We start from the raw sequence: 230,686 nt of genomic DNA, 5'->3' as shown, positions 1-230,686 counted from the left end.
CGCGGACGCTCTGTCTGTGGATTGGCGTCCTCGCGCCGGGCAAACCTTGTATTTGGTGTGCGTTCTTGTATGGTTGGGTCCCTTTGAATCTGAGCCTTGCGGGTCTGTTATGAAGTCGGTTGAAGAGCAGCTAGCGCTGATCAAACGTGGTGCGGAAGAACTGTTGGTCGAGTCCGAGCTGATCGAAAAGCTCAAGCGCGGGCAGCCGCTGCGTATCAAGGCTGGTTTCGACCCGACGGCACCTGATCTGCACTTGGGTCACACCGTGCTTATTAATAAGCTGCGCCAGTTCCAGGATCTGGGGCACCAGGTCATCTTCCTTATAGGTGACTTCACTGGGATGATCGGTGATCCGAGTGGCAAGAGTGCTACCCGTCCGCCGCTGACCCGCGAGCAGGTTCTCGATAACGCCGAGACCTACAAGACTCAAGTCTTCAAGATCCTTGATCCGGCCAAGACCGAAGTGGCGTTCAACTCCACTTGGATGGACCAGATGGGGCCGGCGGATTTCATTCGCCTGACTTCCCAGTACACCGTGGCTCGTATGCTTGAGCGCGATGACTTCGACAAGCGCTATACAACCAATCAGCCAATCGCCATTCATGAGTTTCTCTACCCGCTTGTGCAGGGTTATGACTCGGTCGCGTTGCGAGCGGACGTTGAGCTCGGCGGCACCGACCAGAAGTTCAACCTGTTGATGGGGCGTGAGCTGCAGCGCGGTTATGGCCAGGAGGCTCAGTGCATCCTGACCATGCCGTTGCTGGAGGGGTTGGACGGTGTGAAGAAGATGTCCAAGTCGTTGGGCAACTACGTTGGCATTCAAGAGGCGCCAGGCGTTATGTACAGCAAGCTGGTTTCCATTCCGGATGTGCTGATGTGGCGTTACTTCGAGCTGTTGAGCTTCCGCTCCATGGATGAGATCAATGCATTCCGTGCGGATGTTGAGGCTGGAGCTAATCCGCGGGACATCAAGATCAAGCTGGCCGAAGAAATCGTCGCTCGTTTCCATGGTGAAGAGGCTGCGGCTAACGCTCACCGTGCGGCAGGTAATCGTATGAAGGATGGTGAGCTGCCGGACGATCTGCCAGAGATCGAGCTGACAGCAACCGAGGATATGCCGATCGCGGCTGTCCTTAATAAGGCGGGCCTGGTCAAGAACGCGGCGGTAGCGCGAGACCTCCTGGGTTCCGGCGGTGTGCGTATAGATGGTGAGGTTGTGGATCGCGCCTATATATATGAGCTGGGTTCCACCCATGTATGCCAGGCCGGTAAAAAGGCTTTCGCGCGTATTACGCTGAAATCCGAATAAAGCTGAAAATAGCTGTTGACGGCAGATTCTGGACGTCTATAATTCGCCCCACTTCCGGCGCAGTCGAAACGGAAAACTCCTTGATATTCAATGAGTTATCCTTGTTTTGAAAGTGTCGGGCTTCAGTTCATCGAAGCCTGGGAAGCAGTTGATAAGGTGGTTTGTTTGGCCTTATTGACGATTCGATCTTCTCGGTCGAAAGCGGAGAAAAAGAGGTGTTGACAGCAGCGAGTAACGCTGTAGAATTCGCCTCCCGCTAACGAGAGATCGGAAGCGCAAGTGGTTGAAGTTGTTGATGTTTCCCAAGCGAAACTTTGAAAACTTCTGAAAATAACCGCTTGACAGATACATCGGGCGCTGTAGAATGCGCGCCTCGGTTGAGACGAAAGGCTCAACCCACCGCTCTTTAACAACTGAATCAAGCAATTCGTGTGGGTGCTTGTGGGGTCAGACTGCTAGTCAACAGATTATCAGCATCACAAGTTACTCCGCGAGAAATCAAAGATGTAACCAACGATTGCTGAGCCAAGTTTAGGGTTTTCTCAAAACCCAAAGATGTTTGAACTGAAGAGTTTGATCATGGCTCAGATTGAACGCTGGCGGCAGGCCTAACACATGCAAGTCGAGCGGTAGAGAGAAGCTTGCTTCTCTTGAGAGCGGCGGACGGGTGAGTAATGCCTAGGAATCTGCCTGGTAGTGGGGGATAACGCTCGGAAACGGACGCTAATACCGCATACGTCCTACGGGAGAAAGCAGGGGACCTTCGGGCCTTGCGCTATCAGATGAGCCTAGGTCGGATTAGCTAGTTGGTGGGGTAATGGCTCACCAAGGCGACGATCCGTAACTGGTCTGAGAGGATGATCAGTCACACTGGAACTGAGACACGGTCCAGACTCCTACGGGAGGCAGCAGTGGGGAATATTGGACAATGGGCGAAAGCCTGATCCAGCCATGCCGCGTGTGTGAAGAAGGTCTTCGGATTGTAAAGCACTTTAAGTTGGGAGGAAGGGCAGTTGCTTAATACGTAACTGTCTTGACGTTACCGACAGAATAAGCACCGGCTAACTCTGTGCCAGCAGCCGCGGTAATACAGAGGGTGCAAGCGTTAATCGGAATTACTGGGCGTAAAGCGCGCGTAGGTGGTTTGTTAAGTTGGATGTGAAATCCCCGGGCTCAACCTGGGAACTGCATTCAAAACTGACAAGCTAGAGTATGGTAGAGGGTGGTGGAATTTCCTGTGTAGCGGTGAAATGCGTAGATATAGGAAGGAACACCAGTGGCGAAGGCGACCACCTGGACTGATACTGACACTGAGGTGCGAAAGCGTGGGGAGCAAACAGGATTAGATACCCTGGTAGTCCACGCCGTAAACGATGTCAACTAGCCGTTGGGAGCCTTGAGCTCTTAGTGGCGCAGCTAACGCATTAAGTTGACCGCCTGGGGAGTACGGCCGCAAGGTTAAAACTCAAATGAATTGACGGGGGCCCGCACAAGCGGTGGAGCATGTGGTTTAATTCGAAGCAACGCGAAGAACCTTACCAGGCCTTGACATCCAATGAACTTTCTAGAGATAGATTGGTGCCTTCGGGAACATTGAGACAGGTGCTGCATGGCTGTCGTCAGCTCGTGTCGTGAGATGTTGGGTTAAGTCCCGTAACGAGCGCAACCCTTGTCCTTAGTTACCAGCGCGTTATGGTGGGCACTCTAAGGAGACTGCCGGTGACAAACCGGAGGAAGGTGGGGATGACGTCAAGTCATCATGGCCCTTACGGCCTGGGCTACACACGTGCTACAATGGTCGGTACAGAGGGTTGCCAAGCCGCGAGGTGGAGCTAATCCCACAAAACCGATCGTAGTCCGGATCGCAGTCTGCAACTCGACTGCGTGAAGTCGGAATCGCTAGTAATCGCGAATCAGAATGTCGCGGTGAATACGTTCCCGGGCCTTGTACACACCGCCCGTCACACCATGGGAGTGGGTTGCACCAGAAGTAGCTAGTCTAACCTTCGGGAGGACGGTTACCACGGTGTGATTCATGACTGGGGTGAAGTCGTAACAAGGTAGCCGTAGGGGAACCTGCGGCTGGATCACCTCCTTAATCGACGACCGCAGCTGCTCCATGAGCTCCCACACGAATTGCTTGATTCATTGAAGAAGACGATAGAAGCAGCTTTAAGCTCCAAGCTGATAGCTCATAGCTAACAGTTACAAGCTCGAAATTGGGTCTGTAGCTCAGTTGGTTAGAGCGCACCCCTGATAAGGGTGAGGTCGGCAGTTCGAATCTGCCCAGACCCACCAATTTTGTTATGGGGCCATAGCTCAGCTGGGAGAGCGCCTGCCTTGCACGCAGGAGGTCAGCGGTTCGATCCCGCTTGGCTCCACCATAAACTGCTTCTGAAAGCTTAGAAATGAGCATTCCACCACACGGTGCCTGAATGTTGATTTCTAGTCTTTTGATTAGATCGTTCTTTAAAAATTTGGGTATGTGATAGAAAGATAGACTGGACGTTACTTTCACTGGTAACGGCTCAGGCTAAGGTAAAATTTGTGAGTTGCTCTTAAGTGAGCAAGCGTACGAATTTTCGGCGAATGTCGTCTTCACAGTATAACCAGATTGCTTGGGGTTATATGGTCAAGTGAAGAAGCGCATACGGTGGATGCCTTGGCAGTCAGAGGCGATGAAAGACGTGGTAGCCTGCGAAAAGCTTCGGGGAGTCGGCAAACAGACTTTGATCCGGAGATGTCTGAATGGGGGAACCCAGCCATCATAAGATGGTTATCTTGTACTGAATACATAGGTGCAAGAAGCGAACCAGGGGAACTGAAACATCTAAGTACCCTGAGGAAAAGAAATCAACCGAGATTCCCTTAGTAGTGGCGAGCGAACGGGGACTAGCCCTTAAGCTTCTTTGATTTTAGCGGAACGCTCTGGAAAGTGCGGCCATAGTGGGTGATAGCCCTGTACGCGAAAGGATCTTAGAAGTGAAATCGAGTAGGACGGAGCACGAGAAACTTTGTCTGAATATGGGGGGACCATCCTCCAAGGCTAAATACTACTGACTGACCGATAGTGAACTAGTACCGTGAGGGAAAGGCGAAAAGAACCCCGGAGAGGGGAGTGAAATAGATCCTGAAACCGTATGCGTACAAGCAGTGGGAGCCCACTTTGTTGGGTGACTGCGTACCTTTTGTATAATGGGTCAGCGACTTATTTTCAGTGGCGAGCTTAACCGAATAGGGGAGGCGTAGCGAAAGCGAGTCTTAATAGGGCGTCTAGTCGCTGGGAATAGACCCGAAACCGGGCGATCTATCCATGGGCAGGTTGAAGGTTGGGTAACACTAACTGGAGGACCGAACCGACTACCGTTGAAAAGTTAGCGGATGACCTGTGGATCGGAGTGAAAGGCTAATCAAGCTCGGAGATAGCTGGTTCTCCTCGAAAGCTATTTAGGTAGCGCCTCATGTATCACTGTAGGGGGTAGAGCACTGTTTCGGCTAGGGGGTCATCCCGACTTACCAAACCGATGCAAACTCCGAATACCTACAAGTGCCGAGCATGGGAGACACACGGCGGGTGCTAACGTCCGTCGTGAAAAGGGAAACAACCCAGACCGTCAGCTAAGGTCCCAAAGTTATGGTTAAGTGGGAAACGATGTGGGAAGGCTTAGACAGCTAGGAGGTTGGCTTAGAAGCAGCCACCCTTTAAAGAAAGCGTAATAGCTCACTAGTCGAGTCGGCCTGCGCGGAAGATGTAACGGGGCTCAAACCATACACCGAAGCTACGGGTATCACTTAGGTGATGCGGTAGAGGAGCGTTCTGTAAGCCTGTGAAGGTGAGTTGAGAAGCTTGCTGGAGGTATCAGAAGTGCGAATGCTGACATGAGTAACGACAATGGGTGTGAAAAACACCCACGCCGAAAGACCAAGGTTTCCTGCGCAACGTTAATCGACGCAGGGTTAGTCGGTCCCTAAGGCGAGGCTGAAAAGCGTAGTCGATGGAAAACAGGTTAATATTCCTGTACTTCTGGTTATTGCGATGGAGGGACGGAGAAGGCTAGGCCAGCTTGGCGTTGGTTGTCCAAGTTTAAGGTGGTAGGCTGGAATCTTAGGTAAATCCGGGATTCTAAGGCCGAGAGCTGATGACGAGTTACCCTCTGGGTGACGAAGTGGTTGATGCCATGCTTCCAAGAAAAGCTTCTAAGCTTCAGGTAACCAGGAACCGTACCCCAAACCGACACAGGTGGTTGGGTAGAGAATACCAAGGCGCTTGAGAGAACTCGGGTGAAGGAACTAGGCAAAATGGCACCGTAACTTCGGGAGAAGGTGCGCCGGTGAGGGTGAAGGACTTGCTCCGTAAGCTCATGCCGGTCGAAGATACCAGGCCGCTGCGACTGTTTATTAAAAACACAGCACTCTGCAAACACGAAAGTGGACGTATAGGGTGTGACGCCTGCCCGGTGCCGGAAGGTTAATTGATGGGGTTAGCTAACGCGAAGCTCTTGATCGAAGCCCCGGTAAACGGCGGCCGTAACTATAACGGTCCTAAGGTAGCGAAATTCCTTGTCGGGTAAGTTCCGACCTGCACGAATGGCGTAACGATGGCGGCGCTGTCTCCACCCGAGACTCAGTGAAATTGAAATCGCTGTGAAGATGCAGTGTATCCGCGGCTAGACGGAAAGACCCCGTGAACCTTTACTATAGCTTTGCACTGGACTTTGAATTTGCTTGTGTAGGATAGGTGGGAGGCTTTGAAGCGTGGACGCCAGTTCGCGTGGAGCCAACCTTGAAATACCACCCTGGCAACTTTGAGGTTCTAACTCAGGTCCGTTATCCGGATCGAGGACAGTGTATGGTGGGTAGTTTGACTGGGGCGGTCTCCTCCTAAAGAGTAACGGAGGAGTACGAAGGTGCGCTCAGACCGGTCGGAAATCGGTCGTAGAGTATAAAGGCAAAAGCGCGCTTGACTGCGAGACAGACACGTCGAGCAGGTACGAAAGTAGGTCTTAGTGATCCGGTGGTTCTGTATGGAAGGGCCATCGCTCAACGGATAAAAGGTACTCCGGGGATAACAGGCTGATACCGCCCAAGAGTTCATATCGACGGCGGTGTTTGGCACCTCGATGTCGGCTCATCACATCCTGGGGCTGAAGCCGGTCCCAAGGGTATGGCTGTTCGCCATTTAAAGTGGTACGCGAGCTGGGTTTAGAACGTCGTGAGACAGTTCGGTCCCTATCTGCCGTGGACGTTTGAGATTTGAGAGGGGCTGCTCCTAGTACGAGAGGACCGGAGTGGACGAACCTCTGGTGTTCCGGTTGTCACGCCAGTGGCATTGCCGGGTAGCTATGTTCGGGAAAGATAACCGCTGAAAGCATCTAAGCGGGAAACTTGCCTCAAGATGAGATCTCACTGGGACCTTGAGTCCCCTGAAGGGCCGTCGAAGACTACGACGTTGATAGGCAGGGTGTGTAAGCGCTGTGAGGCGTTGAGCTAACCTGTACTAATTGCCCGTGAGGCTTGACCATATAACACCCAAGCAATTTGAGTCGAAAGGCCAGATTGCGGTGTGTGAAGACGACATGAACCGAAAGTTCAACGCTGCTCACAAACACCCACCTATCGCATACCCATTCGCTGGAACGTGACCGCAAGGCACGCGCTGGCTACCGAATTTCTTGACGACCATAGAGCATTGGAACCACCTGATCCCATCCCGAACTCAGCAGTGAAACGATGCATCGCCGATGGTAGTGTGGGGTTTCCCCATGTGAGAGTAGGTCATCGTCAAGATTAAATTCCAAAACCCCTATCTGCTGATGCAGGTAGGGGTTTTGTTTTGCCCGCAGGAAAGGCATTTGGTGTTTCTATGCAACTGTCTTGCGCATAGCTATCATGCGGGCCTCATTATCAGGGCGCAGTTCGCATGCTCACGTTGCTAAAACTTCTGAAGGATGGCCGATTCCATTCGGGCCAGGCGCTGGGCGTTGCGCTGGGTATCAGCCGCAGTGCTGTATGGAAGCAACTGCAGCACCTGGAGGCAGAGTTAGGGCTGTCTGTTCACAAGGTTCGAGGCAGGGGTTACCAGTTGGCCAAGCCTCTGCTGCTTTTGGAGGCGGCTGAGATCGGCGCACAAGGACTCTGTGAATGGCCTATTCACATATTTGACTCCATCGACTCCACTAACGCAGAAGCGCTGCGCTCTATAGAGCGTGGAGCGGCGGCTCCCTTCATGGTATTGGCTGAACGACAGATAGCTGGTCGCGGTCGTCGCGGTCGTAAGTGGGTCAGTCCTTTTGCCGATAACCTCTATTTCAGTCTGGTATTGCGCATTGATGGCGGCATGAGACAGATCGAAGGGCTCAGCCTTGTTGTGGGACTTGCTGTCATGCACGCTTTGCGTGATATGGGAATTATGGAGGCGGGACTTAAGTGGCCTAACGATGTCCTGGTCGGTGAGAAAAAAATTGCAGGCATTTTGCTTGAGTTGGTAGGGGATCCTGCGGATGTCTGCCACGTTGTCCTCGGTGTAGGAATTAATGTGAATATGCAATCGACCGACGAAGTCGATCAGCAGTGGACATCCATGTGTCTAGAGGCGGGTAGGGATTTCGACCGGAATGCACTGGTGGCCCGCTTGGGGGGCAAGCTTCAGCAGTATCTGAGCCTTCATCATGTATCGGGGTTCGCTGCGATCCAGTCGGAGTGGGAGCGATACCATCTGTGGCAGGGCCGGGCTGTTTCATTGATTGCCGGCATTAATCAAATCGACGGCGTTGTGATGGGTATTGACCGCCAGGGTGCGCTGCGTTTGAAGGTGGATGGCGTGGAAAAAATCTTTAGCGGTGGTGAGCTCAGTTTGAGGTTGCGTGATGATTCTTGAGCTCGACTGCGGCAATAGCTTTATTAAATGGCGTGTCCTTCAATCCGATGGGCTTACCCCGGTCGACGGGGGCGTGGTCAGTTCTGACGGCGATCTATTGGCGAGCCTGAGTTGCAATGAAAAATTCCAGCTCAAAAAGTGTCGCCTGGTTAGCGTGAGAACTCCAGAAGAGACCGACTCATTAGTTGCCTCGCTGGTTGATGTATTTGGAGTGTCCGTGGCTCGGGCCGTACCTGCTCGGGAGATGGCGGGCGTGAGCAATGGCTATGAGGATTATGAGCGGTTGGGGCTTGATCGCTGGCTAGCGCTGCTCGGTGGGTTTCATCTTGCTTCGGGGGCCTGTCTGGTACTCGATTTTGGTACGGCTATCACAGCAGATTTCGTGGCTGCTGATGGCGGGCATCTTGGGGGATTCATTTGTCCAGGTATGCCTTTGATGCGTAATCAATTGCGTACTCATACGCGACGAATTCGTTATGACGATACGGCGGCCGAGCGAGCCCATGAGAGTCTGGTCCCAGGTCGCACGACTGTTGAAGCGGTCGAGCGTGGTTGCATGCTGATGCTCAGAGGGTTCGTCCTGACTCAGCTTGAGTTGGCCCGGGAATATTGGGGAAGCAATTTCGTGGTGTTTCTCACGGGAGGAGATGCCAATTTGGTTTCTGGGGTCGTTCCTGATGCCAAGGTGGTGCCTGACCTGGTTTTTGTTGGATTGGCAATGGCCTGTCCTTTGTCCTGAGGTTTCTATGCGGTGGCTGTTCCTGTTATTGCTGGTTTTGAATGTCTTCTACTACGTCTGGCATCAGCAGGAGGCCCCGCTTCGCGCAAAGGATGTTACGCCGCTGAGTTTGTACCGTGGATCGCAGCAGGATATTCATCTACTGAGCGAAACAGCTGATGCGCTGGTGAGGCGTGATTCGGGAAAATCCGCTGAGGCACAAAAGACGTGTGTCTACTTGGGTGGTTTTGCTCGTCCGGAAATAGCGAAGCAGCTCGAGCAGCGACTGGCGGTGTTGGGGGTTGGCGCTCGTTCCGCTTCGTTGGGCTCGCCGGAGGGGGGAGGGTTTTGGGTTCAGGTTCCCCCAGATGGCGCGGGGAAGGTGAATGAAGCGCTGCTTCAAAACCTTTCTAAAGAATTCAATGAGTTAAAACATAAAATAATGCCTTGCGAAGGGGTTGCACCGGCAGGATAGTTTGCATAGAATGGCGCCCGCTTCGCAGTGAAGACCTTTAACGGTTAACGATGCGAAGTCTGGTCAACGCAGCTAACCTCAGGTTTTTAATGAGAAAATGCTTGACAGAAGGTCGGCATAATATAGAATGCCGGCTCGCTTAGGAGGGGTTCCCGAGCGGCCAAAGGGATCAGACTGTAAATCTGACGTCTACGACTTCGAAGGTTCGAATCCTTCCCCCTCCACCATTTTTAGCGTGAGCTGCAAGCTCCGCGGGTATAGTTTAGTGGTAGAACCTCAGCCTTCCAAGCTGATGATGCGGGTTCGATTCCCGCTACCCGCTCCAAGTTTGCAGGTTGTGCATAGTGTTTCGCTCTTGTAGCTCAGTTGGTAGAGCACACCCTTGGTAAGGGTGAGGTCAGCGGTTCAAATCCGCTCAAGAGCTCCATATAACAAGGCAGATATGAAAATATCTGCCTTTGTTTTAATGGCTTGTGTGACTTGCTAAATTCTTCTCCTGAGGGTGATTTCGATGGCTAAGGAAAAGTTCGAACGTAATAAGCCGCACGTCAACGTTGGTACCATTGGTCACGTCGACCATGGTAAGACCACGCTGACCGCTGCTCTGACTCGGGTCTGCTCCGAAGTTTTCGGTTCGGCCAAGGTTGACTTCGATAAGATCGATAGCGCCCCGGAAGAGAAAGCTCGTGGTATCACCATCAATACCGCTCACGTTGAATACGATTCGGCCGTGCGTCACTACGCACACGTTGACTGCCCTGGTCACGCTGACTACGTAAAAAACATGATCACCGGTGCTGCCCAGATGGACGGCGCGATCCTGGTTTGCTCGGCCGCTGATGGTCCGATGCCGCAAACCCGTGAGCATATCCTGTTGTCCCGCCAGGTAGGCGTTCCGTACATCGTTGTCTTCCTGAACAAGGCTGACATGGTTGACGACGCTGAGTTGCTGGAACTGGTTGAGATGGAAGTGCGCGATCTGCTGAGCACTTATGATTTCCCAGGTGACGACACTCCGATCATCATCGGTTCGGCTCTGATGGCTCTGAACGGCCAAGACGACAACGAAATGGGCACCACTGCTGTCAAGAAGCTGGTGGAGACTCTGGATAGCTACATCCCAGAGCCGGAGCGAGCTATCGACAAGCCATTCCTGATGCCAATCGAGGACGTGTTCTCGATCTCGGGTCGCGGCACTGTTGTGACCGGTCGTGTTGAGCGTGGCATCGTCCGCATCCAGGAAGAAGTTGAGATTGTCGGTCTGCGTGATACTCAGAAAACTACCTGCACTGGCGTTGAAATGTTTCGTAAGCTGCTCGATGAAGGTCGTGCTGGCGAAAACTGCGGCGTGTTGCTGCGTGGCACCAAGCGTGATGATGTCGAGCGTGGCCAGGTTCTGGTCAAGCCGGGTACCGTCAAGCCGCACACAAAGTTCACCGCAGAAGTTTACGTTCTGAGCAAGGAAGAAGGCGGTCGTCATACGCCGTTCTTCAAGGGCTACCGTCCACAGTTCTACTTCCGTACAACTGACGTGACTGGTAACTGCGAGCTGCCAGAAGGCGTTGAGATGGTGATGCCGGGTGACAACATTCAGATGACTGTTACCCTGATCAAGACCATCGCGATGGAAGATGGTCTGCGTTTCGCTATCCGTGAAGGCGGTCGTACCGTCGGCGCAGGTGTCGTGGCCAAAGTCATCGAGTAAACAGTTGTAATGTCTTTTTCAGGCCGGCATAATGGTCGGCCTGATTTTGTTTTAGGTCAGTAGCTCAATTGGCAGAGCGACGGTCTCCAAAACCGTAGGTTGGGGGTTCGATTCCCTCCTGACCTGCCAGATTCACTTGGTGTGTCTGGCTTTCTTTTCACAGGATCTTCATAGATGACTCCTAAAGCTGAAGCTCAAGGCTCTCGCTTCGATCTGCTCAAGTGGCTAGTAGTAGTCGCTTTGGTGGTTGTTGGCGTTGTTGGCAATCAGTATTACTCTGCTTCGCCGATCCTGTACCGTGTACTCGCATTGCTTGCCATTGCTGCTGTTGCTGCCTTTGTCGGTCTGCAAACAGCCAAGGGTAAGTCGTTCTTTGTACTCGCTAAGGAAGCTCGCACCGAGATTCGTAAAGTCGTATGGCCGACTCGCCAAGAAACCACGCAGACCACGTTGATCGTTGTGGCTGTTGTTCTGGTAATGGCGTTGCTGTTGTGGGGGCTTGATTCCCTGCTCGGCTGGCTTGTTTCCTTGATTGTTGGCTAAGGGTGTCCCGTGGCTAAGCGTTGGTACGTTGTGCATGCTTACTCGGGTTACGAGAAGCATGTTATGCGCTCGCTGGTAGAGCGCGTCAAGCTGGCTGGCATGGAAGATGGCTTTGGCGAGATTCTGGTCCCCACTGAAGAAGTGGTTGAGATGCGTAATGGCCAGAAGCGCAAAAGTGAACGCAAGTTCTTTCCGGGCTACGTGCTGGTACAAATGGATATGAACGAAGGGACTTGGCACTTGGTCAAGGATACCCCTCGGGTGATGGGCTTCATTGGCGGTACTGCCGATAAGCCTGCACCGATTACCGATAAAGAGGCAGAAGCGATTCTGCGTCGCGTCGCTGATGGCAGCGATAAGCCGAAGCCGAAAACGTTGTTTGAACCAGGTGAGGTTGTACGTGTCACCGATGGTCCATTCGCCGATTTTAACGGCACGGTTGAAGAAGTTAACTACGAAAAGAGCCGGATCCAAGTGGCAGTGCTCATTTTCGGTCGCTCTACCCCGGTAGAGCTAGAGTTCAGTCAGGTCGAAAAGGTCTGATTGAGCAGGCATCCCAACCCCGCAGCCCTAGGCTGTGGGGTTTTGTCGTCACTGGGATAAACGCGCAAGTAACCGGGGAGCCTTTCGAGGCGTTCGAACCCGTAATTGGAGTGCCTCATGGCCAAGAAAATTACCGCTTACATCAAGCTGCAAGTGAAGGCCGCTCAGGCTAACCCAAGCCCACCTGTTGGTCCTGCTCTGGGTCAGCACGGCGTGAACATCATGGAATTCTGCAAGGCCTTCAACGCCCGTACTCAGGGTCTTGAGCCAGGTCTGCCGACTCCAGTGATCATCACTGTCTACAGCGACCGTAGCTTCACCTTCGAAACAAAAAGCACCCCTGCTTCGGTTCTGCTGAAGAAGGCTGCAGGTTTGACCAGCGGTTCCGCTCGTCCAAACACCGTTAAGGTTGGCACCGTTACCCGTGCTCAGCTGGAAGAAATCGCGAAAACCAAAAACGCGGATCTGACTGCAGCTGATATGGATGCAGCCGTGCGTACTATCGCCGGTTCTGCTCGTAGCATGGGCCTTAACGTGGAGGGTGTGTAATGGCTAAGCTGACCAAGCGTCAAAAGGCTATCGCCGGCAAAATCGAAGCAGGCAAGGCCTACAACTTTGTAGACGCCGCCGCTCTGCTGGCCGAGCTGTCGACTGTCAAGTTCAGCGAGTCGTTCGACGTTGCTGTAAACCTGGGCGTTGACCCACGTAAATCCGACCAGGTCGTTCGTAGCGCTACTGTGCTGCCACACGGCACTGGCAAGACTGTTCGTGTTGCCGTTTTCACCCAGGGCCCAGCAGCTGAAGCTGCTCTGGCTGCTGGCGCTGATCGCGTAGGCATGGACGATCTGGCTGCTGAAATGAAAGGCGGCGACCTGAACTATGACGTGGTTATCGCATCCCCGGATGCCATGCGCGTTGTAGGTCAGTTGGGTCAGATCCTCGGTCCACGTGGTCTGATGCCTAACCCTAAAGTCGGCACCGTAACGCCAGACGTAGCCACCGCGGTTAAAAACGCCAAGGCTGGTCAGGTTCGTTATCGCACCGACAAAAACGGCATCATTCACACCTCCGTTGGCAAGATTGGCTTCGACGCCGTCAAGCTGAAGGAAAACGTTGAAGCCCTGATCGCTGATCTGAAGCGTATCAAGCCAGCTTCTTCGAAAGGTATCTACGTCAAGCGCGTTACCCTGAGCACCACCATGGGCCCAGGTCTGGTCATCGATCAGAGCTCGCTCGACGCGTAAGACTCAGGTTGGCGCAAGCGATTGCGTCAATCGAAAAATTGGGGTCCCTGCCTGGCGGGGGCTGTCCAAGACCGTAGGCGACGCAAGTCTTAAACCACAAGCCTACGCAGATGGTGCTCCCGGTTCCTTACCGAATCAGACACCAAAACGACATTCGGTTTCGACCGGATGAAACGGTAACAAGCAGGAGTTAAACCCGTGGCAATTAATCTCGAAGACAAGAAGGCCATCGTCGCTGAAGTCAACGAGGCTGCCAAAGTCGCTCTTTCCGCTGTTGTGGCTGACGCCCGCGGTGTGACAGTAGGCGCTATGACCGGACTCCGTAAAGAGGCTCGTGAAGCTGGCGTATACGTACGTGTTGTACGTAACACCCTGCTCAAGCGCGCTGTTGCTGACACTGAATACAGTGTCCTCAACGACGTGTTCACTGGCCCGACTCTCATCGCGTTCTCCAAGGATCATCCGGGCGCTGCTGCCCGTCTGTTCAAGGAATTCGCCAAGAGTCAGGATAAGTTCGAGATCAAGGCAGCTGCGTTCGAGGGCAAGTTCCTCGCAGCTAACCAAATCGACGTGCTGGCAACACTGCCGACCCGCAACGAAGCCATTTCGCAGCTGATGAGCGTGATTCAAGGCGCTACCAGCAAGCTGGCTCGTACTCTGGCTGCAGTTCGCGAGCAAAAAGAAGCTGCCGCAGCCTAAGGCTGAGCATTTTCTCTCGCGCTTTTTTGTTTATTTCGATGGCCGCGTAGGCCGTCCCCCAATTTAGGAATTAGAGTCATGTCTATCTCTCAAGACGATATCCTCAACGCCGTATCCGAAATGTCCGTTCTGCAGGTTGTTGAGCTGATCAAAGCTTTCGAAGAAAAATTCGGCGTTTCTGCTGCCGCTGCTTCCGCCGGTCCAGCTGCTGCTGCCGCCGTTGTTGAAGAGCAAACCGAATTCAACGTCATGCTGACCGAAGCTGGCGAGAAGAAAGTTAACGTGATCAAGGCAGTACGTGAACTGACCGGTCTGGGCCTGAAAGAAGCCAAGGCTGTAGTTGACGGCGCTCCTGCCATGGTTCTGGAAGCTGTTTCGAAAGACGCAGCTGACAAAGCCAAGGCAACTCTGGAAGAAGCAGGCGCTAAAGTCGAGCTGAAGTAAGCATCGACTTTGCGTCTCCAGCCCGAGCGTTAAGCGACAGGCTGATGGCTGGTGGCTCTTGCCACCGGCCTTTTTCCGTTATTGGCAGCCGACTGGGTCGGTGCCGATAGCGAGCTGTAACCACCCGATGTGGTGGCGCAAACCATGGGGTTTGCACGATTTTCTGGCTGCTCCCGTCGGGAGGGGCCAAACAAGCAGGTGACCAAGCTGGGGAACGCTGATGGCTTACTCATATACTGAGAAAAAACGTATCCGCAAGGACTTTAGCAAGTTGCCGGACGTCATGGATGTGCCGTACCTCCTGGCCATCCAGCTGGATTCGTATCGTGAATTCTTGCAAGCGGGAGCGACTAAAGATCAGTTCCGCGACGTGGGCCTGCATGCGGCCTTCAAATCCGTTTTCCCGATCATCAGCTACTCCGGCAATGCTGCGCTGGAGTACGTCGGTTATCGCCTGGGCGAACCGGCATTTGATGTCAAAGAATGCGTATTGCGCGGTGTAACTTACGCCGTACCTTTGCGGGTAAAAGTGCGCCTGATCATTTTCGACAAAGAATCGTCGAACAAAGCGATCAAGGACATCAAAGAGCAAGAAGTCTACATGGGTGAAATCCCCCTGATGACTGAGAACGGTACCTTCGTAATCAACGGTACCGAGCGTGTAATCGTTTCCCAGCTGCACCGTTCTCCGGGCGTGTTCTTCGACCACGACCGTGGCAAGACGCACAGCTCCGGCAAACTGCTTTACTCCGCGCGCATCATTCCTTACCGCGGCTCGTGGCTGGATTTCGAGTTCGACCCGAAAGACTGCGTATTCGTGCGTATCGACCGTCGTCGCAAGCTGCCTGCATCGGTACTGCTGCGTGCGCTCGGCTATACCACCGAAGAAGTACTGGACGCGTTCTACACCACCAACGTCTTCCACGTGCAGGGTGAAAACCTTAGCCTGGAGCTGGTGCCTCAGCGTCTGCGCGGTGAAATCGCTGTCCTCGATATCCAGGACGACAAGGGCAAGGTTATTGTCGAGCAGGGTCGTCGTATTACCGCTCGTCACATCAACCAGCTGGAAAAAGCCGGGATCAAAGAGCTGCAGGTGCCTCTGGACTACGTCCTGGGTCGCACCACCGCCAAGGTCATCGTGCATCCGGCTACCGGCGAAATCCTGGCAGAGTGCAACACCGAGCTGAACACTGAGATCCTGGCAAAAATCGCCAAGGCCCAGGTTGTTCGTATCGAAACTCTGTACACCAACGATATCGACTGCGGCCCGTTCATCTCCGACACGCTGAAGATCGACTCCACTGGCAACCAACTGGAAGCCCTGGTCGAGATCTATCGCATGATGCGTCCTGGCGAGCCGCCAACCAAGGATGCAGCCGAGACCTTGTTCAACAACCTGTTCTTCAGCCCTGAGCGCTATGACCTGTCTGCGGTCGGCCGGATGAAGTTCAACCGTCGTATCGGTCGTACCGAGATCGAAGGTTCGGGCGTGTTGAATAAAGACGACATCGTTGCGGTGCTCAAGACTCTGGTCGACATCCGTAACGGTAAAGGCATCGTCGATGACATCGACCACCTGGGTAACCGTCGTGTTCGCTGCGTAGGCGAAATGGCTGAGAACCAGTTCCGTGTTGGCCTGGTGCGTGTAGAGCGCGCGGTCAAGGAACGTCTGTCGATGGCTGAAAGCGAAGGCCTGATGCCGCAAGACTTGATCAACGCCAAGCCAGTGGCTGCGGCGGTGAAGGAGTTCTTCGGTTCGAGCCAACTGTCTCAGTTCATGGACCAGAACAACCCGCTGTCCGAGATCACCCACAAGCGTCGTGTCTCTGCACTCGGCCCGGGCGGTCTGACCCGTGAGCGTGCAGGCTTCGAAGTTCGTGACGTACACCCGACGCACTACGGTCGTGTTTGCCCGATCGAAACGCCGGAAGGTCCGAACATCGGTCTGATCAACTCCCTGGCTGCCTATGCGCGCACCAACCAGTATGGTTTCCTCGAGAGCCCATACCGTGTGGTGAAAGACGCTCTGGTCACCGACGAGATCGTCTTCCTGTCCGCCATCGAAGAAGCCGATCACGTGATCGCTCAGGCTTCGGCCACGATGAACGACAAGAAAGTCCTGACCGACGAGCTGGTAGCTGTTCGTCACCTGAACGAGTTCACCGTCAAGGCGCCGGAAGACGTCACCTTGATGGACGTCTCGCCGAAGCAGGTAGTTTCGGTCGCAGCGTCGCTGATCCCGTTCCTCGAGCACGACGACGCCAACCGTGCGTTGATGGGTTCGAACATGCAGCGTCAGGCTGTACCGACCCTGCGTGCCGACAAGCCGCTGGTGGGTACCGGCATGGAGCGTAACGTTGCCCGTGACTCCGGCGTTTGCGTCGTGGCTCGTCGTGGCGGTGTGATCGACTCCGTCGATGCCAGCCGTATCGTGGTTCGCGTTGCCGATGACGAAGTTGAAACTGGCGAAGCCGGTGTCGACATCTACAACCTGACCAAGTACACCCGCTCCAACCAGAACACCTGCATCAACCAGCGTCCGCTGGTGAGCAAGGGTGATCGGGTGCAGCGCAGCGACATCATGGCCGACGGTCCGTCCACCGATATGGGTGAACTGGCATTGGGTCAGAACATGCGCATCGCGTTCATGGCGTGGAACGGCTTCAACTTCGAAGACTCCATCTGCCTGTCCGAGCGTGTTGTTCAGGAAGACCGCTTCACCACGATCCACATCCAGGAACTGACCTGTGTGGCCCGTGACACCAAGCTTGGCCCAGAGGAAATCACTGCAGACATCCCGAACGTGGGTGAAGCTGCACTGAACAAGCTGGACGAAGCCGGTATCGTTTATGTAGGTGCCGAAGTAGGCGCAGGCGACATCCTGGTGGGCAAGGTCACTCCGAAAGGCGAGACCCAGCTGACGCCGGAAGAAAAACTGTTGCGTGCCATCTTCGGTGAAAAAGCCAGCGACGTTAAAGACACCTCCCTGCGCGTGCCTACCGGCACCAAGGGTACCGTCATCGACGTACAAGTCTTCACCCGTGACGGCGTTGAGCGTGATGCTCGTGCACTGTCCATCGAGAAGACTCAACTCGACGAGATCCGCAAGGACCTGAACGAAGAGTTCCGTATCGTTGAAGGCGCAACTTTCGAGCGTCTGCGCTCCGCTTTGGTTGGCCATAAAGCCGAAGGCGGCGCAGGCCTGAAGAAAGGTCAGGAAATCACCGACGAAGTTCTCGACGGTCTTGAGCATGGCCAGTGGTTCAAACTGCGCATGGCTGAAGATGCTCTGAACGAGCAGCTCGAGAAGGCCCAGGCCTATATCGTTGATCGCCGCCGTCTGCTGGACGACAAGTTCGAAGACAAGAAGCGCAAACTGCAGCAGGGCGATGACCTGGCTCCAGGCGTGCTGAAAATCGTCAAGGTTTACCTGGCAATCCGTCGCCGCATCCAGCCGGGCGACAAGATGGCCGGTCGTCACGGTAACAAGGGTGTGGTCTCCGTGATCATGCCGGTTGAAGACATGCCGCACGATGCCAATGGCACCCCGGTCGATGTGGTCCTCAACCCGTTGGGCGTACCTTCGCGTATGAACGTTGGTCAGATCCTTGAAACCCACCTGGGCCTCGCGGCCAAGGGCTTGGGCGAGAAGATCAACCGTATGATCGAAGAGCAGCGCAAGGTTGCTGACCTGCGTAAGTTCCTGCACGAGATCTACAACGAGATCGGCGGGCGCAACGAAGAGCTGGACACTTTCTCCGACCAGGAAATCCTGGATCTGGCGAAGAACCTGCGCGGCGGCGTTCCAATGGCTACTCCGGTGTTCGACGGTGCCAAGGAAAGCGAAATCAAGGCCATGCTGAAACTGGCAGACCTGCCGGAAAGTGGCCAGATGCAGCTGTTCGACGGCCGTACCGGCAACAAGTTCGAGCGCCCGGTTACTGTTGGCTACATGTACATGCTGAAGCTGAACCACTTGGTAGACGACAAGATGCACGCTCGTTCTACCGGTTCTTACAGCCTGGTTACCCAGCAGCCGCTGGGTGGTAAGGCGCAGTTCGGTGGTCAGCGTTTCGGGGAGATGGAGGTCTGGGCACTGGAAGCGTACGGTGCTGCATACACTCTGCAAGAAATGCTCACAGTGAAGTCGGACGATGTGAACGGCCGGACCAAGATGTACAAAAACATCGTGGACGGCGATCACCGTATGGAGCCGGGCATGCCCGAGTCTTTCAACGTGTTGATCAAGGAAATTCGTTCCCTCGGCATCGATATCGATCTGGAAACCGAATAACACGTGACGCGAATCGAGAGCGGGGCTGTCTTGCCCGCTCTCTGCTCCGCCAGGAGGAAAGGCCTTGAAAGACCTACTGAATTTGCTGAAAAACCAGGGTCAAGTCGAAGAGTTCGACGCCATCCGCATTGGATTGGCCTCGCCTGAGATGATCCGTTCGTGGTCGTTCGGTGAAGTTAAAAAGCCGGAAACCATCAACTACCGTACGTTCAAACCCGAGCGTGACGGCCTGTTCTGCGCCAAGATCTTTGGCCCGGTAAAGGATTACGAGTGCCTGTGCGGTAAGTACAAGCGCTTGAAGCACCGTGGTGTGATCTGCGAGAAGTGCGGCGTTGAAGTTGCGCTGGCAAAAGTTCGTCGTGAGCGCATGGCCCACATCGAACTGGCCTCGCCGGTTGCCCACATCTGGTTCCTGAAATCGCTGCCGTCCCGTATCGGCCTGCTGATGGACATGACCCTGCGTGATATCGAACGTGTTCTCTACTTCGAGAGCTATGTCGTTATCGATCCGGGCATGACCACCCTTGAGAAAGGTCAGCTGCTGAACGATGAGCAGTATTTCGAAGCGCTGGAAGAGTTCGGTGACGATTTCGATGCCCGCATGGGTGCCGAAGCTGTCCGCGAGCTGCTGCACGCTATCGACCTGGAGCACGAGATTGGCCGTCTGCGTGAAGAAATTCCGCAAACCAACTCCGAAACCAAGATCAAGAAACTGTCCAAGCGTCTGAAGTTGATGGAAGCCTTCCAGGGTTCCGGCAACCTGCCAGAGTGGATGGTGCTGACCGTTCTGCCGGTACTGCCGCCAGACCTGCGTCCACTGGTTCCGCTCGATGGCGGTCGTTTCGCGACTTCCGACCTCAACGACTTGTATCGTCGAGTGATCAACCGTAACAACCGCTTGAAGCGCCTGCTTGATCTGTCCGCTCCGGACATCATCGTGCGTAACGAAAAGCGTATGTTGCAGGAAGCTGTCGATGCACTGCTCGACAACGGTCGCCGTGGCCGCGCTATCACCGGTTCCAACAAGCGTCCTCTGAAATCCCTGGCTGACATGATCAAGGGTAAGCAGGGTCGTTTCCGTCAGAACTTGCTCGGTAAGCGTGTTGACTACTCCGGTCGTTCGGTTATTACCGTAGGCCCGACCCTGCGTCTGCACCAGTGCGGTCTGCCTAAGAAAATGGCTCTGGAGCTGTTCAAGCCGTTCATCTTCGGCAAGCTGGAAATGCGTGGTCTCGCTACCACCATTAAAGCGGCCAAGAAGATGGTCGAGCGCGAGCTGCCAGAAGTCTGGGACGTTCTCGCTGAAGTGATTCGCGAACACCCAGTGCTGCTCAACCGTGCACCGACCCTTCACCGTCTGGGTATCCAGGCGTTTGAACCGGTACTGATCGAAGGTAAGGCTATCCAGCTGCACCCGCTGGTCTGTGCTGCGTACAACGCCGACTTCGACGGCGACCAAATGGCCGTGCACGTGCCGCTGACGCTGGAAGCCCAGCTCGAAGCGCGCGCGTTGATGATGTCTACCAACAACATCCTGTCGCCAGCCAACGGTGAGCCAATCATCGTTCCGTCGCAGGACGTTGTATTGGGTCTGTACTACATGACTCGTGAAGCGATCAACGCCAAGGGCGAAGGTCGTGTGTTCGCGGATCTGCAGGAAGTTGACCGTGTGTTCCGTGCTGGCGAAGCCGCACTGCATGCCAAGGTCAAAGTGCGGATCAACGAAACCGTTAACGATCGTGATGGCGGCAGCGTGACCAACACCCGTATCGTCGACACCACTGTCGGCCGTGCGCTGTTGTTCCAGGTTGTGCCAAAAGGCCTGTCCTTCGATGTCGTCAACCTGCCGATGAAGAAAAAGGCGATCTCCAAGCTGATCAACCAGTGCTACCGCGTGGTTGGTCTGAAAGAGACCGTGATCTTCGCTGACCAGTTGATGTACACCGGCTTTGCTTATTCGACCATTTCCGGCGTTTCCATCGGTGTTAACGACTTCGTTATCCCGGACGAAAAAGCCCGCATCATCGGTGCTGCTACCGAGGAAGTGAAAGAGATCGAAAGCCAGTACGCCTCCGGCCTGGTAACCCAGGGCGAGAAGTACAACAAGGTGATCGACCTTTGGTCCAAGGCGAACGACGAAGTCTCCAAGGCGATGATGGCCAACCTCTCGAAAGAGAAAGTCATCGACCGTCATGGCAACGAAGTCGACCAAGAGTCCTTCAACTCGATGTACATGATGGCCGACTCGGGCGCACGGGGTTCTGCTGCGCAGATCCGTCAGCTCGCCGGTATGCGTGGCCTGATGGCCAAGCCGGACGGTTCCATCATCGAGACCCCGATTACCGCGAACTTCCGTGAAGGTTTGAGCGTACTTCAGTACTTCATCTCCACTCACGGTGCTCGTAAGGGTCTTGCGGATACCGCGTTGAAAACCGCGAACTCCGGTTACCTGACACGTCGTCTGGTAGACGTCGCGCAGGATCTGGTCGTGACCGAGATCGATTGCGGCACCGAACATGGCCTGGTAATGACACCGCACATTGAAGGCGGTGACGTTGTAGAGCCACTGGGTGAGCGCGTATTGGGTCGTGTCATTGCTCGTGACGTGTTCAAGCCAGGTACCGAGGACGTAATCGTTCCTGCCGGCACCCTGGTCGACGAGAAGTGGGTCGAGTTCATCGAGCTCAACAGCATCGACGAAGTGATCGTGCGTTCGCCGATCAGCTGCGAAACCCGCTACGGCATCTGCGCCAAGTGCTACGGTCGTGACTTGGCACGTGGTCACCAGGTGAACATCGGTGAAGCGGTCGGCGTTATCGCTGCCCAGTCCATCGGTGAGCCGGGTACCCAGCTGACGATGCGTACGTTCCACATCGGTGGTGCGGCAAGCCGGACCTCCGCAGCCGACAGCGTCCAGGTGAAGAATGGCGGTACTGTCCGTCTGCACAACCTGAAGCACGTAGAGCGCGTGGACGGTCACCTGGTGGCGGTATCCCGTTCCGGTGAGCTGGCCATCGCTGACGACTTCGGTCGTGAGCGCGAGCGCTACAAGCTGCCGTACGGTGCTGTGATTTCGGTGAAGGAAGGTGACAAGGTCGACGCTGGCGCCATCGTGGCCAAGTGGGATCCGCACACCCACCCGATCGTGACCGAAATGAAAGGTACCGTGACCTACGTGGGCATGGAAGAAGGCATCACGATCAAGCGTCAGACCGACGAATTGACCGGTATGACCAACATTGAAGTACTCGACGCGAAAGATCGTCCAGCTGCTGGCAAGGACATCCGTCCAGCCGTGAAGATGGTCGACGACAACGGCAAGGATCTGTTGCTGCCAGGCACTGACGTAATCGCTCAGTACTTCCTGCCAGCCAACGCCCTGGTCGGTGTAGCGGACGGCGCGCGGATCGCGATCGGTGATGTTATCGCTCGTATCCCGCAGGAAACTTCGAAAACCCGCGACATCACCGGTGGTCTGCCGCGTGTTGCCGACTTGTTCGAAGCCCGTCGTCCGAAAGAAGCCTCGATTCTGGCTGAAGTCAGCGGCACCATCGCGTTCGGTAAAGAGACCAAAGGCAAGCGCCGCTTGGTCATTACCCCGAACGACGGTAGCGATCCGTACGAAGAGCTGATTCCGAAGTGGCGTCACCTGAACGTCTTCGAAGGCGAACAGGTCAACCGCGGCGAAGTTATCTCGGACGGTCCGAGCGATCCACACGACATCCTGCGTCTGCTGGGTGTGAGTGCGCTGGCCAAGTACATCGTGAACGAGATCCAGGACGTTTACCGTCTGCAAGGCGTGAAGATCAACGACAAGCACATCGAGACCATTCTGCGTCAGATGCTGCGTAAGGTCGAAATCGCTGAGTCCGGCGATTCGAGTTTCATCAAGGGCGACCAGATGGAGCTGACTCACGTATTGGTAGAAAACGAGCGCCTGGCTGCGGATGACAAGTTCGTATCCAAGTTCACTCGCGTGCTGCTGGGTATCACCAAGGCATCGTTGTCCACCGAATCGTTCATCTCGGCGGCTTCCTTCCAGGAAACCACCCGTGTACTGACCGAGGCGGCGGTGACCGGCAAGCGCGATTACCTGCGTGGCCTGAAAGAGAACGTGGTCGTGGGTCGTCTGATCCCGGCCGGTACCGGTTTGGCCTATCACAGCGAACGCAAGCGTCGCCGCGATGCAGACAAGCCGTTGCGCGTAAGCGCCAGTGAAGTGGAAGCTGCACTGACCGAAGCACTGAACTCTAGCGGTAACTGAGTTCGGCAGTAATTGAGTGCCTGGCCCTGGTCATCCCGCTCGCCGGATCGAGACAAATAGTCGAGATCTGGCGAGCGGGGAGGTCGGGGCCTTGCCTTGACTGGGAACAAGATCCTCTTTAGACTCTTGATCCCCTAAATTTGGCGGGAATTCGTTCCTGCCATTTTGCTTTTCTTGTAAGACAATAGCGTCGCAAGACAACAGTGGAGCTAGTAGATGGCAACTATCAACCAGCTGGTACGTCAGCCGCGTAAGCGTATCGTCGAGAAATCCGACGTACCTGCGCTGCAGAACTGCCCGCAACGTCGTGGCGTATGCACCCGTGTGTATACCACCACGCCGAAAAAACCTAACTCGGCACTGCGTAAAGTATGCCGTGTGCGTCTGACCAACGGTTTCGAGGTTTCCTCGTACATCGGCGGTGAAGGCCACAACCTGCAAGAGCACAGCGTGGTCCTGATCCGTGGCGGCCGTGTAAAAGACTTGCCAGGTGTTCGTTACCACACCGTTCGCGGTTCTTTGGATACTTCCGGCGTTAAAGGTCGTAACCAGGGTCGTTCGAAGTACGGTACCAAGCGTCCGAAGTAATCGGCCGTTTTGCAGATTTTAATTTTATTGAGTCGATAAGAGTAAGGTCGGGCACGCATCTGCTGTCCCGGGCTAACCTGAAGACCGTTTGAGGGCTTATCAATGCCAAGACGTCGCGTAGCAGCCAAACGTGAGATTCTGGACGATCCGAAATACGGAAGCCAGATTCTCGCCAAGTTCATGAACCACGTAATGGAAAGCGGCAAGAAAGCCGTTGCCGAGCGTATTGTTTATGGCGCACTGGACAAAGTTAAGGAACGCAAGAACAGCGATCCCCTGGAAATCTTCGAGAAAGCTCTCGACGCCATCGCTCCGCTGGTCGAAGTGAAGTCGCGCCGTGTAGGCGGTGCTACTTACCAGGTTCCGGTCGAAGTTCGTCCGTCCCGTCGTAACGCCCTGGCAATGCGCTGGCTGGTAGACTTCGCCCGCAAGCGCGGCGAGAAGTCCATGGCTCTGCGTTTGGCTGGCGAACTGTTGGACGCTGCTGAAGGTAAAGGTGCTGCAGTTAAGAAGCGTGAAGACGTGCACCGTATGGCTGAAGCCAACAAGGCTTTCTCGCACTACCGCTTCTAATTTTAGCGTCACTCAATTTGCGAGGGCTTTATGGCTCGTACTACACCGATTAACCGCTACCGTAACATCGGTATCGTTGCTCACGTGGATGCTGGTAAAACCACCACCACTGAGCGCGTCCTTTTTTACACTGGCAAAAGTCACAAGATGGGCGAGGTGCATGATGGCGCCGCGACCACCGACTGGATGGTGCAGGAGCAGGAGCGTGGTATTACCATTACTTCTGCTGCCATTACCGCTTTCTGGAAGGGTTCTGAGAAGCAGTACAAGGACGAGCACCGCTTCAACGTCATCGACACCCCGGGTCACGTGGACTTCACCATTGAAGTAGAACGTTCCCTGCGCGTGCTCGACGGCGCGGTCGTTGTGTTCTGCGGCACCTCGGGTGTTGAGCCTCAGTCGGAAACCGTATGGCGTCAGGCCAACAAGTACGGTGTTCCACGTCTTGTTTACGTGAACAAGATGGACCGTGCTGGTGCCAACTTCCTGCGCGTGATCGGTCAGATCAAGCAGCGTCTGGGTCACACTCCGGTGCCGATCCAGCTGGCTATCGGCTCCGAAGACAACTTCCAGGGTCAGATCGATCTGATCAACATGCAAGCTGTCTACTGGAACGATGCTGACAAGGGTATGGTTCCTGTTCGCAAGGACATCCCGGCAGAGTTGCTGGAAGAAGCCGAGAAGTGGCGCGGCAACATGGTTGAGGCTGCGGCCGAAGCCAACGAAGAACTGATGAACAAGTACCTCGAGGGTGAAGAGCTCACCAACGAGGAAATCAAGGCCGCTCTGCGTCAGCGTACTATCGCTGGTGAGATCGTCCTGGCTGTTTGCGGTTCTTCCTTCAAGAACAAGGGCGTTCCCCTGGTTCTCGACGCCGTGATCGACTTCCTGCCTGCACCGACCGACATTCCTGCCATCAAGGGTACTGACCCGGATGACGAGACTATCGAGTTGGAGCGTCATGCAGACGATAGCGAGCCGTTCTCGGCTCTGGCGTTCAAGATCGCTACCGACCCATTCGTGGGTACCTTGACCTTTGTTCGAGTTTACTCGGGCGTGTTGAACTCCGGCGACGGCGTGATCAACTCTGTAAAAGGCAAGAAAGAGCGTGTGGGTCGTATGGTGCAAATGCACGCAAACGCCCGCGAAGAGATCAAGGAAGTTCGCGCTGGTGACATCGCGGCCTTGATCGGCATGAAGGACGTCACCACGGGTGAGACTTTGTGCAATGGCGACAAGCCAATCATCCTTGTTCGCATGGACTTCCCGGAGCCGGTTATTTCGGTTGCCGTTGAGCCGAAGACCAAGGATGACCAGGAAAAAATGGGTATCGCTCTGGGCAAGCTTGCTCAGGAAGATCCATCTTTCCGCGTCAAGACTGATGAAGAGACCGGTCAAACGATCATCTCTGGCATGGGCGAGCTGCACTTGGACATCCTGGTTGACCGGATGCGCCGTGAGTTCAACGTCGAAGCCAACATCGGCAAGCCTCAGGTTTCCTATCGTGAGCGCATCACGAAGAGCTGTGAGATCGAAGGCAAGTTCGTTCGCCAGTCCGGTGGTCGTGGTCAGTTCGGCCATTGCTGGATCCGTTTTGCGCCGGCTGACGAAGGTCAGGAAGGTCTGCAATTCTTGAACGAAGTCGTAGGTGGTGTGGTTCCTAAGGAATACATCCCGGCGATCCAGAAGGGTATCGAAGAGCAGATGAAGAACGGCGTTGTTGCCGGCTATCCGCTGATCGGCCTGAAGGCGACTGTGTTCGATGGTTCTTACCACGACGTCGACTCCAACGAGATGGCGTTTAAGGTGGCTGCTTCCATGGCAACCAAGCAACTGGCCCAGAAGGGCGGTGGTGAGTTGCTTGAGCCGATCATGGCAGTAGAAGTCGTTACGCCTGAAGACTACATGGGTGATGTCATGGGCGACCTTAACCGTCGTCGTGGCATGATTCTGGGTATGGAAGATACGGTTTCCGGCAAGGTTATTCGTGCCGAGGTTCCGTTGGGTGAAATGTTCGGTTACGCGACCGACGTTCGTTCCATGTCTCAGGGTCGCGCAAGCTACTCTATGGAATTCAAAAAATACAATACAGCTCCGTCGCATATCGTCGAAACTGTTACCAAAAAACAAGGCTGATTCAGCCCTTTAGGCAAGGAGTTAATTGTCGTGGCTAAAGAAAAATTTGATCGTTCCCTACCGCACGTCAACGTTGGCACCATTGGTCACGTTGACCACGGTAAAACCACTCTGACTGCTGCTCTGACTCGCGTCTGCTCCGAAGTTTTCGGTTCGGCCGTTGTTGCTTTCGACAAGATCGACAGCGCTCCGGAAGAAAAGGCTCGTGGTATCACCATCAACACCGCGCACGTTGAGTACAACTCTTCGATTCGTCACTACGCTCACGTTGACTGCCCAGGTCACGCTGACTATGTGAAGAACATGATCACCGGTGCTGCCCAGATGGACGGCGCGATCCTGGTTTGCTCGGCCGCTGATGGTCCGATGCCACAAACCCGTGAGCACATCCTGCTGTCCCGTCAGGTAGGCGTTCCGTACATCGTTGTCTTCCTGAACAAGGCTGACATGGTTGACGACGCTGAGCTGCTGGAGCTGGTTGAGATGGAAGTGCGCGATCTGCTGAGCACTTACGACTTCCCAGGTGACGACACTCCGATCATCATCGGTTCGGCTCTGATGGCTCTGAACGGCCAAGACGACAACGAAATGGGTACCACCGCTGTTAAGCGTCTGGTAGAAACTCTGGACAGCTACATCCCAGAGCCAGTTCGTGTTATCGACAAGCCATTCCTGATGCCAATCGAAGACGTATTCTCGATCTCGGGTCGCGGTACTGTTGTAACCGGTCGTATCGAGCGCGGTATCGTCAAGGTTCAGGATCCACTGGAAATCGTTGGTCTGCGTGACACTACCGTCACCACCTGCACCGGTGTTGAAATGTTCCGTAAGCTGCTCGACGAAGGTCGTGCTGGCGAGAACTGCGGCGTTCTGCTGCGTGGTACCAAGCGTGACGACGTTGAGCGTGGCCAGGTTCTGGTTAAGCCAGGTTCGGTTAAGCCGCACACCAAGTTCGAAGCTGAAGTGTACGTTCTGAGCAAAGAAGAAGGCGGTCGTCACACTCCGTTCTTCAAAGGCTACCGTCCACAGTTCTACTTCCGGACCACTGACGTGACCGGTAACTGCGAACTGCCGGAAGGCGTTGAAATGGTAATGCCAGGCGACAACATCAAAATGGTTGTCACCCTGATCAAAACCATCGCGATGGAAGACGGTCTGCGTTTCGCTATCCGTGAAGGCGGTCGTACCGTCGGCGCTGGCGTCGTAGCCAAAATCATCGAGTAAGCTCTTTGTTTGAGTAAGCTTCGATGAATTGAAAAAGCCCCCGCCTAGCGGGGGCTTTTTTATTGGGTTGACACCTATATGGGTCGTCTATAGAATTGCGCCTCCTTTTAACGGGCGTATTGCGCTCGGTGGGAATAGCAGCCGGAGTCTGAAATCCAATGCAAAATCAGCAAATCCGTATCAGGTTGAAGGCTTTTGACCATCGCCTGATCGACCAATCCACCCAGGAAATCGTGGAAACCGCGAAACGTACTGGTGCTCAAGTGCGTGGTCCAATTCCACTGCCTACCCGTAAAGAGCGGTTCACCGTTCTGGTCTCCCCGCACGTCAACAAAGACGCGCGTGACCAGTACGAGATCCGTACTCATAAGCGCGTTCTGGACATCGTCCAGCCAACGGATAAAACCGTTGATGCTCTTATGAAGCTCGATCTTGCGGCCGGTGTGGAAGTGCAGATCAGCCTCGGCTAAGACTCGGTCTTAGTCGTGTAACGCTCTGAAATGGGCGGCCATAGCGGGTGAAAGCCCCGTACACTCATGAGGTTTACAACATGACTATTGGTGTAGTCGGTCGTAAATGCGGTATGACCCGTATTTTCACCGAAGAAGGTGTCTCCATTCCGGTCACGGTCATTGAGATCGAGCCGAATCGCGTCACCCAGTTCAAAACTGAAGAGACCGATGGCTATCGTGCAGTGCAAGTCACTGTCGGCGAGCGTCGTGCTTCGCGTGTAACAGCTGCTCAGGCTGGCCACTTCGCTAAGGCGAACGTTGCCGCTGGTCGTACCGTAATGGAATTCCGCCTTGAAGAAGGCGAGTACCAGGCCGGCGATCTGATCAATGCTGAAATCTTCGCTGCTGGTCAACTGGTTGATGTAACCGGTCAGTCCAAAGGTAAAGGCTTCCAGGGTACGATCAAGCGTTGGAACTTCCGCGGGCAAGATAACACCCACGGTAACTCCGTATCCCACCGCGTTCCAGGCTCTATCGGCCAGTGCCAGACTCCTGGTCGTGTATTCAAGGGCAAAAAAATGTCCGGTCATATGGGCGCTGAGCGCGTGACCGTGCAGTCCCTCGAAGTAGTGCGCGTGGACGCTGAACGCAATCTGTTGTTGGTCAAGGGCGCTGTTCCTGGCGCTACTGGCGGCAACTTGGTTGTACGTCCAGCAGCCAAGGCTCGCGGTTAAGGGGAAGCTGACATGCAATTAAATGTAAATGACGCTCAAGCGATCGAAGTTTCCGAACTGACATTTGGCGGCGAATTCAACGAGACGCTGGTTCACCAAGCAGTCGTGGCCTACATGGCCGGCGGCCGTCAAGGTAGCAAGCAGCAAAAGACCCGTTCCGACGTTTCTGGTGGCGGTAAGCGCCCATGGCGTCAGAAAGGTACTGGCCGTGCTCGTGCCGGTACTATCCGTAGCCCAATCTGGCGTGGCGGCGGTACCACTTTCGCAGCTCGTCCTCAGGATCACTCCCAGAAGCTGAACAAGAAGATGTATCGCGCAGCAATGCGTTCCATCCTTGCTGAGCTGGTGCGTACTGATCGTCTGGTCGTGGTTCAGGACTTCGCTGTTGAAGCACCGAAAACCAAAGACCTGCTGAACAAGCTGAATGGCATGGGCCTGACTGACGTCCTGATCGTGTCTGACGCTGTTGATCAGAACCTGTACCTGGCTGCTCGTAACCTGCCACACGTTGATGTCCGTGACGTGCAAGGTTCCGATCCAGTTAGTCTGATCGCATACGACAAGGTGTTGATCACCGTGTCGGCCGTGAAGAAATTCGAGGAGCTGCTGGGATGAACCAGGAACGCGTATTTAAAGTTCTGCTTGGCCCGCACGTTTCCGAGAAGGCTACGGTTCTGGCAGACAAGAAAGGCCAGTTCGTTTTCAAGGTTGCGACCGACGCAACCAAGCTGGAAATCAAGAAGGCCGTCGAAAGCCTGTTCAGCGTGAAAGTAGAGCGCGTGACTACCCTGAATGTTCTGGGTAAAAGCAAGCGCACTGCTCGCGGTCTGGGCAAGCGTAATGACTGGAAGAAGGCAGTTATCTCCCTTCAGCCAGGCCAAGATCTCGATTTCAGCAGCAGTGCTGAGTAAGGAAGGGGTGCATCATGGCAATCGTTAAATGCAAACCGACTTCCCCTGGCCGCCGTTTTGTGGTCAAGGTGGTCAACCAGGAGCTGCATAAAGGCGCTCCTCACGCACCGCTGCTCGAGAAAAAATCGAAGTCTGGTGGTCGTAACAACAATGGCCGTATTACCACTCGTCACATCGGTGGTGGTCATAAGCAGCATTATCGTCTGGTCGACTTCCGTCGTAACGACAAGGATGGCATCGCTGCCACCGTCGAGCGTATCGAATACGATCCAAACCGTACTGCTCACATCGCTCTGCTGCTGTACGCAGATGGCGAGCGTCGCTACATCATCGCCCCTAAAGGCGTGAGCGCTGGCGACCAGCTGATCGCAGGTGCCTTGGCACCGATCAAGCCGGGCAACGCTCTGCAACTGCGCAACATTCCAGTTGGTAGCACCGTACACGGCATCGAATTGAAGCCAGGTAAAGGCGCGCAAATCGCTCGTTCCGCTGGTGCTTCGGCTCAGCTGATCGCTCGTGAAGGTGTCTACGTGACCCTGCGTCTGCGTTCTGGTGAGATGCGCAAAGTACTGGCTGAATGCCGTGCGACCCTGGGCGAAGTCTCGAACTCCGAGCACAGCCTGCGTTCGTTGGGTAAAGCTGGTGCCAAGCGCTGGCGTGGCGTTCGCCCAACCGTTCGTGGTGTTGCCATGAACCCGGTTGACCACCCACATGGTGGTGGTGAAGGTCGTACCTCTGGTGGTCGTCATCCGGTATCGCCATGGGGCTTCCCGACTAAGGGCGCGAAGACTCGTGGTAATAAGCGTACCGACAAAATGATCGTCCGTCGTCGCAAGTAAATAGAGGGATACGACAGTGCCACGTTCTCTGAAAAAAGGTCCTTTTATTGATCTTCACCTACTGAAGAAGATCGAAGTGGCGGCGGAAAAGAACGATCGCAAACCAGTTAAAACCTGGTCGCGCCGTTCGATGATCCTGCCACAAATGGTCGGTTTGACCATCGCAGTACACAACGGTCGCCAGCACGTCCCAGTTCTCGTGAACGAAGACATGGTCGGCCACAAACTGGGCGAGTTTGCCGGTACCCGCACATACCGTGGGCACGTGGCTGACAAGAAAGCCAAGCGTTAAGGGGTTAGGAAATGGAAGTAGCCGCTAAGTTGTCGGGCGCTCGAATCTCCGCCCAGAAAGCCCGCTTGGTCGCCGACCAGATCCGCGGGAAGAAGGTGGGCGAAGCGCTCAACCTGTTGGCTTTCAGCAGTAAGAAAGCCGCCGAGATCATGAAAAAAGTGCTGGAGTCGGCCGTAGCCAACGCCGAGCATAACGAAGGCGCAGACGTTGATGACCTGAAAGTCAGCACCGTTTTCGTCAACGAAGGGCGTTCGCTGAAGCGTATCATGCCGCGTGCCAAAGGCCGTGCTGATCGCATCGTCAAGCGGTCTTGCCATATCACTGTCAAGGTTGCTGACAAGTAACGGAGTCGAAGAGATGGGTCAGAAAGTACATCCCATTGGCATTCGCCTGGGAATCGTCAAGGAGCACACCTCCGTCTGGTACGCAGACGGTCGGACTTATGCGGACTATTTGTTCGCTGATCTGAAGGTGCGTGAGTATCTCCAAGACAAACTAAAAAGCGCGTCCGTAAGCCGTATCGATATCCATCGTCCGGCTCAGACTGCACGTATCACCATCCACACCGCTCGCCCAGGTATCGTTATCGGGAAGAAAGGTGAAGATGTTGAGAAACTGCGTCAGGACCTGACCAAGCAAATGGGTGTGCCTGTGCACATCAATATCGAAGAGATCCGGAAGCCGGAGCTCGACGGTATGCTGGTTGCGCAGAGCGTAGCTCAGCAGCTGGAGCGTCGCGTAATGTTCCGTCGCGCTATGAAGCGCGCTGTACAGAACGCAATGCGCATTGGTGCCAAAGGCATCAAAATCCAAGTGAGCGGTCGTCTCGGCGGTGCTGAAATCGCACGTACTGAATGGTATCGCGAAGGTCGTGTGCCACTGCACACCCTGCGTGCCGACATCGACTATGCCAACTACGAAGCTCACACCACCTATGGTGTGATCGGTGTAAAGGTTTGGATCTTCAAAGGCGAAGTAATTGGTGGTCGCCAAGAAGAGCTGAAACCACAAGCACCAGCGCCTCGTAAAAAAGCTGCTAAGTAAGGGGTACGCCAAATGTTGCAACCAAAGCGTACGAAGTTCCGCAAGCAGATGACCGGCCACAACCGTGGCTTGGCATTGCGCGGTAGCAAAGTCAGCTTCGGCGAGTTCGCGCTGAAGTCTGTTGCTCGTGGTCGTCTCACCGCTCGTCAGATCGAGTCAGCGCGTCGTGCTCTGACCCGTCACGTAAAACGTGGCGGCAAGATCTGGATCCGTGTATTCCCGGACAAGCCTATTTCCAAGAAGCCACTCGAAGTTCGGATGGGTAAAGGTAAGGGTAACGTCGAATACTGGGTTGCCCAGATTCAGCCAGGCAAAGTCCTGTATGAAATCGAGGGTGTAACTGAAGAGCTGGCGCGTGAGGCTTTTGCCCTGGCTGCTGCAAAGCTGCCGCTCGCCACCGCCTTTGTTAAACGGACGGTGATGTGATGAAAGCGAATGAACTTCGTGAAAAATCAGCACAGCAGCTGAACGAGCAACTGCTCGGCCTGCTGCGCGACCAGTTCAATCTGCGTATGCAGAAAGCAACTGGCCAGTTGGGGCAGTCTCATCTGCTCTCGCAAGTTAAGCGTGACATCGCTCGCGTGAAAACTGTGCTCAACCAGCAGGCAGGTAAGTAATCATGGCTGAAGCCGAAAAAACTGTCCGTACGCTGACTGGCCGTGTTGTCAGCGACAAGATGGACAAAACCATCACCGTTCTGATCGAGCGTCGCGTTAAGCACCCGATCTACGGTAAATACGTTAAGCGTTCGACTAAGCTGCACGCGCACGACGAAACCAATCAGTGCCACATCGGCGACAAAGTCACTATTCGTGAAACTCGTCCTTTGGCCAAGACTAAGTCTTGGGCGCTGGTTGATGTTCTCGAACGCGCTGTGGAAGTCTAAGGACTAGGGGTCGGAGAAATTATATGATTCAGACTCAATCCATGCTCGATGTGGCCGATAACAGCGGCGCTCGCCGCGTTATGTGCATCAAGGTGCTGGGTGGCTCCCATCGTCGTTACGCTGGTATTGGTGACATCATCAAAGTTACCGTGAAGGAAGCAATTCCTCGCGGTAAGGTGAAAAAAGGCCAAGTGATGACTGCTGTTGTAGTCCGCACTCGTCACGGCGTTCGCCGTGCAGATGGCTCCATTATCCGCTTTGATGGCAACGCTGCTGTTCTTCTGAACAACAAGCAAGAGCCGATCGGCACCCGTATCTTTGGGCCAGTGACCCGTGAACTTCGTACTGAGAAGTTCATGAAGATCGTCTCGCTCGCCCCAGAAGTGCTGTAAGGAGATCCGACATGCAAAAGATTCGTCGTGACGACGAGATCATCGTGATCGCCGGCAAAGACAAAGGTAAGCGCGGTAAGGTGCTGAAGGTTCTTGCTGACAACCGTCTGGTTGTTGGTGGTCTGAACCTGGTCAAGCGTCATACCAAGCCTAACCCGATGTCGGGCGTACAGGGCGGTATCGTCGAGAAAGAAGCGCCACTGCACGCTTCTAACGTCGCCATTTTCAACGGCGAAACCAACAAGGCTGATCGCGTTGGTTTCAAAGTAGAAGACGGTAAGAAAATTCGTGTCTTCAAGTCGACCCAAAAAGCGGTTGATGCTTGAACACTGCTAGGTAGAAGACCATGGCACGACTAAAAGAGATTTACCGGAAGGAAATCGCACCGAAACTTAAGGAAGAACTTAAGCTTTCGAACGTGATGGAAGTTCCGCGCGTTACCAAAATCACCCTGAACATGGGTCTGGGCGAAGCGATCGGTGACAAAAAAGTCATCGAGCACGCTGTTGCTGACCTGGAAAAGATCACCGGTCAGAAAGTCGTTGTGACTTACGCTCGGAAATCCATCGCTGGCTTTAAAGTCCGTGAAGGTTGGCCGATCGGCGTCAAAGTGACCCTGCGCCGTGAGCGTATGTACGAGTTCCTGGATCGTCTGCTGTCGATCTCCCTGCCTCGGGTTCGCGACTTCCGCGGCCTGAATGCCAAGTCCTTCGATGGTCGTGGTAACTACAGCATGGGCGTTAAAGAGCAGATCATTTTCCCGGAAATCGATTACGACAAGATTGACGCTCTCCGCGGTCTGGACATTACCCTGACCACCACTGCTCGGACGGATGACGAAGGTCGCGCACTGCTGCGCGCTTTCAAATTCCCGTTCCGCAACTGATTGGAGTAGGAAAATGGCCAAGAAGAGCATGAAAAACCGTGAGCTGAAGCGTCAGCTCACCGTTGCCAAGTACGCCACCAAGCGTGCAGCGCTGAAAGCTATCATCGTTGATCTGAACGCAAGTCCAGAAGCGCGTTGGGAAGCTACCGTAGCACTGCAGAAGCAGCCACGTGACGCAAGCGCTTCGCGCATGCGTAACCGCTGCCGCCTGACTGGTCGTCCGCACGGCGTGTACCGCAAGTTCGGCCTTGGCCGTAACATGCTGCGTCAAGCTGCAATGCGTGGTGACGTTCCAGGTCTGGTTAAAGCCAGCTGGTAAGCACGATCGAAGTCTCGGTGCGCAGGGTCGCAAGATCCTGACCACCGGTGACCTTGAACTTGAATCAAGCCCCTCATGGGGCTTGATTCATTTGTGGGGTGTGTCTAGAATACCCGGCTCGCCTGAGCCCGTGCGTTTTTTGCGCGGATGCACTCGGCGACACGTACTAGCCGCAAGGCTAATTTTTTGTGTATTAGGAGCGTCTAGCCCATGAGTATGCAGGACCCGTTAGCGGACATGCTAACTCGTATCCGTAATGCCCAGATGGCTGAAAAGTCCGTCGTAAGCATGCCATCTTCTACGTTGAAGGTAGCTGTTGCCAAAGTCCTGAAGGACGAAGGTTACATTGCGGGTTATCAGATCAGCAGCGAAATCAAGCCACTGCTGTCCATCGAGCTGAAGTACTTCGAAGGCCGTCCGGTCATCGAGGAAGTGAAGCGCGTTAGCCGTCCAGGCCTGCGTCAGTACAAGTCCGTCGATGATCTGCCAAAAGTTCGTGGCGGTCTCGGTGTGTCTATCGTCTCCACCAACAAAGGTGTGATGACGGATCGTGCTGCGCGCGCTGCCGGTGTCGGCGGCGAAGTTCTTTGCACTGTGTTCTAAGGGGGGATAAGCATGTCACGCGTCGCTAAGAACCCCGTTAAGCTGCCAGCCGGTGTCGAAGTCAAATTCGCAGGCCAACAGCTTTCGGTGAAGGGTGCCAAGGGCACTCTGCAACTGAACATCCATTCGTCCGTTGAGATCGTTGAAGAAGCTGGTGAGCTGCGTTTCGCTGCTCGCAATGGCGATCAACAGACTCGCGCAATGGCTGGTACCACTCGTGCGTTGGTAAACAACATGGTCCAAGGCGTAAGCCAAGGCTTCGAGCGCAAGCTCCAGCTGGTCGGTGTTGGTTACAAAGCGCAAGCAAAAGGCACAGTGCTGAACCTGGCTCTTGGCTTCTCGCACCCAGTGGATTATGAACTGCCGGAAGGCATCACCGCTGAGACTCCTAGCCAGACCGATATCCTGATCAAGGGCATCGACAAGCAGCTGGTAGGTCAAGTGGCCGCCGAGATCCGCGACTTCCGTCCACCAGAGCCGTACAAAGGCAAAGGTGTGCGCTACGCGGACGAAGTCGTCCGTCGTAAAGAAGCCAAGAAGAAGTAGGGCATAGCAAATGACCGACAAAAAAGTTACTCGACTGCGTCGCGCTCGCAAAGCACGCCTGAAAATGCACGAACTCGAAGTCGTGCGTCTCTGCGTGTTCCGCTCGTCGCAGCACATCTACGCCCAGGTCATTTCGGCCGACGGCAACAAAGTCCTGGCAAGTGCCTCGACTTTGGATAAAGAACTGCGTGATGGTGCCACTGGCAACATCGACGCGGCCACTAAGGTTGGCCAGCTGGTCGCTACGCGTGCAAAAGCCGCTGGCGTCTCGCAGGTGGCTTTCGACCGCTCTGGCTTCAAGTACCACGGCCGCGTCAAGGCGCTGGCTGATGCTGCTCGTGAAGCTGGGCTGGAGTTCTAAGTTATGTCAAATAACGACCAAAAGCGCGACGAAGGCTACATTGAGAAGCTGGTTCAAGTTAACCGCGTAGCCAAAACCGTTAAAGGCGGCCGTATCTTCACCTTCACCGCGTTGACCGTGGTAGGTGATGGTAAGGGGCGCGTTGGCTTCGGCCGTGGCAAGTCGCGTGAAGTGCCTGCTGCGATCCAGAAGGCAATGGAAGCTGCTCGCCGCAACATGATCCAAGTTGATCTGAACGGCACCACCCTGCAGTACGCAATGAAGTCTGCCCATGGCGCTTCGAAGGTGTACATGCAGCCTGCTTCTGAAGGTACCGGTATCATCGCTGGCGGCGCTATGCGTGCTGTCCTCGAAGTTGCTGGCGTTCAGAACGTTCTGGCCAAGTGCTACGGCTCGACTAACCCGGTAAACGTGGTTCACGCCACTTTCAAGGGTTTGAAAGCAATGCAGTCTCCTGAATCCATTGCCGCCAAGCGTGGCAAAAGCGTCAAGGAGATCTTCTGATCATGGCTACCGTAAAAGTTACGCTGATCAAAAGCATGACCGGCCGCATCCCTAACCACAAACTGTGCGTTAAGGGTCTGGGTCTGCGTCGCATCGGTCACACTGTAGAAGTCCAGGATACTCCCGAGAATCGCGGGATGATCAACAAGGCTTACTACATGCTGCGTGTCGAGGGTTAATCGATGAAACTCAATGATCTGAGTCCAGCGCCGGGTTCCCGTCGCGAAAAGCATCGTCCGGGCCGTGGTATCGGTAGTGGTTTGGGCAAGACCGGTGGCCGTGGCCACAAAGGTCAGACCTCCCGCTCCGGTGGCACCATTGCTCCAGGCTTTGAAGGCGGTCAACAGCCGCTGCATCGTCGTCTGCCGAAGTTCGGTTTCGTTTCCCTGAAGGCCATGGACCGCGCAGAAGTGCGTCTGTCCGAGCTGGCTAAAGTGGATGGCGACATCGTCACCGTGCAGTCCCTGAAGGATGCCAACGTGATCAACCAGAACGTACAGCGTGTGAAAATCATGCTGTCGGGCGAAGTTGCTCGTGCTGTCACCATCGGAAAGGGAATCGGCGCCACCAAAGGTGCGCGTGCGGCTATCGAAGCAGCTGGCGGCAAGTTCGAGGAATAAATGGCTAAGCAAGGTGCTCTCTCTGCGCTCGGCAAAGGCGGTATGTCTGAACTCTGGGCTCGTCTGCGTTTTCTGTTCCTGGCGATTATCGTCTACCGAATAGGCGCACACATCCCGGTTCCAGGTATTAACCCGGACCGACTCGCGGACCTGTTTCGACAGAATGAGGGGACCATTCTTAGCTTGTTCAACATGTTTTCCGGCGGCGCGCTGGAGCGGATGAGCATCTTTGCACTGGGGATCATGCCGTACATTTCGGCATCGATCATCATGCAATTGATGACCGCCGTCAGCCCGCAGCTGGAGCAGTTGAAGAAGGAAGGTGAAGCTGGCCGTCGCAAGATCAGCCAGTACACCCGCTACGGCACTGTCATCCTCGCTCTCGTTCAAGCCATTGGCATGTCCATTGGCCTGGCGGGGCAGGGTGTTTCGTTCACTGCGGACTTTAGCTTCCATTTCGTTGCGGTAACCACATTTGTGGCTGGCGCGATGTTCATGATGTGGCTGGGTGAGCAGATTACTGAGCGTGGTGTTGGCAACGGTATCTCGATGTTGATCTTCGCAGGTATCGTCGCCGGTCTTCCGAGAGCGATCGGGCAGTCTTTCGAGTCTGCGCGTCAGGGTGATATCAACATTTTCGCCCTGGTTGCCATCGGTTTGTTGGCAGTAGCGATTATCGGTTTCGTGGTGTTCATTGAGCGTGGTCAGCGGCGAATCGCTGTTCACTACGCCAAGCGTCAGCAGGGCCGCAAGGTGTTTGCTGCGCAGACCAGCCACTTGCCGTTGAAAGTGAACATGGCCGGCGTTATTCCGGCTATTTTCGCGAGCAGCATTCTGCTGTTCCCGGCTTCGTTGGGTGCCTGGTTCGGCCAGTCTGAAGGTATGGGCTGGTTGCAAGACATCTCGCAGTCGATCGCTCCTGGTCAGCCGTTGAATATTCTGCTGTTTAGTGCAGGGATTATTTTCTTCTGCTTCTTCTATACGGCGTTGATGTTCAATCCGAAAGACGTAGCGGAAAACCTGAAGAAGTCCGGTGCCTTTATTCCGGGCATCCGTCCAGGTGAGCAGTCTGCGCGCTACATTGATGGCGTTCTGACTCGCTTGACCATGTTCGGTGCTCTTTACATGACGGCCGTCTGCCTGTTGCCCCAGTTCCTGGTGGTTGCGGCAAACGTACCGTTCTACCTTGGCGGGACCTCGTTGCTGATCGTGGTCGTGGTTGTGATGGACTTCATGTCCCAAGTACAATCGCACCTCGTTTCGCACCAGTACGAATCCCTGATGAAGAAAGCCAACCTGAAGGGCTACGGCAGCGGCATGTTGCGCTGAGTAGCGTCCATAAGGTTCGAGGAGTTGGTGATGAAAGTTCGTGCATCGGTGAAAAAGCTGTGCCGTAACTGCAAGATTATTCGCCGCGAAGGTGTTGTTCGGGTAATTTGCAGCGCGGAACCGCGTCACAAACAGCGCCAAGGCTGAGTGTGATTGTGCTTTAAGCCCGGCAGCTAGTGCGCTGCCGGGTTGATTATTTGTTATTACAGCGATATTATCTCGCGCCCTATTTCTTGGCTTCCGGGGCGTAGGTAGCTGTCAATTGGAGTCCCACTGAATGGCCCGTATTGCAGGCGTTAACATTCCAGATAACAAGCATACTGTTATCTCGCTGACCTACATCTATGGTGTTGGTCGCACTACTGCACAGAAAATTTGTGCAGTGACTGGGGTCAACCCAGCGGCAAAGATCAAAGATCTGAGCGACGAGCAGATTGAACAGCTGCGTGGCGAAGTGGCGAAGTTCACCACTGAAGGTGACCTGCGTCGCGAAATCAACATGAAAATCAAGCGCTTGATGGACCTCGGTTGCTATCGCGGTCTGCGTCATCGTCGTGGTCTTCCAGTACGCGGTCAGCGTACCAAGACCAACGCGCGTACCCGTAAAGGTCCGCGTAAGCCGATCCGCAAGTAATCGCCCCAGCGAATCGACAGGAATTTAATCATGGCAAAACCTGCTGCTCGTCCTCGTAAAAAAGTTAAAAAGACAGTGGTTGATGGCATCGCCCACATCCATGCTTCTTTTAACAACACCATCGTGACCATTACCGACCGTCAAGGTAACGCTCTCTCTTGGGCTACCTCTGGTGGTTCGGGTTTCCGCGGTTCCCGCAAGTCCACCCCGTTCGCTGCTCAAGTAGCTGCTGAACGTGCTGGTCAAGCTGCGCTGGAATACGGCCTGAAAAACCTCGACGTCAACGTCAAAGGTCCAGGTCCAGGTCGTGAATCCGCAGTCCGCGCTTTGAACGGCTGTGGCTACAAGATCGCCAGCATCACCGACGTGACGCCAATCCCGCACAACGGGTGCCGTCCGCCGAAGAAGCGCCGCGTGTAATCCAGGAGATTGTAAAGAATGGCTCGTTACATTGGTCCAAAATGCAAACTCGCTCGTCGCGAAGGCACCGATCTCTTCCTGAAGAGCGGCGTGCGCGCGATCGAATCGAAGTGCAACATTGAAGCAGCACCTGGTATCCACGGCCAACGCCGCGGTCGCCAGTCCGATTACGGCACCCAACTGCGTGAAAAGCAGAAGGTCCGTCGTATCTACGGCGTTCTCGAGCGTCAATTCAGCGGCTACTACAAAGAAGCTGCTGGCAAGAAAGGCGCAACCGGCGAAAACCTGTTGCAGCTGCTCGAATGCCGCCTGGACAACGTTGTATACCGTATGGGTTTCGGTTCTACTCGTGCCGAATCCCGTCAGCTGGTATCGCACAAGTCGATCAGCGTTAACGGTCAGACCGTAAACGTTCCGTCCTACCAGGTTCGTGCTGGTGACGTGGTTGCTGTTCGCGAGAAAGCAAAGAACCAACTTCGCATTGTCCAAGCTCTCGATCTGTGTGCCCAACGTGGCCGCGTAGAATGGGTAGAAGTAGACACTGAGAAGAAGTCGGGCGTTTTCAAGAACGTTCCTGCTCGCAGTGATCTGTCCGCCGACATCAACGAAAGCCTGATTGTCGAGCTCTACTCCAAGTAAGGGCTAGAAAATAGGTGCATCCATGCAGATTTCGGTAAATGAGTTCCTGACACCCCGCCATATTGATGTGCAGGTTGTCAGTCCAACCCGCGCCAAGATCACACTCGAGCCTCTCGAGCGTGGTTTCGGCCACACCCTGGGCAACGCGCTGCGCCGCATCCTGTTGTCCTCAATGCCCGGCTGTGCAGTAGTCGAGGCCGAGATTGACGGTGTGCTCCATGAGTACAGCGCCATCGAAGGTGTACAGGAAGACGTAATTGAAATCCTGTTGAACCTGAAAGGTCTGGCTATCAAGCTGCACGGTCGTGACGAAGTTACGCTGACCTTGTCGAAGAAGGGTTCGGGGGTGGTTACCGCTGCCGATATTCAGCTGGATCATGATGTCGAGATCGTTAACCCCGATCACGTAATCGCTAACCTGGCGTCTAACGGCGCCCTGAACATGAAGCTCACCGTAGCTCGTGGTCGTGGTTATGAACCGGCCGACTCGCGTCAGAGCGATGAAGACGAAAGCCGCAGCATCGGTCGCTTGCAGCTTGACTCTTCGTTCAGCCCGGTTCGCCGTATCGCATACGTGGTGGAAAACGCCCGTGTCGAACAGCGTACCAACCTGGACAAGCTGGTTATTGATCTGGAAACCAACGGTACCCTGGATCCTGAAGAGGCTATTCGCCGCGCTGCAACCATCCTGCAACAGCAGTTGGCTGCGTTCGTCGACCTTAAGGGTGACAGTGAGCCAGTGGTTGTTGAGCAGGAAGACGAGATCGATCCGATCCTGCTTCGCCCGGTTGACGATCTGGAACTGACTGTACGTTCGGCTAACTGCCTTAAGGCGGAAAACATCTACTACATCGGCGACCTGATTCAGCGTACCGAAGTAGAGCTGTTGAAGACTCCGAACCTTGGCAAGAAATCCTTGACTGAAATCAAGGACGTTCTGGCCTCCCGCGGTCTGTCCCTCGGCATGCGCCTCGACAACTGGCCGCCTGCAAGTCTTAAGAAGGACGACAAGGCGACTGCCTGATCGTCGTAATCACCGAACGTTGTGTTTGGTAAGGAATGAACCATGCGTCATCGTAAAAGTGGTCGTCACCTGAGCCGCACCAGCTCGCACCGCAAGGCCATGTTCCAAAACATGGCGGTGTCGCTGTTCGAGCACGAGCTGATCAAAACTACACTGCCGAAAGCCAAAGAACTGCGTCGCGTTGCTGAGCCGCTGATCACTCTGGCCAAGACAGATAGCCTGGCTAACCGCCGTCTGGCTTTCGACCGTACTCGTTCGAAAGCTATCGTTGGTAAGCTCTTCAACGACCTGGGCAAGCGTTACGCTACCCGTGAGGGTGGCTACCTGCGCATCCTCAAGTGCGGTTTCCGCGCTGGCGACAACGCGCCTATGGCGTACGTCGAGTTGGTTGATCGTGCTACCAGCGGTGAAGCTGTATCCGCTGAGTAAGTCGGCAACAAACAGAAAACCGGGCCTTGTGCCCGGTTTTTTGTTGCCTGCTGAAAAGTGCCAAGACCGTTTCGCCTGGTTGGGCTATCGGCAAGTCTTCAGCATTAGATAATGACTATCGATGTCCATGATTTAATGAATTTGGATACTGTCACTAACATGATCAATACTCCTTTCCAGCCGATTAGCCGGCAGTTTGAAGACCGACCTAGGAAGATTGAGCATGAGCCAGATCAAAACGCTTACGACCGCCAGCGGCGCTCCTGTCGCCGATAACCAGAACTCTCGTTCCGCCGGCCCGCGGGGCCCGCTGCTGCTCGATGATTTTCACCTGATCGAAAAGCTTGCTCACTTCAACCGCGAGAACATTCCCGAGCGGCGCGTGCACGCCAAAGGGTCGGGGGCCTACGGCACCTTTACCGTCACCCAGGACATCTCCCAGTACACCAGCGCCAAGTTGTTCGAATCGATCGGCAAGCAGACACCCACCTTCCTGCGGTTCTCCACCGTGGGTGGCGAGCGTGGTTCGGCTGACACTGAACGCGATCCGCGGGGTTTCGCCCTGAAGTTCTACACCGAGGAAGGCAATTGGGACATCGTCGGCAACAACACGCCGGTCTTCTTCATCCGGGATCCGCTGAAATTTCCGGACTTTATCCACACCCAGAAGCGTCTGCCGCAAAGCAACCTGAAAAGTGCCCAGGCGATGTGGGATTTCTGGTCGCATTCGCCTGAGGCGCTGCACCAGGTCACCATCCTGTTTTCCGACCGCGGCATTCCGGATGGCTACCGCCACATGCACGGCTTCGGCAGCCACACCTACAGCCTGATCAACGCACAGGGTGAGCGGCACTGGGTGAAGTGGCACTACAAGACCCTGCAAGGCATCAAGAACCTCGCGCCGGCAGAAGCGGCACGCCTGGCGGGTACCGACCCGGATTATGCCCAGCGCGACTTGTTCGAGGCCATTGAGCGCGGTGACTTCCCGAAATGGCGTGTCTGCATCCAGATCATGAGCGAGGCCCAGGCCGCGGCTCACTACGAGAATCCGTTCGACGTGACCAAGACCTGGTCGCAGAAAGAGTTTCCGCTGATCGAGGTGGGTGTGCTCGAGCTCAACCGCAACCCGCTGAATTACTTCGCTGAAGTCGAGCAGGCGGCGTTTGGCCCGAGCAACATGGTGCCAGGGGTTGGTCTCTCGCCGGATCGCATGCTGCAGGGCCGTGTCTTCGCCTACGCCGATGCGCACCGCTACCGTGTGGGCACCAATCATCAGCAATTGCCGGTGAATGCGCCACGTAGCCCGGTTAACACTTACCAGCGCGACGGTGCCATGGCATTTGGCAGCAATGGCGGAGCGGCACCCAACTACGAGCCTAACAGCTATGTGGAGGCACCGAAGCAGGCGCCGCGTTATGCGGAGCCGGCCCTGGCCCTCAGTGGCGCGGCAGATCGTTACGATCATCGCGAAGACACGGACTACTACAGCCACGCCGGTGCGTTGTTCCGATTGATGAGCGACGAGCAGAAAGCGTTGCTGATCAACAATATCGCCGGTGCGATGGCCGGTGTATCGGCGGATGTCGTTGACCGTCAGCTCCAGCATTTCTTCAGGGCGGACGCCGCTTATGGAGAAGGTATCGCAAAGGCGTTGGGCGTACAGCTTAACTAAGTCTAAACGAGAAGCAGAACCGCCCTCATTTGGGCGGTTTTTGCGTTATTTAGCCTGATTTTCTCGGATTTTCTTCGCTTTTATTGCGATGAACGAGTGACCTCTCCGTCAGGTTGGTTCAAACTAGAGCCTTCAAAGCTTGTGGAGATGTAGGGCGATGCAAGGTCACCCAGATGTAATCGATTACCTCAACACGTTGCTGACAGGCGAACTGGCAGCCCGTGATCAATATTTCATCCACTCGCGGATGTACGAGGACTGGGGTTTCACCGAGCTCTACGAACGTATCAACCATGAGATGGAAGAAGAAGCCCAGCACGCCGATGCATTGATGCGCCGGATCCTGATGCTCGAAGGCACGCCGCGGATGCGTCCGGATGACTTGGATGTCGGCACCACCGTGCCCGATATGCTCGCCGCCGACTTGCGCCTGGAATACAAGGTGCGCGCTGCCCTCTGCAAAGGCATCGAACTTTGCGAGCAGCACAATGACTACGTGACCCGCGAGATCCTGCGTATTCAACTCAACGACACCGAAGAAGACCACACCTACTGGCTGGAGAAGCAGTTGGGCCTGATCAAACTGATCGGGTTGGAGAACTACCTGCAATCGCAGTTCTAATCGCGATAATTGTGGGAGCGAGCTTGCTCGCGATAGCGGTTAAATCATCGCATAAATGCAAACTGATACTCCGCTATCGCGAGCAAGCTCGCTCCCACAGAAGAACAGCAAAAGCCCCTGTCATCGACGAGATGACAGGGACTTTTTCGTGCTCGGGTGAAATCAGTCCCGATCACGCTCCAGCAACGGCTTGAGGTAGTAGCCGGTGTAGGACTGCTTCATCTCGGCCACTTGTTCAGGCGTCCCTACGGCGATGATCTGGCCACCCTTGGAGCCGCCTTCCGGCCCCAGGTCCACCAGCCAGTCAGCGGTCTTGATGACGTCCAGGTTGTGTTCGATCACCACCACGGTGTTGCCGTGGTCCCGCAGGCGATGCAGCACGTCGAGCAATTGCTGGATATCGGCGAAGTGCAGGCCGGTGGTCGGCTCGTCGAGGATGTACAGGGTCTTGCCGGTGTCGCGCTTGGACAGCTCGCGGGACAACTTGACCCGCTGGGCTTCACCGCCGGACAAGGTCGTCGCCGACTGCCCGAGCTTGATGTACGACAGGCCCACATCCATCAACGTCTGGAGCTTGCGCGCCAGTGCGGGCACCGCGTCGAAGAACACCCGCGCTTCCTCGATGGTCATCTCGAGGGTTTCGTGGATGTTCTTGCCCTTGTACTTGATTTCCAGGGTTTCGCGGTTGTAGCGCTTGCTCTTGCACACGTCGCACGGCACGTAGATGTCCGGCAGGAAGTGCATTTCCACCTTGATCAGGCCATCGCCCTGGCAGGCTTCGCAACGCCCGCCCTTGACGTTGAAGGAGAACCGCCCTGGGCCGTAACCCCGGGAACGGGACTCCGGCACGCCGGCGAACAGTTCGCGGATCGGCGTGAACAACCCGGTATAGGTCGCCGGGTTGGAGCGCGGCGTACGACCAATCGGGCTCTGGTCGATGTCGACCACCTTGTCCAGGTGCTCCAGGCCCTTGATGCTGTCGTGGGCGGCCGCTTCCAGGGTGGTGGCGCCGTTCAGGGCCGTAGCGCTGAGGGGGAACAGGGTGTTGTTGATCAGCGTCGATTTGCCAGAGCCGGACACGCCGGTGACGCAGGTCAGCAGGCCGATCGGGATTTCCAGGTCGACGTTGCGCAAGTTGTTGCCACGGGCACCCTTGAGGGTCAGCGACAGCTTCTTGTTGCGTGGTGTACGTTTGGCTGGGACCTTGATCTTCACCCGGCCCGACAGGTATTTGCCCGTCAGCGAGTCAGGGTGCGCCATGACTTCGGCGGCAGTGCCCTGGGCAACGATATGCCCGCCATGCACGCCCGCGCCCGGGCCGATGTCCACCACGTAGTCCGCCAGGCGGATGGCGTCTTCGTCGTGTTCGACCACGATCACCGTGTTGCCGATGTCCCGCAGGTGCTTCAGGGTCCCGAGCAGTCGGTCGTTGTCCCGTTGGTGCAGGCCAATGGACGGCTCGTCGAGGATGTACATCACCCCCACCAGGCCGGCGCCGATCTGGCTGGCGAGGCGGATACGCTGGGCTTCGCCGCCGGACAAGGTGTCTGCGCTGCGATCGAGGGTCAGGTAGTCCAGGCCGACGTTCACCAGGAACTGCAGGCGTTCGCGGATTTCCTTGAGGATCTTGTCGGCGATTTCGCCACGACGACCGGTGAGCTTCAAGCCGCCGAAGTAATCGGTGGCGTCGCCAATCGGCAGGTTGGTCACCGCCGGCAGCGTCTTCTCGCCGACCCACACATGTCGCGCTTCGCGACGCAGGCGGGTGCCACGGCAATCGGGGCAGGGCTGGGTACTGAGGAACTTCGCCAGCTCTTCGCGCACGCTGGCTGATTCGGTCTCGCGGTAGCGTCGCTCCAGGTTCGGCACGATGCCTTCGAACGGGTGGGAGCGCTTGACGATGTCGCCACGGTCATTGAGGTATTTGAAGTCGACATTCTGCGAGCCGCTGCCGTGCAGGATGAATTTCTGCTGATCGGCGGGCAACTCGTTGAATGGCTTGTCCAGGCTGAACTTGTAGTGGGCCGCCAGCGACCCGAGCATCTGGAAGTAATAGACATTGCGCCTGTCCCAGCCGCGAATCGCCCCTTCGGCCAGGGTCAGTTCGCCATTGACCAGGCGCTTGGTGTCGAAGAACTGCTTGACCCCCAGGCCATCGCAGGTCGGGCAGGCGCCAGCCGGGTTGTTGAAGGAGAACAGCTTGGGTTCCAGCTCGCTGATGGCATGGCCGCAGATCGGGCAGGCGAAGCGCGCGGAGAAAATGATCTCCTCGCCGGGCTCGTCGTCCATCGGTGCGACCAGGGCGATGCCGTCGGCCAGTTTCAGGGCTGTCTCGAAGGACTCGGCCAACCGCTGTTGCAGGTCAGCGCGGACCTTGAAGCGGTCGACCACCACATCGATCGAATGCTTTTTCTGTTTATCCAGCTTCGGCAGTTCGTCCAGCTCGCATAGCTTGCCGTTGACCCGGGCCCGCACGAAGCCCTGGGCGCGCAGTTCTTCGAAGACCATCAGGTGTTCGCCCTTGCGCTCGCGGATCACCGGCGCCAGCAGCATCAGCTTGCTGCCTTCGGGCTGGGCCAGCACCAGGTCGACCATCTGGCTGACGGTCTGGGCTTCCAGGGGAATGTCGTGGTCGGGGCAGCGGGGGATACCGACTCGCGCATACAGCAGGCGCAGGTAGTCGTAGATCTCGGTGATGGTGCCGACTGTCGACCGGGGGTTATGGGAGGTCGACTTCTGTTCGATGGAAATGGCCGGCGACAGGCCTTCGATGGTGTCGACGTCAGGTTTTTCCATCATCGACAGGAACTGCCGGGCATAGGCCGACAGCGATTCGACATAGCGTCGCTGGCCTTCGGCGTACAGGGTGTCGAAAGCCAGGGATGATTTTCCGGATCCGGACAGGCCGGTGATGACGATCAGTTTGTCCCGTGGCAGGGTCAGGTCGATGTTCTTCAGGTTGTGGGTACGGGCCCCACGAATCAGGATCTTGTCCAAAGTGGCCTCGCTCGGCGGGCGTCGAAAACGTAGGAGTATACGGGCAAATACTGGATGGATGCACACTATTGAGAGTGCGATTGCAGCCATACATGAAGACTGCGCGGCAAACGGTCGCCATATACCCCCTCAATCGATGGGACTGGTAGAATCGCCGCCGGTTCACATGAGGTTTTTCCATGCAAGATCCCCACAGCGAACGCATGAGTAGTGGTGAGACCCGCGCGGCAAGCGGTCTGGCCCTGGTGTTCGCCTTCCGTATGCTGGGCATGTTCATGGTGTTGCCGGTGCTGGCGACCTATGGCATGGACCTGGCGGGCGCGACCCCGGCCCTCATCGGGCTGGCGATTGGTGCCTACGGCCTGACCCAGGCGATTTTCCAGATTCCGTTCGGGGTCATTTCCGACCGCATCGGGCGACGTCCCGTGATTTACCTGGGGCTGATCGTCTTCGCCCTGGGCAGCGTGTTGGCGGCCAGTGCCGACTCGATCTGGGGCGTGATCGCCGGACGAATCCTACAGGGCGCCGGGGCCATTTCCGCCGCCGTCATGGCGCTGTTGTCAGACTTGACCCGCGAACAGCATCGGACCAAGGCCATGGCCATGATCGGCATGACCATTGGCCTGTCGTTCGCTGTCGCCATGGTTGTTGGACCGTTGCTGACCCGTGCCTTTGGCTTGTCGGGGCTGTTCCTGGCGACCGGTGCCATGGCGTTGGTGGGCATCCTGATCGTGGCGTTCATGGTGCCGCGGTCCACCGGGCCGTTGCAGCACCGTGAGTCCGGAGTGGCTCGCCAAGCGCTGATCCCGACGCTCAAGCACCCGGACCTGTTGCGCCTGGACCTGGGGATTTTCGTGCTCCACGCCATGCTGATGTCCAGCTTCGTGGCCTTGCCGCTGGCGCTGGTCGAGAAGGCCGGCCTGCCCAAGGAACAGCACTGGTGGGTCTACTTGACCGCGTTGCTGATTTCATTCTTCGCCATGATCCCGTTCATCATCTATGGCGAGAAACGACGCAAAATGAAACGAGTTTTGCTCGGCGCCGTCATGACGCTGATGCTCACTGAGCTATTCTTCTGGCAGTTCGGCGATAGCTTGCGGGCCCTGGTGATCGGTACGGTGGTGTTCTTCACCGCGTTCAATCTGCTGGAGGCGTCACTGCCGTCGCTGATCAGCAAGGTTTCGCCGGCGGGCGGCAAGGGCACGGCGATGGGGGTCTACTCCACCAGCCAATTCCTGGGTTCGGCGTTGGGCGGGATTCTCGGCGGCTGGTTGTTCCAGCATGGCGGTTTGTCGGTTGTGTTCCTGGGATGTGCCGCGCTGGCTGCACTTTGGCTGCTTTTTGCTGTTACCATGCGCGAACCTCCCTATGTGACGAGCCTGCGCTTGCCCTTATCGCCCGAGGCGATTCGTGAGGCTGGCCTGACCGAGCGCCTGAAGGCCGTCGTTGGAGTAACCGATGCAGTGGTGGTCGCCGACGAGGCGGCCGTATATATCAAACTCGACACCGAATTATTGGATCGCGCGTCGCTTGAGCGCCTGGTGAACAACCCGGCCCCGAACGCGTGCGAAGCCTAGGAGAACGTTATGGCCCGTGGGGTTAACAAAGTCATATTGGTCGGTACTTGCGGCCAGGATCCCGAAGTTCGCTACCTGCCGAACGGCAACGCCGTGACCAACCTGAGTCTGGCGACCAGCGAACAGTGGACCGACAAGCAGACCGGCCAGAAGGTCGAGAAGACCGAATGGCACCGCGTGTCGATGTTCGGCAAGGTGGCCGAGATCGCCGGCGAATACCTGCGCAAGGGTTCGCAGGTGTACATCGAAGGCAAGCTGCAGACCCGCGAGTGGGAAAAAGACGGTATCAAGCGCTACACCACCGAAATCGTGGTCGACATGCAAGGCACCATGCAACTGCTGGGCGGCCGTCCACAGGGCGACCAGCAACAAGGTGGCAACAACTACCAGCAGTCGGCCCCGGCCCCACGTCAGCAGGCGCCTCGTCCGCAGTCCGCCCCACAGCCACAACGCGAGCGCCCGGCCCCACAACAGGCCGCGCCGCAACCGGCTCCGGATTTCGACAGCTTTGATGACGATATTCCGTTCTAAATGCAGCTCATAGCTTCAAGTCGCTAGCTTCACGCTAAAGACAAAACCGCGCTTCGGTTTCAGAGGCGCGGTTTTTTTTCGCTTGGATCTTATGGCTGCGTCCGGCGGGCAGTCAGAAATTGCTCAGTGCTGACGACACTCGCATAAGCAAACCCCAATGCCGCCATGAACGCCGCGTGCACTTGGGCGGCCGGGACAACGACACCATTGAACTCCAGGTCGAGGGGCGCGCAGGCATCGTGGATCACCGTGACGTCGTAACCCAGGTCCGCCGCCGCCCGCACGACGCCATCGACGCACATGTGACTCATGCTGCCGACGACCACCAGTTGTTCGATGCCGTGGTGATCGAGGAGGGATTGCAGTTCGGTTTCACGAAACGAATTGACGAAATGTTTGAGCACCACCGGTTCGTCGGCGCGGTTGAGCACCTTGGGGTGCAACTTGGCACCTTCGGAGCCTGGCGTGAAGAACGGCGCGTCGTCGGAGGTGAACTCATGGCGGATGTGCACCACCTGATCGCCGGCCTGACGAAAGGCTTCGATCAGCTTCGCGGCGTTGTCGGCGGCGGCTTCGGCGCCGACCAACGGCCATTTCCCTTGGGGGAAGTAGTCGTTCTGGATATCGACTACGATGAGCGCTTGCTTGGACATGAGGACTTCCTTGATTCGGTTGATGTGGCGCCAGTATTGGCTTTTAGCATCGGTTCGAGGATTGGCCGCAACGACAATAGGCGAGGGAAAACTGACAATGACGCAGCAAAGGGCAATCGCGGAGCTTGGGGTGCTGATTTATCCCGGCGCGCAATTGGCGGCGGTACACGGCTTGACCGATCTGTTTGCGGTGGCGCAGCGGATCGCCGCCGAGCAGGCCAGCGCGCAATTGCCACAGCTGCGGGTGAGCCACTGGCAAGCAGCGGGTGATGCGGCGCCGCAACGGGTGTTCGACAGTGATCCCGGCCCGGCGGGTAAGCTGGTTGCGTTGCTGATTCCGCCGTCCCTCGCCGGCTTCAGTGAGGGCCAGATTTCCCGGGCGCTGATGGATTGGCTGCGGGCCCAGCATGCCGGCGGTACGGTATTGGGCGGGGTGTGTGTAGGCTCGATTCTGCTGGCGGAAAGCGGCTTGCTCGACGGTCGCAGCGCCACCACTCATTGGACCTCGGCCAAGGATTTCGCCGCCCGTTACCCGAAGATCAAGCTCAACGCCGACAAACCGATTGTCGACGATGGTGACCTGATCACCACCGCCGGGCTGATGGCTTGGTCGGAACTGGGATTGCGCCTGGTGGACCGCCTGCTCGGGCCCAGCATCGCCACGCGCACCGCGCAATTTATGGTGATTGAACACAGCGACAGCGCGAGCCAGTGCGGCAGTAACTTTGCCCCCATCCTCGGACATGGTGATGCGGCGATTCTCAAGGTCCAGCATTGGTTGCAGAGCAGCGGCGCGGTAGACGTATCCCTCGGTGCGATGGCTGAACGCGCTGGTCTGGAAGAGCGCACCTTCCTGCGCCGGTTTCGCGCCGCCACCGGGCTCAAGCCCACCGAATACTGCCAGCACCTGCGCGTCGGCAAGGCTCGGGAAATGCTGGAGTTCACCAATGGCACCATTGACCACATCGCCTGGACGGTTGGCTATCAAGACCCCAGCGCTTTTCGAGCAACATTCAAGAAGATCACCGGGTTGGCGCCGAGTGATTATCGGGCGAAGTTTGGGGTGAGTCCGCCGGCCGTTTCAAAGAGCTGAGGCGACACTTGTCAGCTCATCGTGCAATTTGCGGGATGACGGCCGCAGGTCGTGCAGAATGAAACAGGCCAGGTGCTATCAACTCCCTCCGATATGCCCGTTTCCCTGCTCCTCCCGGCTGGATCCACCGTTGGCCTGATCTCTGCACCCCTCTATCTACCGCCATCGAGCACAGGTAAAAGGGCATCGCATGACGTCAGTCGATCGCAACAAAACGGTAGTGGCCCACTCGGTCAACCCTCACGCACCGCTCCATGAAGTCGAAACCAATCGCGCACTGGCCCGTTGGCTGGCGCAGATTCTGGGCTTTGAGTACGGCGGCAGTTATGACGCCCAACAACATACCGGGCGTGATGTGTATCTGGTGCCTACGCAAACCCTGATCGGCGCCGAGGCCGCGTTGCGCTTGGGTATCAAGGGCCCGGAGGATTTATGGGGCGGTTATGTCGAGCATGATTTTATCTGCACCAAGGCGATTACCCACGGTCTGTTGAATAAGGATGCCGTGGCGCCCAAAGGCTGGTCGCCATTGTTTGCCAAGCTCACCCGAGGCGCAGTGCTCGATGGCGTGAGTGTCTTCGCACTCAAGGACGCACGTCCGGCCGCCGAGCATTTGCTTTACTCGGGAGCGATCCGCCTCAAGCCTGTGCATGCCTGTGCCGGGCGCGACCAGCGAGTGATCAAGAGCTTGGCGCAGTTTGACGAAATCGTTGCCGAGCCCGATGCCCAGGCGCTGTTTCGCGACGGGGTGGTGCTGGAACAGAACCTCAGTGAGGTCCAGACCCAGAGCGTCGGCCAGAGCTTCATCAACGGCAAGGTCCTCAGCTATTGCGGCGTGCAACACCTGACTCGCGACAGCGAAGGCCTGGAAGTCTACGGCGGCTCGGATCTGCTGGTGGTGCAGGGCGGCTACATCGAATTGCTCAGGCTCGAGCTGCCCGACGACGTGCGTGAAGCGGTGCGCCTGGCCCAGGTGTTTGATGACGCCGCCAACCAGGCCTACCCGGGCTTCTTCGCCTCGCGGCGCAATTACGACATTGCCCAGGGCCTCGATGCCGCCGGCCAGCCCCGGGGCGGCGTGCTGGAGCAGTCGTGGCGCATGGGCGGGGCCAGCAGTGCGGAGCTGGCGGCGTTGCAGGTGTTCGTCGAGGACCCAGCGACCAGCGCGGTTCGCGTGTCCTCGGTGGAAACCTACATCGACCAGCCGCTGCCCCCCGGAGCCACCGAGGTGTATCGCGGCGAGGCGCACAATGGAGGCTTCCTTCTTAAATACGTAACGGTTCAATCCTATGACGGCTAGAAGCGAAACCATTCAGATCAAGATCGACGATGAACAGATGAACGGGACGTTCCTGAGTCCCAAGTCGAAGGTGCCCGGCGTGTTGTTCGTGCACGGTTGGGGCGGCAGTCAGGAGCGTGACCTGGAACGGGCCAAAGGCATCGCCGGCTTGGGCTGTGTGTGTTTGACCTTTGACTTGCGCGGGCACACCGGCGGGGCAGGTATTCCGCTGTCACGGGTGACGCGGGAGGACAACTTGCGGGATCTGCTGGCGGCCTACGACCGGCTGCTCGCGCACCCGGCCCTGGACACTTCGGCGATTGCCGTGGTGGGCACCAGTTATGGCGGTTACCTGGCCTCGATTCTGACATCGCTGCGGCCTGTGCGCTGGTTGGCCTTGCGGGTTCCGGCGCTGTACCGCGACGAGCAGTGGCACACGCCCAAGCGCGACCTGGACAAGAGTGACCTGCTGGATTATCGCAGCACCCTGGTGCACGCCGACACCAACCGCGCTTTGCATGCCTGTTCGCAGTTCACCGGTGACGTGCTGCTGGTGGAGTCGGAGACCGACGATCACGTCCCCCATGCCACCATCATGAGCTATCGAGCCGCCTGCCAGCAGACCCATTCGTTGACCCACCGGATCATTGACGGCGCCGACCATGCCCTGAGCGACCCTGTATCACAACAGGCCTACACCTCGATCCTAGTGGACTGGATCACGGAAATGGTGGTGGGAGAGCGGTTGAGCATTATCCAGGAGCGCTGATTTTTGTGGTGTTGGTGCGGGCCCTATCGCTTGAGCCCTGGCTTGACCCGCAGCGCCTTGGCCTTCGCCTCGATCACCAGATACATCACCACCGTGATCAGCAACGGCAAGATGAAGTAGATCGCCCGGTACGCAATCAGCCCCGCCAACAGGCTGCCCCGCGACACCTCATGCTGCAACAGCGCGATAAACACCGCCTCCAGCACCCCGAGCCCCGCCGGAATGTGGGTAATGACCCCGGCAATGCTGCTGATCAGCAACACACCGAGCACCACCGGATAATCCAGCTTGCTGGGTAATAAGGTGAAAATCACTGCGGCCATCAGCGACCAGTTCAGCGCTCCCAATGCCAGTTGCAGCACAGCCATGCGCAGCGACGGCAGGTTGATTTCCATGCCGCGAATCGTCCAGGCCCGCCGCTTGGAGAACCGACAGGCCACCAGGTAACCGGCGCTCGCCAAGAGCAAGAGCGCGCCCACGCCTTGCAGCGCATCGCTGCTCAGTTTCCAGCCCGGCGGCATCGTCACCAGGCCGCTGCTGAACACCACGCCGGCCAGGGTCATGTAGCCGAACCAGTTGGTGGCCAGGCTCAAGCCGAGGATCTTGGCGATGTTGCCGGTGCTGACCCCCAGTCGCGAATACAGCCGATAGCGCATGGCGATGCCGCCGACCCAGGCGCTGAGGTTGAGGTTGAAGGCGTAGCTGATCACCCCCACCGGCAAGATTTGTCGCCAACCCAGTTTCTGCCGGATATAGGTGCGGCCGATCAGGTCGAAACAGGCATAAGTAATGAAACTGGTGATGGTCAACGCCGCGGCGATGATCAAGGTGCGCACCTTGAAGTCCGCCAGGGTGGCGAACACTTCCGACCAGTCGATGCGTCGGGCCAGGGTCGTGAACAGCACGATCAGCAGCAGGAAGAAGGCCAGGGTCAGCGGTCTTTTCCAGCGGCTCCAGCGTGACGCCGGTTTGGCCTGCTCCGGCCCGTGGGCGTCTCTCGGCGCGGTGTGCGCTTCAGAGTGGTTCATGGGGTTCGCTCCGAACCGCCGTCGGCGGCGAAAAAGGTTTCAGACGCGGTTTATGGGCCGGCAGCCAGCCGGCCCAGGCCGGAAAGTGGCGCAGGAAGTGGAACACCATGAAACCGATGGTCATGCGCCACAACAGGCCCCGGGGGGCGTGATTCTCGGGCATGACGGTGCAGTGATTGCGGCTCAGATGATCGAGGCGCTGGAACAGTTCGCGGTTGAACCCGCGGTCGCGGATCAGCACGTTGGCTTCCAGGTTCAGGGACAGGCTCAAAGGGTCGAGGTTGCTTGAGCCAACAGTGCTCCAATCCTCATCCACCAGCGCGACTTTGCCGTGCAACGGTCGCTCGCAGTATTCGTAGATCACCACGCCGGCCTTGAGCAGGTAGTCGTAAAGCATCCGCGCCGCGAGCTTGGCGATCATCATGTCCGGCTGGCCCTGCAGGATCAGCCGCACCTCCACGCCACGCCGCGCCGCATTCCGGATTTCCCGCAGCAACCGATAGCCCGGGAAGAAGTAGGCATTGGCGATCACCACCCGCCGCTGGGCGCTGCGCAGTACTTGCAGGTAGACCTCTTCGATGTCGGTCTGATGCTCGTGGTTGTCGCGATAGACCAGGCGCACCTGGCCGTCATGATCGTTGAAGGCCAACTCGTTGCGCCGATTGCGACGCCGTTGCCACCAGTATTTGGCCCGGGCAGGCCGGCCGCTCTGCAACAGCGCGAAGTGATGGATATCCACCACCGCCGGGCCTTTGATCTCTACGGAATAATCCTGCTTGGCCTCGGGGCCGAAATCGCCCAGGTGATCGGCGGAAAAGTTGATCCCGCCGATAAACGCAATCACCCCGTCCACCACCACGATCTTGCGGTGCAGGCGGCGGAACCAGTTGGTTCGGATCCCCAGGCGCCGGGGGGCGGGATCGAACATTTGCAGGCGCACGCCGGCCTCGCTCAGCGACGCCAGAAACTCGGTGGTCAGCTCACCGCAGCCAAAGCCGTCGAGGCTGACGGTGATGCGCACGCCGCGCCGGGCGGCATCCACCAGCAGATCCCGCAGTTCATTGCCGACCTTGTCCTCGAACAGGATGAAGGTTTCCAGGAGAATTTCGCTCTCGGCGCGGCGAATGGCTTCGAAAACCCGGGGGAAATATTCCTCGCCGTTTTCCAGCAGCGTGACGCGGTTATTGCCGTGCCAGCCGTATTCGATATCGGCCAGCGCCGGGTTGCGCTCGGTGGGTGGAACCTCGATCTGTTCGACCGTCGCCTTGTTCATTGTCGCGCTCATAATTCGATCTCCACCGACAGCGGTGCATGGTCGGACAGGTGCGACCAGGGACGTACGCTCAGCACTTTGGGGTGATGGGCCTTGAGGTTGCGCACGTAGATGCGGTCCAGGCGCAGGATCGGCAGGCGCGCCGGGAAGCTGCGGGCCGGCTTGCCCAACTGCTCGGCGAACACTTCCCGCAGGCCACAGGGTTCGAGCAGCTCACTGGCCTTGCCGCGCCAGTCGTTGAAGTCCCCGGCGACGATCACTGGCGCCTCGGGCGGCAGCTCGCTCAAGCGCTGGCAAAGCAGTTTCAATTGCTCGACGCGATGACCTTCGCGCAATCCCAGGTGCACGCAAATGGCATGGATGTGCAACCCGTCGCCACCCGGCAAACGCAGCACGCTGTGGAGCATGCCGCGGTTTTCATGGCCGCTGATGGACACGTCCAGGTTGTCGTGGCGGATGATCTGGAATTTCGACAACAGCGCATTGCCATGGTCGCCTGCCGGGTAGACCGCATTGCGCCCGTAGGCGAACTGCGGCCAGAGGCTGTCGGCGAGGAACTCGTATTGGGGCATGCTTGGCCAGTTGTTGTAGCGCTGGGGGTGGTGTTCGTGGGTGCCGTGCACTTCCTGCAAAAACACCACGTCGGCGGACACGCTGCGCACCGCTTCGCGCAGTTCCGGCAGGATGAAACGCCGGTTCAGGGCGGTGAAGCCCTTATGGGTGTTGACCGTCAGCACGGTGAAACGGTTGATCGGCTCGACGTCCTGGGCCAGGTGCTGGGTCGGATCGTGGGTCGCTTCGGTGGATTCTGGAATGCTCATGGCAATACTCCCTCGGCCGGGCGCTCACCGGGTGTGGTGGCGAGGTCCTTGTCCAGGTCGAAGCGCTCCAGTAAGTGGCGCGCGTCATAGGGTGCGCGGACTTTGATGTCGTTGTCGAAATAGCAGAACACTTCCCGGCTCTTGCGCGCCCGGGGTTTCTTTTTCGGGTCGATCAGATGGGCGTCGGCGGGCTGCTTGCCTTGGCTCCAGGCCTGGATCCGGTCACCCCAGCGTTTCAAGGCTTCGTCGGTGTAGCCGCTGGCGTACAGCTCCTCGGCGCCGTGCAGGCGCAGGTAGACGAAATCACTGGTGACGTCTTCGCGATAGGGCCACTTGCCGGCGGTGTCGGCGATCACCAGGGCAATGTCGTAGCGTTTGAGCAAGGTGATGAAGTGCGGGTCGATGAAACTTTCATGGCGGATTTCGACGGCGTGGCGCAGTGGGCGTTTTTTATCGGTCTTGGTGCTGACGTGGCCGTCCATGCGCGGTTCGTGCTCGCCGGCCAGGGCGGCAGCGTCTTCGGTGTCGTGGGGCAGTTGCTTGAGAAAGTCTTCGAACAGTTCGGGGTCGAATTTGAAGCTGGGCGGGAACTGCCAGAGGATGGCGCCCAATTTCTCCTTGAGCTCCAGCACGCCGGAGGCGAAGAAATTGGCCAGCGGCTTGCGGATGTCCCGCAGGCGCTTGATGTGGGTGATGAAACGCGGCGCCTTGACACTGAACACAAAGCCGGGCGGCGTCTCGGCGTACCACTGGGCATACCGTTCGGGGCGTTGCAGGGCGTAGAACGATCCATTGATTTCGATGCTGTTGACCGCTCGCGAAGCAAATTGCAATTCCCGTTTCTGGGTCAGCCCCTTGGGGTAGAAGTCCCCTCGCCAAGGCGTGTAACGCCAACCGGAAATGCCAATGTGGATCGCCGTCATGTGTCCCTCCCGTGCCAATGACCTCGTGCAGCCTCTGTTTTGTGATGACTGCCGGGGGGCGTAGAAAGTTTCGATGGGCTTACCGGCGGTGGAGTAGACGGTGAAGTACTGTGGCGAGGGGATTTATCCCCGCTGGGCTGCGCAGCAGCCCCCCCAACAAGCACATCAGGTGAATTTGACCCACCGAGGTGACGGTTTCCGGGACTGCTTCGCAGTCCAGCGGGGATAAATCCCCTCGCCACAGGGGAGGATTGGCCTTGCGAGCGAACTTGCCGGCGCAATATTGATCAGTTCCTTACCGAACCTGTGTGAAGGAGCCTCGCGTTTTGTCTCGATTGAGTACCGCATTGTTGCTGGTTTTGTTGGCGTTGACCGGCACGGACGCCCACGGGACCGCCGCTATCCCCGGCACCTCGAAACCCAGTGAAGCCCCCGCCGAACCCGAGCCGCTGGTGCAGGGTGGTTTATTGGGCGCCATCAGTTCGAGCATCGACGACGTCCAGGACAAACTCGACCTCAACCAGAGCCTGGTGGACGCCTGGCGCCTGCGGGCGGATCGGGCGGCGGATGAGGTGGACCGGCTGGTGGACCAGACTTCCCGTTCATCCTGGCGCGTAGCGGGGGATTTCCTCTTGCTGTCCGGCGTCTGGATCGGAGCCTTTGCGCTGATCTGGACGGCGGCCCGGCTGCTGGTGCGACAGCTGGGGCGTCGGCGTTGGCTGCTCACCCGCCAGCGGGTCCGGGACCTGCTCGGTTACCTGCTGCCCTATACCGTACCGGCGTTGGTCTGCCTGCCGCTGACCCTGTACGTCAGCCATTTCCTGCAAGTCTCGGTGGGGCGCGCCCTGGCGCTGTGTTTCGCCTACGCCACCAGCAGCGGTATTTTCTCCACGTCAGTGCTGCTGTGCGTGATCGTGATGTTCAACGCCGGTCACAAACGCCGGGCGGTGGCGATGATTCGTCGCGTGAGCCCCAGGCCGCTGTTCATGATCGGCTTTCTCGCCGCCCTCAGCGACGCCCTGACCAGCCCGCAGATCGCCCGGCAACTGGGTGGCAATATCACCAGCAGCATCGCGGTATTCACCGGCTTGTTCGCCTCGGTGATCTTCGGCTGGCTGGTGATTCGCCTGCGCCGGCCGGTGGCGCACCTGATCCGCAACCGGCCACTGGCCCAGCGCTTGAAGCAGCCGGCTTTGCAAGAGTCGCTGCGGATTTTTTCCGGGCTCTGGTACTGGCCGATCCTGCTGATGGTGCTGGTGTCGGCGGTGAGCCTGATTGGCGTTGGCGAAGACAACCAGAAAGCCCTGCGCTGCGCGTTGTTCACTACGATCCTGCTGATTGCGATGGTGTTCCTCAGCACGGTGTTCCAGCACATCTTCAAGTCGCCCAAGGCCGAGGCCATCCAGCGTAACAGCGCCTATAAAGGCCGCCTGTTGAGCTTGCTGCATGCATTGTTGCGGATCGTCATGGCGGTGGCGTTCATTGAAATTCTCGGGCGGATCTGGGGGATTTCGCTGTTCGAGTTTGCCTCGCGCAATGCCATAGGCCGGGCGATCAGTGATTCCTTGAGCCGCATCGGCCTGATCTTCCTGATGACCTGGCTGACCTGGGTGGTGCTCGACACGGCGATCCAGGAAGCCTTGAAACCACCGCTGAACAAGCGCGGGGCCCGCCAGCCCAGCACGCGGATCAAGACCATCCTGCCGCTGCTGCGCAACGCGGCAAAAATCATCCTGGTGGTGATTTGCGCGATCACCACCATGGCCAACCTGGGCATCAACGTCGCGCCGTTGCTGGCCGGTGCCGGGGTGGTGGGGCTGGCGATCGGTTTCGGTTCGCAGCAATTGGTGCAGGACGTGATCACCGGGCTGTTCATCATCATCGAGGACACGCTGTCCATCGGCGACTGGGTGGTGCTCGACTCCGGCCATGCCGGCACCGTCGAAGGCCTGACCATCCGCACCTTGCGCCTGCGCGACGGCAAGGGCTTCGTGCACTCGGTGCCGTTCGGCCAGATCAAGGCCGTGACCAACCAGTCCCGGCAATTTGCCTTTGCGTTCTTCTCCGTGCAGTTCACCTACGACACCGACGTGGACCAGGCCATCGAGCTGATTCGCGAAGCCGGGCGCTCGATCTCCGAAGACCCGTTCCTCAAGTTCAACCTGCAAGGACCGCTGGATGTGTTCGGCGTGGACAAGATGGACCTCAACGGTGTGGTGCTCACGGCGCAGTTTCGCACGGTGTCGGGTGGGCAGTATGCGGTGAGCCGGGCGTTCAACCAGCGTTTGAAGAAGCTTGTGGATAACCATCCGGCGGTGCACTTTGCGCAGACTTATCCACAGCAGGTGATGTTGCCCAAGCGGTTGGTTGAGGAGAAGAAAGAGGGGGAAGAGGTGCCTGATCCATCTCGGTAGTGGGTGAGGTTTGTGGTGGGGCTGCCGGCGCCATCGCGAGCAAGCTCGCTCCCACAGTAGGTTTGTGGTGAATGTACAACCCCTGTGGGAGCGAGCTTGCTCGCGATAGGGCCCGCCCAGACACCCTCAACCTTTCTGAACAAGCTTGTTCCGGACCTCAGCCATCCCTTGAGCATCCAACTCCATCCAAAGATGCTGCTTGCCGGCAATCTGCGCCGCCACCGGCAACCCATCGCGATACACCAGCCGATTACTCGCCAGCGCCGGCACTTTCGCCCCCGGCAGCAGGGTGCCGGCCAGGTTCAGCGGGTCGACGCCGCACACCGCCACCAGACTGCCGTCGGTAGGGCGGCGACGGGTTTCGCGCAGCAACGGAATCGCTTCGGGCAGGGCGAATTGTTCGCCCGCCAGCCCGCTGACGAACCGCCCGCCCCGAATTTCGCCCCGCGCCTCCAGCCGATGAAAGGTGCGCAGTAACTCGCGCCAGCTCGGCAGCCAATCGGCCTCCCGTTCCAGCAGGCGCCAGAACACCACGCCGTAACGGCGCAGCAGGGTCATGGCTATATGTTCCAGTGTCTCGGGCGGTGTTGGCGCGGATCGGTTGCCTTCCACGGGCGCGGGCCCACTGCGGCGCAGCAAGGCCCAGCGCCCGGCGTCGTCCATGCCGCCGACAAACGCCCCGCGCCCGCGTCGACTGCTGCGGGCCTGGCGTTTGCTGGCGGGGGTGATCAGCGCGCGCAGGCCGGCGAAGCTGTCGGCGTTCACCAACCCGGCGCCCACCAGTTCCTGCAAGGCGATTTCCAGTTCGCTGCGCAACAGGTGGGCTTCGTGCAGCAGTTCGTCAAAAAACAGTGCGCCGTGCTCGCTGAGGGCTTGATGGACTTTCTGCGTCTTGGGCGACAGATCGCTGACCGGGGTTTGCTCGGCCAGGCTGCTCCACAGCGCGACCTGGCTGCGCGGCAGCAACACCACCGGCGTGCTGCGCAGGGCACTGGCCGAGAGCTTCTGACGAGCACTCAAACGCGTCCACACCAGCTTGCCGCTGCGACACAGCTCATCGAGCCAACTCGGCGAATAGTCCTTTATCCGCGCTGGCAGCAAGTCACTGTCCCAGGCCGAGGCGGCGGCCGGGTAGCCTTCGAACTGGCTGATGATCGAAGGCAGCACGGCGCTGCCCCGGCCTTGGTTGGACGGCGACAGATGCTGCCAGTCGAACAGGAAACGCATGAAATCCTGCAGCATCACCGGTTCGATTTCCCGGCGCAGGCGCTTGACGGTGTAGCGATGGATGCGCGCCAACAAATGCCGCTCGCACCATTCCTCCTGGCCGGTGCCCGGCGTGAAACGGCCACGCAGCACATAACCCTGCTGCTCAAGCAACGCCAGGGCCTGGGTGACTTGCGGTGTCGACAGTCCCAGCGGGTAGGCGATGGCTTTCAACGGCAGCGGGCCAAAGGCGCTGAGCCGGGCGCGGAGTAGCTCTACCACGGCTTCGTCGCCAACCCAGGCATCATCGAAACCGGCCAGGGGCGTCAGCGGTGGCTGCCATTGGGCCTGTGGATAAACCGCTTGCAGGCAGGTCAGCCGCTCCAGCGCCACCCACAGGCCACGTTCGGCGCTGATCTGCACATGGCTGGCGCGACCGCCCGCGGCCAACGCCTGCAACCAATCCGGCCACGACGCGTGGGCGCTGGCCTCGCTGTCGGCGATACAGGCCAGGCTCATCAATGCTTCGTGCATTTCATCGAGATTAGTGGGGTTCGGCCAGGCTTCGTCCCGGACCGATTGGATGGCCTCGGCATCCAGCGCGCCCAGATCATCGGTGGACTGTGGATCGCTCCAACGCCGGTTGAGCACCGCCTGGGTGCGCCGTTCTTCCAGCGGCGCGTCGTCGAGAAAGGTGTAGGGCCGGGCGCTGAGGATTTCTGCCGCCAGGGGCGAGGGCGCCGGCAGGTCGCGGCTGATCAGGCGAATCTCGCCGGCTTCCATGCGCCGCAACAGCGCCAGCCAGCCTTCGCTGTCCATGGCCTCGTGCAGGCAATCGTCGAGGGTCTGTTCCACCAGCGGGTGGTCGGGAATCTCCCGCTCGCCGGCCAGGTTTTCCAGGCAGGCGATCTGGTCGGGAAACACGCTGGCGATCAGGTCTTCGCTTTTCATCCGCTGGATCTGCGGGGCGACTTTGCGCCCGCCGGTGTAGCGCGGCAACGCCAGGGCCACACCGGCGTTCCAGCGCCAGCGCACACCGAACAGCGGCGCATCCAGCACCGCCTGGACCAGGATCTGTTCGGCGCTGTGGCTGTTCAGGTAGCGCCAAACCTCGTCCAGCTCGAAGCTGTGGCTGGTGGACAGCGACAGCACGATGGCGTCCTCGCTGGCGGCCGCTTGCAGTTCGAAATTGAAGGTGCGGCAGAAGCGCTTGCGCAAGGCCAGGCCCCAGGCGCGGTTGATGCGGCTGCCCAAAGGCGTGTGGATGATCAGTTGCGTGCCGCCGGATTCATCGAAAAAGCGCTCCATCAACAGGGTGTCCTGGGACGGCAGGGCGCCGAAGGCCAAGCGCGCCGGGGCCAGGTAATCCACCAATTGCTCGGCGCTGGCCAGGTTCAGTTGCAAGGTGCCGGTCAGCCAATCCAGGGCCGGTTGCAGATTACCCGGCGTGGCGCCGAGCAATTGATCGAGCTGGGCTTGCAGGCGCGCCACGGCCAAAGACAATTCGTCGCTGCGCCCCGGGGCTTCGCCGAGCCAGAACGGAATGGTCGGCGGTTGGCCCTGGGCGTCCTCGACCCGCACACGACCGGTCTCGACGCGGATGATGCGGTAGGAGGTATTGCCCAGTTGGAACACATCGCCGGCAATGCTCTCCACCGCGAAGTCTTCGTTGACGCTGCCGATGTTCAGCCCTTGGGGTTCGAGCAGCACGCTGTAGTCGGCGTTGTCCGGGATGGTGCCGCCGCTGGTCACCGCCGTCAGCTTGCTGCCCCGGCGCCCGCGCAAGGTACGGGTCACGGCGTCCCGGTGCAGGTAGGCACTGCGTACACCCTGGCGACCGTTGAGGCCTTCGGCGAGCATCTGCAACAGCGCCTGGTAATGCCCTTCGTCCAGTTCCGCGTAGGGCGATGCGCGGCGCAAGGTTTCCAGCAGTGCCTGTTCCTGCCATTCCTGGCAACTGACCTCGGCGACGATCTGCTGGGCCAATACGTCCAGGGGTGCCTTGGGGATGTGCAAAATATCCAGCTCGCCACGGCGCACGCAGTCGAGGAGGGCGGCGCACTCGATCAAATCGTCGCGGGTGGTGGCGAACAGGCGTCCCTTGGGCGTGCCGCCGACCTGGTGGCCCGAGCGACCAACTCTTTGTAGAAACGCCGAGATCGAACGGGGCGAGGCGATCTGGCACACCAGGTCGACATCGCCGATATCGATACCCAGTTCCAGGGAGGCGGTGGCGATCAGCACCTGCAAGTCGCCGTGCTTGAGACGTTGCTCGGCGTCGAGGCGAAATTCCTTGGCCAGGCTGCCGTGATGGGCCGCCACGGCGTCCTTGCCCAGGCGCTCGCTCAGATGACGGCTCAGGCGTTCGGCCAGGCGGCGGGTGTTGACGAACACCAGGGTGGTGCGATGTCCCCGGGCCAGCTCGGCGAGGCGGTTGTAGACCAGCTCCCAGACATCGTTGGCCATCACCGCCGAGAGCGGCACCGGCGGCACTTCGATGTCCAGGTCCCGGGGGCGGGCGTGGCCGATGTCGACGATGTCACAGGTGCGCCCATGGCCCACGAGGAAGCGCGACACCGCTTCGATGGGCTTTTGGGTGGCCGACAGGCCAATGCGCATCAGTGGTTCGGCACACAGCGCCTGCAAGCGCTCCAGGCTCAAGGCCAGGTGGCTGCCACGTTTGCTGGCGGCAATCGCGTGGATTTCGTCGACGATTACTGTGCGGGTGCTGGCGAGCATCTGCCGGCCGGAGTCGGAACCGAGCAGCACGTAGAGCGATTCGGGGGTGGTCACCAGGATGTGCGGTGCAGTCTTGCGCATCGCCGTGCGTTCTTTCTGCGGCGTGTCGCCGGTGCGCACGGCGGTGGTGATGTGCAGGGGCGGCAGGTGCATGTGTCGCAGCTGTTCGGTGATGCCGGCCAGCGGGTTTTGCAGGTTGATCTGGATGTCGTTGCTCAGCGCCTTGAGCGGCGAGACATAGACCACCAGGGTCTGGTCCGGCAGGCCGCCCTGTTCCAGGCCGCGGTGCACCAGGTCATCGAGCACGGCGAGAAACGCGGTCAGGGTCTTGCCCGAACCGGTGGGCGCGGCCACCAGGGTCGAACGACGCTGGCCGATTAATGGCCACGCCTGGGCCTGGGCGGCCGTGACCGCCGGGAAGGTCTGGCTGAACCAGGCGCGAACGGCGGGGTGAAAGCCTGCCATGGCGTGGTCGGCTGCAAGAGGCAGATTCATAAGATCAGTTTATGCGGGCGAGGAGGGGAGGATGCAAGTACTGATACTGTGCCTGTGGCGAGGGGATTTATCCCCGCTGGGCTGCGAAGCAGCCCCAAACAAGCAAATGGGATATATCTGACCCACCCCTGGTGGCAATTAAAGGGGCTGCTGCGCAGCCCAGCGGGGATAAATCCCCTCGCCACAAGTCAGCGACCAGCCTTGTAAGACGCTCAAACCTGGCGATCCACACTTTACGGATGACGGTTGCGCACTAAACCCGCAAAATGCAACGATTCCGACAACGCCTGCGGGCGTTATCGACCAAATTATTGTGCCAATAGACTGGGCCTGCTGACTTTATGCGAATGCGCCTTATGTTACTGGGCGGCGGAAATGCCCTTGGGCAGGCGCTGATTCGCCTCGGTGCAGAAGAAGACATCGGTTTTCTTGCCCCCCGCCCACCCGAAGACGGTTGGGATGCCGCGAGCCTGACGCAGCTGCTCGACGACACCCGCCCGGACGCCTTGATCAACCTGGCGTACTACTTCGACTGGTTTCAGGCCGAGACCGTCAGCGAGCAGCGCCTGGCCGGCCAGGAGCGTGCTGTCGAGCGCCTGGCCGAGCTGTGCCAGCATCACAACATCGTCTTGCTGCAACCGTCGAGCTATCGCGTGTTCGACGGTTCCCGTGCCACCGCCTACAGCGAAAAGGACGAACCCGTGCCCCTGGGCTTGCGTGGCCAGGCGTTGTGGCGGATCGAGCAAAGCGTGCGCGCCACCTGCCCGCAGCATGTGCTGCTGCGTTTCGGCTGGCTGCTGGACGACAGCGTCGATGGCATCCTTGGACGTTTCCTGGCCCGGGCCGAACAACCCGAAGAGCTGCTGCTGGCCGATGACCGTCGGGGTAATCCGACGCCGGTGGACGATGCGGCACGGGTGATCATCTCGGTGCTCAAGCAACTCGATTGCGCCGCTCCGCTGTGGGGCACCTATCATTACGCCGGACACGAGGCGACCACGCCGCTGGCGCTGGGCCAGGCGATCCTCACCGAAGCCCGCGCCCTGCATCCCCTGGCGGTCGAGTCACCCACGCCCCAGGCTCACGCCGCACGGCCGGACGCCGCGGAAGAACCGCAACACGCGGTGCTGGCCTGCAAGAAAATATTGCACACCTTCGGGATCAAGCCGCGCGCCTGGCGCGCCGCCCTCCCGGGTTTACTGGATAGGTTTTATCGCCATGGCTGAAGGCCCTGTTTTAATCACCGGCGGTGCGGGTTTCATTGGCTCGCACCTGACCGACGCTTTGCTTGCCAAGGGACATTCGGTACGCATCCTCGATGACCTCTCCACCGGCAAGCGCGGCAACCTGCCGCTGGATAACCCTGATGTCGAGTTGATCGAAGGCGACGTCGCCGATGCCGCGCTGGTGGCCCGGGCCATGGCCGGTTGCAGCGCCGTGGCGCACCTGGCCGCCGTGGCTTCGGTACAAGCCTCGGTGGACGACCCGGTGCGCACGCACCAGAGCAACTTCATCGGCACCCTGAATGTCTGCGAAGCCATGCGCCAGGCTGGTGTGAAGCGGGTGCTGTTCGCTTCCAGCGCAGCGGTCTACGGCAACAATGGCGAAGGCGAGTCCATCGACGAAGAAACCCCCAAGGCGCCGCTCACGCCCTATGCCTCGGACAAGCTGGCCAGCGAATTCTACTTCGACTTCTATCGCCGCCAGCACGCGCTGGAGCCGGTGGTGTTCCGCTTCTTCAACATCTACGGCCCGCGCCAGGATCCGTCCTCGCCGTATTCCGGGGTCATCAGCATCTTCAGCGAACGGGCGCAGAAAGGCCTGCCGATCACCGTGTTCGGCGACGGCGAGCAGACCCGGGATTTTGTCTACGTCGAAGACCTGGTGGACTTGCTGGTGCAAGCCATCGAAAAGCCTGCGGTGGAAGTGGGGGCAGTGAATGTCGGCTGGAACCAGGCCACGACCCTCAAGCAGATGCTCCAGGCCCTGGCCGCGGTGGTCGGTGACCTGCCGCCGATCAGCTATGGCCCGGCACGTTCCGGCGATATCCGCCACTCCCGGGCTGACAACCATCGGTTGTTGCAGCGCTTTAGCTTTCCCCCGCAAACGCCGATGAGTGTGGGATTGGCGCGGCTGTTGGGCCGCTGAGTTTTCCACCGCCCAAAAACTGTGGGAGCGAGCTTGCTCGCGATAGCGCTGGGTCAGTCAACATCATTGCTGGCTGATCCACCGTCATCGCGAGCAAGCTCGCTCCCACAGGGATGTTCGTACCTTTAAGTTCGACTTAGAACTTGTAGCCCAACCCCACCATGTAGATGAACGGATCCACATCGACATTCACCTTGGCCCGGGTCCCGCCGGCCACGGCGTTGTTGTCGACATAAGCGGTGGTGTCGATGTCGATGTAGCGAATCTGGCCGTTGATCATCACGTTGTCGGTCAGCATGTAGTCGGCGCCCACTTGCCACGCCATGCCCCAGCTGTTGCTCGCGCGAAAGTTGCTGAAGCCGTTGGCGCTGGCTTCGCTGCCGACGTGTTCGTCGTAGATCCAGGTGTAGTTGATGCCGGCGCCGACATAGGGCTGGAACGCCGACTTGGCGTCGAGCGGGTAGTAGACCAGGCTCAAGGTCGGCGGTAGGTGCTTAAGGGTGCCGAGCTTGTTGTTGGCCGCGCCCAAGGCGGTGCCTTTGATCTTCACATCGTGCTCGAACGGCGAGGCTGCCAGCAGTTCGATGCCCAGGTTGTTGGTGATCATGTAGGCGAAGTTCAGGCCCAGTTGCGTGTCGCTGCTCATGGTCGCCTTGCCGCCCAGATCGGCACCGGCCAGCGGGCCACGGTCGACATTGACGCTGGAACTGTCGGCTTCTGGATTGACGGTAATGGCGCCGGCGCGAACGATGATATCGCCAGCCGTGTGGGCCTGGGCGAGCGGGGCGGCGAGCGCGAGGGCAACGAGGGAAGCGCTGAGCAAGGACTTGTGCATGGGGGCTCCAGAGGACATTTCAAATTGATGTCCCATGGTACGGAGCCGTCTGGCCCGGTCTTTTGACACAGCTCAATGAGTCTTGGCCGATTAATTGACTCAGCTCAATAAAATGCTGATGAGCAAGACTTGACGGCCCCATCGCGAGCAAGCTCGCTCCCACATTGCGGAGAAACTCGATCAACTGTGCGAGCTTGCTCGCGATAGCTATCTGACTGACTGCACATCACTACCGGATTCACTCCGGCAGCTCATACACATAAATCTTCTGCGCCTCCATCTGATACCCGGCGTCGGCCAGTTCACTGGTGGACGGCTTGACCTGCATCGGCCCCTCGACCCAATACGGCTGGTACAACTCGTCGAGCTTCACGCCGACCTCACTTTTCACATGCACGATCTGATTCGACGGCGGTGGCGGCACGTGGATGCAGGCGCCGAAATACGGCACCAGCAAAAAGTCCGTGGTGCGACCTTCCTCGCTGACTTCCAGCGGCACGATGTAGCCCGGCAGACGAATCTGCTGGCCGTCGAGGGCTTTGACCACCGGCGCGTTAGGCAAATCCTGCTTGGCCGCCGGGGCGGATTCGGCGGCGAGGGCATCGCTCATCTTTGACAAGTCGTGCAGCGGGGTCATGTTCGGCACTTCCGGCGGCGCGTCCGGCGGGATCATCTCCGACCAGGCCAGGTCCCTCGGCTCGGCCGCCCACAGCGGCAGGGCGACCATCATCAACAGCGCAAGCAGGGCGCGGGGCATTTTCACGGTCCTCATAAACGGATCGACAGGCCATCGGCCAGCGATTGGCGATAGGCGCGCCAGGCCGGCACGCTGCCCATCAGCAGGGCAGCGAGCAGGATGCCAGCCATGAGCGTCCATTCATATTCGCTCGGCCAGCTCAGCGGCAGATACAAACCATAGGCCGACTGCACATAACCCTGGGCGGCGGCGATGCCGATGTACAGCAACGCCAGCCCGGCGCTGACCCCGGCCAGCGCCAGGGCAAAGGCTTCGAGCACCAGCAGGGTCGCGATGTGCCACGGCCGCGCGCCCACCGAACGCAGGATTGCCATCTCCCGACGGCGCTCGTTGAGGCTGGTGAGGATCGCCGTGAGCATGCCGATCAAGCCCGTCAGCACCACGAACAGCGAAATCACGAACAGGGCTTTTTCCGCCGTGCCCATCAGGCTCCACAACTCCTGCAGCGCCACGCCGGGCAGGATCGCCAGCAACGGTTCGCCGCGGAACTCGTTGATCTCGCGTTGCAAGGCAAACGTGGAGATCTTGTTGTTGAGGCCGAGCATGAACGCGGTGATCGCTTGGGGCGTGAGGTCCATGTTACGGGCCTGCTCGGCGCTGATGCGGCCGTTGCCCTGGGCGGGTACACCGTTTTTCCAGTCGATGTGGATCGCCTCCATGCCGCCGAGGCTGATGTGCAGCGTGCGGTCCACCGGGGTGCCGGTGCGCTTGAGAATCCCGACCACGGTGAAGGGCTTGTCGTCGTGCTTGACCAGGCTGACCACGGCCACGCCGTGGGCCAGCACCAGTTTGTCGCCGAGCTTGTAGTGCAGCGCCTCGGCCACTTCGGCACCGAGCACCACTTCGAACGGATCGCTGGCGAAGGCCCGGCCATCGGCCAGTTCCAGATGTTGCTGGCGGCCGTACTGGTAATGCTCGAAGTAGGCCTCGGTGGTGCCCATCACCCGGTAGCCACGATGGGAATCGCCCAAGGACATGGGAATTGCCCACTTCACTTTCGGATTGCTGGCGAAGTGTTCGAAGCTGTCCCAGCGGATGTTGTTGGTGGCGTTGCCGATGCGAAATACCGAATACAGCAGCAGGTTCACCGAGCCGGAGCGGGCACCGACGATCAGGTCGGTGCCGCTGATGGTGCTGGCGAAACTGGCCCGCGCCTCGGTGCGCACCCGTTCCACCGCCAGCAGCAGGCACACCGAAAGGGCGATGGCGAAAGCGGTGAGGATCGCGGTGAAGCGGCGGTTCGCCAGGCTGGCCATGGCTAGACGGAACAAATACATCTCAGACCTCGAGTGGCGTGGCGGCGCGATTGAGATCGGCCAGCGAGAGGTGGCGGTCGAACAGCGGCGCCAGGCTCTGGTCGTGGCTGACGAACAACAGGCTCGACCCGGCCTCGCGGCATTCGGCGAACAACAGCCGCAGGAAGTTTTCCCGGGCATCGTAATCCAGGGCCGAAGTTGGCTCGTCGGCGATCACCAGTTCCGGCTGGCCGATCAACGCCCGGGCGGCGGCAACCCGTTGCTGTTGGCCGATGGACAGCGAGTCGGCGCGGCGCTCCAGCAGGTTTGGATCGGTCAAACCCAGGTGAGCCAGCAGCGTGGCGGCGGCCTGGTCGACACTGCCATGGCGCTGCACGGCCCGTTGTGCACGCAGCTTGGAAAAGTGACAAGGCAGCTCGACGTTCTCGCGCACCGAGAGAAACGGCAGCAGGTTGAATTGCTGGAAGATGTAGCCGGTGTGATCCACGCGAAACCGGTCGCGACTGCCGGCGCCCAGTTCGCTGAGTTCTTGGCCGAGCAGGCGGATGCTGCCGCGATCCGGCGTCTGCACACCGCCCAGCAACCCCAGCAGCGTGGTCTTGCCACTGCCGCTGGGGCCCTTGAGAAACAAGGTTTCGCCGGCTTCCAGGCGAAACGCCGGTATATCCAGCAGCGGTGGATGCCCGGGCCAGCTGAAGCCCAGGTCGGACAATTCGATGAGTGCTTGGGTCATATGAAACCGGTCAGATCAAGGTGAACCCTGTGGGAGCGGGCTTGCTCGCGATGGCGGTGTGTCAGGCTGCATCTGTATTGAATGTGCCGGCCTCATCGCGAGCAAGCTCGCTCCCACATGGGTTTTGCGGTGAGTCAGAATTTCAGGGCTGGCGCCTTGGCCGTCACTTCCACACCTTGCTGGCCGCTCGGGCTGATCAGTTGTACCTGAATTTTCTGGGTGGCCGGGAAGGTTTTGAACAGTGTCGCCAAGTCCAGGTTCTTCAAGGCGCCAGGCACGGCGCAGGTGAATTGATAGTGGGCATGGATCTCACTGTGTTCGTGGTGTTCGTCGCCATCGGCGTCTTCATCGTGGTCTTCGTGGTCCGGTTCATCGCCAAACAACGGGCTTTCCAGTTCCTGTTGGGCCACGGTGCATTTGGCGGTGGTTGGCAGGTTGAACAGTGCCAGGGGTTTTTCCAGTTGGGCACGGGCGGCGGCGACCTTGGCTTTGTCGGCATCGCTGGTGGCGGCGTGTTCGAAGCCCACCAGGTTCATCGCCGGGCTTTCCAGTTCCAGCTCCAGGGTCTGGCCGTCCAGTGCAGCGTTCAGTCGAGCAACGCCGTGTTCATGGGCGCCGAGGCTGCCGTGTTCATGGTCGTGGTCATGCTCGACGGCCGCATGAGCGACAGCCAAGGGCAACAGGGCAAACGGCAGGGCGAGAAGCAGACGACGCATGACGAGTCTCCAGGAAGTACAAGTTGTGTTATGTAATCTTATAACGAAAGTGCGGAGAGTTTGACCGGCTGCTTGGCGTCGCGCAAGGCCCATGGGAGCATGGGTACATGAAATATTCAGGAGCACGGTGATGTTGCGGATACGCGGAACCGTCGGCGAGTGGCCGGTGGACTTGTCGATCGAAATGGATGAAGGCGACTGGGCGCAGCTCGGCGCGCAGTTGCAAGTAGCCAAATCCGAAGGCATGGCGACACCGGCGGCCAAGCCGGCGAACCAGGACGATGCCCAGTGGCAGATCGCCAAGGAATTGCTGCGCAAGGCCGGGCAACTGAGCGGCCCGGACCTGCTGGAGCAACTCGAAGGCCTGACCGGCAGCGCCTCGGCAGGTAAGCGCCTGTTGGTGCGCCTGCGCCACTGCGCCGAGGTCAAGGTGCTGAGCGGCGGCGATACGCCGCTCTACAGTTGGGTGGGAGAAGAAGCGGTAAGCCACAAGCCGCAAGCTTCAAGCTGAAGCAATCTTGCCGCTTGTAGCTTGTAGCTGCCCCTCTAATACAACGCCGCAAACAGCTTGCGGCGATAGGTCGTCACCAGCGGGTGATCGTTGCCCAGCAGTTCGAAGACTTGCAGCAAAGTCTTGTGGGGCAGGCCTTCGCTGTAGCTGCGGTTACGCATGAACAGCTTGAGCAGCGCATCCAGGGCCGCTTCGTACTGCTGGCGTGCCAGTTGCTGGATCGCCAGTTGGTACACCGCTTCATCGTCCTGCGGGTCTTTTGCCAGGCGCGCCTTGAGGTCGGCGGCGTCCGGCAGGTGCTTGGCCAGGCCGAGGAACTGGATCTGCGCCTTGGCGCCAGCCAGGGCGGCTTTATGCTCATCGCTTTTCACTGCATCCAATACCGTCTGCGCTTCGTCCAGCTCGCCGCGCTCGGTCAGGCAGCGGGCGTACAGGATCAGCGCCTTGGCGTTGGTGTTGTCTTCACCCAGCAAGATTTTGAGCAGGGCTTCGGCGTCAGCGAAGCGGCCATCGTCGAACAGCGCCTGGGCCTGTTCGAACGGGTCGGCGGCGGCCGGTGGCGGCATCTGTACATGAGGCTCGAGCATCGTGCGCACCGCCGATTCCGGCTGGGCCCCGGCAAAGCCATCGACCGGCTGGCCGTCCTTGAACAGCACCACGGTGGGCAGGCTGCGAATGCCGAAGCGGGCGACGATGTCTTGCTCGAGGTCGCAGTTGACCTTGGCCAGCAGCAACTCACCCTGATAGCTCTCGGCAATGGTTTGCAGCATCGGCATCAGGGCCTTGCACGGCGCACACCACTCGGCCCAGAAATCCACCAGTACCGGTTTGTGGAAAGAGTTCGCGATCACCGACTGGTCGAAATCGGCGGTGGTGGCGTCGAAGATGTAGGGCGTGTCCTGGGTCATGGGGGATCTCGTAGAACGCTTGAATGAGGCAACTATACGGCGTGGTGGGAGTGGCTGAAAGCGGGGTGGCGGTGAGAGGTGTGGAGATTGGCAGGGCCCCATCGCGAGCAAGCTCGCTCCCACAAGGGATCTCAAGTGTTCATGCGATCCCTGTGGGAGCGAGCTTGCTCGCGATGCTTTTAAGACCAGCGCCGCGCGTAATACAGGCTCACATGCCGAAACTCTTCAGGCTCGGCCAGGTCTGGCAAGGTCATGGCTTCCAGCATTTCGATGCGCCGGTACAGCGGATGCTGGAAGTCCCGCACCCGGGAATCGGCCACCAACGCCTCGCGACCACGGCTGAGGAACTGGTCGAGCAGCGGCAGGTTGGCTCGGTCGTAGAGCACGTCGGCGACCAGAATCAGGTCGAAACGATCGGCTTCGGCGAAGAAATCCGTCGAGTAGCCAAGTTCTACGCCATTGAGCTCGGCATTGGCCTGACAGGCGGCAAGCGCCAGGGGATCCAGGTCGCAGGCCACCACTTCCAACGCTCCGGCCTTGACCGCCGCGATGCCCGCGATGCCGGAACCGGCGCCGAAATCCAGCACCCGCTTGCCCTCGACCCACTGCGGCTGTTCGGCCAGGTAGCGGGCCATCGCCAGGCCGCTGGCCCAGCAGAAACTCCAGTAGGGTGGCTCATGGAGGATGCGGCGGGTTTCTTCCGGGCTGAAGGCACGGTCCATGTTGTCGCCGTCGATCAACCACAGTTTCAGTTCGGTGCCGGGTAGCGGGCAGGCCACCAGGCGCGCGTCGCCCAGCAACTCACCCAACGCTTGTTGCAGGTCCTGCGGTGCCTTCATGGCGCTTTGACAAATTGCAGGGTGCCCAATGCCTGAGTGGTCGGTTGGCTGATGCGTTGTTCCGGCAGGTGCAGGATCAACTGGCCGGACTGGCTGGCGCGGCCACGCAGTTCCACGCGAGCCCCCACCGGGAAGGCTTCCGGGTTGAAGCGCAAGCGGAAGGGCAGGGCCTGGTTGGTGCCGATCAGGCTGGAACTGGCGAGCAATTGTTGCGGACGGTCCTTGTCATCGATCACCAGCAAAGCCAGTTCGACCTCGGCCCCGGCCGGAACGCCCTGCAAGGTGCCGCTGATTTCACGCTGGTATGCCGGCAACGGCCCCAGCTCGGCGGCCTGGCGGGCTTTTTCCTGGGCCTGTTTCGGCGCCGGGGCCGGTGCGGGCGCCGCGGGCTTGGGGGCGTCGCTGCTGCACGCCATCAGCAGGCTGAAAAGACTGAGCAAAACGAGCGATCGTAGCGGCATGTGTGGCTCCAGCAAGGTGAATTCCATGGATCTGACGGTAAGCCCGTCTGTATACCGTAAACCCTATGGCTTGTCTTGCCAGTGGGATGCGCTACCATGGCCCTCCCTTTTTTTGTTGCCTGCCACCATGCACTGTCCCTTCTGCGGTGCCAACGACACCAAGGTCATCGACTCGCGACTGGTCGCCGAGGGCGAACAGGTCCGCCGCCGGCGCGAATGCCTGGCCTGCGGCGAACGTTTCACGACGTTCGAAACCGCTGAACTGGTGTTGCCGCGCCTGATCAAAACCGACGGCAGCCGCCAGCCGTTCGACGAAGAAAAACTGCGCGCCGGCATGCAGCGCGCCCTGGAAAAACGCCCGGTGAGCGTCGAGCGCCTGGAAGCGGCGCTGGTGCACATCAAGCACAAGCTGCGGGCCACCGGCGAGCGCGAGGTCAAATCCCTCGTGGTCGGCGAACTGGTGATGGCCGAGCTGCAGAAGCTCGATGAAGTCGCCTACATCCGTTTCGCCTCGGTGTACCGACGCTTCCAGGACTTGAACGAATTCCGCGAAGAAATCGACCGCCTGGCCCGCGAACCGGTGAAACCATGACCGTCTCGGCGCAGCAGGCCGTCCTCGACGCCCACTACATGGCCCGTGCCCTGGAGTTGGCGCGGCGCGGTCACTACACCACTCACCCCAATCCCCGAGTCGGTTGCGTGATCGTGCGTGACGGGCAGATTGTCGGCGAAGGGTGGCACATCCGCGCCGGCGAGCCCCATGCCGAAGTCCATGCCCTGCGCGCCGCCGGTGAACAGGCCCGGGGCGCCACGGCCTACGTGACCCTCGAACCCTGCAGCCATCACGGGCGTACCCCGCCTTGTGCTGATGCGCTGGTCAACGCGGGCGTGGCGCGGGTGGTGGCAGCGATGCAAGACCCGAATCCGAATGTCGCCGGGCGTGGCCTGCAGCGCTTGGCCCAGGCCGGTATCGCTACCGAAAGTGGCGTGCTGGAAGGCGAGGCGCGCCTGCTCAACCAGGGTTTCCTCAAGCGCATGGAGCACGGCTTGCCGTACGTGCGGGTCAAGCTGGCCATGAGTCTGGACGGCCGCACGGCCATGGAAAGCGGCGAAAGCCAGTGGATCACCGGTCCCGCCGCACGTTCGGCGGTGCAACGCCTGCGAGCCCAGGCCGACGTGGTGCTGACTGGCGCCGATACGGTGCTGGCCGACAATGCCCGGCTGACCGTGCGCGCCGATGAACTCGGCCTGGATGCCGAGCAGACCGCGATGGTCATGAGTCGCCCGCCGCTGCGGGTGCTGGTGGACGGGCGCCTGCGGGTGCCGCTGGATGCGCCGTTCTTCAAGGCTGGCCCGGCGCTGGTCGCTACTTGCATGGCGGTGGAAGAACAGTACGCCAACGGTCCTGAATGCATGATCGTGGCAGGCGATGACGGACAGGTCGATCTGCGTCGGCTGTTGGTGGCGTTGGCTGCCCGGGATGTCAATGAAGTGCTGGTGGAAGCCGGTCCGCGTCTGGCGGGGGCTTTCGCCCGGCAAGGGTTGGTGGACGAATTCCAGATTTTCATCGCCGGCAAGTTCCTTGGCTCTTCGGCGCGGCCGTTGCTGGACTGGCCGCTGGCGCAGATGAAAGACGCTCCAGAACTGAAAATCAGCGAAATTCGTGCCGTGGGCGATGACTGGCGAGTCATCGCCGTTCCCGTGCCACCGGCCAGCGTATAATTCCCGGCTTTCGCTCACGCGGCGGCCCGTTCTCGAGGAGGACTCCATGTTTACCGGCATCATCGAATCCATCGGCAGCATCCGTGCACTCACCCCCAAGGGCGGCGATGTGCGGGTCCATGTCGAAACCGGCAAGCTCGACCTGAGCGACGTCAAGCTGGGTGACAGCATCGCGGTCAACGGCGTGTGCCTGACCGCCGTTGAACTGCCAGGCAATGGCTTCCTGGCGGACGTCAGCCGTGAAACCCTCGACTGCACCGCCATGAACGACCTCAAGAGCGGCAGCCCGGTCAACCTGGAAAAAGCCCTGACCCCCACCACTCGCCTGGGCGGGCACTTGGTCAGCGGCCATGTCGATGGCGTTGGCGAAGTGGTCTCGCGCAGCGATAACGCCCGGGCCGTGGAGTTTCGCATCCGTGCACCCAAGGAGCTGGCCAAGTACATCGCCCATAAAGGCTCGATCACCGTCGACGGCACCAGCCTGACGGTGAACGCGGTGGATGGCGCCGAATTCCTGTTGACGATCATTCCCCACACGCTGAGCGAAACCATCATGGCTTCGTACCGGCCAGGTCGCCGGGTCAACCTGGAAGTCGACTTGCTGGCCCGTTACCTGGAACGTCTGCTGTTGGGTGACAAGGCCGCAGAGCCTGAGTCTTCACAACGGCGGGCCGGTAACATCACCGAAAGTTTTCTGGCCGCCAACGGCTACCTCAAATCCTGACCCAAGGGGGTGCCGTGTGGCGCTCAATAGCATCGAAGAACTGGTAGAAGACATCCGCCAAGGCAAGATGGTCATCCTCATGGATGACGAAGACCGCGAGAACGAAGGCGACCTGATCATGGCCGCCGAGTGCTGCAAGGCCGAACACATCAACTTCATGGCCAAGCATGCCCGTGGGTTGATCTGCATGCCGATGACCCGCGAGCGCTGCGAGCTGTTGAGGCTGCCGTTGATGGCGCCGCGTAACGGCTCCGGTTTCGGCACCAAGTTCACCGTGTCCATCGAGGCCGCCGAGGGCGTGACCACCGGTATCTCCGCCGCTGACCGTGCGCGTACCGTCCAGGCCGCCGCCGCGAAAGACGCCAAGGCCGAGGACATCGTCAGCCCCGGCCACATCTTCCCGCTCATGGCCCAGGCCGGCGGCACCCTGGCCCGCGCTGGCCACACCGAAGCGGCCTGCGACCTGGCGCGCATGGCCGGCTTCGAGCCCAGCGGCGTGATCTGTGAAGTGATGAACGACGACGGCACCATGTCCCGTCGCGCGGAACTGGAAACCTTCGCCGCCGAACACAACATCAAGATCGGCACCATCGCCGACCTGATCCACTATCGGATGATCCACGAACGTACCGTTCAGCGGATTGCCGAGCAGCCCCTGGACAGCGAACTGGGCCAGTTCAACCTGGTGACCTACCGTGATTCGGTGGAAGGCGACGTGCACATGGCGCTGACCCTGGGCACCGTATGCGCCGAAGAACCGACCCTGGTGCGCGTGCACAACATGGACCCGTTGCGCGACCTGCTGATGGTCAAGCAGCCCGGCCGCTGGAGCCTGCGGGCCGCGATGGCTGCGGTGGCCGAGGCCGGCAGCGGCGTGGTGCTGCTGCTCGGGCACCCGCTCGATGGCGACGTGCTGCTGGCGCACATCCGCGAAACAGCGGATCAAACCGCCGTGAAAAAACCGACCACCTACAGCATCGTCGGTGCCGGTTCGCAGATCCTCCGGGACCTGGGCGTGCGTAAAATGCGCCTGATGAGCGCGCCGATGAAATTTAATGCGATATCCGGTTTCGATCTGGAAGTTGTAGAATACGTGCCCTCCGAATAAAGGCCCGGGATTATCCGGCCTGTGTTCGTGGCTAATATCACTAGAAGAGCGCGTATAGAACGCGCTCTGGCTCTTTAAGAGATCTGACGAATGACCCTGAAGACCATCGAAGGTACCTTCATTGCCCCCAAAGGCCGCTACGCTCTGGTAGTGGGCCGTTTCAACAGCTTCGTGGTTGAAAGCCTGGTCGGCGGTGCGGTCGATGCCCTGGTTCGCCATGGCGTGAGCGAAAGCGATATCACCATCATCCGTGCGCCTGGCGCCTTCGAAATTCCGCTGGTTGCGCAGAAAGTCGCTCAAAAGGGCGAATATGCGGCGATCATCGCCCTTGGCGCGGTCATTCGTGGCGGTACTCCGCACTTCGAATACGTGGCCGGCGAATGCACCAAGGGCCTGGCCCAGGTGTCCATGGAATTCGGCGTGCCAGTCGCCTTCGGCGTGCTGACTGTTGATTCCATCGAGCAAGCCATCGAACGTTCCGGCACCAAGGCCGGTAACAAAGGTGCCGAAGCTGCCCTGTCCGCCCTGGAAATGGTCAGCCTGCTGGCGCAGTTGGAGGCCAAGTGATTAGCGACGAAAGCGATCGTTTCAACCCGCGCGATCCCAAGCCAGCCGATGCCGGAAAGCCGTCCAAGAGCGTCAAGCGTCGCGAAGCTCGTCAGCTCGCGACCCAGGCGCTGTATCAATGGCACATGGCCAAGCAGTCGCTGAACGAGATCGAAGCGCAGTTTCGGGTCGACAACGATTTCAGTGATGTCGATAGCGCGTATTTCCGTGAGATCCTGCACGGCGTCCCGGCCCACAAGACCGAGATCGACATTGCCCTGGCACCTTGCCTGGACCTGACCATCGAAGAGCTGGACCCGGTTGAGCTGGCGGTGTTGCGCCTGTCCACCTGGGAGTTGATGCAGCGCGTCGACGTGCCGTACCGCGTGGTGATCAACGAGGGGATCGAGCTGGCGAAAGTCTTCGGTTCCACCGATGGCCACAAGTTCGTCAACGGTGTGCTCGACAAACTCGCCCCGCGTCTGCGTGAAGCTGAAGTGAAGGCGTTCAAGCGCTGATTGGCGCTTGTTATCCCAATGGGTGAGTTTGAGCTGATCCGTAATTACTTCGCCGCGGCGCCCTGTGCGCAGGGCGGCGAGGGCGTTGCGCTGGGGATTGGCGACGACTGCGCCGTGCTGGCCGTGCCTCCCGGGGAACAGCTGGCGGTGTCCACCGACACGCTGGTGGCCGGTGTGCACTTTCCAGACCCTTGCGACCCGTTCCTGCTCGGCCAGCGCTCGCTGGCCGTGGCGGTTAGCGACCTGGCCGCCATGGGCGCCACTCCTGTTGCGTTTACCCTTGCCCTGACCTTGCCGACGGTGACCGCCGATTGGCTGCAAGCCTATGCCCGGGGTCTTGACCTCATGGCCCAGGCCTGTGGCGTGGCGCTGGTGGGCGGTGACACCACCCGTGGGCCGTTGAGCCTGACCATGACCGTGTTCGGTCGTGTACCGTCCGGCCAGGCCCTGACCCGAAGCGGCGCGCAGCCTGGCGATTTGCTGTGTGTCGGCGGCGAACTGGGCAATGCCGCCGGCGCATTGCCGCTGGTGCTCGGCCAGCGGCACGCCGAACCTGCCGTTGCCGAGCCCTTGCTGGCGCATTATTGGTCGCCGCGACCGCAGATCGACCTGGGGCTGGCGTTGCGGGGCAAAGCCAGTGCGGCGATGGATATTTCCGATGGCCTGTTGGCCGATTGCGGGCATATCGCCCTGGCATCCGGCGTGGCATTAAACGTTGAACGGGACCGACTGCCGCTGTCCAACGCTTTGGTAACCTTCCTTGGCCGGCCGGAGGCTGCCCAGGCCGCACTGAGCGGTGGTGACGATTACGTGTTGCTATTCACCTTGCCACCGGTCCGATTGTCGGCGTTACAAGCCGCAGGCTGGCCGATCCATGTGATCGGCAGCGTCATGGTCGGGCAAGGTGTCATGCTGCTCGACTGCGACGGGCGCAACATCACCCCGAAAATACGGGGCTATCAACATTTTCGGGAGACACCGTGACAGATCATCCCAACCAGGTCCCGGCGGAGTTCGTTCCGCCCTCGGTCTGGCGCAATCCCTGGCATTTCCTGGCATTTGGCTTCGGTTCGGGTACATTGCCTAAAGCGCCGGGCACCTGGGGTTCGCTGGTTGCGCTACCCTTCATACCGTTGTGGCAGATGTTGCCGGACTGGGGCTATTGGCTGATGCTCGGCATCACCATGCTCTTTGGTTTCTGGCTGTGCGGCAAAGTGGCGGATGACCTGAGGGTGCACGATCATGAAGGCATTGTCTGGGATGAAATGGTCGGCATGTGGATCACCCTGTGGCTGGTACCGGAAGGTTGGTACTGGCTGTTGGCAGGTTTCCTGGTGTTCCGCTTCTTCGACATCCTCAAGCCATGGCCGATCCGCTGGATAGACCGGCATGTGCATGGAGGCGTCGGCATCATGCTTGACGATGTACTGGCCGGGGTCTTCGCCTGGCTGGCAATGCAGGGGTTGGTGTGGTGTTTTACCTGAGGGAACCAGGAATGGGCGTAAGCCGCGCACTGTTACTATTGCTGTGTCTAGGAGCTTTCCTCGGTGCCCGGGTGGCCGACTCCGCACCGCTGCCGGGCAAGATCCGGGCCGCCAGCGAGGAGTGGACCGGTTACACCCAGGCCGATGGCCAGGGCATGGCCTGGGACATTTTGCGCCAGGTGTTCGAGCCCGCAGGGGTCAAGCTGGAGATCCGCAGCGTACCCTACACCCGCTCGATCGGGTTGGTGCAGCGCGGCGAAGTCGAGGTGCAGGTCGGCGCTTATCGCGATGAGTCCGAAGGTGTGCTTTACCCAAAGTGGCACTACGACGTCGATCATCTCTTTGCCCTGGGACTGGCCTCCAAACCGACGCCCACGCTGGCGACAATCGGCAATTACCGCCTGGTGTGGATGCGCGGATACGAATACAACAACTACCTGCCCAACATCCGCAGTTTCAATGAAGTCCACCGTACCGTGGGCATCTTGCCGATGCTGATTCATGAGCGGGCGGATTTTTATATCGATGCGTCGACGGAAATCGAAGAGGTGCTTTCCAAGGCCGACAATCCCCAGCAGTTCAAACTCTCGCCGCTGATCAATTTGCCTCTCTACCTGGGCTTTGCCAACACCGAAAACGGGCGGGCGTTGCGTGCGTTGTTCGACCAGCGCATGGAGGTGCTGGTGAAAACTGGCCAGTTGAAGCCGATCTTCGAACGCTGGAAGCAACCCTATCCTTTCGACGAGCATGGCAAGCCACCGAAGGCGTAATCGTTATGGCCGACAATTCAGCCTAAGCGTCTGTCGGGACGTGCTGTTACAATGCCCGCCTCTGCGAAACTCCAGTACTAGATCAGGAGCACACCGGTGCCTGTCGTTTTTGTTGCCGCTTCCAAGCTGCCAACGCCCTTTGCGCAATTCACCATGCATGGTTTTCTCGATGAAGCCACCGGCCGCGAGCACGTTGTGTTGAGCCTGGGTGATTTCGCCGACGGTGCCCCGGTACTGGGTCGCCTGCACTCCGAATGCCTGACGGGCGATGCCCTGTTCAGCCAGCGCTGCGACTGCGGTTCGCAACTCGAAGCCGCGCTGCGGGCCATCGCCCGCGAGGGCCGTGGCGTGTTGTTGTACTTGCGCCAGGAAGGCCGCGGCATTGGCCTGTTGAACAAGATCCGCGCCTATGAGTTGCAAGACGGTGGCGCCGATACCGTGGAAGCTAACGAGCGCCTCGGGTTTGCCGCCGACATGCGTGACTACAGCATCTGCCAGCCCATGCTCGAGCACTTGGGCATCCAGTCGCTGCGCTTGATGACCAATAACCCACGCAAGGTCAAGGCGTTGACCGACATGGGTATCGTGGTCGCCGAGCGTGTGCCGCTGCACACCGGTCACAACCCGCACAACAAACTGTATCTGGCGACCAAGGCCAGCAAGCTCGACCACATGATGGGTAACGAGCACCAGGGCGAGGTCGACCGGGCGTGACGCGCGGCCAGGTCCGGCGGCGACTGGCCGTCAGTTGGTGGCAATACCTGGCGCTGGCCGTGGTGCCACTGTTCGTGATCAACGCGGTGTTTGGCCAGGGCGAAGCGATTCTCCCTGTGCTGGCGATGCCGCTGTTCATTGCTGGCGTGGCCTCGATGTTTGTCAGCCTGCGATTCTTCGGGCCCTATAAACACGCCTTGATTGCCACCCAGAAAGCCCTCGATACACCCGAAGAGCCCCAGGCCTGGATTGCCCTGGCTGCCCGCCGTCGCGCCGCCTTCCTGGTCGCCGGTTTGCCGGCCTGGATTGGCGCACTGGCCGTATTCGTCGGCCTGGAAGCGGTGCCGTTGATGCTGCTGGCGTTGTCCACCGTGGTGTTGTTCTACCTGTATCGTATTCCGCGTCAACTCGGCTGATGAGCCGCTGGCTGGCGGTTCTACTGCTGGCCGTTAGCGCCTCGACGGTGGCGTCCCCGCGTGTCGTCAGCCTGGCGCCGTCGCTCTCTGAAATCGTCGTTGAACTGGACTCTGCCGACCTGCTGGTGGGCATGCTGGATGCCGGTGATCGCCCCGCAACCTTGAAGGATCTGCCCTCGGTAGGCCGTTACGGGCAGTTGGACATGGAGCGTTTGCTCAGCCTCAAGCCCGACCTGCTCCTGCTCTGGCCCGGCAGCGTGGGGCAGGCCCAGCGCGAGCAGCTCAAGGGCTTGAACATCCCGGTGTACGTCGCCGACCCCCGGGGCCTCGACGCGCTCATCACGCAAATCGAAGACATTGCTGCGCAACTTGGTCGCCCACAGCGTGGTGTGGCGCGAGCGGCACAACTGCGTGCGCGCCTTGAGGCGTTGCGTCAGCGTTATCGGCGCGAAACGCCGGTGTCGGTGTTCTATCAGGTCTGGGATCGGCCGTTGTATACCGTGGGTGGCGGGCAGATCATCAGCGATGCGCTGGCGGTGTGCGGGGCGCGGAATGTCTTTGCCGACCTGGACCTGCCGGCACCGCAGGTGAGTGTGGAGTCGGTGTTGCAACGCAATCCGCAGATTATCCTGGCGGCGGACCAGGCCCAGCTCGAGGCCTGGAAAGCCTGGCCGCAGTTGGCGGCGGTGGCGCAAGGGCGGTTGCTGTTAGTCAGTGACAAGGGGCTGGAGCGGCCGAGTGGGCAGATGATCGAGGCGACGGCTGGGTTGTGTGGGTTGATTGCGCCTGACAGATAAACCGAGGCGTCTGCTTCGCGAGCAAGCCCGCTCCCACAGTTGACCGCGTCCTAGCAGGCAACATCAATCAAACTGTGGGAGCGGGCTTGCCCGCGAAGAGGCCGGTCCAAGCACCGAAAATCCCGGATCATAGTGCGGGTGTCCAAGTCACTCCAAGCAACCAGGTCCGCCCCTCTTCCCGATACCCATACTGCGCCCCGTCATGGCTGTACAGCGCCCGGCTGTAACCCTTGTCCAGCAGGTTATCCACCTTCATTTCCAGCTTCACTTCGCGGGTCAGCGCCCAACTGCCGCGCAACCCGAGCAGGGCATAGCCGCCCAGGGCATTGCGATTGTTTTCATCGTCGTAGCTGCTGCTCGCCGCTTGCCAGGTGGCGCCCAGGCCCAGGCGGTCGAATTGCCGGTCGAGGTCCAGGCTCAAGGTCCGGCGAGCGCGGCGGGCGAGGGTATGGCCGCTGTCGCGATCTCGCGGGTCGATGAGGGCCAGGCCCAGGTTGCTCTGCCAGCCGAACAAATCCTGCATGAGGGCCATTTCAAACCCGTTGATCCGCGCCGAGGCGACGTTCTGCGGGCGTGAGTTGCTGCCAAAAATGATCGCGTCTTCCAAGTCCGTACGGTACAGCGAAGCCTCCAGGCGGGCGTTGTCGGTCAGTTGGCTACGCCACTGCAGCTCGTAGCTTTTGGCCGTCTCGGGCTTGAGGTCCGGGTTGCTGAACTCCGGGTAATACAGGTCGTTGAAGGTCGGCGCACGAAAGCTTTCGCTGTAGGTCAGCAACAGGTCGTTGTCCGGGTTCACCGGCAGGGTGAAGGTGCCGCTCCAACTGTTCTGGCCGCCAAACTGCTGGTTCTGGTCGCGGCGCAGGCCCAGTTCGGTGGAGAAGGTTTCGGCCTTGAATCGGTGTTGGATAAACGCCGCACGGTTCCAGCGGCTGTCTTCGTCGAACGGCGTGCTGCTGTTGACTCGGTCCTGATACCAGTCGCCACCAACGATCAGGCTGTTGCGCTCGTCCAGCGTCACGTCGTTCTGCCAGGTCAGCGAGTCGCGGTAGGTGTTGAACACTTCGCGGACGTCACTGAGTTTGTCGAAGGTTTTCTCTCGGTTCTCGCTGTGCCCCAGTTCCAGGCGGGATTTCCAGGCGTCGTTGATTCGCCCGTCCACATAAGTGCTGAAACTGCTCACCGCAAACTCGCTGTAGGGTTGCTGGGGCAGGGACTCGAAGGTGGTTGGGTCGAAGCGGCCGAACGGGTTGTCGAACTCGCTTTTGCCGCGGTTATCCAGCAGGTTCAGGCCAACTTCCAGGTCATCGCTGGCCGCATGGCTCAGGCTCAGGCTGAAGGATTGGTTGCGGTTGGCATCGTCGTCGCGGTCGCTGGCGTAGGACTCGTGGGTCCGGTTGCTACCGGCGCTGTCGTCGAGGCTGGCGCCGAGATTGAAACGGGTCTGCTCGTCGCCGCCGGACAAGCCCAGGCTGCGCTCCCAAGTCTGGTGGCTGCCGAACCCGACATGCAGGCGCGGTTGCAGGCCTTGTTCGTTGCCGCGCCGGGTGAAGATCTGAATCACCCCGCCCACCGCGTCGGCGCCGTAGATCACCGAGCGCGAACCGCGCAGCACTTCCACCCGCTCGATCTGGTTGATGTTCAGGCGTTGCAGGTTGCTGTCGCCGGAGGTGGAATTGCCGATGCGCTGGCCGTCCACCAGCACCAGGCTCTGGGCCGATTTGGTCCCGCGTATGTAAATCCCCGGCAGGCTGCCGCGCCCGCCCAGCGGCGCCACTTGCACCCCTGGCACGCGGCTGAGCAGGTCCGTGACGCTGGCCGGTTGCAGGCGCTCGATGTCGTCTCGGGTGAACACGGTATTGGCGGCGCTGCTGTCGTTGCGCGCTTCAACCTGGCGGTTGGCGCTGATGACCACGTCCGGGAGTTTCAGGGCCTGGTCGCGTTCGAAGGTGTCGGCCAGCAGTTCCGGGGTTGGCAGCAGGGAAAGGGTGAGGGCGAGACGCAGTTTCATGGGGGTTCCGGACATTTCTGGTCTGCATAAACCCCTTGTGGGAGCGAGCTTGCTCGCGATGGCGGAAGATCAGTCAGGTAATCCATTGGCTGACACACCGCTATCGCGAGCAAGCTCGCTCCCACAGGGGCTTGTGTTGGCTGAACTTACCGGCCCAACAACTGCAACCGCAGCCGCACCGCCGCTTCGATCCCTGCCTCATCCAACCCGCATTCGGCCAGCATTTGCGCAGGCTTGGCGTGTTCGACGTAGTGGTCCGGCAAGCCCAGGTGCAGCACCGACTTGAGGATGTTCTCCCGGGCCAGGAATTCGCTGACCGCCGCGCCGGCGCCGCCCATGATGGCGTTTTCCTCAAGGGTCACCAGCAGTTCATGGCTGCCGGCCATCTCGCGCACCAGGGCTTCGTCCAGGGGTTTGACGAAACGCATGTCCACCACGGTGGCATCCAGGGTTTCGGCGACTTTCAAGGCTTCGGCCAGTTGCACGCCGAACACCAGCAGGGCGGTCTGCTTGCCCTGGCGGCGGATCACACCCTTGCCGATTTCGATCGGTTCGAGGTCGGTTGAGAGGGTTGCGTTCGGGCCGCTGCCGCGTGGGTAGCGTACCGCCGCCGGGCCATTGAACAGGTGGCCGGTGGTGAGCATTTTGCGCAATTCGTTTTCATCGCTCGGGGTCATCACCAGCATGCCGGGGATGCAGCGCAGGAACGACAGGTCGAAGCTGCCGGCGTGGGTCGGGCCGTCTTCGCCCACCAGGCCGGCGCGGTCGATGGCGAACAGCACGTCGAGGTTCTGCACCGCAACGTCATGAATCAGCTGGTCGTAGCCGCGTTGGAGGAAGGTCGAATAGATCGCCACCACCGGTTTCGCGCCTTCGCAGGCCATGCCGGCGGCAAGGGTCACGGCGTGCTGCTCGGCAATCGCCACGTCGAAATAGCGCTGCGGGTAGCGTTCGCTGAAGGCCACCAGGTCCGAGCCTTCCTTCATCGCCGGGGTAATGCCCACCAGGCGCGGGTCAGCGGCGGCCATGTCGCACAGCCATTGGCCGAACACGCCGGAATACTTCGGGCCGCCGGGCTTTTTCGGCGTGGCGGCCGGAGCGTCCAGGGGTTCGAGCTTGGTGATGGCGTGGTAGCCGATGGGATCGACTTCCGCCGGGGCGAAGCCTTTGCCTTTCTTGGTGACCACATGCAGGAACTGCGGGCCCTTGAGGTCGCGCATGTTGCGCAGGGTGGCGATCAGGGTCGGCAGGTCGTGACCGTCGATGGGGCCGATGTAGTTCCAGCCCAGTTCTTCGAACAGCGTGCCGGGCACCAGCATGCCCTTGGCGTACTCTTCGGTACGGCGGGCGATTTCCCAGGCACCGGGCAGGCGCGACAATACCTTCTTGCTGCCTTCGCGCATGCTGGCGTAGGTGCGGCTGGAGAGGATCTTCGCCAGGTAGTTGGACAACCCGCCGACATTGCGCGAGATCGACATGTCGTTGTCGTTGAGGATCACCAGCATGTTGGCGTTGACTTCCGGCGCATGGTTCAGCGCCTCGAAGGCCATGCCCGCGGTCAGTGCGCCGTCGCCGATCACGGCAATGGCCTTGCGCTCGCTGTTTTGCAGGCGGGCGGCAATCGCCATGCCCAGGGCGGCGCTGATGGAAGTGCTGGAATGGCCGACGCCAAAGGTGTCGTACTCGCTCTCGGAACGGCGCGGGAAGGCCGCGATGCCGTCCTTCTGGCGCAGCGTGCCCATGCGCTCGCGACGACCGGTGAGGATCTTGTGCGGGTAGGCCTGGTGTCCGACGTCCCATACCAGCCGGTCGTCCGGAGTGTCGAACACGTAATGCAGCGCGATCGTAAGCTCGATGACGCCCAGGCCGGCACCGAAATGCCCACCGGTCTGACCGACCGTGTAGAGCAGTTCCAGGCGCAACTCATCGGCCAGGGTTTCCAGCTCGGCTTCACCCAGGCGACGCAAGCCGTCCGGCGTGTTGGCGCGGTCCAGCAGGGGCGTGGTCGGGCGCTTGCGGGGAATCTCTTGAAACGTCGTGGGCATCAGGCGAATCGTTATAGGTATAGAAAGAGGCGGCAGTTTACCTTATGGATCGCAAGCTGCCCACGCGTTGGCCGGAACTTGGCCGATACGCAGTCTAAAGGGGTTGACCCCGTATCAGCTGCGTCGTTCGACGATATAGCGCGCCAGATCGCGCAACGGCTCGGCCGCCGCGTCAAAGGGTCGCAGCGCCGCCAGTGCCTGGTCGCGCAGCTCCAAGGCATAGGCCTTGGCCGCGTCGAGGCCGAGCAGGGCCGGGTAGGTCGGTTTATCCCGGGCGATGTCGGCGCCCTGGCGTTTGCCCAGGGTTTGGGTATCGCTTTCGACGTCGAGGATGTCGTCCTGCACCTGGAACGCCAGGCCGATGGCCCGGGCGTAGATCTGCAAGGCCTGCAACTGCTCGGGGGTGGACCGACCGCTGGCCAGGGCGCCGAGGCGCACACTCGCCTCGATCAGCGCGCCGGTCTTGTGCCGGTGCATGTATTCCAGGGCGTTCTGGTCCAGCTTCAGGCCCACTGAGCCGAGGTCGATGGCCTGGCCGCCAACCATTCCGGCGGGGCCCGCCGCCAGCGCCAGGGCGCTGACCATGTCCAGGCGAATCTGCGCCGGGCAATCGCTCAGGGCCGGGTCCAGCAGGGCGCTGAAGGCCAGGCTCTGCAAACCGTCGCCGGCCAGGATCGCGCAGGCTTCGTCGAATTGCTTGTGGGTGGTGGGCTGGCCGCGGCGCAGGTCGTCGTCGTCCATGGCCGGCAAATCATCGTGGACCAACGAATAGGCGTGGATCAGCTCCACCGCGCAGGCCGCGCCATTGGCTTGTTCGGCCTGGCCGCCCAAGGCTTCGCACGCGGCATAGGCCAGCAATGGACGCACCCGCTTGCCGCCGTTCATCACGCTGTAGCGCATGGCTTCGTACAGCCGCGAAAGCTCAGGGCTCGGGGCGCTGAACAAGGTGTCCAGTGCAGCATTGACCCGGGCCTGACTGCCGGCCTGATAGGCGCCGATCATTCAGGCTGTTCCGCGTCGAAGGGCTCTTCGGTCAATTCACCGTCACGCTCGAGCAGCAATTGCACCTTCTGTTCGGCCTGGGCCAGCGCCGCCTGGCAGTCGCGAGTCAAGCCGATGCCTTGTTCGAAGGCGGTCAGCGAGTCTTCCAGCGACAATTCGCCGTTCTCCAGCCGTTCGACCAGCGTTTGCAGGTCGGCCAGAGATTGTTCGAAGTCCAGTGCAGCTTTTTTACGGGCCATGGCGGCGATTCCGGTTGACTGTTAAACCGGCGCGACACTAGCAGACATGGGGTTTTGGGGCAAATCAGGGCAGGGGGATCGAAGCGGGGCAGCGGGCTTGCACCGACCTGCTTTTGTGGCGAGGGAGCTTGCTCCCGCTGGGCTGCGAAGCAGCCCCCAACCTGCTGGGATCAAGTCGGATTGCGGCTGCTGCGCAGTCGAGCGGGAGCAAGCTCCCTCGCCACGGGATTTCAGCCAACTGGATAACTGACCCGATACCGGGTACTGCGTCCACCGCCGGGCATTCGTTCCAGGCAGCCTTTCTCCAGCAGTTCGGCGAGATGGCGGGTCGCCGTCGCCTTGGAAACCTTCGCCACCGCTTGGTATTGGGCTGCGCTGATTCCGCCCTCGAAGCCTTTTTCACCGCCATCGAGCATTCGGTTGAGTACCTTGATCTGCTCAGGCGTAAGCGCGCTGTTGCGATGAGCTTGCCAGAATCTCGCTTTGCAAAACACGCTGTCGATCCGCGTCATCGCCTGCTGGAGGCTGCGCAACAGCGTCTGCAGAAACCAGGTCAGCCAGGCAGTGATATCCAGTGTGGCCTTCTGGCTGTTCTCCAGAATCCGGTAATAACCGGCGCGGTCGTCGAGGATGCTCACGGACATGGCGTAGAAACGGATTGCCTGGGCTTCGCCTTGGGCCAGTGCCAGGTCGGTCAGGGTGCGGGTCAGGCGGCCATTGCCATCGTCGAATGGATGCAGGGTGACGAACCAGAAATGAGCGATGCCAGCACGCAACAACGGATCGAGGTCGGCCTGATGACGACTGGTCTCGAACCAGTCGATGAACGTTTGCAATTGCTGTTCAAGACCCTGGCGAGGAGGCGCCTCGAAGTGAACGGTGGGGCGGTCCAACCTGCCTGAGACTACTTGCATCGGTTCGTCACCGCGCAGCGTACCTACGCGGATCTGTCGGTGGGCAAAGTCGCTGGCTTGATCAGGAAACAACCACTCATGCCATTCCAGCAAGCGTTCGACAGTCAGGGGCTGGTTGAAATGCCGGGTCGCGTCCAGCAAGAGGTTCGCCAAACCTTCGCTGCGTTGGCTGACCGGCGTGTCGTCGCCTTGTTCCAGGCCGAGGCGGCGAGCCAGGGACGAGCGCACCGAGCCGACATTCAATTGCTCTCCTTCTATAGCCGACGAGGTCACGATGTTTTGCAGCAAGGCATCCAGTTCGCTCTGGGCGCTGAGCGAAGCCGTGACCGCGCCCGTCATGCCGAGCAACTGGCCTTGGGTCTGCACGCATTCGCGAAGCAGCGGTGCCAATGCTTCAGCTTGCCAGCGGAAGTCGGGCCAGTCGGGCTGTTGCCAGATCCAATGGGGTGCCATGCGCCTGTCCAAAGATGAATGAGCCGAATAATAGTCTTATTCGGCTCATTTCGTGAGCCGAATAAGACTATTATTCGGCTCACCCACCTCTCAGTACGTGATTTCCCACACATAATCGCGTGTTCCCCGATTGTGGAAAATCCGCCGAATAGCTAATCTTCGCGCCATCTACGGCCCCTTGTAACGGGGCCTCCAGACGAAACCCGAATAATGACAAGCAGCGCCGAGGAAGGGCGCCGGGTTGCGTTGTGCATGGCAGGAGGCATACGTGCGTTTTCTTTCTTTATTGATCGTGTTGCTCGGTGCGCCGTTGGCGTGGGCCGAGCCTTCGGCCGAGCTGTCGGAGCCGGTCGGGGGCTGGCGCTACAGCGGCTTGCTCGATCGCACTGAAAACCCACAGGTCGCCTATCCCACCCCGCCCATCGACCGGGGCGTGCAGCGCAACCGCACGATGATCGAAGGTCGGATCAAAGACATGGGCACGGCTCGCCAGCCCCACAGCCTGGCGGTCAACGGCAATCCACTGAATCTCTATACCGACGACGAGGGGCGTTTCGCCCGGCCGTATGCGTTCGGTGCCGGTTCCAACAGCGTCGAAGTGCGCAGCTCCGAAGGCCGCTCCCTCAAGCGCGTGCAATTCTATGAAGCCAACAACCTGCGTACCCCGGCGCAGATCCGCGTGGTGCTGGGTTGGGATGACCCCAAGGCCGAACTGGACCTGCACATTGTGACGCCCGACGGCCAGCATGCGTTTTTCGGTCGGCCGGCGCTGACCAACGGCGGCGGCCTTGACCCCGATGGTGTCGATGGCCCCGGCCCGGAAATGTTCACCATGACCGCGCCGATGCACGGCACGTACCTGGTCTACGTGAACTATTGGGGCAACTACGGCAACGGCGGCTATAACTTCGACGAAACCAGCAACGAGAACGAGGTCATCACCTCGCAGATCAACCTGGTCCTCAATGAAAACACCGTCAATGAAAAACGCGAGACCTTTGTCGTGCCCCTGCGCGCCATTGGCGATCTGTTGCTGGTCAAGACTTTCAACTACTAAGTATCCGCTCCACGGATGAACAGGCCCTTGTGAATATGAGCGACAACACTGCTTCCCCGACCACGCCGACCCCTGTCGCCAAACCTGTGCGCCGCTGGCCGGCGATACTGATCGGGCTGTGCCTGGTCGCGGGTGTGGCCGCCGGGTTGGGCTGGTTCATGACCAAGCCCAAGGCGCCGCCCATGGAGTTGGCGTTGGAAAAACTCGGCCTGAGCCGCCCCGACGGCTTGCTCGAGGCGCATTCCCTGAGCCAGTTGCCCAAGGACCTGTTGGCGGTGCCGTTCCTCAAGGCCACGCTCACCGAGGACTTCGTCTTCTATTACGAGGCCCACGCCGACCGCCTCGGGCTGATAGGCAGCCTGCGCCGGATCATCTACGAGCATGACCTCAAGCTGCAGGACAGCCTGATCGAAGAGCTTTTCGACCAGCCAGCCGATGTCGCGTTGTGGCGCGGTGCGGACGGTCGCCTCAAGGACTTCCTGTTGGTAATGGATCGCGGCGGGTTGGCCAAGGTGCTGGAGCCGTTGGCGAAAGTCGCTTTGGACGACACCCAGTTGAGCAAGCTCAGCGACCTGAAAGTCGGCAGTGATGACGTCGCGCTCTACCAGCTCAGCTACAACGCCAGCAAATCCCTGCTTTTCGCCTCCCATGGCGACAAGCTGGTCGTGCTGTCCAATCCGACCAAACTCTATGACCCGGCCAGCGGGACGACGGTTGAACCGGGCAGCGTCTCGACCACCGCCCTGGCCGCCTTGCTCAATGGCGACAAACTCTTCCCCGAAGCCTTCGGCCTGCCGCCCAAGGCGCCGGAGGTCAAGCAACGCATCTCGGTCAACGCCAGCGTGCTCGCCATGGGCTACCAGCGTTTCATCCCGAACTTCGCCGGGTTGCGTTTCGACATGGACGACAAGGGCTGGCACAGCTTCCTGGCCATGGACGAGCTGGAAAACCAGCCGGACTTCGACTTCAAGCCGATCTGGCAAGCCATGCCCATGGGCGCCAGTGCCTGCGTGACCTTGCCCCTGGCCGCCGAACAACAGAAGCCGCTGCTGGTAAAACTCGGCGCCGACGACAAGGCCGCCCAGGCCATGGTCGACCATATGGCCGGCGCGGCGGGCCTGTGCTGGTACGCCGATTCGCGCCTGTACACGCCGCTGCTGGTGGCGAGCCTGAACGAAGACGACGGCAAGCTCGACGCCGACCTGGGCAACCTGTTCGGCTCGATGGTGGGCGCCTACGAAAACAACGTCGCCGAACATGCCTTCCCGGTGGTCGAGAAGCAGCAAGGCCCGACGCACCAGTGGCTTCGCCAGGTCAGCTCCAACTTCGGCCCTTACCCGGCCAAGGACGCAGAGCAGCCCGATGCGATCACCGGCAAGGCGTTCATGCGGGTCAGCCTGGCGCGCCACGGTTCGACGTTGCTGTTTTCCCTCGACGACAAGCTGGTGGACAAAGCCCTCGGCACCCTCGACAAACGCTTCCCGCCCATGGCCGACGTGGTGCCCAAGGATCTGCTGATGCCGTTCTACTTCGGCCCGGATGCCATGGCGCAACTGATGCAGCGCGAAACCCTCGACAGCCTGCCCCAGGACATGGAACCGGTGTTCTACAACGCCGCGCAAACCTACCTGATCCCGAAACTGCGCACCCTCGGCGGCTACGGCAAATACGCCCTGACGTTGCCCGAAGGCAGCGAACCGGACGGTCATTGGCAGTGGCTGCCGCTGGAATGGAAAGCCCTGTGACAGGACTGATTCGAAATCCCGGGTGGGCGCTGCTGCTGGCGTTGCTGCTGGGCGGGCCGGCGTTGGCCGTCGAGACGCCGGCGCTGGATGTGCAGCAGTCCCAGGTGTTTCGTGCCTGGTTCGTGCGCATTGCCCAGGAACAGCTGACCAAAGGCCCGAGCCCGCGCTGGTATCAGCAGGACTGCGCCGGGCTGGTGCGTTTCGCCGCCAACGAAGCGCTCAAGGTCCACGATGAAAAATGGCTGCGCAGCAATGGCCTGTCCAATCGCTACCTGCCGCCGGAACTGCCGCTCAGCGATGCGCAACGGCGCCTCGCCCAGCAATGGCAGCAGGGCGGCGGCAAGGTCGGGCCCTACGTCAACGCCATCAAGCTGATCCAGTTCAACAGTCGCCTGGTGGGCCGCGATGTCGCCCAGGCCCGTCCCGGCGACCTGATGTTCTTCGACCAGGGCGACGACCAGCACCTGATGATCTGGATGGGCCGCTACATCGCCTATCACACCGGCACTACAACCCCTACCGACAACGGCATGCGCTCCGCAAGCCTGCAACAACTCATGAACTGGAAGGACACCCGATGGATACCCGACGCAGCCAACCCCAACTTCATCGGCGTCTATCGACTCAACTTTCTCTCCCAATGACCGGTGCCCGCATGCTGCGCTTGTGTTCAAAATTGCCCCTGCTGTTCGCCCTGTTGCTGGCACCTGTCGTGAATGCCGAAGACACGGTGGAGCCCAGCGGCTACACGCCGGTGGCCGGTGAAAGCTTCTTCCTGCTGGCCGACAGCAGCTTTGCCAGCGATGAGCAGGCCATGGTTCGCCTCGAAGCGCCGGGCCGCGACTATCGCCGGTTCCGCATGGAGCCCTATGGCGGCGCCGATATCCGCGTCTATCGCATCGACAAGCCGCTGGACTTCCTCAAGCGCCAGAAGAACCTGCACCGTGTGGTCAGCGACGGCCAGTTCAAGGGTGAAGGCCTGTCGAACACCCTCGCTTACCTGTGGGACAACTGGTATCGCAAATCCCGTCGGGTGATGCAGCGGGCGTTCTCCTATGAGTCTCGCCAGCAAGTCACCGAAGAAGTGCCGGAGCTGAAGATCGGCGACGCCCTGGTGGCGCCGACCCCGTACGACGCACCGGCACAATTCGCCTTGATCCCGGGTTTGCCGGTGGTCAGCCAATTCCGTTATCCGCTGTGGCAGGCCAAGCCGATCCAGCCGCCAGCCGGGGTCAACCTGGCCGGTTCGTCCAGTGAGTTCGTCAGCGTCGCGCCGGGCAACGTCTACGTGCCGCTGGGCCAGTTGAAGCCCGGCCTGTACCTGGTGGAAGCGCTGATCGGCAAATACCGCGCGACCACCATGGTCTTCGTCTCCAACACCGTGGCAGTGAGCAAGATTGCCGGCGACGAGTTGCTGGTCTGGGCCGCACGCAAGCATGAAGGGCGTTCGGTGCCCAAGGTCAATGTGCTGTGGACCGACGGCCTGGGTGTGATGAGCAGCGGTGCCACCGATGAAGACGGTTTGCTGCGTCTCAAACACGTCAGCCCGGAGCGTTCGTTCGTCATTGGCGAAGACGAGGAGGGCGGGGTATTCGTCTCCGAGAACTTCTACTACGACAGCGAAATCTACGACACCAAGCTCTATGCCTTCACCGACCGGCCGCTGTACCGGCCAGGGGATTGGGTATCGCTGAAAATCGTTGGTCGTGAGTTCAAGAACGCCCGCGATTCGGTGCAACCGGCGGCCGCCGACGTGAATGTCAGCGTGCTCGATGCCACCGGCACCGCCCTGCAAACCCTGGCCCTGAAGCTGGATTCCAAGGCCGGTACCCAGGGCCGCTTCCAACTGCCGGAAAACGCCGTGGCCGGTGGCTATGAACTGCGCTTCAGCTACAAGGACCAGCTCTACAGCAGTGCTTTCCGCGTGGCTGAATACATCAAGCCGCACTTCGAAATCGCCCTGAACCTGGCCAAGCAGGACTACCGCACTGGCGAGCCGGTCAAGGGCAGCCTGGTGCTGCTGTACCCGGACGGCAAGCCCGTGGTGAATGCCACGGTGAGCCTGAGCCTGCGGGCCCAGCAACTGTCGATGGTGGATAACGAGCTGCAATACCTGGGGCAATTCCCGGTGGAACTGACCAGCAGCGAAGTGACCACCGACGCCAAGGGCAACGCGACCCTCGACCTGCCGGCCGCCGACAAGCCGAGCCGCTACACCCTCACCGTGTTCGCCAGCGATGGTGCGGCGTATCGGGTCAAGACCACCAAGGAAATCCTCATCGACCGTGGCGCGGCGAATTTCCGTCTGAGCGCGCCTCAGCGCTTCAGCGCCGTCGGCCAGAAAGTGGCGTTCAGCTACGCCAACGAAGGCGGCAACGAGCAAGCCAAGGCCGTGACGCCGGGCGGCTACGCCTGGGTGCGCCTGGAAGACCAGACCACGGGTGAAGGCAAGCTGACGGCCAAGGACAAGGGCTTCAGCCTGACCTTCGATCGTCCCGGCACCTACAACCTGACGCTCAAGGACGACCACGGCCGGGTCATCGGCGCCGCCGCCCATGCGGTGACCGGTGAAGGCATCAAGGCCGTGCCGGGCACGGTCGAGATCGTCTTCGACAAACCTGAATACAAGACCGGTGACGAAGCGCTGGCGCTGATCACCTTCCCGGAACCGGTCAGCGATGCGCTGCTGTCCCTTGAGCGGGACAAGGTCGAGGCCACGGCGCTGCTGTCCAAGGGCAGTGACTGGCTGAAGATGGAAAAACTCAGCGACACTCAATATCGCGCGCGCATTCCGGTGAAGGATGCCTTCGCACCGAACATGACGTTCTCGGTGCTCTACACCAAGGGCGGCCAGTACAGCTTCCAGAACGCCGGCATCAAGGTGGTTGCACCGCAGATCGATGTAGCGGTCGTCACTGACAAAGCCACCTACCGCCCTGGCGACACGGTGACCGTGGACCTGAGCACCCAGTTCGCCGGCAAGGCCATTCCCGCGCACCTGACCGTCAGCGTCGTCGACGAAATGGTCTATGCCCTGCAACCGGAAGTGGCGCCGACCATCGACCAGTTCTTCTATCACCCGCGTCGCAATAACGTGCGCACCAGCGCCAGCCTGTCGTTCATCAGCTACGACGTGGCGCTGCCGGGCAGCCCTGGTGCGCCGGGCAAGGCCAACCGTAGCGAGCGTGGCGTCAAGGTGCTGGAGCGGCCGCGGCGTGAAGACGTCGACACGGCTGCGTGGCAACCGGAGTTGGTCACCGACGCCAGCGGCAAGGTCCGCTTCACCTTCAAGATGCCGGATTCCCTGACCCGCTGGCGCATCACCGCCCGGGCCATCTCTGACGACGGCCAAGTGGGGCAGAAGAAACAATTCATCGCCTCGGAAAAACCGCTGTACCTGAAGTGGAGCGGCCCGACCCGCTTCCGCACGGGCGACAAGCCGCAACTGGGCCTGTTCGCCTTCAGCCAGGCGGAAAAGCCGCTGACCACTGAATTGCTGATCCGCTATGCCGGTACTGAACAACGGGTGGCGGCAGAACTGAAGAACGGCATCAACTATGTGGCGCTGCCGGCCATGGACCTGAGCAGCGGCGACTTGAGCGTCCAGTTGCAAGTGAACGGCGAAACCCAGGACACCTTGGCGGTGCGCCTGAACGCCAGCGGCAGCGGTTGGCAAGTCACCCAGAGCCAGCGCTTCGACGTGGCGAGTGGCGACACCCCGCTGGCCCTGCCTGCCGATGCCAGCGACATCCGCCTGCGCCTGGATGACAGCCCGCAAGCGCTGTTCCGTTCGGCCCTGGACGACTTGTTGAGCTACCCCTACGGTGGCGTCGAGCAGACCGCCAGCCGTCTGTTGCCATTGAGCATCGCCTACCCGACCCTGGCGGCGAACCCGCAGATCCGCGATCGCTTGCGCCTGATCATGCAAAACAGCCGCTTGCGCCTGGTGCAAATGGCCGGGCCTTCGGCGAGCTTCACCTGGTGGGGCCAGGACGGCGAGCCGGATGCGTTCCTCACGGCCTACGCCTATTACGCCGACTGGCATGCCAGCAAGGCCCTGGACCTGAGCCTGCCGCCGGAACACTGGCAGCGGGTGCTGGAGGTCTACGCCAAGCAGGCCGGTGATACGCCGCTGCTGCAACGGGCGTTGATCCTGTCGTTCGCCAAGCAGATGCAATTGCCGGTGAACACCTTGCTCAGCGGGCTGATGGACGACCTGGCCAAGGCCAGTGAAGACACTGCCGAAAGCGTGCTGGACAGCGGTGAAGACAGCCTGGTCATGAACGCGCCGGATTCAGCCCTTGGCTTGGCCAGCGCCCGCGTGTTGACCGCGTCCCTCGCCAAGCAGGCGAAGGTGCCGTTGCCGGCCGCCTTCAGCCGCCAGGTGGACGCCGCGCAACAGCAGTTGGAACTCAGCTCGCAGCCATTCGTCGAGGCCCTGGTCCTGTCGTTGCAAAGCTTCGACCAGGCCCGCGCCAGCACCTTGCTGGAACGTGTGCTGCCGCAACAGTCGACCCTGGAACGGGCCCTGGCCTTGACCTGGCTGCAACGCAGCATCGAACAGGCCGCGCCAGCCGTGGCCCTGGCCCCGGGCGAAGGCTGGAAAGCCCAGCAAGGCGCCACCGGTGAAACCTACTGGCAATGGCAGGGTGCGCAACTGCCGACCCAACTCACCCTCACGGGGGCCCAGGAGCGCCCACTGCAAGCGGCGCTGAGCTTCCAGAGCCAGCAACCGCCGCTGGCGCCGATGGCCGTGTCCATCACCCGGCGCCTGTCGCGTCTGGTGCCGGGGGACGAGGCGTTCACCTTCAAGCTCGAAGCCGTGGGCAACAAGCCGTTGTCCAGCGACAGCCTCTATCTGGATGAAGTGATCATCAACAGCAAGGCGCCGACACCGCTGCGCTACGGCATGCTTGAAGTGCCGTTGCCGCCGGGCGCCGATGTGGAGCGCACCACTTGGGGCATCCAGTTGATGGGCAAGGCCGACAGCGAACCGACCTCCCTGGAAAAGGCCCGCTTCGAACCGGGCCAGATGGCTTACGCGGTGCCGGTGGATGCCCTCAGTGGCGAATTGCGCTTGCGGCACCTGGTGCGCTTCTCCCAGAAGGGCCAGTTCACCTTGCCGCCGGTACGCTTCACCCAGGTCTACGCGCCGCAGCATCAGGCACGGGAACAGAAACCGGCGCTCGGTCAGATCACGGTCAACTGAGATGCGCAGGCTGCGGGTCTGGTGGTGGTTGTGCTTGATTCCTGCGCTGGCGACAGCGCAGGAAGAGCCGTTGCGCCTGGCCTTCGACGGGCAACTGCTGCGGGTCAGCCAGACCCAGGTGCTGGATCGCCAGCCGCTGCCCGATTCCCTGCAGGCGCCGTTGGGCAGTCTGTGGAAGATCTTTGTCTACGCCTGGCTGGTGGACACCAACGCCCGTGAACCGGTGTATGAGTGCCGGGGTGAGTCGAAGGAAGAGGTCTATTGCTGCACTGCCGGGCAGAGCATCGGTCGCGATCAGGCGCTGGTGAAATCCTGCGGCTTGTATTTCGAACCACAGCGGCTCGGGCTTTCGGCCTCGAACTGGCGTGATTATTGGCAGGCCCGGCAGGCGCCGGCATGGCTGTTGGACTTGCCGGCCCTGCAACCCCAGACCCAGGTGCCCGTCGCCGGACTGCTCAAGACCCTGGCCACGCTGCCGGCCCAGGATCAGGCGCGGCGGGTGTTGCTGGACGTGGTACTCAACGCGGCGGACGGGCGACTGGTCGGCGAGTTAGGCAGCCGACTGCGGGTCAAGACCTGGAGCTGGCTGGGTGACCAGGGGCCGTCGTCCCGCCAGGGCGGTTTCGCCGGTTGGCTGGCGGACGGTACTCCCGTGTGGGCCGGTGGACGCGGCACCAGCCAGCAGGTGCTGAAGGTCTATGGCGAGGGCTTGGCGGCGGCGCTTCCTTCGCGTTGGCCGGCGGAAACCGGGCGTTGCGTGGAAGTGGGGCTGTTTGCCCGCTATCCCTTGCAACGGGTGATGTCGGGCGACCGCCCGGCCGTGCCGGGGCAACTGCGCGGCGACTACCGCGTCGAATTCGCCAACGGCAATCAGTTGGATATCCACAGCGACGGCGAGCTGTTCCTGATGCCCGGCAAGCTGGTGGCGCGATTGGACCGCGAGGAATACGTCGCCCGGGTCCTGCAACGCGAAGCCAAGGCCGAGCCCGTCGAAGCCGCCAAGGCCTTGGCCGTGGCGATCCGCACCTACCTGCTGCAAAACGCCCAGCGCCACGGCGATTGCCTGAGCATCGACGACAGCAGTCATCGCCAGCGCGTCGCGCCACGCCCAGCGACGGCTGAAACCCGTGCGATTGCGGCCTGGACCAGTGACCTGGTCCTGGCCGGCACCGATGTCACCTATCACTCCGACCAGGCCGGCCCGGACAAGCTGTCCTGGCTGCAAGCCGTCGAACAGGCCAACGGCGGCCAGCGCTACGACGCCATCCTGCTGCATGCCTACCCACGCGCCAGCCTCAGCCGCTGGGACAATCCGGTGGCGTCTTGCGAGGCATTGCCCGCCGCCCAGGATTGGCTACTGAAACAACGGCGCGGCTGGCGTTCGCGGCTGGAAAGCGAAGTGGGCTACAACGAAATCAGTTCTTTCGCCGTCTGCCGCGTTGCCTTTGGCCGGCCTTACGTCGACCGCGAGCGCCAGCGCATCTATGTGCGCGGCGTGCTGTCGCTGCAAGACCGCCTCGACCTGACCCATGAATATCTGCACCTGGCCTTTGAAGCTCACCCCAACGGCCAGGACGAAACCTATATCGAAGGGCTCGCCCGTCACCTTTTGCTGGAATAGACCATGACACTCCGTTATCCACAGGTCTTGCTGTTGCTCTGCGCCCTGACCGCGTTGCCTCCGGCCATTGGCGCCGAGAATATCAAGCTCGACACTCCGGTCGGCGGCTGGCGCAGCGGGGCGCCGGGCGGTGAAGGTGAAAGCTTCAGCCAGACCGTCAACTATCCGGCCTCGTCGGTCAACACGCCCCCAGGCCAGGCCAACACCGCCCGCATTACCGGGCAGATCAAAAGCGCGCCCAAGGACAGCAATGCGCCGGGCCAGTTGATCGTCAACGGCGTCAGCCTGCCGCTGAAGCTGGATGAGGAAGGTCGCTTCGACCGGCCGTTCTCGTTCCCCAACGGCAGCAACAGCGTTGAAGTGCGCAGCGCCGATGGCCAGCAACGCCACCGCACGCAATTCCTCAATACCAGCGGTGGCGCCACCCCGGCCAAGCTGCGGGTCCTGCTGACGTGGGACAGCGACGGCACCGACCTGGACTTGCACCTGGTCACCCCCGACGGCGCCCACATCTGGTACGGCGACCGCGTCGTCCCCAACGGCGCCGCCCTCGACGTCGACGTCACCACCGGCTACGGCCCGGAAATCTTTGCCATGCCGGCGCCGATCAAAGGCCAATACCTGGTGTATGTGAACTACTACGGCGGGGGTTATCGCAGTGAGGAGGACGGCGAAGAGGGTGAGGGCGGTGGGGAGCAGGCGCAACAAGCCCTGACCACGGCGCAGGTGACCCTCATCACGGAAGAAGGCACGCCAAACGAAAAGATGGAAACCTTCGTGGTGCCGATGCGGGCGGTGGGCGAGCTGACGCTGGTCAAGAGTTTTAGCTATCCGTAAGCCGCCATTGACCAGTGGGTGAATTTTTAACCTGTGGGAGCGAGCTTGCTCGCGATGGCGTCGGTCAATCCAGCCTCTCTGCAAACTGATATACCGCTATCGCGAGCAAGCTCGCTCCCACAGGGTTATCAGCCATTTGTGACAAATAAAAATCTCACGCGTGAGCTATTGTGGGCTTTCGAAACTACCTGTAGTGTTTCTCACGCGTGAGTTTTTCACAGTGGGGTTCAGCACCATGCAAAGTAGCTCTCCAGCAGATCCGCCTGGCGGGTCTGTGACCGATTCAGCGAGCCGCAAGGGAGAGCGCTCGAAATCCTCCGCGAAAAAACCGTCGAGCTTCTACATGAAGCAGATGCGCGCGGGCTTGAGTGCCGCCGGGTATGTGAAACACGAGACTTGGGTGCTTCCCGAAAACCGAAGCCTGCTCAAGCAGATGGAGAAACAGCTACGCCAACCGATTCTGGCTGGCTCATTCATGTCGGAGAATTACATGAGCGCAGGTAACAATTGGAACATCGACCGCCTCTACAGCGCCCTTCAGGCCCTGGATGAAGTGGTTGCGAACGAAATCACCCTCTCCCTCGTTCAAGGTTCCGAGTCCAGCATCAAGCTGGAAATGAACGATTTTGGTGGTTTGCCGATTTACATCGCGGTGGTGGGCGATCAAGTCATCGTCGATACCGTCCTGGTGGATGTCGAGTCGATCAACGACGTCGCGGCCTTCAATGATGCCGTGCTGCGTAGCCGGGAAATGTTCCCGCTGTCCTCGATCGGTATCGAGTCCATGCCCAACGGGCAGGTCGTCTACAACATGTTCGGCGCCCTGAGCTCCGATTCCAGCCTGACCAACGTCGTGACCGAGGTGAAAACCCTCGTCGACAACGTCCAGCGCGCCAGCGAAGCCTTCGAACGCTTCTTCATTTAATTTCGCCGAACAGGAACTGTCCCATGACTCAGTCCATCTGGAGCAAATTGTTCACCGCCCTGCGTGGCGGTGCCAACGAAGTCGGCGAATCGATCGTCGACCAACAGGCCCTGCGCATCCTCGACCAGGAAATTCGCGATGCCGACACCGCGCTGGCCAACGCCAAGCGTGAGCTGGTCACCATCATGGCCAAGCACAAACTGTCGACGGATCGCGTGGGCGAGTACAACGCCAAGATCAAGGACCTGGAAGCCAAGGCCCTGGCCGCGATCCAGGCCAACCGTGAAGACCTGGCGCTGGAAGTGGCCGAAGCCATTTCGACCCTGACCACTGAACTGGACGCCGAGCAAAAGCACGCGACCGAATTCGGCGGTTACGCGGACAACATGCGCAAAGACATCACCAAGGCCGAAAGCCGCATCAAAAGCCTGCGTCAGCAGGTGGACATGGCCAAGGCCCGTGAAAGCGTACAGAAAGCCCAGGTCAGTGCTTCGATCGCCAGTGGCGGTGCCAACGGCAAGCTGGAAACGGCGGTCGGCACGCTCAACCGCCTGCAGGCCAAGCAACAGCAACGCGCGGCTGAACTGCAAGCTCAGGACGAATTGGCCGACGCGTCGACTGGCACCGACCTGGAGCGCAAGCTGCGCGACGCCGGCATCACGCCGAACGAAGGCAGCGCCAATGCGATCCTGGAACGCCTGAAGAAAAAATCGGCTGAGTAACGGGCTGGGCCTTGCCTTGGTGAAGACCAGCCAAGGCAAGGCAAGCTAAGGCAGACCAGGCTCATACCTTGTGGCGAGGGGATTTATCCCCGCTGGGCTGCGCAGCAGCCCTAGAACCTGACACCTCGGTGTGTCGGTTAGGTGGTGTTCGCTGCTTTGGGGCTGCTACGCAGCCCAGCGGGGATAAATCCCCTCGCCACAGGTTTGTGCTCGTCATCAGGTTTTGTGCGTGAGTCCTGCTTTCCTGAAAGTCACCGGGTTTATTGTCACCGAAGTACTTTTATCCGAGCCCGGCAACAGGTTTAATGCTGTCCGGCCACTACGTTCGAGCGCTCACACGCCAGAGCGATGATCCCGCCAGGAACAAAGCCCCACGGAGTCAGGGACGAAATGTCGATTTTCCTTTTGTTGCGCACGTACGCTTCGTCCTTCTTCCATCGGTTCGGCTGGGCGGGCCTGGCCATTGCGTTGGGTGTGCACCTGTCCACGGCCTGGATCGGCCTGGTGCTGCTGGGCGAGCAGCACCTCAGCGCCGCCGCCACGTTTATCTACTTCTATCTCACCACCACGCTCACCGTCGGCTATGGCGATCTGTTGCCACAGACATCCGCCGGGCGAATTTTCGTGGCTACCTGGGTCATGCTCGGGGGCATTGCGCTGCTGACGGCAGCCATCGGCAAAACCACCAGCAGCGTCATCGATGTTTGGAGAAAAGGCATGAAGGGCAAGGGCGATTTCACCGGCAAGACCGGCCATACCGTTCTCATCGGCTGGGAGGGCGCCTCCAGCGAGCGGGTCATTGAATTGCTGCTGCAGGACGAAACGTCGAACGACAACCTGATCGTCATCTGCGATTGCGACCTTGAAGAAAACCCCATGCCCGGCAAGACGGCGTTCATCAAAGGCGACAGCCTGTCCTCCGTCGCACTCTTGCAGCGTGCCGGTGTACCCGGCGCCGAACGCGTCCTGGTCCGCACCCATTCCGACGACCTGACCCTGGCCACCGTGCTGGCGGTCAATCAACTGCACCCGGTCGGGCATGTGGTCGCCCACTTCAATGACAGTGAAGTCGCCGCCCTCGCCAGCGCCTACGCGCCCAGCCTGGAATGCACTTCAAGCATGGCCATCGAAATGTTGGTGCGTGCCTCCCAGGATCCGGGCTCGTCAGTGGTCATCAATGAACTGCTGTGCGTCGGCCAAGGCGCCACCCAGTACCTGATGAAACTGCCCGAGACGTTTGAAGCCACCTTCGGCGACCTGTACACCCGGATGAAAGAGCAGCACAACGCGACCCTGATCGGCTACCGTGCCCAAGGCGCCCGCCAGCCGTCGATCAACCCGCCCGGTGCCACGCGCGTTGCGGGTGGCGAACTTTTCTACATCGCCTCCACGCGTCTCAAGGACATCGCCAATGGGATGGTTTAAACAGTTGATGGGGCTCGAGGCCCCGAACGCGGACAAATCTGCCAACCGCACAGCCAACACCGGCCCGCTGATCGCCGGGCCCTTGGGCCTGGCATCCGGCAAAGAGGTGACGTTCGACACCACGCTGAAGTTGTTGCTCGACGGCAAGACGTCCGTGGTCATCCCCGGCGCCCAACAGATCTGGAGCATGGGCGTCGTCGACCTCGGGCAATCGAACTGGCTGGCGCGCTGCTACATGAACGACGAAGACTACTGGCTGCAAGTGCACACCAGCGGCGACGTCGCCGGGCAGGTCGAGTCGGTGATCCTGTTCAACTACCTCAGCTACGTCACCATCAACAGTGAAGCGGAGTTGCGTCGCCTGGCGGGCCCTGAAAGCCTGATCGGCCTGCCGACCTACACCCACGACGGCGTCGAGTACACCCGCGAATGGGGGACCGAGGCGGGCCAGACAGAATTGGTGACGTTGAGCGAGCGCGTGAGCAATCCGGATGAGTCCTACGGCATCGAGCACCGTTCGATGCTGTACGCCCGCGACACCGGCCTTACGGATCGCCGCGAGTTCCTGTTGTTCTCCGTCGAAGAGGACGCCGAAGGCAGCGTCAGCTTGAGCACTTCGCTGGGTATTTCGCTGTACACCACTGACCTGACCACTTTTTAAAAAAGGAAGAAGTCCATGCTTGAAGCGCTCTCCATTTCCCTGAACAAGGCCGCCGTGTTTGGCTTCGCCCTTTACATCCTCGGCGCCGCCGTGCTGTTCGCGCTGTTTCAGTTCATCTACATCCATGTCACGCCGCACAAAGAGTTCGAACTGATCCGCTCGGGCAACGTGGCGGCGGCGATCGCCCTGAGCGGTGCCCTCATTGGTTTCGCCATCCCGGCCAGCAACGTGATTGCCTACTCGATCAGCATGCTGGATTTCGTCGTCTGGACGGTGATCGCCGCTGTCGTCCAGTTATTGGCGTTCCTGGTGACCAGCCTGGTGCTCAAGGGCGCCTCCGCGCGCATCAAGCAGGGTGAAATCGCCGCCGGTATCTACATCGCCGCCGTAGCCATCAGCGTCGGCCTGTTGAACGCCGCGTGCATGACGCCTTCCACGAACTGATTGCGCCACGGAGAACCCGATGAAACGAAGCAAGTACGTTCAGCTCTCGCTGGCCGCGTCGGTCGCCATGGCGATATCCGGCTGCGGGCCGACGGAAAAAACCTACGAGTTGAAAAAGAAGTACAACTTCCAGTCCGTGCAGCAATGTGTCGATGAAAAACTGCCGGTAGACATCTGCGCCGACGCCTACATGACTGCCATGACGGAGCATCGCCGCATTGCGCCGGTGTACGACAACCAGGCCGATTGCGATGCCGACTTTGTCCCCGATTGGTGCCAGCAGGACTCCGCCGGCAAGTTCATCCCCAAGCTGGGTGGTTTCGAACTGAGCGCCGAGGGCGAGGTCACGCAGTCCGAAGTGGACGCGGCCAAGGCCCAATTGCCGGCCTCGGAAGCGATGAGTACCGGTGGAGGTTTCAGCAACCTGCTGACCGGACTGCTGATCGGCAACATGCTGAGCAGCAATCGCAACAGCTATTTCTCCGAGCCGGTCTACCGCTACCGCGATGATCGTGGCAGCTTCGGCTCCTCCACGCTCAGCCAGCGGGTGTCGACAGGCTCGACGTTCACCAAGTCCAACCAGGCGCGATACGGCAGCTACACCGACTCCATCAAGTCCAGCAGCAAGCCGATGTCCGTTGCCTCATCCACCTCCCGTGGCGGCTTCGGCAGCAAGTCCAGCGCCCGCAGCGGTTGGGGCGGTTCGAGCAGCTCCGGCGGTTGAGGAACCAGCGCCATGAAGAAGATCCATTGCGCCGAGCGTCCTGACTGGAAGCAGACCGCCGAGCAGCTCGGCTTTCTGTTCCACACCATCGACGACGAACCCTATTGGGACGAAAGCGCGTACTACCAGTTTACCCTCAAGCAGATCGAGAACGACCTGGAAGACCCGACCACCGAGATCCATGACATGTGCATGGACCTCGTGGCCCGCGTGGTCCAGAGCGAAGAGCTGCTAGAGCGCCTGAGCATTCCCGCGCCGTTCTTCGACCTGGTGCGTACTTCATGGCTTGAAGGCCATCCGCACCTGTATGGGCGCATGGATTTCTCCTATAACGGCAGCGGCCCGGCCAAGCTGTTGGAACTCAACTACGACACGCCGACCAGCCTCTACGAAGCGGCGGCGTTCCAGTGGGGCTGGCTGGAACAATGCATCGAACGCGGTTTGCTGCCGGCCCATGCCGACCAGTTCAACAGCATCGACACCAAACTGCACCAGGCCTTCGCCCAGTTGCAGCTCACCCAGCCGTTTTATTTCGCCTCGATGAAAGATTCGGTCGAAGACAAAGGCACCACGGATTACTTGCGGCTGATCGCGGAAAAAGTCGGCATCGAATCGCGGCACATCGATATCGAGGACATCGGCCTCAACAGCGAAGGCCGTTTTGTCGACCTGCAAGAGCGTTGGATTCCGCACTTGTTCAAGCTGCATGCCTGGGAGTTCATCTTCCACGAGCCCTTTGGCGCCGCGATTGCCCAGTGCGATACGCAGTTTTTCGAGCCGGCCTGGAAGTCGATCATCTCGAACAAAGGCATCCTGCCGCTGCTGTGGGAATTCAACAAAGGCCACCCGAACCTGCTGGCGGCTCACCTGGATACCGACACCAGCAAAGCCGTGCCCAAGGGCTGGGTGCGCAAGCCGTTCTTTTCCCGGGAAGGCGCCAACATCGAGCTGCAAACAGCGGATGGTCTGATCGTCAAAGAAGATGGCCCCTACACCGACGCCCCGTTCATCCTCCAGGAATTCGCGCCGTTGCCACGGTTTGACGACAGCTACACGCTGATCGGTTCCTGGGTCATTGGCGACCAGGCGGCCGGCATTGGCGTGCGGGAAGACAACAGCCTGATCACCAAGGATTCCAGCCGGTTCCTGCCGCACCTGATCCTTGACTGATCGATGCCCCCCGCTTTTGTGGCGAGGGGTCTATCTGTGGCGAGGGGATTTATCCCCGCTGGGCTGCGAAGCAGCCCCACGAGACCTCAACTCAATCTGTCTGCAATACCGAGGTATGGCTTTTTAGGGCTGCTTCGCAGCCCAGCGGGGATAAATCCCCTCGCCACAAGAGCGGTTGGCAGTGGGCCAGTGAAGAAGCAAGCGACGCCCCCCTCTGGGAGCGAGTGTTTGCCGCAGGCTTTTTCAGGTCCACCAGTAGCGAACCAGATGGAAGAAGATCGGTGCCGCAAAGCACACCGAATCCAACCGATCGAGCATGCCGCCGTGGCCTTCGATCATGTGGCCCCAGTCCTTGACGCCACGGTCGCGCTTGATCGCCGACATGACGATGCCGCCGGCAAACCCCAGCAGGTTGATCAGCAAGGCGATGAGGAACGACTGCCACGGATTGAACGGCGTGATCCACCACAACGCGCCACCGATCAACGAGGCCAGGAAAATGCCGCCGAGGAAGCCTTCGGTGGTTTTCGACGGTGACAGGTTCGGCGCGATCTTGTGCTTGCCGAACAACTTGCCGCACACGTACTGCAACACATCCGACAGCTGCACCACGATCACCAGGTACGCGATCAGCAACAGGTTGCGCCCTTCGAAACCGGCGATGTCCAACGTCAGCAGCGCCGGGACGAAGGAGATGCAGAACACCGCGATCATCAGCCCCCACTGGACCTTGGAAGCGCGCTCCAGAAAGTGCGTGCTGTCGCCGCCCAGGGACGCCAGGATCGGCAGCAGCAGGAACACATACACCGGGATAAAGATCGAAAACAGCCCGTACCAGTCGTAGTAGATCAGCAGGTATTGCAGCGGCAGCGCCAGGTAGAACGCGGCCACCAACGCGGGGTAGTCGCTGCGCCGGGTCGGTGTCAGGGTGAGGAACTCTCGCAAGGCGTAGAACGACACCGCGTAGAACAACAGGATGACCGCCGCGTTGCCGAGCCAAAACGCGATGCCGATCACCAGCACCATGATCCACCAGGCGTTGATCCGTGCATTGAGGTTTTCAATGACCGAATTCGGCGCGCCGCGGGTTTTCAGCTTGAGAATGAAACCGATCAGCGAAGCCAGCACCAGGATGGCGCCAATTCCGCCAAACAACATCAGGGTATATCGATCCATGTCAGACGTGCTCCGGGGCCAGTGCCAGCAGCGCGGCGCGGCTGCGTTCAAGAAATTGCTCTTTGCTTTCACCTTCTTCGATGCACAGCGGCGCGCCGAAACTGGTGGTGCACAACAGCGGCAAAGGCAGCACGCGACCCTTGGGCATGACGCGGTTGAGGTTGGCGATCCACACCGGGATCACTTCGACCTCGGGATGAGCCTTCATCAAGTGATAGATCCCGCTCTTGAAGGGCAGCAGGCCTTCCTCCGGATTGCGCGTACCTTCCGGGAAGATGATCAGCGAGTCGCCGTTCTCCAGTGCCTCGAGCATCGGTTGCAACGGGCTGTGCGAAGGATCCTTGCGCTCGCGGTCCACCAACACGCCGTTGAACACGCGGTTGATGATGTAGCGGCGCACCGGGCTGGTTTGCCAGTAATCAGCGCCTGCGACCGGGCGGGTGAGCTTGCGCAGCGCCGGCGGCAGCGAGGCCCAGAGCAACACGAAGTCTCCGTGACTGCTGTGGTTGGCGAAGTAGATCCGTTGCACCGGCGTCGGCGCGCAGCCGAGCCACAGGCTGCGAGCGCCCGTGACCATGCGAGCGGCGGAGGTGATGAGGTTGGCGACCACGGGTTCGAACATGAGGATTCCTTGTCCTGAGAAACGTAAGCATAACTGTGGCGAGGGAACACACCCTTTGTGGCGAGGGGATTTATCCCCGCTGGGCTGCGCAGCAGCCCTAAAGCAGTTAACTCAATCTTCTTGGCACACCGAGGTGCCTGGTTGGGGGCTGCTGCGCAGCCCAACGGGGATAAATCCCCTCGCCACAAAAACTATCTAGATACTTGAAGCTAACCAGGGGCTGGCCAGGATGAAGCCCAGCACCAGGACGACTTGTACGGCCAATAATCGCGACTGCCGACGTAGCAGCAACAACGCGCCATGCCGGCGTTCGGTCCAGAGACGGCCGGCGCGTGTGGCCGGTTGCAGGCCCAGGGAGGTGAGGGCCTGATCCAGGGTATAAGTGCGCTCGGCCAGCGATTGGGTGCTGTCAGCCATGCGCTGGAACAGATCGGCATCGAACGCCACGCGCAACGCCCAGTATTTTTCCAGCACGCCGAGGACGATCAGGGTGGCACTCAACAGCAGCAGCCACGGATCGATAACGCCCACCAGCCACTGCCCGAACCCCAGCAGCACCGCTAGCAGCGTCAGCCCGGTGGACAATTGATCCAGGGACTGGCCCCGGCGCAGCAGGCTCGCCACGGTGTGTAGTTCCATATCACTGATCATGGACAATTCCCCGGGTTGTGGATAACTGTTCCAGAGCCCGAAGGTGCGCCGCATGCAAAACGATACGCGGTCGGGCGCGCTGGATTTGCACGATCGCCGCATCAACGCTCGCCGCCCGGCCGCTGTGCAGCAGCCAGGCCACCACCGCCGTGGCACTACGCGAATAACCCAAGGCGCAGCAGACCAGCACCGGCCCGTGCTGGCGCAGGCTTTCAATGGCTTCTGCCGCTTTCAGGCATTGTTCGGCGGTCGGCGCCGTCAGGTCGAGCACCGGCAATGAGCGATAGGCGACGCCCGTGTTGTCCATGGACAGTTCCGCGCAGAGGTCGAGCACTCCGGTAAACGCACTGTCCTTCAATTCCATCGGCGTGGGGATTCGCCCCAGCCAGACGTTATCCGCCACTGGGTCCGGCTGCGGATGCTTGCGCGTCCAGCCGCGAGAATTGATCCACGCCGCCGCCAGATACGGCGCCAGCAACCAGCGCACCGCGGGGCTCAAACGACCATCGGCACGCTTCTGGAAACCGTCGGCACCGAACACCAGGTAATTCAGCGCCACCATGAGCACCGCGACCGCCGGCCAGATCAGCCAGAGCCACGCGCCGCCCAGAGCAAACGCCGGAATGAACAGCGCCGCCGCGCCCAGGCCATAACGCAAGGCCAAGCGTCGGCGAGCAGGATCCGCCGCCAGACGCGCACTCAGCAGCGGACTGGGTCGATCCAGCGGCCACAACCAGACACACAGCCAACCGGCCAACGCGCCCGTGGGCAGGTCAATGAAATGATGTTGATACGTGGTCAGCACCGACACGCCGATCAACGCGAACCAACCGTGCATCAGCCAACGCCAGACACCCTGCAAGTGCCGCTGATAGCAGACCCAAAGGATGACCAGCAACGCAATGTGTAGCGACGGCGCCTGGTTGAACGGCTTGTCGAAACCGGCCAGCACCTCGAACAACCAACCGAACACCCCATCCATTTCTGGCCGGGGGAAGGTGAAGCGCAACGGCCAGAGCAGAAAGCAACTGACCGCAATCACCTGGGCCGTGAGCAGGCGCAAGGCATGGCGCTTGAGTTCCTCGCGGCTGCTGGGCAGCAACAGGGACAGGCCGTACAGCAGATCAATCGACCAGTAAGGCACGATGGTCCAAGCCATGAACGGCATGTGACGTTCCCAGTCGAACACCAGCGTGCCGACGTCGTCACGCTGCGCCGTCACCCACGTGGCGAAGCCATAGGTGCTGAAGAACAACGGCGCCAACAACAGCAGCCACAGCACCGCCGGTTTCAGCAGTGCGGGTTCGCGGGCCGGAGCGATGACGGCGCTCATTACTGCACTCGCTGGGCCAGCGAAACGCTGAAGATGCCCCATTCATCGACCCGCAAGGTGATCTTGCGAAAGCCCGCTGCCTCAACCAATTGGTCCATTTCCGCCTGGGTACGTCGACGCATCACCCAAGCCTGTCCGGCGCGGTGGCTGGTGAGGGCGCGGGCGATCAGTTCCAGTTGCGGGTGCCACGGCTGGCCGGTGTAGACCAGGAAACCGCCGGGCTCCACCGCTTCGGCCAAGCCCGCGAGGGAGCCGCCGACCATCTGGTTGTCGGCAAACAACTCGTACAAACCGGAGACCACGGCGAGCGTCGGCTTTGGCTCCAGTGCCGCCAGGTCCTGTCGGTCGAAGGCATCACCCTTGACGAACTGGGCAATGTCACCCAAGCCTTTTTCGAGGATCAGCGCGCTGCCATCGCGCACGTTGATGTCGCTGTAGTCCCGCAGCAGGATCGACTCCGGCAACGGGCTGACGCCTTGCAGCGCTTCGAGAATGTAGCGGCCATGGCCGGCGGCGATGTCGACGATGCGCACCTCGCGGTTCTCTTCGCGCAACTTGCCCATGGCCAGGCGCAGCAGCTCCTCGACGTTCAACTTGCGCTGGCGAATGCCGCGCCAGCCGATGGAGTTCAGGTAATTCTGGTCAATCATCTTGCCCAGCGCCGAGGTGCCGGTGGGGCGATTGCGGTAGACGTAATCCAGGGTGCTGCCGGAGTCGAACCCGGTGTCGAAGCCCAGCTTCACCCCGGCCGACAATTTGCTGCCAAAGCGCATGCTGGCGCGGGTCATGCGCCAGTACAGATCACGCAGCGAGTTGTGCGGCAGCGGCGTGGCCAGGGTTTCGGCTTCGGCGCAGGTCGCGCCCAGGCGATCGGCGTCCAGCAGGGAAGGGCGGTCCAGCGGCCGTGCGAAGTTCTGCAGGATGAAGCGGCGCGCACTGGCAATGGCCGGCGCACGGTTCTTCTCGCCGAGGGTGTCGTGGAAGAAGCCCGGCAGGATGTGCTTCTCCTTGTGCAAACTGCCCAGCCGCTCAAAGAACTGCTCCTGGGGTTTGCGGTGCACCACAAAGTCGGAACCGGAGATCAACAGCTGCGTCGGTACCTGGATCGCCTGGGCATCGGCGACCACGCGGTCGGCGGCTTCGTACAGGCCCAGCAGCACGTTCACCGAAATCGCCTTGGTGATCAGCGGATCACTGTCGTAGGACGCCACCCGCTCCGGGTCATGGCTGAGGAACTTCGCCTTGACGTAACTGTTGACGAAAAAGTTGCCGCGAAACTTGCGCATCAACGCCAGGCCTGGACGGGCGAAGGGCACGTAGAGCTTGACCTTGAACGCCGGCGACGCCAGCACCAGCGAGCGAATGCGCGGCGCGTAGTCATGGACCCAAGTCGACACAATCACCGCGCCGACGCTCTGCGCGACTACCGCGATGTTCGCCTCGTCGATCTGGTGCGTGGCGCCGATGTGATCGCAGAAGGTCTGCACATCCCGCGCACTGGTGGCAAAACTCGGGCTGTCGCCACGGGCGCCGGGGGACTGGCCGTGGCCGCGTGCATCCCAGGCAAAGAAGTCGAAGCCGGGCAGGTTCAGCTCATCCACCAGGTGCGCAATGCGCCCGGAGTGTTCATGCCCACGGTGAAACAACAATATGGCCTGGCGGGGTTCACCCGCCGGGGCATCGACAGCCGGCCAGTGTTGGTAGAACAGTTCCACGCCATCATGGGTGGTGAATGTCTGGTGTTGGGCTTCGCGCATTGCAAGATCCTTTATGCTGAGGGGGCGTTTTCCGTCACTTGGTCCAGGCCATGGCGGACCCGGTTGACCAAGGTATAAACCAGCAGGGCGGCAACCACCGCCATCACACCATCGACCCAGAGCGCCCCGAGCCAACCCAGGGCAATACCGGTCGCCAACACGCCAAACACAAAGGCCCGATCACTTTTTCCCATCGGCCCGTCATACCGCCGCGAAGCTCCCACCATCGCCCCCAGCACGCCGGCGTATTCGCTGAACAACGCCAACAGCGTGACCAACAACACGAGCAACAGACTGGCATCGGGAATCAGGGCAAAAGGCAGGATCAAGGCCGCGTCGGCGATGATATCGCATAGCTCATTCAGATAGGCGCCCAGATGCGATTGCTGGCCGAACTCCCGGGCGAGCATGCCATCCACGGCGTTCAGCGCCATGCGCAGGAACATCCAGACCGGCACCAGCACGAACACCCAGGGGTGACCGGCAAACCAGGCGATCACCGCCCCCACCAACACCGAAATGACACCGGCCAGCAGCGTGACCTGGTTGGCGGTGACACCCTTGTCGTAGAGCCGTTGGACCATGGGACGCAGCAGATTTTGGAAGGCGGGTTTGAGTTGGTAAATGGAAGGCATTGGAATGAGATCTCGGCCGGTTTCGGGGCTGGGCGTATGCAGATGCGAGATTACGATAGGTTGAGGGGTTGCTGGCGGGTATTTCTTTAGAATGAGCGCGGGTAGGCATCTAAAACGGGATTTACGGGTGTAAACCCCGGTGTGAGCGGGCTCAACCACACTTTTTGTGGTGAGGGGATTTATCCCCGCTGGGCTGCGCAGCAGCCCAAAAAAGTCAACTCGATTTACCTGGCACACTGAGTTGTGGGGGGCAGGGCTGCTGCGCAGCCCAACGGGGATAAATCCCCTCGCCACAAGAGCCCTGTTGCTCGCGATAGCGGTACATCACAATAGACCAGCAGTCTGCTAGCCTCCTACCCTCCCTCCAGGACGCGCATACATAAGGAGTGTTTCAAATGCTGCGAGTGGATTGGCTCGATAGCCACATGGATAAATGCGACCTGATGGCCGAGTGGCTCTATCGGGAGTTCAGTTATGAATTTGCCCAGCAATCCCTGGCCAGTTGGCAGCAGGAGTTTGCTGCCGGGCAGCGTGACGGTCGCTGGAAATGCCTGATCGCCATGGAGCACAGCCAGTTGCTCGGTGGCGCTTCACTTGCCAGTCACGATCTGGATGAGCGGCCTGAGCTGGGCCCGTGGCTGGCGTGCGTACTCGTCGCCCCAAGCGCCCGACGCAGAGGGCTGGCCGCGCAGTTGATCGAAGGCATCTGCAGTCATGCGCGAGAGGCTGGAATCACCACCTTGTTCCTGCACACCCACAGCCAGCGTGATTATTACGCCAAGCTGGGTTGGGACGTGCTGGAGCGCTTTGAGGCTTGGGGGAAAGAGCAATGGCTGATGGCGCGGTGTTTATAGCCGCCGCCGGGGTTTGCATGCCTAGCGTTTAAATTTAGCGAATCGTCCTACGTCCACCGCTTCTTTCACTGACTTAATTCCTCAGCCATCGTCGGCAAAGTCTCGCGTTCGTCCCTGTCCCGCGAGACTCCCGCATGTTTGCCCGCGACAAACTCCTGGTTTTGAACAACATCGGCTGCCTGGTATTGGCGGCCATGGACCCCGAGCAGCCGGATGTCGAAGCGGTACTGGCGGACTTTCGCACCTGCCTGAACGACTACGACGCCTGGGCTGAAAAATTCTGGGCCGGCTGGGCGCTTGACCTTGAACAGGTATTCAAGGTCGGCAACGAGGTGTCGCTGGCGGCGCCGAAGAATCTTGATCAACCCATCAGTGCCACGGTGGCCGCGTGTCCGGCGGGTGGTCCGCTGACGTTGGTGCACATGTTCCAGGCGGCGCGCTTTGTGCCGATTGGCGACACCCCGGTGATGCTGGAACCCGTCATCGGAGGCGAGCCCGGGAAGGAAACGTTTGGCGAGCCAGTGCACCACGTCATTGGCCCCAGCGGCGTCCTGGAGATCCCCGAATGCTGGCGTGGCGGGCGCTACCGCATCACGTTTTTCCCCCATGTGACGGCCGACCACGTCAAGGCGCTGTATGCGTCTTACCAAGGGGTGATGGATGAACTTGAGGGGTGGCTGAAGGCCGAGTGGGACGAGTTTCAACCCCTGTGGGCGGAGTTTTCCGACGCCGGGTTTCGCGACCGTTATGACCTGTTGCAGCAGGCCGATTGGCGCGGTTTTGAAAACGCCCTGCAGCAGCTATGGGATGACGTTAAACAGGTTTTCGAGCTGTTGGCCGATCTGCAGGCCAGCAGCGAAAAGCTTCTGGAATACCTGACCCAGGTTGAACTTGAGCAGTTACTGAACGCTTCATCCGCGGCCATCGCCAAAGGTCTGATGGTGTTGAGTGACGAGCCGTTGCTCTTCGTTCACATGGTGGCATTCGTCAGTTGGCTGCGGATGTTGCCGCCTCAGTACATGGCCGAAGTCGTGGGCGAAATGCGCGCTTCGGTGCTGATCAATTTCCTGTTGATGCGGCTGACCGGCGCCCTGGGCATGGGCGTGCGGATGAGCGGCAAGGTACTGGGTCAGCTCCGCTCGGAGCGGGCTCGCGAGTGGTTGACCGCATCAAGCCTCAGGTTGACCAAACGCCCTGCCGATCGGCTCAACCAGCATGCCGATGTGCTGAAACCAGTGATGGTCAGCGCCCAGCGTGCACCGTTGAAGCCGACGCCTGTCGGACCTCTGCACATCACCCCCGAGCATTCTGCACCCTTGGCGGTCAGCAATCCGGCCGCCGTGGCGCGGGAAAAATCCCACGGTTCAACCCGGCTAAGCAAACACGAACCCCACGACGACGCCCCGGCGCAATCGAAAAACCCCAACGGCGACAGTGCCGACACCGCGGCCCAGACCCAAACCAGCGGCTGCCCGGTGTCGATGGTCACCGGCGAGGAACTGCTGACCCTGGACGACGGCACCCTCAATGGTCCCCTGCCATTCGTCTTCACCCGCCTGTACCGCACCAGCGCGGTGGACCTGGACATGGGCCTTGGGCGCGGCTGGAGCCATGCCCTGACGCACCGCTTGCTGCTCGAAGGCGAGCAGGTCATCTGGATTGACCAGGAAAACCGCCGCACGACCTTTCCGCTGCCCAACGAGCAGCGCCCGGCGATCCACAACAGCCTGGCCCGCGCAGCGATTTACCTGGGGGCCGAGCCGGACGAACTGATCATTGCCCAGCCCGGCGAAAACGCCCCTTTCCTACACTTTCGCGACGGTCATCTGACCGCCCTCAGCGACCGCTACGACAACCGCCTGACCCTGCAGCGCAACATCCACGGCGACATCTGCCGCCTGGACAACGGCGCCGGGCGTGCCCTGCGCTTGCGCTACGAGCAGCGCCACCTGATCGCCATCGACTACCAGAGCTTCCACCCGGCCCTGACCCTGGATGACGCCTGGCGCACCGAGCAAACGCTGGTTGCCTACCGCTATGACGCACGTTTCCGACTGATCGAAGCGACCAACGCCGCCGGGGAAAGCGAACGCTACGACTACGACGACCAGCACGTCATCCTCCAGCGGCAATTGGCCGGCGGGGCGAGTTTTTTCTGGGAATGGCAAGGGGCCGGGCGGGCGGCTCGCTGCGTCCGGCATTGGGCCTCGTTTGCGCAGATGGACAGCCATTACAGCTGGGACGAGGACGGCCGCGTCACGGTCCAGCACCTCGACGGCAGCCAGGAGGTGTATGTCCACGACGACCGGGCGCGACTGGTGTGCCAGGTCGAGCCCGATGGCGGCGAGCACCTCAAGGCCTATGACGCCCAAGGCCGGCTGATCGCCGAGCAGGACCCGCTGGGGGCCGTCACCGAATACCGCTACGACGAAGCCGGCCGGCTGGTGGCGCTGATTCCACCCCTGGATGAGCCGACGTCCTACGAATACCGCAACGGTTTCCTACATGCCCGTTGTCGCGGCAAAGCCGTCTGGACCTACCGGCGCAACGCTTTAGGCGACGTGACCGAGCGCATCGATCCAGATGGCCAACGTACGGAATATGCCTACGACCCCCAGGGGCAACTGCTGTCGGTGGATTACCCGGACGGCAGCGCACATCGCTTTACCTGGAATCGCCTGGGTCAGTTGACGGAAGAAACCCTGCCCGACGGCGGCCGCCGGTGTTTTTCCTACGACGCCCTGGGACGTCTGCTGACCCGCCAGGACGAACACGGCGCCCTCACGCACTACCAATGGGACGCCGTCGGCCGCCTGCTCCAGACCACCTTGCCGAGCGGGGCGACCCGGGCCTGGAGCTACAACGCCTACGGCAAGGTCACCAGCGAGCGCGACGAGCAGGGCCGCGTCACCCGCTACGAATACGCCGACGACCTGCACCTGGTCAGCCGTCGCCTCAACCCCGACGGCACCGAGCTGAAGTACCGCTACGACTCGGCGCGGCTGTTGCTGACCGAGATCGAAAACGAATCCGGCGAAAAATATCAGCTGGACTACACCCCCAATGGATTGATCCGACAGCAGATCGGCTTCGACGGCCAACGCACCGCCTACGTCTACGACCTTAACGGCCACCTGCTGGAGAAAACCGAACACGGCGACGACGGCAGCCCACTCGTCACCGCCTACCAGCGCGACGCGGCCGGGCGACTGCTGCTCAAGACCTTGCCCGACGGCCAGGCGATCGAGTACCGCTACGACCGGCTCGGTCGGCTGGTCCACGTCAACGACGGCAGCGATCATCCGCTGGCCTTCGAGTACGACGCCCAGGACCGGCTGATCACCGAGCACCAGGGCTGGGGCACCCTGCGCTATGGCTACGACGCCTGCGGCCGGCTCAACCACCTGCGCCTGCCGGACCACAGCTCGCTCGACTACCACCACGCCCGGGGCGGCGTGCTGAGCGCGATTGACCTGAACGGCACACGCCTGACCGCGCATCAGTTTGACGGCGGTCGCGAACGACAGCGGCAACAGGGCCTGCTGCGCAGCCACTACGACTACGACGAACAGGGCCGCCTCACGGCCCAGACGGTGTGGCAACACCAGCAACAACTGTTCTGGCGCGACTATGCCTACAGCGCCAAGGGCAACCTTGAGGCTCTTTCCGACAACCGCAACCGCCGCAGTTACCAGTACGACTCGCTGGATCGCCTGGTGCGCATCGACGCTTCCCACAGCGAACCACCGGAACACTTCGCCCACGACCCGGCCGGCAACCTGCTGATGCAGGACCGCCCCGGCCCGACCACCGTCAAAGGCAACCGCCTGCTGATGCAGGGCGACCGCCACTACGACTACGACGCCTTCGGCAACCTGATCCGCGAACGCCGCGGCAAGGCCCACAGCCTCGTCAGCGAATACCGCTACGACAGCCAACACCGCCTGATCGGCGTCACCCAGCCGGACGGCCGCGAAGCGTCCTACCGCTACGACGCCTTCGGCCGACGCATCAGCAAGACCGTAGATGGCCTGACCACGAAATTTTTCTGGCAAGGCGACCAACTCGTCGCCGAAAGCAGCCCGCGTCACCACCGCAGCTACCTCTACGAACCGGGCACCTTCCGCCCACTGGCGATGCTCGACGGCAAAGGCCTGAACGCCTGCCCGTTCTACTACCACCTCGACCACCTGGGCACCCCCCAGGAACTGACCAACTACGGCGGCCAGATCGTCTGGTCGGCGCGCTACACCGGCTACGGCAAAACCACCGAACTGGTCCACGGCGGCGGCGAGCAGCTGGAACAACCGCTGCGCTTCCAGGGCCAATACTTCGACCCGGAAAGCGGCCTGCACTACAACCGCCACCGCTACTACAATCCCGAAACCGGCCGCTATCTGACGCCTGACCCGAGCAAACTGGCGGGTGGGCTCAATGGGTATCGCTACACCGTGAACCCGACGGGGTGGGTGGATCCGTTGGGGTTGGTGGATTGCCCGGGGAAGGGAGGGTGTCGGCCGGCGGTTGGGGAGCAGGATCCGGCGGGTAAGGTAGCTGTTAGTCAAACAGAACCTAAGCTACCTACTCCTAAGAAAGAAGAGGATTTTCTGTATCGAGGTGATGAACGAGATCCAGAAGATGTTTTTGAAAATGGTTTTAAAAGCAAAGGTAAAAGCAAGGATCTATTTTTACACTCTTTGGATAGTGATTGGCCTCCTAGTTATTATATTAGTACCTCCTATTCAAGAAATGCGGGGAAGAAATTCGCCACAGGTGATTACACGAGGATAGGATACTTGTATACGTTGCAAAAAATCCCAGGGCATGATCTACAAAAGGAGCTGGGAGCTGCATATTTGTTCGGAGCTGAAAAAGAGATTGCAATTCCAGGTCGTATAAGTAATGAGGATGTACTGGGTGCGACCTTGATACTTGATAATGGAAAGGAGTTTGGTTACTCCATTCCTAACCCTAACAGGAGGATAAGAAAATGATTTCTAAGGTGGAGGTGTGTGTATCTAAGGGTGGAGAAAAAGAAAGCGCTTATTTAATGTGCGATTCTAAAAAGATTGCAATTACTTTCTGTGCGGCGGATGGTGTTGATAGGACTTATGTGGGTAGTAATTTTTATAAGTGCTTTGCGAGTCTTCGTCGAGACAATCCAGATGTCACCTTTTTCTGTAAGGGTGCCAAGAAAAATGTTCATCCGTCTGGCATGTCGACACAGATGTCACTTGGACTAAAGGCGTATGAGCTGAGAATGGGTGTCACTCCATCGCTCGATGATATTGTTTATATATTTGAATATGATGATAGTAACTTGGCAAACGATCCGAATGAGCAGGAGGTTTTTTTTAAGAATTGGGTTGATTCTCGTTTGGCATAGCTGTAAGCATGTTATGACAATTCCTTCTTCGGGAATAAAAAAGTCTTGCTTGGCAAGACTTTTTTGTGCGAGTCGGCAGCATGAGATCAGGAAGAATACTTACGGGCGAGCGATTTCGTGGTGGCCTTGAAAATGTCCACTGCACTCATATTGCAAAAGGTCCATCTTGTAGGAGAGTCAAATCTATAGCGATAGTATGGGTTGCATATCGTAATTTCTACAATTCCCCAAAGGAAGACTCCCAGCCACATTGATGAAACCCATGCGCAATTGGCGAGCGTTATGTTGGCATTCTGCTGCCCCTGTGGATCATTGCTTAAGTGGTTTATGGCGGATTGGACTTGAAGTAAGCAGTAAGAATCTAAAATCAAGTTTGTTACTGGTAATAAGTATCCATCTCCTAAACCCTCAAAGGGTAGAAAGCAATAAATTGCTATGCATCCTGAAATTATTAGCCCTGAGGCTAGTAGGCGTGGACTCCACTTGTATTCTTTGTTGTGCGTCTTTAGTTGATGGTCTATTTTCATAAGCAGTGAATATATAAAAAATAGCCCAAATAGGGTTCGTATAAAAGGAAGGATCTTCGCGTTTGTTGTGACTCGGTATGTCTTCCAGTTTTTGTATGTCCAATAGAGTAGGTAGTATCCAAGGGTTAGCCAGAACATAAAAAATAATTTGTTCTTCGATACTATTTGGAAAATTGGTTTGGTCTTGGTGGGAGGCGGTTGGGTTATATAGGGTGTTTCTTTTAAGTTTATGGTCATATTTAGGCCGCTTTGATTGATCGCTTATGGTGCTGGCATGGAGCGGGCGGGCAACTGCCGTAATCGTTCAGGCAGCCCCGTAAATCCGCAGCATCGCCTCCACATCCGCCCGCTTCTGGCTCATGGCCGCCGCCGTCAATGAACCAATGGCGCTGCCCAAGGCAAGGATTTTGTCGAGGCCTCTCGCGGCCTAGGGGGAGGCGGGAGACTTTGCCGCAGGCGGCTGGGGAAATAAGTCAGGAAAAGAAGCGGTTGGTGTAGGGCAAATCCTTAATTCGTCCGGCGCGCTAGGCATGCGCCGAACCCCTTGTGGGAGCGAGCTTGCTCGCGATAGCGGAGTGTCAGTCACATCAATGGCAGCTGATCCACCGCCATCGCGAGCAAGCTCGCTCCCACAGGTTTATCGGTGATTCGCTGGCCGTTACTCACCCCCAGCCATTAAAAAAAACCACCCCTTTGGCACCAATAACATCGTTTCTCGACCTCGCCGCTTTTCCCTATATTGGCCCCCAGATCCGGCGGATGGCTCAACGTCTGCCCCCTCAGTGCGAGTAGTCCGAATGAACAATAAACCTGACAGCGCAGGGCTTGATAACGCGGGAGCGGGAACCCGGGCGGTTTGGGGTGGGGAGCAAGTCAGGCACCCCTACAACGCCACGCAAACCCCCATCGTGGTCAGCGCCGCCTACGGTTATGACGACATCGACGTCTGGTACGACGTCGCCCTGGGCAAGGCCCCGGGCTTTATCTACAGCCGCATGAGCAACCCCACCGTCGAGACCCTTGAAGCCAAGATTTGCGAGCTGGAAATGGCCGAGTCCGCCGTGGCGTTCAGCAGCGGCATGGCGTCGATCAGCAGCGTGCTCTACACCTTTCTTTCTCATGGCGACCGGGTGGTCTCGACCAAGGACAGCTACGGCGGCACCAACAAGATTTTCGAAGAGTTCCTGCCGCGCATGGGCGTGGACGTGACCTTATGCGAGACCTTCGACCACGAAGAAATCGAGCGTGAAATCGCCAAGGGCTGCCAGTTGCTGTACCTGGAAACGCCCCACCAACCCGACCCTGAAAATCCTCGATATCCCGCGCCTGGTCGCGGCGGCCAAGCGCGTCGGCGCCGTGGTGGTGGCGGACAACACTTTCGCCACACCGCTGAATCAGACCCCGCTGGCCCTGGGCGTGGACGTGGTGATCCACAGCGCGACCAAATTCCTCAGTGGGCCATGGCGATGTACTCGGCGGTCTGGTCTGCGGCAGCGAAGCATTGATGACCAAGGTTCGCCACTACCGGGAAATCAACGGCGCGACGCTCGACCCGTTCTCGGCCTACATGATCATCCGTGGCATGAAGACCCTGGTGCTGCGCATGCGTCAGCAGCAATCCAGCGCCCGGGCCCTGGCGGAGTTCCTCTGCACCGAACCGCTGGTGGAGTCGGTCAATTACCCCGGCTTGCCCAGCCACCCGAAACCACGCGGTGGCCTGCGCACAGATGTCCGGTTTCGGCGCCATTGTCAGCTTTGTCCTGATCGGCGGCATGGACACGGTCAAGTTGCTTTTTGCCGCGCCTGCGCTTCGCCCATTGCGCCGGCAATCTCGGTGCGGTGGAAACCATCTACGGCCCGGCACGCACCACCAGCCACGTCGAAAAACACCTTGGAAGAGCGCCTGGCCCTGGGCATCTCCGAAGGGCTGGTGCGGGTGTCCGTGGGCATCGAAGACACCGACGATCTTGTCGACGACCTGAAGCAGGCGTTCGCCTTTGTCAAAAAGCTGCGGGATGAACTGCCGCAGACAACCTCAACCAATCAAGCGTGCACCGAAACAGCCAGTTGAAGTTTTAACGTTAATACCCCACGACAAGGCGGTCAGTGGGGCGTTCATGAATAGGAATAATAATAAAGCGTAGCGGCGACCCGTTTTGACTCTGCCTGGTTATTCAGCGCAGACGTAAAGACGCGCCCTAACAACTTTCATGAGAACAACTACCATGTCCATAAAAGAACAACAACTCAACACGCGTGCCGGCTTCAAACAGGAAATGCAAACGCGGCACATCGTCATGCTTGCACTGGGTGGCGTGATTGGTACCGGGCTGTTCCTCACGTCCGGCTACACCGTTAACCAGGCCGGCCCCTTGGGGGCGGTGATTGCCTACATCATCGGCGCACTCATGGTGTACATGGTGATGATGTGCCTGGGTGAACTGGCGGTGCAGATGCCCGAAACCGGTTCGTTCAGCACCTACGCCACGCGTTTCCTCGGCCCGGGCACCGGCTACACCGTAGCGTGGTTGTATTGGCTGACCTGGACCGTGGCGATCGGCTCGGAATTTACCGCCGCCGGTATCTTGATGACGCGCTGGTTCCCGGACACGCCCGTATGGATCTGGAGTGCGTTGTTCGCCGGCTTGGTGTTCCTGACCAACGTGGTCTCGGTGCGCTTGTTCGCCGAGACCGAGTTCTGGTTGTCGCTGGTCAAAGTGTTGACCGTGGTGGTGTTCCTGCTGATCGGCGGTGGCGCCATCCTTGGATTGCTGCACATCGACCAGGCCCACAGCATCGGCCTGAGCAACTTCACCCGCGAAGGCTTGTTCCCCACCGGGTTCATGCCGATTGCCATGACGCTGCTGGCGGTCTCGTTTGCCTTCTCCGGCACTGAACTGATCGGCATCGCCGCCGGTGAAACCAAAGACCCGCAACGCAATGTGCCACGGGCCATTCGCACCACGGTGCTGCGCCTGGCGATCTTTTTTGTCGGGACCATTTTCGTCCTCGCGACCCTGTTGCCCCGTGAGCAGGCCGGGATTGTCGAGAGCCCGTTCGTCACCGTGTTCACCTACATCGGCATTCCGTACTCGGCGGACATCATGAACTTCGTGATCATCAGTGCCTTGCTCTCGGCCGCTAACTCCGGTTTGTACGCCGCCTCGCGGATGCTCTGGACCCTCAGCGACCAAGGTCACCTGCCCAAGCAATTCTCAGCGCTGACCCGCATGGGCACACCGCTCAACGCGATTATCGTCAGCATGGCCGGTGGCGCCGCCTCGTTGCTCAGCAGCGTGTTCGCCGCCGACACCATCTACCTGGCGCTGGTGTCGATCTCCGGCCTGGCCGTGGTGGTGGTGTGGATGAGCATTGCCGCCAGCCAGATTGCCTTCCGCCGGCACTATGTCGCCCATGGCGGCGATGTGCGCGACCTCAAGTTCCGCGTTCGTGGTTATCCGTGGGTGCCGCTGGGGGCGTTGATTTGCTGCAGCCTGGCCTGCGTCGGGATTGCCTTCGACCCGGAACAGCGAGTGGCGCTGTACTTTGGCTTGCCATTCATCGCCTGGTGCTATTTCGTGTACTTCATTACCCGCAAAAGCCGCGAGCAACGCTTGTCGGTGGCCTCCATGGCACAGCCGTCCGATGCGTTCTAACCAGCGCTGAAGCTGGCCAGTGCGCTCGGTGGAAGGGGTGTCAATGAGGTCAACACCATGAAGCAAAAACCATTACCCCCACTGAACTGGCTGCGGGCCTTCGAGGTGTCCGCCCGCTGCCTGAACTTCACCCATGCTGCCGAAGAGTTGTGCTTGACCCAGGGCGCGGTCAGTCAGCAGATTCGCCAGTTGGAAAGTCACCTGGGGGTGGCACTGTTCAAGCGTTTGCCCCGTGGCCTGGGCTTGACCGAGGAAGGCCAGGCCTACCTGCCGGTGGTGCAGGACGCAATCACGCGACTGGCGGTGGGCACCAACGAGATCTTTGGTCAGCACAAGCGCCGGCCGATCAAGGTGCGCGGCAGCCTGGCGTTTTTCGTGCACTGGCTCGCACCCAAGCTGGTGGATTTTCGTCAGGCCCATCCCCAGGTCGACATCCGCTACATCAGCAACATTTGGGTCAAGGAACTGGACGGCGAAGATGACATGGAAATTCGCTGGGGCCACGGTCAATGGCCTGGCCTGGTGTCACAGCGACTGACCTGGGACAGCTTGTTCCCGGTCTGCTCGCCAGCCCTGATGGCGAGTTCGCCACTGAAGGCGCCGGCGGACGTGGCAAAGCATCCGCTGCTCCACGTCCTGGGCTACGAAGAGGGTTGGGGTTATTGGCTGAACATGGTCGGCGCGGACAGCGTCGATTCTTCGACGGGCATGCAGTTCGACACGCTGGTGTGCACCTTGCGCATGGCGGAGCTGGGGCAGGGGATCGCCCTGGCGCGCTCGTCGATGGTGGCTGACCTGCTGGCGGATGGGCGCCTGGTCGAACCGTTCGCCCAGCGCATCGAAGCCAGCGAATCGTTCTACCTCGTCCGCGGTTCTGGCACCGAGCAACACCCCGACGCGGTCATGTTTGCCACCTGGCTGGTCGAGCAGGCACATCGTTTCAAATAATTGGCCGGAGCCAACCATGCGCTATGTGAGTACCCGAAATTCGGCCGTGCAGGTCGATTTCGAAAAGGTCGTGTTGTCGGGCGTGGCCGAGGACGGCGGGCTGTTCGTGCCCCTCGAACTGCCGTTGTTCGAACCCCAGGAAATCGCCAACTGGTCGACCCTGTCCTATGACGAACTGGCCTACCGAGTAATGAGCCCGTTCGTGGGCGAGGCGATTGCCGAGGACGATTTCAAGCGTCTGCTCAAGGACGCGGGTCGCCACTTCAGCCATCGCTCCCTGGCGCCGCTGCATCAAGTGGATCGCAACGAATGGGTGCTGGAACTGTTCCACGGTCCGACCCGTTCCTCGAAAGACTTCGCCGCCCAGTTGCAGGCGCGACTGGTGCAATATTTCCTGCAGAAAAACCAGCGTCGCGCCGTGGTGATCGGCGCCACCAACGGCGACACCGGGCTGGCGGCCATCGAAGCCTTCAAACACTGCGAAGAAACAGTCGTGGTGGTGATCTACCCCGAGGCCGGTGTACCCCACGAACAACTCCAGCACCTGCAAGCGTCGGCCCATCCCAGGGTTCATCAGTTCGCCGTCAACGGCAGCTTCGACGAATGCCAGACCCTCGTCAGCCGACTGTTCCGGCACTGGCCGTACGCCGGGCACGAGGCGATCAGTTTCAACTCCAGCAACTGGGTCGGCGTGTTGGCGCAACTGGTGTTTTATTTCCATGCCGTGCTGCAACTGGGCGGCGGTCAGCGCCCCATTGGTTTCAGCGTGCCGGCGGCGAGTTTCGCCGAGGTCTATGCCGGCTACATTGCGCAGAAGATGGGCTTGCCCATCACGCAGATGATCGTGGCGACTAACCAGAATGACGCCCTGCATCAGTTGTTCCTCAAGAATCACTACTCCCGCTTGCGCGCCAACAAGACCCTGTCGCCGGCCATGGACCTGTCGATCTTCTCCAACCTGGAGCGGTTTCTCTGGGAGCTCTACGGGCATGACGACCAGGCGGTGAGCGCGCTGATGGCCACGTTCGAAAGCAGCGGCGAGATGACCCTCGCCAACGAGTTCTGGTTGCAGGCGCGGATGATCATCGACTCTTACGCGGTCAGCGATGAACAGACCCTGGAAGAAATCACCTCGCTGTACCGCGACACCGGCTACGTCATCGACCCCCACACCGCCACTGGCGTGCTCGCGGCGCGCTTGTACCGGCGCAGCCTGGTGGCGCCGATGGTGACCTTGGGGGAAATTTCCGCGGCCAAATCGGCGGCGCTGCTCGGCGAACTAGGGATCACCATTGCGGCGCAACAGCCTCCAATTTCCGAGCATGGCCCGGCACAGATCCATCGCATCCAGCCGGACGACCTCAGTGCTCTCCATCAACTGCTCGGCGCGTTGTAAGGAGGCCCCATGAAGCGAATCCTCGACCCCCTCGACGAACGCATCATCGCCGAACTGCGCCTCAACGCCCGCGCCGCCCACGCCGAACTGGCGGCCAAGGTCAACCTGTCCCGCAACGCCGTACGCCAACGCATCGAACGCCTCGAACGCGACGGCGCGATCCAGGGTTACACCGTGCGCACCGGGGAGGGCGCGCACGCGTCGTCGAACATCAACGCCGTGATCTTCGTCTACCGCTACGACCGCATGCGCGGCGCCGAAGTGCTCCAGGCCCTGCGCGCCATGCCGGAAGTGCTCCAGTGCGACGTGATGAGCGGCGAGTTCGATTTGATGCTGCGGGTGGGCGCGGCGAACCCGGAGCGGGTGCACAAAGTCTGGAAAGAAATATCCGCGTTGCCCGGGGTGGAGAACACCGTGACTTCGTTCGTGTTGTCATCCGTCGTCTAGCCAAGCTCTCCCCCCAAACAATGACCCCCTGTGGGAGCGAGCTTGCTCGCGATAGCGGTAGACCAGTCAACATCAATGTCGCCTGCCCTGGCCCCATCGCGAGCAAGCTCGCTCCCACAGGGTTCTGTGCCCGGCCAGGGGTCAGCATGCGTTCAAACGAAGCCCCTGCCAGCCACAAACCCTGTGGCGAGGGGATTTATCCCCGCTGGGCTGCGCAGCAGCCCCAAACAGGTAGAACTCAATCAACCTGACACTCCGTGCCGGATGGTTTCGGGGCTGCTTCGCAGCCCAACGGGGATAAATCCCCTCGCCACAGATAACCCCCCACACCTGACACCTCGCCCAACCCCTGGTCAAATCGCCCAAAAAATAGAGCAAATTGGCATATTTCACTGCCCACCCCACCCCCCTAACCTAGATCCCAACAACCTCATCACCCGGATCAAGGGACACAACAAAAATGACTGAATACAAACTCGCGCTGGTTGGCTTCGGCGGTGTGAACCGGGCATTGGCTCAACTGATTGCCGAGCGCAACCACCGCTGGAAAACCGAACTCGGCTTCACCCTGAAAATCGTCGGCGTGACCGACCTGTTCCTCGGTTCGATCATCGGCCGCGAAGGCCTCGACGCTGCACTGCTCGCCAAACTCCCAGCGACCAAAGGCGCCTTCGCCCAATGGCCAACCGGCACCGCCGAAGCCCTCAACGAAGCCGTGATCAAAGACAGCGGCGCCGACATCATCGCCGAAGCCACCTTCACCAACCCGGTGGACGGCGAGCCCGCCACCTCGTTCTGCCGCTGGGCCCTGGCGCGCGGCAAGCACGTGGTCACCACCAACAAAGGCCCCATCGCCCTGCACGGCGCCGAACTCAAAGCCCTGGCCCAGCGCAACAACGTCGCCTTCGAATACGAAGGCTCGGTCATGAGCGGCACCCCCGTGATTCGCCTCGCCAAACAATCCCTCGCCGGTAGCTCGATCAGCGGTTTCGAAGGCATCCTCAACGGCACCTCCAACTTCGTCCTCACCTGCATGGAAGGCGGCCTGGGGTTTGCCGAAGCGGTCAAAAAGGCCCAGGAATTGGGCTACGCCGAAGCCGACCCAACCGCGGACATCGAAGGCCATGACGTACGCCTCAAGGTCGTCATCCTCGCCAACGAACTGCTGGACGCCAAGCTCACCGTCAACGACGTCGCCTGCAGCGGCATCTCCGCCCTGGGCCTGGAAGACATCGAAAAAGCCCGCCAGGACGGCGCCCGCTGGAAACTCATCGGCACCGCCACCCGCAACGCCGACGGCTCCATCAGCGCCCGCGTCGAACCGCGCCTGCTGAGCAACGACCACCCACTGGCCAGCGTCAGCGGCGCCACCAATGCGGTGTCGTTCACCTCCGAACTGCTCGGCGCCGTCACCGTCTCGGGCCCGGGCGCAGGCCGCACCGAAACCGCCTTCGCGCTGCTGTCGGACATCATCCAAATCCACCAATCCGCTGCCCGCAACCAGGAGTAAAGCCCATGAACGTCTCCCGTCTGGCCCTGGCAGTGACCGAGCCGCAAATCGAAGTCCTCAACCCGTTCGATGGCACCGTCGTCGGAACCGTGGCCGATGTCTGCGCCACGCAAGTGCCGCAACTGCTGGAGACCGGGCGCAGCGGTGCCCGAGCCTGCGCCGCGCTGCCCCGTCATCGCCGCGCCAGCCTCCTCGAACAGGCCGCCGCGAACATCCAACGCGACGCCCGAGCCTTCGCCCGGCTGATCGTCGACGAAGCCGGCAAAACCCTCAAACAGGCGGAAAAAGAAGTCAAACGCTGCATCAACACCCTCAAGCTCTCCGCCGAAGAAGCCCGACGCAACGCCGGCGAAGTGGTGCCGTTCGACGCCTACGAAGGCGCCGAATCGCGCCAGGGCTGGTTCACCCGCGAGCCCCTGGGCCTGATCGTCGCGATCACCCCCTACAACGACCCGCTGAACCTGGTGGCCCACAAACTCGGCCCGGCCATTGCCGGCGGCAACGCGGTGATCCTCAAACCGTCCGAGCTGACCCCATTGTCGGCGCTCAAACTGGTCGCCTGCCTGGTCGAGGCCGGCCTGCCCGAATCCGTGGTCACCGTCGCCACCGGCGGCGCCGAACTCGGCAAAGCCCTGGTCGCCGCCCGCGACGTGCGCATGATCTCCTTCACCGGCGGCTTCGTCACCGGCGAACAAATCGCCCGCACCGCCGGCCTGAAAAAACTCGCCATGGACCTCGGTGGCAATGCCCCGGTCATCGTCATGGCCGACTGCAACCTCGACGCCGCCGTCGACAGCTGCATCTCCGGCGCCTTCTGGGCCGCCGGGCAAAACTGCATCGGCACCCAACGCCTGCTCATCCAGGCACCGATCTACGCCGCCTTCCGCGAACGCTTCGTCCAAAAGGCCCAAGCCCTCGTCGTCGGCAACCCACTGCTCGCCACCACCGACATCGGCCCGATGATCACCCACCAAGCCGCGCAAAACGCCGAGCACGTGGTGAACGAAGCCCTGCAAGAAGGCGCCACCTTACTCTGCGGCCACCGCCGCCAAGGCGCCTGCTATGCCGCGACCGTATTGGAAAACGTCGACCATGCCAGCCGGCTATGGCGCAACGAGGTCTTTGCGCCGGTGGTGGTGTTGCAGCCGTTCGACGCGTTTGATGAGGCGGTGGAGTTGGCTAACGAACCTGAATACAGCTTGCATGCAGGGATCTTTACCAACGACTTGGCAACGGCGATGAGCGCTGCGCGGCGGATCGAGGCGGGCGGCGTGATGATCAACGACTCTTCGGATTTTCGTTTCGATGCGATGCCGTTCGGGGGCTCCAAGTACGGCAGTCTGGGCAGGGAAGGGGTGCGGTTTGCGTATGAGGAAATGACCCAGCCGAAGGTGGTTTGTTTGAATACGTTGGGGTAACAGGTCAGGTCGTTGGCATCGGGCAGGTTTGGTCACCTGCCTGATGCTTTTCTGCACAAACCACACAGCCACCGCATACCCTGTGGGAGCGAGCTTGCTCGCGATAGCGATACACCCGTCACCATCAGAACCGCTGACTCCCCGCCTTGTTGAGCTTTGCGCACGACACCCAAGCTCAGTTGACCAATCCCTCTATGCACTACTTCCGCCTGTTGCCAGTTACGCGAGCTTTCCACTGAGTAGCGGCTCAGAGCAGCGAGCGTGCCGGCAACGTCGTCGATCTCCCCGAGAACAAACTTCTGCAAACGCTCAAAGCTGAAACGTATCAGCCCCAAGAAAAAACCAAAATATGCACAAATGCATTTTTTTCTTGACCCGCAGCGGTGCACCTCTATAAGGTGGTTTCACTGTATGCGCATCCAGTATTTCTAAAGCATCATTTATTTGAATCCATTCATGGACGAGGTATTACCTTATGAAAACCAACACTGAAAAATTCGGTGTCACCCCCCATCAACCCAGCCTCTGGACCCGCGCTGATGCGCTGAAAGTCCGGGCGGACGATCCCACCACCACTCAGCCGCTGGTCAGCGCGGATTTCCCGGTATTGAACAACGACGTGTTCATCTGGGACACCATGCCCCTACGCGACTTGGACGGTAACGTAACGTCCGTCGATGGCTGGTCGGTGATCTTCACCCTGACGGCCGATCGTCATCCAAACGACCCGCAGTACCTCGACGAGGACGGTAACTACGACATCCTCCGCGATTGGAACGATCGTCACGGTCGGGCAAAGATGTACTACTGGTTTTCCCGTACCGGCAAGAACTGGGAATTCGGTGGCCGTGTGATGGCCGAAGGGGTTTCGCCGACCGCTCGCGAATGGGCCGGCACGCCGATCCTGTTGAACGACCGAGGTGAAGTGGACCTGTATTACACCGCCGTCACCCCAGGCGCGACCATCGTCAAGGTGCGCGGTCGGGTCGTGACCACTGAACACGGTGTCAGCATGGTCGGCTTCGAGAAGGTCAAGCCGCTGTTCGAGGCCGACGGCAAGATGTACCAGACCGAAGCCCAAAACGCCTTCTGGGGTTTTCGTGACCCATGGCCATTCCGCGACCCGAACGACGGCAAGCTGTACATGCTGTTCGAGGGTAACGTGGCCGGCGAGCGCGGCTCGCACAAAGTGGGCGAGGCCGAAATCGGTGATGTGCCACCGGGCTATGAAGATGTCGGCAACTCGCGCTACCAGACCGCCTGTGTAGGCATCGCCGTGGCCCGCGACGCGGACGGCGACGACTGGGAAATGTTGCCGCCCCTGCTGACGGCCGTGGGCGTCAACGACCAGACCGAACGCCCGCACTTCGTGTTCCAGGATGGCAAATACTACCTGTTCACGATCAGCCACACTTTCACCTATGGCGACGGCGTGACCGGGCCGGACGGCGTGTACGGTTTTGTCGCGGACTCGCTGTTCGGCCCCTACGTGCCGCTCAACGGTTCCGGCCTGGTGCTGGGCAACCCGTCCTCCCAGCCATTCCAGACCTACTCGCACTATGTAATGCCAAACGGCCTGGTGACCTCCTTTATCGACAGCGTACCGACCGACGAAACCGGCACGCAGATTCGTGTAGGTGGCACCGAGGCCCCCACGGTGGGCATGAAAATAAAAGGGCAGCAGACGTTTGTGGTGGCTGAGTACGACTACGGGTACATCCCGCCGATGCTCGATGTCACACTCAAGTAATAGCAGTACAGGGGTTTCAGGCGGCGGGTTTGAGGTCGATGACAAAACCGTTGTGGATATGATCGAGATATCCCGTCTGATTTATTGCGATGTTGGTCGCAAGCCCCATTGAACAACGAGTCGTAACCTTCTTCGCGATTGGCTGCAAGGATGCAGCCAGTCGCGAATGCATTTCCCTGCGACGTATGTACACAAGCGCCTCTGTGGGAGCGAGCTTGCTCGCGATAGCGGTGCATCAGCAACATTCCAGCCCGCTGTTTATCGTGACTCCACGAGACTAGCCAAGACCGACATCGCCTTGCGCCATTGCCTACAACTACGCCAGAATCCGCCGGCTTGTGCGTCTTGGGTCACGTCGGTAGTTTGGGTCCTGTCACTGCTCATCAGTGATCGGGTTTAGTCGCCCGTCTCAACCTAAGGCGTACCAAGTCCCGTCGGACAGGCTGTGCTGTTCCTGTATTGATGGTGGCTGTGCGCAGGGCGCCCCCGGGCGCGCCGGGATTCTTAGGTTCACCGGTCGACTAACCTGCGCACAGCTGCCGCCCTCTCGTTTAGTCGCGAGCTGGTTGCAGCCTCACTTACAGGAACCTAAGTCGATGGCAAAAACTACACCGAACCCTCCGACCGCAGATGAGCATGTATCTCGCGCTCAGTCTGCTCGTAACAACAAGCTCGATGACGCTGCCAACCGGGCGTTGGATTACTACCTGAAGCCTACGCCGAAGAGCGAAACGTCTGACAAACCCAACACTATCTTCCGTATCGCTCCGGATGTTGATTCGGAGTGTCTGCTTGCCAACCTCAGTGAAAACCTGGCTTCGGCCAATGCCATGATCAGTGATTTGGCGTTTGATCTTGAGGGATCGCGACGGCATTTTGCGTTGGGGATTTTGCAGGTGATTGAGGTGAGTGAGCTGTTGGCGAATCGGGCCTTGGATATTGTTGAGGTGAGGTAACAAGGGGCTGCGCTTACCCCGGGTACGAAAAAAGGTCTTGCAGGGCAAGGCCTTTTTTATGTTCGAGAGCTCGCGACAATGAATCATCAGGTTCGGAGACGCCGACGGTTTGTCGCTCCATTTTGGCCATGAATTTCATTTAATCGCTGATGTCGATCATGACCATGGCAGCGCCCTAGGCCGGTAACTGTGCGGACTGGTTTATTAAATTGCTATTGCCGGTAGCGCTTGCCGCAGTGCGCCTTGCTTTCATTTTGAATAACGAGCTCGTGTGCGTTAGTCAGCGCTCCGTGTCAGTTTTTCATTCACAGGGTGCTATCACCATTGGTACATTCATGCCCCGATCCCATGGACAGGAAGAGTACTAACATGCCAACGATGTGGATGATTCGAGGTGATGGTGGTCGTCTCTATGACGACTTCAGGGATCGCAATCTGGCAGCCATTGGGTGGGCTCAGTTAGCGCTCGCCGCAAAGCCTGGCGTTTCCCGAAAGGCCTTGATCCAGGCTTATAAGGATCTCCAACCAGGTATCAAGGACGCGAGCGCCGTATCGGGTGCATCTCAAGTGTTCCGTTTCGTTAACGAAATCAAAGAAGGCGATACGGTCGTCACTTACTCCCCTGCAAACCGGACCTACCTGGTAGGTCGTTTCACTGGCGCATGTCAGCTTCGTCCCGATCTGGCAGACGATGGGATGTCGTTGACCAGGCCTGTTGAGTGGTACGCGCAAGAGGTCGATCGCGACAAGCTAAACAGCGTCAGTAGAAACAGCCTGGGATCCACGTTAACCGTATTTAACGTCGCGGAGGTCGCTCAGAAGGAATTACTTGCCCTTGCTACCGGTAACGACGTATCGGCGCCGCCAAAGGACTTCATCGACGATCCCGAAGCTCTTGAAGATCCGCTGAAAGGTGTTCAGGAAATTGCTTTCGAGCGCATCAAGGACCAAATCAATAGTCTGGACTGGTCTGAAATGCAGGAGCTGGTCGCCGGTATCTTGCGAGCGATGGGCTACAAAACGCTTGTCTCTCCAGCCGGGGCTGATCGCGGCAAAGACATCATTGCCTCGCCCGACGGCTTTGGATTTGAGCCACCGCGCATCGTTGTCGAGGTTAAGCATCGAAATGTACGGATGGGGAGTAATGAGATTCGCAGCTTCCTTGGTGGAAGACACAAGGATGATCGAGGGCTGTATGTGAGCACTGGAGGGTTCACAAAGGAGGCGCTTTATGAAGGTGAGCGGGCGAACGTGCATCTGACAATGTGGACGCTGGATGAATTGGCTCGCACGTTGATGGCGCATTATCCGGCTACCGATCCGGAGACTAAACGATTGGTGCCGTTGAGCTACTTTTACGTGCCTGCGTAGATAAGTGTCGCTTACCTGTCATGTCGCTAAAGTCAGTTTTGACGACACGTTTTTCCCTCATGTCGTCGCCAGCGACATGAGAACGTAACGTGTCGCAAAAATCGAAAAACAGCGACGAGACCTTTTCGTATCCGAGAGCCCCGAAACGACGAGCGCCCAGATTGTCCAACAACCTGTTGGATAATTACCTAAGTCACGCGTTACCCTTAACAGATCGCCATCTCTGGTCTGAAACTGCTGGAAGTAAGCCGTTTGAGCGCAATCTCAAGCGCCTGATCATCGAACAGCTTCCTTTTGCGAGCCGCAGCACCCGCTCCGCCATCCCAATGCTTCAATGCCTCGCGCACGGCAGGAACAGTCGGGGAAATTCCATCCTGGCTCAGCAACCAATCAACAGTCGCCAACAACTCCATGCCGAAAGGCGACTCAAAACCATCGATCAACTCGGCGGTGCGCTCCAAGGCCTGGGCGTACTCCTTGGCTTCGGTTTGAAGGTAGGTCTGCAAGAATGTCTTGCGCCCTTCGTCAAACCAGATCACATCACTGATACCCGCATCACTGATGCGCTTGTCGCAATGCAGATAGCTGCCATCCAGGTTATTGAGCAGATGTTCCAACCGGTTGGCATATGGCCCGTACTTATGCGCAACGAACTGGAGATTCAGAGGATTTTCGGTGTTTGGCAGATTTTCGATGGCGCGCTCAAGAAACCAGGCCAGCTTCTGAATTTCAAGCAGGCTGCATTCCATACCCAGAACCCAGTAGCGACGGACCAGTTCGGCAATCAGCGCACGAGCAGGCGTGAGCTTTTCCACACCGCTACGCTTAGCAACGTTCAGATACTGGTTGGAAGGCTCGAACACCAGCACATCGACATCAAGATCACTCAAGATCTCAACAATCTGTTCGCGAACCTCCGGCCACTTCAAACCACCGTTGCCAGCGCCCAACGGCGGAACCGCGACGGACTTCACATCGTTTTCAATCAGGAAACGACGCAGATCGTGTAAGCCTTCGGTTATCCACGCCATCTGCGACGGTGAGCGCCAGTGTCGTTTGGTCGGGAAGTTCACGATCCAGCGCGGACCCTCCAGCTCGTTGACTGCCGTCACGTGAACCTTGCTTGTCTCCACTTCGTGAGCCTTGCAGGCAGCCAAGTACAGGCGGTAATTCTCCGTGAAGCGCTCTTTGAACATCAGCGCAATACCTTTACCCATCGCGCCCACGGTATTCACCGTGTTGACGAGGGCTTCGGTGTTGGCTTCCAGGAGGTTGCCTTGGGTGAATCGGATCATTGGAATAGCAACAGACCTATCTTTGCGTTCAGGATCAGCGTCCACACCCATATAATCAACGTCACCCGCCGTTGAGTAAGGAAGCCGCCATACCGTCTAACCGCTTTTTTACCTTTTCCCACTGCGGCATCACCTGCCGCATTAACCGGTAAAAGCGTTCGCTGTGGTTATGCTCTGCAATATGGCAAAGCTCGTGCAGGATTACGTAGTCAATGCATTCCCGGGCCGCCTTAACCAGATGTGGATTGAGTGTGATGCGCCCAGCGGGAGAACAACTGCCCCACTGCGTTTGCATGCTGAGGATACGCAGTGGCGGCTTGCCAGAAACCCAAAGAGCTTGCTGCAAGACCGCCTCCAAACGTCGATCAAATACCTCTCGGGCACGGGTCTTATACCAAGCGTGCAATAGCTCGCGTACCTTTCCTGCTGATTTCACCCGTACGGTCACCTCTATCTTGCCACGTAATAGGCGCACCTGTTGCAGCGCGTCAGGTGCCTCTATGACCTTCAGCACATATTGCTTACCCAGGTAGTAGTGGCTTTCTCCGCTGATGTATTGCCGCGGTCGAACATGTGTGAGCTGTGCACGGAACTCACGAAGCTGCTGATAAATCCAACGGCCTCGCCGCCTCAGCGCAGCCAATACCTGTTCATCGCTAGCGTACGCCGGAGCACTGACCCGCACACAACAATCGGGATCTACCTTGATCAAAATGCGAGAAACCTCGCGTGCTCGTTGCGCCCGCTCAACTTGTATCAGCTCATCGGCGTAGTAAAAACTCAGCCAGCTTTGCACATCGGGATTGGGCGGGGTATTTGGGGCGATAGGCACGTTCATAAGCCAGACAAGCCAACCCGCGTGATCCGTACTACCCACTCAACCATGGTCTTCGCCTGATCCATGCCTGCACCTACCGTCTTACACTCCTTGAAGAGCAACGGTAATAGTTTCTTGCGAATATCGCTTTCGATGTTCTGTGGATTGATTGAATGCTCAGCAACAGAGGTCATGACCATTTCATCAAGACTGAAAGCGAGTTTTACCCAGTGCACCTGTGCCTGCTCGTCAGCCGAAGCAAGAGCCTCCGGCAAGCTTTTCTTGAAGATACCGAAGTAAGCCTGAGCATGGTGATTATCTGCAAAGACATCGGGTATTTCATCTAATTTACGCGCCTGCACTTGCTGTTCGAATTTGTGAAATAGCAGATACTGCTTGAGTGGATGATCGAACAGCTTGGCGGCATCCTGGATGGCTTGTCGTAGCAACTTGGAGAACGCTTCCTGAGCAAAGGGATCGTCACTCAGCTCCTGCTCAATCATCTTGCTCACGCGGGTCTTGATGATATCGGTTTCGTTTCGGGTTTTATCGTCACTCCATTGTTCGGGCTTTTGCTGACCCATCTTGCCGACTTCATAAACTCCGCCTGGGTCTCTAACCTCCACGCCGACAACATGCTTGTCCAGCAACTTACGCACCTGTTCGGCATACTGATCATAGTTCACTGTTTCCCCGGCATCCTGTTTAGCAAGCTGCCGTAGGCTGGAGAACTGCTTGAGGGTTTCCTTGTATTGGATTCTGTCGGCATCACTGAAGCTGGTGTCCTCGAAAAACGAGGCGGATTGCAATGCGATCTTTAAACAACTGGAGAACTCGGCTAGTGCCTCATAGAAGTCGTCGCGCACTTTGAAATTTACATCAATCAGCTCGCCATCGCGCTCCTGCATTTTGGGTACCAGCACTTGGCGTAATTGTTCGATATCTCCTTTGTTTTTCACCTCGGAGAAGATCGTCCAAAGGTTTTTATGCAGTTGAGGTAGTCGTTTGAATTCGCTGCTCATCTGGCTGTAGAGACCAGCGATATCGTTGATGTCATACCCGCCCTGAGTCCGCGAAGCGAGATCTTGGTACTTCTGAATCGTCGTATCCAACTCAGCGAGAATGCCGCGATAGTCGATCAGCAGGCCGAATTTCTTTAGGGGATGCAGGCGATTGACCCGGGCAATTGCCTGAATCAGGTTGTGCTCTTTGAGTGGTTTGTCGATGTAGAGCACGGTGTTCTTCGGTTCATCGAAACCCGTCAACAGCTTGTCCACCACGATTAGAAGTTTGAGCGAATTATCCTTATCGAAGCGCTCGATCAGCCGTTTGGTGTAGACCTGCTCATCGGTACTACCAACGTTGTTCTTCCACCACTGAGTAACCTCCGGCGAAGCCGCTTCATCTACCTCGGTGTTTCCCTCACGGCTATCCGGCGGACTCATAACAACAGCACTTTCGAATAGACCTGCTTCATCTAGGTACTTTTTGTATCTGATCGCCGATGCCTTACTTTCACAAGCCAGTTGCCCCTTTAGGCCCTCGTCGATGTTCTTGACAAAGTGGTTGGCGACATCCAATGCAATCAAATGAATACGGTCATCGGCGCTGTAGATCTGTCCCTTCTTGGCAAACTTGCGCTTGAGGTCGGTTTTTTGCTGCTCATTCAGTCCCTCCGTGATGCGTTCGAACCAACTATCGATGGCTCGAGCGTTCACATCCAAATCGGGGATGCGCTCTTCATAGAGCAGCGGCGTCACCGCCCGATCCTCCACGGCTCGTTGCATGGTGTAGGCGTGCACAATAGGGCCAAACTTATTTGTGGTTTTGTCGTCTTTGAGAAGCGGCGTACCAGTAAACGCCACAAAAGCGGCATTAGGCAGAGCCTGCTTCATGCGTATATGGTTTTCGCCACCCTGGCTGCGGTGGCCTTCATCAATCAGCACGATGATGTCGGCACTGGTATTCACACACTCTGGCAGCTTGGTGGCGCTATTGAACTTCTGGATCAGCGAGAAAATGATGCGCTCATTACCCTTGCTGATTTGCTCGGCAAGGCGTGTACCGGAAGTTGCCATGGCTGCCTCTCGATCCTTCCGGCCTGCCAGTTCGCCGCCTGAGGTGAAGGTCTTGCTTAACTGGTTTTCCAGGTCGACCCGGTCAGTGACTACTACAATACGACATTGCTTGAGCGAATCATGCAGGATCAGCGCTTTGCTCAGAAAAACCATGGTGAATGACTTACCCGAACCGGTGGTGTGCCAAATGACCCCCCCTTCGCGACCGCCGTCCTTGCGTTTGTGGTTTATCCGCTCAATTAACCGTTTAATGCCAAAAACCTGCTGATAGCGGGCGACGACTTTGCCGGCCTTCTTATCGAACAATGTAAAGAAACGAGTCATTTCCAGCAGTCTAGCAGGAGAAAGTAGGCTGATAAGTAACTGGTCCTGGCCTGTCAGTGCCAGCTCGCCACCGGCCATAAGAGATTCATACCAAAGTAGGTCCTTAATGGGGCGATGGCTGAAAATCGAGGTTTTTTGCGCAGCGCTTAACTGACGATTCTTCAGCGCATACTGTTCTGCGGTAGTGATGTCTTCTTCTCGCCAAGCTGCCCAAAATTTTGCAGGTGTACCGCATGTGGCGTAACGCCCCTCGGTACCATTGATTGACAGCAGTAATTGGCTGTAAGCGAATAGCCTTGGAATTTCATCATGACGTTGGTTGCGCAAACTCTGCGAAACGCCCTCGTCGATAGTCGGACCTTTCTGAGCATTACTATTAGGGCGCTTGGCTTCGATCACTGCCAACGGAATACCGTTAACGAAGCAAACAATATCCGGCCTCCGAGATTCCACACCACCACTACGCAATAAGCGAAACTCTTCGGTGAATATGAAGCTGTTGTTGTCGAGGTTGTACCAGTCAATCAATGCGACGGTCGGATTGGCTTTTTTTCCGTCCGCGAATTCCGTGACCGAGATGCCATACAGTAGATGGTTGTACAAGCGCTCGTTGGCAGCCTGTAGCCCCTCATTGAGTGCAGGACTGCACACTTCGCTGATTAGGTTATCGATGGACTTGGCCGACAGCGGATATTCATTTCCACCAAATAAGAAGCGTCGCTTACCCAACTGTTCGCGCAGTACGTCACGCAAAACTACTTCGTCGCTCTTCCCGGCCCTTGCGGCCAAAGCCTGCTCGGGCGAGAGGAACTGCCAACCTAGGTTGCACAGCAGAGCCAGAGCGGGAAGTTTCGCGCTGTATTCTTCCTGAAACTTGGGAGTGGGGGTCACGGAGCCGTTCCTTCTTTTGCCGGGAGACGCGTATTGGCGACTAGCGATTGATCAACGTTTTTTTTGTTCACTATTCAAACGCTTTTCCAGACGCGTGAGCTCTGCCAGCTCGTTCGTATCGGCCGCCAATGCTTCGGTGCTTCGGCGATGTTGATCGAACGTCTCGTAACGCTCATGCGCCACTTGTTTCATCTGCTCGTGACTGATACTGCCGGCAGTGCGTAGCAGAGGTTGTTCGTTGAAGGCCATAAAACTGTCGATGTACTTCCGCCAGTCAGCCAGCTGTAAATGCTGGCGCCGCTCGGCGCGCAGTTCGGCGAAATCCAGGAACATACCAACCAGACGATTGAGCTGGTCCAGTTCTTGGGCATTCAGATAATTCTTAGCCACCACGACGTCGGCCTTGCGTACTCGATCACCCTTGAAACTAAGCAGGTTCATATTTGGCACGCTGGCATCGGCGCGGAGCACGATCAGTTCGGCTGCGGTATGGCCAGTTACGGCGAAGAACAGCTTGTTTTGTACCTCGGCAAACAGTCGCGCTGTGTCCTGTTCATTGGCGCGATAATCCTCAGCTAGGGTGAGAAGGTCACGCACCTTCTGATAGAAGCGCTTTTCCGAGGCACGTATGTCACGGATGCGCTTGAGCAGCTCATCGAAGTAGTCCCAGCGAGGCTCCTTCAGTCGGGCATCGTCCATTACGAAACCCTTTTGCAGGTACTCACCCAAGGTACGGGTGGCCCACTGACGAAACTGGGTGCCGCGGGTCGAACGAACCCGGTAGCCCACAGCAATGATCATCGGTAGGGCATAGAGGTGGGTCAGGTAATCCTTGCCATCGGCGGCAGTAGTAAACTTCTGGTTTACTACTGCCTCTTCAGCCAGCTCCCCATCAGCGATGACGGCTTGAATATGCTTGCCGATATTCTGCTTGCTAGTCTGATACAGATCGGCCATTTCCAACTGCGTTAGCCAGACCTGGCCATCCATTTCTCGCAGGGTGAACTGCGCCAAACCATCATCCGTGCTGTAGAGAATCAGGTGGTTACCTGTCATATCAGCCATTCGCCTCTGCGATTGTGCGGTCCGATGCAACCTTGTCGATCATCGCCTTCACGGCGTGATCAATGGCCGAACCATCGGTATAATCGGCAGTGGTTGCCAGGTCGGTACGTCCTTCCTTGACCAACTGAAGGGCCTTGTCGCGGGCGCCACGTTTGCTCCTGCCATAGACGGCAATCGAATGACCACCCTGATTTTTTACCAGGCGCATGGAGGGAATGTCGGTCTCGCCATCACCGATAAACACCATATTGCTGAACGGCACAGGCCGCTCGGCTGGCTCCACGAACTTGTTTATCACCGAGTTATCGTGCACATCTAGACTGCCCTTGTTAATGCGGAACAGATACTGGGTTTTGGTGGTGTAGTTCACCGCCAATGCTGGCCAGTGCGCGACGTCGTTATGGTCGTACATAAAGCCCGACGCATAGACTCGGGTGAAGTGTTTGTTGATCGGAGTTCCTTCAATCATCTCGCGCAGGCCTGACGAGATGATGAAATGTTCGACCTTTACGCTCTTGGCACGACCATATTCAGTGATGCGTTTGAACCAGTCCCCCACCCCTGGAAATAGCTGAATATGTGCCCCGAAATCGGCAAAGTCCTTTTTGCGCACCGGTACCCTCGCGGCCTGCGCCTTTTCGATCATCAGTCGCATATAAGCTAGAATCTCATCCGCCTGCTGCTCCTGGGCCATAGCCTTGGCTGCGCGCCAGAACTCAGCCGGCTTGATACCCAATGCCGGTACAAAGTTGTACTCCTGCATATTGCCGGGCGACAGGGTGCCGTCGAAGTCATAGGCAATCACAAAGGGGATGTGCTTCTTAGCCATTAGGCGACCTCCATTGCATCTACCTTTACACGGCGCTTGCCGGTGAGCAGTTGCTGCATTAGGGCTTTTTTCTCCTGTTTCAGACAGACGAGTCTTTGTGTGAGAGCGCTCAGTTCGTGGTCAGCAGCCGAAAGTACTTTCGCGATAGCTTTCTGCTCATCAATGCCAGGGATAAGCCATTTGATTTTTGCAAAATTGGAGTACTTCAAATTCCAAGTGTCGGATACCAGTCCTTGTGAGTGACGGCAAAAGACATGAACCAGAGATGGAAATTTAAACAGATAAGAAGAAAATAAAGGATCAACATCAGGCTGGGGAATTAGAATTGTATAGGCCGGACTCACAATTCCTTCTTGGCTCGAGAGGCCAGAAACGCCCTGCCACATTCTCATGGTGTTGTAGCCAATATCATTCGGGCAAATCCGCAAATACTTGGATTTGTCAGAATTGGATGTATCCTTGCGACCTACACTTTCGCGATTGACGACCCCATCTTCAGATGTTATCGATAATAGCGGCAAATCAAAAAAGCCAGTTTCGACCCTTTCTCTAAAACTTTCACCAAGAGGTAGCATTCGCCAAGCTTCGTGGAAACCAAAAATGCGCTGTTTCCCAGTCAGCAGTTGTTGTGTCAACGCTTTTTTCTGCCGCTGTCTGTTACCAAGAAGACGCTCAGCAATGGCAATGGACCGATCCCAGGTGGAGAGAATTTTGGCGATTTTATATTGCTCATCCAGCGGTGGGATTAGAACCTGAAATTCTTTTAATTGCGAAGAGTTAATGCTGGCCAGATTTGTGCTTTTTTTGGCGCAGCTCAAGAAAAAAGATTTTCCGTAATGACTGCCAGCTAAGGCGGCAAGAAAGTACGGAGTGATGACCTTTTGATTTGGGCGAACTGCAAATACATGGTTTTGGTGCAGGCATGTCTCTATCTGGCCACTCCAAACATCGCCACGGCCAAGTTTATCGAAGTCGCCGCCCTCATTCATAAGGACGTCACCTTTTTTTAAGGAGTAACGCTCAAGCTGGGATCTTTCGATTTCAATTGTTTTGACCACGCTTAGATCTAAGCGCCCATCTTGGACATTGGCAACTCGCAAATATGGCACGGTTATGGGGTCTTTCAGCCCAGACTTGCCTTTCGCTACACCGGTCCTTATTTCAGCGACTGACTCCAGCGGAGCACGCTTCCATCCCTCAGGCACCATAGCCTAGCTCCTTCAAGTATCCATCCATTTGCAACTCCAACTCTGCCAATTTCGCCTTGAGTTGCTCCCGCTCTTTGCGCACAGCCAGCAAATCAATCTCGTCCTCTTCCTCGAAGGTATCCACATAACGAGGGATATTCAGGTTGTAATCGTTATCGCGGATCTCCTGCAGGCTGGCGCGGTGGCTGAATTTGTCCGAATTGATGCGGTGGCGATAGGTGATCAGGATATTGTTGATTTGCTCATCACCCAGCACGTTCTGGTTTTTACCGGACTTAAAGTCGCGACTGGCGTCGATAAACAGCACGTTTTCATCGATCTTGGCCTTGCTAAAAACGAGGACCGAAGCGGGGATGCCGGTGCCATAGAAGAGTTTTTCCGGCAGTCCGATAACGGCATCCAGAAGATTTTCTTCGATCAGTTGCTGTCGAATCTTGCCTTCGCTGGAGCCACGGAATAGCACGCCATGGGGCACGATCACAGCCATGCGTCCGGTCTTGGTTTTCAGGGTTTCGATCATGTGTAGGATAAAGGCAAAGTCTCCCTTGGTTTTCGGCGGGATGCCACGTTTGAAACGGCCAAATTGGTCGTGCTCGGCGTCTTCATGACCCCACTTGTCCAGCGAGAAAGGCGGGTTTGCGGTGACGATATCGAACTTCAGCAGTTGGCCATTCTGGTCGAGCAGCTTGGGGTTCCGTAGGGTGTCACCCCATTCAATCTTGTGGTTGTCCTCGCCATGGAGAAACATGTTCATCTTGGCCAGCGACCAAGTGGAGCCGATGGCTTCCTGGCCATAGAGTGCGTACTGCTTGCTGTTGTGGTGTTCGCGCACCTTGCGCCCGCACTTCATCAGCAGCGAGGCTGAGCCACAGGCCGGGTCGCAGATGGTGTCGCCTGGTTGCGGGTCGAGCAGTTCGGCGATTAGCTCGGAGACTTCCGGCGGGGTGTAGAACTCGCCAGCTTTCTGCCCGCCGCTGGCGGCGAAGTTCTTGATCAGGTACTCGTAGGCGTTGCCGATCACATCCAGGCTGCCGACTCGCGACGGCTTGAGGTTAAGCTCGGCCCCGGCGAAGTTTTCCAGCAGGTGACGCAGGATGGTGTTCTTCTGCTTTTCTTCGCCGAGCTTGTCGGTGTTGAAGGAAATGTCCTGGAACACGCTCTTGCCGGCATCCTTGAGTTTGGTGCCGTTGGCCTCCTCGATGGCATGCAGCGCTTGGTCAATGCGCTCACCATTGCCTGGCTCATGGCGGCGTTCATAGAGGGTGTAGAAGCTTGCATCACGCGACAATACGAAGCGTTCGTTCTTCAGCATTTCCTCAATCAGCTCCGGCTCGTCGCCGTACTCTTTCTTATAGTTGTCGTAGTGATCCTGCCAGACGTCGCTGATGTACTTGAGGAACAGCATGGTGAGGATAAAATCTTTGTAGGTGTCGGCACTGATGGTGCCGCGAAAGATGTCGCAAGCTGCCCAGAGTGCTTTGTTGATATTGTCCTGGCTTACTTTGTTGCTCATGGTTCATTCCTAATAAGATTCTGATAGATGCCTTGCAGCATCTGTTCTCTATTGGTTCGCAGGCAGGCGATTAATTGATCCTCTTCATCCCATAGGGCCTGCAGAGCAATCAATTTTTGCTGGGTCGCTGGTGATGGCAGAGGAATTTGCATGTTCATCAAGGATGATTTGCTGATGGCTTGAATAGCGCTACCGCTACGCTCGAGGCTGCGTTGGCTTTGCGGCAAATTGATCAACCAACACAGGTACTCTGGAAGTAATTCTGACCGTTTAGCTGTGACAATAAAAAATTGACTCGTCGCTACTACCGGCTGCTTGTCTGTATAGAGGGCAGCCTTGTTGGTATCGCCACGGGCAATCACGGTGATATCGCCTGGCTGAAGCAGTGGTGGGGCGGTACGAGTATCCCAGGTAACTGCAATCAGCGCATCGGGTTCAATCGCTGCGTTTTGGCGCAAATCCTTGATCTGCAGGACGCGGACATTGCCAGAAGGGTCATGTTCTAGCGCACCGCGGAAAGTATATCCAGAGCGGATAATAGCTAGTTCGCTCAATTTTAATAACTGGGTCGACATAAATAGCTCTGAGGGGAAAGCGCCATCCTTGGCGCAGCAGATGTGATCAGACTTCGCAGCGTTGGTACTGGTTCTGCAGCCATTTGGCGGGCTCGGTTGCCAACCCATACCATGCAGCATCTCCCTGTAGCCTAGTCACAAGTAACCCGTCGTCAGCATCAATTGCTGCTCGAAGGTTATCCCGCACTTGAGCGGCAGTCTGGTTCGTGGCAACAATCCAGGTGGACTCCAGCGGTCGGCACCAGGTGCCATAGACTTTGATGCGCTCATACAAGGATTGGTAGTCACGTTTCTTACGCAGGTCATAGGTAATTTGATACAGTTTCATCGCTTTAGCTCTCCTAACGGGTCAGTTATTGCAATAGCGGCAGGGTGCAACCTGCCGCGCCTCATTTTTTCTCCGTACACTTTGTACTGAGGTGGCGGCGAAGTGAATATCTCCTGTTCTAGGCTTGTTGTCAACGTTTTTTCTCAGTAGGGCTGCTATAGACTATATTGCTTCGGAAATCTTTCGGTACTGAGTCTGAGTTCTTCTAGCCTTCGCTTGACAGGATTATCGGCACGCCGTAGCGGGTCACTTTTGGGGGGCTAAACCAGAAGAAACGGCACAGAACCTGGTCTGACCCCGAGCGAGTTCGACCACATCTGTGATCGTGTCCCTTCCCACAAAATCTCCTCCACAGCCCTAGCATTTCCACAGAGTGCCATTGAGACCATCATTCGCGTTCGGTCCCTTTTCCTGAGGCAGTGATCTCATTTTTGACCTGGATGGCGTAGCCCAGTAGTAGGCACGCGTGAGTCTAAATTTTAGTAATGACGCTCTGGCTCTACGTTGAACAACGAGTCAGGGGAATGATGGTCTCTTTAAAGAATGTTTGAGATGTTACTTATTTCTCGAGGGTTGAAGCGCTGGAAATCTATTGGTGGAATCGCTTCGGTTATTCCTACGTCGCCAGGGCAAGGGTGATGATGAAAGTGTCAGCGCTGCTGACGCAAAAAAGCGACTTTCCACCAGACATAAAAAAGCCGGCTTATGGCCGGCTTCTCGTTGACTAACTCAGTTCGTTTTTGACAAACCTCACCAGCCTTCAAAACGTACATCCGGCTCTTGCGGCCGGCTGTGGGACTTGGTCAGAAAGTGATCTGCCTTGTCGGTGCGAGGCGTGGGCTCGCAAATGTGGGGCGGAGGATACTCGGGTTTTTGGCAGAATCCCAGTGGTAAGTGGTGTGGAATCATTGGGTTATCGGTGGTTTAGGTGGAGAAGCGGGGGCTGCTTCGCAGCCCAGCGGGGATGAATCCCCTCGCCACAGATGTGCTCACCATTGACGCTTCTAATCACTGAAGCCCCACCACTAGGGGCTTCGGTGGTTGTCTTTCCGTGCGGGTGGGTCAATCGCACACCGGCGGTCTCTGTTTGTTGAGGGTGGACCACCAGAACACCCAGCCGATCACACGTATGTTCTGTGCTTCGATCTGTTCGGCGCTGAAGACTTCGTCCGGGTAGGCCGCGCTGTTGTGGCTGCGCAAGCGCAGTCGGTTGCCAGGCACGCGGTGCAGGTATTTGATGCGGAGCATGCCGTCGTGCTCAAGAGCATAGATTTGGCCGTCGACGATTTGGGTCAGGCCGCGGTCGATGGCGAGGGTGGAGCCGTCTTCGATGCGTTCGGCCATGCTGTCGCCGACCATGGTGGTGCAGATGGCGTCGTTGGGGTTGATTTCGAGGGATTCGAGGTGGCTGCGGGGCAGGCGGATGGATTGGTCGGGGATTTCGATGATGTGGGTTTGGCTTTCGCCGGGGGCGATGGGGACTTCCTTGTAGAAGGGCAGTTCGATGTCCGTGGGTTCCAGCACGCTGTAGACGCCATCGTTTTCGGCGGCCTCATAGGTGGTGCCGGGGCCGAGGCCCAATGGGGTTTGCGGGCCTTCGCCGTGGGCGAGCCACGCCGGGCTGACGGTCAGCAGGCTGGCGATGGAGTGGATGCGGCTCGCTGGGATGCCACGGTTGAACCAGTTGTTCACGTGTTGGGATTTCACGCCGTATAACTTCGCGAAGTCGGCGGATCGGATGTTCGCTTCTTTTAGAAGGGCTCGGAAGCGGTCGCCACTGGAAAGTATTTTCATAAACGGAAAGTTTAGAGACGACGGTGTTTTCGGCAATAAACAAGTCGTTCAAATATATAAGACGATCTTTCCGTTTGCAGGATTTGAAAGGTGCGGGCTAAACGTTGCTAAACACTATTAATACGGTTGTGTATTAAGCTCTATTAAGACATAAAAAAACCCCGGTGCAAACCGGGGTTCTTTTTCAAATTCAGTTTCAGCCTTTGTAGGCGGCAGCTGATTTGAGGATCGCTTCGCGGGCGGCGTCAGCACCGGCCCAGCCTTCGATCTTGACCCACTTGCCTTTTTCGAGGTCTTTGTAGTTCGCGAAGAAGTGCTCGATCTGCTGGATCAGCAGCGGTGGCAGGTCGGTGTATTCCTTCACGTCGACGTACAGTTGCGACAGTTTGTCGTGTGGCACTGCGATGACTTTGGCATCGCCGCCGCCGTCGTCGGTCATGTTCAGGATGCCGACTGGACGGGCGCGGATGACCGAGCCTGGGGCAACTGGGTAAGGAGTCACGACCAGCACGTCGAGGGGGTCGCCGTCGTCGGCCAGGGTGTTGGGGATGTAACCGTAGTTGGCCGGGTAGAACATGGGGGTGGCCATGAAACGGTCAACGAACAGGCAGTCGCTGTCTTTGTCGATTTCGTATTTGATCGGGGCGTGGTTGGCCGGGATTTCGATCGCGACGTAGATGTCGTTCGGCAGGTCTTTGCCAGCCGGAATCTTGCTGTAGCTCATTGGGCGGTGCCCCCGTTAGTTGACCAAATGACTTGGTCGGATTGACCAAAAAGTGGCGGCGATTATAGGCATATTCGGCCGCTGATGCCACGTTACCAGGGTCGTAGAGACCTTAGTATGACGCCTGATAGACCGGATCTTCGGCCTGAAGTTGCCGCAGCCGGGATAAAGGATCCTGGCGGTAGAACGCCTTGAGCTGTTCATAGACCTTTGGATAGGCCTGGTGCAGCAGGTCCGGGGCGCTGAAGAAGTATTCGCTGGTGACGGCGAAGAACTCGGCGGGGTTTTCGGCGGCGTAGGGATCGATGAGGGTTTCTGCGTCCGGATTCTGGTCCAGTTGGCGGTCGAGGTCGTCGAAGGCCTGTTGCATGGCTTCGGCCCAGTCGCTGACGCGCATGCCGGGGTGCAGCGGTGGCAGGCCGTTGGCGTCGCCGTTGAGCATGTCGAGTTTGTGCGCCAGTTCGTGGATCACCAGGTTGTAGCCGTCCCAACCGCCGCTGGCCATCACGCCGTCCCAGGCCAGGATGATCGGGCCCTGGGGCCAGGCTTCGCCGCTGTGTTCGCCGTCCCATTCGTGCTCGATGCCGCTGGCGTCGCGGTAGCGCTGGGGGCTGAGGAAGTCGTCGGGGTAGAGGACGATTTCGTGGAAGCCCTGGTACCAGTTCAGCTCGCCCAGGTGCATCAGTGGCAGTTGGGCCTGGGCGGCGAGGAGCAGGCGTTGTTCCTGGTGCAGTTCGACGCCGGGCAGGGCGGTGAGGTGTTTGTCATGCAGGAACAGCACGCAGGCTTCCCGCAGCCACTGGTCCTCGGCGGCGCTGATGCCGTCGAGGAAGCTCAGTTGATGGCGCACCCGTTGCCAGGTTTCGTCGGGGACAGGGTGTTTGGCGAGGGTGCGTTGGCGGCGCCAGCTGCTCAGGGACCACATGGGCGATCAGGCTTTCGAAGCGCGTTGGCCCATTTTGCTGCGGACCAGGCTGATGATCATCGGCAGCAGCGACAGCAGGATGATGCCCACCACCAGCAGCGACAGGTTTTGCTTGATGAACGGCACGTTGCCGAAGAAGTAACCGAGGGTCACCAGGCCGCCGACCCAGAGGACGGTGCCGAGGACGCTGAAGCCGAAGAAGCGCAGGTAGTTCATTTTGCCAACGCCGGCGACGAAGGGGGCGAAGGTGCGGATGATCGGCAGGAAGCGCGCCAGGGTCACGGTTTTGCCGCCGTGCTTGTCGTAGAAGTCGTGGGTTTGCTGCAGGTAGTCGCGGCGGAAGATTTTCGAGTTGGGGTTGCTGAACAGTTTTTCACCAGCGGTGCGGCCGATGAGGTAGTTGGTGCTGTCGCCGAGGATGGCCGCGAGCATCAGCAGACCGGCCAGCAGCACGGGGTCCATGGCGCCACCAGCGGCGACGGCGCCGGCGATGAACAGCAGGGAGTCGCCGGGTAGGAACGGCATGACCACCAGGCCGGTTTCACAGAAGATCACCAGGAACAGGATGGCGTAGACCCAGGTTCCGTAGTTGGTCACCAGCAGGTCGAGGTACACATCGAGGTGCAGGATGAGGTCGAGTGGGTTGAAATCCATGCATAACACCTGTGGTGGTGGCCTGGCTCGGCAGGCTTTGGGTCGGGCTTAGAGTATGGCTACAGAGTGTGTAGCTTTTTCTTACAAGCTGGGAAGAGCGGCATTATACGGGGTGGAGGGCGGGGAGCGGGGTGAGTTTGTAGCTAGGGATTTCGGTGGTGTTGTGGTTGGAGGGTAGGGATGTTGATGTGCAGATTTTCTGTGGTGAGGGGATTTATCCCCGTTGGACTGCGCAGCAGTCCCCAAAAGCAGGCAACTCGGTGAGTCTGATACACCGAGTGCTCAGATTTGGGACTGCTGCGCAGTCCAGCGGGGATAAATCCCCTCGCCACAAGGGCTTGGTGTTGTGTCAGGGATTTCGGTGTGGTGAGGGGATAAATCTCCTCATCACAAAGGCATTGCTGTTAGGTCAGATCCCTTCGCTGATCGGCAACACGTAGTTCTTGAACTCGGTGTCTTCCTTGAAGCCGATCGATTCGTAGGTTTTCTGCGCCACTTCGTTGTTGCTGCTGGTGGAGACGCGCATGCGCACGGCGTTGGTTTCCTTGGCCATTTTTTTCGCGGTGCGGATCAGGTTGTCGGCCACCAGTTGGCGGCGGGCGTCTTCGGCGACGTAGATGTCGTTGAGGATCCACACGCGCTTGAGGGACAGTGACGAGAAGCTTGGGTAGAGCTGGCAGAAGCCCAGCAGCTTGTGGTCATCGTCATCGGGCAAGGCCAGGTAGATCACCGATTCCTTGCGGCGCAGGCGCTTTTCGAGGAAGGCTCGGGACGAGTCCGGGTAAGGCAGCGAGCCATAGAATTCCCGGTACTTGACGAACAATGGGGTCAGCAGGTCCAGGTGTTCCAGCGTGGCTTGGATAATCCGCATGGTAGGTCTCGTCTACAAAAGGTCGACAGATACTCTGACAACATCGGTGCTCTTCGGTGCTTTGATGCTGCCTGAAAGCGGATCAAAAACGCAATCGGATATACGGATCAGCTTCGGGGCGGCATCAGTAGGAAGTTACCTTTCATATCGGCAGCGCTTTCCGAATCCAGAGTATGAACCTGGGCTTCGTCCTTCAGATTGACCCCCGAAAGCTGTCGGCGACAGGCTTCGCGCATCAGGTAGATCAGGCGATGCGCCGCCATGCCGTAGCTCAGGCCTTCGAGGCGGACGTTGGAGATGCAGTTGCGATAGGCATCGGTCAGGCCGACCTTGGGGGCGTAGGTGAAATACAGCCCCAGGCTGTCGGGGGAGCTGAGGCCGGGGCGTTCGCCGATCAGGATCACTGACATTTTTGCGCCAAGCCGCTGCGCCACTTCATCGGCCACGGCGACGCGGCCCTGTTCCACCAGGATCACCGGCGACGTCGACCAGCCTTCAGCGCTGATCTGTTCTTCCAGCCGCGCCAGGAACGGTAGGGTATGGCGATGCACCGCCAGTGCCGACAAGCCGTCGGCCACCACGATTGCCAGGTCCACGCCGCCGGGATGGGCCGCTGCGTAGTCCTGCAGGATTTGCGCGGAGGCGTCGTCGAGCCGTCGGCCCAGGTCCGGGCGCTGTAGATAACTGTGTCGGTCGGCCGCGGCGCTGTGGAGCAGCAGGCTTTCACGGCCGCGCTCGGTCAACTGCGCGCGAATGCCCTGGTGATCGAAGGCCAGGTGCACCGCATCGCGGGCCTGGGCGTGGGCGTACTGGAAGTCCAGTTGCGCCTGGGTTGGCAGGCTGGTGCCGGTGCGGCCCAGGGCGATGCGCGCCGGGGTGAGGTTGCGCAGGTTCAGCCAAGGGTTTTGCGGATCGACAGGTTTTTTATCCATGGGCAGTTCACTCATCCCAGATGTGCGAGGGCGTGACGGAACGCCGGTGGCAGGTTGTCGCCGAACCGCACCCGGCCATCGGCCTGGGTGAAGATGCCCATGTTCGCCAGCCAGGTTTCGAATTCCGGCGCCGGTTTCAGGCCCAGGGTCTGGCGGGCGTAGAGGGCGTCGTGGAACGAGGTGGTCTGGTAGTTGAGCATGATGTCGTCGGAGCCGGGGATGCCCATGATGAAGTTGATCCCGGCCACGCCCAGCAGGGTCAGCAGGGTGTCCATGTCGTCCTGGTCGGCTTCGGCGTGGTTGGTGTAGCAGATGTCGCAACCCATCGGCACGCCCAGCAGCTTGCCGCAGAAATGGTCTTCGAGGCCGGCGCGGATGATCTGTTTGCCGTTGTACAGGTATTCCGGGCCGATGAAGCCTACAACCGTGTTTACCAGGAACGGGTTGAAATGCCGTGCCACGGCGTAGGCCCGGGTCTCGCAGGTCTGTTGATCGACGCCGTGGTGGGCGTTGGCCGACAGCGCGCTGCCCTGGCCGGTTTCGAAATACATCAGGTTGTTGCCGAGAGTGCCGCGATTTAGGCTGAGCCCGGCGTCGTAGCCTTCTTTCAACACGTTGAGGTTGATGCCGAAACTGGCGTTGGCCGCTTCGGTGCCGGCGATGGACTGGAACACCAGGTCCAGGGGCACGCCGCGGTTCGCCGCCTCGATGGAGGTGGTGACGTGGGTCAGCACGCAGCCCTGGGTGGGGATGTCGTAGCGCTGGATGATGGCGTCGAGCATTTCCAGCATGGCGCAGATCGAGGCGGTGCTGTCGGTGGCCGGGTTGATGCCGATCATGGCGTCGCCGTTGCCGAAGAGCAGGCCGTCGAGGATGCTCGCGGCGATCCCGGCGGGTTCGTCGGTGGGGTGGTTGGGTTGCAGGCGGGTGGACAGGCGCCCGCGCAGGCCGAGAGTGCCGCGGAACTTGGTCACCACGCGGATTTTCTGCGCCACCAATACCAGGTCTTGCACGCGCATGATTTTCGACACGGCGGCGACCATCTCCGGCGTCAGGCCCGGAGCCAGCGCCCGCAGGCTGTCTTCATCGGCGGCATCGCTGAGCAGCCAGTCGCGAAAACCGCCAACCGTGAGGTGGCTGACGGTGGCGAAGGCTTGTTTATCGTGGGTGTCGACGATCAACCGGGTGACTTCGTCGGTCTCGTATGGAATCAGCATTTCTTGCAGGAAATGGCTGAGGGGCAGGTCGGCCAGCGCCATTTGTGCGGCCACCCGCTCGCCATCGTTGAGCGCCGCGATCTCGGCCAGGAAATCCCCCGAGCGCGCCGGGCTGGCCTTGGCCATCAGGTCTTTGAGGCTGTCGAAGCGATAGGTCTGGGCGCCGACGGAATGGGCGAATGCGGCCATGGGCGGTGTCCTCCTGATTCTCTAAAAAACTTTAATACACCCCATGACCCTGTGGGAGCGAGCTTGCTCGCGATAGCAGAGTGTCAGCAAAGTATCTGTTAATTGATACACCGCTATCGCGAGCAAGCTCGCTCCCACAGGGGGACGGCATGCACTTTTAAATGGCAGGCACCGGACCCTCGGCCCGGCGCCGGTGCAACTTTCAGATACCTGTGAGCATAGCGTCCGCCGGTGCATCGGAGCGTTGCTTGGCGGTCAGTTGGAAATACAGGTAGCCGACAATCATGAAGCCGAGGAATACCAAGCCAATCACCATGTTGAACCAGGCCATCGCCACCAGGCACACCACCGCCAGGAACAACGCAATGCCCGGTACGATCGGGTAGCCCGGCGCGCGGAAGGTGCGTTCCAGGTGCGGTTCGGTCTTACGCAATTTAAACAGGCTGAGCATGCTGATGATGTACATCACGATGGCGCCGAACACTGACATGGTGATCATTGCCGCCGTCAGGCTCATGCCTTGCAGGTTGACCAGGCCATCGCTGTAGATCGCCGCGATGCCGATGACGCCGCCGGCCAGGATCGCCCGGTGCGGGGTCTGGAAGCGCGACAGTTTCGCCAGGCCGCGGGGCAGGTAGCCGGCCCGGGCCAGGGCGAAGAACTGCCGCGAGTAGCCGAGGATGATCCCGTGGAAACTCGCCACCAGGCCGAACAGGCCGATCCACACCAGCATGTGCATCCACGTTGAATTGTTGCCGACCACCGCCTTCATGGCCTGGGGCAGCGGGTCGTTGATGTTCGACAGGGTGCGCCAGTCGCCCACGCCGCCGGCCATGACCATCACGCCAATGGCCAGGAACACCAGGGTCAGAATGCCGCTGACATAAGCGCGGGGAATCGTGCGTTTCGGGTCCTTGGCTTCTTCGGCGGCCATGGCCGCGCCTTCGATGGCGAGGAAGAACCAGATGGCGAAGGGGATCGCCGCGAAAATGCCCGGGATCGAGGCGAGGCTGAATTCATTGGCGCCGGCCCAGCCGTTGAGCGCGAAGTTACTGAAGCTGAAGCCCGGCGCGACCACGCCCATGAACACCAGCAATTCGGCGACCGCCAGCACGGTGACCACCAGCTCGAACGCGGCGGCGATGCTGACGCCGAGGATGTTCAGGGTCATGAACACGATGTACGCGCCAACCGCCGCGAGCTTGGGGTCCAGCTCCGGGAATTGCACGTTGAGGTAGGCACCGATGGCCATGGCGATGGCCGGGGGCGCAAAGACGAATTCGATCAGGGTGGCAATGCCGGCGATCAGCCCACCTTTCTCGCCAAAGGCCCGTCGGCTGTAGGCAAAAGGCCCGCCGGCGTGGGGAATCGCGGTAGTCAATTCGGTGAAACTGAAGATGAAACAGGTGTACATCAACGCCACCATGAGGGCGGTGACGAGAAAGCCCAGGGTCCCGGCGGTGCCCCAGCCGTAGCTCCAGCCGAAGTACTCGCCGGAAATCACCAGGCCGACGGCGATGCCCCATAAATGCAGGGTGCCGAGTGTGGGTTTGAGTTGGGTGGTAGAAGTCATAAGTCCTCTCTGTCTTTTTTATTGTTTGATCTATTGGACTTTCGGGATTGCTGTGGAGCGGGCACGCAAGGCTCATGCCAGAGCGGTGGGACGGTGTTTTGATGTTGTCAGTGAGGGCGCCATCGCGAGCAAGCTCGCTCCCACAGTGGATCTGTTGCCAACCCTGGAAAAAGAGTTATCCACAGATCCCTGTGGGAGCGAGCTTGCTCGCGATAGCTATCTAAGGGGCAAAGCAGGAGAACCTGCCTCGCCCCAAGGGCTTAGAAGAACCCCAACGGATTGATGTCGTAGCTCACCAGCAGGTTCTTGGTCTGCTGGTAGTGGTCGAGCATCATCTTGTGGGTTTCACGACCCACACCGGACTTCTTGTAGCCACCGAACGCGGCATGCGCCGGGTACAGGTGGTAGCAGTTGGTCCAGACGCGACCGGCCTTGATCGCCCGGCCCATGCGGTAGGCGCGGTTGATGTCGCGGGTCCACAAGCCGGCGCCGAGGCCGAACTCGGTGTCGTTGGCGATCGCCAGCGCTTCGGCTTCGTCCTTGAAGGTGGTGATGCTCACCACTGGGCCGAAGATTTCTTCCTGGAACACGCGCATTTTGTTGGTGCCCTTGAGCAGGGTCGGCTGGATGTAATACCCGGTCGCCAGGTTGCCTTCGAGTTTTTCCACCTTACCGCCGGTCAGCAGCTCGGCGCCTTCGCCCTTGGCGATTTCCAGGTACGAAAGAATCTTGTCGAATTGCTGCTCGGACGCCTGGGCGCCCACCATGGTGTCGGTGTCCAGCGGGTCGCCGCGTTTGATCTGCAGGACTTTCTTCATCACCACTTGCATGAATTCGTCGTAGATCGATTCCTGTACCAGGGCACGGGATGGGCAGGTGCAGACTTCGCCCTGGTTGAAGAACGCCAGCACCAGGCCTTCGGCCGCCTTCTCGATGAAGCTCGGTTCGGCCTGCATGATGTCTTCGAAGAAGATGTTCGGCGACTTGCCGCCCAGTTCCACGGTGGACGGGATGATGTTCTCGGCGGCGCATTTCATGATGTGCGAGCCCACCGGGGTGGAGCCGGTGAAGGCGATTTTGGCGATGCGCTTGCTGGTGGCGAGGGCTTCACCGGCTTCTTTGCCGAAGCCTTGCACCACGTTCAATACGCCAGGTGGCAGCAGGTCGCCGATCAGCTCCATGAGCACGCAGATGCCCAGCGGGGTTTGCTCGGCCGGCTTGAGCACCACGCAGTTACCGGCGGCCAGGGCCGGGGCGAGTTTCCAGGCGGCCATCAGCAGCGGGAAGTTCCACGGGATGATCTGCCCGACCACGCCCAGCGGTTCATGGATGTGGTAGGCCACGGTGTTGCCATCGATCTCGGCGGCCGCGCCTTCCTGGGCCCGCAGGCAACCGGCGAAGTAGCGGAAGTGGTCGGCGGCCAGGGGGATGTCGGCGTTGAGGGTTTCGCGCACGGCCTTGCCGTTGTCCCAGGACTCGGTGATCGCCAGCACTTCGAGGTTTTGCTCGATGCGGTCGGCGATTTTCAGCAGGACCAGCGAACGGGCCTGGGCGGAGGTGGCGCCCCAGGCATCGGCAGCGGCGTGGGCGGCGTCCAGGGCTTTTTCGATGTCTTCGGCCGTGGAGCGCGGGAACTCGGCAATGGGCTGGCCATTGACCGGGGAAGTATTGGTGAAGTACTGACCTTTGACAGGCGCGACGAACTCGCCGCCGATGTAGTTACCGTATTTGCTCTTGAACGAAACGATAGCGCCTTCAGTACCGGGGTGAGCGTAACGCATGATGAGTTCTCCTTGGCTTTTGTGCTTATAAGGGAGCCGCGCAAAAAACGAGCGCTGGTATCTAAGCCTAGAGCAAAGGTTGGGCCATTGCCTTGCAGGGCCCGTAAATCAAGACTTTAGGAGGAGTTGCTCGGACAAACGGATGGGGGGTGTGACGCTTGCGATACAGCGGGTGTGACAGTTTGTGCCAGATACGAGACAGTCTGTGACCGACAGGTCGCGCCAGCATTGCAAAGGCGGTTGGGCTGGAGGATGCTGGGGTATTAGCCAGTTGGCTTGCCGAACACCGTTGTGGCGAGGGGATTTAATCTATGGTGAGGGGATTTACCTGTGGCGAGGGGATTTATCCCCGCTGGGCTGCGCAGCAGCCCCCTCCAGTCAACTCGATCAACCTGACACTCCGCAGGTTCAGGTTTTGGGGCTGCTTCGCAGCCCAGCGGGGATAAATCCCCTCGCCACAGGTTAAGTGTCAGGCATCGGTTAAGTGTCAGGCATCGGTTAAGTGTCAGGCATCGGTTAGGTGTCAGGCATCGGTTAGGTGTCATACACAGGGTTAGGTGTCCGACCGTTACTCCAACAAGGCCGCAACCTTCGGGGAGAATAATAAGAAATGCACAGCAACCATTTGAGTCGCCATGCCCAGCAAGTCCTGACGGTTACCCAAGGCAAGGCCCATTTGCAGGGCCCTGGCAGCGATCCGTCGATTGCCCGTTCCTGGCTGCGCTGCCTCGAGGACTATCACCTCGATCCGGCCCAGAACCTGGCGCCGACGGTGCTCGAACATGGCCGGGTGCTGGAGAGTCGCGAGCGTTTGCAACAGGTGCTGCACATCGCCGGTACCGAGATGACCAGCCTGCACCAGCAACTCTCCGGCGCCGGCCACGCGGTGCTGCTGACCGACGCCCGCGGCGTGATCCTCAACTGCGTCACCGCCCCCAGTGAACGGAAGATTTTTGAACGGGCCGGCCTCTGGCTCGGCGCCGATTGGAGCGAGGCTTGCGAAGGCACCAACGGCATCGGCACCTGCCTGGTGGAGCGTCAGGCCCTGACCATCCACCAGGAAGAACATTTCCGTGGCCGCCACACCGGCCTGACCTGCTCGGCCAGCCCGGTGTTCGACCCCCAGGGCGAGCTGCTGGCGGTGCTTGACGTGTCCTCGGCCCGGCCGGACGTGTCGCGCCAGAGCCAGTTCCATACCATGGCCCTGGTCAACCTCTCGGCGAAGATGATCGAGAGCTGCTATTTCCTGCGCTGTTTCGACAATCAATGGTTGCTGCGCTTTCACTTGCAGGCCGAATCCGTGGGGCTGTTCAGCGAAGGCTTGCTGGCGTTCGACGGCGAAGGCCGGATCAGCGCCGTCAACCAGAGCGCCCTCAACCTGTTGGGGCATATTCGCGGCAGCTTGCTCGGCCAGCGGGTGGAAGACTTTTTCGATTGTTCGCTGGACGAGTTGCTTGGCCGCGCCAGCCCCCAGGCCAGCGCCAGTTGGCCGTTGCGCACCCGTGATGGCCGGCATTTATTCGCGGTGTTGCGTGGTCAGCCCCGCAGCGTGCCGGTGCCGGTTGCCCCGGCGCTCAAAGTCATCGAACCCGCACGGCTGCCGGGCATCTGCCTCGGGGATGCGGCGTTGCAGGAGCATTTTCGCAAGGCCCTGCGGGTGTTCGAGCGCGATGTTCCGCTGCTGATCCATGGCGAAACCGGCTCCGGCAAGGAGGCGTTCGCCAAGGCCGTGCACCACGCCAGCCAGCGCGCCGGCAAACACTTCGTCGCCCTCAACTGCGCGGCCATCCCGGAAAGCCTGATCGAGAGCGAGCTGTTCGGTTATCGCGGCGGCAGCTTCACCGGAGCGCGAAAGGAGGGCATGCGCGGCAAGCTGCAACAGGCCGACGGCGGCACGCTGTTCCTCGATGAAATCGGCGACATGCCCCTGGCCTTGCAGACTCGTTTGCTGCGAGTGCTGGAAGATCGCCAGGTGGTACCCATCGGCGGCGAACCCGAGGCGGTGAACGTGCGCATCATCAGCGCCACCCATCGGCAGTTGCTCGAGCGGGTGCGGGACGGCAGTTTCCGTGAGGATTTGTACTACCGCCTCAATGGCCTGGAAATCCCCCTCCCGCCTTTGCGCGAGCGCAGTGACAAGTCGCAGTTGCTGGATTTTCTGTTGGCTGAAGAGAGCGGGGGCGAGACGGTGCTCATCGAGGAACCGGCGCGCCAGGCCTTGCTGGGGTTCGATTGGCCGGGCAACGTGCGGCAACTGCGTAACGTGCTGCGGACCCTCGCCGCGCTGTGCGATGGCGGGCGGATCGGCCTGGAAGACTTGCCGGCGATGATCCGCCAGCGCCCGGTGGCGGTGATGGTTGAAACGCCGGCCGAGCGGCCGCTGGACGATGCCGAGCGGCTGGCCTTGATCGACGCACTGGAACGCCAGCGCTGGCACATGACCCACACCGCCGAACAATTGGGGATCAGCCGCAACACCCTCTACCGGAAACTGCGCAAACACGCCATCGCCCGATAAAGCACTGACTGCCTTTGTGGCGAGGGGATTTATCCCCGCTGGGCTGCGCAGCAGCCCTAAAGCAGTGAACTCAATCTTACTGGCACGCCGAGTTACCTGGTTTAGGGGCCGCTGCGCAGCCCAACGGGGATAAATCCCCTCGCCACAAAAGCCGGGTTGTACTTTCAACTGTGGGAGCGAGCTTGCTCCCACAGGGATTTGCAGTGTCCTGATGGCTGCCGTTCGAAACACAAGGTGCGATTTCCCCCTCCCTACGCTAACCTGCGGCCATGTTTTACGAGGTCGACTATGCACATCCATATTCTCGGTATTTGCGGCACTTTCATGGGTTCGATGGCTGTCCTGGCCAAGGAACTGGGCCATCACGTCACCGGGTCCGACGCCAACGTCTACCCGCCGATGAGCACCCAGCTGGAAGCCCAGGGCATTGAGCTGACCCAAGGCTATGACCCGGCGCAGCTGGATCCGGCGCCAGACCTGGTGGTCATCGGCAACGCCATGTCCCGGGGCAATCCGGCGGTGGAGTACGTGCTCAACAAAGGCCTGCCGTACGTGTCCGGGCCGCAGTGGCTGGCCGATCACGTGTTGCAGGGCCGTTGGGTCCTGGCTGTGGCCGGTACCCACGGCAAGACCACCACCAGCAGCATGCTCGCCTGGGTGCTGGAGCACGCGGGCATGAGCCCGGGCTTCTTGATCGGCGGTGTGCCGCAGAATTTCTCGGTGTCGGCGCGCCTGGGCGGCACGCCGTTCTTCGTGATCGAGGCGGACGAATACGACAGTGCGTTTTTCGATAAACGCTCGAAATTCGTCCACTACCGTCCACGCACGGCGATCCTCAATAACCTTGAGTACGATCATGCGGACATCTTCCCCGATCTGCCGGCCATCGAGCGGCAGTTCCATCACTTGGTGCGCACCATCCCCAGCGAAGGCCTGGTCATCCACCCGACCACCGAACCGGCGTTGCAGCGGGTCATCGAGATGGGCTGCTGGACCCCGGTGCAAACCACCGGTGCGGGCGGGCAGTGGCAGGTGAAGTTGCTCAAGGACGATGGTTCGCAGTTCGAAGTAATGTTCGAAGGCGTGTCCCAAGGCGTGGTCGAGTGGGACATGACCGGCCAACATAACGTCGCCAACGCCCTGGCGACCTTGGCGGCGGCCCGCCATGTCGGCGTGGTGCCGTCCATGGGCATTGCCGCGTTGAGCGCGTTCAAGAGCGTGAAGCGGCGGATGGAGAAAGTCGCCGAGGTGCGCGGCATCACCATCTATGACGACTTCGCCCACCACCCGACCGCCATCGCCACCACCCTCGACGGTTTGCGCAAGCGCATCGGTGATGCGCCGCTGATCGCGATCATCGAGCCGCGTTCCAACTCCATGAAGCTTGGCGCCCACCGCGACGGTTTGCCGGAAAGCGTGGTCGATGCCGACCAGGTGATCTGGTACGCGCCGGCCAACCTCGGCTGGGACCTCGGCGCCACTGCCGCGCTGTGCACGGTGCCGTCGATTGTCAGCGATTCCCTGGAAGGCATCATCGAACGCGTGAAGAGCCAGGCCCAGCCCGGCACCCACGTGGTGATCATGAGCAACGGCGGCTTCGGCGGCCTGCACGGCAAACTGGCCGAGGCGCTGCGATGAACACTCTCTTGGAGAGCAATGGCCCGGAACGCATCACCCTGGCGATGACCGGTGCTTCCGGCGCCCAGTACGGCCTGCGCCTGCTCGATTGCCTGGTACGGGAAGACCGCGAGGTACACTTCCTCATTTCCAAGGCCGCGCAACTGGTGATGGCCACCGAGACCGACGTGACCCTGCCGTCCAAGACCCAGATGATGCAGGCCTTCCTCACCGAATACACTGGTGCGGCGGCGGGGCAGATCCGGGTGTATGGCAAGGAAGACTGGATGTCGCCGGTGGCCTCGGGCTCCGGCGCGCCGGCGGCCATGGTGGTGGTGCCGTGTTCCACCGGGACGCTCTCGGCGATTGCCACCGGGGCCTGCAACAACCTGATCGAGCGGGCCGCGGACGTCACGCTCAAGGAGCGCCGTCAGTTGATCCTGGTGCCGCGGGAAGCGCCGTATTCGAGCATTCACCTGGAGCACATGCTCAAGTTGTCGAACATGGGCGTGACCATCCTGCCGGCCTCGCCGGGTTTTTATCACCAGCCACAGACCATCGACGACCTGATCGATTTCGTGGTCGCGCGGATTCTCAACCTGCTGAACATCCCTCAAGACATGTTGCCGCGCTGGGGCGAGCATCATTTGAGCAGCGATGAATAAGCTGCTGATCGTGCTGCTGGCGCTGCAGCTGACCGGCTGCGCCACCGCCCGCACCCTCGACGCCGCCAAGCCTGGGGCGCCGGTGGTGTACGCGGGCACGCGCCTGGATCTTTACGCCCTCAACGGCGGCTGCTGCGCCAAGGACCGCTTTGGCGCCGAGGCCCCGAGCTACCCGGGTATCGACCTGCCGGGCAGTGCGTTGCTCGATACCTTGTTGTTGCCGTTGTCGTTGTTCGCGGCGATAGGGGTGGGGTTTCAGGCGACTGGCGGGTTGTAGCGCCAGCTCTCTGGTTGAGAAGATCTAGCTGCGTTGAGGAGATTCCTGTGGCAAGTGAATCTCCTGTGGCGAGGGGATTTATCCCCGCTGGGCCGCAAAGCGGCCCCTGAGGCAGCTAACTCGATCAGTCTGATACACCGCGTGCTCCATTTTTGGGACTGCTTCGCAGTCCAGCGGGGATAAATCCCCTCGCCACAATCCCCTTACACCCCATGACTATTTACCGAGCTTACGCAACTCATCCGACTCCACCACCCGCACCCCATTCTGCTCTTCCAGCGCCAGGCGCCACATGGCGCGGGCCAGTTGGCAGGCTTCGATGCCGTGGTATTTGCCCGGGATCAGCCTCGACAACGGTCCGGCCAGTTGCTCGGCCAGGCGTGGTTCGACACGGTCGCCCAGCAGCAGGGAAGGCCGGCAGAGGGTCAGTTGCGGCCAGTCCTGGGCCTTGAGCGCGGCTTCCATTTCGCCTTTGACGCGGTTGTAGAAGATCGATGACTTCGGATCAGCCCCCAGGGCGCTGATCGCGATCAGGTGCCGGGCGCCCAATTCCCGGGCGCGCTGGGCAAACGCCACGACCAGGTCCAGGTCCACCGCGCGAAAGGCTTGTTCGGAGCCGGCCTGCTTGAGGGTGGTGCCGAGGCAGCAAAAGGCGATGTCCACCTGGCCACTGAGCCGGGGCAACACCTCGGCCGGCTCTCCGACCGGGTTTTCCAAGTGTGGATGCTCGGCCAGTGGCCGGCGAGTCGGCGCCAGGACCCGGGTGATGGTCGGCTCATTGAGCAGCCGGTCCAGCAGATGCTCCCCGGTGAGGCCGGTAGCACCGGCGAGCAAAACATGCTGAGGCGTCAAGTACATAGTGTTTCCCCCTTGATACGATTCAGCTTAGTTGCTCTTTATGGCCCCGTCGTTCAATGCAGCACTTTGCAATGCTTTTCGCGCTTGTTGTTTGCGCAGCAGCTGCCAGTGGGACAGGACGGTCCTGGGCGCCCACATCTGCGGTTCGGACGCTTCGAAATTGTCCGCCTGCTCCCGTTCGGCCACGGTGGCCTTGGCCCGTTTGAAGGCCTGCTCCAGATCGTCGGTCTGGTTCAGTGCCTGGGCGAACAGGGCATCGCCGAAATAGGTGAAGTTGGCCTCCTCGGAACAGCCGAAGGACACCCGGTCGGCCCGGGACGCGGTCATGATCAGCGTGCGTTCATCCTTGAGCGCCGGGATGAAACCGCCGGAATAGCACGCCGAGATCACCACGATCTTGTCGCGGTTCTTCAGCGGTGCCAGGACCACGGCCAGTTCATCGGCGGGCAGGTCCGCCAACTCCATGCGCGGCTGGTCGAGCACCAGTTCATGCTCGCTGGTGCCGTGGCTGGTCAGGTAGATGAAGATCAGGTCTTCCGGGCCGCTGCGCTCAGCCAGGGTCGCGGCGGCGCGGCGCAGGCTTTCGCGGCTGGCCATGGGGCGGTCGCCGAGGTGATCGCGATGGTTCACCAGGCGAATCTGCCCGAACGCGCCGAAACGGCTGGCGAGCATGTTGGCGACATAGTCGGATTCGCGCAGGAACACGCTTTGCTTGCCATCGCCGCCGAGGGTCAGGCTGTACAACTCCACCGCCGGTGTAGAAGCCGGGATATTGGCCAGGGCATCCTCCAACAGGCGACCCTGGGCCAGCAGGCCGAGTTCGAGCACATCCGGCAGCAGCCGGCCGTCCGCATCGCGCACCCGCTGGCCCTTGGCCCAGGTGCCGCTTTGCACGGTACCGTCGGTCAGCACCAGGGTGCCGCGGCCGTGATAGCTGTCGCTTTCGAACTGGCCGATGTAAAAACTGCCGTCTGGCAGGTTCAGGCGGCCCTGGCCGGTAAAGCGCCAATCGACGAACTGACCGAGGTAATGGCTGCCGTCGGCGCCGATCAGTTCGCCCTTGCCGGTCAGCGCGCCTTCCTTGAACTGGCCGATCCAGACATCGCCGTCGGCGTTTTCGTAGCGACCGCGACCGTTGAGCTGGTTGTTCTTGAAGCCGCCGACATAAACATCGCCATCGGCGCTGTTGAAGGTGCCCTTGCCCTGGAGCTGGCCGTCGACGAAGTGCCCGGTGAACTGGTTGCCGCTGGCATCGAAGCGCTGGCCCTCGCCGTTGGGCTTGCCGTTGACGAACGGGCCCTGGTACTGGCTGCCATCGTCGAGCTCCAGGCGCCCGAGGCCGGAATACTTATCGGCCTTGAACTCGCCGCGGTAGGTCATGCCGTTTTCTTTGAGGGTTCCTTCACCGTCCCGTCGGCCTTGCTTGAAACCGCCGGTGTAGCTGCTGGTCGGGGTGGTCAGGCTGCCCTGGCCATGAAACAGGCCGTTCTGGAACTGGCCGCGATAGACCTCGCCATTGCTGCCGTGCCATTCACCGGTCCCGTGCCACTGGCCCTTGTCGAACTGCCCGGCGTACCAGCTGCCGTTGGGGTAGTCGATGCGCCCCTGGCCTTGCAGCAGGCCGTCCACCAGGTCGCCGCGATAACGTCCGCCGTCGGGCAGGCGTGCATCGGTGGGCAACAGCGATTCGCCATCACCGCAGGCGGTCAGCATTAGGGTCAGAGTGAGGGGAACAAGTAAGCGCATAACGGGATCCAGGTCATCAGGCGACGAGTATGCCGCAGCTAGGCGCGTTAGATACAGCCAAGCGATGCGAAACTGCCTGAGCGGCTTCGCATCGGCGCGCGGTTACACGAAGCAGAGCGACAGGGGCTCGGCGATGTAGGCCGGTTTGTCCGATCCTTCGATTTCCAGCGTGGCGGTGGCCTTGAGCAGCCATTGGCCGGGCTTTTTCTCGGTGACGTCCACCAGGTCGACCTTGAGCCGGACCTTGGAATCAACCTTCACCGGCTGGATGAAACGCACGCTGTCCAGACCGTAGTTGACGACCATTTTCACGCCCTCGGGCAAGATCAGGATGTCTTCCATCAGCTTGGGCATCAGCGACAGCGACAGGAAACCGTGGGCGATGGTGCTGCCGAACGGGGTCTGCGCGGCCTTGACCGGGTCGACGTGGATGAACTGAAAATCGCCAGTGGCTTCGGCGAACAGGTTGATACGGTCCTGATCGATGGTCAGCCAATCGGAACGTCCAAGTTCCTTGCCGACGTAATCCTTGAGCGCTGCAACGGGCACATAGGGCATTGAGACTCTCCTTGGTTGGTCTGTTTTGTCTTTATTGACGGGAATCGGCGTCCCCGGAGAACCACTGTAGATCAACATGACGCGCAGGGAAGGTCACCGACCATGCTTTTTACGAATGCCGACCCATAGCGCCGGCGTGCTTATAATGCGGGCGCATTCAATGGGTAGGTGTTGCAGGGGAGAGAGCGGATGTTGCTACGGGGCCTGACCTGGCTGGTGCTGTTCCAATTGCTGGGCACAGCGATCAATCATTTGTTCTTGCCGGTGCTGCCGGGGCCGATCATTGGCCTGCTGCTGTTGCTGGGCTATCTGATCCTGCGCGGCGAAGTCGGCGAGCCATTGAACCTGGCCGCCGGCAGCCTGCTGCGTTACCTGCCGTTGCTGCTGGTGCCGCCGGCGGTGGGGGTGATGGTGTACGCCCGGGCCATTGCCGCCGATTTCTGGGCCATCGTCGGTGCGCTGTCGTTGTCGCTGGTGCTGTCCATGGCGTTTACCGGCGTGTTGATGCAGCGCCTGGCCCGGCGTCACGCGCCCACGCCGGAGGACGGCCAATGATGCTCGACTGGCAGGGCGCCTGGAGTTCGGTGATTCATCATCCGTTGTTCGGCATCGGCATTACCCTGGGCGCCTATCAGCTGGTGCTGGCGGCGTTCGAAAAAACCCGCTGGGTGTTCCTGCAACCGGTGCTGATGTCGATGGTGCTGTTGATCGGCGTGTTGGTCGGCTGCGGCATCGGCTATGCCGAGTACCGCAAGAGCACCGAGATCCTCAGCATTCTGCTGGGCCCGGCCACGGTCGCCCTGGCGGTGCCGTTGTATTTGAACCTGCGGCGGATCCGGCAATTGTTCTGGCCGATTTTTACTACGCTGGTGATAGGCGGGGTGTTCGCCACCGGCTCTGCGGTGGTGTTGGGCTGGGCGTTTGGCGCCGAGCATATGATTCTGATGACCATGGCGCCCAAGTCGGTGACGTCGCCGATTGCCATGCTGGTGGCCGAGCAGATCGGTGGCGTGGCGGCCATGGCGGCGGTGTTTGTGTTGATTACCGGCGTACTCGGAGCGATCCTCGGTCCGAGCATTTTGAACCGGTTGGGTGTCCATAGCCCGGAGGCCCGGGGGATGGCCCTGGGGCTGACGGCCCATGCGGTGGGCACGTCGGTGGCGTTGCAGGAAAGCGAAGAGTCCGGTGCCTTTGCGGCGCTGGCGATGAGTCTGATGGGCGTGGCCACGGCGGTATTGCTGCCGTTGGTGGTGTCGATGACGGTCTAAGGAACTGTTTATGAGCTTGCCGCTTTTCCCGTTGAACACCGTACTGTTCCCCGGTTGCATCCTCGATTTGCAGATTTTCGAGGCGCGCTACCTCGACATGATCGGTCGCTGCATGAAAAAGGGCGAAGGCTTCGGCGTGGTGTGCATCCTCGATGGCGAGGAAGTCGGCATCGCGCCTGACGGTTACGCGCGGGTCGGTTGCGAGGCGCTGATCACTGATTTCTCCCAGCAGGACAACGGCCTGCTGGGCATTCGCGTGCAAGGCGGGCGCCGCTTTATCGTGCACGGCAGCAGCGTCCAGCCGGACCAGTTGACCGTCGCTGAAGTCGAGTGGCTGGAAGAAGAGCCGGAACAGCCGCTACAAGACGAAGATGCCGACCTGGTGGCGCTGCTCAAGGCCCTGGCCGAGCACCCGATGGTCGAGGCGCTGAACATGGGCGCCGAAGCGACCGGCCAGCAATCGCTGGCCAATCAACTGGCGTATCTGCTGCCGTTCAATGAACTGGACAAGATCGACCTGCTGCAACTCGATGATCCCCAGCAGCGCCTGGATGCGATCCAGGCTTTGCTCGATGAGTTGCAGGGTGAGCTGTTTGCCTGAAGCGCCGTCCCCTATACACCACCCATCCCTGTGGGAGCGAGCTTGCTCGCGATAGCGGTGGGTCAGCTTGCATAAAGAGTGAATGGGCCACCGTCATCGCGAGCAAGCTCGCTCCCACAGGGGGCACCGGTGTCTTCAGATCCTGTTCTCGACAGGTCCGGCCTCAATAGGCATACCGCAACATCGCATGGGGCAAATGCCGCAGGGCGAAGAAGCTGAACACCGCCACCAGCGCCGGCAGAATCAGCCACCAGACTTTCGGCGGCATGGCCGGCAGCGAGGTCTGGCGCTGGCTCAGCCACAGGGCCGCCGCGCAGATGCTGGCGGCGAGCATGGCCCCAGCGACGATGTCACTCGGCCAATGCGCGCCCAGGTACACCCGCGACAGGGCGATGGCCAGCGCCGGCAAGCAGCCCAGCAGCAGCCAGGTCAGGCGCAGGCGGGGCGGTTGACCGCGGCCGGCCAGGACGGCAAGGGTCAGGAACAGCGCGAATGCCCCGGAGGAGTGGCCGCTGGGCATGCTGTAGCTGGTCAGCGGGTCGGTGAGGATTTCCGGGCGCACGCGGGCAAAGAAGTGTTTGCTGCCGGTATTGGCCAGGGAAGTGAGCAGCATCGTGCCGCCGGCAAAGATTGCCTGGCGCCATTGGCGTGCCAACAGCAGCAGGCCGGTCAGCAGGCTGCAGACAATCAACATGTAGCGGAATTCGCCGATCAGCGTAAAGGTCACGGCGATTTCATCCAGCGTCGGGCTGCGATGTTCCTGGACCAGCGCCATCAACCCCTGGTCGAATGCCGTCAGGTAGCGGAACCCGATGAACAGGCCGATCAGGATCACCAGGCCGATGCCGGCGATCAGCGCCGTGGCGTGGCGATGGCGACGCAAGCTGCTGTTGACGCTCAGCCCGATCATCACCGCGATGCTGCCGATGACCACGCCGGCCTGTGGCCAGAACCCTTCGGGCAATGGCAGGCGGAATGCCGCCCCGGTGGCCCAGCCCGGCAACAGGTAGGCCACGGTCCAGCCGGCCGCGGCCAGCACGCTGACGGCGGCAAAGCGCGGGAACGGCATGTCGCACATCCCGGCCACCATCGGCAACATCGGCCGCAGCGGGCCGATGAAACGGCCCACCAGCAAACTGGCGATGCCGTAGCGCTGGAAATAGTTTTCCGCCGCGCTCATCCATTCCGGGTGATGCCGCAGTCCGGGCAGGCGCCGGATGTTCTGGTGGAAATGCCGGCCGAGGAAATAGGACACCAAGTCTCCCAGCAATCCACCGAGCAAGCCCAGCAACAGCGTTTCACCGAGGGACAACGCTCCGCTGCCGGCCAGCACCGCGATGGCAAACAACAGCACGGTGCCCGGCACGATCAGCCCGGCGATGGCCAGGCACTCCACACAGGCGACGATAAACACCGCCACCGCCAGCCATTGCGGGTTGGCGGTCAGCCAGCCGGTGATGCTATCGAGCCATGGGCCCATAAAAACAACTCCATTGAATAGTTATCGGCATGCATTGTTACTGCACTTGGCCCTTTGTGGGAGCGAGCTTGCTCGCGAATGCGGCGTGTCAGCCAGTATCAATGCTGAAAGTTCCGGCCCTTTCGCGGGCAAGCCCGCTCCCACAGGGGATCTGCTGTGAACGAAAGTCCCCGACCACTGAAGATCAAACTGTGGGAGCGGGCTTGCTCGCGAATGCGGCGTGTCAGCCAGTATCAATGCTGAAAGTTCCGGCCCTTTCGCGGGCAAGCCCGCTCCCACAGGGGATCTGCTGTGAACGAGAGTCCCCGACCACTGAAGATCAAACTGTGGGAGCGAGCTTGCTCGCGATTGCGGAGTGTCAGTCAACACCCATTCTGCTGACCCGACGCTATCGCGAGCAAGCTCGCTCCCACAGGGTTGTGCGGTGTGTTCATGAAAGCAAAAAATAATCACGCCCTTCGACCTGCCCCCGTCGCAGCGGGTTACGGGTGCACCACGGTGCATAGGCGGCGTCGACGAAGCGATAGAGCAAGTGTTCGTCCCGGCCCAGGGGAATGCCCAGGCGGGTAGTCTGGATCACGTTGACCGTCGGCACCCCCACGTCTTCCACCAGCAAGCGTTCGGGATCGAAGCGTTTGGCGTCCCAGTCCGGTACTTTCAGGCCCAGGGCCTTGCACAGCAAGGTCTGGCCAGCACAGAGTTTCTGCGATGCGCGCGGGCGGCCCTGGGCGTCGGGGTTGTTCAGCAGCATCTGCGCCAGGCTCGCCGGGCCCGACAGCGTATCGACCCAGGGGTAGGCCGATTTGATCAACACCGCATTGCCAGGCCCCTGGGCGCTGAAGTTCAGCGAATCGCCGCCCCGGGCGTAGTACATATAGATGTGCCCGCCATCCAGAAACAAAGCCTTACGTTTTTCCGTATAGCCCAGCGAGGCGTGGCTGCCTTTTTCGGCGAAGTAATAGGCTTCGGTCTCGATGATCCGCGCGCTGAGCCACAGGTCACCGACCTTGTGGCGAATGACTTTGCCCAGCAGGTCCTGGGCCAGCACTTGGGCATCACGGTCAAAAAAAGCGTGGGGCAGGGCGTTTGGCGGACGAGGTGAATCGGTCATGGCGATAAACAAAGGGAGGCCAAAGGAAGCGCGATGATAGCAATGGAAAGCTTAATCGCCGCTGAACACTGACGATTTCTGCAGGATTTGCTCCTCCGCCGGTCACCACCGTGAGTCCACGCTGTTAGTCGAGGGTTACGACAGCTATAATCTGCCGCTTTCCTCTTTGCCAAGACCACACAGACCATGACTGAGTCCGTTCTTGACTACATGACCCGCCTGGGTCGCGCCGCTCGTGAAGCGTCGCGCATCATCGGCCGTGCCAGCACCGCGCAGAAAAACCGCGCCCTGCAGGCCGCCGCCAATGCGCTGGACGCCGCGCGCGCCGAGTTGTCCGCCGCCAATGAGCTGGACCTGGCCGCGGGTCGGGCCAATGGCCTGGAGCCGGCCATGCTCGAGCGCCTGGCGCTGACCCCGGCACGCATCGACGGCATGATCGTCGGGCTGCGTCAGGTCGCGGCGCTGCCGGACCCGGTCGGGGCGATCCGCGACATGAGTTATCGGCCGTCGGGCATCCAGGTCGGTAAGATGCGCGTGCCTTTGGGCGTGGTCGGGATCATCTACGAATCGCGGCCGAACGTGACCATCGACGCCGCGAGCCTGTGCCTGAAGTCGGGTAACGCGACCATCCTGCGCGGCGGCTCCGAGGCCATTCATTCCAACCGTGCCATTGCCGCCTGCATCCAGCGCGGCCTGGCCGAAGCCGATTTGCCGGCCGCCGTGGTGCAGGTGGTGGAAACCACCGATCGCGCCGCCGTCGGTGCGCTGATCACCATGCCTGAATTCGTCGATGTCATCGTGCCTCGCGGCGGCAAGGGCCTGATCGAACGGGTCAGCCGTGATGCCCGCGTGCCGGTGATCAAACACCTGGACGGCATCTGCCACGTCTACGTCAGCGCCCACGCCGAGCTGCCGAAAGCCCAGCGCATCGCCTTCAACGCCAAGACCTACCGTTATGGCATCTGTGGCGCGATGGAAACCTTGCTGGTGGACCAGGCCGTAGCCCAGGACTTCCTGCCGTCGATGGCCGCCCAGTTCCGCGAAAAAGGCGTCGAGCTGCGCGGTTGCGAGCGCACCCGGGCGATCATCGAGGCGGCGGTCGCCACTGAAGAAGACTGGGACACCGAATACCTGGCGCCGATCCTGTCGATCCGCGTGGTCGACGGGTTGGACCAGGCCATCGAGCACATCAATCGCCACGGCTCGCACCACACCGACGCCATCGTCAGTGAAAACCTGGGTGAAACCCGGCGGTTCGTGGCCGAAGTGGACTCGGCGTCGGTGATGATCAACACCCCGACCTGCTTCGCCGACGGCTTCGAATACGGATTGGGTGCCGAGATCGGCATTTCTACTGATAAGCTGCACGCCCGTGGCCCGGTGGGCCTCGAAGGCCTGACCTGCGAGAAGTACATTGTGGTCGGTGACGGCCAGTTGCGCGGACAGGAGCCGGTCTGACTTGGGCGACCTCGACCCGTCAGCCGCTGTGACGACGACAACCCCGCCCCGGCGCATCGGTATCCTGGGCGGCACGTTCGACCCGGTGCACATCGGCCATTTGCGCGGTGCGCTGGAAGTCGCCGATGCCTTGGCCCTCGATGAGCTACGCTTGACGCCCAGCGCCAGGCCGCCGCACCGGGACACGCCGCAGGTGTCGGCGCAGGACCGTCTGGCGATGGTCGAGTGCGCGGTGGCCGGTGTGGCGCCGTTGGTGGTGGACGCCCGCGAATTGCAGCGGGACAAACCGTCCTACACCATCGATACCCTGGAGCTGATGCGTGCCGAGCTGGCCGCTGATGCCCAGGTTTTTCTGCTTCTGGGCTGGGACGCATTTTGCGGCCTGCCCACTTGGCATCGCTGGGAAGAGTTGCTCCAGCATTGCCACATCCTGGTGCTGCAACGCCCGGATGCCGACAGCGAGCCGCCGGATGCCTTGCGCAACCTGCTGGCGGCCCGCTCGGTGAGCGACCCGCTGGCCCTGAAAGGGCCGAGCGGACAGATTGCATTCGTCTGGCAGACGCCGCTCGCGGTATCCGCCACCCAGATCCGTCAACTGCTGGCCAGCGGTAAGTCGGTACGTTTCCTGGTGCCCGACGCGGTCCTGGCCTACATCGATGCGCACGGGCTGTACCGTGCGTCGAACTGAAAAAGGCGCGCTTCAAGGCACGTGAATGCGTGTAGCGAAGCGCCCGAACATACGAGCAAAACGAGTTTTATATGACTGACAAAGACGTAAGCAAAGTAAAGCGCAAAGGCACGTTCAAAAGCGCCCCGCTGCCTGTAGAGGCGCATACCGGCGTGGTCCTGGCGGGCGAAGAGCTGGTCAAGGTCGCCGTGGCCGCCCTGGAAGACGTCAAGGCCCAGGACATCCAGGTGATCGACGTTCGTGAAAAGCAGAGCATCACGGACTACATGATCATCGCCACCGGTACCTCCAACCGCCAGATCGGCGCGATGCTGGACAAGGTCCGCGAAGCGGTGAAGGCCCAGGGCGTCAAGCCGCTGGGTGAAGAAGGCAAGGGCGACAGCGACTGGGTCCTGCTGGATATGGACGATGTCATCGTGCACATGATGACCGCCTCGGCGCGCCAGTTCTATGACCTGGAACGCCTGTGGGCCGGTGCCGAGCAGAGCCGTTCGGCTAGCGCCGCGCACCACAGCCCGGAAAACAGCCATGAGCACTTCACCAAGCTCAACAAAGACCAGCAATAAGGGACCGCTGTGCGACTGCGCCTGATCGCCGTCGGTTCTCGCATGCCCAAGTGGGTGGAAGAAGGCTGGCATGAATATGCCAAGCGTCTTCCTTCCGAACTGGCCCTGGAACTGGTGGAAATTCCGCTCAACACCCGTGGCAAGAACGCCGACGTGGCGCGCTTTATCCGCCAGGAAGGCGAAGCCATGCTGGCCAAGGTCGGGCCGAACGAGCGGATCGTCACCCTCGAAGTCCACGGCAAGCCCTGGAGCACCGAGCAACTGGCGGTCGAGCTCGATCGCTGGCGGCTGGATGCGCGCACGGTCAATTTCATGGTTGGTGGCCCGGAAGGGCTGGCGCCGGAAGTCTGTGCCCGGGCCGATCAACGTTGGTCGTTGTCGCCGTTGACGTTGCCGCACCCGTTGGTGCGGATTCTGATCGGCGAACAGTTGTATCGTGCCTGGACAGTCCTGTCCGGGCACCCTTACCACAAGTAACCCTGCCCTCATGCCTCAGCCGATCCGCATCAAGGACCACGAAAAAGACGCCCGCCTGGTGCGGGGCCGCGTCGTGTTCGGTGCCATTACGGTGGTGACGCTGATCTGCGTGCTGATCGCGCGGCTGTATTTCCTCCAGGTGATTCAATACGAGTACCACTCGACCCTGTCGGAAAACAACCGCGTGCATGTGCAGCCGATTCCGCCGACCCGTGGGCTGATTTTCGACCGCAATGGCGTGGTGGTGGCGGATAACCGGCCCAGCTTCAGCCTGAGCATGACCCGCGAGCGCTCCGGCGATTGGCAGCATGTGCTCGACGTGATCGTCGAAGTGCTGCAGCTGACGCCCGAGGACCGGGCGATTTTCGAGAAGCGCATGCGCCAGGGGCGGCGCCCGTTCGAGCCGGTGCCGATCCTGTTCGAGCTGACCGAAGAGCAGATCGCCCTGATCGCCGTGAACCAGTTCCGTCTGCCCGGCGTCGAGGTGGTGGCGCAGTTGGTGCGGCATTATCCCCAGGGGCCGCACTTTGCCCACTCGGTCGGCTATATGGGGCGGATCAACGAGAAAGAGCTCAAGACCCTCGATCCGGTCAATTACAGCGGCACTCACCACATAGGCAAGACCGGCATCGAGCGCTTCTACGAGCCTGAGCTGCATGGCCAGGTGGGTTACGAAGAGGTCGAGACCAACGCTCGCGGCCGCGTATTGCGGGTGCTCAAGCGCACCGACCCGATCCCCGGCAAGGACATCGTCCTGAGCCTGGACATCAAGCTGCAGGAAGCCGCCGAAGCGGCGCTGGGCGGGCGTCGTGGCGCCGTAGTGGCGCTGGATCCGAACACCGGCGAGGTCCTGGCCATGGTCAGCCAGCCGAGTTTCGACCCGAACCTGTTCGTCACCGGGATCAGCTTCAAGGCCTATTCCGAGTTGCGCGATTCCATCGACCGGCCCTTGTTCAACCGCGTGTTGCGCGGCCTGTATCCGCCGGGCTCGACCATCAAGCCCGCCGTGGCGATTGCCGGGCTGGACTCTGGCGTAGTGAACGCCTCGAGCCGGGTCTACGACCCCGGCTATTACCAACTGCCGAACTACGATCACAAGTACCGCAACTGGAACCGCACCGGCGACGGTTACGTGGACCTGGAAACGGCGATCATGCGCTCCAACGACACCTACTTCTATGACCTGGCCCATAAGCTGGGGATCGATCGGCTGTCGTCCTATATGGGCAAGTTCGGCATCGGCCAGAAAGTCTCCCTGGACATGTTCGAGGAATCCCCTGGCCTGATGCCGTCCCGGGAGTGGAAGCGCGCGACCCGTCGCCAGGCCTGGTTCCCCGGCGAAACCCTGATCCTGGGGATCGGCCAGGGCTACATGCAGGCAACCCCGCTGCAACTGGCCCAGGCCACGGCCCTGGTGGCGAGCAAGGGCAAGTGGTATCGCCCGCACCTGGCCAAGACCATCGAAGGCCAGAAGCCGGTGGACCCGAACCCGATGCCGGACATCATCCTGCGCAATCCGTCGGACTGGCAAAAGGTCAACAACGGTATGCAGCAGGTGATGCACGGCGCCCGGGGGACCGCGCGCAAGGCGGCCATCGGCGCGCAGTACCGCATTGCCGGCAAGAGCGGTACGGCCCAGGTCGTCGCCATCAAGCAGGGCGAGAAGTACGACCGCTCCAAGGTCCAGGAACGCCACCGCGACCACGCCTTGTTCGTCGGTTTCGCGCCGGCCGACAACCCGAAAATCGTCGTGTCGGTGATGGTCGAGAACGGTGAGTCGGGCTCCGGCGTCGCCGCGCCCGTGGTGCGCCAGATCATGGACGCCTGGCTGCTGGATGAGCACGGCCAGCTCAAGCCTGAATACGCAAGCCCCATCACTGCGGAGGCTACGGCCCGTGAAGAATAATTTCGACCGGATCCTCTCCAGCGAAGACGTGATGCGCCGTCGCGCCACGTTGTTGCAGCGCATGCACATCGATGGCCCGTTGCTGATCCTGTTGTTGACGCTGGCCGCCGGCAGCCTGTTCGTGCTGTATTCGGCCAGCGGCAAGAGCTGGGATCTGCTGGCTAAGCAAGCCACTTCGTTCGGCATCGGCCTGGTGTCGATGATCGTCATTGCCCAGCTCGAGCCGCGGTTCATGGCGCGCTGGGTGCCGGTGGCCTATGTGGTGGGCGTGAGCCTGCTGGTGGTGGTGGACGTGATGGGCCACAACGCCATGGGCGCCACGCGCTGGATCAACATCCCCGGGGTGATCCGCTTCCAGCCTTCGGAATTCCTCAAGATCATCATGCCGGCGACCATTGCCTGGTACCTGTCCAAGCGTTCCTTGCCGCCGCAGCTCAAGCACGTGTGCATCAGCCTGTTGTTGATCGGCATCCCGTTCATCCTGATCGTGCGCCAGCCGGACCTCGGCACCTCGCTGCTGATCCTGGCCGGCGGTGCCTTCGTGCTGTTCATGGGCGGGTTGCGCTGGCGCTGGATTCTCAGCGTGATCGCCGCCGCCGTGCCGGTGTCGGTGGCCATGTGGTACTTCGTGATGCACGACTACCAGAAGCAGCGCGTCCTGACCTTCCTCGACCCGGAGAGCGATCCGTTGGGCACCGGCTGGAACATCATCCAGTCCAAGGCGGCCATCGGTTCCGGCGGGGTGTTCGGCAAGGGCTGGCTGATGGGCACCCAGTCGCACCTGGACTTCCTGCCGGAAAGCCACACCGACTTCATCATCGCGGTGATGGGCGAGGAGTTCGGCCTGGTGGGTATTTGTGTGTTGCTGTTGATCTACCTGCTGCTGATCGGTCGCGGGCTGGTGATTACGGCCCAGGCCCAGACATTGTTCGGCAAGTTGCTCGCGGGCAGCCTGACCATGACGTTTTTTGTTTATGTTTTCGTCAACATCGGTATGGTCAGTGGCCTGTTACCGGTTGTGGGGGTGCCGTTGCCATTCATTAGCTACGGAGGAACTTCGCTGGTGACGCTACTGTCAGCGTTTGGGGTCTTGATGTCGATCCATACCCATCGTAAGTGGATCGCGCAGGTTTGAATAAGGTGAAGAGTTTAATGCAAGCAATGCGTGGCTGGTCAACGCGGTACGTGCCGTGGATTGGCCTGGTCGGCTTCCTGGGCGGTGCGCCGCAAGCCTTGGCCGGCGACTACGAAGGCTCGCCCCAAGTGGCCGAATTCGTCGGTGAAATGACCCGCGACTACGGTTTTGCCGGTGAACAGCTGATGGGGGTGTTCCGCGAGGCCGAACGCAAGCAGTCGATCCTCGACGCGATCTCCCGGCCCGCCGAGCGGGTCAAGCAGTGGAGCGAGTACCGGCCGATGTTCATCACCGAGGCCCGCGTTGCCCGGGGCGTGGACTTCTGGCGCCAGCACGAGGCCGCGCTGGCCCGTGCCGAGCAGGAATACGGCGTGCCGGCCCAGGTCATCGTGTCGATCATTGGCGTCGAGACCTTTTTTGGCCGCAACACCGGGAATTTCCGGGTGATCGACGCGCTGTCGACCCTGGGCTTCGATTTCCCGCCACGTGCCGAGTTCTTCCGCAAGGAGCTGCGTGAATTCCTGCTGCTGGCCCGCGAAGAACAGGTCGATCCGCTGACCCTCAAGGGCTCCTACGCCGGGGCCATGGGCCTGCCCCAGTTCATGCCCAGCAGTTTCCGCGCCTACGCGGTGGACTTCGACGGCGACGGCCACATTAATATCTGGACCAACCCGACCGATGCCATCGGCAGTGTTGCCAGCTACTTCAAACGCCACGGCTGGGAGGCCGGGCAGCCGGTGGTCAGCCGCGCCGACGTGCGTGGCGACCGTGTGGACGAGGGCCTGACCGAGGGCCTGGAGCCGACGAAAACCGTCGGGGAGTTGCGGGCGTTGGGCTGGTCGAGTCATGATGCGCTGCGTGATGACATGCCGGTCACCGCGATCCGCCTGGAAGGCGAGCAGGGCCCCGAGTATTGGATGGGCCTGAAGAATTTCTACGCGATTACGCGTTATAACCGCAGCGTGATGTACGCCATGGCCGTACATCAACTGTCTGAAGAGCTGGTCAAAGCACGGGGCGTCAAATAATGCGGGCATTGCCTACCTATCAACCCCTGAAGCTCGTGGCATTGGCCGCGTTGTCGCTGTTGGTCGTCAGTTGTTCGACCAGCCGCGCGCCGGCCCAGAAAAACCCCACCGCCGTACGCGCCACGCCGGGCCTGGACATCAACCGGGCCCACAAGGACGGCGCGCCGTGGTGGGACGTGGACGTCTCGCGCATTCCCGACGCGACGCCGACCCTGCACACCGGTCCCTACAAGGCCAACCCGTACACGGTGCTGGGCAAGACCTATTTCCCGCTGTCCGAGTCCAAGCGCTACGTCGCTTCGGGCACGGCGTCCTGGTATGGCACCAAGTTCCACGGCCAGAACACCGCCAATGGCGAGGTGTATGACCTGTATGGCATGAGCGCGGCCCACAAGACCTTGCCGCTGCCCAGCTACGTGCGGGTGACCAACCTGGACAACAACAAGAGCGTGATCCTGCGGGTCAACGACCGTGGGCCGTTCTACTCCGACCGTATCATCGACCTGTCGTATGCGGCGGCGAAAAAACTCGGTTACGCTGAAATCGGCACCGCGCGGGTCAAGGTCGAAGGCATCGACCCGCAGGAATGGTGGGCCCAACGTGGCCGTCCGGCGCCTTTGATGCTCAACGAGCCGAAAGTGGCGCAAAATGCCGCGCCAACCGTGACGGCGTCCACCGGTACGGTCGAGCAATGGACGCCACCGCCGCAGCAACACGCCGCAGCCGTGGTGCCTATGCAGTTGGACGCAAAAAAAAACGCTTCTGCAACAGCGTCTGGCCAGTATCTGCAAGTGGGCGCGTTCGCCAACCCGGACGCTGCCGAGCTGCTGAGGTCGAAGCTCAGCTCGATGGTGAGCGCCCCGGTGTTCATCAGCTCGATCGTGCGCAACCAGCAGACACTGCATCGGGTGCGCCTGGGGCCGATCGGTTCTCCGGGTGAAGTCCAGCAAGTGCAGAACAGTGTGCGCCTGGCCAATCTCGGTTCGCCGAGCCTGGTCACCGCTGAGTAATTGAATGAGGCCCGCTTGCGGTTGGAGCGGGTCAAGTTGTTGGCTCCATGAACAATAAAAAGCCCGGCAAGGGCAGTGAGTGAGCAACTTAAATACGCGGCAGCTCGTTAGAAAGCTGCCTGTTTCAGTTTTGCCTTCGGGCAGTTCCATTAGCGATTTCGAGAGACGGATGAACATCACCACCTTTGCCAAACGCCTTTGCCTGCTAGTCCCGCTGCTTCTCTCACCGGCCGCGTTCGCGGTCGAGATGATGCCGGCTCCCCCTCAACTGGCTGCCAAATCCTTTGTACTCATGGATGCCAGCAGCGGCGAGGTGCTGGTGGAGAACAACGGTGACCAGCGCCTGCCACCGGCCAGCCTGACCAAGCTGATGACCGCCTACATCGCGACCCTGGAAATCCGTCGCGGCCAGATCGGTGAAAACGATCCGGTGACCGTCAGCGAAAACGCCTGGCGTACCGGCGGTTCGCGGATGTTCATCAAGGTCGGTTCGCAAGTGACCGTCAGCGACCTGCTGCACGGCATCATCATCCAGTCCGGCAACGACGCCAGCGTCGCCCTGGCCGAGCACATTGCCGGCAGCGAAGATGCGTTCGCCGACATGATGAACAAAACCGTCGCCGACCTGGGCATGACCAACAGCCACTTCATGAACCCTACCGGCCTGCCGAACCCCGAGCATTACTCGTCGGCTCACGACATGGCGGTCCTGGCGCGGGCAATCATCCACGAAGACCCGGCTCACTACGCCATCTACTCCCAGAAAGAGTTCTTCTGGAACGGCATCAAGCAGCCTAACCGCAACCTGCTGCTGTGGCGCGACAAGACCGTCGATGGCCTGAAGACCGGTCATACCGACGAAGCCGGCTATTGCATGGTGTCTTCGGCTGTTCGTGACGGCATGCGCCTGATCGCGGTCGTCTTCGGCACCAGCAGCGAAGTGGCCCGTGCCGCCGAGACCCAGAAGTTGCTGACCTACGGTTTCCGCTTCTTCGAAACCCAGACCTTCTACCAGAAGGGCACCGAACTGGCCCAGGCCCAGGTCTGGAAAGGCACCACCAACCAGGTGAAAGCCGGCTTGGCCCAGGACCTGACCATGACCCTGCCCAAAGGCCAGCTCAAGAAGCTCGCTGCCAGCATGACCATGAACCCGCAACTGACCGCCCCCATCGCCAAGGGCGATGTGATCGGTAAAGTCGAAGTCAAATTGGACGACAAAGTGGTGCACAGCGCTGACCTGATCGCTCTGGACGTGGTCGAGGAAGGTGGTATCTTCCGCCGCATGTGGGATAGCATCCGTCTATTCTTCTACGGCTTGTTCAACTGATTTAAGTGTTGACCTCCATGGCCCCGTTCCTATTCGGTGCGGGGCCATGTTCGTTACCACGGCTTACGAGGCCGTTACGCCATGACAGACTCCGAAGTAAAGGCGCCAAAAATCGAATTCCCCTGCGCGGATTATCCGATCAAGGTAATCGGCGACACGGGTGTGGGTTTCAAGGATCGGATCATCGAGATCCTTGAAAAACATGCCACCGTTGATCACAGGACCCTGGCCGAACGCCAGAGTACCAACGGCAAGTACACCACCATCCAGTTGCACATTATCGCCACTGGCCAGGAACAGCTGTACGACATCAACAGCGAGTTGCGCGCGACCGGTTTCGTGCACATGGTGCTGTGATGCCGGGCACGCTGGGCTTTCGCGAGCTGGGTCGGATGGCTTACGAGCCGGTCTGGCATGCCATGCAACGCTTCACGAACGATCGTGGGAACACTGCCGACGATGAAGTCTGGCTGGTGGAACACCCTCCGGTGTTCACCCAGGGCCAGGCCGGCAAGGCCGAGCACCTGTTGCTGCCGGGGGATATTCCGGTGGTGAAGGTCGACCGGGGCGGGCAGGTGACCTACCATGGCCCTGGCCAACTGGTCGCCTACCTGTTGCTGGACGTGCGCAAGCTGGGATTTGGCGTACGTGAGCTGGTCACGCGCATGGAAACCTGCCTGATCGAGCTGCTGGCCAGCTATGGCGTGACCGCGGCGGCCAAGCCGGATGCGCCGGGTGTCTACGTCGACGGGGCGAAAATCGCTTCCCTGGGGCTGCGGATCCGCCACGGCTGTTCGTTTCACGGCCTGGCGTTGAACGTGGACATGGACCTTTCGCCGTTTCGACGGATTAATCCCTGTGGTTACGCGGGGCTGGCAATGACCCAGCTGCGCGATCACACAGGATCGATTGAATTTGCCGAGGTAAGTGCCCGGCTGCGCGCGCAGCTCGTCAAACACCTCGACTATGCTGAGCAGACGACCCTTACGGGCGGAATCGACTGATATGACTACTGATGCAGTGCAAACCATGATCCCGACGCTGGATGTTACCGAGCGTCCGGCCCCGCGTGCCAAGGTAGAGGCCGGCGTCAAGCTGCGCGGCGCCGAAAAGGTTGCACGCATCCCGGTGAAGATCATTCCGACCACCGAATTGCCGAAGAAACCCGACTGGATTCGCGTCCGTATCCCGGTGTCTCCGGAAGTCGACCGTATCAAGGCCCTGCTGCGCAAGCACAAGCTGCACAGCGTCTGCGAAGAAGCCTCCTGCCCGAACCTGGGCGAGTGCTTCTCCGGCGGCACCGCCACATTCATGATCATGGGCGACATCTGCACCCGTCGTTGCCCGTTCTGTGACGTCGGCCACGGTCGACCGAAGCCATTGGACGTGAACGAGCCAGAAAGCCTGGCCATCGCCATCGCCGACCTGAAGCTCAAGTACGTGGTCATCACCTCGGTGGACCGCGACGACCTGCGCGACGGCGGTGCCCAGCACTTTGCCGACTGCATCCGCGAGATCCGCAAGCTGTCGCCGAACGTACAGTTGGAAACCCTGGTGCCCGATTACCGTGGCCGCATGGACATCGCCCTGGAAATCACCGCTGCCGAGCCACCGGATGTGTTCAACCACAACCTGGAAACCGTGCCGCGCCTGTACAAGGCTGCGCGTCCGGGTTCGGATTACCAGTGGTCGTTGACTCTGCTGCAGCGTTTCAAGCAGATGATGCCGCACATTCCGACCAAGTCCGGCTTGATGCTGGGCCTGGGTGAGACGGATGAGGAAGTCATCGAGGTCATGAAGCGCATGCGTGAGCATGACATTGATATGTTGACCCTGGGTCAGTACTTGCAGCCTTCGCGTAGTCACTTGCCGGTGCAGCGTTTTGTGCATCCGGATACCTTTGCCTGGTTTGCTGAGGAAGGGTACAAGATGGGATTCAAGAACGTGGCTTCTGGGCCGTTGGTGCGCTCTTCGTATCATGCGGATGAGCAGGCTAAGTTGGTCAAGGCTGAGCTGCTGGGTTCTTGATTTAGCTGGTTTGTGGGGGGGTGTATATCCGTTTCTTAGGTAACGGCTACTTACGGTTCCGCTCTTACAGCGGGTCACTTTTGAAAAGCGCAAAAGTAACCAAAACGCTCTTGCCCCACCACTCGGCACCTCGCTTAGGCTCGGTGTGCCCGAACGCAGGCATTGCTCCGTGGGCCCGCCGCGAAGGGCCATCCATGGCCCAGCGCGGCTACCTCGGCATTCATGCCGAGGTCCCCACTGCGCAATACCTGCGTTCGGCCATCGTGGTTAACGGGGCGCCCCAGATCAAAAGCCACGCGAGGCGGCCTTATAGCCGGCCTGGCTTAGAGTGAACGCGTTCCTCCTGTGGGAGCGGGCTTGCTCGCGAAAGCGGAGGATCAGTTTGTGGTGATGTTGGCTGTGCTGACGTCATCGCGAGCAAGCTCGCTCCCACAGGTTTTTGTGTTGTGTGCAGATGCTGTGATCACCCGCTCCCACAGGTTTTTGCACCTGCCCAGATATTGTGAACAATACCGCCAAGCCCTGTGGGAGCGAGCTTGCTCGCGATGGCGGTGGTTCAGCTACATAGATGCTGGATGTGTCGTGCTCTTGCTTTGCTTTGCTTTGCTTTGCTTTGCTTTGCTTTGCTTTGGATCTTGATCTTGATCTTGGCGCCCCGTTAAACCACGCTGGCCGAACGTAGGCATTGCGCAGTGGGCATCCCGGCATGGATGCCGGGATAGCCGCGCTGGGCCATGGATGGCCCTTCGCGGCGGCCCACGGAGCAATGCCTTCGTTCGGGCATGCCGAGCCTAGGCGAGGCACCGAGTGGTGGGGGGCAAGAGCGTTTTGTTTACTTTTGCGCTTTTCAAAAGTGAGCCGCCGTAAGGGCGGAACCCTAAGTAGCCGTTACACAAGAAACGGATATACACACAAGCCGACAAAGCGGGAAACGCATGGACCTAACCCCACATCACCCCGTTCCAGCTCTCCCGCCCAAGGGCCTGATCGCCGTGATCGCCCCCGCCGGCCCCGCCCCCCTGGACACGGAAAAAGCCATCCAATGGATGCGCGCCCGAGGCCATGAGCTACGCATATTCCCAGGCGTCTACGAAAAAAACGGCTACCTCGCCGGCAGCGACGAAGTACGTCTCAACGACCTGCACACCGCCTTCACCGACCCAGAAGTAACCGCGATCATCTGCCTACGCGGCGGCTACGGCACACCACGCCTACTCGACCGCATCGACTTCGAACTCCTCAAACGCAACCCCAAGCCGTTCGTAGGCTACAGCGACATCACCGCCCTACACCTGGCCATCAGCCGTTACGCAGGCTTCGTCACCTTCCACGGCCCGCTGCTCAACGCCGATCTGCTGGGCGACAAAGAACCCCCAACCGTCACCTCATTTTTCAGCCTGCTGCGTGGACAATTGAAGGCCGGCAGCACGCTGAACCATCCCGCCGAATACCCCTTGACCACCGTCGAACCTGGCATCGCCCACGGACGCCTGCTGGGCGGCAACCTGTCGATGATTGCCGCGACCATGGGCACGCCTTACCAGATCGACGCCGAAGGGGTAATCCTGTTCATCGAAGACATCAACGAGCCGCTGTATCGCATCGACCGACTGCTGACTCAGCTACGGTTGGCCGGCACCTTGGCACAGCTGCGCGGTGTGTTGGTGGGGGATGTGGCCGGGGTGGAGGTCGAAGCGTTGAACCGCTTGCTCAAGCAGACCTTTGAACCGTTGCGCATTCCGGTGTTGTCCGGCTGGCGTAGCGGGCACTGCGATCCGAACCTGACCTTGCCCATGGGGGCGCTGGTGAAGCTGGATGCGGGGGAGAGGGTGTTGGTGTTGGAGCAGGATGTGGTGGTCAGCCGCTAGTCATCCAGCGTCTGCAAGTCAGCCTTCGCGAGCAAGCTCGCTCCCACATTTGATCGGGTTTCCAATGAAGGAACGCGGTCGACTGTGGGAGCGAGCTTGCTCGCGATAACGGCAGTTGCCATAAGGCGAATCAGCGGCTACGCAGCCCTTCCAGCAATTGGTGCGTCGGATACCCATCCGCCGGCCAGCCGAACGACTGTTGGGCGCTGCGGATGGCCTTGCGGGTGTTGGCGCCGATGATGCCGTCCGGGTTGCCGGCGTCGTAGTTGTGCTTGCTGAGCAGTGTCTGCAATTCGATCCGTTCGCTGCGGCTCAGTGGGAGGTCGTCCTTGGGCCATTGGCTGTCGATCAACCCCGCGCCGGCGAAGCGCTCGGACAGCAGGCCGACCGCCAATGCATAGGACGAAGAGTTGTTGTACTTGAGGATGGCGCGGAAGTTGTCTAGCACCAGGAACGCCGGGCCACGATAGCCGGCCGGCAGCAGTAGGGACGCCGACAAGTGTTCGGAACCGGGCGGAACCTGACCGTCGTTGGGCAGGCTGACGCCCAATTGCAGCCATTCGGAGACAGGCTTGCGGATCGTGCCATCGGCGAGAGGGTAATTGAACCCCGCTTTGAGCCGCACTTCGAACCCCCACGGCTGGCCGCGTTGCCAGCCCGAGCTTTGCAGGTAATGCGCCGTCGAGGCCAGGGCGTCGGTGGAGCTGCCCCAGATGTCGCGGCGACCGTCGCCGTCGAAATCCACCGCATGGGTGTTGTAGGTGGTGGGAATGAACTGGGTCTGGCCCATGGCGCCGGCCCACGAACCGAGCATTTTTTCCGGCGTGATATCGCCCTGTTGCAGGATCTGCAGGGCGGCGATCAGTTGCGCATGGGCAAAGCCCGGGCGTCGTCCTTCATAGGCCAGGGTCGCCAGGGAGTTGATCACCGACTTGGTGCCCTGGAACTGACCGAAGTTGCTTTCCATGCCCCACACCGCCACCAGGGCCTGGCGATCGACGCCATAGCGCTGCTCGATGCTTTGCAGGATTTGTGCATGTTGGTCGATCAGGGCCTGGCCCTTGCGGACCCGTAGCGGCGACAACGCACCGTCGAGGTATTCCCACACAGGGCGGGTGAATTCCGGTTGGCTGCGGTCGGCCTTGATCACGCTCATGTCCGGGCTGACGCCGATAAAGGCGCGGTCGAACAGGTCGGCACGGATCCCGGCGGCCAGAGCTTCCTTGCGGAAACCGGCCTGCCATTCGGCGAAGGTCTGGGTCGGCGCAATGACCAGGTCATCACCGGTCGGCACCACAGGTGGCACGACGGCTGGAGCTGTGACGGCAGGGACGGTCTGGAGCGGTTGGGCGTCGGCGGCGGTAGGTTTTTCGGCGCAGGCGACGAGCAGGGCGACGCTGGCGGCAACGATCATCTGGCGAAGTGGCCAGCGACGGGAAAGACAAAAGGGCATGCACGGGTCCAGAAATACAAATCAGGTGCTGACCTTATCATGCGAAAGGGGTGTAGGGCTTGTCCGGGTGTTTCAAGCTGCCACAAAGCAAGAAGCCTCCCAGTTGTCAGACTGGAAGGCTTCGCGGCGGTAGCTGCCTTTGCCCTTGTTGGGTCGTTCCTGACGACTGCGGAACAAGGGTTGGGCGATGATGGATTTGGCCTTGTTGGGGCCATGCTTGGATGGCTTTTTGCTCATGAGGGGATCTCTCGTGGGTGGGTTTTGCGGTGCAAATCATGGGGCAGCGCTGGGGCGTTGTCCATAGGGTAAATGGAGGCGATATTTGTGGGATCAAGCGCGGAAAAGATCGCAGCCTTCGGCTGCTCCTACAATGAAAATGCAAACATCTGTAGGAGCTGCCGAAGGCTGCGATTTTTTACTCTGCTGGCAGAGTCAGCCGCTGGCCGGCCATCAACAGGGACAACCGGCTCAGGCTCATCCATGGCGAGCCGGCGGCCTGGCCCTTGATTTGCGCGTCGATGCGCTGGGCTTCGAGGAGCAATTGCGCCCAGCGCGGTGCCGAGTAGCGTTGCAGGGCCTTGCTCATCAGTGGCTTGCGTTTGTCCCACACCGGCGGCCGAGCCTGGCTGAAGGCTTTGTCCAGCGGCACACCCTGGCTGTATTGCAGCGACAGATTGGCCAGCAGGCGCAACTCCCGGGCCAGGGCCCAGAGGATCACCGGCGGCTCGACGCCTTCGCCCCGCAGGCCTTCGAGCATGCGCAGGGCATGGGCGGCTTCACCGTTGAGGATCGCATCGGTCAGCCCGAAGACATCGAAGCGCGCACTGTCGGCCACGGCGGCCTGCACCGTTTCCACGGTGATCTGCCCGCCCTCGGCCATCAGCTTGAGCTTTTCGATCTCCTGGGCGGCGGCCAGCAGGTTGCCTTCGACCCGGGCGGCGATCAGTTCTACCGCGTCCTGGCTGGCCGAGAGGCCGGCCTGGGACAGGCGCTGGCGGATCCAGCTCGGCAACTGGCTGACGTCCACCGGCCAGATCTGCACGAACTGGGTCTGTTGCCCTTCGACCAGGGCCTTGCCCCATTTGGTTTTCTGCGCACTGCCGTCGAGTTTCGGCAGGCTGATGAGCAGCACCGTGTCTTCGGCCGGCCGCGAGCAATATTCGATCAGGGCGGCAGCGCCTTTGTCCCCGGGTTTACCGGAGGGCAGGCGCAGTTCCAGCAGGCGTTTTTCGGCGAACAACGACATGCTCGCCCCGGCCTGCAGCAGCGTGCCCCAGTCGAAACTGGCGTCGGCGGCGAACACCTGGCGTTCATCGAAGCCTTGTTGGCGGGCGGCAGAGCGGATGGCGTCGGCGGCTTCCTGGCACAGCAGCGGGTCATCGCCGCTGATGATGTAGACCGGCGCGAGGGCGCCTTGCAGGTGTTTGCCGAGTTGGGCGGGGGCCAGTTTCATAAGAGAAGGCGAGCGGGGCGCCGGAGCGCCCCGCAAGGCTTATTGAGCCGGGATTTGCATCGGCGACTGTTGCGGGGTTTCCGCCTCAGCCTTGCGTGCCGCTTCCAGTGCGTCGGCTTCGGCCTTGGCACGGGCGTCGGCGGTCTGTTGCAGCTGTTCCAACTGGGTCGGGCTCAGTTGTTGCAGGCGCAGCATCATGCGCTGGACCAGGTCTCGGCGCATTTCGCCGCGCACTTCGTTCGACTCTTGCTCGGAGCCGGTGATGTTGTTGCCATCGTGCAGGTAGACCTTCTGCACTTGCAGCTTGTCTTCCAGCAACGACAGGTTATTGCGGCCACGGATCTCATAGTTCAGCACGTTGGTCAGTTCGTACTCGGCGGAACGACCGGCGCCGGCATAGCTCAGGCTGCGCTGGCTTTGTTGCTCACTGGTCAATATCAGCTTGTAGGGTGCGCCGGTGTAAATTCTGACCCCGCTATTCTCCAGGGTCTGGCGCAGCATTTTAACGGTTTCGCCGTAAGCGTCCCGCGCGCTGAGGTCCAGCTCCGTGATGGCCAGCGCGGTGGTGCCGGTGCCGCGCAGCTGGAAGCCGCAGGCGCTCAACAGGACCGCCAGGCCCATTACCAGCAGATTACGTTTGATCATCTTGTTGCTCCCCTTGAACCCTATGGGCCGACGGTGCGGCCTCGCAGGTTATATTCGGCGCCAGGCTCAAGCCTCGCGCCCGATCCAATTAGCTTGCGACGATGTTGACCAGTTTGCCGGGCACGACGATCACTTTGCGGATCGTCAGGCCGTCGACGAAGCGCAGCACGTTTTCATTGGCCCGTGCGGCGGCTTCGACTTCTTCGCGGCTGGCGCTGGCGGGCATTTCGATCTGGCCGCGCAGTTTGCCGTTGACCTGGATGACCAGGGTCAGGCTGTCCTGCACCAGCGCGCTTTCGTCCACCACTGGCCAGCCAGCGTCAATCACCGGCTCGGCGTGACCCAGTTGATTCCACAGCTCGTGGCTGATATGCGGAGTGATCGGAGCCAGCAGCAGCGTCACGGCTTCCAGGCCTTCGTGAATCAGTGCGCGGTCCTGTTCCGTGGCTTGCGCGGCTTTTTCCAGGACATTCATCAGCGTCATCACCTGGGCGATGGCGGTGTTGAATTTGTGGTTCTGGCCGACGTCATGGCTGGCCTGCTTGATGGCCAGGTGAATCGAGCGGCGAACGGCTTTCTGCTCGTCGTTCAGGCGGCTGATGTCCAGTTTCCCCGGCAGGCCCTGAGTGACGTGGGCCTGAGTCAGGCGCCAGACGCGCTTGAGGAAGCGGTGCGAGCCTTCGACGCCCGAATCGGACCATTCGGCGCTCATGTCCGGTGGCGAGGCGAACATCATGAACAGGCGGCAGGTGTCTGCGCCGAACTGATCGATCATCGACTGTGGGTCGACGCCGTTGTTCTTCGACTTGGCCATCTTCTCGGTGCCGCCGATTTCCACCGGCAGGCCGTCGGCGATCAGCTTGGCACTGATGACCTTGGCTTTACTGTCGCGTTCAAGCTCGACGTCAGCCGGGTTGAACCAGGTGTAGGCACCGTTGGCTTCGCGACGGTAGTAAGTCTCGGCGACCACCATGCCCTGGGTCAGCAGGTTCTTGAACGGCTCGTTGGAGCTCACCAGGCCTTCGTCGCGCATCAGCTTGTGGAAGAAGCGCGCGTAGAGCAGGTGGAGAATGGCGTGTTCGATGCCGCCGATGTATTGATCCACCGGCAACCAGTGGTCGGCCGCGGATTTTTCCACCAGGCCACCTTCGTAGCGCGGCGAGGCATAGCGCGCGTAGTACCACGAGGACTCGACGAAGGTGTCCATGGTGTCGGTTTCACGCTTGGCCGGTGCGCCGCATTTCGGGCAGCTGCACTCATAGAACTCAGGCATGCGCGCCAGGGGCGAACCGGCGCCGTCGGGGACGACGTCTTCCGGCAGGACCACGGGCAGTTGATCTTCCGGGACCGGTACGTCGCCACAGGTGTCGCAGTGCACGATCGGGATCGGGCAGCCCCAGTAGCGCTGGCGACTGATGCCCCAGTCCCGCAGGCGGAACTGGGTGCGGGAGGCGCCGAGGTTCTTCTTGATCAGGGCCACTTCGATGGCATCGAACGCACCGGCGAAATCCAGGCCGTCGAACGCGCCGGAGTTGATCAGCTCGCCATGCTCGCCGTAGGCGTCCTGCCAGGGTGCCGGGGTCTGGTCACCGGCGCTGGTGCGCACGACGGTCTTGACCGGCAGGTTGTACTTGTGGGCGAACTCGAAATCACGCTCGTCGTGGGCCGGAACGGCCATGACAGCGCCGTCGCCGTAATGCATCAGGACGTAGTTGGCGACCCATACCGGCAGTTTTTCGCCGGTGAGCGGGTGTTCGACGAACAGCGAAGTCGGCAGGCCTTTTTTCTCTTGGGTGGCGACGTCGGCTTCGGCGACGCTGCCGCCCTTGCATTCGGCAATGAACGCCTGCAGCTCGGGGTTGTTCCGGGCGGCCAGGGCCGCCAGTGGGTGCTCGGCCGCCACGGCGACATAGGTGGCGCCCATCAGGGTGTCCGGACGGGTGGTGAAGACCTTCAGTGCGCCGGCTTCGCCGATGGAAGCGACGTCGTATGGGAACTGTACTTCCATGCCCCGGGACTTGCCGATCCAGTTGCGCTGCATGGTCTTGACCTGCTCGGGCCAGCCAGTCAGTTCGTCGAGACTCTCCAGCAGTTCATCCGCGTAGGCGGTGATCTTGAAGTAGTACATCGGGATTTCGCGTTTTTCGATCAGTGCGCCGGAACGCCAGCCGCGACCGTCGATCACTTGCTCGTTGGCCAGTACGGTCTGGTCCACCGGGTCCCAGTTCACGGTACCGTTCTTGCGGTAGATCACGCCTTTTTCGAACAGGCGGGTGAACAGCCATTGTTCCCAGCGGTAATAGTCAGGCTTGCAGGTGGTGACTTCGCGGGACCAGTCCACCGCCAGGCCCAGGCTGCGCAGCTGGCTCTTCATGTAGGCGATGTTTTCGTAGGTCCACTTGGCGGGGGCCACGTTGTTCTTCATCGCGGCGTTTTCCGCCGGCATGCCGAAGGCGTCCCAACCCATGGGTTGCAGGACGTTCTTGCCTTGCATGCGCTGGTAGCGGGAGATCACGTCGCCGATGGTGTAGTTGCGCACGTGCCCCATGTGTAGCTTGCCGCTGGGGTAAGGGAACATCGACAGGCAGTAGTAAGTCTCCTTGCCTGGCTGTTCACTGACTTCAAAGGACTTGTGCTCGTCCCAGAACGACTGGGCGGCGGCTTCGATTTCACGGGGCTGGTAGTGTTCGTGCATGGCTACTTTTGTACTGAATGGGGTGGCCCAATCCTCTTCGTTGCCATGCTGGACGCAGAACGACGCCGAATGCGGCGTTTTCGATGCCCAGCCGAGCTGGAAGTGGAGTTACAGGAAGCGCCGTAGCATACATGACCGCGCTCTGCCGAGGGAAACCCTGATTGCGTGCCGAGGCGTTGTCGAGCCATCGTCGACCATCGGCCACAGCCCGCGTTCAGGGCCGTTGGTCGCGGCGTCCTGCCGGTTTGCCCAGCGAAGCTACGCTTCTCAATGGGGAGTGAGTCTTATCTTCAATGAGGTGAGGGATGGTTGAATCACAACGAAAAGTAACGACGCCTGAGTTGTACGAAAAACTGATCGATCGTCTCGGGGCTGCCCTTGACGCTGCTAGAACCGCCGGTCATTTGCGTGATGAACGTCCGGCAGAGCTGGAACTGCGCGGCTTGAGCCCCGCAGAGTTCGAACTGGTCAAGGCTTACCTCGAGCAGGTCGGACATCAACCCCCCGCCAGTGGGGCCCAGGCAGTCAAGCGTCTCGATGTGCCCCGTTCGGCCAAGGTTGTATGGCTCAAGGACCGGGCGCCTGACAAGGATGCTGTAAAAATCCGGTCACTGCAGTTCAAGTAAAGCCGGATTCACGCGTGTCGCTTTTTTTGGTTCAAGGCTGTTTCGAATCTGTTGTCGCTTTGCGTCAACCCACCTAGGCTTCGGGCATCTATGGAGATGCCCGATGCCGTTTCGCTATTTCATCAAACAACTGTTACTGCCGCCCGGCCTTCTTTTGCTGCTGTTGGTGCTCGCCTGGTGGTGGCGCAACTCTCGGCCGCGCCTGGCCCGCCTGTGTTTTTTCGTCGGGCTGGGTGGTTTCTGGCTGATGAGTCTGCCCGTGGTGGTGCAGTGGAGCGCCAAGGCCTTGGAGCGCGAACCGCCGCTGCCCCGCAACGAATGGTCGAGCCTGGCCCAGCGTGCCGACGCTATCGTGGTGCTGGGGTCTGGTCGCGAGCGCGGTGACCTGGCCTGGGGCGCCGACCAGCCCACCGGTATCGGGTTGGAGCGCCAGCGTTACGCGGCGCGACTGGCCAAGGCGTCGGGATTGCCTGTGCTGACGACCGGCGGCTTGCACTACGGCACGCTACCCAGTGAAGCGAAGCTGATGGCCGATTCGATGCTGGACGATTTCGGCGTCACCGTACGTTGGCAGGAAGAACGCAGCCGCACGACCTGGGAAAATGCCCAGATGAGCGCCGAGATCCTGCTGCCGGCGGGTATCAAGCGGGTCGTGGTGGTGACCCAGGCGTGGCACATGCCGCGGGCGGTGATGAGTTTCGAGCGGTCGGGATTTGAAGTGGTGCCAGCGCCGGTGGGCTTCCTGGGACAGGATAATGCGCGACCGCTGGGCGGCTGGATGCCGGAGTTCAAGTCGATCTGGCAGTCCGGGCAGTTGATGAATGAGGCGGTGGGGTTGTTGGGGTATTCGGTGTTTTATCGCTGAGAGTTGTTGCGGCGAGTGGGATTCATCTGTGGAGAGAGGGCTTATTGTGGCGAGGGGATTTATCCCCGTTGGGCTGCGAAGCAGCCCCGAAAACCTGACATAGCGATGTGCCAGACAGTTTGAATGGGGGCGCTTCGCACCCCAGCGGGGATAAATCCCCTCGCCACAGAGCGTTCACACAAAACTTGGGAAGCCAGTCAAACCGTCTTGGCCATCCGGCTCGCCACCAACGCCCAGCCCAGCAGCAACACACACAAGATAAGCAGCGGCCACGACCGCCATTGCAGGTACGGCGTCAGGTCGTGCATCGGCACCACTTCGCCGTACAGGATGCCACGCTCGAATTGCGGGATCTGTGCGGTGATCTGGCCGAAGGGGTTGATCAGGCCGGTGACGCCATTATTGGTGGCGCGGATCATCCAGCGTCCGGCTTCCAGGGCACGCATCTGCGCCATTTGCAGGTGCTGCAACGGGCCGATCGAAGTGCCGAACCAGGTGTCGTTGCTGATGGTCAGCAGCAGGTCGCTACGGGCCGAGAGGCCGGCGGCGAATTCCGGGTAGACCACTTCATAGCAGATGAATGGCGCGATCTGGTAACCCTTGGCTTGCAGCAAAGGCTGGTCGGCCGGGCCCCGGGCGAAGTCCGACATGGGCAGGTCGAAGAACACGATCAGGCCACGCAGGATGTCTTGCAACGGTACGTACTCGCCGAACGGCACGAGTTTCTGCTTCAAGTAGGTGCCGTCACCTTCGCCGGTCACGGTGATGCCGTTGAAGTAGCGCTTTTCATGGCGCACCAGTTGCCGAATCGGCACACCGGTGATCAACGCCGAATGCCGCTCGGCGGCGAAGCTGCCCATCATGTCCAGGTAGCCCTGGGCCGATTCCTTGAGCACCGGGACCGCGGTTTCCGGCCAGATCAGCAGGTCGACGCGTTTGGACGCAAAGCTCATGTCACGGTACAGCGCCAACTGTGCATTGAGCTGGTCCGGGTCCCATTTCATGCTTTGTTCGATGTTGCCCTGGATCGCCGCGACGCTCAGCGGCTCGCCCGAAGGGTTGGTCCAGGCATGTCCCTTGAACGCCAGGCCGGCCACCCATGGGCCGATCAGCAACACCACGCCTGCCGCGATAAAGCCTTTGCGCCCGGTGCGGATCAACCGGGGCGCGTTGTACAGCAGCGCGGCGGTCAGGGCCAAGGTGAAGGAAATCAGCCACATTCCGCCCAACGGCGCGAGGCCGGCCAGCGGGCCGTCGAGCTGGCTGTAGCCGGAATACAGCCACGGGAACCCGGTGAGGAACCAGCCGCGAAAGGCTTCCTGGCCCAGCCACAGCGCAGCGAAGGCCAAGGCATCGGCCAGCGGCGCTTCGTTACGCCGCAGCCAGCGCGCCCACAGCCAGGCGGGCAGGGCGAAGAACCAAGCGATGGCGGCGACGAACAGCAGCATCAACAGCCCGGCGAGCAGCACCGAGGCACCGCCGAAGTTATGAATGCTGACGTAGATCCAACTGGTGCCGGCGCCAAACAGGCCAAAGCCGAAGCACCAGCCACGACCCAGGGCCTGGCGTGGCGAAAGCTCGCGCAAGCCGGCATAGAACAACCCGACCGCCAGCAACGCCAGCGGCCAGATGTCGAACGGCGCCAGGGCCAGGGTGGTGATCGCACCGGCCACCACGGCCAGCAGGTTACCGGGCCAGCCGGGGCGGGTTATCCAGCGCATGTTTGTCCTTAGCGGGTCTCGCAGGGGTTATCGGGCAATGGGAGACAGACGCAGCAGATGAATCCGGCGGCTATCGGCATTCAGGATGCGGAAGCGCCAGGAGCCGATTTCCGTGGTTTCGTTGCGCTTGGGCAGGTGCCCGAAAGCACTCATCACCAGGCCGCCGACGGTGTCGAATTCATCGTCGGAGAATTGGCTGTCGAAGAACTCGTTGAAGTTCTCGATGGGCGTCAGGGCCTTGATCAGGAAGTCGCCGCTGGGCAGTGGCTTGATGTAGCTGTCTTCCTCGACGTCGTGCTCGTCTTCGATGTCGCCGACGATCTGCTCGAGTACGTCTTCAATGGTGACCAGCCCGGCGACACCGCCGTACTCGTCGATGACGATGGCCATGTGATTGTGGTTGGCGCGGAATTCACGCAGCAGCACGTTCAGGCGCTTGGACTCGGGCACGAAGGTGGCCGGACGCAGCAAATCCTTGATGTTGAAGCTGTCGCCGTTTTCCTGAAGGATCAGCGGCAGCAGATCCTTGGCCAGCAGCACGCCCATGACATCGTCATGGCTCTCGCCGACGACCGGGTAGCGCGAGTGAGCGGAGTCGACCACAGCGGGCAGGAATTCACGGGGGGTCTGGGTCGCCTTGATGCTGACCATCTGCGAGCGCGGGACCATGATGTCCCGTACTTGCAGGTCAGCGACCTGGATGGCGCCTTCGACGATGGCCAGCGCTTCGCTGTCCAGCAACTTGTTCTGGTGTGCATCGCGCAGCAGCTCCAGCAGCTCCTGGCGGTTTTTCGGCTCATGGGCAAAAGCCTGGGTGAGCTTGCCCAGCCATGACTTCTGCCCGTTGCTCGATCGATCTTCGCTCATAGCGATTACTCTGAATCCTTTGTCGTTACAGGTTGATGTATCAGTGTTCGTCGCCGGCGTAGGGGTCGGGATGACCCAGCTCTGCAAGCAACGTTCGTTCCAGTGCTTCCATTTCTTCGGCTTCGTCATCGTCTATATGGTCGTAACCAAGCAGATGCAAGCAGCCGTGGATCACCAGGTGGGCCCAGTGGGCCTCAGGGGTCTTGTCTTGTTCGGCCGCTTCACGTTCCACCACCGGGACGCAGATCACCAGGTCGCCCAGCAGTGGGATGTCGAGCAACTCATCGGGCACGTCGGCGGGGAACGACAGCACGTTGGTGGCGTAGTCCTTCTGCCGCCAGGTGTGGTTCAGCTCGCGGCCTTCGGGCTCGTCCACCAGGCGGATCGTCAGCTCCGAGTCGGCGCTGCGCTGGCGCAGGGCCAGTTCGCACCATTGGCGGAACTGGGCTTCGCTGGGGGCGGCGTGTTCGCTGGCCACTTGCAGGTCGAGTTCAAGCATTGTGGCGAGTGCCTTTGCCTTCGGGCGCCTCGTCGGCCTCGCGATGCTCGAAGCGCTCATAGGCTTCGACAATGCGCTGCACCAACGGATGGCGCACGACGTCCTTGGGCATGAAATGCGTGAAACTGATGCCCGGCACGTCCTTGAGCACCTGGATCACATGGTTCAGCCCGGACTTGGTGCCTTTAGGCAGGTCGACCTGGGTAATATCACCGGTGATGACGGCGGTGGAGCCGAAGCCGATCCGGGTCAGGAACATTTTCATCTGCTCGACGGTGGTGTTCTGGCTTTCGTCGAGGATGATGAAGCTGTTGTTCAGGGTGCGACCGCGCATATAGGCCAGCGGCGCGACCTCGATGACCTGGCGCTCGATCAGCTTGGCGACGTATTCGAAGCCGAGCATTTCGTACAGCGCGTCATAGAGCGGGCGCAGGTACGGGTCGATTTTCTGGGCCAGGTCGCCGGGCAGGAAGCCGAGTTTTTCACCCGCTTCGACCGCCGGGCGCACCAGCAGGATGCGCCGCACTTGCTCGCGCTCCAGCGCATCGACGGCGCAGGCCACGGCCAGGTAGGTCTTGCCGGTACCGGCCGGGCCGATGCCGAAGTTGATGTCGTTGCCCAGGATTTCCTTCACGTAGCGCTGCTGATTCAAGCCACGCGGGCGAATCATGCCCTTTTTCGTGCGCAGGGCCACGGCAGGTTCCGACGGGGCATGGTTGTCGAGCTCTTCGACGGCCGACTCCTGCAGGAACAGGTGGACGGTGTCCGGCGACAGCTCGCTTCCCTTGGTTTCCCGGTAGAGACGACGCAGCAGGTTTTCCGCGGAGGTGGTGTGCTTGGGTTCGCCGATCAGTTCGAACTGGTTTCCGCGGTTGCGGATCTCGATGGCCAGGCGCTGTTCGATCAAGCGCAAGTGCTCGTCGAATTGCCCGCACAGATTGGCGAAGCGGCGAGCCTCAAAGGGCTCGAGAATAAAGCGATGTGGTTCGATGGGTGCGTTCAAGGTCGTTTTTAGCCGCCCGGGGGCAATTAAGATGAATCCAAGGATAGCGCCAGTAGGCTGGGTGCGAAAGCTCTTAAACAGGCGAATCCGATCACAAGGCTTGGCACGACTCACTGTGGGAGCGAGCTTGCTCGCGATGGGGCCCTCACATTCAACATTGATATTGACTGTCACACCGCTATCGCGAGCAAGCTCGCTCCCACAGGAAGTGTGGGGTTACTGGATCAGCGAACCCCGCAGCGAGTGCGGTTGCGCGGCGTCGATGTGCACGTCGGCGAACTGGCCGATCAGGGCCGGGGTGTCGCAGCGGAAGTTGACGATGCGGTTGTTTTCGGTCCGGCCTTGCAACTCGCCCGGGTCTTTTTTCGAGTAATCGGTCACCAGAATCCGCTGGACGGAGCCGACCATTTGTCGGCTGATCTCGAAACCTTGCTGGTTGAGGCGATGTTGCAAGGCGTTGAGCCGTTCTTTTTTCACATCTTCGGACGTTTCGTCGGCAAGGTCCGCCGCCGGGGTGCCGGGGCGCTGGCTGTAGACAAAGGAATAGGAGAAGTCGAAGCCCACGTCTTCGATCAGCTTCATGGTCTGCTGGAAGTCTTTCTCGGTTTCACCGGGGAAACCGACGATAAAGTCCGAACTGATGCAGATCCCCGGCACCGCTGCGCGCAATTTGCGCAGCTTGGACTTGTACTCCAATGCCGTGTGGTTGCGCTTCATGGCCGCGAGGATCCGGTCGGAACCCGATTGCACCGGCAGGTGCAGGTGCTTGACCAGCTCGGGAACCTCGGCGTGGGCCTGGATCAGGCTGTCGGAGAACTCCAGCGGGTGCGAAGTGGTGTAGCGGATACGGTCGATGCCATCCACCGCCGCCACCACGCGGATCAGCTCGGCCAGGTCCGCCAGGCGCCCGTCATGGGTCAAGCCGCGGTAACCGTTGACGTTCTGCCCCAGTAGGGTTACTTCACGCACGCCGTGTTCCGCCAGGTGGATGATCTCGGCGATCACGTCGTCGAACGGCCGGCTGACTTCCTCGCCGCGGGTATAGGGCACCACGCAGAACGTGCAGTACTTGCTGCAGCCTTCCATCACCGACACATAGGCGCTTGGGCCGTCGATGCGCGGTTCGGGCAGGTGGTCGAATTTTTCGATTTCCGGGAACGACACGTCCACTTGCGGCAGCTTGGTGCTACGCGCCGCGTCGATCATCTCGGGTAGGCGGTGCAAGGTCTGCGGGCCGAAGACCACGTCCACGTAGGGCGCGCGATCACGAATGGCCGCGCCTTCCTGGCTGGCCACGCAACCGCCCACGGCGATGACCATGTCCGGGTTGGCCAGCTTCAGCTCGCGCCAGCGTCCCAGTTGGGAGTACACCCGGTCCTGGGCGCGTTCGCGGATCGAACAGGTGTTGAGCAGGATCACGTCCGCGTCTTCGGCGCGGGCGGTGACTTCCAGGGCCTGGTGTTCACCCAGCAGATCGACCATGCGCGAGCTGTCGTACTCGTTCATCTGGCAACCGTGGGTTTCGATGTAAAGCTTCTTGGCCATGGACGGAGTCATCACGTGATTCAAAGAACCGCGCATTATAGGGAACAAGTCCTTGGGTTCCTACCGCTGTGCGAGCAGTGGCTATGCTATAGTTCGCGCCCTCATTTTTACCCGCCGATGTGTTTCGCCAGCCATGACCAAACGTGAAGCTCCAATCTACAAGGTGATTTTCCTTAACCAGGGCCAGGTGTACGAAATGTACGCCAAGCAGATCTATCAAAGTGATCTGTGGGGCTTCCTGGAGGTGGAGGAATTCGTCTTTGGCGAGCGCACGCAAGTGGTCGTCGATCCGAGCGAAGAAAAGCTCAAGGCGCAGTTCGAAGGCGTGGTGCGCAGCTTCGTGCCGATGCATTCGATCGTGCGCATCGACGAAGTCGAACGCCTGGGCACGCCGAAAATCAGCGAAGCCCGCGGCGCGGTCGGCAATGTGATGCCGTTTCCGATGCCGATGCCTGAGAAGTAACACTTGGCTCTTGGCAACATGAGTTTCTAAGGTCGGACACAGTCCTTGTGGCGAGGGGATTTATCCCCGTTGGGCTGCGAAGCAGCCCTAAAAACCAGCCCCTCGGTTTGTCTGGGAGATTGATCAACAGCCTGGGGGGGCTGCTTCGCAGCCCAGCGGGGATAAATCCCCTCGCCACAAATTCAGGGCAGTGGCGAGAAGGGCGTGCGCCCGTCGGCGTTCTGCAATTCCATCAGGTATTTGCGAAAGATCTGCCCCAGCACCTGGGTGGCGACTTCCAGCTCATCGCGGGGCATTTGCTCGGCGACTTCGTCGGCGGTGTCCAGGGCATCTTCGGCGCCGTTGACCGCCGCCATCTTCAAGACGATGTAGGCCTGGACATTATTGGCGGGGACGCCTTCGCCATGAAAGAACATGCCGCCGAGCTTGAATTGCGCCTGGGCATGGCCTTGCAGCGAGGCTTTTTCGAAGTAGTTGAGGGCCAGCTTGAGGTCGCGCGGCGCCGCCTTGCCTTCGTAGTAGAACTCACCCAGCTCGTATTGCGCCTGTGCGTCACCCGCGTCCGCCGCTTTTTGACAGGCGTCGAGTGCCGATGCGAGATCTTGTGGCTGGGTATTGAGCGTGCAACGGCCCAGCGCCGGGATCAACAACGAGTTACCGCCTGCCTGTGCATTCGCGAGCAGGGGTTGAAGGAGCAACAGGCAGCCCAAGGCAAGGGTGCGGCCGGTGCGGTTCATGGGAATCGACTTACCTCTGAGGGGCGCGCGGACCCTCCGGGGGATCCAATAAGCGCGCATTATGAAATAAGCAGGGCCATCCTTACAAAGTCTTTACTTGTTTTTCTGCTGCGAGGGAACGCCAGTAGCCACTTCGAGGCTAAATATGTAGGAAAAAAGCAGGACTTTGTCGGTTATCACTGACGCTGGTGTCAGCCAGCGTCAGTTATCCACAGGCTTTATTTCAGCGCAGCGAAAGCCCGCTCGGCCGCATCGAGGGTGATCTTCAGCTCGGCCTCGCCATGGGCGATGGACGTGAAGCCGGCTTCGAATGCGCTCGGCGCCAGGTACACACCGCCGTCGAGCATCAGGTGGAAGAAGCGCTTGAAGCGGTCGGCGTCGCTGGCCATCACGTCTTCGAAGGTGACGATGTCATCGGCGCCGCTGAAGTACAGGCCGAACATGCCGCCGGCCTGGGTGGTCACGAACGGAATGCCGGCCGCGTCGGCGCGGACCTGCAAGCCGTCGAGCAGGCGGGTGGTGTAGTCGGTCAGCTCGGCGTGGAAACCCGGACGGCTGATCAGGCGCAGGGTGGTCAGGCCAGCCGCCATGGCCAGCGGATTGCCCGACAAGGTCCCGGCCTGGTAGACCGGACCCAGCGGTGCGATGCATTCCATGATGGCGCGCTTGCCACCAAAACAACCGACCGGCATGCCGCCGCCGATGATCTTGCCGAAGGTGCTCAGGTCCGGCGTGACGCCGTAGTGGGCCTGGGCGCCGCCGAGGGCCACGCGGAAACCGGTCATCACTTCGTCAAAAATCAACACCACGCCGTGTTGGTCGCACAGGCTGCGCAGGCCTTCGAGGAAACCCGGTGCCGGCGGTACGCAGTTCATGTTGCCGGCCACTGGCTCGACGATGATGCAGGCCACTTCCTGGCCGACTTCGCCGAGCATCTTCTCGACTTCTTCGAGGTCGTTGAACGGCAGGGTCAGGGTGTGTTTGGCGAACGCCGCCGGCACGCCGGCCGAACTTGGCACGCCCTGGGTCAGTGCGCCGGAACCGGCCTTGACCAGCAGGCTGTCGGAGTGGCCATGGTAGCAGCCTTCGAACTTGATGATGCTGTCACGACCGGTGAAACCGCGCGCCAGGCGGATCGCGCTCATGGTCGCCTCGGTGCCGGAGCTGACCATGCGCACCATCTCCATCGATGGCACGATCGAGCAGACCAGGTCGGCCATCTCGGTTTCCATCGCGGTCGGGGCGCCGTAGGACAGGCCGTGTACCAGCTGCTTGCGCACCGCATCCAGCACGTCCGGATGGCTGTGGCCCAGGATCATCGGGCCCCACGAGCCGACGTAATCCACATAGCGCTTGTCGTCTTCGTCCGTCACGTACGCGCCTTCGGCGTGCTTGAAGAACAGCGGGGTGCCGCCGACGCTCTTGAACGCACGAACGGGGGAGTTCACGCCGCCGGGGATGTGTTTCTGGGCGTTGGCAAACAGGGTTTCGGAACGGGACATAGTTGGGCTCTCGAAAGCGGAAATGGGCTATTTGATCTGCAGCAGGTCGTTGAACGCGCGGGCGCGGCGCGTCACTTCCCCGGTGCTGTCGGCGCCGAACAGGCCGTGGACCACGGCCAGCAGGTCGACCCCGTGGGCCACCAGTGGGGCGGCGTTCTCCAGGGTGATGCCACCGATGGCGCAAATCGGCACATGAAGTTTGAGGCGGGCCTGTTCGAGCAGTTCAAGATTTGCGCTGGGGGCGCCGGGCTTGGTGTTGGAGTTGAAGAATCGCCCGAACGCGACGTAGCTGGCCCCTTCGGCGGCGGCCTGCACGGCCAGCTCCAGGCTGGCGTGGCAGGTGGAACCGATGATCGCTTGGCGCCCGAGCAGTGCGCGCACCGGCGCCAACGGGCCGTCGGTCTGGCCCAGGTGCACGCCGACGCCCAGGCGCGCGGCCAGTTCGGCGTCGTCGTTGATGATCAACTGGGTCTTGTAGCGCTCGCACAGGTTACGCAGCGCTTCGGCTTCGCGCAGGCGGCGGGCTTCGTCGCTGCTTTTGTCGCGGTATTGCAGCAGGGTCACGCCACCTTCCAGCGCCGCTTCTACATAAGCGAGGAACTTGCCGGCCAGCAATTGGCTATCGGTGATGGCGTACAGGCCACGTAATTTCATTCCACAGGCCCTCCGGAGCTACGAGCAGAAATCCAGCGGCAGGCGACGCGGCACGAACTGGCCTTTGCCCAGTCGTTCGGCATCGCGCAGGGTGCGCCAGGTGTAATCCAGTGCGGTCTTGACCGCGCTGGCGAGCTGTTCACCCTGGGCCAGTCGGCCGGCCAGGGCGCTGGCCAGGGTGCAGCCGGAACCGTGGTAGCTGCCAGGCAAACGCTGGCAGGTAAAGGTTTCGCGGCGACCGTCACGGCTGTACAGGCGATTATGGACTTCATGTTCGTCGCCGTGACCACCGGTGATCAACAGGTGTTTGACGAAGGGCAGCAGTTTTTCGGCGCACTCATCGGCGCTGCCCTCGGGCAGTTCGGCGAGGATGCGGGCTTCAGGCAGGTTGGGGGTGGCGATGATGGCCAGGGGCAGCAGGCGTTCGCGCATGGCGTAGCCGACTTCGTCCTTGCCCAGTCGCCCGCCACCGCCGGCGCGCAGCACCGGGTCGCAGACCATCGGCAGATGGGGGTGCGCCTGGAGCAGTTCGACCACCGTGTCGACCATTTCCAACGAACCAAGCATTCCCAGCTTGACCGCCGCGACCGGCGAATCGTTGAGCACGGCGTTGGCTTGCGCCAGCACCCACTCCCGATCGAGTACGCGAAAATCACTGACATTGACCGTGTCTTGGACGGTCAGCGCGGTAACGGCCGGGGCGGCATGGCAACCCTGGGCGAGCAGGGCTTCGATATCTGCCTGCAAACCGGCGCCGCCACTGGGGTCGTGGCCGGAGAGACAGAGGACAACGGGGCGAGAGCTGTAGATATTCATGGTGCGCGAGCTTACCACCAAACCCTTTCGATCGGCGCACGCCTGTAGTGACGGGGCTATCTGCAGGCAGGATTTATTTGTGGCGAGGGGATTTATCCCCGCTGGGCTGCGAAGCAGCCCCAGTAACTGTCGCCTCGGTATATCAGACAATTTGAATGGGGGCGCTTCGCACCCCAGCGGGGATAAATCCCCTCGCCACAGAACCCTGTGCCAGGTCAAACAATTGAGCTTGGCTCCAAGGCTGTATTGCAATCTGACCAAAGCAACAGCTCTATCTCAATGCTTCGCGCTGGAACGCCCGTTCTAGAGCCTTCTGCAGGAAAGATTTCAATGGTGCAAATTGGCCATCAACGGCTATGCTAGAGATGGATCCAACTCATAACAGGTAATGCCGGTTTTACGTCTACTCAGGGAATGGGGGGCTTCCTGACTCAACCGGACAGGCCACGCTGGGGCTTAAATGCGCTATTTGCTGATATTGCTGCTGTGCTTGCCCCCCTTGGCAAGTGCCCTTGAGTTCGATGAATTCACCCAAAGCCTACCCTTGGGCCATGCCCTGCAAGTGTTCGAAGACGCGAACGGCACGGCTTCCATCGACGATGTCCGCGCCCAGGCGGCCGCAGGTGGTTTCAAACCCCATGACAAAGCCACGCTGAACGCCGGTTATTCACGTTCTGCGTTCTGGCTGAAAGTGGATTTGCATTACCGCCCCGGCAATCCGGACGCCCAGCGCACCTGGTTGCTGGAGCTGGCGTATCCACCGCTGGACCACCTCGACTTGTATCTGCCCGACGCCACCGGGGCGTATCGCCTGGTTCGCCAGACCGGCGATGCCTTGCCGTTCGCCAGTCGGGAAATTCGCCAGAACAACTACCTGTTCAGTCTGGATTTCAAACCTGAGCAGCAGCAGACCCTGTTCCTGCGCCTGCAAAGCCAGGGTTCGATCCAGGCACCGCTGACGCTGTGGTCGAGCACCGCTTATCTCGAACAACAGCCGTTGCGCTTGTATGTGCTGGGGATCATCTACGGCGTGCTGCTGGGCATGTTGGTCTACAACCTGTTCATCTACTTGAGCGTGCGGGACACCAGTTACCTTTATTACATCGTCTATATCGCTTCGTTCGGCCTGTATCAGTTGTCGGTCAACGGCGCGGCGGTGGAGTATTTCTGGCCGGACAATCCCTGGTGGGCCAATGCCGCGACGCCCTTTTTTATTGGCTGCGCGGGCCTGTTTGGCAGCCAGTTCGCCCGCAGCTTCCTGCAAACGGCGCAACACAGTCGCTGGCTTGACCGCCTGCTGCTGGCGCTGATTGCCTACAGCGCAGTGGTGGTCGGCTTGTCGCTGATGACCAGCTACGCCCTGGCGCTGCGCCTGGCGACAGCGCTGGCGCTGGTGTTCACCGTGGTGATCTTTGCCGCCGGACTGTTTGCCTGGTGGCGCGGCCTGCGGGTGGCGCGTTATTTCATCATTGCCTGGTCGGCCTTTCTGCTGGGCGGCGTCGTCAACACGATGATGGTGCTTGGCTATCTGCCGAACATCTTCCTGACCATGTACGCCAGCCAGATCGGCTCGGCCATCGAAGTGGCGCTGTTGTCCCTGGCCCTGGCCGACCGCATCAATGCCCTGCGCGAGCAGCAGGCCCAGACCCTGTTCGACGCCGGACAGAAACTTGAAGTGCTCAACCAGCAGTTGGCCCACGGCAACAAGCTCAAGGACGAATTCCTCGCCACGTTGACCCACGAACTGCGTACGCCGATGAATGGCGTGATCGGCTGCCTTGAGCTGATGGAAACCGTCGAAATGGACGAGGAGCTGACCCTATACCAACAAACCGCCGCCGGGTCGGCGCGGGACATGATGCGCATGGTCAACGGCATGCTGACCCTCACCGAATTGCAGGCCGGCAGGCTCAAGGTCTATCCGGCGCCGTTCAGCCTGCGCAGTGTGATCGAAGCCCTGCAGGTGCAGTTCGCCGCCAATGCCGCGGCCAAAGGGCTGGATTTCAAGGTTGAAGTGGCCCCGGGGCTGACGGACCGATTGCTCGGCGACAGCGGCAAACTGGCCCAATGCCTGGAATGCCTGCTGGACAATGCCATCAAGTTCACCCGGGTGGGCGGCCTGGCGTTGCGGGTCTGTGGCAAGCCGACGGAGCTTGATCGCCTGGTGTTGTCTTTCGCCGTGATCGACACCGGCATCGGCTTCACCGACCTTGGGGAGGCGACCCTGTACCAGCGTTTTTTCCAGCTCGACGGGTCAATGACCCGCGAATATGGCGGCCTCGGTGTGGGCCTGGCGATCTGTCGGCAATTGGTGGAACTGCTGGGTGGGCGCCTGACCCACACCTCCGAGCCCGGTCGCGGCAGTCGTTTTCAGCTGGACGTCGAGTTCGAACTGGCACTGCCCGCGGCTGCCCCCGCGACGTTTCCGTTCGGTGTTCGCCAAGGCTCACGCCTGCCCCAGGAGTGCACGGTGCTGTTGGCGGATGACAACACCATTGACCAACTGGTGATGCGCGGCATGTTGCTCAAGCTCGGTTACCGGGTGCGCACTGTCGACAGCGGTCGTGCCGCCTTGGATTTGCTGCAGGGCGACAGCTTTGACGCGGTGCTGCTCGATTGCCAGTCATCGCCGCTGGACGGCGTGTCGGTCTGCTGCCAGATCCGGGCGCTGTCCGGTTGTGAGGATTTGCCGGTGCTGGTGGTCAGTCCGAACCTGGATCAGGAGCGTTGTCCGGCGGGCGCCTTGATTGACTACCTGAGCAAACCGGTGAAGTTCGAGGCATTGCAGGCGGTGTTGCAGCGACGGGTGCTGTGTCCGAAACAGGGTGAAAGCGCCGACATTTAGGCGGGTATGACACTTTGTTCGGCCTGGGGGCGGTGCTTAACTGAACCTGCTGGCCGACCGAGGAGCCCTGTCATGAACCTGCATCAGTTCGCCGAAACCCACGATGTCACCAATCAGCCGCCATCCCTGGACGGCGCCAACCTGTATCGCATCGACCTGCCGCTGCAGCAGTGGTCGCAGCGTTTCGGCGCGGGCTGGGCGCAGGCGCGGATCGACGCGTACGGGGCGCTGGCCGGCGGGCCGCTGATGGAGGCAGGGTTCCTGGCCAACCAGAACAAACCGGTATTCTCCAGCCATGACCGTTACGGCCATCGCATCGATCTGGTGGAGTTTCATCCCGCTTATCACCAGTTGATGCGCACCGCCGTCGAGCATGGCCTGCCCAGTCTGCCTTGGGCGCATCCGCAACCCGGCGCCCATGTCGCCCGGGCCTCGCTGACTTATTTGCACAGCCAGGCCGAAGCCGGCACTGGCTGTCCGCTGACCATGACCTTCGCCAGCGTGCCGGCGTTGCGTGTGCAGCCGGACCTGGCCGAGCAATGGCTGCCGAAGGTTCTCGCCACCGAATACGACCCGCGCAATGTCGGCATGGCGCACAAGGCCGGGGTCACCCTGGGCATGGCGATGACCGAAAAACAGGGCGGCACCGATGTCCGGGCCAACACCACCAAGGCCTACCCGGTGGGCGCCAGTGGCCCGGGCCAAGCCTATGAGTTGGTGGGGCACAAGTGGTTCTGTTCGGCACCGATGTGCGACGCCTTCCTCACGCTGGCCCAGACCGACAAGGGCCTGACCTGTTTTCTGCTGCCGCGCCATCGACCGGACGACACCCGCAATCAGTTCTACATCCAACGGCTCAAGAACAAGCTGGGCAACTGTTCCAACGCCTCCAGCGAAGTTGAGTTCCGCGGCGCCCTGGCCTGGATGATCGGTGAAGAAGGGCGCGGGGTGCCGACGATCATCGAGATGGTCGCCATGACGCGCTTCGATTGCATGGTCGGCTCCAGCGCGCTGATGCGCCAGGCGCTGACCCAGGCCAGTCATCACTGCGCACACCGCAAGGTCGGCGGCAAGCTGTTGAGCGAGCAGCCGCTGATGCAAAACGTCCTGGCTGACCTGGCGCTGGAAAGTGAGTCGGCATTGGCCCTGAGCCTGCGCATGGGCCGTGCGCTGGATCACTTGAGTGACGAGCACGAGGCCAAATTTGCACGACTGGTGACGGCCGTGGGCAAATACTGGATCTGCAAGCGCGCCCCCGCGATGATCAACGAAGCCGCCGAATGCATGGGCGGCGCTGGCTACGTCGAAGACAGCATCCTGCCGCGCTTGTACCGGGAGGCGCCGGTCAATTCGACGTGGGAGGGCTCTGGCAACGTGCAGTGCCTGGATGTGTTGCGGGCCCTGTCCAAGGAGCCGGGTGTACTGGAGGTATTGTTCAATGAATTGGGCGACGGCCACGGCGACAAGCGCCTGGCCGGTCACATCCAACAGTTGCAGGCAGCGTTCAAGGACACCGATGACATCCAGTACCGCGCCCGGCAATTGACCGAAGACATCGCCGTCGGCCTGCAAGCCAAGCTGTTGCTGGAGGCGGGCAACAGCGATGTCAGCGATGCCTTCATCGCCAGCCGCCTCGGCTCGGCAGGCCGGGTGTACGGGGCCTTGCCTCGGGGGTTGAATGTCGAGGCTATTGTGGCGCGCTCGACCCCGCACGACCTTTAGAAACACTACCTACCCCTGTGGGAGCGAGCTTGCTCGCGATGGCGTCGGCCCATCCAACCGCTATGGTGACTGACACACCGCTATCGCGAGCAAGCTCGCTCCCACAGGGGGCTGCGGTGAAATGAAAGTTCTGGGCCACTGAAGATCAATTGTGGGTGAATGATCAAGCGCGCCAATACGCCACTGTTCCCGTCGGGCGGCGATGCAGGCAAGATGAAGGCCTGCAAGTCAGAACACAGGAAGCTGATCGTGACCGAAGCGTTTATTGTCGTTCAAACCGCCGAGCAAGCCGTGGATCGGCTGGCTGCCCTGCACGAGCGTGCGACCACCTCGTTGAACCAGGCGCTCATGCGTTACCTCAAGGACCGCGTCGAGCCGGACGCCGAGCAGCGGGCGTTGTTTCGCTATCCCGCCTTGCGCCTGACCTACCACTGCCACGGCGAAGTCCCACAAACCACCCGCGCTTACGCCAAGGTCCAGCTGCCGGGCACCTACAGTGTCACCGTCACCCATCCCGCCGCGTTCCGTAAGTACCTGCTGGAGCAGTTGGTCCCACTGATGCATGACTTTACCGTCACCGTGGAAGTGGGCGTCAGCGAGCAGAATATTCCGTACCCGTACGTGGTGGAGCAGGGCGATGAACTGGCCGGTTCCGGCGTGACTGCGGCGGTGCTGGCGCGCGTGTTCCCCAGCACCGACCTGTCGGCCGCCACCGATGGCATCGCCGACGGCCTCTATGACTGGGAAAACACCGACCCGCTGCCCCTGGCGCTGTTCGATGCCGCCCGGGTGGATTTCTCCCTGCGCCGATTGGTGCACTACACCGGCAGCGACTGGCGCCATGTGCAGCCGTGGATCCTGCTGACCAACTATCACCGCTATGTCGACCAGTTCATCGTCCATGGCCTGGAGCAGTTGCGCAGCGACCCGCGCTTTGTGCGCATGGTCCTGCCGGGCAACGTGATCATCGACAAGAACATGGACCATGGCGAAGCGTCGGCCATCGCTGCCGGCGTGGTCTGGCACCGTTACCAGATGCCGGCTTATCACCTGCAGACCAACGATGGCCACGGTGTGACCCTGGTGAATATCGGCGTCGGCCCGTCCAACGCCAAGAACATCACCGACCACCTGGCCGTGCTGCGGCCCCATTGCTGGCTGATGATCGGCCACTGCGGCGGGCTGCGGCAGTCCCAGACCATTGGTGACTACGTGCTGGCCCACGCCTACATGCGCCGCGACGGGATCCTCGACCGCGTGGTGCCGCCGAACATTCCGATTCCGGCCCTGGCCGAAGTGCAGATGGCCTTGCAGCAAGCGGCGGCCAACGTCACCGGCGAAAAGGGCGACGAGCTGAAGAAACGCCTGCGCACCGGCACCGTGCTGACCTACGACGACCGTAACTGGGAATTGCGCTGGGCCCAGGAGCGTCCATTGATCAACCTGTCCCGCGCCGTGGCGGTGGACATGGAAAGCGGCACCATCGCTGCCCAGGGTTATCGCCTGCGGGTGCCCTATGGCACGTTGCTGTGCGTTTCGGACAAGCCGCTGCACAGTGAAATCAAGCTGCCGGGTTCGGCCAACGCGTTCTATGAGCGGGCGGTCAACCAGCACCTGAAGATCGGCATCGCGGCGCTGGATCTGTTGCGTACCGAGCTCAACTCGTTGCACTCGCGCAAGTTGCGCAGCTTCGACGAGCCGCCGTTCCGCTGATACGGCGGTGGTTATTTAGCGGTCAGGCCACTAGCATGGGCGGTCCTGACCGCTAGATGCCGTGCCACCATGCCCCGTCCTCCACGCCCCGCTTCCCGCCGCCCTGGCGCGAAGCCTCAAACAATCGCCCCGCGCCGTGTGGCCAAGGCCCCGCCGGCCGAGCCGAAGCTGATCCTGTTCAACAAACCCTTTGATGTGCTGACCCAATTCAGCGATGGCGAAGGGCGGGCGACGCTCAAGGATTTTATCGACGTGCCGGGCATTTACCCGGCCGGGCGGCTGGATCGCGACAGCGAAGGCTTGCTGTTGCTGACCAATGACGGACAACTGCAAGCGCGCATTGCCGACCCCAGGCACAAGCTGGCCAAGACCTATTGGGTGCAGGTGGAAGGCGAGCCGAGTGCCGAACAGTTGCAGCGTTTGCGCGATGGGGTGGAGTTGAACGACGGCATGACCTTGCCAGCCGAGGCGCGACAATTGGACGAACCGCAATTATGGCCGCGCAACCCGCCGGTGCGTTTTCGTAAAAGCGTGCCCACGAGTTGGTTGGAGCTGGTGATCCGCGAAGGGCGCAACCGCCAGGTACGGCGCATGACCGCCGCGGTGGGCCTGCCGACACTGCGCCTGGTGCGGGTCAGGATCGGCGACTGGACCCTCGATGGGCTCGATCAGGGCCAGTGGAAGGAAGTGCCGGCGCGTTTATAACGTCCCGGACTCGATCAGGCCGATCACCACGCTCTTGATCACGAACGCCGCCACGCCCAGCCCCAGCACAAAAAACAGAATGAACGAGCCGAAACGCCCGGCCTTGGACTTCTTCGCCAGATCCCAGACGATGAAACCCATGAAAATAATCAGGATGCTGACCAGGCCGGTCATCATCCACTCTTCGAAAACGGCAGGATCCATCGGGGCACTCCGGCGTGGGCGGGGTTGGAAAGGCGCGGCGAGTATACGGCATGGGGAGAGGGCAGAGGATTGGCCTGCGGCGGTGTGTCGCAGCTATTCATCGGCTGGGCTGGAGATTTTGTGGAGAGGGGATAAATCCCCTCTCCACAAAAACGGTCAGCTGCGCAGGTGAGTCAACGGCAACTCGGTGCTGTTAAGCACCTGGTTCAGCACAAAGCTCGAGCGCACGCTGGTCACGCCATCGATCCGGGTCAGGTGCCCGAGCAGCAGTTTCTGGTAATGGTCCATGTCCGGCACCACCACCTTGAGCTGGTAGTCCGCGTCCATACCGGTCACCAGGCTGCATTCCAGCACTTGCGGCAGGTTGCGGATGGCCGCTTCGAAGTTTTCGAAGCGCTCGGGGGTGTGGCGGTCCATGCCGATCAGCACGTAGGCGGTCAGGCTCAGGCCCAGCATCTTGCGGTCGAGCAGGGCGACCTGACGCGTGATGTAGCCGTCGTCCTCCAATTGCTTGACCCGTCGTGAGCAAGGGGAGGGCGACAGGCCGATGCGTTCGGCCAGTTCCTGGTTGGAGATGCGTGCATCGCGCTGCAATTCCGCCAGAATGCTCAGGTCGTAACGGTCGAGTTTGCTCATCGGTCGGGCCTTTATCTGGATAATTGCGGCAGATTATCTATCCGGGGTTAAAAATTGCGCAAGTGATGTTTATTACCGCAATCTTAGCAATCATCTGTCGGCGCCCCAGGCTTATTCTTATCACCAAGATCACTGCTCGGACAAACAGTCCAGTGCGGCCCGCCCAATCAGGCCGGCTGCGGTCGCGGCACCCACCGGTGTCGGCAGACCCCCGAGCTGCACACTGTCCAGAAGACGGCGTGAGGTGAGCCGACGTCAAAAGCGTCGAGCACGGACGATATTCTCAAGGGGAGGCCGACGGGCCTCCCTTTTTTATTGGGCGCAGATTCTGCCTTGGCTAGGGCACGTCGTAACCGCAGGAGCGCAGGCGTTGGCGGGTCAGGCGTTTGTCTGGGTAGTCATCGCCCCAGTTCAGGTGCTGGTCATAGCGGGACTTGACGTGGGCACAGGCGGCTTTGATTTTTGCGTCCGCCTCGGCCAGTGCTGTATCGGACAGGCGATTGATTTTCAGGCTTTGGAAGAATGGCAGGATAAAGGCTTGATCCAGGTCGTAGCCCTTGGTGCCTTCGGGTAAGCGTTGGCCGGCACTGACCGAGAATGGTTGTTTCAGGCCGCTCTGGTTTTCCCAGCACCAGTAGGTGACGTCCTCTTCCCATTCCCCCGTTGGGCTGTGCCATATGTCGTAGAAGCGCAGGCATTGCATGCCTTGCCGGGTGACCCAATCGATTCCTTCGGGGCGTGCCTTGCTTGGGGTGAGGTCCATCAGGGCGAGTTTGTATTGCAGGAACTGCTCGGGAGAATAGAGCGTTCCTTCGTCCTTGCCATCCAGCAGGCTTTCGACGGTTATCCAGCGCGATGAGGCCAGCACGATGAGGTCATCGGAGCGAAAGCCGCCGGCAGCACTCGCTGACTGAATGTCGCGTACCTTGTCATAGTTGAAGCCGCTTTTGATCGTGCCGCACGGCGTGCGCCGCAATGGCCCTGGCAAGTCGTAGGAGAAGCGTGGGCTCAGGGTCACCCGTTGCTCCCCGACTTCACACAGCATTCGGCTCAGCCGCCTGTCATTTTCATGCACCAGCGGTGTGCGCCCGCAGCCCCACAGGACCACGGGCAGCAGCATCAGGGCAACGAGCCCAGGCCTCAAAGAGAGGCACCGAAGGCGTTACCGTTCTTGTCGATGAAAGTTGGCACGATGTAAATCTTTTTCGTTGTCCCGTCCTTGTTGGTCGTCGTGCCGTTCTTGAAATCCTGTTGTACTTGGTTAGTGCCTGTCTGGCACATGGATTTCACCTGGCACAAATAGTTGGAGTGCGGGCTGTCTTTACCCATGAGGCCAGGCATTGTGAACAGGGCGCCCAGGTACCGGCTGATCGGGTCGCTGGAGTTAAGGGCATTGTTGCCCAAAAAGTCGGACACGGAGTCGGTCATGGGCAACATGCCAAAGAACACTTGGCTGTCCGGGCGGTTGACCTGGAAAACTGCATTGTTTCCGTCGATATTGAAGCCCGCCTCTTGGGCGGCGTCGAAGAAGTGTTGCGCATACACAGGAGCGCCAGACAGTTGAATGCCACCTGCACTGTTGCCAAATGACACTCCATCAATCCCTCGATAGGTTATCAACGCACCCTGACTATGTCCCACCAGGTCCAGCCTGAATCCCTGGTCAACTCCAGCCTGGTAGAACTCACTCACCTGCTGTGCGTTGCCGGATCGCTTGACGCTACCCAAGGCCACGTCCCATAAGGACTCCACTAGGTCACCCAGGAAACCGTGTTCCGGGTTATAGCCTTGCATGAAGCTGTCCTTGCCACCTTGCATGCTGCCATTTACCGCGGCCGCCTGTAATGAGTTCTGAATGCCATTGATGGCAATGACCCCTGACGCATCGGGACGCACGATCATGTCGAATTTGGTGTCTTTCAGATCCAGCAGCGGTTTGCCGTCCGGGTCCAGAATGACCTTGCCGCGGGTATCTTTCTGGTAAACCACTGTGGTGCGGTAGAAACTCATGTCACCGCTGAGCAGCACCGGCAACTGCGTCGCCACGCCACCGTGACTGATCACGCCCGGCATCAGCCCCAGAGTGCCATAGGATGTTTTGTCCATGGCGGCTTGCATCACGCCAGGAATCCATGCCAAAGGAGCGAGCCCCGGGTTTTCTTCGAGTGCTTTCTCAGTAGCCCCGGTCAACTCACCGTAAATTTTGAATAGGTCGGAACTGTTCTTGCCATAGTCCTGCAGACCCTTTTTCCACCTGTCCAAGGTTTGCATCGGGCTGCCCACCGAGTTGAGCGACGACTCGCTGATGTACAGGTCGGTGCGCTTTTCCTTGTCCCGGGTAATGTCGTACGCCTTGGATGGATCACGGTTAAGGCCACCGGTTGAGTTCTGGCCTGTGACCGCGTCGTTGCGCACGATGATGTTGCCCGCGCCGACTGTGGCGCGCACATCCTGCTCGCGGTCCTTGCGGTAGTCGTAGCCGCTCACACTCCAGCCGTTGAAGCCTTCCTTGGGCGCGCCGCTCAGGCTCTTGTCACTGGTGAAGGCCACGTCCTTGCCGCCGGTGGCCTTGGCGCCGTTGCCAGCATCCGCGCCCCAACCAAAGGCGCCACCCACGTTGACGTAGTAGCTGTGCTCCTTGTCCACGCCATTGATGTCACGGAAGCCCAGAGTGTTGGTGTCGAGCTTGAGCTTGCCGTTGTCGGCGGCGATCAGCGCACCGTCGATCTGGGTGTGTTTCTCGGTGCGGATATCCACACCGTTCTTGCCGGTGATGCTGGTTTGCTGTTCAACCCAATTGGTTTTGCCGGTGGTCTTGCCTACGCCCACCGAGCCGCTGACGCCACCGCCACCGGCCACACCGATACTGACGGTGACACTGGCGTCGAACTGTTTGCCGCTGACTTTGCCAGTGTCCGGTACTGACGACACCAGCAGGTCGCCACCTACGCGGCCCACCACTTCGTCGCCGCGCAGGTTGGCGCCGGCGATGGTGGTGTCATTGCCGCTGTTGAAGCGCAGTTGGTTGCCTGCATATAGGTAGGCGGTCTGCTGTTTCTCGGTTTCCCGTTCCAGCTTGCCCTTGCCCATGTCGACGCTGGCATAGACCGCGATGAAATCCTTGCCGCCCAGGGCGAGGCCGACTTCTCCACCACCGCTGCGCCGGGTGGATTCGCTGGCGGAGTCGTTCTGTGCGGCGCGGATGGTCAGGTCCTTGCCGGCACGCAAATCGATATCCTTGCCGGCAATCACCTGGGTCCCGATCATGGTCAGGTTCTCGGTGGCTTCGATGTTGGTGTCGCGCCCGGAGAGCAGCACGCTTGGCGTGTTGGTGCCCAGGGTCGTTTCTTCGCTGGCCACGCCATTGCTGCCGCCGATCCCTGCGCGACCACTGCCGCCACCGCTCTGGCCATTGATGCCGCCCTGGCTGCGGGTGGTCTGGCTCTCCTGGTCGATCGTGCCACGGGCCACGTCGAGGTTGACGTTCTTGCCCACCAGGGTGATGTCGCGCCCAGCCTCGAACTGACTGCCACGGACATTGAGGTCGTTACCCGCTACGGCGTTGATATCACGTCCCGCACTCAGGGTAGACGGAACGTTTTCACGTATCTGCGAACGCGAGCTGGTGCCCTGGCTGGCCGAGCCAAAGTGGGTGGCGCTGGTTGGCCCGGAGGTAAAGGAGTTGATGGCGTCCACGGTGCTGAGCACGCTGGAGGCCTTGCTGACGTTGTCCTCACCCTTGCCGGTGCCGTTGATGGCATCCATGGTGTTGCCATAGTTGTGGCTGATGTTGACGGTCAGGCCGTTGCGGTCGCGGGTCTTGCTGCGTTCCTGGATGAAGGTTTCATCGACGGCATCGACATTGATGTCGCGCGAGGCCTGCAGGCTGATATCGCGTCCGGCGTCCAGCCCTGCACCTTCGAGGGTCAGGTCGCGTCCAGCCTTGACGGTGACGTCCTGCCCGGCCACCAATTGGCTGCCAGCGGCAGTTTGCTGGGCGTCGCGGGACTTTGTCTTGGTCGCTTCGCGCCCGGCGAACGCGGTGAAGCCGTTGCGGTCGCTTTCCAGGGACAGGCCGCTCTGCTTCTGGGATTTCCAGTTGCTCTGGTCCTGGCTGTTGCTACCGGCCAACACGTTGACGTCGCGTCCGGCGCCCACTTGCAGATGACGTCCGGCCTCGGCGCTGCTGCCGATCATGTTCACGTCACGGATACTTTGTACGGTGACATCACGCCCGCCAGTGACCTGGCTGCCGACGCTTTGGGTCTGGAGGTTTTCCTGTCCGGATTTTTTCGCCGAGGCGATGGAGATGAAGTTGCCGGAGGTACTGAAGCCAACTTTGCTTTTGTACTTCTCGCTGTGGCTGGTGGACTCGTTGGCCGCGTCCATCAGGTTGACGTCGCCGTTCTTGTCGATCATCCCGGCGCGCAACTCCGCATCGCGCTTGGCGTCGATACGGCTGGCGGACACGTTGACGTTACCGCCCGCGACCACCACTGCATCGTTACCGGCATTCAGCTCGCTGCCCACCTGGGTGACGCTGCTGGAACTGCTGCTGCTACCGCTTTTACTCAGGCCGAAACTGCCCTTTTTCTTCACGCTGTAGCTGCTGTCGGCCTGCTCTTGCGCCGACATCAGGTTCACGTCGCGGGAACCGCCGACCAACAAGTCGTTACCGGCCTTGAGCTGGCTGCCGACTACGGTCACGTCGCGGCCACCATTGAGGCCGATGCGACCGTCCTTATCCTGGGTGATGTTGACGGTCAGGTCATGCCCGGCCTCGATTTGCGAAGCCACATTGGCGGTCGCCGAGTCCGCGCTCTGGGTGGTTTTGCTTTTGCCCCAGGAGCCTTTTTTCTTCTGGAAGAAGGTCGAGGACTGCTCATCCTGGCCCGCGACAATGGCCATGTCGTTGCCTGCGTTGAGGGCCATGTCATGACCAGCCTTGAGCTGGCTCGCCACGACGGCCATGTCGCGACCCGCGTTCACTTTCAGGTCTCCGCCCGTGGTGACGCTCGAGCCCAGGGTCTTCACTGTGTCATTGGTCACCAGGCCACGACGGATCGCGTTTTGGGTAAAGGTGTGATCCTGTACCGCGAGCATGTCCACGTCGCGACCGGCGTTGAGACTGGCATTGCCGTCGCTGTGGATCTGGCCTTTGTTGGTCAGGTCGCGTCCGGCACTGACATTCAATTGCTGACGGGCACTGATCAGGCTGCCCTGGTCCAGGTTGGTCCGCGAGCCGGAGCCATAAAGTACTTCCATGGCGGCGCGTTCGTTGACGATATCGCCTTTGACAGCGTTAAGGTCGACCTGATTGCCGCGCACTTCGCCACCCAGCGCGTTGCGGATACTGTTCTGGGCCATCAGGCTTACACGCTCGCTGGCTTGCGCCAGGCCACCTTGGTAAAGATTGTTCCCCGCTTCGGCCGTCAGGTCGTTGCTGGCCCGAAGGGTGCCGACGTTGGTCAGGTCGTTGCCGGCCATCAGGTTAATGTCCCGGGCTTGCACCAGGCTGCCGCCGCGCAGGTTGCGCGATTCGACCTGGGCCAGGTAGAGCACCGGCACCAGCACGTCCTGGCCCTGTACCCGGCGGGTTTCCATCCAGACGATGTCATGGGTCAACGCCGCCACTTGCTGGGAGGTCAGCGCCACGCCGACGCTCAGTTGCAACGCGTCTTTGGAGGCAATGGCATTGTCCATCAGGTACTGGTATTGGTCGTAGTCGCTGGTCAGGCTGGCGGCGAGAAAGCGCTGGCCGGTCTGGGCCAGCACCGCTTCGCGGATCAGGCGGGTCTCATACAGACCGTCCCCCAGGCGACGCCAACTCCGGTCGTCGTTGTAGCCCAACTGGCCGAACATGTAGTCGGAACTCATGAACCGCGAGAGGTTGGTCAGGTTCGGGTTGGTTTCGATCAGGTAGCGACTGTCGGGATTCTGGCTGCGCACGAACAGGCCGTAGTCACCTTCCGGCAGGCGATAAGTGCCGAGCGCGGTGGGGTCGACGGCGACAAAAGGCACGCCGGCAAAGTCCACTGGCACAAAGCTCACTTGGGTGCTGCCATCGGCACTGACACGTTCGACACGACGTACATCCGCCGCCACCTGGGTGCTGCCGCCGCTGCCCAAGGCATTGACGGTGATGGTCTGGCCACCGACCAGGCCAACGGTGTTGGCCAGGTTCTGGCCGGTCAACTGAGCTTGGGCTTGTTGAGTCAAAGTGCCGTTTTCAAGGTTACCGGTGACGATGAGGTTCAACTGACGACCCGACTGCAAGGTTGAGGCGGAACCGGTTTGGGTGCCTTTCTGTACGACGCTGCTCTGGCCGATGATCGGATATTGGGTGATTGCCGTCGGAATCGGTTGCTGCTGATCTGGAGCGCTGCCGGCGTTGGCCGCGTTCCAGGCATTGGCGTTGGATTCTGCCCAACGAAAATCGCTTTGCTCCAGATCGTGGAGGAAGTAAGTGGTGCTTTCAACGCGCTGGTCGAGGGTCGCTCCACGGTTGTAGAAGTTGGTGGCGTTGACGAACGCATCGCGGTTGGCGGCAAGCAGGCTTTGCTTGTTTTCCACGGTGCCGGCATTGATCAGCAGATCACGTCCGGCAATCAGGCGTGCACCCGGAGAATCCTTGATAATTTTACCCAGGTAGGTGCTGTTGACGATAAAGGTCGAGGTGTGGTGCTTGCCGGAGCAATCGGTGCAGTTGATGTCGATGCGACGGCTGACCAGGGATTCGCCGATTTCGAACTCATCCTTGGTGTTTTCCAGGCTGGCGACATTGAGGTTCATGTCGCCTTCGCTTTCGATGTTCGCTGAGCGGTTGCTCAGGCTTTGCGCCTGACTGTCGTTGAGACCGGCAAAGCTCAAGTTGCCCTTGCTGTAGATGTCACCGTAGTGGTTGCTCAGGGTGGCGCCGCGCAGATTCATGTCGCCCCCGCTGTAGACCAGGGTATTGGCCGAGGTGCTGATGCCGTTGCCCGCGAAGATATCCAGCTGGCCCATGGCACCGAGGGTGCCGCGGTTGGTGACCTGGGCGGCGTGGATATTGAGGTTCTGATTGGCGATCAGTCGCCCCAGGTTGTCCAGGTTGCCGCGCAGGGTGAGGGTGGTATTGCCGGCGCTGGCGATGCGTCCGTTATTTTGAGTCAGGTTGCCCGCCGAGAGGCTGACGGCCTTGGCCGCTGACAGCAGGCCGTTGTTGTTCAAGTCGCCGCTGAGCTCCAGGTCCAGATCGCCATCACTGAGCACTTCGCCGCTGTTGTTCAGGGTGGCTGCGCTCAGGCTCAGGCGGTTGGCACTGGCGATGCGGTCACCGGCCAGCAGGTCGACGTTACCGCCTACGACCACATCCAGCGCGCCGTTGAGTTGCAGGCGCCCGATGCCATCGATCGAGCCAATGTCCACATCGCCGCTGCCCAGGCCAGTGATGCTGCCCTGATTGCCGGTCAGGCTGGTGAGGTCGATCTTGAGCAGGCCTGTCCCGGCGTGCTCGATGTTGCCGGCGAGGTTGTTCAGCGCCCCGGCCTTGAGGGTGGCGGCCTGGCTGGTGATGCCGATGGAGCCGTTCTGGTTGTTCAGGGCACCTGTGAGCAGGATCTGGCTCAGGTCGCCGCCAATGGCACGGATGCGGCCAGTACTGTTATGGAGATTCCCGCCGGTCAGCAGCAGGTTGCCGCCGGACTCGATCAGGCCGGTCTGGTTATAGGTATTGAGCGCGTTCAGGCTCAAGGTCCTGGCACTGATTTCACCGCCAACGCGGTTGTCCAGGGTCTGGCCCTGGCTGCTCAGCAGGCCTTGGGCATAGAGACGACCCGCCTGGTTGGTCAGGTTGTCGATCAGCAGTTTCAGGTCGCCGGCCTGGGCGTTGATGAGCCCGGCCTTGCCTGCCAGTGCACTGTTGTTCGCCGAGGCGGCCACCACTTCGACGCTGCTGCCTTGCAAGGCTCCGCCCTGGTTGTCCAGCGTGCCCTGATTGAGTTGCAAGTCAGCGTGACCGGCCTGCGCCAGTACCAGGCCTGCGCTGTTATCCACGCGGGTAGCGGTAATTTTCAAACCATCGACGCCAGACAGCAATTGGCCCTTGCGGTTGTCCACAGCCGTGCCTTGAATGTCCAGGCGCTTGCCGGTGAGCGTGCCGCCCTGGTTGTCGATCCGGGCAGCCTGTGTCACAAGCACGGATGACTCACCGCCATCGATCAGCCCCAAGGCGTTGTTCAAGACGCCCGAAACGGCCAGTCCAATGGCGCCGCCGGTGGCTATCACCGAGCCTTGGGCGCTGTTATCCAGATGAGCCGCGTTGGCCCCGACGCTGCTGCCCAGCAGCACGCCGCCGTGGTTGTCGATGTCGCTGCCGTTGACCTGTAAATGGCCGTCGCTCTGCACGCGGCCCTGGGTGTTGAGCAACTGCCCAGGCGTCAAGCCTTGATCCTTCAGCGTCAGCAGTGCACCGCCAGTGCCGGCCAACAGCAAGCCGTTGGCGCTGTTATCGATGCGTCCGGCGACGAGGGTCAACTGATCGCCCACTACGCGGCCGCCACGGTTGTCCAGCAAACCGCTTTGAGTCAGCAGCAGTTGCTTACCGACGATCACGCCTTGTTGATTGTTCAACCCGTCTGTAGTGATGTCGAGATCACCGGCCTTGGATTGCAGGTGGCCGGCACTGTTGTTCAGTTGCCGGGCCACGACCATTGTCAGCTTGCTGGTTTCGGCGCTGAGCACGCCTTGAGCATTCTGGCTGAGGCTGCCTAAGTCAGCGGTAAGCTGGCCGCCGTTGACGTTGCCCTTGAGGTTGTTCAGATCGCGCGCGGTCAGGGTCGCGGCACCAGTGCCTTGTAGCAGGCCCTCGGTGTTGTCCACGTCCTGGGCGAACACGGCCAGTTGGTCGGCGCTGATTTTGCCTTGCTGGTTGTTCAAGGCCCCTTGGCTGACAAGCGTCAGTTGCTGAGCCACCAGGACGCCACTCGTGTTGTCCGTACTCCCGGTCTTGAGCGTCAACGCGGAGCTTGCCTGGATCCGACCGCCCTGGTTGTTCAGCTCTTGGGTGACGGTCAGTTCGTTGTTGCCCAACTCGGCGCTGATCAGGCCATTGGCGCTGTTGTTCAGGCGCTCGGCGGTGAGTTTCAGGTGGTCGGCGACGAGTTTGCCGCCTTGGTTCAACACGTGGTCGGCGCTGATATCCAACAAGCTCTGCGCTTGCAGCACGCCGTTGGTGTTGTCGAGTTGGTCGCTGATCTTGATGATGGATTGGCCGACGCTGGAAGCGATCAGACCGCGCTGGTTGTCCAGGCGCTGGGCAGTCACTTGCAATTGATCGGCGATCACTGAGCCGCGTAGGTTGGTCAGTTGTTTGGCGTTGAGTGCGAGGCTGCCGCCGGCCAGTTCAAGGTGGCCGTCGGTGTTGTCCAGGCTGTCCAGGTTCAGGGTAGTGGACTGGCCGTCGCCGAAGCGAATCAGACCACCGAGGTTGACGATGGCCGGAGTCACCAGTGACAGCGCACTCATACCCAGCACCCGCGCCGTGGTGCCCTGGTTGACCAGGCGAGCGCTGCTCAGGGTGACGTTGGTGCCCTGGATAATGCCGTTCTGGTTGTCGATCAAGTCACTGGCGCCCACTTCAAGGGTGCGGCTGGCCACGACGTTGCCGGTGTTGCTCAATTTCTGGGCGGTGATGGCGACGTCGCCGCTTTGGGTGCGGGTGTTGTCCGGATTCACCCCGGCTTCGACGATGCCACTGTTGATGACTTTGCCGGCACTGGTGATGCTGATTTTGTCGCGAGCGGCAATGCTCTTGCCCACCGTCACATCACCACGGGTGTTCACGTTGACCTGGGTGCCGGCATAGACCTTGCCCTGGACGTCGAGACTTTGCCCATTGATCGCGATGGCTTGGTTGGCGCTGGCGTTGGCTATGCTGACCTTGCCACTGGCATCGATCTGGATATCTCCTGTGGTGGCGGCCATGTCACCCGCCAGGCGTACACCCACGCCCTGTTCGGTACCCACCAGCCGAATCGCCCCAGCGTACATGCCGCCCAAGGCCGAGCTGTCGATGGCCAGTTCCGGTTTGTCGCTGCCGTCGTCGGTGCGCGCGGTGGCGCTCAGGGTGTCGGCGTTGACGTCGTTGCGGCCAGTCACTACGTTGAGGTTCTTCGCATAGATGTTGGCGTTGAGCTTGGCGCTTCGGGTAATCAGGTCGAACTGGTCGACATCGCTGGCGTCCAGGCCTGCGCCTTCGATGCTGATGTCGCCACCGTCGACCTGGAAGCGGTCCAGGCGCTGGCCTTCCATGATGGGTTTACCGGTCGTCAAGGTGGCGCGGGGCGTATTAATGAAACCACAACCGCTGCAGGTGATGCCGTTGGGGTTGGCGACGATGACGCGCGCCGCTTGCCCGGCCACTTCGGTGTAGCCGGCCATATGGCTGCGGTTGCCGCTGGTGATTTCGTTGAGGATGACTTGCGCGGCCTGGCCGTTGAGGTTGCTGTTGCCGACGATGATTCCGCCCAGTTGGGTGCTCTGCGTCTTGCCTGTCGCGTTGTTGAGAATCACGCCATTTTTGCCGACGTTGTAGTCGACGAACTTGTTGTGGGACAGCCCGCTGCCATTGGTACCGTTGATGTTGATCACCGGTACGCCATTGCCCGCCGCGCCAATGGTCGTGTTGCCTCCCGCCGCCGCGTCGACCGCAAGGCCCGCCGCCGCAGCGACAATGGGATTGAGGAACACAATAGAAGCCAACGACAGAGCAATGCATTGAGACAGCGGGGTACGGACGTCCATGTGCGAGTCTTCCATGTACAAAAACGATTCGGTGTCAGAAAAACAGATCGACGCGGAAATACACCGGGCGTTCACGTTTTTCGATAATCCCCGGGCGTTCCAGTGAGCGGGCAAAGCTCACGGAAGTAGCGAGGTTTTTGCCCCTGGCGTTGAATTCCAGGGCATTGCCGCTGACGCGGCCGCGCTCATCGGGGTTCGAGGACCTGCCCTCGATGACCCCGACGTCGTAGGCGAATGCCACGCCGTACTCTTGCAGCAGTGGCTGCAGCGGTTGCCAGGTCACGGCCCGACGCCAGCGCAATTGGTTACGCCAATAACCGCCGCTATCCCCAGTTAACGTCTGGTCTTGCAGCCCTCGTACCGAACTGACACCGCCGAGGCTGATTCGTTGCGGACTGTAGAGTTCATCTTCGCTGCGCTGGCCTGTGGCAAGGCTGTCGAAGCTGAAGCTTTCACCCCACAATCGGAACGGCTGCAAGTAGCTCAGGGTCAGGCTGTATTTGTTGTAGCGTGACTGTGGTCCGTCATGAGGACTGTCCCGTTGGGCATCCAGTGCCCCGATCCCCTGTTGCCAGCCGGCATCCAGGTTGATGAACGCTGAACCGATGCGCCGACCATGGTTGAGGTTCAGTTGGGTCTCGGTGATGCTCACGCTCGACGTGTCGATGAAGTTCTCGTCAATGTAGTTGCGCGTGCGCAGCTGGCTGAGGCCGAAACTGATGCCGGTCTTGCTGACGTTGTCGCGGTGCAGCACGCGCTCGGCGCGAAGCGCATGGTTCTTGCTGGTGCCGTCATAGCCGAATGTAAAACCTTGGGCGTCGCCGCTGGCGCGATAGAAACTCTGGCTGTAGGCATAATTGAACGTCCACCAGCCGTAGGGCACGCTGTAGTACAGGCTCTGGTTGTCGGAGTGGCGCCAGTGGTCGCTGACTGCGTCCTGGTTGGCGCGCAGGCTCAACTGGTCGGCGAGGCCCAACGGGCTGTCCCAGTCCAACCCCAGGCCCATCTGTTGTTGGCCCGTGCTGCGGTCGCCGTCATTGTTGCGCGTGGCCGAGACGCGCCAGGGTTTTTCCCGCTCGCCCTTGAAGCCGATGCGGCTGCCGCCGACCTGCTCGCCTGGCGTCAGCTCAAGCTGGGCCTGGCGGGACGGCAAGCGACTGAGCTGGTCCACCAGTTGCTCCAGCTCCCGTAGGTTGAGCAACTCGCCAGTCTTGCCGGGAAACGTCATCGTCAACTCGCGAGGGCTGGCCAGGGCGGAGCTGTCGAAGCCTTCAAGACGCCCTTCGACTACCACGATTTTCAGCACTCCGCCCGACAGATCCTGTTGCGGCAGATAGGCTCGAGTGGTGACGAAACCCCGTTCAAGGTAGTGATGGGTCACGGCCTTGAGCAGGGTGTTGATCTGTAAGACCGATAGGCACTGGTTCTGATAGGGCTTGAGCAATTGCTCGCGCATACCGGCATCGAGGTGGGCCGCGCCCTCGAGTTCGATGGTTTTGATGTCGAAGCAGCGACTGTCGTCGGGGTTGGCCGGCTCAGGCGTGGGCAAAGTCTTGCCGGGCAATTGCTGGAGTTCGTCGAGGCGTTTTTGTTGTTCTTGCAGCAATTGCTGCTGACGATCACGAATCAGATCGCGGTCACCGGGAGTCTGGAGGGGAGCGGCATGAGCCAGGGATGTAAAAAGCGCACAAGAAGCCAAGATGTGCGGAGTACCAAAGCGTGTCATCCCTTCATTCCCTTGAACGGCAACTGCGGCAAATGCCAACGGTCATTCAGGCGGACCGGAATCCATGGCGCCCGATGAAATCGGTGGGCATCTTAAAGGGTAAAACTCCCTGTATTGGTAAACTCAGTAAAAATCCGATGAGCGGTAGTTGCCATGGATTTTTTAGGTGATGGCAAATGGCCTTGAGTCGGGCGCCGGGTGGATCTTCGGTAAGCATGACAGCAAGAGCCCAGGCAAATGCACTGCGAAATAAACCCTGTGGCTGATAACCTGTCGCAGAACCGGCCTGGGCTTTTCCGAGTCTTATCATCAGGCCTTGAACCGTCGTGAGGAATAACATGAAGTCGCGCATCTGGCGTTTGGCAGGTGTTGGTCTGTTGTGGGCAAGTGTCAGCGCGCAGGGAATGGCCGACGATCAGCAAAACCGTGGCGGCCCGGATGGCAATCGCGGCCCGGACGGGCGCGGCGGCAACGGCCAGGGTTACCCGGCGCAGCAACGGTCGCAAAACAACGAAATCATTCGTGGCGACAACAGCCGCCAGTTCGAGGTCAGGCCACAGCCTCAATATCAGGGTGGCGGCCAGCAGTATGAGCGTCCGCCCCAGGACCCGAACGGGCAGGGTCGGCCACCGCAGCAACCGGGCAACAATCTGCCGATCCAGGGCCGGCCCGACAGCGTGAACCAGACCCGGGAACCGCAACCGGGGTACTACCGCGATATTCCACGCCGCAACGACGGCTATCCCAACGCTGGTCCGCGCCCAGGTCATGACAACCGGCCCGACCAGCACTGGTCCGGTCGGCCGGACGGCCATGGCAATGGCTGGGGGCCGGGCCCGCAATATCGTCCGGGGTACGTGATCGACCGCTTCCCGGACCGCAACTATCGCGTGCCTTATCGCGGCCAGGATTATTTCTATTCCGGCGGCTACTGGTATCGCCCGCAAGGGCCACGCTATGTGGTGGTGGAGCCACCACGGGGCATCCGTACCCGGTATCTGCCCGATTACGCTCGGGAAGTGTGGATCGGCAGCTCGCTGTTCTTTCTCGCCGCCGGCGCCTATTACATCTACGAAGCCAACACCCGGGATTACGTTGTGGTCGAGCCGCCGGTGGCCAACCCACAGCCTCAGCCCCAAGGCAACAGCTTTGATGTGGTGGCTTATCCGGCCAACGGCCAGTCGCCCGAGCAGGTCAACCAGGACGGGTACGATTGCTATCGCTGGGCGGTGCAGCAGAGCGGTTTCGATCCGCGCAGCTACACCTACCCGCCAGCGCCGGAGGTGGTGCAGACCTATCGCCAGGCCCAGGGCAGTTGCTTGAGCAGTCGTGGGTATCAGGTGACTTACTGAGTACTCAGCGCAACCTCGGGGATCAAACCTTGGACCCGATCACCACTTCCAGAGGATCGGCGTGAACCAGCACTTCGGCCTTCGGATAAGCGCGATGGATCGCGTCGGCGGCCTGGTCGCTGATGCCGTGGGCCACTGACAGGGTCAGTTCCCCGGGCAACTCCAGATGCAGCTGCACGAACCAATGGTTGCCGGAAATCCGCGTGCGCAGGTCATGGGCGCCCACGACGCCCGGCACGGCGCAGGCCAGTTCCAGCATGTGCTGGCTGACGTCGGGCGGCAGTTCCTCATCCATCAGCACGGCGAAGCTTTCCCGGGCGATCTGGATCGCGCTCCACAGGATGTACGCGGCGATACCCAGGCCGAACCAGGCGTCGAGTTGATACCAGCCGAACCCGGCCAGCACCAGGGCGACCAGGATGCTGCCATTGAGCAACAGGTCGGAACGGTAGTGCAGGGAGTCGGCGCGCACGGCGTTGGAGCCGGTGGCGCGGATGACCCGATGTTGCAGCGCCAACAACGCCAGGGTCAGCCCGAGGGAAAAGACGATCACCCCGACGCTGAGCCAAGGGGCGTCCACCGGCAGCGGGTTTTTCAGGCGCTCGAACGCCTGCAGGGCAATCAATACGGCACTGCCGCCGATAAACAGCGCCTGGGCCATGCCGGCCAGGGATTCAGCCTTGCCATGACCGTAGCGATGATCGTCGTCGGCGGGGCGCAATGCGTAATGCACCGCCAGCAGGTTGAGCAGCGACGTAACGCCGTCCAGGGCCGAGTCGGTCAGGCCGGCGAGCATGCTCACCGAGCCGCTCAGCCACCAGGCCAGCGCCTTGGCGACCACCAGGGTGAGCGCCACGGCCACTGAGGCGCGGGTGGCCAGGCGCAGTAGACGAGCGTGTTCGGTGCTGGTGGTCATGGCGCGGTCGTTCCTTCAGTGGCGCCGGTCATGCCGCCGGTTTAAGGCCAAGAGCGGCCAGTTGCTGGGCGCTGCCCTTGTGTTGGATCAGCCGAGGATCGTCCAGCGGGAAGCTGCGGCCCAGTTCATGTTCCAGGATCGCCTGCAATTTCTGGTTGTTGACGGTGCCGTCGGCGTTGATGGCCGGCTTGAGTTTTTCTGGCTCGATCTGGACGCTTCGGCCCGGTTCGAAATAGATGGCGCCGGTGGCGAAGTCCACCGCGAAGGCGATCAGGCCGGGGATGATATAGAACAGTAGGCCGACGGCATCGAGCGCGGCAATCGCCGGGTCGATCTTGCCGTCGATCTGGCCACGGCGGTCCGGGTAGAAAATCGAGCCACAGGCGCTGACCTGGGTCAGCAGGGTGGCGACCAGGACGCCGCCGATTACGCGAAAGGGAATACGCATAGCAATCTCCTGAGCAGATAAAGGCGTTGCTGGTTGGAGTCCAGACCACGCTAAACAGTTCGCCGTTATACTCGGCCCTCTGTTTTGGAGCCAGCATGATTTCTTTGCCGATTGATGAAGTTTTACCTGCCCTGCGCCAAGCCTTGGCGTCGCGCCACGAAGCGGTGCTCGAAGCGCCGCCCGGCGCCGGTAAGACCACCCGCGTTCCCTTGGCCCTGTTGAATGAAGCCTGGCTGGCCGGGCAGACCATCCTGATGCTCGAACCCCGACGCCTGGCGGCGCGAGCGGCGGCCGAGCGCCTGGCCAGCGAGCTGGGGGAAAAGGTCGGTGAAACCGTCGGCTATCGGATTCGCCTCGACAGCAAGGTCGGGCCCAAGACCCGTATTGAAGTGGTCACCGAAGGTATCCTCACCCGCCGCTTGCAGGATGATCCGGCGCTGGAAGGCGTGGGGTTGCTGATTTTTGATGAGTTCCACGAACGCAGCCTCGATGCCGACCTGGCCCTTGCCTTGAGCCTCAACGGCCGCGAGCTGTTTCGCGAGGACCAACCGCTGAAGATCCTGCTGATGTCCGCCACCCTCGAAGGCGAGCGCCTGGCCGGGTTGCTGGATGACGCGCCGATCCTGCGCAGCGAAGGCCGCATGTTTCCGGTGACGGTACGTTGGGGCCGGCCGTTCCAGCCTGGCGAGTTCATCGAGCCGCGACTGGTGCAGACCGTGCTGGACGCGCTGCACGACGAAACCGGCAGCGTGCTGGTGTTCTTGCCTGGGCAAGCGGAGATCCGTCGGGTGCATCAGCAATTGGCCGATGCCTTGGGCGAGGGCGGCAACGTGTTGCTCTGCCCGCTGCATGGCGAACTGGATCTGGCGGCCCAACGCGCTGCCATCGACCCCGCGCCACCCGGTCAGCGCAAAGTGGTGCTGGCCACCAACATCGCCGAAACCAGCCTGACCATCAACGGTGTGCGGGTGGTGATCGATGCCGGGTTGGCCCGGGTGCCGCGTTTCGATCCGGGCAGTGGCATGACCCGGCTCGACACCCAGCGCATTTCCCGGGCCAGCGCCACGCAGCGGGCCGGTCGGGCCGGGCGTCTGGAGCCGGGGGTGTGTTATCGGTTGTGGTCGCAAGACCAGCACGAACAATTGGCCGCCTACGGCAGCGCGGAAATTCTTTCGGCGGACCTGGCCGGATTGGCCCTGCAACTGGGGCGCTGGGGCGTGACGCCGCAGCAATTGGTCTGGCTCGACGTCCCGCCCGCCGCCGCTTATGCCCAGGCCCAGGACCTGTTGCAACGCCTCGGCGCGCTGGAGGGCGAGCAATTGACCCGCCACGGCCAGGCCATGGCCGAGCTGCCTGCCCATCCGCGGATTGCCCATTTGCTGCTGCGCGGTCAGGCGCTGGGGCTGGCGGACATGGCCTGCAACGTCGCGGCGTTGTTGGGCGAGCGCGATATTCTCAGGGGCGCAGGTGCGGACTTGCACAGTCGCTTGCTGTTGCTGTCCGGCGAAGAACGCGCGGCAAGGGGCGCCCAGGGCGGCGTGCAGCGGGCGCGGCAACTGGCTCGGCAATATCGCGGTTACCTGCGGGGCAAGGCCGAAGAAGCCGTCGTCGATCCCGATCACCCGCGCTGGCTTGGCGCGTTGCTGGCGTTGGCCTATCCGGATCGCGTCGCCCAGCAGCGCCGGCCCGGCGGCGCGGAATATCGCCTGGCCAACGGCCGTGCGGCGTTGTTTGCCGAGGCCGACAGCCTGATGAAACAAGGGTGGTTGGTGATCGCCGACCTGGGCAGCCGTCAGGGCCAGCGGGAAGAACGGATCTACCTGGCGACTGACTTCGACCCGGCGCTGTTCGATTCGGTGCTGGCCGAACAAGTCCGCGTGGTGGATCAACTGGATTGGGACGAGCGCGAAGGCGTGCTGCGGGCCGAGCGCCAGCGCAAGGTCGGCGAACTGGTGCTCAGCCGCGAACCGTTGACCGGCCTGGACGAGTCAGCCCGTAGCCAGGCGCTGGTGAACCTGGTACGGCGCAAGGGCCTGGAATTGCTGCCCTGGACCCCGGAACTGCGGCAGTGGCAGGCGCGGGTGGCGTTGTTGCGTCGGCTTGAGCTGGAGGCCAAGGGCGAGAGCGAATGGCCAGATGTCAGCGACGCGGCGCTGCTGAACACTCTGGAACACTGGTTGATGCCGTATCTGGGACGCGTCTCGCGCCTCAGTCATTTCGCCAACCTGGACCTGTCGAGCATCGTCCACAACCTGTTGCCCTGGCCGTTGCCGCAACGCCTGGACGAACAGGCACCCCATCATTTGAGCGTGCCTTCGGGCTCGTCGATCCGCCTGGACTACAGCGAGCATCCACCGATCCTGGCGGTGCGCTTGCAGGAACTCTTCGGCCTGGCCGACACCCCGCGCATTGCTGGCGGACGGCAGGTGGTCAAGCTGCACCTGCTGTCACCGGCCCGCCGACCGGTGCAGGTGACCCAGGACCTGGCGAACTTCTGGCGCAGCACGTATGCCGAGGTGAAGAAGGACCTCAAGGGGCGTTATCCCAAGCATTACTGGCCGGATGATCCGCTGGTGGCCGAGGCGACGGCGCGGGTCAAGCCGCGTAAGTGAAAATCCCAGGCTCGGCCGGGGTCGCAGGTGGTAAATTCTCCGATTGATAAGCGGCTGTGTGCACAGCCCCGGTTACTCAGCTCCAGATTCGGAACGTTCATGGCAAAAAAATCCGCAACGCCCCCCACTGAAACAACGATGACAGCGGCTCAGAAGGGGCCCAGCCTGACATTGATCGACGTGGCAAAGATTGCAGGCGTGTCGCCGATGACCGTCTCCAGGGCATTGCATCGACCGGAACTGGTGAGCGAAAACACCCGGGATAAGGTCCGCGAAGCGGTGCGTCAATCGGGTTATGTGCCGAACATGCTGGCCGGTGGCTTGGCGAGTAACAAAAGTCGCCTGGTGGCGATTTTCCTTCCCACCATCGCCAACTCCATTTTTGCGGACACCGTGCAATCACTGATGGACCGTCTGACTCAAGCCGGCTACCAGACCCTGCTGGGTCTTACGGGCTACAGCGCCGAGCAAGAGGAAAAGTTGCTTGAGGCGGTACTCGGCCGGCGCCCGGATGGCATTGTCTTGACCGGCACGCTCCACACCGAATCAAGCCGCTTGCGACTCGCCCAGGCGGGCATTCCTGTGGTCGAGGCCTGGGACTTGAGCGAGGAGCCTTTGGACATGCTGGTCGGCTTTTCCCACGAAAAAGTGGGGGAGGCGACCGCGCGACACTTGCTGGAAAAGGGCTACGAGCGCTTTTCCGTGGTGACCATCAGCGACCCCCGTGGCCTGCGTCGTTGCGCCAGTCTTATCGCCGAGCTCAAGCGACAGGGCATTGGAGATGTGCCCATGGAAGTGTTGGCGCCACCTGCCACGCTTGAAGTCGGGCGAGAGGGGCTACGACGGTTGTTGGATCAGCCGGAGCCGCCCGACATTGTGGTGTGCAGCTCAGACACCGTGGCTCAAGGCGTTTTGGCCGAAGCCGCCAGTCGAGGCTTGAAGGTGCCCGCCGATCTGGCCGTCATGGGCTTCGGGGATTTGAGCAGCGCAGCGCAAGTCTACCCGGCGCTGTCGACCGTCAACATCGACGGAAAGAGAATCGGCTTGCTCGTGGCTGAGGCGCTGCTTGAGCGATTCGACAACCCGTCGACTCTGAAACCTGTGCGAATTGACACCGGTTTTACCTTGGTTGACCGCGCCAGTACCTGATGTAAAAAACCTGTTTTGCACGTCGCGCGATGGTTGAATGATTGCGCAATCAGTGTACTATCCGTTCAAAGGCTTCCCGTTCTGCCGGACGAAGCCTTTTTTTAAACGGCCGGATGATTGCGCAATCATATTGCCGCTGACAGGCGTTTCAAAGCAGCACAACGCTCCGCTGTTGCACTTCACAATAAGGAAAATAATAGTGATCAACCCTACGCAATCGGTGGCGAAGACCAACGTCCGCTATCTCATTCTGGTGATGATTTTCATCGTCACGGTATTCAACTACGTCGACCGGGCAACCTTGTCCATTGCCGCTCCCAGCATGCGTGCAGACCTTGGTTTCGACGCCCTGACCATGGGCATCGCCTTCTCGGCATTCGGCTGGGCATACACCTCGATGCAGTTGCCCGGCGGTATCATTCTCGACCGCTTCGGCTCTCGTCTCGTGCTTGGGATGAGCCTGGTCATCTGGTCGCTTTTTACCTTTTTGCAAGGCTACGTCGACCTGTTCAGTTCGGCCTTCCTCGCGCTGTTTGTCTTGCGTTTCATGATGGGGGTGGCCGAGGCGCCAGCGTTTCCGGCCAATAACCGTTTGACGGTGATGTGGTTTCCACGCCATGAACGGGGTCTGGCCACGGCGGTGTTTCAGTCCGCCCAGTATTTCGCGCTCGCTGCCTTTACGCCGTTGATGGTCTGGCTGGTGAGCACCTGGGGCTGGCAACACGTGTTTTGGGTCACCGGTGGCGCTGGCATCCTGATCGGTTTGCTGTGGTTCCGGGTGGTTCAGGAGCCGCGTAAGGACAAACGCGCCAATCAGGCTGAAATCGACTACATCGAAGCGGGTGGCGGCTTGCCCACCATCGGTGACGTAAAGACCCCATTCAGCTGGAAAAGAATGAAGGCCATTGGTGGCAACCGCATGATGGCGGGTATCTACCTGGGCCAGTTTTGCCTGACGTCGATCACCTGGTTTTTCCTCACCTGGTTCCCGACCTACCTGATCGAAGCCAAAGGCATGACGATGTTGAAGGTGGGGCTGGTGGCCGCCATTCCCCCCATCGCCGGTTGCCTGGGCGGCATGGTAGGCGGGGTCTGGTCGGACTGGATGCTGCGTAAAAACTTCAGCCTGACCGCCGCCCGCAAAACCCCGATCATCTGCGGCCTGCTGCTCTCCAGCAGCATCATGGTCGCCAACTACACCCAGTCGATCACCCTGGTCATCCTGGTGATGTCCATCGCTTTCTTCGCCAAGGGCGTAGGCAACCTGGGTTGGTGCATCGTTGGTGATGTTTCTCCGGCCCGGGCCATGGGGGTCAGTGGTGCCATGTTCAACTTCTGCGGCAACCTCGCCAGCATCGTGACCCCGATCGCCATCGGCGTGATGATCAACCAACTGGGCTCCTTTGATGTCGCGCTGATGTACGTGGCGGGCATGGGGCTGCTGGGCGCGTTTTCCTATCTGTTCATTGTCGGGCCACTCCGGCGCCTGGAACTCGATGACTTTGAAGCGCCACCGGCTGGAGACGCGCCGCTGGACACCGGACTGACACACACCCGCACCTGATCGCTTTTTCAAGACCCCTCTGTTCAAGGAGAGCGCACATGCTCGTACAAAAAGAACCTGTCCAATCCTCCGACGACGACCGTATCGCCTGGGTTCGTGTCTTTTCGGTGATCTTGCCGCTGGCCAATCCCATCAGTGATGCCAAGGTACTCACCGGGCGGCAAAAACCGATGACCGAGATCGCCATCCTGTTCGCTGAAATTGAAACCATCGATGGCCATCGTGGCCTCGGCTTCAGCTACTCGAAACGAGCCGGCGGGCCGGGACAATTCGCCCATGCCAAGGAAATAGCCCCGGCGCTGATCGGCGAGAACCCGAGTGACATTGCCAAGCTCTGGAGCAAGCTTTGCTGGGCCGGTGCATCGGTGGGCCGTAGCGGCATGTCGACCCAGGCCATTGGTGCGTTCGACGTGGCGTTGTGGGATCTGAAAGCCAAGCGCGCCAATTTGTCGCTGGCCCGTTTGTTGGGGGCTCAGCGCGATTCAGTGCGTTGCTACAACACGTCGGGCGGTTTCCTCCACACTCCGCTGGATCAGTTGATGAAGAACACCGACCTGTCCCGCGAGAAGGGCATTGGCGGTATCAAGTTGAAAGTCGGACAACCGGATTGCGCCATCGACATTGAGCGGGTCAGCACGGTGCGCAAACACTTGGGCGAGCATTTCCCGTTGATGGTGGATGCCAACCAGCAGTGGGACCGTCCGACGGCCCAGCGCATGTGTCGGCAGTTCGAAGCGTACAACCTGGTCTGGATCGAAGAACCGCTGGACTGCTATGACGCCGAAGGCCATGCGGCATTGGCGCAGCAATTCGATACGCCGATCGCCACCGGTGAAATGCTCACCAGCGTCGCCGAGCACGCCGAATTCATCAAAGTGCGCGGCGCCGACTTCCTGATGCCCGACGCACCACGCGTGGGCGGCATCACCCCTTATCTGAAGGTCGCGTCAATGGCCGAGCAGGCGGGGCTGATGCTCGCACCTCATTTCGCCATGGAGCTGCATGTTCACTTGGCGGCTGCCTACCCGACTGAACCCTGGGTGGAACACTTCGAATGGCTTGAACCGCTGTTTAACGAGCGGTTGGAAACCCGTGAGGGGCGGATGCTGGTACCGACCCGGCCCGGCTTGGGGCTGACACTCAGCGAACAGGTCAAGCCTTGGACGGTTCAAGAGGCCGAGACAGGCATTCGTCCCTGACGACCCGTCGAGGCCCGGAGTGAACCGGCTAACGAGGCTCTGCCAAGGGCCTCTTCAAAGGATGAGCAAGCATGATCGAAGCCAAAGGTGATGTCTTGGTGTGGGGGCCCATGCACCCCTCCTTGATGCGGTCGCTGGAAGAAAACTACTGCGTTTACAGGCGATGGGAGATCGCTGACTTTAAGCACTGGGCCCGCTTGCAGGGCGACGCGATACGGGCGGTTGTCACCAGCGGGGTGTACGGTGCCGACAATGCGACGCTGGACCAGTTACCCAATCTCAAGGTGATCACCAGTTTCGGCGTCGGTTATGACGCCCTCGACACGGCCTACCTGGCCGGTCGCGGTATCCAGTTGAGCAATACACCCGAGGTGCTCAATAACAGCGTGGCCGAAACCGCGCTGTCATTGATGCTCTGTGTCTCGCGTCGGATCAGTGAGGCCGAGCGCTTCGTGCGTGCCGGCAAATGGCTGCAGGCCAAGTTTCCCCTGGGCAACGATCTACACGGAAAAACCTGTGGCATCGTGGGCTTGGGCAAGATTGGCAAGACCCTCGCAAGGCTGGTTTCTGCATTGGATATGAACGTCGCCTATTACCGACCCAGTGGGCCGTATGCCGATGTTCCCCATACCCATTACGCAGATCTTCAAGCCCTGGCCACTGCTGCGGATTACCTGGTGGTCATCGTGCCGGGTGGCCAGGAAACCCGACACCTGATCAATCGCCAGGTCATGCGTGCGCTTGGCCCAACGTCTTTTCTGATCAATGTGGCCAGAGGCAGCGTTGTCGATGAAGCGGCGTTGGTCGCTGCGCTCCTTGAATCGGAGATCGGCGGTGCTGCATTGGATGTCTTCGAGGGTGAGCCCCATGTTCCGGCTGAGTTGCTGGAAATGGATAACGTCGTATTGCTTCCCCATATTGGCAGCGGTACTCACGAGACTCGCCAAGCCATGGCGGACCTGGTCTTCGAAAACCTGAGGGCCTGGTTTGAAAAGGAAACATTGGTGACGCCCGTGGTACTGGAAGGCGTTCCGAGAGAATCGTGAAACCTGGAACTGTAGGAGAACCGGGGGAGCGAGCTTGCTCGCGATGGCGGTGTGTCAGCTGATCATCATGCTGCTGATCCACCGTTTTCGCGAGCAAGCTCGCTCCCACATGTGTCCGGCGCTGATCTCAGATCAAGGCGCCGCCGGCAACAGGAACCGCGCAATCACCGGCAAGTGATCGGAGATGCGCAAGGTATCGTCCTGTCGCACCTGGGCTTCGACCCGTTTGATTCGCGGGCTGTAGAACAGGTAGTCGACGGTGCGGTCCGGGCCGTTGAGGCCGGGGTCGTTCGGGTAGTGGGTCAGCCAGTGTGCGCGGTCGATGCCGCTGGCCTCGTTGTTGGTGGGGATCATCGGGTATTTGTCCCACAGCAGGTGCAGAGGGCTGTCGGCGGCGTAGGGCGTGCGTTGCTCGGAAGGCAGGCGTCGGTACTGGCCCAGGGGCAGCAGGTTGAAGTCGCCGCCAATCAGCCAGGGTGTGCCGGCGGATTCGAGTTTATCCAGGGCCTTGGCCACGGCGGTGACCTGGTTCGGCAGGGTGTCGTCGGGTTCGGTGGCCCGTTCCAGATGGGTGTTGAGCACCGCCAACTGACCACCATCGCTTAGCGGCAGATAACTCACCAACAAGGCATTTTTCGGTTGGAACTGTCGGCTGATGACGTTGGCGTCGGCCACCGGCAGTTGTACCCGTTCGGCGTGGTCGATGCGGTAGCGGCTCAGCGTTGCCAGTTGCCGACCGACGCTGCCGAAAATGTGTGGGTCGGGGATGAAATCGGCCTTCCAGTCGAAGGCGCTGGTGCTGCATGGATAGAGGTCGGCCAGGCGTTCCTGCAACAGCTTGAGCTGGTTCTGGTAGTCACTGGCCTTGGCGCCGTTGTCCAGTTCCTGGAGCAACACCAGGTCCGGTTGTTCGTCGCGAATGACCCGCGCCACTTCATCCAGACTGAAGGCCATGTCTTCAAGGGTCGGGCTTTCGTCGTTGCCCTGGGCCAGGTCGTGCCAGAACACGTAGCGCTTGCCGGCCAGGAACTGCACGTTCCAGGTCATTACCTTCAGGGCCTGGCCGGGCATCAGTGGCGCGGCGTTGGCGGCGCAACTGACCGGCAAGGCTTCCCTGGCTTGTGGCCGCCAGGTCAGGCTGTAGATCGACAGGGCGGCCAGGCAGAGGATCAACAGCAGGCCCAGCAGGGTATAACGCAGTAGACGGGTCATGGCTCGGCTTATGGGCGATACGCAAAAGTGATCCCGAGCATAACCGAGAGCGGTTCTCAAGCCCAAGCCCAGCGCCCGTCTCAGTGTCGTTAGCGGCTGTCAGGTTTTTCCGCGATCAGCATGAACATCCGGAACAGCACCACGCTGGTGAACAGTTGCAAGAAGCTGTGGATGCTTTCGATCAGCAAACTGAGCAAGGGGTTCTGCGGCGGCGGGTACACCGAAACGCTGGCGCCCTTGAGCAGCCACAGCGGGCCCATCACGCAGAGAATGCACAACAGGATCCGCCAGAAGTTGCCGCGGGTCATGCGCAGGCTTTCCTTCATCGCGGCCAGTGGCGTCAGGCCCCTCAATACCAGCAGGTATTCACTGAAGCCCAAGGCCACCATCAACCACAGGCCCGGCAGGAAATACAACGAAATGCCCACCAGGATCAGTAGCGTGTTCAGGGCCGTCAGCAAGGCAAAGCGTGGCCACAGGGTGAGGGCCGTGGCAAGCAGGTCGCGGGCGGGCGGCGACTCACCGCGACTGCGGGCGTCGAGAAACAAAATCAACGCGACGGTATAAAGCGGATACACCAGCAGCCCGACGATCAAGCTGTAGCCGGGAAAGCCTTCGGGGCCGATGGCGCTGTCCAACCCTTGCTGCAACACGGCTTCGAGTATCACCAGCGGCAGGCACAGTTGGGCGATCCGGCCCAGATGTCGCTTGAAGAAATACAAAGAGTCGCGCAGCACATCAAACGGATTCATGAGTCGGTATCGCAATTCAAAAGCGGTCCGACACTTTAACCGATCAGGTGCCCGCACAAGCAAACGTAAACATAAGGTAAAGACCGTTGAAACCTTTCCGGCAAGCCCCATTACTGGGTGGCACCGGTCTTCAGGACCGGAATGATGTCTACCCGGCAATCTGATGAGGTCGCCATGAACAGCGAAGAACAAACCCTGATCGATGGACTGTTTTCACGGCTGCAACAGGCCGAAAAGGACTCAGCCCCGCGCGACGCCCAGGCCGAGGCGCGGATCAAGGAACATATGACCAGCCAGCCCGCGGCGGGCTATTTCATGGCCCAGGCGATTCTGGTGCAAGAGGCCGCGATCAAACGCCTCGACGAGCAGAATAAACAGCTCGCCCAGCAAGTCGAGCAATTGCAGGCCGAGCTGCAACAGGCCCGCAACCCAGCCTCGGCGTCCAGCGGTGGCGGTGGTTTCCTTTCGAGTATTTTCGGTGGCGGCACCCGTGATTCACGGCCGGCGTCCGCCCCAAGCGCCCCGGCATCCGGCGGCGGTGGCTGGCGCGAACCGGCACGGCCAGCTTTTAATGCCCCGGCCCAGCAGGGCTTTGGTGCGCCGCCCGGCAACTATGGCGCGCCGCAGCAGCAGCAGGCGCCGGCAGCGAGCAGTTTCCTCGGCGGTGCCTTGAAAACCGCAGCAGGCGTGGCCGGTGGCGTGATGTTGGCCCAGGGCATCAGCAGCCTGTTCCACAGCAGCCAGCAACCGCAGGAGATCGTCGAAGTTATCAAGGAAGAGCCCGCTCAACCGGTCAATGACACCGCTAATAGCGGCGACAACGGCTGGGGCGATGATCAGCGGGTGGCCGACAGCGATACCTACGGCAGCGACCAGGGCGGTTTCAGCGACGCGGACTACAGTGACGATTCGTCCTCCTTCGGCGACGACGATTCCTTCGTCTGACCCACCATTCGTCCGGGGCGCCCTGGCGCCTCGGGCCGATTATTCGCGGAACAATCCTCGGGGCTGGCATACTGGGCGACTTTTCGGGCCGGGTGGCCCGGTCCCGCCTGCGCGCTTGTGCATCCAAGAGGAAACGCGGTGAAAAAAATCGCAGTGTTCGCCGATGTCCAGAACCTCTATTACACCGTGCGCCAGGCCTATGGCTGCCATTTCAACTACGCCGCGTTGTGGGCCGATATCAGCAAGCAAGGGCAGATCGTCGAGGCCTATGCCTATGCGATCGATCGTGGCGACAGCAAGCAGCAGCAATTCCAGCAGATCCTGCGCAACCTGGGGTTCGTCGTGAAGCTCAAGCCCTACATCCAGCGCAGCGACGGCTCGGCCAAGGGCGACTGGGATGTGGGCATCACGCTGGACATCATGGACGCCGCCGATCACGTCGACGAAGTGGTGCTGGCTTCCGGTGACGGCGATTTCGACATGCTGCTTGAGCGCATCATCAACAAGCACGGCGTGCAGGCCGTGGCTTATGGCGTGCCGGGGCTGACCGCCAACTCGCTGATCCGCGCCGCCAGCCGCTATGTGCCGATCGAAGGCGCGTTGCTGCTCAAGAATTGATTTCCAGGGAGTTCAGACCGGTTTGGAACGCATCGCAGTCATCGACTTTGAAACCACCGGCATCACGCCAAGCA

The 230,686-nt window shown here is 60.2% G+C and carries 202 protein-coding genes, 6 tRNA genes, 3 rRNA genes and 2 pseudogenes (1 of these 213 only partly in view); 141 read left to right on the top strand and 72 right to left on the bottom strand.

Going from position 1 to position 230,686, the window contains the following annotated elements; translation table 11 throughout:
- Nucleotides 1–109 precede the first annotated feature (109 nt).
- The 56 genes from tyrS (at nucleotide 110) to bfr (ending at nucleotide 43,794) form a co-directional block, all read left to right on the top strand.
- Complete coding sequence (gene tyrS / locus LOY70_RS26885) at nucleotides 110–1,309, top strand: tyrosine--tRNA ligase (RefSeq protein WP_092443198.1); 1,200 nt, start codon at nucleotides 110–112, stop codon at nucleotides 1,307–1,309.
- A 561-nt stretch (nucleotides 1,310–1,870) separates the two neighbouring features.
- Nucleotides 1,871–3,407 (top strand): 16S ribosomal RNA (locus tag LOY70_RS26880).
- A 123-nt stretch (nucleotides 3,408–3,530) separates the two neighbouring features.
- Nucleotides 3,531–3,607, top strand: a tRNA-Ile gene (locus LOY70_RS26875).
- A 10-nt stretch (nucleotides 3,608–3,617) separates the two neighbouring features.
- Nucleotides 3,618–3,693: transfer RNA gene (locus tag LOY70_RS26870), tRNA-Ala, on the top strand.
- A 246-nt stretch (nucleotides 3,694–3,939) separates the two neighbouring features.
- A 23S ribosomal RNA gene (locus tag LOY70_RS26865) occupies nucleotides 3,940–6,831 on the top strand.
- Between the two features lie 149 nt (nucleotides 6,832–6,980).
- A 5S ribosomal RNA gene (gene rrf, locus LOY70_RS26860) occupies nucleotides 6,981–7,096 on the top strand.
- Together the 16S, 23S and 5S rRNA genes with 2 tRNA genes alongside form the textbook arrangement of a ribosomal RNA operon.
- 133 nt (nucleotides 7,097–7,229) lie before the next feature.
- Nucleotides 7,230–8,186, top strand: coding sequence for a bifunctional biotin--[acetyl-CoA-carboxylase] ligase/biotin operon repressor BirA (gene birA / locus LOY70_RS26855; RefSeq protein WP_265031432.1), 957 nt, complete (start codon nucleotides 7,230–7,232; stop codon nucleotides 8,184–8,186).
- Nucleotides 8,176–8,925 carry a pantothenate kinase gene (locus LOY70_RS26850; protein WP_265031430.1) on the top strand — a complete coding sequence of 250 codons (750 nt, stop codon included), beginning with the start codon at nucleotides 8,176–8,178 and terminating at the stop codon, nucleotides 8,923–8,925. The genes birA and LOY70_RS26850 overlap by 11 nt, the downstream gene beginning before the upstream one ends.
- Nucleotides 8,926–8,932: 7 nt before the next feature.
- Entirely contained in the window at nucleotides 8,933–9,379 is a 447-nt protein-coding gene (locus LOY70_RS26845; protein WP_265031428.1) for a hypothetical protein, read from the top strand.
- A 142-nt stretch (nucleotides 9,380–9,521) separates the two neighbouring features.
- Nucleotides 9,522–9,606: transfer RNA gene (locus LOY70_RS26840), tRNA-Tyr, on the top strand.
- Nucleotides 9,607–9,630: 24 nt separating this feature from the next.
- Nucleotides 9,631–9,704: transfer RNA gene (locus tag LOY70_RS26835), tRNA-Gly, on the top strand.
- 26 nt (nucleotides 9,705–9,730) lie between these two features.
- Nucleotides 9,731–9,806 (top strand) — tRNA-Thr (locus tag LOY70_RS26830).
- An 84-nt stretch (nucleotides 9,807–9,890) separates the two neighbouring features.
- A complete protein-coding gene (tuf, locus tag LOY70_RS26825; protein ID WP_003186103.1) occupies nucleotides 9,891–11,084 on the top strand; it encodes an elongation factor Tu in 1,194 nt (397 codons plus the stop codon).
- A gap of 53 nt (nucleotides 11,085–11,137) precedes the next feature.
- Nucleotides 11,138–11,213, top strand: a tRNA-Trp gene (locus LOY70_RS26820).
- Nucleotides 11,214–11,258: 45 nt separating this feature from the next.
- The gene (gene secE / locus LOY70_RS26815; RefSeq protein ID WP_003186101.1) at nucleotides 11,259–11,627 is read left to right on the top strand and encodes a preprotein translocase subunit SecE; all 369 of its coding nucleotides are present in this window, start codon (nucleotides 11,259–11,261) and stop codon (nucleotides 11,625–11,627) included.
- Between the two features lie 9 nt (nucleotides 11,628–11,636).
- Nucleotides 11,637–12,170, top strand: a complete 534-nt coding sequence (gene nusG, locus LOY70_RS26810) for a transcription termination/antitermination protein NusG (protein ID WP_003186097.1) — start codon at nucleotides 11,637–11,639, stop codon at nucleotides 12,168–12,170.
- A gap of 117 nt (nucleotides 12,171–12,287) precedes the next feature.
- Nucleotides 12,288–12,719 (top strand): 50S ribosomal protein L11, encoded by a 432-nt coding sequence (gene rplK / locus LOY70_RS26805; RefSeq protein WP_003176435.1) that lies wholly within the window; start codon nucleotides 12,288–12,290, stop codon nucleotides 12,717–12,719.
- Nucleotides 12,719–13,414 (top strand): 50S ribosomal protein L1, encoded by a 696-nt coding sequence (gene rplA / locus LOY70_RS26800; RefSeq protein ID WP_003186095.1) that lies wholly within the window; start codon nucleotides 12,719–12,721, stop codon nucleotides 13,412–13,414. The genes rplK and rplA overlap by 1 nt, the downstream gene beginning before the upstream one ends.
- Before the next feature lie 198 nt (nucleotides 13,415–13,612).
- A complete protein-coding gene (rplJ, locus tag LOY70_RS26795) occupies nucleotides 13,613–14,113 on the top strand; it encodes a 50S ribosomal protein L10 (protein WP_025215759.1) in 501 nt (166 codons plus the stop codon).
- Between the two features lie 78 nt (nucleotides 14,114–14,191).
- Nucleotides 14,192–14,557 carry a 50S ribosomal protein L7/L12 gene (gene rplL, locus LOY70_RS26790; protein ID WP_265031419.1) on the top strand — a complete coding sequence of 122 codons (366 nt, stop codon included), beginning with the start codon at nucleotides 14,192–14,194 and terminating at the stop codon, nucleotides 14,555–14,557.
- Nucleotides 14,558–14,777: 220 nt separating this feature from the next.
- Nucleotides 14,778–18,851, top strand: coding sequence for a DNA-directed RNA polymerase subunit beta (rpoB, locus tag LOY70_RS26785; RefSeq protein ID WP_123344024.1), 4,074 nt, complete (start codon nucleotides 14,778–14,780; stop codon nucleotides 18,849–18,851).
- 64 nt (nucleotides 18,852–18,915) lie between these two features.
- Complete coding sequence (gene rpoC, locus LOY70_RS26780; protein ID WP_123415185.1) at nucleotides 18,916–23,115, top strand: DNA-directed RNA polymerase subunit beta'; 4,200 nt, start codon at nucleotides 18,916–18,918, stop codon at nucleotides 23,113–23,115.
- Nucleotides 23,116–23,331: 216 nt separating this feature from the next.
- Nucleotides 23,332–23,703, top strand: a complete 372-nt coding sequence (rpsL, locus tag LOY70_RS26775; RefSeq protein WP_003186084.1) for a 30S ribosomal protein S12 — start codon at nucleotides 23,332–23,334, stop codon at nucleotides 23,701–23,703.
- Between the two features lie 102 nt (nucleotides 23,704–23,805).
- Nucleotides 23,806–24,276 carry a 30S ribosomal protein S7 gene (gene rpsG, locus LOY70_RS26770; protein ID WP_003186074.1) on the top strand — a complete coding sequence of 157 codons (471 nt, stop codon included), beginning with the start codon at nucleotides 23,806–23,808 and terminating at the stop codon, nucleotides 24,274–24,276.
- A gap of 30 nt (nucleotides 24,277–24,306) precedes the next feature.
- A complete protein-coding gene (gene fusA, locus LOY70_RS26765) occupies nucleotides 24,307–26,412 on the top strand; it encodes an elongation factor G (protein WP_025215755.1) in 2,106 nt (701 codons plus the stop codon).
- Between the two features lie 30 nt (nucleotides 26,413–26,442).
- Nucleotides 26,443–27,636, top strand: coding sequence for an elongation factor Tu (tuf, locus tag LOY70_RS26760; protein ID WP_003186071.1), 1,194 nt, complete (start codon nucleotides 26,443–26,445; stop codon nucleotides 27,634–27,636).
- A gap of 158 nt (nucleotides 27,637–27,794) precedes the next feature.
- Complete coding sequence (rpsJ, locus tag LOY70_RS26755; protein ID WP_003186070.1) at nucleotides 27,795–28,106, top strand: 30S ribosomal protein S10; 312 nt, start codon at nucleotides 27,795–27,797, stop codon at nucleotides 28,104–28,106.
- 80 nt (nucleotides 28,107–28,186) lie between these two features.
- Complete coding sequence (gene rplC / locus LOY70_RS26750) at nucleotides 28,187–28,822, top strand: 50S ribosomal protein L3 (protein WP_003186059.1); 636 nt, start codon at nucleotides 28,187–28,189, stop codon at nucleotides 28,820–28,822.
- A gap of 12 nt (nucleotides 28,823–28,834) precedes the next feature.
- The gene (rplD, locus tag LOY70_RS26745; RefSeq protein WP_003186057.1) at nucleotides 28,835–29,437 is read left to right on the top strand and encodes a 50S ribosomal protein L4; all 603 of its coding nucleotides are present in this window, start codon (nucleotides 28,835–28,837) and stop codon (nucleotides 29,435–29,437) included.
- Nucleotides 29,434–29,733 carry a 50S ribosomal protein L23 gene (gene rplW / locus LOY70_RS26740; RefSeq protein WP_002555488.1) on the top strand — a complete coding sequence of 100 codons (300 nt, stop codon included), beginning with the start codon at nucleotides 29,434–29,436 and terminating at the stop codon, nucleotides 29,731–29,733. Before rplD ends, rplW begins: the two co-directional genes overlap by 4 nt.
- A gap of 14 nt (nucleotides 29,734–29,747) precedes the next feature.
- Nucleotides 29,748–30,572 (top strand): 50S ribosomal protein L2, encoded by an 825-nt coding sequence (rplB, locus tag LOY70_RS26735; RefSeq protein WP_003186055.1) that lies wholly within the window; start codon nucleotides 29,748–29,750, stop codon nucleotides 30,570–30,572.
- Nucleotides 30,573–30,588: 16 nt separating this feature from the next.
- A complete protein-coding gene (gene rpsS / locus LOY70_RS26730; RefSeq protein WP_002555486.1) occupies nucleotides 30,589–30,864 on the top strand; it encodes a 30S ribosomal protein S19 in 276 nt (91 codons plus the stop codon).
- 11 nt (nucleotides 30,865–30,875) lie between these two features.
- Nucleotides 30,876–31,208 (top strand): 50S ribosomal protein L22, encoded by a 333-nt coding sequence (gene rplV, locus LOY70_RS26725; protein ID WP_003103908.1) that lies wholly within the window; start codon nucleotides 30,876–30,878, stop codon nucleotides 31,206–31,208.
- 13 nt (nucleotides 31,209–31,221) lie between these two features.
- Nucleotides 31,222–31,908 carry a 30S ribosomal protein S3 gene (gene rpsC / locus LOY70_RS26720; protein ID WP_003176422.1) on the top strand — a complete coding sequence of 229 codons (687 nt, stop codon included), beginning with the start codon at nucleotides 31,222–31,224 and terminating at the stop codon, nucleotides 31,906–31,908.
- A gap of 12 nt (nucleotides 31,909–31,920) precedes the next feature.
- Entirely contained in the window at nucleotides 31,921–32,334 is a 414-nt protein-coding gene (gene rplP, locus LOY70_RS26715; protein ID WP_025215754.1) for a 50S ribosomal protein L16, read from the top strand.
- Entirely contained in the window at nucleotides 32,334–32,525 is a 192-nt protein-coding gene (rpmC, locus tag LOY70_RS26710; protein ID WP_002555481.1) for a 50S ribosomal protein L29, read from the top strand. Before rplP ends, rpmC begins: the two co-directional genes overlap by 1 nt.
- Nucleotides 32,526–32,527: 2 nt before the next feature.
- Entirely contained in the window at nucleotides 32,528–32,794 is a 267-nt protein-coding gene (rpsQ, locus tag LOY70_RS26705; protein ID WP_003176419.1) for a 30S ribosomal protein S17, read from the top strand.
- 23 nt (nucleotides 32,795–32,817) lie between these two features.
- Nucleotides 32,818–33,186, top strand: coding sequence for a 50S ribosomal protein L14 (rplN, locus tag LOY70_RS26700; protein WP_002555479.1), 369 nt, complete (start codon nucleotides 32,818–32,820; stop codon nucleotides 33,184–33,186).
- A gap of 11 nt (nucleotides 33,187–33,197) precedes the next feature.
- Nucleotides 33,198–33,512: a 50S ribosomal protein L24 gene (gene rplX, locus LOY70_RS26695; protein WP_003186046.1), complete on the top strand. Its 315-nt coding sequence runs from the start codon at nucleotides 33,198–33,200 to the stop codon at nucleotides 33,510–33,512.
- A 20-nt stretch (nucleotides 33,513–33,532) separates the two neighbouring features.
- A complete protein-coding gene (gene rplE, locus LOY70_RS26690; RefSeq protein WP_003186044.1) occupies nucleotides 33,533–34,072 on the top strand; it encodes a 50S ribosomal protein L5 in 540 nt (179 codons plus the stop codon).
- Nucleotides 34,073–34,085: 13 nt separating this feature from the next.
- A complete protein-coding gene (gene rpsN, locus LOY70_RS26685; protein ID WP_003186042.1) occupies nucleotides 34,086–34,391 on the top strand; it encodes a 30S ribosomal protein S14 in 306 nt (101 codons plus the stop codon).
- A gap of 210 nt (nucleotides 34,392–34,601) precedes the next feature.
- Nucleotides 34,602–34,994 (top strand): 30S ribosomal protein S8, encoded by a 393-nt coding sequence (rpsH, locus tag LOY70_RS26680; RefSeq protein WP_003186040.1) that lies wholly within the window; start codon nucleotides 34,602–34,604, stop codon nucleotides 34,992–34,994.
- 12 nt (nucleotides 34,995–35,006) lie between these two features.
- Nucleotides 35,007–35,540 carry a 50S ribosomal protein L6 gene (gene rplF, locus LOY70_RS26675; RefSeq protein WP_003186039.1) on the top strand — a complete coding sequence of 178 codons (534 nt, stop codon included), beginning with the start codon at nucleotides 35,007–35,009 and terminating at the stop codon, nucleotides 35,538–35,540.
- A gap of 10 nt (nucleotides 35,541–35,550) precedes the next feature.
- On the top strand, nucleotides 35,551–35,901 hold the full coding sequence (rplR, locus tag LOY70_RS26670; RefSeq protein ID WP_003186037.1) for a 50S ribosomal protein L18: 351 nt from the start codon (nucleotides 35,551–35,553) through the stop codon (nucleotides 35,899–35,901).
- Between the two features lie 3 nt (nucleotides 35,902–35,904).
- A complete protein-coding gene (gene rpsE / locus LOY70_RS26665) occupies nucleotides 35,905–36,405 on the top strand; it encodes a 30S ribosomal protein S5 (protein ID WP_003186035.1) in 501 nt (166 codons plus the stop codon).
- A 2-nt stretch (nucleotides 36,406–36,407) separates the two neighbouring features.
- Nucleotides 36,408–36,584: a 50S ribosomal protein L30 gene (gene rpmD / locus LOY70_RS26660; protein WP_003176408.1), complete on the top strand. Its 177-nt coding sequence runs from the start codon at nucleotides 36,408–36,410 to the stop codon at nucleotides 36,582–36,584.
- 3 nt (nucleotides 36,585–36,587) lie between these two features.
- A complete protein-coding gene (gene rplO / locus LOY70_RS26655) occupies nucleotides 36,588–37,025 on the top strand; it encodes a 50S ribosomal protein L15 (RefSeq protein ID WP_003186032.1) in 438 nt (145 codons plus the stop codon).
- Nucleotides 37,026–38,354 (top strand): preprotein translocase subunit SecY, encoded by a 1,329-nt coding sequence (secY, locus tag LOY70_RS26650; protein WP_265030962.1) that lies wholly within the window; start codon nucleotides 37,026–37,028, stop codon nucleotides 38,352–38,354. It abuts the gene before it with no gap.
- 30 nt (nucleotides 38,355–38,384) lie between these two features.
- Entirely contained in the window at nucleotides 38,385–38,501 is a 117-nt protein-coding gene (gene rpmJ / locus LOY70_RS26645) for a 50S ribosomal protein L36 (RefSeq protein ID WP_002555468.1), read from the top strand.
- 130 nt (nucleotides 38,502–38,631) lie between these two features.
- A complete protein-coding gene (gene rpsM / locus LOY70_RS26640) occupies nucleotides 38,632–38,988 on the top strand; it encodes a 30S ribosomal protein S13 (protein ID WP_003186020.1) in 357 nt (118 codons plus the stop codon).
- A gap of 30 nt (nucleotides 38,989–39,018) precedes the next feature.
- Nucleotides 39,019–39,408 (top strand): 30S ribosomal protein S11, encoded by a 390-nt coding sequence (rpsK, locus tag LOY70_RS26635; protein ID WP_002555466.1) that lies wholly within the window; start codon nucleotides 39,019–39,021, stop codon nucleotides 39,406–39,408.
- An 18-nt stretch (nucleotides 39,409–39,426) separates the two neighbouring features.
- Nucleotides 39,427–40,047 carry a 30S ribosomal protein S4 gene (rpsD, locus tag LOY70_RS26630; RefSeq protein ID WP_003176404.1) on the top strand — a complete coding sequence of 207 codons (621 nt, stop codon included), beginning with the start codon at nucleotides 39,427–39,429 and terminating at the stop codon, nucleotides 40,045–40,047.
- A gap of 22 nt (nucleotides 40,048–40,069) precedes the next feature.
- Entirely contained in the window at nucleotides 40,070–41,071 is a 1,002-nt protein-coding gene (locus LOY70_RS26625; RefSeq protein ID WP_003186012.1) for a DNA-directed RNA polymerase subunit alpha, read from the top strand.
- A 42-nt stretch (nucleotides 41,072–41,113) separates the two neighbouring features.
- Entirely contained in the window at nucleotides 41,114–41,500 is a 387-nt protein-coding gene (gene rplQ / locus LOY70_RS26620) for a 50S ribosomal protein L17 (RefSeq protein ID WP_003186009.1), read from the top strand.
- Nucleotides 41,501–41,723: 223 nt separating this feature from the next.
- Nucleotides 41,724–43,172, top strand: a complete 1,449-nt coding sequence (locus LOY70_RS26615) for a catalase (RefSeq protein WP_265030954.1) — start codon at nucleotides 41,724–41,726, stop codon at nucleotides 43,170–43,172.
- A gap of 157 nt (nucleotides 43,173–43,329) precedes the next feature.
- A complete protein-coding gene (gene bfr, locus LOY70_RS26610; protein WP_003186005.1) occupies nucleotides 43,330–43,794 on the top strand; it encodes a bacterioferritin in 465 nt (154 codons plus the stop codon).
- Nucleotides 43,795–43,956: 162 nt separating this feature from the next.
- On the opposite strand, the gene uvrA is transcribed toward bfr, so the two are convergent.
- Nucleotides 43,957–46,791, bottom strand: coding sequence for an excinuclease ABC subunit UvrA (gene uvrA, locus LOY70_RS26605; RefSeq protein WP_025215750.1), 2,835 nt, complete (start codon nucleotides 46,789–46,791; stop codon nucleotides 43,957–43,959).
- Nucleotides 46,792–46,970: 179 nt separating this feature from the next.
- Here uvrA and LOY70_RS26600 point away from each other — a divergent pair, with 179 nt between their 5' ends.
- Together LOY70_RS26600 and LOY70_RS26595 are read left to right on the top strand one after the other, a co-directional pair.
- Entirely contained in the window at nucleotides 46,971–48,368 is a 1,398-nt protein-coding gene (locus tag LOY70_RS26600) for an MFS transporter (RefSeq protein ID WP_265030951.1), read from the top strand.
- 9 nt (nucleotides 48,369–48,377) lie between these two features.
- On the top strand, nucleotides 48,378–48,899 hold the full coding sequence (locus tag LOY70_RS26595; RefSeq protein ID WP_003206078.1) for a single-stranded DNA-binding protein: 522 nt from the start codon (nucleotides 48,378–48,380) through the stop codon (nucleotides 48,897–48,899).
- Nucleotides 48,900–48,988: 89 nt separating this feature from the next.
- Here the strand turns inward: LOY70_RS26595 and LOY70_RS26590 are convergent, their stop codons facing one another.
- The gene (locus tag LOY70_RS26590) at nucleotides 48,989–49,552 is read right to left on the bottom strand and encodes a cysteine hydrolase family protein (RefSeq protein WP_265030947.1); all 564 of its coding nucleotides are present in this window, start codon (nucleotides 49,550–49,552) and stop codon (nucleotides 48,989–48,991) included.
- A 97-nt stretch (nucleotides 49,553–49,649) separates the two neighbouring features.
- Here LOY70_RS26590 and LOY70_RS26585 point away from each other — a divergent pair, with 97 nt between their 5' ends.
- The 3 genes from LOY70_RS26585 to LOY70_RS26575 all read left to right on the top strand — a co-directional run bounded on the left by LOY70_RS26585 (nucleotide 49,650) and on the right by LOY70_RS26575 (nucleotide 52,693).
- A complete protein-coding gene (locus LOY70_RS26585) occupies nucleotides 49,650–50,645 on the top strand; it encodes a GlxA family transcriptional regulator (protein ID WP_265030945.1) in 996 nt (331 codons plus the stop codon).
- Between the two features lie 190 nt (nucleotides 50,646–50,835).
- On the top strand, nucleotides 50,836–51,945 hold the full coding sequence (locus LOY70_RS26580) for a DUF3182 family protein (protein WP_265030943.1): 1,110 nt from the start codon (nucleotides 50,836–50,838) through the stop codon (nucleotides 51,943–51,945).
- Nucleotides 51,935–52,693 (top strand): alpha/beta hydrolase family protein, encoded by a 759-nt coding sequence (locus LOY70_RS26575; protein WP_123344013.1) that lies wholly within the window; start codon nucleotides 51,935–51,937, stop codon nucleotides 52,691–52,693. The genes LOY70_RS26580 and LOY70_RS26575 overlap by 11 nt, the downstream gene beginning before the upstream one ends.
- A 23-nt stretch (nucleotides 52,694–52,716) precedes the next feature.
- On the opposite strand, the gene LOY70_RS26570 is transcribed toward LOY70_RS26575, so the two are convergent.
- From LOY70_RS26570 to LOY70_RS26555, 4 genes are read right to left on the bottom strand one after another with little or no spacing between them, the layout of a single operon-like run.
- Nucleotides 52,717–53,721 (bottom strand): lysylphosphatidylglycerol synthase domain-containing protein, encoded by a 1,005-nt coding sequence (locus LOY70_RS26570; RefSeq protein WP_123344012.1) that lies wholly within the window; start codon nucleotides 53,719–53,721, stop codon nucleotides 52,717–52,719.
- Complete coding sequence (gene clsB / locus LOY70_RS26565; RefSeq protein WP_413776621.1) at nucleotides 53,708–55,006, bottom strand: cardiolipin synthase ClsB; 1,299 nt, start codon at nucleotides 55,004–55,006, stop codon at nucleotides 53,708–53,710. Before clsB ends, LOY70_RS26570 begins: the two co-directional genes overlap by 14 nt.
- Entirely contained in the window at nucleotides 55,003–55,815 is an 813-nt protein-coding gene (locus LOY70_RS26560) for an endonuclease/exonuclease/phosphatase family protein (protein WP_265030940.1), read from the bottom strand. The genes clsB and LOY70_RS26560 overlap by 4 nt, the downstream gene beginning before the upstream one ends.
- Nucleotides 55,812–56,738, bottom strand: coding sequence for a DUF72 domain-containing protein (locus tag LOY70_RS26555; protein WP_265030938.1), 927 nt, complete (start codon nucleotides 56,736–56,738; stop codon nucleotides 55,812–55,814). Before LOY70_RS26555 ends, LOY70_RS26560 begins: the two co-directional genes overlap by 4 nt.
- A gap of 326 nt (nucleotides 56,739–57,064) precedes the next feature.
- Here LOY70_RS26555 and LOY70_RS26550 point away from each other — a divergent pair, with 326 nt between their 5' ends.
- On the top strand, nucleotides 57,065–59,152 hold the full coding sequence (locus tag LOY70_RS26550; protein WP_265030936.1) for a mechanosensitive ion channel family protein: 2,088 nt from the start codon (nucleotides 57,065–57,067) through the stop codon (nucleotides 59,150–59,152).
- 126 nt (nucleotides 59,153–59,278) lie between these two features.
- On the opposite strand, the gene LOY70_RS26545 is transcribed toward LOY70_RS26550, so the two are convergent.
- On the bottom strand, nucleotides 59,279–63,592 hold the full coding sequence (locus LOY70_RS26545) for a DEAD/DEAH box helicase (protein WP_265030934.1): 4,314 nt from the start codon (nucleotides 63,590–63,592) through the stop codon (nucleotides 59,279–59,281).
- 341 nt (nucleotides 63,593–63,933) lie between these two features.
- On the opposite strand from LOY70_RS26545, the gene LOY70_RS26540 reads away from it, so the two are divergent.
- A complete protein-coding gene (locus tag LOY70_RS26540; RefSeq protein WP_123344007.1) occupies nucleotides 63,934–64,818 on the top strand; it encodes a sugar nucleotide-binding protein in 885 nt (294 codons plus the stop codon).
- Complete coding sequence (locus tag LOY70_RS26535; protein ID WP_265030931.1) at nucleotides 64,811–65,740, top strand: NAD-dependent epimerase/dehydratase family protein; 930 nt, start codon at nucleotides 64,811–64,813, stop codon at nucleotides 65,738–65,740. The genes LOY70_RS26540 and LOY70_RS26535 overlap by 8 nt, the downstream gene beginning before the upstream one ends.
- A 136-nt stretch (nucleotides 65,741–65,876) precedes the next feature.
- On the opposite strand, the gene LOY70_RS26530 is transcribed toward LOY70_RS26535, so the two are convergent.
- From LOY70_RS26530 to LOY70_RS26510, 5 genes are all read right to left on the bottom strand, one after another.
- Entirely contained in the window at nucleotides 65,877–66,575 is a 699-nt protein-coding gene (locus tag LOY70_RS26530) for an OmpW/AlkL family protein (RefSeq protein ID WP_265030929.1), read from the bottom strand.
- 238 nt (nucleotides 66,576–66,813) lie between these two features.
- A complete protein-coding gene (locus LOY70_RS26525; RefSeq protein ID WP_025215734.1) occupies nucleotides 66,814–67,332 on the bottom strand; it encodes a DUF3299 domain-containing protein in 519 nt (172 codons plus the stop codon).
- 11 nt (nucleotides 67,333–67,343) lie between these two features.
- The gene (locus LOY70_RS26520; protein WP_265030926.1) at nucleotides 67,344–68,609 is read right to left on the bottom strand and encodes an ABC transporter permease; all 1,266 of its coding nucleotides are present in this window, start codon (nucleotides 68,607–68,609) and stop codon (nucleotides 67,344–67,346) included.
- Nucleotide 68,610: 1 nt separating this feature from the next.
- Complete coding sequence (locus LOY70_RS26515; protein WP_265030924.1) at nucleotides 68,611–69,321, bottom strand: ABC transporter ATP-binding protein; 711 nt, start codon at nucleotides 69,319–69,321, stop codon at nucleotides 68,611–68,613.
- 134 nt (nucleotides 69,322–69,455) lie between these two features.
- Entirely contained in the window at nucleotides 69,456–70,037 is a 582-nt protein-coding gene (locus LOY70_RS26510) for a DUF2796 domain-containing protein (protein ID WP_265030922.1), read from the bottom strand.
- 130 nt (nucleotides 70,038–70,167) lie between these two features.
- Between LOY70_RS26510 and LOY70_RS26505 the strand changes: the two genes are divergently transcribed.
- Nucleotides 70,168–70,548, top strand: coding sequence for a hypothetical protein (locus tag LOY70_RS26505; protein ID WP_265030920.1), 381 nt, complete (start codon nucleotides 70,168–70,170; stop codon nucleotides 70,546–70,548).
- 35 nt (nucleotides 70,549–70,583) lie between these two features.
- Here LOY70_RS26505 and trxA read toward each other — a convergent pair whose 3' ends face one another.
- The 3 genes from trxA to LOY70_RS26490 all read right to left on the bottom strand — a co-directional run bounded on the left by trxA (nucleotide 70,584) and on the right by LOY70_RS26490 (nucleotide 72,756).
- Nucleotides 70,584–71,456 carry a thioredoxin gene (gene trxA, locus LOY70_RS26500; RefSeq protein WP_265030919.1) on the bottom strand — a complete coding sequence of 291 codons (873 nt, stop codon included), beginning with the start codon at nucleotides 71,454–71,456 and terminating at the stop codon, nucleotides 70,584–70,586.
- A gap of 179 nt (nucleotides 71,457–71,635) precedes the next feature.
- On the bottom strand, nucleotides 71,636–72,295 hold the full coding sequence (locus tag LOY70_RS26495) for a class I SAM-dependent methyltransferase (RefSeq protein WP_265030917.1): 660 nt from the start codon (nucleotides 72,293–72,295) through the stop codon (nucleotides 71,636–71,638).
- Nucleotides 72,292–72,756: a YbaY family lipoprotein gene (locus LOY70_RS26490; RefSeq protein WP_265030915.1), complete on the bottom strand. Its 465-nt coding sequence runs from the start codon at nucleotides 72,754–72,756 to the stop codon at nucleotides 72,292–72,294. The genes LOY70_RS26495 and LOY70_RS26490 overlap by 4 nt, the downstream gene beginning before the upstream one ends.
- A gap of 127 nt (nucleotides 72,757–72,883) precedes the next feature.
- Between LOY70_RS26490 and nrdR the strand changes: the two genes are divergently transcribed.
- From nrdR to LOY70_RS26430, 12 genes are all read left to right on the top strand, one after another.
- Nucleotides 72,884–73,348, top strand: coding sequence for a transcriptional regulator NrdR (nrdR, locus tag LOY70_RS26485; protein WP_025215726.1), 465 nt, complete (start codon nucleotides 72,884–72,886; stop codon nucleotides 73,346–73,348).
- A complete protein-coding gene (ribD, locus tag LOY70_RS26480) occupies nucleotides 73,345–74,478 on the top strand; it encodes a bifunctional diaminohydroxyphosphoribosylaminopyrimidine deaminase/5-amino-6-(5-phosphoribosylamino)uracil reductase RibD (protein ID WP_265030913.1) in 1,134 nt (377 codons plus the stop codon). The genes nrdR and ribD overlap by 4 nt, the downstream gene beginning before the upstream one ends.
- Before the next feature lie 46 nt (nucleotides 74,479–74,524).
- A complete protein-coding gene (locus LOY70_RS26475; RefSeq protein WP_265030911.1) occupies nucleotides 74,525–75,202 on the top strand; it encodes a riboflavin synthase in 678 nt (225 codons plus the stop codon).
- 16 nt (nucleotides 75,203–75,218) lie between these two features.
- Nucleotides 75,219–76,310, top strand: coding sequence for a bifunctional 3,4-dihydroxy-2-butanone-4-phosphate synthase/GTP cyclohydrolase II (ribBA, locus tag LOY70_RS26470; RefSeq protein ID WP_123343995.1), 1,092 nt, complete (start codon nucleotides 75,219–75,221; stop codon nucleotides 76,308–76,310).
- Between the two features lie 90 nt (nucleotides 76,311–76,400).
- A complete protein-coding gene (gene ribE, locus LOY70_RS26465) occupies nucleotides 76,401–76,877 on the top strand; it encodes a 6,7-dimethyl-8-ribityllumazine synthase (protein ID WP_003206025.1) in 477 nt (158 codons plus the stop codon).
- The gene (gene nusB / locus LOY70_RS26460; protein ID WP_025215722.1) at nucleotides 76,874–77,374 is read left to right on the top strand and encodes a transcription antitermination factor NusB; all 501 of its coding nucleotides are present in this window, start codon (nucleotides 76,874–76,876) and stop codon (nucleotides 77,372–77,374) included. Before ribE ends, nusB begins: the two co-directional genes overlap by 4 nt.
- Nucleotides 77,375–77,392: 18 nt before the next feature.
- The gene (gene thiL, locus LOY70_RS26455) at nucleotides 77,393–78,358 is read left to right on the top strand and encodes a thiamine-phosphate kinase (RefSeq protein WP_265030907.1); all 966 of its coding nucleotides are present in this window, start codon (nucleotides 77,393–77,395) and stop codon (nucleotides 78,356–78,358) included.
- Complete coding sequence (locus LOY70_RS26450; RefSeq protein ID WP_003206020.1) at nucleotides 78,355–78,858, top strand: phosphatidylglycerophosphatase A; 504 nt, start codon at nucleotides 78,355–78,357, stop codon at nucleotides 78,856–78,858. The genes thiL and LOY70_RS26450 overlap by 4 nt, the downstream gene beginning before the upstream one ends.
- Nucleotides 78,859–78,869: 11 nt before the next feature.
- A complete protein-coding gene (locus tag LOY70_RS26445) occupies nucleotides 78,870–79,628 on the top strand; it encodes a substrate-binding periplasmic protein (RefSeq protein ID WP_265030900.1) in 759 nt (252 codons plus the stop codon).
- Nucleotides 79,629–79,724: 96 nt separating this feature from the next.
- A complete protein-coding gene (gene ribA, locus LOY70_RS26440; RefSeq protein WP_123343992.1) occupies nucleotides 79,725–80,342 on the top strand; it encodes a GTP cyclohydrolase II in 618 nt (205 codons plus the stop codon).
- Nucleotides 80,339–80,758, top strand: coding sequence for an MFS transporter (locus LOY70_RS26435; RefSeq protein ID WP_123415209.1), 420 nt, complete (start codon nucleotides 80,339–80,341; stop codon nucleotides 80,756–80,758). Before ribA ends, LOY70_RS26435 begins: the two co-directional genes overlap by 4 nt.
- Entirely contained in the window at nucleotides 80,758–81,555 is a 798-nt protein-coding gene (locus LOY70_RS26430; RefSeq protein ID WP_265030897.1) for a cobalamin-binding protein, read from the top strand. Before LOY70_RS26435 ends, LOY70_RS26430 begins: the two co-directional genes overlap by 1 nt.
- Nucleotides 81,556–81,682: 127 nt before the next feature.
- On the opposite strand, the gene LOY70_RS26425 is transcribed toward LOY70_RS26430, so the two are convergent.
- The 5 genes from LOY70_RS26425 to LOY70_RS26405 all read right to left on the bottom strand — a co-directional run bounded on the left by LOY70_RS26425 (nucleotide 81,683) and on the right by LOY70_RS26405 (nucleotide 88,216).
- Complete coding sequence (locus LOY70_RS26425; RefSeq protein ID WP_265030895.1) at nucleotides 81,683–83,563, bottom strand: TonB-dependent receptor domain-containing protein; 1,881 nt, start codon at nucleotides 83,561–83,563, stop codon at nucleotides 81,683–81,685.
- Nucleotides 83,564–83,709: 146 nt separating this feature from the next.
- Nucleotides 83,710–85,608 carry a 1-deoxy-D-xylulose-5-phosphate synthase gene (gene dxs, locus LOY70_RS26420; RefSeq protein ID WP_265030893.1) on the bottom strand — a complete coding sequence of 633 codons (1,899 nt, stop codon included), beginning with the start codon at nucleotides 85,606–85,608 and terminating at the stop codon, nucleotides 83,710–83,712.
- 114 nt (nucleotides 85,609–85,722) lie between these two features.
- The gene (gene ispA / locus LOY70_RS26415; RefSeq protein WP_265030891.1) at nucleotides 85,723–86,610 is read right to left on the bottom strand and encodes a (2E,6E)-farnesyl diphosphate synthase; all 888 of its coding nucleotides are present in this window, start codon (nucleotides 86,608–86,610) and stop codon (nucleotides 85,723–85,725) included.
- Nucleotides 86,607–86,849: an exodeoxyribonuclease VII small subunit gene (locus LOY70_RS26410; RefSeq protein WP_003185917.1), complete on the bottom strand. Its 243-nt coding sequence runs from the start codon at nucleotides 86,847–86,849 to the stop codon at nucleotides 86,607–86,609. The genes ispA and LOY70_RS26410 overlap by 4 nt, the downstream gene beginning before the upstream one ends.
- A 230-nt stretch (nucleotides 86,850–87,079) precedes the next feature.
- A complete protein-coding gene (locus tag LOY70_RS26405) occupies nucleotides 87,080–88,216 on the bottom strand; it encodes a Fic family protein (protein ID WP_265030889.1) in 1,137 nt (378 codons plus the stop codon).
- 268 nt (nucleotides 88,217–88,484) lie between these two features.
- Here LOY70_RS26405 and LOY70_RS26400 point away from each other — a divergent pair, with 268 nt between their 5' ends.
- From LOY70_RS26400 to LOY70_RS26340, 13 genes are all read left to right on the top strand, one after another.
- Complete coding sequence (locus tag LOY70_RS26400) at nucleotides 88,485–89,273, top strand: YfaP family protein (RefSeq protein WP_265030887.1); 789 nt, start codon at nucleotides 88,485–88,487, stop codon at nucleotides 89,271–89,273.
- Nucleotides 89,274–89,308: 35 nt separating this feature from the next.
- Nucleotides 89,309–91,018, top strand: coding sequence for a DUF2138 domain-containing protein (locus LOY70_RS26395; RefSeq protein WP_265030885.1), 1,710 nt, complete (start codon nucleotides 89,309–89,311; stop codon nucleotides 91,016–91,018).
- Complete coding sequence (locus tag LOY70_RS26390; RefSeq protein ID WP_413776620.1) at nucleotides 91,003–91,662, top strand: DUF1175 domain-containing protein; 660 nt, start codon at nucleotides 91,003–91,005, stop codon at nucleotides 91,660–91,662. The genes LOY70_RS26395 and LOY70_RS26390 overlap by 16 nt, the downstream gene beginning before the upstream one ends.
- Entirely contained in the window at nucleotides 91,659–96,227 is a 4,569-nt protein-coding gene (locus tag LOY70_RS26385; RefSeq protein ID WP_265038207.1) for an alpha-2-macroglobulin family protein, read from the top strand. Before LOY70_RS26390 ends, LOY70_RS26385 begins: the two co-directional genes overlap by 4 nt.
- A 1-nt stretch (nucleotide 96,228) precedes the next feature.
- On the top strand, nucleotides 96,229–97,848 hold the full coding sequence (locus tag LOY70_RS26380) for a DUF2300 domain-containing protein (RefSeq protein ID WP_265030881.1): 1,620 nt from the start codon (nucleotides 96,229–96,231) through the stop codon (nucleotides 97,846–97,848).
- A 3-nt stretch (nucleotides 97,849–97,851) separates the two neighbouring features.
- Nucleotides 97,852–98,685, top strand: a complete 834-nt coding sequence (locus LOY70_RS26375) for a YfaP family protein (RefSeq protein WP_265030880.1) — start codon at nucleotides 97,852–97,854, stop codon at nucleotides 98,683–98,685.
- A 343-nt stretch (nucleotides 98,686–99,028) separates the two neighbouring features.
- Nucleotides 99,029–99,610 (top strand): YjfI family protein, encoded by a 582-nt coding sequence (locus tag LOY70_RS26370; protein ID WP_025215706.1) that lies wholly within the window; start codon nucleotides 99,029–99,031, stop codon nucleotides 99,608–99,610.
- 23 nt (nucleotides 99,611–99,633) lie between these two features.
- On the top strand, nucleotides 99,634–100,332 hold the full coding sequence (locus tag LOY70_RS26365; protein WP_123343980.1) for a PspA/IM30 family protein: 699 nt from the start codon (nucleotides 99,634–99,636) through the stop codon (nucleotides 100,330–100,332).
- A 390-nt stretch (nucleotides 100,333–100,722) separates the two neighbouring features.
- A complete protein-coding gene (locus tag LOY70_RS26360) occupies nucleotides 100,723–101,757 on the top strand; it encodes an ion channel (RefSeq protein WP_265030876.1) in 1,035 nt (344 codons plus the stop codon).
- Nucleotides 101,744–102,418, top strand: a complete 675-nt coding sequence (locus LOY70_RS26355; RefSeq protein WP_265030874.1) for a YjfK family protein — start codon at nucleotides 101,744–101,746, stop codon at nucleotides 102,416–102,418. Before LOY70_RS26360 ends, LOY70_RS26355 begins: the two co-directional genes overlap by 14 nt.
- Nucleotides 102,419–102,433: 15 nt before the next feature.
- On the top strand, nucleotides 102,434–102,862 hold the full coding sequence (locus LOY70_RS26350; protein WP_060740436.1) for a DUF350 domain-containing protein: 429 nt from the start codon (nucleotides 102,434–102,436) through the stop codon (nucleotides 102,860–102,862).
- Nucleotides 102,863–102,881: 19 nt separating this feature from the next.
- On the top strand, nucleotides 102,882–103,586 hold the full coding sequence (locus LOY70_RS26345) for a DUF1190 domain-containing protein (RefSeq protein ID WP_123343977.1): 705 nt from the start codon (nucleotides 102,882–102,884) through the stop codon (nucleotides 103,584–103,586).
- 12 nt (nucleotides 103,587–103,598) lie between these two features.
- On the top strand, nucleotides 103,599–104,756 hold the full coding sequence (locus tag LOY70_RS26340) for a glutathionylspermidine synthase family protein (protein ID WP_265030870.1): 1,158 nt from the start codon (nucleotides 103,599–103,601) through the stop codon (nucleotides 104,754–104,756).
- A 243-nt stretch (nucleotides 104,757–104,999) separates the two neighbouring features.
- Here the strand turns inward: LOY70_RS26340 and LOY70_RS26335 are convergent, their stop codons facing one another.
- From LOY70_RS26335 to LOY70_RS26310, 6 genes are all read right to left on the bottom strand, one after another.
- Nucleotides 105,000–105,932, bottom strand: coding sequence for a phosphatidate cytidylyltransferase (locus LOY70_RS26335; RefSeq protein ID WP_123415222.1), 933 nt, complete (start codon nucleotides 105,930–105,932; stop codon nucleotides 105,000–105,002).
- 1 nt (nucleotide 105,933) lies between these two features.
- Nucleotides 105,934–106,554, bottom strand: coding sequence for a lysophospholipid acyltransferase family protein (locus LOY70_RS26330; protein WP_123343974.1), 621 nt, complete (start codon nucleotides 106,552–106,554; stop codon nucleotides 105,934–105,936).
- Nucleotides 106,555–106,749: 195 nt separating this feature from the next.
- Complete coding sequence (locus LOY70_RS26325) at nucleotides 106,750–107,205, bottom strand: hypothetical protein (protein WP_265030867.1); 456 nt, start codon at nucleotides 107,203–107,205, stop codon at nucleotides 106,750–106,752.
- The gene (locus tag LOY70_RS26320) at nucleotides 107,195–108,538 is read right to left on the bottom strand and encodes a phosphatase PAP2/dual specificity phosphatase family protein (protein WP_265030865.1); all 1,344 of its coding nucleotides are present in this window, start codon (nucleotides 108,536–108,538) and stop codon (nucleotides 107,195–107,197) included. Before LOY70_RS26320 ends, LOY70_RS26325 begins: the two co-directional genes overlap by 11 nt.
- Entirely contained in the window at nucleotides 108,538–110,295 is a 1,758-nt protein-coding gene (locus LOY70_RS26315; RefSeq protein ID WP_265030863.1) for a bifunctional alpha/beta hydrolase/class I SAM-dependent methyltransferase, read from the bottom strand. The genes LOY70_RS26320 and LOY70_RS26315 overlap by 1 nt, the downstream gene beginning before the upstream one ends.
- Before the next feature lie 11 nt (nucleotides 110,296–110,306).
- Entirely contained in the window at nucleotides 110,307–110,930 is a 624-nt protein-coding gene (locus LOY70_RS26310; RefSeq protein WP_265030861.1) for a CDP-alcohol phosphatidyltransferase family protein, read from the bottom strand.
- Between the two features lie 395 nt (nucleotides 110,931–111,325).
- Here LOY70_RS26310 and LOY70_RS26305 point away from each other — a divergent pair, with 395 nt between their 5' ends.
- From LOY70_RS26305 to LOY70_RS26245, 15 genes and pseudogenes are all read left to right on the top strand, one after another.
- Entirely contained in the window at nucleotides 111,326–111,784 is a 459-nt protein-coding gene (locus LOY70_RS26305; protein WP_265030860.1) for a GNAT family N-acetyltransferase, read from the top strand.
- 134 nt (nucleotides 111,785–111,918) lie between these two features.
- On the top strand, nucleotides 111,919–116,778 hold the full coding sequence (locus LOY70_RS26300) for an RHS repeat-associated core domain-containing protein (protein ID WP_265030858.1): 4,860 nt from the start codon (nucleotides 111,919–111,921) through the stop codon (nucleotides 116,776–116,778).
- Nucleotides 116,775–117,170: a hypothetical protein gene (locus tag LOY70_RS26295; RefSeq protein WP_265030856.1), complete on the top strand. Its 396-nt coding sequence runs from the start codon at nucleotides 116,775–116,777 to the stop codon at nucleotides 117,168–117,170. Before LOY70_RS26300 ends, LOY70_RS26295 begins: the two co-directional genes overlap by 4 nt.
- A gap of 1,324 nt (nucleotides 117,171–118,494) precedes the next feature.
- Nucleotides 118,495–118,935: pseudogene (locus LOY70_RS30315) on the top strand (PLP-dependent transferase); the annotation flags it as partial.
- Nucleotides 118,936–118,942: 7 nt separating this feature from the next.
- A pseudogene (locus tag LOY70_RS30310) lies at nucleotides 118,943–119,095 on the top strand (PLP-dependent transferase); the annotation flags it as partial.
- A gap of 106 nt (nucleotides 119,096–119,201) precedes the next feature.
- The gene (locus LOY70_RS30305; protein WP_413776619.1) at nucleotides 119,202–119,768 is read left to right on the top strand and encodes a PLP-dependent transferase; all 567 of its coding nucleotides are present in this window, start codon (nucleotides 119,202–119,204) and stop codon (nucleotides 119,766–119,768) included.
- A 154-nt stretch (nucleotides 119,769–119,922) separates the two neighbouring features.
- Nucleotides 119,923–121,353, top strand: a complete 1,431-nt coding sequence (locus LOY70_RS26285) for an amino acid permease (RefSeq protein WP_265030854.1) — start codon at nucleotides 119,923–119,925, stop codon at nucleotides 121,351–121,353.
- A 57-nt stretch (nucleotides 121,354–121,410) separates the two neighbouring features.
- Complete coding sequence (locus LOY70_RS26280) at nucleotides 121,411–122,301, top strand: LysR substrate-binding domain-containing protein (RefSeq protein WP_265030852.1); 891 nt, start codon at nucleotides 121,411–121,413, stop codon at nucleotides 122,299–122,301.
- Between the two features lie 16 nt (nucleotides 122,302–122,317).
- Entirely contained in the window at nucleotides 122,318–123,697 is a 1,380-nt protein-coding gene (gene thrC, locus LOY70_RS26275) for a threonine synthase (protein WP_265030850.1), read from the top strand.
- Between the two features lie 9 nt (nucleotides 123,698–123,706).
- The gene (locus tag LOY70_RS26270; protein ID WP_025215687.1) at nucleotides 123,707–124,144 is read left to right on the top strand and encodes an Lrp/AsnC family transcriptional regulator; all 438 of its coding nucleotides are present in this window, start codon (nucleotides 123,707–123,709) and stop codon (nucleotides 124,142–124,144) included.
- A gap of 460 nt (nucleotides 124,145–124,604) precedes the next feature.
- Nucleotides 124,605–125,654: a homoserine dehydrogenase gene (locus LOY70_RS26265; protein ID WP_265030848.1), complete on the top strand. Its 1,050-nt coding sequence runs from the start codon at nucleotides 124,605–124,607 to the stop codon at nucleotides 125,652–125,654.
- Between the two features lie 5 nt (nucleotides 125,655–125,659).
- A complete protein-coding gene (locus tag LOY70_RS26260) occupies nucleotides 125,660–127,072 on the top strand; it encodes an aldehyde dehydrogenase family protein (protein ID WP_265030846.1) in 1,413 nt (470 codons plus the stop codon).
- A 475-nt stretch (nucleotides 127,073–127,547) separates the two neighbouring features.
- Nucleotides 127,548–128,822: a glycoside hydrolase family 68 protein gene (locus LOY70_RS26255; RefSeq protein ID WP_265030844.1), complete on the top strand. Its 1,275-nt coding sequence runs from the start codon at nucleotides 127,548–127,550 to the stop codon at nucleotides 128,820–128,822.
- 596 nt (nucleotides 128,823–129,418) lie between these two features.
- Nucleotides 129,419–129,778, top strand: a complete 360-nt coding sequence (locus tag LOY70_RS26250) for a DUF6124 family protein (protein WP_265030842.1) — start codon at nucleotides 129,419–129,421, stop codon at nucleotides 129,776–129,778.
- A gap of 369 nt (nucleotides 129,779–130,147) precedes the next feature.
- Nucleotides 130,148–131,149, top strand: a complete 1,002-nt coding sequence (locus LOY70_RS26245) for a restriction endonuclease (RefSeq protein ID WP_265030840.1) — start codon at nucleotides 130,148–130,150, stop codon at nucleotides 131,147–131,149.
- Between the two features lie 206 nt (nucleotides 131,150–131,355).
- Here the strand turns inward: LOY70_RS26245 and LOY70_RS26240 are convergent, their stop codons facing one another.
- The 18 genes from LOY70_RS26240 to LOY70_RS26155 form a co-directional block, all read right to left on the bottom strand.
- Nucleotides 131,356–132,444 carry a macro domain-containing protein gene (locus tag LOY70_RS26240; RefSeq protein ID WP_265038205.1) on the bottom strand — a complete coding sequence of 363 codons (1,089 nt, stop codon included), beginning with the start codon at nucleotides 132,442–132,444 and terminating at the stop codon, nucleotides 131,356–131,358.
- Between the two features lie 61 nt (nucleotides 132,445–132,505).
- Complete coding sequence (locus tag LOY70_RS26235; RefSeq protein ID WP_265030838.1) at nucleotides 132,506–133,282, bottom strand: M48 family metallopeptidase; 777 nt, start codon at nucleotides 133,280–133,282, stop codon at nucleotides 132,506–132,508.
- Nucleotides 133,279–136,554 carry a type I restriction endonuclease subunit R gene (locus tag LOY70_RS26230; protein ID WP_265030836.1) on the bottom strand — a complete coding sequence of 1,092 codons (3,276 nt, stop codon included), beginning with the start codon at nucleotides 136,552–136,554 and terminating at the stop codon, nucleotides 133,279–133,281. The genes LOY70_RS26235 and LOY70_RS26230 overlap by 4 nt, the downstream gene beginning before the upstream one ends.
- A gap of 51 nt (nucleotides 136,555–136,605) precedes the next feature.
- Nucleotides 136,606–137,610, bottom strand: coding sequence for a virulence RhuM family protein (locus LOY70_RS26225; RefSeq protein ID WP_265038203.1), 1,005 nt, complete (start codon nucleotides 137,608–137,610; stop codon nucleotides 136,606–136,608).
- A gap of 1 nt (nucleotide 137,611) precedes the next feature.
- Nucleotides 137,612–138,448, bottom strand: coding sequence for an HAD family hydrolase (locus tag LOY70_RS26220; RefSeq protein ID WP_265030834.1), 837 nt, complete (start codon nucleotides 138,446–138,448; stop codon nucleotides 137,612–137,614).
- The gene (locus tag LOY70_RS26215; RefSeq protein ID WP_265030833.1) at nucleotides 138,448–139,656 is read right to left on the bottom strand and encodes a restriction endonuclease subunit S; all 1,209 of its coding nucleotides are present in this window, start codon (nucleotides 139,654–139,656) and stop codon (nucleotides 138,448–138,450) included. The genes LOY70_RS26220 and LOY70_RS26215 overlap by 1 nt, the downstream gene beginning before the upstream one ends.
- The gene (locus LOY70_RS26210) at nucleotides 139,646–141,169 is read right to left on the bottom strand and encodes a type I restriction-modification system subunit M (RefSeq protein WP_265030831.1); all 1,524 of its coding nucleotides are present in this window, start codon (nucleotides 141,167–141,169) and stop codon (nucleotides 139,646–139,648) included. Before LOY70_RS26210 ends, LOY70_RS26215 begins: the two co-directional genes overlap by 11 nt.
- A complete protein-coding gene (locus tag LOY70_RS26205) occupies nucleotides 141,166–141,744 on the bottom strand; it encodes a restriction endonuclease subunit S (RefSeq protein WP_265030830.1) in 579 nt (192 codons plus the stop codon). The genes LOY70_RS26210 and LOY70_RS26205 overlap by 4 nt, the downstream gene beginning before the upstream one ends.
- Before the next feature lie 46 nt (nucleotides 141,745–141,790).
- Nucleotides 141,791–142,072, bottom strand: a complete 282-nt coding sequence (locus tag LOY70_RS26200) for a hypothetical protein (RefSeq protein WP_265030828.1) — start codon at nucleotides 142,070–142,072, stop codon at nucleotides 141,791–141,793.
- A 1,062-nt stretch (nucleotides 142,073–143,134) separates the two neighbouring features.
- Complete coding sequence (locus LOY70_RS26195; protein WP_265030827.1) at nucleotides 143,135–143,866, bottom strand: helix-turn-helix transcriptional regulator; 732 nt, start codon at nucleotides 143,864–143,866, stop codon at nucleotides 143,135–143,137.
- 196 nt (nucleotides 143,867–144,062) lie between these two features.
- Nucleotides 144,063–144,590 carry an inorganic diphosphatase gene (ppa, locus tag LOY70_RS26190; protein ID WP_003185828.1) on the bottom strand — a complete coding sequence of 176 codons (528 nt, stop codon included), beginning with the start codon at nucleotides 144,588–144,590 and terminating at the stop codon, nucleotides 144,063–144,065.
- A gap of 112 nt (nucleotides 144,591–144,702) precedes the next feature.
- Nucleotides 144,703–145,515: a zinc-dependent peptidase gene (locus tag LOY70_RS26185; RefSeq protein WP_265030824.1), complete on the bottom strand. Its 813-nt coding sequence runs from the start codon at nucleotides 145,513–145,515 to the stop codon at nucleotides 144,703–144,705.
- A gap of 6 nt (nucleotides 145,516–145,521) precedes the next feature.
- Entirely contained in the window at nucleotides 145,522–146,169 is a 648-nt protein-coding gene (locus LOY70_RS26180; RefSeq protein ID WP_158457409.1) for a DedA family protein, read from the bottom strand.
- A 409-nt stretch (nucleotides 146,170–146,578) separates the two neighbouring features.
- Complete coding sequence (locus tag LOY70_RS26175; protein ID WP_265030821.1) at nucleotides 146,579–147,040, bottom strand: GNAT family N-acetyltransferase; 462 nt, start codon at nucleotides 147,038–147,040, stop codon at nucleotides 146,579–146,581.
- A gap of 107 nt (nucleotides 147,041–147,147) precedes the next feature.
- Nucleotides 147,148–147,972 (bottom strand): ethanolamine ammonia-lyase subunit EutC, encoded by an 825-nt coding sequence (eutC, locus tag LOY70_RS26170; RefSeq protein ID WP_265030820.1) that lies wholly within the window; start codon nucleotides 147,970–147,972, stop codon nucleotides 147,148–147,150.
- 11 nt (nucleotides 147,973–147,983) lie between these two features.
- On the bottom strand, nucleotides 147,984–149,378 hold the full coding sequence (locus LOY70_RS26165) for an ethanolamine ammonia-lyase subunit EutB (protein WP_265030819.1): 1,395 nt from the start codon (nucleotides 149,376–149,378) through the stop codon (nucleotides 147,984–147,986).
- A 202-nt stretch (nucleotides 149,379–149,580) separates the two neighbouring features.
- A complete protein-coding gene (eat, locus tag LOY70_RS26160; protein ID WP_265030817.1) occupies nucleotides 149,581–150,951 on the bottom strand; it encodes an ethanolamine permease in 1,371 nt (456 codons plus the stop codon).
- Nucleotides 150,952–151,211: 260 nt separating this feature from the next.
- A complete protein-coding gene (locus tag LOY70_RS26155) occupies nucleotides 151,212–152,732 on the bottom strand; it encodes an aldehyde dehydrogenase family protein (RefSeq protein ID WP_072345441.1) in 1,521 nt (506 codons plus the stop codon).
- 610 nt (nucleotides 152,733–153,342) lie between these two features.
- Between LOY70_RS26155 and LOY70_RS26150 the strand changes: the two genes are divergently transcribed.
- The 4 genes from LOY70_RS26150 (at nucleotide 153,343) to LOY70_RS26135 (ending at nucleotide 157,809) form a co-directional block, all read left to right on the top strand.
- Nucleotides 153,343–155,250 (top strand): sigma-54-dependent Fis family transcriptional regulator, encoded by a 1,908-nt coding sequence (locus LOY70_RS26150; protein WP_265030814.1) that lies wholly within the window; start codon nucleotides 153,343–153,345, stop codon nucleotides 155,248–155,250.
- 288 nt (nucleotides 155,251–155,538) lie between these two features.
- Entirely contained in the window at nucleotides 155,539–156,888 is a 1,350-nt protein-coding gene (mpl, locus tag LOY70_RS26145) for a UDP-N-acetylmuramate:L-alanyl-gamma-D-glutamyl-meso-diaminopimelate ligase (protein ID WP_265030812.1), read from the top strand.
- Nucleotides 156,885–157,532 (top strand): flavin prenyltransferase UbiX, encoded by a 648-nt coding sequence (ubiX, locus tag LOY70_RS26140; protein WP_265030810.1) that lies wholly within the window; start codon nucleotides 156,885–156,887, stop codon nucleotides 157,530–157,532. The genes mpl and ubiX overlap by 4 nt, the downstream gene beginning before the upstream one ends.
- Nucleotides 157,525–157,809, top strand: a complete 285-nt coding sequence (locus LOY70_RS26135) for a YceK/YidQ family lipoprotein (protein WP_265030809.1) — start codon at nucleotides 157,525–157,527, stop codon at nucleotides 157,807–157,809. Before ubiX ends, LOY70_RS26135 begins: the two co-directional genes overlap by 8 nt.
- 216 nt (nucleotides 157,810–158,025) lie before the next feature.
- On the opposite strand, the gene LOY70_RS26130 is transcribed toward LOY70_RS26135, so the two are convergent.
- From LOY70_RS26130 to LOY70_RS26120, 3 genes are all read right to left on the bottom strand, one after another.
- The gene (locus tag LOY70_RS26130; RefSeq protein WP_265030807.1) at nucleotides 158,026–158,667 is read right to left on the bottom strand and encodes an oxidoreductase; all 642 of its coding nucleotides are present in this window, start codon (nucleotides 158,665–158,667) and stop codon (nucleotides 158,026–158,028) included.
- 27 nt (nucleotides 158,668–158,694) lie between these two features.
- Nucleotides 158,695–160,413: a C13 family peptidase gene (locus tag LOY70_RS26125; RefSeq protein ID WP_265030805.1), complete on the bottom strand. Its 1,719-nt coding sequence runs from the start codon at nucleotides 160,411–160,413 to the stop codon at nucleotides 158,695–158,697.
- 102 nt (nucleotides 160,414–160,515) lie between these two features.
- Nucleotides 160,516–160,971 carry a MaoC family dehydratase gene (locus LOY70_RS26120; RefSeq protein ID WP_123343944.1) on the bottom strand — a complete coding sequence of 152 codons (456 nt, stop codon included), beginning with the start codon at nucleotides 160,969–160,971 and terminating at the stop codon, nucleotides 160,516–160,518.
- A gap of 189 nt (nucleotides 160,972–161,160) precedes the next feature.
- Between LOY70_RS26120 and LOY70_RS26115 the strand changes: the two genes are divergently transcribed.
- Genes LOY70_RS26115 through LOY70_RS26105 form a run of 3 tightly spaced genes read left to right on the top strand, consistent with a single transcriptional unit; the run spans nucleotide 161,161 to nucleotide 162,840 of the window.
- Nucleotides 161,161–161,526 carry a CidA/LrgA family protein gene (locus LOY70_RS26115; RefSeq protein ID WP_265030803.1) on the top strand — a complete coding sequence of 122 codons (366 nt, stop codon included), beginning with the start codon at nucleotides 161,161–161,163 and terminating at the stop codon, nucleotides 161,524–161,526.
- Complete coding sequence (locus LOY70_RS26110; RefSeq protein ID WP_265030801.1) at nucleotides 161,523–162,239, top strand: LrgB family protein; 717 nt, start codon at nucleotides 161,523–161,525, stop codon at nucleotides 162,237–162,239. Before LOY70_RS26115 ends, LOY70_RS26110 begins: the two co-directional genes overlap by 4 nt.
- Nucleotides 162,240–162,249: 10 nt before the next feature.
- On the top strand, nucleotides 162,250–162,840 hold the full coding sequence (locus LOY70_RS26105) for an LON peptidase substrate-binding domain-containing protein (RefSeq protein WP_265030799.1): 591 nt from the start codon (nucleotides 162,250–162,252) through the stop codon (nucleotides 162,838–162,840).
- A gap of 163 nt (nucleotides 162,841–163,003) precedes the next feature.
- Here LOY70_RS26105 and LOY70_RS26100 read toward each other — a convergent pair whose 3' ends face one another.
- Together LOY70_RS26100 and LOY70_RS26095 are read right to left on the bottom strand one after the other, a co-directional pair.
- The gene (locus LOY70_RS26100) at nucleotides 163,004–164,320 is read right to left on the bottom strand and encodes a bifunctional DedA family/phosphatase PAP2 family protein (protein WP_265030797.1); all 1,317 of its coding nucleotides are present in this window, start codon (nucleotides 164,318–164,320) and stop codon (nucleotides 163,004–163,006) included.
- 430 nt (nucleotides 164,321–164,750) lie between these two features.
- Nucleotides 164,751–165,431 (bottom strand): DNA-3-methyladenine glycosylase, encoded by a 681-nt coding sequence (locus tag LOY70_RS26095; protein ID WP_265030796.1) that lies wholly within the window; start codon nucleotides 165,429–165,431, stop codon nucleotides 164,751–164,753.
- Nucleotides 165,432–165,617: 186 nt separating this feature from the next.
- Between LOY70_RS26095 and LOY70_RS26090 the strand changes: the two genes are divergently transcribed.
- The 13 genes from LOY70_RS26090 (at nucleotide 165,618) to LOY70_RS26030 (ending at nucleotide 178,922) form a co-directional block, all read left to right on the top strand.
- Complete coding sequence (locus LOY70_RS26090) at nucleotides 165,618–166,889, top strand: glutamate-5-semialdehyde dehydrogenase (protein ID WP_265030794.1); 1,272 nt, start codon at nucleotides 165,618–165,620, stop codon at nucleotides 166,887–166,889.
- A 1-nt stretch (nucleotide 166,890) separates the two neighbouring features.
- Entirely contained in the window at nucleotides 166,891–167,577 is a 687-nt protein-coding gene (gene nadD / locus LOY70_RS26085) for a nicotinate-nucleotide adenylyltransferase (protein WP_265030792.1), read from the top strand.
- A 71-nt stretch (nucleotides 167,578–167,648) separates the two neighbouring features.
- Nucleotides 167,649–168,143 carry a ribosome silencing factor gene (gene rsfS, locus LOY70_RS26080; RefSeq protein WP_025215650.1) on the top strand — a complete coding sequence of 165 codons (495 nt, stop codon included), beginning with the start codon at nucleotides 167,649–167,651 and terminating at the stop codon, nucleotides 168,141–168,143.
- Between the two features lie 9 nt (nucleotides 168,144–168,152).
- Complete coding sequence (gene rlmH / locus LOY70_RS26075; RefSeq protein ID WP_047229490.1) at nucleotides 168,153–168,620, top strand: 23S rRNA (pseudouridine(1915)-N(3))-methyltransferase RlmH; 468 nt, start codon at nucleotides 168,153–168,155, stop codon at nucleotides 168,618–168,620.
- A gap of 10 nt (nucleotides 168,621–168,630) precedes the next feature.
- Complete coding sequence (gene mrdA, locus LOY70_RS26070; protein ID WP_265030791.1) at nucleotides 168,631–170,526, top strand: penicillin-binding protein 2; 1,896 nt, start codon at nucleotides 168,631–168,633, stop codon at nucleotides 170,524–170,526.
- A gap of 31 nt (nucleotides 170,527–170,557) precedes the next feature.
- The gene (gene rodA, locus LOY70_RS26065; RefSeq protein WP_265038202.1) at nucleotides 170,558–171,661 is read left to right on the top strand and encodes a rod shape-determining protein RodA; all 1,104 of its coding nucleotides are present in this window, start codon (nucleotides 170,558–170,560) and stop codon (nucleotides 171,659–171,661) included.
- A 17-nt stretch (nucleotides 171,662–171,678) separates the two neighbouring features.
- Nucleotides 171,679–172,689 carry a lytic murein transglycosylase B gene (gene mltB, locus LOY70_RS26060; protein ID WP_265030790.1) on the top strand — a complete coding sequence of 337 codons (1,011 nt, stop codon included), beginning with the start codon at nucleotides 171,679–171,681 and terminating at the stop codon, nucleotides 172,687–172,689.
- Nucleotides 172,689–173,699, top strand: coding sequence for a septal ring lytic transglycosylase RlpA family protein (locus tag LOY70_RS26055; protein WP_265030789.1), 1,011 nt, complete (start codon nucleotides 172,689–172,691; stop codon nucleotides 173,697–173,699). The genes mltB and LOY70_RS26055 overlap by 1 nt, the downstream gene beginning before the upstream one ends.
- Before the next feature lie 169 nt (nucleotides 173,700–173,868).
- Nucleotides 173,869–175,026 carry a D-alanyl-D-alanine carboxypeptidase family protein gene (locus LOY70_RS26050; protein ID WP_265030788.1) on the top strand — a complete coding sequence of 386 codons (1,158 nt, stop codon included), beginning with the start codon at nucleotides 173,869–173,871 and terminating at the stop codon, nucleotides 175,024–175,026.
- Between the two features lie 81 nt (nucleotides 175,027–175,107).
- Nucleotides 175,108–175,383, top strand: coding sequence for a DUF493 domain-containing protein (locus LOY70_RS26045; protein WP_265030787.1), 276 nt, complete (start codon nucleotides 175,108–175,110; stop codon nucleotides 175,381–175,383).
- Entirely contained in the window at nucleotides 175,383–176,030 is a 648-nt protein-coding gene (lipB, locus tag LOY70_RS26040; RefSeq protein WP_265030786.1) for a lipoyl(octanoyl) transferase LipB, read from the top strand. The genes LOY70_RS26045 and lipB overlap by 1 nt, the downstream gene beginning before the upstream one ends.
- Nucleotide 176,031: 1 nt before the next feature.
- Nucleotides 176,032–177,054, top strand: a complete 1,023-nt coding sequence (gene lipA, locus LOY70_RS26035; protein WP_123343931.1) for a lipoyl synthase — start codon at nucleotides 176,032–176,034, stop codon at nucleotides 177,052–177,054.
- Nucleotides 177,055–177,989: 935 nt separating this feature from the next.
- Nucleotides 177,990–178,922 (top strand): S66 peptidase family protein, encoded by a 933-nt coding sequence (locus tag LOY70_RS26030; RefSeq protein WP_265030785.1) that lies wholly within the window; start codon nucleotides 177,990–177,992, stop codon nucleotides 178,920–178,922.
- A gap of 130 nt (nucleotides 178,923–179,052) precedes the next feature.
- Here the strand turns inward: LOY70_RS26030 and LOY70_RS26025 are convergent, their stop codons facing one another.
- From LOY70_RS26025 to leuS, 5 genes are all read right to left on the bottom strand, one after another.
- Entirely contained in the window at nucleotides 179,053–180,375 is a 1,323-nt protein-coding gene (locus LOY70_RS26025) for a lytic murein transglycosylase (protein WP_265030784.1), read from the bottom strand.
- 72 nt (nucleotides 180,376–180,447) lie between these two features.
- On the bottom strand, nucleotides 180,448–180,612 hold the full coding sequence (gene arfA, locus LOY70_RS26020) for an alternative ribosome rescue factor ArfA (RefSeq protein ID WP_003185764.1): 165 nt from the start codon (nucleotides 180,610–180,612) through the stop codon (nucleotides 180,448–180,450).
- A 178-nt stretch (nucleotides 180,613–180,790) separates the two neighbouring features.
- Nucleotides 180,791–181,828 (bottom strand): DNA polymerase III subunit delta, encoded by a 1,038-nt coding sequence (holA, locus tag LOY70_RS26015; protein ID WP_123415265.1) that lies wholly within the window; start codon nucleotides 181,826–181,828, stop codon nucleotides 180,791–180,793.
- Nucleotides 181,829–181,867: 39 nt separating this feature from the next.
- Entirely contained in the window at nucleotides 181,868–182,473 is a 606-nt protein-coding gene (gene lptE, locus LOY70_RS26010) for an LPS assembly lipoprotein LptE (protein WP_265030782.1), read from the bottom strand.
- Nucleotides 182,474–182,561: 88 nt separating this feature from the next.
- Nucleotides 182,562–185,168, bottom strand: coding sequence for a leucine--tRNA ligase (leuS, locus tag LOY70_RS26005; RefSeq protein ID WP_265030780.1), 2,607 nt, complete (start codon nucleotides 185,166–185,168; stop codon nucleotides 182,562–182,564).
- 305 nt (nucleotides 185,169–185,473) lie between these two features.
- Between leuS and LOY70_RS26000 the strand changes: the two genes are divergently transcribed.
- Together LOY70_RS26000 and LOY70_RS25995 are read left to right on the top strand one after the other, a co-directional pair.
- The gene (locus LOY70_RS26000; RefSeq protein ID WP_265030778.1) at nucleotides 185,474–185,794 is read left to right on the top strand and encodes a hypothetical protein; all 321 of its coding nucleotides are present in this window, start codon (nucleotides 185,474–185,476) and stop codon (nucleotides 185,792–185,794) included.
- A gap of 103 nt (nucleotides 185,795–185,897) precedes the next feature.
- Nucleotides 185,898–186,659, top strand: a complete 762-nt coding sequence (locus LOY70_RS25995) for a YdcF family protein (protein WP_265030777.1) — start codon at nucleotides 185,898–185,900, stop codon at nucleotides 186,657–186,659.
- A gap of 197 nt (nucleotides 186,660–186,856) precedes the next feature.
- Here LOY70_RS25995 and lnt read toward each other — a convergent pair whose 3' ends face one another.
- From lnt to miaB, 5 genes are all read right to left on the bottom strand, one after another.
- Nucleotides 186,857–188,380: an apolipoprotein N-acyltransferase gene (gene lnt, locus LOY70_RS25990; RefSeq protein ID WP_265030775.1), complete on the bottom strand. Its 1,524-nt coding sequence runs from the start codon at nucleotides 188,378–188,380 to the stop codon at nucleotides 186,857–186,859.
- 27 nt (nucleotides 188,381–188,407) lie between these two features.
- The gene (locus tag LOY70_RS25985; RefSeq protein ID WP_025215634.1) at nucleotides 188,408–189,247 is read right to left on the bottom strand and encodes an HlyC/CorC family transporter; all 840 of its coding nucleotides are present in this window, start codon (nucleotides 189,245–189,247) and stop codon (nucleotides 188,408–188,410) included.
- Between the two features lie 40 nt (nucleotides 189,248–189,287).
- On the bottom strand, nucleotides 189,288–189,746 hold the full coding sequence (ybeY, locus tag LOY70_RS25980; protein WP_123415271.1) for an rRNA maturation RNase YbeY: 459 nt from the start codon (nucleotides 189,744–189,746) through the stop codon (nucleotides 189,288–189,290).
- Nucleotides 189,739–190,749: a PhoH family protein gene (locus tag LOY70_RS25975; RefSeq protein ID WP_265030768.1), complete on the bottom strand. Its 1,011-nt coding sequence runs from the start codon at nucleotides 190,747–190,749 to the stop codon at nucleotides 189,739–189,741. Before LOY70_RS25975 ends, ybeY begins: the two co-directional genes overlap by 8 nt.
- A gap of 216 nt (nucleotides 190,750–190,965) precedes the next feature.
- The gene (miaB, locus tag LOY70_RS25970) at nucleotides 190,966–192,294 is read right to left on the bottom strand and encodes a tRNA (N6-isopentenyl adenosine(37)-C2)-methylthiotransferase MiaB (RefSeq protein WP_265030766.1); all 1,329 of its coding nucleotides are present in this window, start codon (nucleotides 192,292–192,294) and stop codon (nucleotides 190,966–190,968) included.
- Nucleotides 192,295–192,427: 133 nt separating this feature from the next.
- Between miaB and LOY70_RS25965 the strand changes: the two genes are divergently transcribed.
- Nucleotides 192,428–192,757: a DUF1820 family protein gene (locus tag LOY70_RS25965; protein WP_007894425.1), complete on the top strand. Its 330-nt coding sequence runs from the start codon at nucleotides 192,428–192,430 to the stop codon at nucleotides 192,755–192,757.
- A 182-nt stretch (nucleotides 192,758–192,939) separates the two neighbouring features.
- Here LOY70_RS25965 and LOY70_RS25960 read toward each other — a convergent pair whose 3' ends face one another.
- From LOY70_RS25960 to LOY70_RS25945, 4 genes are all read right to left on the bottom strand, one after another.
- Nucleotides 192,940–193,494, bottom strand: coding sequence for a tetratricopeptide repeat protein (locus LOY70_RS25960; RefSeq protein ID WP_025215630.1), 555 nt, complete (start codon nucleotides 193,492–193,494; stop codon nucleotides 192,940–192,942).
- A gap of 218 nt (nucleotides 193,495–193,712) precedes the next feature.
- Nucleotides 193,713–194,996 (bottom strand): glutamate-1-semialdehyde 2,1-aminomutase, encoded by a 1,284-nt coding sequence (gene hemL / locus LOY70_RS25955; protein WP_025215629.1) that lies wholly within the window; start codon nucleotides 194,994–194,996, stop codon nucleotides 193,713–193,715.
- Between the two features lie 27 nt (nucleotides 194,997–195,023).
- Entirely contained in the window at nucleotides 195,024–195,650 is a 627-nt protein-coding gene (gene thiE / locus LOY70_RS25950) for a thiamine phosphate synthase (RefSeq protein WP_265030732.1), read from the bottom strand.
- A gap of 18 nt (nucleotides 195,651–195,668) precedes the next feature.
- A complete protein-coding gene (locus tag LOY70_RS25945) occupies nucleotides 195,669–196,466 on the bottom strand; it encodes a hydroxymethylpyrimidine/phosphomethylpyrimidine kinase (RefSeq protein WP_210641172.1) in 798 nt (265 codons plus the stop codon).
- 460 nt (nucleotides 196,467–196,926) lie between these two features.
- Here LOY70_RS25945 and LOY70_RS25940 point away from each other — a divergent pair, with 460 nt between their 5' ends.
- The 4 genes from LOY70_RS25940 to LOY70_RS25925 all read left to right on the top strand — a co-directional run bounded on the left by LOY70_RS25940 (nucleotide 196,927) and on the right by LOY70_RS25925 (nucleotide 203,451).
- On the top strand, nucleotides 196,927–199,311 hold the full coding sequence (locus LOY70_RS25940) for a hybrid sensor histidine kinase/response regulator (protein WP_265030728.1): 2,385 nt from the start codon (nucleotides 196,927–196,929) through the stop codon (nucleotides 199,309–199,311).
- 72 nt (nucleotides 199,312–199,383) lie between these two features.
- Complete coding sequence (locus LOY70_RS25935; protein ID WP_265030726.1) at nucleotides 199,384–201,033, top strand: acyl-CoA dehydrogenase family protein; 1,650 nt, start codon at nucleotides 199,384–199,386, stop codon at nucleotides 201,031–201,033.
- Nucleotides 201,034–201,246: 213 nt separating this feature from the next.
- Nucleotides 201,247–202,746 carry an AMP nucleosidase gene (gene amn / locus LOY70_RS25930; RefSeq protein ID WP_162178176.1) on the top strand — a complete coding sequence of 500 codons (1,500 nt, stop codon included), beginning with the start codon at nucleotides 201,247–201,249 and terminating at the stop codon, nucleotides 202,744–202,746.
- 138 nt (nucleotides 202,747–202,884) lie between these two features.
- A complete protein-coding gene (locus LOY70_RS25925) occupies nucleotides 202,885–203,451 on the top strand; it encodes a pseudouridine synthase (RefSeq protein WP_265030725.1) in 567 nt (188 codons plus the stop codon).
- Here the strand turns inward: LOY70_RS25925 and LOY70_RS25920 are convergent.
- The 5 genes from LOY70_RS25920 to LOY70_RS25900 all read right to left on the bottom strand — a co-directional run bounded on the left by LOY70_RS25920 (nucleotide 203,446) and on the right by LOY70_RS25900 (nucleotide 216,799).
- Nucleotides 203,446–203,655, bottom strand: a complete 210-nt coding sequence (locus tag LOY70_RS25920) for a DUF2788 domain-containing protein (protein ID WP_007937369.1) — start codon at nucleotides 203,653–203,655, stop codon at nucleotides 203,446–203,448. The two genes, LOY70_RS25925 and LOY70_RS25920, sit on opposite strands and share 6 nt — an antisense overlap.
- Before the next feature lie 156 nt (nucleotides 203,656–203,811).
- On the bottom strand, nucleotides 203,812–204,291 hold the full coding sequence (locus LOY70_RS25915; RefSeq protein WP_025215622.1) for an Lrp/AsnC family transcriptional regulator: 480 nt from the start codon (nucleotides 204,289–204,291) through the stop codon (nucleotides 203,812–203,814).
- Between the two features lie 337 nt (nucleotides 204,292–204,628).
- Nucleotides 204,629–205,411: a hypothetical protein gene (locus LOY70_RS25910; protein ID WP_265030705.1), complete on the bottom strand. Its 783-nt coding sequence runs from the start codon at nucleotides 205,409–205,411 to the stop codon at nucleotides 204,629–204,631.
- Nucleotides 205,412–205,431: 20 nt separating this feature from the next.
- Complete coding sequence (locus LOY70_RS25905) at nucleotides 205,432–215,073, bottom strand: hemagglutinin repeat-containing protein (RefSeq protein ID WP_265030703.1); 9,642 nt, start codon at nucleotides 215,071–215,073, stop codon at nucleotides 205,432–205,434.
- A 34-nt stretch (nucleotides 215,074–215,107) separates the two neighbouring features.
- Complete coding sequence (locus LOY70_RS25900; protein WP_123415281.1) at nucleotides 215,108–216,799, bottom strand: ShlB/FhaC/HecB family hemolysin secretion/activation protein; 1,692 nt, start codon at nucleotides 216,797–216,799, stop codon at nucleotides 215,108–215,110.
- Nucleotides 216,800–217,137: 338 nt separating this feature from the next.
- On the opposite strand from LOY70_RS25900, the gene LOY70_RS25895 reads away from it, so the two are divergent.
- Complete coding sequence (locus tag LOY70_RS25895) at nucleotides 217,138–218,151, top strand: DUF6515 family protein (protein WP_265030701.1); 1,014 nt, start codon at nucleotides 217,138–217,140, stop codon at nucleotides 218,149–218,151.
- A 22-nt stretch (nucleotides 218,152–218,173) separates the two neighbouring features.
- Here the strand turns inward: LOY70_RS25895 and LOY70_RS25890 are convergent, their stop codons facing one another.
- Together LOY70_RS25890 and LOY70_RS25885 are read right to left on the bottom strand one after the other, a co-directional pair.
- Nucleotides 218,174–219,067, bottom strand: a complete 894-nt coding sequence (locus LOY70_RS25890; protein ID WP_265030699.1) for a cation diffusion facilitator family transporter — start codon at nucleotides 219,065–219,067, stop codon at nucleotides 218,174–218,176.
- Between the two features lie 28 nt (nucleotides 219,068–219,095).
- On the bottom strand, nucleotides 219,096–219,515 hold the full coding sequence (locus LOY70_RS25885) for a polyribonucleotide nucleotidyltransferase (protein ID WP_123415284.1): 420 nt from the start codon (nucleotides 219,513–219,515) through the stop codon (nucleotides 219,096–219,098).
- Nucleotides 219,516–219,610: 95 nt separating this feature from the next.
- Between LOY70_RS25885 and hrpB the strand changes: the two genes are divergently transcribed.
- From hrpB to LOY70_RS25860, 5 genes are all read left to right on the top strand, one after another.
- Complete coding sequence (gene hrpB / locus LOY70_RS25880) at nucleotides 219,611–222,127, top strand: ATP-dependent helicase HrpB (RefSeq protein ID WP_265030697.1); 2,517 nt, start codon at nucleotides 219,611–219,613, stop codon at nucleotides 222,125–222,127.
- Between the two features lie 138 nt (nucleotides 222,128–222,265).
- On the top strand, nucleotides 222,266–223,276 hold the full coding sequence (locus LOY70_RS25875) for a LacI family DNA-binding transcriptional regulator (RefSeq protein ID WP_265030695.1): 1,011 nt from the start codon (nucleotides 222,266–222,268) through the stop codon (nucleotides 223,274–223,276).
- 256 nt (nucleotides 223,277–223,532) lie between these two features.
- Entirely contained in the window at nucleotides 223,533–224,840 is a 1,308-nt protein-coding gene (locus LOY70_RS25870) for an MFS transporter (protein ID WP_265038199.1), read from the top strand.
- A gap of 38 nt (nucleotides 224,841–224,878) precedes the next feature.
- Nucleotides 224,879–226,039: an L-talarate/galactarate dehydratase gene (locus LOY70_RS25865; RefSeq protein ID WP_265030693.1), complete on the top strand. Its 1,161-nt coding sequence runs from the start codon at nucleotides 224,879–224,881 to the stop codon at nucleotides 226,037–226,039.
- A gap of 71 nt (nucleotides 226,040–226,110) precedes the next feature.
- Complete coding sequence (locus tag LOY70_RS25860; RefSeq protein WP_265030692.1) at nucleotides 226,111–227,085, top strand: 2-hydroxyacid dehydrogenase; 975 nt, start codon at nucleotides 226,111–226,113, stop codon at nucleotides 227,083–227,085.
- Between the two features lie 132 nt (nucleotides 227,086–227,217).
- Here the strand turns inward: LOY70_RS25860 and LOY70_RS25855 are convergent, their stop codons facing one another.
- The gene (locus LOY70_RS25855) at nucleotides 227,218–228,297 is read right to left on the bottom strand and encodes an endonuclease/exonuclease/phosphatase family protein (protein WP_265030690.1); all 1,080 of its coding nucleotides are present in this window, start codon (nucleotides 228,295–228,297) and stop codon (nucleotides 227,218–227,220) included.
- Nucleotides 228,298–228,386: 89 nt separating this feature from the next.
- Nucleotides 228,387–229,049, bottom strand: coding sequence for a YciC family protein (locus LOY70_RS25850; RefSeq protein ID WP_123415287.1), 663 nt, complete (start codon nucleotides 229,047–229,049; stop codon nucleotides 228,387–228,389).
- Nucleotides 229,050–229,223: 174 nt separating this feature from the next.
- Between LOY70_RS25850 and LOY70_RS25845 the strand changes: the two genes are divergently transcribed.
- The 3 genes from LOY70_RS25845 to LOY70_RS25835 all read left to right on the top strand — a co-directional run.
- Nucleotides 229,224–229,994, top strand: a complete 771-nt coding sequence (locus LOY70_RS25845) for a DUF2076 domain-containing protein (protein ID WP_265030687.1) — start codon at nucleotides 229,224–229,226, stop codon at nucleotides 229,992–229,994.
- A 138-nt stretch (nucleotides 229,995–230,132) separates the two neighbouring features.
- A complete protein-coding gene (locus LOY70_RS25840) occupies nucleotides 230,133–230,612 on the top strand; it encodes an NYN domain-containing protein (protein WP_025215614.1) in 480 nt (159 codons plus the stop codon).
- Nucleotides 230,613–230,634: 22 nt separating this feature from the next.
- Nucleotides 230,635–230,686: the start of a PolC-type DNA polymerase III gene (locus LOY70_RS25835; RefSeq protein WP_116833518.1), read on the top strand. It continues 560 nt past the right edge of the window; the window shows 52 of its 612 coding nt (coding positions 1–52); it begins with the start codon at nucleotides 230,635–230,637; its stop codon lies off the right edge, out of view.

Origin of the sequence: Pseudomonas sp. B21-054, assembly GCF_026016345.1 — a bacterium.
In the GTDB taxonomy this organism is placed as follows: domain Bacteria; phylum Pseudomonadota; class Gammaproteobacteria; order Pseudomonadales; family Pseudomonadaceae; genus Aquipseudomonas.
This window is presented reverse-complemented; position numbering and strand designations above follow the sequence as displayed.

Coding starts and splice junctions, on each gene's coding strand:
- tyrS (WP_092443198.1), top strand. CDS start 110: ATGAAGTCGGTTGAAGAGCAGCTAGCGCTGATCAAACGTGGTGCGGAA.
- birA (WP_265031432.1), top strand. CDS start 7,230: ATGCTCACGTTGCTAAAACTTCTGAAGGATGGCCGATTCCATTCGGGC.
- LOY70_RS26850 (WP_265031430.1), top strand. CDS start 8,176: ATGATTCTTGAGCTCGACTGCGGCAATAGCTTTATTAAATGGCGTGTC.
- LOY70_RS26845 (WP_265031428.1), top strand. CDS start 8,933: ATGCGGTGGCTGTTCCTGTTATTGCTGGTTTTGAATGTCTTCTACTAC.
- tuf (WP_003186103.1), top strand. CDS start 9,891: ATGGCTAAGGAAAAGTTCGAACGTAATAAGCCGCACGTCAACGTTGGT.
- secE (WP_003186101.1), top strand. CDS start 11,259: ATGACTCCTAAAGCTGAAGCTCAAGGCTCTCGCTTCGATCTGCTCAAG.
- rplK (WP_003176435.1), top strand. CDS start 12,288: ATGGCCAAGAAAATTACCGCTTACATCAAGCTGCAAGTGAAGGCCGCT.
- rplA (WP_003186095.1), top strand. CDS start 12,719: ATGGCTAAGCTGACCAAGCGTCAAAAGGCTATCGCCGGCAAAATCGAA.
- rplL (WP_265031419.1), top strand. CDS start 14,192: ATGTCTATCTCTCAAGACGATATCCTCAACGCCGTATCCGAAATGTCC.
- rpoB (WP_123344024.1), top strand. CDS start 14,778: ATGGCTTACTCATATACTGAGAAAAAACGTATCCGCAAGGACTTTAGC.
- rpsL (WP_003186084.1), top strand. CDS start 23,332: ATGGCAACTATCAACCAGCTGGTACGTCAGCCGCGTAAGCGTATCGTC.
- rpsG (WP_003186074.1), top strand. CDS start 23,806: ATGCCAAGACGTCGCGTAGCAGCCAAACGTGAGATTCTGGACGATCCG.
- fusA (WP_025215755.1), top strand. CDS start 24,307: ATGGCTCGTACTACACCGATTAACCGCTACCGTAACATCGGTATCGTT.
- rpsJ (WP_003186070.1), top strand. CDS start 27,795: ATGCAAAATCAGCAAATCCGTATCAGGTTGAAGGCTTTTGACCATCGC.
- rplC (WP_003186059.1), top strand. CDS start 28,187: ATGACTATTGGTGTAGTCGGTCGTAAATGCGGTATGACCCGTATTTTC.
- rplD (WP_003186057.1), top strand. CDS start 28,835: ATGCAATTAAATGTAAATGACGCTCAAGCGATCGAAGTTTCCGAACTG.
- rplW (WP_002555488.1), top strand. CDS start 29,434: ATGAACCAGGAACGCGTATTTAAAGTTCTGCTTGGCCCGCACGTTTCC.
- rplB (WP_003186055.1), top strand. CDS start 29,748: ATGGCAATCGTTAAATGCAAACCGACTTCCCCTGGCCGCCGTTTTGTG.
- rplV (WP_003103908.1), top strand. CDS start 30,876: ATGGAAGTAGCCGCTAAGTTGTCGGGCGCTCGAATCTCCGCCCAGAAA.
- rpsC (WP_003176422.1), top strand. CDS start 31,222: ATGGGTCAGAAAGTACATCCCATTGGCATTCGCCTGGGAATCGTCAAG.
- rplP (WP_025215754.1), top strand. CDS start 31,921: ATGTTGCAACCAAAGCGTACGAAGTTCCGCAAGCAGATGACCGGCCAC.
- rpmC (WP_002555481.1), top strand. CDS start 32,334: ATGAAAGCGAATGAACTTCGTGAAAAATCAGCACAGCAGCTGAACGAG.
- rpsQ (WP_003176419.1), top strand. CDS start 32,528: ATGGCTGAAGCCGAAAAAACTGTCCGTACGCTGACTGGCCGTGTTGTC.
- rplN (WP_002555479.1), top strand. CDS start 32,818: ATGATTCAGACTCAATCCATGCTCGATGTGGCCGATAACAGCGGCGCT.
- rplX (WP_003186046.1), top strand. CDS start 33,198: ATGCAAAAGATTCGTCGTGACGACGAGATCATCGTGATCGCCGGCAAA.
- rplE (WP_003186044.1), top strand. CDS start 33,533: ATGGCACGACTAAAAGAGATTTACCGGAAGGAAATCGCACCGAAACTT.
- rpsN (WP_003186042.1), top strand. CDS start 34,086: ATGGCCAAGAAGAGCATGAAAAACCGTGAGCTGAAGCGTCAGCTCACC.
- rpsH (WP_003186040.1), top strand. CDS start 34,602: ATGAGTATGCAGGACCCGTTAGCGGACATGCTAACTCGTATCCGTAAT.
- rplF (WP_003186039.1), top strand. CDS start 35,007: ATGTCACGCGTCGCTAAGAACCCCGTTAAGCTGCCAGCCGGTGTCGAA.
- rplR (WP_003186037.1), top strand. CDS start 35,551: ATGACCGACAAAAAAGTTACTCGACTGCGTCGCGCTCGCAAAGCACGC.
- rpsE (WP_003186035.1), top strand. CDS start 35,905: ATGTCAAATAACGACCAAAAGCGCGACGAAGGCTACATTGAGAAGCTG.
- rpmD (WP_003176408.1), top strand. CDS start 36,408: ATGGCTACCGTAAAAGTTACGCTGATCAAAAGCATGACCGGCCGCATC.
- rplO (WP_003186032.1), top strand. CDS start 36,588: ATGAAACTCAATGATCTGAGTCCAGCGCCGGGTTCCCGTCGCGAAAAG.
- secY (WP_265030962.1), top strand. CDS start 37,026: ATGGCTAAGCAAGGTGCTCTCTCTGCGCTCGGCAAAGGCGGTATGTCT.
- rpmJ (WP_002555468.1), top strand. CDS start 38,385: ATGAAAGTTCGTGCATCGGTGAAAAAGCTGTGCCGTAACTGCAAGATT.
- rpsM (WP_003186020.1), top strand. CDS start 38,632: ATGGCCCGTATTGCAGGCGTTAACATTCCAGATAACAAGCATACTGTT.
- rpsK (WP_002555466.1), top strand. CDS start 39,019: ATGGCAAAACCTGCTGCTCGTCCTCGTAAAAAAGTTAAAAAGACAGTG.
- rpsD (WP_003176404.1), top strand. CDS start 39,427: ATGGCTCGTTACATTGGTCCAAAATGCAAACTCGCTCGTCGCGAAGGC.
- LOY70_RS26625 (WP_003186012.1), top strand. CDS start 40,070: ATGCAGATTTCGGTAAATGAGTTCCTGACACCCCGCCATATTGATGTG.
- rplQ (WP_003186009.1), top strand. CDS start 41,114: ATGCGTCATCGTAAAAGTGGTCGTCACCTGAGCCGCACCAGCTCGCAC.
- LOY70_RS26615 (WP_265030954.1), top strand. CDS start 41,724: ATGAGCCAGATCAAAACGCTTACGACCGCCAGCGGCGCTCCTGTCGCC.
- bfr (WP_003186005.1), top strand. CDS start 43,330: ATGCAAGGTCACCCAGATGTAATCGATTACCTCAACACGTTGCTGACA.
- LOY70_RS26600 (WP_265030951.1), top strand. CDS start 46,971: ATGCAAGATCCCCACAGCGAACGCATGAGTAGTGGTGAGACCCGCGCG.
- LOY70_RS26595 (WP_003206078.1), top strand. CDS start 48,378: ATGGCCCGTGGGGTTAACAAAGTCATATTGGTCGGTACTTGCGGCCAG.
- LOY70_RS26590 (WP_265030947.1), bottom strand. CDS start 49,552: ATGTCCAAGCAAGCGCTCATCGTAGTCGATATCCAGAACGACTACTTC.
- LOY70_RS26585 (WP_265030945.1), top strand. CDS start 49,650: ATGACGCAGCAAAGGGCAATCGCGGAGCTTGGGGTGCTGATTTATCCC.
- LOY70_RS26580 (WP_265030943.1), top strand. CDS start 50,836: ATGACGTCAGTCGATCGCAACAAAACGGTAGTGGCCCACTCGGTCAAC.
- LOY70_RS26575 (WP_123344013.1), top strand. CDS start 51,935: ATGACGGCTAGAAGCGAAACCATTCAGATCAAGATCGACGATGAACAG.
- LOY70_RS26570 (WP_123344012.1), bottom strand. CDS start 53,721: ATGAACCACTCTGAAGCGCACACCGCGCCGAGAGACGCCCACGGGCCG.
- clsB (WP_413776621.1), bottom strand. CDS start 55,006: ATGAGCGCGACAATGAACAAGGCGACGGTCGAACAGATCGAGGTTCCA.
- LOY70_RS26560 (WP_265030940.1), bottom strand. CDS start 55,815: ATGAGCATTCCAGAATCCACCGAAGCGACCCACGATCCGACCCAGCAC.
- LOY70_RS26555 (WP_265030938.1), bottom strand. CDS start 56,738: ATGACGGCGATCCACATTGGCATTTCCGGTTGGCGTTACACGCCTTGG.
- LOY70_RS26545 (WP_265030934.1), bottom strand. CDS start 63,592: ATGAATCTGCCTCTTGCAGCCGACCACGCCATGGCAGGCTTTCACCCC.
- LOY70_RS26540 (WP_123344007.1), top strand. CDS start 63,934: ATGCGAATGCGCCTTATGTTACTGGGCGGCGGAAATGCCCTTGGGCAG.
- LOY70_RS26535 (WP_265030931.1), top strand. CDS start 64,811: ATGGCTGAAGGCCCTGTTTTAATCACCGGCGGTGCGGGTTTCATTGGC.
- LOY70_RS26530 (WP_265030929.1), bottom strand. CDS start 66,575: ATGCACAAGTCCTTGCTCAGCGCTTCCCTCGTTGCCCTCGCGCTCGCC.
- LOY70_RS26525 (WP_025215734.1), bottom strand. CDS start 67,332: ATGCCCCGCGCCCTGCTTGCGCTGTTGATGATGGTCGCCCTGCCGCTG.
- LOY70_RS26520 (WP_265030926.1), bottom strand. CDS start 68,609: ATGTATTTGTTCCGTCTAGCCATGGCCAGCCTGGCGAACCGCCGCTTC.
- LOY70_RS26515 (WP_265030924.1), bottom strand. CDS start 69,321: ATGACCCAAGCACTCATCGAATTGTCCGACCTGGGCTTCAGCTGGCCC.
- LOY70_RS26510 (WP_265030922.1), bottom strand. CDS start 70,037: ATGCGTCGTCTGCTTCTCGCCCTGCCGTTTGCCCTGTTGCCCTTGGCT.
- LOY70_RS26505 (WP_265030920.1), top strand. CDS start 70,168: ATGTTGCGGATACGCGGAACCGTCGGCGAGTGGCCGGTGGACTTGTCG.
- trxA (WP_265030919.1), bottom strand. CDS start 71,456: ATGACCCAGGACACGCCCTACATCTTCGACGCCACCACCGCCGATTTC.
- LOY70_RS26495 (WP_265030917.1), bottom strand. CDS start 72,295: ATGAAGGCACCGCAGGACCTGCAACAAGCGTTGGGTGAGTTGCTGGGC.
- LOY70_RS26490 (WP_265030915.1), bottom strand. CDS start 72,756: ATGCCGCTACGATCGCTCGTTTTGCTCAGTCTTTTCAGCCTGCTGATG.
- nrdR (WP_025215726.1), top strand. CDS start 72,884: ATGCACTGTCCCTTCTGCGGTGCCAACGACACCAAGGTCATCGACTCG.
- ribD (WP_265030913.1), top strand. CDS start 73,345: ATGACCGTCTCGGCGCAGCAGGCCGTCCTCGACGCCCACTACATGGCC.
- LOY70_RS26475 (WP_265030911.1), top strand. CDS start 74,525: ATGTTTACCGGCATCATCGAATCCATCGGCAGCATCCGTGCACTCACC.
- ribE (WP_003206025.1), top strand. CDS start 76,401: ATGACCCTGAAGACCATCGAAGGTACCTTCATTGCCCCCAAAGGCCGC.
- thiL (WP_265030907.1), top strand. CDS start 77,393: ATGGGTGAGTTTGAGCTGATCCGTAATTACTTCGCCGCGGCGCCCTGT.
- LOY70_RS26445 (WP_265030900.1), top strand. CDS start 78,870: ATGGGCGTAAGCCGCGCACTGTTACTATTGCTGTGTCTAGGAGCTTTC.
- LOY70_RS26430 (WP_265030897.1), top strand. CDS start 80,758: ATGAGCCGCTGGCTGGCGGTTCTACTGCTGGCCGTTAGCGCCTCGACG.
- LOY70_RS26425 (WP_265030895.1), bottom strand. CDS start 83,563: ATGAAACTGCGTCTCGCCCTCACCCTTTCCCTGCTGCCAACCCCGGAA.
- dxs (WP_265030893.1), bottom strand. CDS start 85,608: ATGCCCACGACGTTTCAAGAGATTCCCCGCAAGCGCCCGACCACGCCC.
- ispA (WP_265030891.1), bottom strand. CDS start 86,610: ATGATCGGCGCCTATCAGGCCGGCAGTCAGGCCCGGGTCAATGCTGCA.
- LOY70_RS26410 (WP_003185917.1), bottom strand. CDS start 86,849: ATGGCCCGTAAAAAAGCTGCACTGGACTTCGAACAATCTCTGGCCGAC.
- LOY70_RS26405 (WP_265030889.1), bottom strand. CDS start 88,216: ATGGCACCCCATTGGATCTGGCAACAGCCCGACTGGCCCGACTTCCGC.
- LOY70_RS26395 (WP_265030885.1), top strand. CDS start 89,309: ATGAGCGACAACACTGCTTCCCCGACCACGCCGACCCCTGTCGCCAAA.
- LOY70_RS26390 (WP_413776620.1), top strand. CDS start 91,003: ATGGAAAGCCCTGTGACAGGACTGATTCGAAATCCCGGGTGGGCGCTG.
- LOY70_RS26385 (WP_265038207.1), top strand. CDS start 91,659: ATGACCGGTGCCCGCATGCTGCGCTTGTGTTCAAAATTGCCCCTGCTG.
- LOY70_RS26380 (WP_265030881.1), top strand. CDS start 96,229: ATGCGCAGGCTGCGGGTCTGGTGGTGGTTGTGCTTGATTCCTGCGCTG.
- LOY70_RS26375 (WP_265030880.1), top strand. CDS start 97,852: ATGACACTCCGTTATCCACAGGTCTTGCTGTTGCTCTGCGCCCTGACC.
- LOY70_RS26370 (WP_025215706.1), top strand. CDS start 99,029: ATGAAGCAGATGCGCGCGGGCTTGAGTGCCGCCGGGTATGTGAAACAC.
- LOY70_RS26365 (WP_123343980.1), top strand. CDS start 99,634: ATGACTCAGTCCATCTGGAGCAAATTGTTCACCGCCCTGCGTGGCGGT.
- LOY70_RS26360 (WP_265030876.1), top strand. CDS start 100,723: ATGTCGATTTTCCTTTTGTTGCGCACGTACGCTTCGTCCTTCTTCCAT.
- LOY70_RS26355 (WP_265030874.1), top strand. CDS start 101,744: ATGGGATGGTTTAAACAGTTGATGGGGCTCGAGGCCCCGAACGCGGAC.
- LOY70_RS26350 (WP_060740436.1), top strand. CDS start 102,434: ATGCTTGAAGCGCTCTCCATTTCCCTGAACAAGGCCGCCGTGTTTGGC.
- LOY70_RS26345 (WP_123343977.1), top strand. CDS start 102,882: ATGAAACGAAGCAAGTACGTTCAGCTCTCGCTGGCCGCGTCGGTCGCC.
- LOY70_RS26340 (WP_265030870.1), top strand. CDS start 103,599: ATGAAGAAGATCCATTGCGCCGAGCGTCCTGACTGGAAGCAGACCGCC.
- LOY70_RS26335 (WP_123415222.1), bottom strand. CDS start 105,932: ATGGATCGATATACCCTGATGTTGTTTGGCGGAATTGGCGCCATCCTG.
- LOY70_RS26330 (WP_123343974.1), bottom strand. CDS start 106,554: ATGTTCGAACCCGTGGTCGCCAACCTCATCACCTCCGCCGCTCGCATG.
- LOY70_RS26325 (WP_265030867.1), bottom strand. CDS start 107,205: ATGATCAGTGATATGGAACTACACACCGTGGCGAGCCTGCTGCGCCGG.
- LOY70_RS26320 (WP_265030865.1), bottom strand. CDS start 108,538: ATGAGCGCCGTCATCGCTCCGGCCCGCGAACCCGCACTGCTGAAACCG.
- LOY70_RS26315 (WP_265030863.1), bottom strand. CDS start 110,295: ATGCGCGAAGCCCAACACCAGACATTCACCACCCATGATGGCGTGGAA.
- LOY70_RS26310 (WP_265030861.1), bottom strand. CDS start 110,930: ATGCCTTCCATTTACCAACTCAAACCCGCCTTCCAAAATCTGCTGCGT.
- LOY70_RS26305 (WP_265030860.1), top strand. CDS start 111,326: ATGCTGCGAGTGGATTGGCTCGATAGCCACATGGATAAATGCGACCTG.
- LOY70_RS26300 (WP_265030858.1), top strand. CDS start 111,919: ATGTTTGCCCGCGACAAACTCCTGGTTTTGAACAACATCGGCTGCCTG.
- LOY70_RS26295 (WP_265030856.1), top strand. CDS start 116,775: ATGATTTCTAAGGTGGAGGTGTGTGTATCTAAGGGTGGAGAAAAAGAA.
- LOY70_RS30305 (WP_413776619.1), top strand. CDS start 119,202: ATGACCAAGGTTCGCCACTACCGGGAAATCAACGGCGCGACGCTCGAC.
- LOY70_RS26285 (WP_265030854.1), top strand. CDS start 119,923: ATGTCCATAAAAGAACAACAACTCAACACGCGTGCCGGCTTCAAACAG.
- LOY70_RS26280 (WP_265030852.1), top strand. CDS start 121,411: ATGAAGCAAAAACCATTACCCCCACTGAACTGGCTGCGGGCCTTCGAG.
- thrC (WP_265030850.1), top strand. CDS start 122,318: ATGCGCTATGTGAGTACCCGAAATTCGGCCGTGCAGGTCGATTTCGAA.
- LOY70_RS26270 (WP_025215687.1), top strand. CDS start 123,707: ATGAAGCGAATCCTCGACCCCCTCGACGAACGCATCATCGCCGAACTG.
- LOY70_RS26265 (WP_265030848.1), top strand. CDS start 124,605: ATGACTGAATACAAACTCGCGCTGGTTGGCTTCGGCGGTGTGAACCGG.
- LOY70_RS26260 (WP_265030846.1), top strand. CDS start 125,660: ATGAACGTCTCCCGTCTGGCCCTGGCAGTGACCGAGCCGCAAATCGAA.
- LOY70_RS26255 (WP_265030844.1), top strand. CDS start 127,548: ATGAAAACCAACACTGAAAAATTCGGTGTCACCCCCCATCAACCCAGC.
- LOY70_RS26250 (WP_265030842.1), top strand. CDS start 129,419: ATGGCAAAAACTACACCGAACCCTCCGACCGCAGATGAGCATGTATCT.
- LOY70_RS26245 (WP_265030840.1), top strand. CDS start 130,148: ATGCCAACGATGTGGATGATTCGAGGTGATGGTGGTCGTCTCTATGAC.
- LOY70_RS26240 (WP_265038205.1), bottom strand. CDS start 132,444: ATGATCCGATTCACCCAAGGCAACCTCCTGGAAGCCAACACCGAAGCC.
- LOY70_RS26235 (WP_265030838.1), bottom strand. CDS start 133,282: ATGAACGTGCCTATCGCCCCAAATACCCCGCCCAATCCCGATGTGCAA.
- LOY70_RS26225 (WP_265038203.1), bottom strand. CDS start 137,610: ATGACAGGTAACCACCTGATTCTCTACAGCACGGATGATGGTTTGGCG.
- LOY70_RS26220 (WP_265030834.1), bottom strand. CDS start 138,448: ATGGCTAAGAAGCACATCCCCTTTGTGATTGCCTATGACTTCGACGGC.
- LOY70_RS26215 (WP_265030833.1), bottom strand. CDS start 139,656: ATGGTGCCTGAGGGATGGAAGCGTGCTCCGCTGGAGTCAGTCGCTGAA.
- LOY70_RS26210 (WP_265030831.1), bottom strand. CDS start 141,169: ATGAGCAACAAAGTAAGCCAGGACAATATCAACAAAGCACTCTGGGCA.
- LOY70_RS26205 (WP_265030830.1), bottom strand. CDS start 141,744: ATGTCGACCCAGTTATTAAAATTGAGCGAACTAGCTATTATCCGCTCT.
- LOY70_RS26200 (WP_265030828.1), bottom strand. CDS start 142,072: ATGAAACTGTATCAAATTACCTATGACCTGCGTAAGAAACGTGACTAC.
- LOY70_RS26195 (WP_265030827.1), bottom strand. CDS start 143,866: ATGAAAATACTTTCCAGTGGCGACCGCTTCCGAGCCCTTCTAAAAGAA.
- ppa (WP_003185828.1), bottom strand. CDS start 144,590: ATGAGCTACAGCAAGATTCCGGCTGGCAAAGACCTGCCGAACGACATC.
- LOY70_RS26185 (WP_265030824.1), bottom strand. CDS start 145,515: ATGTGGTCCCTGAGCAGCTGGCGCCGCCAACGCACCCTCGCCAAACAC.
- LOY70_RS26180 (WP_158457409.1), bottom strand. CDS start 146,169: ATGGATTTCAACCCACTCGACCTCATCCTGCACCTCGATGTGTACCTC.
- LOY70_RS26175 (WP_265030821.1), bottom strand. CDS start 147,040: ATGCGGATTATCCAAGCCACGCTGGAACACCTGGACCTGCTGACCCCA.
- eutC (WP_265030820.1), bottom strand. CDS start 147,972: ATGGATAAAAAACCTGTCGATCCGCAAAACCCTTGGCTGAACCTGCGC.
- LOY70_RS26165 (WP_265030819.1), bottom strand. CDS start 149,378: ATGGCCGCATTCGCCCATTCCGTCGGCGCCCAGACCTATCGCTTCGAC.
- eat (WP_265030817.1), bottom strand. CDS start 150,951: ATGACTTCTACCACCCAACTCAAACCCACACTCGGCACCCTGCATTTA.
- LOY70_RS26155 (WP_072345441.1), bottom strand. CDS start 152,732: ATGCGTTACGCTCACCCCGGTACTGAAGGCGCTATCGTTTCGTTCAAG.
- LOY70_RS26150 (WP_265030814.1), top strand. CDS start 153,343: ATGCACAGCAACCATTTGAGTCGCCATGCCCAGCAAGTCCTGACGGTT.
- mpl (WP_265030812.1), top strand. CDS start 155,539: ATGCACATCCATATTCTCGGTATTTGCGGCACTTTCATGGGTTCGATG.
- ubiX (WP_265030810.1), top strand. CDS start 156,885: ATGAACACTCTCTTGGAGAGCAATGGCCCGGAACGCATCACCCTGGCG.
- LOY70_RS26135 (WP_265030809.1), top strand. CDS start 157,525: ATGAATAAGCTGCTGATCGTGCTGCTGGCGCTGCAGCTGACCGGCTGC.
- LOY70_RS26130 (WP_265030807.1), bottom strand. CDS start 158,667: ATGTACTTGACGCCTCAGCATGTTTTGCTCGCCGGTGCTACCGGCCTC.
- LOY70_RS26125 (WP_265030805.1), bottom strand. CDS start 160,413: ATGCGCTTACTTGTTCCCCTCACTCTGACCCTAATGCTGACCGCCTGC.
- LOY70_RS26120 (WP_123343944.1), bottom strand. CDS start 160,971: ATGCCCTATGTGCCCGTTGCAGCGCTCAAGGATTACGTCGGCAAGGAA.
- LOY70_RS26115 (WP_265030803.1), top strand. CDS start 161,161: ATGTTGCTACGGGGCCTGACCTGGCTGGTGCTGTTCCAATTGCTGGGC.
- LOY70_RS26110 (WP_265030801.1), top strand. CDS start 161,523: ATGATGCTCGACTGGCAGGGCGCCTGGAGTTCGGTGATTCATCATCCG.
- LOY70_RS26105 (WP_265030799.1), top strand. CDS start 162,250: ATGAGCTTGCCGCTTTTCCCGTTGAACACCGTACTGTTCCCCGGTTGC.
- LOY70_RS26100 (WP_265030797.1), bottom strand. CDS start 164,320: ATGGGCCCATGGCTCGATAGCATCACCGGCTGGCTGACCGCCAACCCG.
- LOY70_RS26095 (WP_265030796.1), bottom strand. CDS start 165,431: ATGACCGATTCACCTCGTCCGCCAAACGCCCTGCCCCACGCTTTTTTT.
- LOY70_RS26090 (WP_265030794.1), top strand. CDS start 165,618: ATGACTGAGTCCGTTCTTGACTACATGACCCGCCTGGGTCGCGCCGCT.
- rsfS (WP_025215650.1), top strand. CDS start 167,649: ATGACTGACAAAGACGTAAGCAAAGTAAAGCGCAAAGGCACGTTCAAA.
- mrdA (WP_265030791.1), top strand. CDS start 168,631: ATGCCTCAGCCGATCCGCATCAAGGACCACGAAAAAGACGCCCGCCTG.
- rodA (WP_265038202.1), top strand. CDS start 170,558: ATGCGCCGTCGCGCCACGTTGTTGCAGCGCATGCACATCGATGGCCCG.
- mltB (WP_265030790.1), top strand. CDS start 171,679: ATGCAAGCAATGCGTGGCTGGTCAACGCGGTACGTGCCGTGGATTGGC.
- LOY70_RS26055 (WP_265030789.1), top strand. CDS start 172,689: ATGCGGGCATTGCCTACCTATCAACCCCTGAAGCTCGTGGCATTGGCC.
- LOY70_RS26050 (WP_265030788.1), top strand. CDS start 173,869: ATGAACATCACCACCTTTGCCAAACGCCTTTGCCTGCTAGTCCCGCTG.
- LOY70_RS26045 (WP_265030787.1), top strand. CDS start 175,108: ATGACAGACTCCGAAGTAAAGGCGCCAAAAATCGAATTCCCCTGCGCG.
- lipB (WP_265030786.1), top strand. CDS start 175,383: ATGCCGGGCACGCTGGGCTTTCGCGAGCTGGGTCGGATGGCTTACGAG.
- lipA (WP_123343931.1), top strand. CDS start 176,032: ATGACTACTGATGCAGTGCAAACCATGATCCCGACGCTGGATGTTACC.
- LOY70_RS26030 (WP_265030785.1), top strand. CDS start 177,990: ATGGACCTAACCCCACATCACCCCGTTCCAGCTCTCCCGCCCAAGGGC.
- LOY70_RS26025 (WP_265030784.1), bottom strand. CDS start 180,375: ATGCCCTTTTGTCTTTCCCGTCGCTGGCCACTTCGCCAGATGATCGTT.
- arfA (WP_003185764.1), bottom strand. CDS start 180,612: ATGAGCAAAAAGCCATCCAAGCATGGCCCCAACAAGGCCAAATCCATC.
- holA (WP_123415265.1), bottom strand. CDS start 181,828: ATGAAACTGGCCCCCGCCCAACTCGGCAAACACCTGCAAGGCGCCCTC.
- lptE (WP_265030782.1), bottom strand. CDS start 182,473: ATGATCAAACGTAATCTGCTGGTAATGGGCCTGGCGGTCCTGTTGAGC.
- leuS (WP_265030780.1), bottom strand. CDS start 185,168: ATGCACGAACACTACCAGCCCCGTGAAATCGAAGCCGCCGCCCAGTCG.
- LOY70_RS26000 (WP_265030778.1), top strand. CDS start 185,474: ATGGTTGAATCACAACGAAAAGTAACGACGCCTGAGTTGTACGAAAAA.
- LOY70_RS25995 (WP_265030777.1), top strand. CDS start 185,898: ATGCCGTTTCGCTATTTCATCAAACAACTGTTACTGCCGCCCGGCCTT.
- lnt (WP_265030775.1), bottom strand. CDS start 188,380: ATGCGCTGGATAACCCGCCCCGGCTGGCCCGGTAACCTGCTGGCCGTG.
- LOY70_RS25985 (WP_025215634.1), bottom strand. CDS start 189,247: ATGAGCGAAGATCGATCGAGCAACGGGCAGAAGTCATGGCTGGGCAAG.
- ybeY (WP_123415271.1), bottom strand. CDS start 189,746: ATGCTTGAACTCGACCTGCAAGTGGCCAGCGAACACGCCGCCCCCAGC.
- miaB (WP_265030766.1), bottom strand. CDS start 192,294: ATGGCCAAGAAGCTTTACATCGAAACCCACGGTTGCCAGATGAACGAG.
- LOY70_RS25965 (WP_007894425.1), top strand. CDS start 192,428: ATGACCAAACGTGAAGCTCCAATCTACAAGGTGATTTTCCTTAACCAG.
- LOY70_RS25960 (WP_025215630.1), bottom strand. CDS start 193,494: ATGAACCGCACCGGCCGCACCCTTGCCTTGGGCTGCCTGTTGCTCCTT.
- hemL (WP_025215629.1), bottom strand. CDS start 194,996: ATGTCCCGTTCCGAAACCCTGTTTGCCAACGCCCAGAAACACATCCCC.
- thiE (WP_265030732.1), bottom strand. CDS start 195,650: ATGAAATTACGTGGCCTGTACGCCATCACCGATAGCCAATTGCTGGCC.
- LOY70_RS25945 (WP_210641172.1), bottom strand. CDS start 196,466: ATGAATATCTACAGCTCTCGCCCCGTTGTCCTCTGTCTCTCCGGCCAC.
- LOY70_RS25940 (WP_265030728.1), top strand. CDS start 196,927: ATGCGCTATTTGCTGATATTGCTGCTGTGCTTGCCCCCCTTGGCAAGT.
- LOY70_RS25935 (WP_265030726.1), top strand. CDS start 199,384: ATGAACCTGCATCAGTTCGCCGAAACCCACGATGTCACCAATCAGCCG.
- amn (WP_162178176.1), top strand. CDS start 201,247: ATGAAGGCCTGCAAGTCAGAACACAGGAAGCTGATCGTGACCGAAGCG.
- LOY70_RS25920 (WP_007937369.1), bottom strand. CDS start 203,655: ATGGATCCTGCCGTTTTCGAAGAGTGGATGATGACCGGCCTGGTCAGC.
- LOY70_RS25915 (WP_025215622.1), bottom strand. CDS start 204,291: ATGAGCAAACTCGACCGTTACGACCTGAGCATTCTGGCGGAATTGCAG.
- LOY70_RS25910 (WP_265030705.1), bottom strand. CDS start 205,411: ATGCTGCTGCCCGTGGTCCTGTGGGGCTGCGGGCGCACACCGCTGGTG.
- LOY70_RS25905 (WP_265030703.1), bottom strand. CDS start 215,073: ATGGACGTCCGTACCCCGCTGTCTCAATGCATTGCTCTGTCGTTGGCT.
- LOY70_RS25900 (WP_123415281.1), bottom strand. CDS start 216,799: ATGACACGCTTTGGTACTCCGCACATCTTGGCTTCTTGTGCGCTTTTT.
- LOY70_RS25895 (WP_265030701.1), top strand. CDS start 217,138: ATGAAGTCGCGCATCTGGCGTTTGGCAGGTGTTGGTCTGTTGTGGGCA.
- LOY70_RS25890 (WP_265030699.1), bottom strand. CDS start 219,067: ATGACCACCAGCACCGAACACGCTCGTCTACTGCGCCTGGCCACCCGC.
- LOY70_RS25885 (WP_123415284.1), bottom strand. CDS start 219,515: ATGCGTATTCCCTTTCGCGTAATCGGCGGCGTCCTGGTCGCCACCCTG.
- hrpB (WP_265030697.1), top strand. CDS start 219,611: ATGATTTCTTTGCCGATTGATGAAGTTTTACCTGCCCTGCGCCAAGCC.
- LOY70_RS25875 (WP_265030695.1), top strand. CDS start 222,266: ATGACAGCGGCTCAGAAGGGGCCCAGCCTGACATTGATCGACGTGGCA.
- LOY70_RS25870 (WP_265038199.1), top strand. CDS start 223,533: ATGATTTTCATCGTCACGGTATTCAACTACGTCGACCGGGCAACCTTG.
- LOY70_RS25865 (WP_265030693.1), top strand. CDS start 224,879: ATGCTCGTACAAAAAGAACCTGTCCAATCCTCCGACGACGACCGTATC.
- LOY70_RS25860 (WP_265030692.1), top strand. CDS start 226,111: ATGATCGAAGCCAAAGGTGATGTCTTGGTGTGGGGGCCCATGCACCCC.
- LOY70_RS25855 (WP_265030690.1), bottom strand. CDS start 228,297: ATGACCCGTCTACTGCGTTATACCCTGCTGGGCCTGCTGTTGATCCTC.
- LOY70_RS25850 (WP_123415287.1), bottom strand. CDS start 229,049: ATGAATCCGTTTGATGTGCTGCGCGACTCTTTGTATTTCTTCAAGCGA.
- LOY70_RS25845 (WP_265030687.1), top strand. CDS start 229,224: ATGAACAGCGAAGAACAAACCCTGATCGATGGACTGTTTTCACGGCTG.